The organism is Streptomyces sp. NPDC029139 (assembly GCF_055564335.1).
Genome location: NZ_JBVHWN010000001.1, coordinates 115,343 through 344,038, shown reverse-complemented (window position 1 = coordinate 344,038; position 228,696 = coordinate 115,343). Strand labels below are relative to the sequence as shown.

Below are 228,696 nucleotides of genomic sequence, written 5' to 3'. Positions count from 1 at the left end.
GGCGCAGGACGCGCAGGTACACGCCCATCAGCAGGGCGATCGGGATCGTCATGCCGATGGAGAAGACGCCCCACGGGGAGTGGGCGAGGGCGTTGACGATGACCAGAGCCAGCACCGCGAGCAGAATGATCATGATGGCGAAGACCGCGATCAGCGCGGCAGCGCCACCGAACGGGCCGATCTCGTCACGGGCCATCTGGCCCAGCGAGCGGCCGTTGCGCCGGGTGGAGAAGAACAGCGTCACCATGTCCTGGACGGCGCCGGCGAAGATGACGCCGACGATGATCCAGATGGTGCCCGGCAGATAGCCCATCTGCGCGGCGAGCACCGGGCCGACCAGCGGGCCGGCGCCGGCGACCGCAGCGAAGTGGTGCCCGAAGAGCACCCTGCGGTCGGTCGGGTGGAAGTCGACACCGTTGTCGAGGCGTTCGGCGGGGGTGGCCCGCGTCTTGTCGACCTTCAGTACGCGCCGTGCGATGAACCGCGCGTAGAAACGGTAGGCGATCGCGTACGAGCCGAGTGCGGCCGCGAGCATCCAGGCGGCGGAGATGTCCTCGCCGCGGGAGAGCGCGAGAACGCCCCAGCCCGCCGCGCCCACGAGGGCGACGAGCGACCATATGGCGATGGACTTCGGTGTGGGGCCTTTTCGCCCCGTCTCGGGTGTTGCTTCCGGCACTGGCATTGCTGCGACCGTCCCCTCGCTGATCACCGTGTAATGCGCAGGAAATCTAGGCGCTGGCTTCGCGCAGCGTCACCCCCCGTCCGCATATCGGTACGGCAACGCTTTTCCGCTCAACTGCCCGGCGGGCAACGGAAAAGGCCCCGCGGAGGGTGCTCCGCGGGGCCTTTCCGGGGAATTCGGCCGGTGTGTCCCGGCCGGTCGGACCGGTCGGTCGGACTCGGCCGGTGGGCCCGGTATCGCGTCCCGGCCGGTCGGACTCGGTCCTCGGGTCTCGGTCGTCGGACTCGGTCGGTCCGACGCGGCCGTCGGGTCTCGGTCGTCGGACTCGGTCGGTCCGAACCGGCCGTCGGGTCCCGGTCGTCGGACTCGGTCGGTCCGACGCGGCCGTCGGGTCTCGGTCGTCGTGTCTCAGCCGTTGGGCCGCTTGAGTCGCGCGACGAACTTGTACCGGTCGCCGCGGTACACCGAGCGCACCCATTCGACCGGCTCGCCCTGCGCGTCCAGCGAGTGGCGGGAGAGCATCAGCATCGGCAGGCCCACGTCCGTACCGAGCAGGCCGGCCTCGCGCGGGGTGGCGAGGGAGGTCTCGATGGTCTCCTCGGCCTCGGCGAGGTGCACGTCGTACACCTCGGCGAGCGCCGTGTAGAGCGAGGTGTACTTCACCAGGGAACGGCGCAGCGCGGGGAAGCGCTTGGCCGACAGGTGCGTGGTCTCGATCGCCATCGGCTCACCGCTGGCGAGGCGCAGCCGCTCGATCCGCAGCACGCGGCCGCCGGCGGAGATGTCGAGCAGCCCGGCGAGCGTGTCGTCGGCGGTGACGTACCCGATGTCGAGCAACTGCGAGGTGGGCTCCAGGCCCTGGGCCCGCATGTCCTCGGTGTACGAGGTGAGCTGGAGCGCCTGCGAGACCTTGGGCTTGGCCACGAAGGTGCCCTTGCCCTGGATCCGCTCCAGCCGGCCCTCCACGACCAGCTCCTGCAGGGCCTGGCGCACCGTGGTGCGCGAGGTGTCGAACTCGGCGGCGAGAGTGCGCTCCGGCGGGACCGGTGTGCCGGGCGGCAGGGTCTCCGTCATGTCGAGCAAATGCCGCTTCAGTCGGTAGTACTTGGGCACGCGCGCGGTGCGGGTGGTGACCCCGCTGTCCTTCTCCGTGCTGCCCGCGTCCGTGGCCATGGCCTGCCTTCCCGACTCCTGTGCTGCTGCCGTCACCGGCTCCTCCGTCTGTCGCGGCTCACATGGTGGCACGGACCGGTCACGGGTCGTCGCCCTCCCTCAGGTGTCGGTCCGATAACGGACGCGACTGCCCTTCTTATACACCCTTGACACCCCTAAAGGTCTAGGCCAAGCTCCGGGTACTGGTCTAAACCATTAAAGACCAGGTCCCAGCCCCACGAGCACTACTCGACGTATGTCTTCGCGCGGTGGGGGGGTTGCAGGCATCCCTGAGGAGGGTGGCGTGAAGCGCAAGCTCATCGCGGCGATCGGCGTCGCGGGCATCATGGTCAGCATCGCCGCGTGCGGTTCGGACAAGAGCGGGGACAACGCCGGCGGAGACGCCAAGGAGCTCACCGTCTGGCTGACGGTCGACGCCCAGAACAACTGGCCGGAGCTGGTCAAGGCCGCCGACGACGCGGTGACCAAGAAGCACCCGGGCGTCAAGATCAAGCACGAGTACTACGGCTGGCCGGACAAGAACACCAAGCTCGACGCGGTGCTCGCCACGGACAAGGCCCCGGACGTTGTCGAGATGGGCAACTCCGAGATGATCAGCTACATGGCGAAGGGTGCCTTCGCCGAGGTCGACGCCTCGAAGTTCGAGAACTCCGACCAGTGGCTCGACGCCCTCAAGGACTCGGTCACCTACAACGGCAAGACCTACGGCGTCCCCTACTACGCCGGTGGCCGCGTGGGCACCTGGCGCAAGGACATCGCCGCCGAGGCGGGCGTCAAGGCCGCCCCCAAGACCTGGGCCGAGCTGACCGCCGCGCTCGACGCGATCCAGAAGAAGAAGGGCGCCAAGTTCAGCGCCTGGTACCAGCCGTCGCCCGACTGGTACGCCGCGATGTCCTTCGTCTTCGACGCGGGCGGCTCCATCGCCAAGCAGGAAGGCGAGACCTGGAAGGCGAACCTGTCCTCCCCGGAGTCCGTCAAGGGCCTCACCGAGTACAAGAACATCCTCGACAAGTACATGCACGGCGACAAGACCAAGGACGAGGCCGACCGTCCGGTCGTCTTCGGCCAGGGCAACGCCGCGACGATGTTCGCCGCCGGCTGGGAGGGCGCCACCGCGGCCGACCCGAAGACCGACAAGGTCGGCGGGCTGAAGGACAAGCTCGAGAACTTCGTGATGCCCGGCCCGTCCGGCAAGAACCTCCCGGTCTTCCTCGGCGGCTCCGACCTGGCCATCCCGGTCAAGTCCAAGGCGCAGGGCCTCGCGGCCGACTGGATCGCCGCCTACACCGGCACCGAGGGCCAGAAGGGCCTCGTCGCCAAGGGCAACCTGCCCAACAACAAGGCGGCCCTCGCCCCGCTGAAGGCCGACCCGGCCACCACGGTCGCGGCCACCGCCGCCGAGTCCAGCTGGTTCGTCCCGACCGCTCCCGGCTGGGGTCAGGTCGAGAAGGCCCAGATCCTCAAGACGATGCTGATCGAGATCGCCAACGGCAAGAAGTCGGTCGAGGTCGCCGCCAAGGACGCGGACGCCGCGATCGACAAGGTCATCAACACCAAGTGACCTAGGAGCAGGGCCCCCTGCACCCCGGAGGAGAACCGAGCCTCGAAGGGTGTGACGGGGCCCTGCTTCCCGTAGCACGAGAGGGATCGCTGAGGAGCACGGGATGAGTGCCGCAGACACAACCACCGCGAAGGTGCCGCCGGTGCGGCAATCGCCACCATCCGGCCCGCGGGCCGTTGCCCCCGAGTCGGGGAAGAAGCCCACCAACGGCGGAGGCGGGATCCCCTGGCTCCTGCTCGCGCCGTGCCTGCTCGTCCTGCTCCTGGTGCTCGGCTATCCGCTCGTGCGACTGGTCACGCTCTCCTTCCAGCACTTCGGGCAGCCGCAGCTCTGGGGTTTCCAGGAGGCGGAGTCGGCCGGCTTGGCCAACTTCACCAAGATCCTCTCCGACGGCGAGTTCTGGGCCGTGGTCCTGCGGACGGTGCTGTTCGCGGGCGGTGCGGTGATCCTCACCATGGTCCTCGGCATGATGATCGCGCTGCTGCTGCAGAAGGTCTCCGGCTGGGTCAAGGCCCTCATCAACATCGCGCTGGTCGCGAGCTGGGGCATGCCCATCATCGTCGCCACCGCCATCTTCAAGTGGCTCTTCGACGCCGACTACGGCGTGCTCAACTGGCTGCTGAGCAGGCTGCCCGGGGTCGACATGATCGGCCACAACTGGTTCGCCAGCGGCCCGCAGGGCCTCGCCGTCATCATGCTGCTCGTCGTCTGGGGCGCCGTCCCCTTCGTCGTCATCACCCTGAGCGCCGGCCTCACCCAGGTCCCCAAGGAGCTCGAAGAGGCCGCCCGCCTCGACGGCGCCGGAGCCTGGGGCGTCTTCCGCTTCGTCACCCTGCCCATCCTCAAGCCGATCATCGTCATGCTGACGACGCTCTCGGTCATCTGGGACATGGGCGTCTTCCCGCAGGTCTACGTGATGCGCAACGGTCACCCCGAGGCGGAGTTCCAGCTCCTCACCACGTACTCGTTCGACAAGGCGTTCGTCGTCAACGACTACGGCACCGGCTCCGCGATCGCGCTCGTCACGGTCGTCCTGCTGCTGGGCGTGGTCGCCGTGTACATGCGTCAGATGCTCAAGATCGGAGAGGTGGAGTGACCACGAACACCGCGGCCCCCGCCGTCACCCGCCGCCGCCCGTCCAGGGCCGGCTGGAACCTGCTCGGGCTCCTCGTCTTCGTCGTCGTCGGCTTCCCCGTCTACTGGATGGTGAACACGGCGTTCAAGCCGGCGAAGGACGCCATCGACCCGAACCCGCACTTCTTCCCCTCCACCTTCACGCTGGAGAACTTCAAGCGTGCCCTGGAGATCGCGGACTTCTGGGGACCGGTCACCCGCAGCCTCATCGTCTCCTCGGCGGTCGTCCTCATCGGCATCGTCGTCGGCATGCTGGCGGCGCTCGCCATCTCCCGCTTCGCCTTCCGCGGCCGCAAGGTCGTCATCGTCGGCATCCTCGCCGTCCAGATGGTCCCGCTCGTCGCGATGATCATCCCGGTCTTCCTGATGCTCAACGACCTCGGTCAGTACGACAAGATCACCGGCCTGATCATCACGTACCTGACCTTCATCCTGCCCTTCACGGTGTGGACGCTGCGCGGATTCATCGTCAACATCCCCAAGGAGCTGGAGGAGGCCGCGCAGGTCGACGGCTGCACCCGCACCGGCGCGTTCGTCCGGGTCGTCTTCCCCCTGCTCGCCCCCGGCATGGTCGCCACCTCCGTCTACGGCTTCATCCAGGCGTGGAACGAGTACCTCTACGCGCTGATGCTGATGAGCCAGCAGAACCAGACGGCCACCGTCTGGCTCGGCAACTTCATCACGAAGAACGGCACGGAGTACGCCCCGATGATGGCGGGCTCCACGATGATGGCCGTCCCCATCGTGATCCTCTTCCTCCTCGTCCAGCGCAAGATGGCCGCCGGCCTGACGGCCGGCGCGGTGAAGGGATAACGCCGCCTCATGACCACACTCGTCAGCGCTCCGGACACCCTGACCCGCGACGCGCTCACCGTGCTCCAGCCCGGCTTCGTCGGCACGACCGCGCCCGACTGGCTGCTCCGCAGGATCGGCGAGGGGCTCTCCTCCGTCGGTCTGTTCGGCCGGAACATCGCCTCGCCCGAGCAGCTCGCCGCGCTCACCGCGCGGCTGCGGGCCGAGCGGGACGACGTCCTCGTCGCCATCGACGAGGAGGGCGGTGACGTCACCCGCCTGGAGGTCCGGCACGGCTCCTCCTTCCCCGGCAACTACGCGCTCGGCTCGGTCGACGACGTGGACCTCACCCGGGCCGTCGCCGAGGAGCTCGGCCGCCGGCTCGCCGCCTGCGGGGTCGACCTGAACTGGGCGCCCTCGGCCGACGTGAACTCCAACGCCGAGAACCCCGTCATCGGCGTCCGGTCCTTCGGCCCGGGCCCCGAACTGGTCGCCCGGCACACCGTGGCCTACGTCGAGGGCCTCCAGGCCGTCGGCGTCGCCGCCTGCACCAAGCACTTCCCCGGGCACGGCGACACCAACGTGGACTCCCACCACGCGCTGCCCCGGATCGATGTGGACCTGGACACACTGCACGCGCGTGAGCTGGTCCCCTTCCGCGCCGCCATCGCCGCGGGTTCCAAAGCGGTGATGAGCGCGCATATCCTGCTCTCCGCACTCGACCCGGACCGTCCGGCGACCCTGAGCCCGCGGATCCTGACCGGTCTGCTGCGCCAGGAGCTGGGCTTCGAGGGGCTGATCGTGACCGATGGCATGGAGATGCAGGCCATCGCGTCGACGTACGGCATCGAGCGCGGATCCGTCCTCGCGATCGCCGCGGGCGCCGACGCCATCTGCGTCGGCGGCGGGCTGGCCGACGAGGGCACCGTACTGCGCCTGCGCGACGCGCTGGTCGACGCGGTACGGACCGGTGAACTGCCCGAGGAGCGGCTGGCCGACGCCGCGGCGCGTGTACGCGCCCTGGCGGCCTGGACGCAGACGCACCGGGCCAGGGGGGCTGGATCGGGGCCGGGCGCGGCAGTGCAGGAGGGGACCGCGCCCGGCACCGAGATCGGACTCGTGGCGGCGCGCCGCGCCCTGACACTGACGACGGGCGAGCGGCCCTACGCGCCGATGACCACCGCTCCCTACGTCGCCGCCTTCACGCCCGTCGCCAACATCGCGGTCGGTGACGAGACGCCGTGGGGTGTCGCGGCGGAGCTGGAGCGGCTGCTGCCGGGCACCGAGACCGGTGCCTACGACGAGCCCGCGGTCGACGCCGTCCTCGCCGCGGCGGGGGAGCGGCGGATCGTCGCGGTGGTCCGGGACGCCCACCGTCACCCCTGGATGACCGAGGCCCTGGACGCCCTTCTCCTGGCGCGTCCGGACACGGTCGTGGTGGAGATGGGCCTGAACAGGGCGGAGCCCCGTGGCGCCCTGCACATCGCCACGCACGGCGCCGCCCGGGTCTGCGGCCGCGCGGCGGCGGAGGCCGTCGCCGGAGTCTGAGACGAGCGCACGAGAGGGCCTGTACGAGAGGGCCTGTACGGGACGGCCTGTTCGAGAGGGGCCCGGCACCTGAACCAGGTGCCGGGCCCCTTCGCCGTACGGAGCGGCCCTGCTCAGATCCCCTGCCAGCCGGGCTTGTTGGCGAAGGTGTGCCGGAAGTAGTCCGCGAGCTTCAGCTTGGACGCGGCGGCCTCGTCCACGACGACCGTGGCGTGCGGGTGCAGCTGCAGCGCGGAGGCCGGCACGAGCGCGGCGACCGGGCCCTCGACGGTCTGGGCCACGGCGTCGGCCTTGCCCTCGCCGGTGGCGAGGAGGACCAGGTGACGGGCCTCCAGGATGGTGCCGATGCCCTGGGTGATGACGTGGTGCGGCACCTGCTCGATGTCGTCGTCGAAGAAGCGCGCGTTGTCGACCCGGGTCTGCTCGGTGAGCGTCTTGATCCGGGTCCGGGAGGCGAGGGAGGAGCACGGCTCGTTGAAGCCGATGTGCCCGTCGGTCCCGATGCCGAGGATCTGCAGGTCCACGCCGCCGGCGTCCCGCAGGGCCCGGTCGTACGCCTCGCACGCCGCCTGGACGTCCTCGGCCGCGCCGTCCGGCCCCATGAAGGCATCCTGGGACAGACCCAGCGGCTCCACGACCTGACGCAGCACGGTGGAGCGGTACGACTCCGGGTGTCCGGTGGGCAGACCGACGTACTCGTCGAGCTGAGCGATCCGGGCCCGCGAGGCGTCCACGGAACCGGCCTTGACCTGGGCGATCAGGGCCTCGTAGATGGGCAGCGGAGTCGAACCCGTGGCCACGCCGAGCAGCGCGTCGGGCTTGCGGCGCAGGAGGCCGGCGATGCCGTCCGCGATGAGCTCTCCGCCTGCCGCGGCGTCCGGGACGATGACAACTTCCACGCTTTGCCTGCCGATCTGGTGAGGGGCTGGTGAGGGGCCTGGTGGTATAGACCAATCAAAGCCCAATCTAGCAGAGCGGGGGCTGTCTGCTCAGGCCCTTCCAGCGGGCGGACGGAACCCTCCCATCGTCGAACGGGAAGGCCCTCGGAGCCACCGGAGACCGGCGCCGGCTCAGGCCAGGGAGCCTCCCGTGGCGTCGATCCACTGGCCGGTCACCCAGCGCCCGTCGTGCGAGGCCAGGAAGGCCACCACGTCGGCTATGTCCGCGGGTGTCCCGACCTTTCCGAGAGCGGACAGTGCCGCCGCTTCCGCCCACGCCTCGTCGTTCCCCCGCAGCCAGTCCGCGTTGATGTCCGTGTCCACGATTCCCGGCGCGACCGCGTTGACCGTGATGCCCCGCCCGCCCAGCACCTTGGACAGATAGCGCGTGAAGACGTCCAGCGCGCCCTTCGACATCGCGTACGCCATGGTGTCCGGCATCATCGCCGCCCGGCTCAGGCCGGTGGAGATGTTGACGATCCGGCCGCCGTCGCGCAGCCGCTCGGCGCCCAGCCGCGCCAGGAAGAACGGCGCTTTGGTGTTGATCGCGAAGATCCGGTCGTACTCCGCCTCGTCGATCGTCGCGAAGGGGCGCGAGGCCCCGATGCCCGCGTTGTTGACGAGGATGTCCAGCCCGTCCGCGTGGGCGTCGAACCGCTTCCACAGTGCTTCCGCGTCTCCCGGGACCCCCAGCTCCTGTCCGATCGCGAAGGCCTCGCCGCCGGCCGCCTCGATCGCCGCGACCGTCTCCTTCGCCGCGGTCTCGTTGGTGCCGTAGTGCACCGCGACCCGCGCCCCGTCCCGCCCGAGCCGCTCCGCGACACCCCTCCCGATGCCCCGGCTGCCGCCCGTGACCAGAGCCGTCTTCCCCTCGAGCGCGCTCATCCGACGCCCCCCTACTTCCATAGTGGTCGTTACAGAAAGAACCGTAGCACCGATTTGTAGCGGCCGCTATAGAATGTGAACCATGACGACGAAGCCGCGCGGCCGCCCCCGTTCCTTCGACCGCCTCACGGCGCTGGAGCAGGCGACGATGGCGTTCTGGGAGCACGGGTACGAGACGACCTCCGTGTCCGACCTGACGCGCGCCATGGGGATCAGCGCGCCCAGCCTCTATGCCGCCTTCGGCGACAAGAAGGCCCTGTTCGAGGAGGTCGTGGAGGCGTACGCCGTCTCGTACGGCGCGTACGGCGGGCGGGCCTTCGAGCAGGAGCCGACGGCGCGCGGCGCGTTCGGCCGGATGCTCAGGGAGGCCGCGGACGTCTTCACCGACCCGTCCCATCCGCGCGGCTGCCTGATGATCTCCGCGGCGACCAACTGCTCGACCCCGGAGGTCGAGGAGGCTCTGCGGGCGCGGCGCAATGACAATCTGGCGTCCTTCGAGGCCCGGATCCAGCAGGGCGTCGACGAGGGGGAGCTGCCGGTCGGCACCCGGGCGGGCACCCTGGCCCGGCTGTACGGAGCGGTGCTCCAGGGCATGTCCCAGCAGGCCCGTGACGGGGCGACGCGGACGGAGCTGGAGGCGGTGGCGGAGGCGGCGATGGCGGCCTGGCCACAGGCGGCCGCGGTGGCGGCGACGGGAGAGGGAGCGGCCCCGGAAACACCCGCGGGCCGCGGCGCCTGACGGGACCCTCAACCCGTCCGGCACCGCAGCCCGGAGTTGCCCGGCCGGGGGTGTGCGGTCCCTCGGCCGTTGTGGGAGGTCTCGACGCAGTCAGGGCAGAGAGCGTCGGGTACCTCGTCCACCCTCCTGTGCGGGGAGGGCGGAGGTCATGATGGGATGCTGCTCGGCCATTGTGGACTAGACCATTCGGTCTGTCCATCCAATGGGAAGGGCGTGCTTCCCGGTCCATCCTCCAACACGAACGCCCTGAGATCCAGGTTCAGCGCCGTCCGATTCCGCGGGTACGCTCGCACCTGTGCCCTCCATGAACGACCTCGTACGCCAGCACACCGCTCTGAGTGAGTCCGACCTCGAGTGGCTGCACCTGCTGGTCTCGGAGTGGCAGCTGCTCTCCGACCTCTCCTTCGCCGACCTCGTCCTCTGGGTGCCCACCCTCGACGGCACCCGTTATGTCTCGGTCGCCCAGATGCGGCCCAACACCGGTCCCACCTCCTACCAGGACGACATGGTCGGGCACCTCGTCCCGCGCGGCCGCCGCCCGCTCCTCGACGCCGCCCTCGACGAGGGCCGGATCGTGCGCGAGGGCGACCCCGAGTGGCGCGAGGAGGTCCCGGTACGGGTCGAATCGATCCCCGTACGCCGCGAAGGCCGTGTCCTCGGCGTCATCGCCCGCAACACCAATCTGCTCACCGTGCGGACCCCGTCCCGGCTGGAGCTCACCTACCTCCAGTCCGCCTCCGACCTGGCCCAGATGATCGCCGCCGGAGCCTTCCCCTTCCCCGGGGAAGCGGTCGACATGGACGCCTCCCCCCGCGCCGGTGACGGCCTCATCCGCCTGGACGCCGACGGCATCGTCCAGTACGCCTCGCCCAACGCCCTCTCCGCGTACCACCGCCTCGGCCTCGCGGCCGACCTCGTCGGTCAGCACCTCGGCCAGATCACCGCCGAACTCGCCCCCTCCCGCGGCCCCGTGGACGAGGCCCTGGTCAAACTGGCCTCCGGCTACGCCCCCCGCGAGGCCGAGGTCGAGGGGAACGGCGGCGTCATCCAGTTGCGGGCCATCCCGCTCAAGCCCAAGGGCACCCGCATCGGTTCGCTGGTCCTGCTCCGTGACGTCACGGAACTGCGCCGACGCGAGCGCGAGTTGATCACCAAGGACGCCACCATCCGGGAGATCCACCACCGGGTGAAGAACAACCTGCAGACCGTGGCCGCGCTGTTGCGCCTCCAGGCCCGCCGGATGGACTCCGAGCAGGGGCGCGAGGCTCTCAACGAGGCGGTGCGCAGGGTCGGTTCGATCGCCATCGTGCACGAGACGCTCTCCCAGAACCTGGACGAGCGCGTGGAGTTCGACGAGATCGCCGACCGCGTGATCGCGATGGTCGCCGAGATCTCCCCGGGCAAGGTGACCTGCCGGCGCAACGGCCGTTTCGGCATCCTGGACGCCGAGGTCGCCACCCCGCTGTCCATGGTCCTCACCGAAGTCCTGCAGAACGCGCTCGAGCACGCCTTCGCGCCGGGGGAGCAGGGCACGGTCGAGGTCACGGCCGTCCGCGGAGAACCCCGCGCCGACGCCCGGCTGCTGATCACGGTCCGGGACGACGGGCGCGGCCTGCCCGAGGGCTTCGACCCGCAGCGCGCGGGAAACCTCGGCCTGCAGATCGTCCGGACGCTGGTCGAGGGGGAGCTGGGCGGCACCTTCGACATGCAGCCGGGCGCGCAGGGCGGGACCAAGGTCGTCCTCGACATCCCCGTACAGCCGCAGAAATAGTCGCGCGGATCACACCCCGCATCGCGGCCGACCGTCCGGAACGGTCGCGGATCACAGCAGCGAGCCCCGGACCGAGAAGATCGGTCCGGGGCTCGAATGCTGTGGGTTACTGCTGCGCGCTGCGGCTCGGGGGCGGTGAGTGCGTACGCGATGTACGCGCCGCTTGCCTCAGGCTTTTCAGGGTGTTCAGGCGCTCGCGTTGCGCGCCCGGTTGCGAGCGGCGCGGCGCTTCATCGCGCGGCGCTCGTCCTCGCTGAGGCCACCCCAGACGCCGGAGTCCTGGCCGGACTCGAGCGCCCACTGCAGGCACTGCTCCATGACGGGGCAGCGGCGGCAGACGGCCTTGGCTTCCTCGATCTGCAGCAGCGCAGGACCGGTGTTGCCGATGGGGAAGAACAGCTCGGGGTCTTCCTCACGACAAACGGCGTTGTGACGCCAGTCCATGGCTGCTACCTCTCTAGGGTGTTACAAGCTGGTTGCTTGTGAATGTGAACGCTTTCACGAATCCCCCCGTAAGTGAAGGGCCGACTGCCAGATGAACTGGTGTGGTCCTTGGACTGAGGAGGGGTTCTGGCTCTCAGTGGAGGCCGGTCTTGCGGGCCGTCCCGATCGCCAAGAAGAGACTCGCAAACCTCGGCAGCGGATACAACCCCTTCCGGAAAGTTTTTTTTGATTCCTCGGTGTCGACTAGGTCACAGCCGTACTTCTAAGGGGTGGAGGCCAGCCTAAACGTTCGAGTGAAAGGACTTTGGGCCCTTCCACTCACACAATCACACGCAGTGCACGGCGAACGCCTGTGAACGTCACGCTCGTACGCAGTCCGAGGTGGTCTCCGTCCATCTGCAGGGGGAGGGGAACCTTCGAATGCAAGGTGAAGTCGGTCAGGTCGTGCAGAGACAGGGCGTGCTTGCCGTGAGGGCCGCGCTCGGGCGACGAAGTGAGCAGCTGGGTGGCGTACCGGGCCACCGCGGGGGCCGACAGACGGCTCAGACCGAGGACGTCCAGAGCCGTCTCGAAGGAGGCGTCCGGAGAGGCGTAGACCGGGCGATTGCCCAGGTAGGTCCAGGGGGAGGTGTTGCAGATTATGGACAGGACCAGGTCCTGGACGGGGTCCTGGCCCGGGCGCTCCAGGGTGATCGTGCCGTGCCGCCGGTGCGGCTCGCCCAGGAACTGGCGGACCACCTGGCGCAGGTACAGGGCGTGGGTCGATCTCTTGCCGCGTTCCCGCTGCTGTTCGACTCGCCCGATGACGCTGGCGTCGAAGCCGAAACCGGCACAGAAAGTGAACCAGCGGGCCGGCACCGCCTCGTCCTCGGTCCCCGGGGACCCGGAGGCGAGCCCCAGGCTCACCGTGCGTGCCCGGCGCTCACGGAGCGCGTCGAGCAGGGCGCCGGTCGCCTCGACGGCGTCGTTGGGCAGCCCCAGCGCGCGGGCGAAGACATTCGTGGAGCCGCCGGGGACCACCGCGAGGCCGGGCAGCCGGTCCGGGTCCGGTCCGTCGTGCAGCAGGCCGTTCACGACCTCGTTCACCGTGCCGTCGCCGCCCAGGGCGACGACCATGTCGATGTCCTCGGATTCCGCGGCCCGGCGGCCGAGATCGCGGGCGTGGCCGCGGTACTCGGTGGTCACGGCCTCCAGCTTCATCTCGCTCGCCAACGCGTGGATGAGGACGTCGCGCGTGCGGGCACTGGTGGTGGTGGCTGCCGGATTGACCACGAGAAGTGCGCGCATGGCCGCCAGGGTACCTACCCGGCGGTACCGATCCCAGTCGCGGCCACCTGGCGGACAGCCCCGCGGCCGGCCCCGGCTACCCTGCCAGCTATGAGCAGTACGGAGCAGACTTCCCGCCCTGTCCGGTTGACCGCCGCCGCGGCGGTCGCCGGGATCGAGGCCCTCGCGCTGGTGATCGGGGGCGTGTACGTGCTCGTGACCGGTCTCACCGGCAACCCCGACAGCCTGACCCAGGCGATCATGGGCGGAGCGACGCTGATCGCCCTCGGCCTGATCCCCGGGGCCGCGGCGCGCGGTCTGCTGCTGCGCCGGGGATGGAGCCGGGGACCGGCGATCATCACCCAGATCCTGGCCCTGCCGGTCGCCTGGCAGCTCCTCCAGGCGGACAGCGCCATGATCCCGGCCGGCATCGCCCTCGGCGTCCTCGCCGTGGCCGGTCTGGTCCTCCTGGTGAACCCGGCGACGACCGAGGCCCTGGGCATCGGCCGTCGCGGCGAGGCGTAACCCCTCCGGCGGGTTCTTCTCCGGGCCGGGCTCCGCTCCCGGAGGGTGCCCCGCCCGCCGGGCCCTCTCCCGCGGAAGTCGACCCCTTCGACGTCTACTCCTCGACGAGGAGCTTCTCCCGGAGCTGCGCCAGTGTGCGGGCCAGCAGGCGGGAGACGTGCATCTGCGAGATGCCGACCTCCTGAGCGATCTGCGACTGTGTCATGTTCCCGAAGAAGCGCAGCAGCAGGATCCGCTTCTCCCGGGGCGGCAGGTCCTCCAGCAGCGGCTTGAGCGACTCCCGGTACTCGACGCCCTCCAGGGCCTCGTCCTCCGCGCCCAGCGTGTCCGCGACCGCCGGGGACTCGTCGTCCGTGTCCGGGACGTCCAGCGAGAGCGTCGAGTAGGCGTTCGCCGACTCCAGGCCCTCCAGGACCTCCTCCTCCGAGATGCCGAGTCGCTCCGCGAGCTCGTGCACCGTCGGTGAGCGGCCGTGCAGTTGGGAGAGCTCCGCCGTCGCCGTCGTCAGCGAGAGCCGCAGCTCCTGCAGACGGCGCGGCACCCGGACCGCCCAGCCCTTGTCCCGGAAGTGGCGCTTGATCTCGCCCACGACCGTCGGAGTCGCGTACGTCGAGAACTCGACGCCCCGCTCCGGGTCGAACCGGTCCACCGACTTGATCAGCCCGATCGTCGCGACCTGCGTCAGGTCGTCGAGCGGCTCGCCCCGGTTCCGGAAACGCCGGGCCAGGTGCTCGACGAGCGGCAGGTGCATCCGTACCAGCCGATTGCGCAGTTCCGACTTCTCGGGAGAGCCCTCCGGGAGCTTGCGCAACTCGATGAAGAGCGCGCGCGCCCCGCTCCGGTCGTGCGGATCCGGAGCCTCCTGCGGCTCGGAAACCTGGTTGTGCTGCTCGTGCTCGCTCATCTGGACCGCCTGCTCCGTAGCGACCTCGACCTCGACCTCCGGATGCGGCCGCGCCTGCTGCTCAGGGATGCCGGCCGTCGCGTCCCCGCTCCTCACGCCGGGCCTGGCCCCGCGCCGCGCTGTTTGTACAGGCTGATGGAGACCGTCCGGTCGTCCGCCACGGAGGACTCGACCTTCCCGGCCAGTGCGGAGAGCACGGTCCAGGCGAAGGTGTCCCGCTCCGGTGCCCGCCCGTCCGTCGTCGGGGCCGACACCGTCACGTCGAGCGAGTCGTCGACCAGGCGGAAGACACAGCTCAGGACGGATCCCGGCACGGCCTGCTGGAGCAGGATGGCGCACGCCTCGTCGACCGCGATCCGCAAGTCCTCGATCTCGTCGAGGGTGAAGTCCAAGCGCGCCGCGAGGCCGGCCGTGGCCGTACGCAGCACGGACAGGTAGGCACCCGCAGCGGGCAGCCGGACTTCCACGAAGTCCTGGGACCCGGGCTCGCCTGCGATCTGGGACACCCTCACCTCCAAGGTGGCACAAGCTCATTCGGGGCCCGAGGGGAGAAAGCCCCCCGAACCGGGCGGTACGCAGTCGGTTGCGCGATCCGCCGTGACGCTATCGCGATCCATGCCGCCGTGTCGCCGTGGGCCCCTGGACGGCCTCGCCCCCGTCTGTCACTCATGGTAAGGCCATGAGTACGGACAGTGGCTAGGGGTCTGCGGGGCCCAATTGCGAAGCGACCGGCAGCGGATCGCCGGGGTGTCGTACCCAGCCGTCAGACGATCGAACCGTCCACGAAGCACCAGCGCCAGCGTTCGTTCGGCTCGAAGGTCCGCATCACGGGGTGCCCACTGGTCGAGAAGTGTCCGGTGGCGTGCCGCCCCGGCGAGGAGTCGCAGCATCCGACGTGTCCGCAGCTGAGGCAGAGCCGCAACTGGACGGGGTGGGTGCCGTCGGCCAGGCACGCGGGACAGGTGTCGGTCAGCGGCGCCGGTTCGGGGCGCGGCATTTCGGCAACGTGCGGACACTCGCTCATGATGGCCAGGTTACGTGCTGGAACGACACGGGGACGGGGACCGGAGAATGGACGCACTGCAGTTGGTGGCACTGGTCGCGGCGAGCGCCGCGGTGGCGGGCGCGGCCCGCAGGACCCCGGTGCCGGCGCCACTGCTCCTGGTGGCGGCCGGGCTCGCCGCCTCGTACGTGCCGGGCGTCCCGGACTACACGCTCGACCCGCACATCGTGCTGCCACTGATCCTTCCCCCGCTCCTCTACACGGCGGCGGTGGACTCCTCGTACCTCGATCTGCGCGCCAACATCCGTCCCGTGGCCCTGCTGTCCGTCGGGTACGTCCTCTTCGCGACCGTGGCGGTCGGCTGGCTCGCCTATGTGCTCGTCCCCGACCTTCCGCTGACCGCCGCGCTCGTCCTCGGCGCGGTGGTCGCCCCGCCGGACGCGGTCGCGGCGACGGCGATCGCCCGCAAGCTCGGACTGCCGAACCGGATCACCACCATCCTCCAGGGCGAGTCCCTGGTGAACGACGCCACCGCCATCACCGCCTTCAAGGTGGCGCTGGCCGCGGCGGTCGGCGAGGGCATCAGCTGGGCGGGCGGCGTCGGCGAGTTCGCGCTCGCCGCCGTCGGCGGGATCGGCGTCGGCCTCGTCCTCATGGTCCCCATCCACTGGCTGCGCCTCCGGCTCGGCGAGGCCCTGCTCCAGAACACCCTCTCCCTGCTGATCCCCTTCGCCGCCTACGCGGCGGCGGAGGAGGTCGGCGCCTCCGGAGTCCTCGCCGTGGTCGTCGTCGGCCTCTTCCTCGGGCACCGCAACTGGCAGGTGGACTTCGCCACCCGCCTCCAGGAGGAGGCCGTGTGGAAGATGGTCGCCTTCGTCCTGGAGTCCGCCGTCTTCGCCCTGATCGGCCTGCAACTGCCGTACGTCGTCCAGGGCCTCGGCCAGTACGGGATCGGCGAGGCGATCTGGTACGCCGTGGGCGTCTTCGTGGCCGTGGTCGTCGTCCGCTTCGTCTGGGTCTACCCGGCCACCTTCCTGCCCCGTGTGCTGTCCGAGCGCATCAGGGAACGCGAGCCGGGCGTGGACTGGAAGGCACCGCTCATCGTCGGCTGGGCCGGGATGCGGGGCGTGGTCTCCCTCGCCATCGCCTTCTCCATCCCCGTGATGACGGGCGGCGTGGAGTTCCCGGCGCGCAACCTCGTCCTCTTCCTCACCTTCACCACGGTGATCGGGACGCTCGTCGTCCAGGGCCTCACCCTGCCGCCGCTCATCCGTCTCCTGAAGCTGCCGGGCCGCGACAGGTACCAGGAGACCCTGGCGGAGGCGCAGGCTCAGAGCGAGGCCTCCCGCGCCGCGGAGGAGCGCCTCGACGCCCTGCTGCGCGACGAGCACAACGCCCTGCCCCAGCCACTGGCCGACCGCCTCCGCACGGTCCTGGAGCGCCGCCGCAACGCGGTGTGGGAACGACTCGGCGCGGTCGACGAGATCACGGGCGAGACGGCGGACGACACCTACCGCCGGCTCGCGCGGGAGATGATCGAGGCCGAGCGGGAGGTCTTCGTACGGCTCCGCGACGACCGCCGCATCGACGACGAGATGATGCGCGTCCTGCTGCGCAGGCTGGACCTGGAGGAGGCGGCGGCCTACCGCGAGGAGACCGCCTGAGCCGGGGGCCCGGGGGTCCTGCCGTCAGCAAGGAGGCTCCCGCCGTCAGGAACGTGACAACGGGGCTCCCGTCACCACCGCCGCGACCGTCGTGCCGGGGGCGAACGCGCCCTCCTCGGCCAGGACGACAAGGCCGTGCAGCAGTTTGGCCACATACAGACGCTCGATGGCGAGTTCATGCCGCGCCTCGAAGTCCTCGGCGAACGCGTCGAGGGCGGGGGTCGTCCGGGCGTAACCGCCGCCGTGGAAGCGCTCGTCGAGGCTCCAGTCCCCTCGGGGACCGCCGAAAGCCGCCCGCTGCAGGCCGCGTATCTCCTCGCCCAGGAAGCCGCCCTTGAGGACCGGGACGCCGAGCGCCCGCTGCCCGGGGCCCAGGCCGGCGGCCAGGCCCGCGAGCGTGCCTCCCGTGCCGCAGGCGACGGCGACCACGTCGGCGGCTCCGCGCAGCTCGTGCCCGAGCGCCACGCACCCCTCGACGGCGAGGGAGTTGCTGCCCCCTTCGGGGACGACGTACGTCCCCGGAGGGCACCGGTCGAGAAGATCGGCCAGCACGGCGGGGTCCGACTTCGCCCGGTACGTCGACCGGTCCACGAACACCAGCCGCATCCCGTCCGCCGCGCACCGCGCCAGCGAGGGGTTCAGCGGCCGGCCGGCCAGCTCGTCCCCCCGTACGACCCCGATCGTGTCGAAGCCGAGGAGACGGCCGGCGGCCGCGGTCGCGCGCAGGTGGTTCGAGTAGGCGCCGCCGAAGGTGAGCACCGGGCGGCCGTCGGCCTCCCGCAGGTTGAGCGCCAGCTTGCGCCACTTGTTGCCCGGCAGGTCCGGGTGGATCAGATCGTCGCGCTTGAGCAGGAGTCGCAGACCGTGGCGGGTGAACCGTTCGTCCTCGACCGGCTCCAGGGGGGACGGGAGCCGGGGCCGCAGCCGGGACAGGGCGAGGTCGAACGCGTTCACCCGGCCATTGTCCCCCTCGGGTGGCTACCTCAGGCGCTCCGCGATCCGCTCCCGCATCGAGGCCATGGTGAAGCCCCGAGGGTCCACCTTGCCCGGCTGCCACTCCAGGTGGCCGATCACCGAGCGCTGGGTCCAGCGGTGCACCCGGCACAGCGCCGCCGCCGCCTTCTCGATGGCCTCCAGCTGGGCCTTCGGCCACGGGTCCTTCCCGTCGCCGAGGTTCTCGCACTCGAAGCCGTAGAAGTGGCGGTTGCCGTCCGTCGTGGCCTCGTTGTCCGGCGGGAGCTGCTGTTCGGCGATGACCGCCCGCAGGACCTCGTCGTCGCCGGGTCCGGCGTGGTTGGCGCGTCCGTAGCCGACCAGGTGGACGCGGCCGTCCTTGGCGATCACGCCGTGGCAGAGCGGGCCGGGCAGGGAGGCGTGGCCGTCCCGGCAGAGCCGGACGGTGTTCGCGGTGCCCCGGGTGACCGTGTGGTGGATCATCACGCCGTGGACGGGGCCCCAGGGGCCCTTGTGGTTGCGGTTGTGCGTGCGCCAGTCGCCGACCTCGACGACCGTCAGGCCCTCGTCGCGCAGTGCGTCGAGGAACCTGCCCGCGGACATGGGTGGGGCCATGGCCACTCCTTCGGATGAGCGGAACGGGACGGTACGGGACTACCGGAGTACCGGAGCGCTCGACTCCGGGCTACCCGTTCGGGCTGTGTGCGAGCCGATCCGGACAGTGCCCCATGGGGCGGGTGGGGCTGAGCTGTTCGAGTGGAAACCGTGTGACATGCCCAGCCGGAGCCGGTCCACTCCCACTCATTTGTGTAATGGCGCATGCACTCTCCGTGCTGAAAGGCTTCCTCTCGCAGGTCAGTCTTACGAGAGGGAGTTCCATGTCCGTTGGTTCGGTTGGCGACGAGGTCCGCGCGGATCAGGCGAGCCCGCAGCAGAGTCTCGGTACCGCCGCCGCACGGAACCTGGCGACCACCACCAAATCGGCCCCGCAGATGCAGGAGATCACCTCCCGGTGGCTGCTGCGGACGCTGCCGTGGGTGCAGGTCCAGGGTGGTACGTACCGGGTGAACCGGAGGCTCAGCTACTCCGTGGGTGACGGCCGTGTCACCTTCGTGCAGACCGGAGAGCGCGTCGCGGTGATCCCGGCCGAACTGGGCGAACTCCCGGCGCTGCGGGGCTACGACGACGAGGAGGCCCTCGGCGAACTCGCGGCGCGGTGCCGCCAGCGCGAGTACGCGGCGGGGGAGGTGATCGCCACCGCGGGGGAGCCCACCGACCGCGTCCACCTCCTCGCGCACGGCAAGGTCGAGCAGATCGGCGAGGGGCCGTACGGCGACGAGGCGATCCTCGGAGTCCTGGCCGACGGCGCGTACTTCGGGGACAGCTCGCTGACGCACCCGGACAGCGCCTGGGAGTGGACCGCCCGCGCGGCCACCACGTGTACGGTCCTCGAGCTCACCCGCGACGACGTGCGCAACCTCGCCGAGCGGGCCCCCTCGCTCGCCGCCCACCTCGCGGGCGTGGCCGCGCTGCCCCATCAGCGCACCAACAAGTACGGCGAGGCGGCGATCGACCTCTCCGCCGGCCACGTCGGCGAGGCGGTCGTCCCGCACACGTACGTGGACTACGACGCCTCCCCGCGCGAGTACGAACTGTCCGTCGCGCAGACCGTGCTGAAGGTCCACAGCCGTGTCGCCGATCTCTACAACCAGCCGATGAACCAGACCGAGCAGCAGTTGCGGCTCACGGTCGAGGCGCTCCGCGAGCGCCAGGAGCACGAGCTCATCAACAACCGGGAGTTCGGTCTCCTGACCAACTGCGACTACGGGCAGCGGATCCAGCCCCATGACGGTGTGCCCAGCCCGGACGACATGGACGAGCTCCTCTCGCGCCGCCGGGGCTCGAAGATGTTCCTCGCCCACCCGCGCGCCATCGCCGCCTTCGGGCGCGAGTGCAACCGCCGGGGCCTCGTCCCCGAGTCCATCGAGATCAACGGCAACAGGATCCCGACCTGGCGAGGGGTGCCGATCTACCCCTGCAACAAGATCCCGGTCTCGGACGCGCGGACCACGTCGATCATCTGCATGCGTACGGGCGAGGCCGAACAGGGCGTGATCGGCCTGCACCAGACCGGCATCCCGGACGAGATCGAGCCGAGCCTGTCCGTCCGCTTCATGGGCATCGACGAGCAGGCGATCATCTCCTACCTCGTCACGGCCTACTACTCGGCGGCGGTGCTGGTGCCCGACGCGCTGGGCGTCCTGGAGAACGTGGAGGTCAGCCGCTGGCGCTGAGGCGCCGACGCACTGATCCGGGATCCGAACGTTTCCGGGGGCGGGGGCCCGTGCCGACCGGGCCCCCGCCCCCGGAGGCGAACCCAGCCCCACGAGAGGAAGGAACCGACGTGACCGTAACGCGCGCGGACGGCGTGGCCGAGGCCCAGGGCGCCGTGGCACTTCTCGACCAGACACGGACCGTCGTCCATCCCCAGCTGCGCTCCACCGTGGAGTCGTTGCCGGGCTCCATACGGAAAGTGGCGATGTACCACTTCGGCTGGGAGCAGGCGGACGGCTCCCCGGCCGCCGGGCAGACGGGGAAGGCGATCCGGCCCGCGCTGGTGCTCGCGGCGGCGCGGGCGTTCGGCGGTGACCCGGCGCCGGCGGTGCGCGCGGCAGCCGCGGTGGAACTCGCCCACAACTTCACCCTGCTCCACGACGACATCATGGACGAGGACCCGACCCGCAGGCACCGGCCCACGGCCTGGACGGTGTTCGGCATCCCCGACGCGCTGATGGCCGGTGACGCGATGCTCGCCCTCGCCCTGCGGCTGCTGGCCGAGGACGGACACCCCGCCTCGGCCGCCGCGTCGGCCCGGCTCGCCGCCTGTGTCATCGAGCTGTGCGCCGGCCAGCAGGCGGACTGCGCCTTCGAGCGGCGCGGACCGCACGAGGTCTCGCTGGACGAGTGCCTGGCGATGGCCACCGCCAAGACGGGCGCCCTGCTCGGCTGCGCCTGTGCCGTGGGCGCGCTGTACGCGGGCGCGGGGGAGGAGGAGGTCGCGGCGATGGACGCGTTCGGCCGGGAGGCCGGACTCGCGTTCCAGCTGATCGACGATCTGATCGGCATCTGGGGCGATCCCGAGCGCACGGGCAAGCCGGCGGGTGCGGATCTCGTCGCGCACAAGAAATCGCTGCCGGTGGTGGCGGCGCTCGTCTCGGGGACGGAGGCGGGGAAGGAGCTGGCCGAGCTGTACGCCCGTACGGCCCTGGACGCCCCGGCCGTGCGGGCGGCGGCGGACGCGGTCGAGCGGGCGGGCGGCCGGGACTGGGCGCAGGCCCAGGCGGCCGACCGGATGGCCCGGGCTGTCCAGCAGCTCTCCCTGGCGGTACCGGACCTCGCGGCGGCGGGGGACCTGCTGGCCCTGGCGGAGTTCGTCACCCGCCGTACGCGCTAGGAGGACTCCCGGGGCGCGGGCCTCCGCCCGCCTGGGGTTCGGCCACCGCCCCGGCCAGGGTTCAGACCTCCGGCACGATTCTGCTCACCACCGTTTCGATGAGGTCGTCCAGCTCCCGGTCGTCGTGCAGGCCGGGGACCGTGAAGTGGTCGAACAGCAGGCCGGTGAGGGAGAAGTAGAGCAGCCGGACCGTGTCCGCGTCGCCCGGCATTCCGGACTCGACGTGCAGCCGGATGTTGTGGTCGAGATCGGTGCGCAGCACCTTGGTGAGCTGGGTGCGCAGCTCCGGGCGGCGCGTGGCCTCCAGGCGGAGCTCGAAGAGGCCGAGGTAGCAGGTGCGCTCGGCCGCCATCCGCCGCGCCAGCCAGCGCATCAGCTCCACGACCAGCTGCCGGCTGGGCTCGGGCCGCATGGCCGTGTCGATCGAACCCGGCTCCGGGGTCAGCCGTACGAAGATCCGGTCCCCGACCTGGGAGAGCAACTGGTCCCGGTCGGTGAAGTAGTTGGACGAGGTGCCCGTGGGGACGCCCGCCCGGGCGTCGACCGCCCGGAAGGTCAGCCCACGGGCACCTTCGTCCGCGAGCACCTCGATCGCCGCCTCGAGCAGGGCCGTACGCCGCTCGGGATTCCTCGCCATCGGGGTTCCTTTCGTTCTCTTCGCGCTCTCCGAAAAAGAGGCTTGCGCAACCACTACACCTGAAGCACTATAGCTGTCGTGGTTGCGACCGCAGCCCCATCCCAGAGACAAAGAGGACCGGTTTGCGCAAGCTCACCTACTTCATCGCCTGCACCATCGACGGCTTCATCGGTGACCCCAAGGGCGATGCCACCTCCACGTACGGCTATGTGACCGGGGAATTCCTCGAGTACCTGAAGACGGAGTACCCCGAGACCGTCTTCGCCCCGGGGTGGCCCGTGCTCGGCATCGAGCCCGGCACCAAGGGCCGGCACTTCGACACCGTGATCCAGGGCCTGAACTCGTACCAGCTCGGCCTGGACATCGGCGTCACCAGCCCCTACGCCCACCTGCGGGAATTCGTCGCCACCCGCTCCCTGGCCGAGTCGCCCGACCCCAACGTCGAACTCATCGCCGACGACCTCGTCGGCCGGGTCCGTGAGCTGAAGGCCGAGGACAGCCCGCTCGACATCTGGCTCTGCGGCGGGTCCACGATCGCGGGCGAGCTCATCGACGAGATCGACGAGCTGATCATCAAGACCTACCCGCAGGTCTACGGCTCCGGCATGCCGATGTTCGGCGCCGGCTTCGAGCCCCGCGACTTCGAGCTGGGCGCGGTGCGCACCTTCGACAACGGCGTGCTCGTTCGTACGTACACCAGGAAGCGGTGACAAGGGGGGCGCCCTACCCTGGGAGGTATGGGCAGCCAAACCCCGCGTACGGTACGGGACCCGCAGGCCGCACCTCTCTGCCCGGCCTGCGGACAGCCCCTCGCGATCGTCGCGAAGCGGCACAAGGTCCTGGGGGCCTGGGTGCCGGAGTGGGAAGTGCAGCCGTGCGGCAACACACGGTGCGCGCTGTACGTCAGCCCCGAGCAGGTCGACCGGGCCGATGACGACCCCGGCGGGGACCGGGACATCGCTACCGAGAGTGGTGCGGAAGCGACCAGCACGCACGTGACCGGCAAGAACGGCGAGACCGGGAGAAGTCCGGCCCCGGGGTGACCGGGCGCGCGAAGGGGCCGGTCAGACCGCTACAGTCCGCGCATGTCATCGGAGTCGTCAGAAGTCTGGACCGGCTGGTACCGGGACCGCAGCGGCGCGGAAGCGATCGTGATCACGGCGGGCGGGAGCCAGGTGTCCACCCGCATCAGGGGAATCGAGTACACGGGCGCGAGCTTCGACGCCCTGCGCGCGACGGATCAGGACGGCGCCGCGCTCACCGGGTGCGTCCTGGAGTGGGACCTGCCGCTTCCCGTCGTCGTGGACGGTGTCACGCAGCAGGCCACCCTCAGCTGCCTGCTGACACTGGGCGAGCGGGTGGACCTCAGCCTGACGCTGCACTACGGCGGCGCCGCCTTCGAATCGGGTATCGCCGGAGGCGACTTCGAGGAGGCCCTGGAGCGCGTGCGGCGTCAGCTGCCGGCCGGGGCCGCGTTCGGGCGCAGGCTGACGCAGGCCGCCTGACCCCACGCGCGGGGCCTGCACTCCGCGCGCGGCGTTCAGGACCGCGCGCGGAGTCGGCACCACGGGCCAAGGGGCAGGACCATCGCCACACGGCCGGCGCTTCGGGTCCAGGTCAGGACCGCCGCCACACGGCCGGCGCTTCCGGCACAGGTCAGGACCGTCGCCACACGGCCGGCGCTTCGGGTCCAGGTCAGGACCGCCGCCACACGGCCGGCGCTCCGGGCCCGAGGGTCAGGCGAGGCCGTTCCATCCCCAGCGCGGGGTGGGGCCGGGGTCGCCGAGATCCGTCCCCGGCTTCGAGGCCGAGACGTCCTTGGCGATCCGGGTTCCCCAGTCGAAGTACTCCACGACCCGGCGGCGCAGCAGCTCGTCGTCCGGGAGCTCCTTCTCCACCGCCGCGGTCATCAGCTCCATCCAGCGTGACCGCTGCTCCTCGGTGATGGAGAGCCCGAGGTGGGCGCGGAGCAGTGCCTGATGGCCGCCCAGCTCCGCCGTGAAACCGGCGGGCCCGGAGAACACCTCCGCCAGCCACACGGCGACGTGCTCGACATGAGCGGGGGTGAAGTCGGCGAAGACCGGCGCGAGGACGGGGTCGGCGAGAACCGTCTCGTAGAAGGTGCCGGAGAGCCGGCGCAGCGCGTCGGCACCGCCAACGGCCTCGTACAGGGTGCTCGCGCGATCGTCATGATCGGCCTGGTGGGCGTGCTCGGCGGTCATGGGACGCCTCCGGATCCTGGATGTGTCCTGTCAGCATTCACGCAACACGCCCTGGAGCCAAGGATGTTCGCCCACGGCGGGGCGGGCGGCCACTGTGGCCACCCGCCCCGCGGAGGCTCAGAACGTCTTGACGGCCGAGGCGAGGCCGTAACGCCACAGCTGGTCGACGCGCGCCCGCTCCTGGGCGTTGGGCTGGGCGTTCTGGCAGGAGGTGCCCGGGCCGCCGCCGGACATCAGCTCGCTGCACGGCCCCGAGTAGTGGTCGGGGAGGCCGAGCACGTGCCCGGTCTCGTGGGCGGTGACGCGGGTGGAGTTGTACTGCTGGTTCTGCCGGTAGTCGAGGAAGATGTAGCCGTTGCCATGGCCGTCGGTGCTGGCGTACGAGCCGCGCGAGTCATTGCCCTCGTAGTAGCGGAAGTCCGGGTTGCTGCCCTCCACCAGCCGCACGTTGACCACCGAGCTGTTCCATATCTGGGTGCTCCGGGCGATCTGGGTGCGGAAGCTCGGGGCGTTGGCGGCGCTGTAGACGACGGTGACGGCGGCCGCGCCGGGGGCGGCGGCCCGCTTCCTGGCCACGGACTTCATGACGGCTTCGTGGAACGCCTTGGTCGCCTTGGCGTCCTCGGCGGATCCGGCGTAGGCCGCGTACGCGGACGGCGCCGTCGCGGGGGCGGCGGGCGCGGCCGAGGCGGCCGGTGCGGCGCCGAGCGCGGCGGCGAGGCCGAGGCCGAGGGTCGCGGCGAGCGAGGCGGTGAGGACCTTGGGGTGTCGCATGGGGGGGGCTCCTCCTGGTCGGTTGGGGAGAGTGTCGGGGGAGCCGGGGCGCATGCGGATGATGGCAGCAGGCGATAGCGCGAACGCATCACCCCTCGATCGGCGCGCGTGAACTCCCCTCGTGGCAACGGAAATTGCCGCGACGCGGGTGTCTGGTGCGCCAGGAGGTGCCGTCCTACTCTCGGGGCATGGAGCTGGAGGTGAGGCATCTGCGCGTGCTCTGCGCCATCGCGGAGACGGGCAGCCTGCACAAGGCGGCGCGGCAACTGGGCATGAGCCAACCCTCGTTGACCACCCAACTGCGCCGTATCGAGAACGCGCTCGGCGCGGAGCTCTTCGCGCGGGGCCGCACCGGCTGCCGGCCCACCCCGCTCGGCCGGTCCGTGCTCAGCAGGGCCCGGCCGCTCGTCGACCAGATGGCCACGCTGATCAGCGAGGCGAGGGCGGCGGCGGCCCGCACCGACGGGCCGAGGCTACGGGTCGGGTCGACCGCGAGCAGGGCTCTGCCGGGGTGGCTGCGCCGGCTGCGCCAGAGGTTCCCCGGCACGGACATCGCGCTCCACATGGACGTCTCCGCCGGGGCCCTGCTGCGGTCGGTCGCGGCGGGCCACCTGGACGTGGCCTTCGTCCACGAGGTCGAGGGGTGCCCGCTGCGCGTGCCGGACGGCCTCCAGGAACGGGTCCTGATCGAACGGGAGCCGCAGTTCGTCTCCATGGCCCGGGACCATCCGGCCGCCGGCCGGCTCATGGTGGAGCTGACCGACCTCGCCGAGGACCGCTGGATGGTGGACCCGACGGTGGACGGCGAGTGGGACGGGCTGCGGCGCGTCCTGAGCGAGGCCGGCATCGACCCGCCGCTGCTGCACGGCGACTACCACACGGCGGCCTCCCTGATCGCCCTCGGCGAGGCCGTTGCACCCTGTCAGCCGACATCGTTGCCGCGCGAGGACATGGCGATCAGACCGTTGCGGGGCGACCCCCTCGCGGTACGTCTGCTGCTGTACGCGCGCGAAGGGGCGCCGCTCGACCCGCTGTACGCCGACCTCGCGGCGGCCTACCGGGAGGCGGCGCTGCGGGCGGCGCCGTACCGGCAGTGGCTCCGCCGGCACGGGATGTCGGTGGGAACCGGCATGATGACGGCATGACGGATCCGGTGGACGAAGTGGCGCCGTCGGCGCCGGCAGAGGGCATCACGCCCGCACCGCCCGGCGAGCTCCGATGAGCACGCCGTCGAGCGCCGCCCGGGTGCGGCACGCGCGGCCGGGGGACCTCGACCGGGTGGCCGAACTGGCCGCCGAGCACGCCGCGTACGAGAAGGCCGTGCCCCCGGCCCCCGGTCTCGCGGACCGGCTCCGCGCCCTCCTCTTCGGCCCCGAGCGGTCCCGGCTGCGCTGCCTGGTGGCCGAGCTCCCCGACGGCCGCCTCGTCGGCTACGCCACGTGCGCCCCTGAACTGTCCACCTGGGACGGCGCCGAGTACCTCCACATGGACTGCCTCTACCTCTCCGCGGCGGAACGCGGCCTGGGCCTCGGCCCGCTGTTCATGGAGGCCCTGCGCGCGGAGGCGCGGACGCTCGGCCTCACCGAGATCCAGTGGCAGACCCCGGCCTGGAACGAGGGCGCGATCCGCTTCTACGACCGCCTGGGCGCCGCCGCGCAGCAGAAGCTCCGCTACTCCCTCCCGGTGGAGCCCACCCCCTGACCACGGCCGTCCCGACCCCCTTCGGCGCCTGGCTCCGCGCCCGGGCCGGCCCCACGTACGCCGAAGGGGCCCGACCGGGATCACCGGTCGGGCCCCTTCGGGCTCCGCGTGTGCGAGGAAGGTCAGGCCTTCTTCGTCTCCCAGAAGATGCGGTCGATCTCGGCGATGAGTTCCAGCGCCTTCTCGCCCGTCTTCGGGTCCGTCGACGCCTTGGCGGCCGAGAGGGCCTTCAGGGTGTCGTTGATGAGCTGGTGCAGCTCCGGGTACTTCTCGAAGTGCGGGGGCTTGAAGTAGTCGCTCCACAGCACCGAGACGTGGTGCTTCGCGAGCTCCGCGCGCTGCTCCTTGATGACCGTGGCACGCGCGCGGAAGTGCGCGTCCTCATTGGCCTGGTACTTCTCCTGGACGGCCTTGACCGACTCGGCCTCGATCCGGGCCTGGGCCGGGTCGTAGACACCGCAGGGGAGGTCGCAGTGGGCGCTGACCTTCACCTTGGGGGCAAACAGGCGGGAGAGCATTGAGCTGTCCTTCCTCGTGATCGTCTTCTCAGGTGGGAGATTACTCCCCGAGAAGGCTGTTTTCGCGAGCGCCCCCTGGGGCTTAGGACAAAAGTCCAGGGTCACCATGGGACTCGTGTACGAGTGGACGATCGGACCGGGAGGTGCCGGATGACGGACGCGGGGCGGGAGCCGGGGCGGGTGGCCGGGCCCCTGTTCGGGATCGCCGAGGTGACGGGGGTGTCCATGGTGCCCACGCTGCTCCACGGCGACCGGCTCCTCGTGCACTACGGCGGACGGCTCCGGCCCGGCAGTGTGGCCGTGCTGCGCCATCCGCTCCAGCAGGACCTGCTCATCGTGAAGCGCCTGATCGAGCGACAGGACTCCGGCTGGTGGGTGCTCGGGGACAACCCGGACACCGAGGGCGACAGCCGGGTCTTCGGCGCCGTCCCCGCCGAGCTGGTGCTGGGGCGCGTGCGGGCGAGGTACCGCCCGGTCACGCCCGGGCGTCAGCGGTCGGCCGGTGTGGTGGTCTCCTGGCTGTTCTCCGCGCTGAGGCCGGTCCGGTCCGACCGTTCGGCCTCAAGGCGCTTGCGCGCCCGGTAGGCGGCCACGTTGGCGCGGGTCGCGCAGCGGTCGGAGCAGTAGCGGCGGGAGCGGTTGGTCGAGGTGTCGAGGTAGGCGTTGCGGCAGGGGGACGCCTGGCACAGGCCGAGGCGGTCGGCGCCGAACTCCGTGAGGTGGAAGGCGAGGCCCATCGCCGCGATCGCCGCGTAGCCCGCTGTGGCGTTCGAGGGGTGGTCGGCGAGGTGCATGTGCCAGCGCGGGCGGCCCTCGTCGTCCAGGTGGTCGTGGCCCGAGATCTGCGGGGAGACCGGGAACTCGAGCAGCAGCGAGTTCAGCAGGTCCACGGCGTGCGTGTGGTCGCCCTCGTCCGCCGCGGTGAAGACCGCCCGCAGCCGCGTGCGTACCGACCGGAAGCGTGTCACGTCGGCATCCGTCGCCCGCCGGGCCATCTGGGAGGCCGAGCCGAAGAGCTCGCGGACCGCCTCGACCGAGGTCAGGGAGTCCTTGTTGCGAGTCGGCTCCTCGGTGTTGACCAGACGCACGGCGTAATCCGAGTAATAGGCCAGTTCCACTTGTAGTCCTTACTCCGGCGGTCTAGGGTCGGGGCGGGAGGGGGTAACAGCTGTGTCCCCTTCGAGGGTATTACGAAGAGGAGGGGCGGCGGAGATGACGGACGCGGCGACGACCGGAACCGACTGGGCGGCCTGGCAGGAGAGCTGGGACCGTCAGCAGGAGTGGTACATGCCGGACCGCGAGGAGCGGTTCCGCGTGATGCTCGACATGGTCGAGGCCCTGGTGGGGCCGGAGCCCCGGGTCCTCGACCTGGCGTGCGGTACAGGGAGTATCACAAGCAGGCTCCTCCGCCGGTTCCCGGGGGCGACCAGCGTCGGCGTCGACCTCGACCCGGCCCTGCTCGCCATCGCCGAGGGGTACTTCGCCGGCGACGAGCGCGCCTCCTTCGTGACCGCCGACCTCAAGGACCCGGGGTGGGTCGGCAGGCTTCCGTACGACACGTACGACGCCGTGCTCACCGCCACCGCGCTGCACTGGCTCCACGTCGAGCCGCTCACCGCGCTGTACGGGCAGCTGGCCGGGCTCGTCCGGGACGGCGGCGTCCTCATGAACGCCGACCACATGATCGACGAGACCACGCCGCGGATCAACGCCGCCGAGCGGGCCCACCGCCACGCCGCCATGGACCGCGCGAAGGCCGGGGGCGCCCTCGACTGGGCCGAGTGGTGGGCGGTCGCCGCCCAGGACCCGGTCCTCGCCGAGCCGACCGCCCGCCGCTTCGAGATCTACGGCGAGCACGCCGACGGCGACACGCCCTCCTCCCGCCGCCATGCCGAGATCCTGCGCGCGGCGGGCTTCGCCGAGGCGCGGCCGGTGTGGGCCTCGCCCTCGGACACGATGGTGCTCGCGGTGAAGTAGCCGGCGCACGCGAAGGGCGGTACGGGGAGCCCGTACCGCCCTTCGCGTCGTACCGCGGGTCGTCACAGCACCTTGGACAGGAACGCCTTCGTCCGGTCGTGCTGCGGGTTGCCCAGGACGTCGCGCGGGTTGCCGGACTCGACCACCACACCGCCGTCCATGAAGACGAGGTTGTCGCCCACCTCGCGGGCGAAGCCCATCTCGTGGGTGACGACGATCATCGTCATGCCCGACTCGGCGAGGTCGCGCATGACGTCGAGGACGTCACCGACCAGCTCCGGGTCGAGCGCCGAGGTCGGCTCGTCGAAGAGCATGAGCTTCGGCTCCATCGCCAGCGCGCGGGCGATGGCGACACGCTGCTGCTGACCGCCGGAGAGCTGCGAGGGGTAGTTCCCGGCCTTGTCGGCCAGGCCGACCCGGTCCAGGAGCCGCTCGGCCCGCTCGCGGGCCACGGCCCGGGCCTCGCCCTTCACCTGGATCGGCGCCTCCATGACATTGCCCAGGGCCGTCATGTGCGGGAACAGGTTGAAGCGCTGGAAGACCATGCCGATGTCCCGGCGCTGGGCCGCGACCTCGCTGTCCTTCAGCTCGTAGAGCTTGTCGCCCTTCTGGCGGTAGCCCACCAGCTCGCCGTCGACGGACAGCCGGCCGCCGTCGACACGCTCCAGGTGGTTGATGCACCGCAGGAACGTGGACTTGCCGGAGCCGGACGGGCCGACCAGGCAGAACACCTCGCGGGGAGCCACCTCGAGGTCGATACCCCGCAGGATGTGCGCGGCGCCGTAGGACTTGTGGACGCCCTCGGCCTTCACCATGGCGGTCATCGGGTCGCCTCCGGGGAACGCTTGAACGTGGTCAGGTTGGCGCGGATGCGCTGCAGCGGGGTCGGCGGCAGGCTGCGCAGAGAACCACGGGCGAAGCGGCGCTCCAGGTAGTACTGACCGACGCTGAACACGCTGGTCAGGGCCAGGTACCAGATCGACGCCACGAAGAGCATCTCCATGACGGCACCGGCCGTGTTGCCGATGTTCGACGAGGCCCGCAGGAGTTCCGTGTACTGCACGGCCGAGACCAGCGACGAGGTCTTGAGCATGTTGATGAACTCGTTGCCCGTCGGCGGCACGATCACGCGCATGGCCTGCGGCAGGACGATGCGGCGCATGGTCTTCGTCTGGGACATGCCGAGCGCGTGCGCGGCCTCGGTCTGTCCCTCGTCGACCGACTGGATGCCGGCCCGGACGATCTCCGCCATGTAGGCGCCCTCGTTGAGGCCGAGACCCAGGAGCGCGACCATGAACGGCGTCATGACGTCCACGGTCTCGTTCTTGTAGATCGGCCCGAGGTTGATGTACTCGAAGATCAGCGACAGGTTGAACCAGACCAGCAGCTGCACATAGACCGGCGTGCCGCGGAAGAACCAGATGTAGAGCCAGGCGACCGCGCCGGTCACCGGGTTCTTCGAAAGGCGCATCACCGCGAAGACGACGCCGAGCACGAGGCCGAGCGCCATCGAGGCGACGCTGATGACCACGGTGTTCCACAGGCCCTCGAGCACCGAGGTGTCGAACAGCTTGTCTCCGACGGTCGCCCAGATGACGTTGCCCTGGGAGAACGCGTAGACGAGCCAGCCCAGCAGCACGACGACGACCACGGCGCTGACCCAGCGACCGTAGTGCCGTACGGGGATGGCCTTGATCGCCTCGTAGGGGGAGCCCGAGGCGCCGGGGCCGGCCGGAGCGGCGGCCGGCCCCTTGTCGATCTTGTCAGTCACAATGACTGCCCTTCAGTGGAGCGCGGGGAGGTCACTTGCCGGCGTTGATGGTCGCCGAGGTGACGGCGCTTTCCTTGACGTCCCACTTCTCCAGGACCTTGCTGTACGAGCCGTCCTTGATGATCGCGTCCAGGGCTTCCTTGACCGCGTCACGCAGCTCCGGCTTGTCCTTGGAGACGCCGATACCGAAGAGGCCGACGTCGCTCTGGCTGCCGACGACCTCGAAGTCGTTGCCGCCGCCCGAGGTCTTCGCGATGTACGCGGCGACCGGGTAGTCGTTCAGGTCGGCGACGGCGCCGCCGGCCTTGACGCGGGTCTGGGCCTCGGCGTCGGTGTCGAACGCCTGGATGGTGAGCTTCTTGGCGCCGCACTTCTCGGCCTGCGCCTTGAAGGTGTCCTCGTAGATGGTGCCGCGCTGGACGGCGACCGTCTTGCCGCACAGGTCGTCGAGGGAGTTGATGCCCTGCGGGTTGCCCTTCTTGACGAGCAGCGAGACGCCGGACTTGAAGTAGTCGACGAAGTCGATGCCCTTGCCGATCTTCTTGCCGTCGTCGTCCAGGCCCTCCTGCCGCTTCTTGTTGTCCGTCATCGAGGACATGATGAGGTCCTGGCGGCCGGTGTAGATCGAGGTGATCAGGCCGTCGAACGTGCCCGAGACGAACTCGAACTTCACTCCGAGCTGCTTGGAGAGGGCCTCGCCGAGGTCCGGGTCGACACCGACGATCTTGCCGCCCTCGGTGAACTCCATCGGGGCGTACGAGGCGTCCGTACCGACCTTGATGACGCCGGCCTTCTGGATGTCGGCGGGCAGCTTGGAGAAGAGCGGGGCGTTGGAGGCGGCGCCGGTCTTGCCGCCCTCGGGGGTCGAGCCGCCCTCGGTCTGGTCACCGCACGCGGTCAGCAGCATGGAGCCGGCGACCGCGATGGCGGCGACCGCGGCAAGACGGGAGGTGCGGGTCTTGGCGGCGGTCGTACAGCGCGTGGAGCGTGCGGTCATGGTCGGGTTCCTCCGGCGTTGAGGGAGTTGCCATAGGCCGCGCACGCACCTTCGGGTGTCGCGACCTCGTGTGATTACGGGCATCTTGCCATTCGGACCGTCCTAAACGGACGGCTCCGCATGTCAAAATCGGATAACGGGTGACCCCCGAATCCCGACAGGCCGGTACATCAGGGCCGGACCTTCTCCGGAGATACCCCCTCCTCGCCGGAAAATCTCCGGTTGATCTCGCCATTCGGACGACACGAAGGACACGATCCGGTGTACGGAGTGCGTGTCCGGACATTCGATGACGTGCCTGCTCTGCGCAAGGTGCCATTGCGGCCGTATGAGTCGCATCACCGCGCCGAATTGGACTCGTCTACGGTGACGTACGTCCGGTAAGAAGGATCCTTACACCCCTCATCCGGGGCTCAGGGCGCGTTGTGCGGCGCGCCCGCGCGGTTGCCAGACACGGCGACCGCGGGACCCGCCCACCCCTCCTCAACCAGGAGCGGCCACCCTCAAATGAAGAAGACTTAAGGGGTCAACCCAATGGCAGCGGAGATCGTCAATCCTCGCAGCGACAGCGGCACGGAAGGGGCTCAGGAGCCCTTCGATCCGGCCTTCGCGCTGCACCGCGGCGGCAAGATGGCCATTTCGGCCACCGTGCCGCTCCGCGACAAGGACGACCTGTCCCTCGCGTACACGCCCGGCGTCGCCAAGGTGTGCACCGCGATTGCCGAGCAGCCTGAACTGGTCCACGACTACACCTGGAAGTCCCAGGTCGTCGCGGTCGTGACCGACGGTACGGCGGTGCTCGGACTCGGCGACATCGGCCCGGAGGCCTCGCTTCCGGTCATGGAGGGGAAGGCCATCCTCTTCAAGCAGTTCGGCGGCGTGGACGCGGTGCCGATCGCGCTCGCCACCACCGACACCGACGAGATCGTGGAGACCGTCGTCCGGCTCGCCCCCTCCTTCGGTGGAGTGAACCTGGAGGACATCTCGGCGCCGCGGTGCTTCGAGATCGAGCGCAAGCTCCAGGAGCGCCTCGACATCCCCGTCTTCCACGACGACCAGCACGGCACCGCGATCGTCACCCTCGCCGCCCTCCGCAACGCGGCGAAGCTGACCGGCCGGACCCTCGGCGACCTGCGCGCCGTGATCTCCGGCGCCGGCGCGGCCGGTGTGGCCATCGCCAAGTTCCTCCTCGAGGCGGGTCTCGGCGACGTGGCCGTCGCGGACCGCAAGGGCATCGTCAGCCGCGACCGCGAGGACCTCACCGACGTCAAGCGCGAGATCGCCGAGCTGACCAACAAGGCCGGCCTCTCCGGCTCCCTCGAGACCGCCCTGGCCGGCGCGGACGTCTTCATCGGCGTCTCCGGCGGCACGGTCCCGGAGGCCGCGGTCGCGGCCATGGCGCCGAACGCCTTCGTGTTCGCCATGGCCAACCCGAACCCCGAGGTCCACCCCGACGTCGCGCACAAGTACGCGGCCGTCGTGGCGACCGGCCGTTCGGACTACCCGAACCAGATCAACAACGTGCTCGCCTTCCCCGGCATCTTCGCCGGTGCGCTCCAGGTCCGGGCCTCCCGGATCACCGAGGGCATGAAGATCGCCGCGGCCAACGCGATCGCGGACGTGGTCGGCGACGCGCTCGCCGCGGACTGCGTGATCCCGTCGCCGTTCGACGAGCGGGTCGCCCCGGCCGTCGCGGCCGCGGTCGCCGCCGCCGCCCGCGCCGAGGGCGTGGCGCGCCGCTGACACGTCCGGCGCCCAGGCATGCGGCGCCACCCGTGGTCCGGCGTCACCCGTACGGGCCGCCCGGTCCCCCCGCAGGGGCACCGGGCGGCCCGTCGGCGTGTTCGGGGGCATTGTTCCGTCCCGCGTCTTCCAAGGTTCACCCCCGGCTGCTGTGATGCACCGCGCCGGACACCTCAAGCAGGGGAGACGCGAGTGAATCTGGTCGTCAACGGTGACGCCGAGAGTGGACCCGGGGGGAGCGCCCAGCCCGTCGGCTCCGTCACCGGGTGGAAGATCGCGGAGGGCGCGCCCGCGCTGATCGCGTACAGCCTCGGCGGCGGATACCCCGGTCCGAAGGACCCCGGGCCCGCGCTGCGGGGCAGCAGGTTCTTCTCCGGGGGCAACAGCCCGAAGACCGTGCTCGTCCAGGACGTCGTCCTGCCGGCGGACGGTGTCGACGCGGGAAGCGCGCGCTACGAGATCGTCGGCTGGCTCGGCGGATACGCCACCCAGGAGGACGGAGCCCGGCTCTCCGTCGAGTTCCGGGACGCCAAGGGCACCCCGCTCGCGCTCAGCGTGCTCGGGCCGGTCACCGCCGGCGAGCGCGGCAACAGAACCGGGCTCTTCGAGCGGCGGGAGTCCGCCGCCGTACCGCCGGGGGCGCGCGTCGCACGGGTGCGGCTGGTGTTCACCCGTACCGGAAGCGGAACCTCGAACGACGGATACGCCGACGGGATATCGCTCACGCTGACGACGCAGGGAGCAGCCACGTGACGCTCAACCGACGGGACCTGATCAAGGCCGCCGCCGCCGCCGGAGCGCTCGGCACCGTGTGGCCGCTCAGCGGCGGGCTCTCGCCCGCGCAGGCCCAGGACGCCGCCCAGCAGCTCGGCGCCGAGTACGACCCCGCCCCCTTCACGCTCGGCGTCGCCTCCGGCGACCCGCAGGCCGGCGGCGTCCTGCTGTGGACCCGGCTCGCCCCGGAGCCGTTCGCCGAGCACCAGAACCTGCCCGAGATCGTCGAGGTCGAATGGGTCGTCGCCGAGGACAGCACCCTGTCCCGGGTCGTCGCCCGCGGCACCTTCCCGGCCTCCGCCACCCTGGGGCACAGCGTGCACGTACCGGTCGGCGGCCTCGCCCCCGGGCGCCACTACTGGTACGCCTTCAAGGCCCTCGGCATCACCAGCCGGGTCGGCCGGACCAAGACCGCTCCCCTCGGGGCCGTCCCCTCCGTCCGCTTCGCCTCCGCCAACTGCCAGCACTTCACCTCCGGGTACTACGCGGCCCACCGCGGGATCGCCCGCGAGCACCTCGACTTCGTGGTCCATCTCGGCGACTACATCTACGAGGGCGGCGCCACCACCGGCCACGACCGCGAGCACAACGCCCCCGACCCCTTCACGGTCGGCGACTACCGACGCCGCCACGCCCTCTACAAGGGCGACGCGTCCCTGCGCGAGGCGCACGCCGCCCACCCCTGGTTCCTCACCTGGGACGACCACGAGGTCGTCAACGACTACAGCGGTACGGGCGGAGGGGCGCCGTTCCTCAAGCGCCGGGCCGCCGCGTACCAGGCCTGGTACGAGCACATGCCCCACCGGGACGGACTGACCGGTGACTCCGCCCTGCCCGACCCGGTCATCCACCGCCGCCGCACCTGGGGCGATCTGCTCGAACTGACCGTGCTCGACCTGCGCTCGCACCGCTCGGCGCAGAACCTGGCGGGCGGCACCATCCTCGGCGCCGACCAGAAGACCTGGCTCAAGCAGGGCGTCTCCCAGGCCCCCGACTCCTGGCACGTCTGGGCCAACTCGATCATGCTCAGCCAGCTGCGGGGCCGCCCCGGGGGCTCGTACATGTTCACCGACCAGTGGGACGGCTTCCTCGCCGAGCGCAAGGAAGTGCTCGGCCATGTGCACAGCAGCGGCCTGGAGGACCTGGTCGTCATCACCGGCGACTGGCACTCCGCCTTCGTCGACGACCTCCGCCCGGACTTCGACAGCACCGAATCCCCCGTCATCGGCACGGAGTTCACGGCCCACTCGATCACCTCCAGCGCGTACTCGGCGGACTGGAACCGCACCAACGGCCCCCTCATGGGCGCGGGCAACCCGCATCTGCAGTACTTCGAGGGCAACCGCTACGGCTACGACGTGTACGAGGTGACGCCGCAGCGTTTCACCACCCACATGCGCGTGATCGCCGACCGCCGCGACCCGGTCTCGCCGGTCGCGACCCTGACCTCGTTCCATGTGGACCGGGGAAGGGCCGGCGCGTACGAGGACCCGTCGACGAAGAACTCCCCGGCGCAGTACCGCAGGGACTGACACCGCGGCGAGCGCCGCAGCAGGGACTCACGTCACACCGGTGCGCGGTACCGCCGCGCACCGGCCCGCTTTACGCTCAGGGCCATGTTCGCTGCCTACGCCGCCCGAATCGACCGCGACCAGCCGCTGAACGGCCTTGAGCTGGGGGAACGACCCGAGCCCGAGGTGCGGGCCGGGTGGACCACCGTCACCGTCAAGGCCGCCTCCCTCAACCACCACGACCTGTGGTCGCTGCGTGGGGTGGGGCTGCCCGAGGAGAAGCTCCCGATGATCCTCGGCTGCGACGCCGCCGGCATCGACGAGCACGGCAACGAGGTCGTCCTGCACTCCGTCATCGGTCAGACCGGCCACGGCGTGGGGCCCGACGAGCCGCGCTCCATCCTGACCGAGCGCTACCAGGGCACCTTCGCGGAGCGCGTCACCGTGCCCTCCTGGAACGTGCTCCCGAAGCCCAGGGAACTCTCCTTCGAGGAGGCCGCCTGCCTCCCGACCGCCTGGCTCACCGCGTACCGCATGCTCTTCACCAACGCCGGGGTGCGCCCCGGTGACTCCGTCCTCGTGCAGGGCGCGGGCGGCGGCGTCGCCACCGCCGCGATCGTCCTCGGCAAGGCCGCCGGCCTGCGCGTCTTCGCCACCAGCCGTGACGAGGCCAAGCGCAAGCGCGCCCTCGAGCTCGGCGCCGAGGAGGCGTACGAGCCGGGCGCGCGGCTCCCGAAGCGGGTGGACGCGGTCATCGAGACCGTCGGCGCGGCCACCTGGTCCCACTCGGTCAAGTCGCTGCGGCCGGGCGGCACCCTGGTCATCTCGGGTGCCACCAGCGGCGACCGCCCCTCGCACGCCGAGCTGACCCGGATCTTCTTCCTCGAACTCAAGGTCGTCGGCTCGACCATGGGCTCCAAGGACGAGCTGGAGGACCTGCTGTCGTTCTGCGCGGCCACGGGCGTGCGGCCGGTGATCGACGACGTGCTGCCGCTGGACCGGGCCCGCGAGGGCTTCGAGAAGATGGCCTCGGGCGAGCTCTTCGGAAAGATCGTCCTGACGACCTCTTGATGCACCGTCAGATCTGCTGATGGGATCTCCGGCACCGCGTTCACACCGTCGTGCCGGAGGTTCCCTTGTCACGAACGATCCTTGCCGCGGGCGCCGTCGTCGCCGCGCTCCTTGCCCCGACCGGCGCCGCGCACGCCGAGAGCCCCGGGGGCATACCCGTCCTCACCGACGAGCGGGGCCGGACCCTCACCCTGCGCGGCTGGAACGTCGAGGACAAGGCCGGCCGCGGCGACCAGGCCCTGTCCGCCGTCACCGAACGGCACTTCCGCGACATGCGCGCCCAGGGTTTCAACTTCGCCCGCCTGCTCGTCTTCTGGGACGACCTGGAGCCACAGCGCGGCCGGTACAGCGAGACCTATCTGCGGAAGATCGAGCGCGTCCTGGACTGGGCCCAGAAGCATGACGTCCACGTCCTCGTCGACGCCCACCAGGACGTCTTCGGGCCGGCCTTCGGCCACCGGGGCGTCCCCGCGTGGGCGACCCGGACGGACGGGCTGCCCTTCACCCCGCACCCCGACGACTGGTTCGCCGAGTACTTCGAGCCGGCCGTACAGCGCGCCTTCACGCATCTGTACGAGGACGAGGACCTGAGGCGCGCCCAGGCGGGGATGTGGCGCGTCCTCGCCGACCGCTTCGCGGACCATCCGGCCGTCCTCGGCTACGACCTGATCAACGAGCCGATGGGCGAACTCGGCGAGGGGGAGGACCTGCCGACGGCGGCGCGGAGGATCGAACGCGAGCATCTGACGCCGATGTACAACCGGCTCGCGGACGCCATCCGCTCCGTGGACCGCGACACGTGGGTCTTCGTCGAACCCACCCCGATCGTCGGCGAGGGCGTCCCGACGGGCCTCGGCAGGATCGACGACCCGAAGGTCGTCTACGCGCCGCACTTCTACAACACCGCCATGGAGGCGGGCGCCGACTACGACCCGGCGGCCGGCTGGATCGAGAGCTACGAGCAGGCCGTGACCCGGTACCCGAAGGAGTACAAGGTCCCGGTGGTCGTAGGGGAGTGGGGGCCGCTCAACAACTCCCTGCCGAACATGAACCGCTTCTACCGGGACGCGATGGCCTCGCTCGGCCGGTACGGCAGCGGGTGGGCCGGCTATGTGTGGTGCTACGGCGGCGGCTACTGCGCGGTGGACGGCGCCGGCACCTTCCGTACGAACAAGGAGCTGACCGCGCAGCCGTACGCCGAGGCGGTCGCCGGCACGGTCCGCTCCTCCTCCTACGACTCCGGGACCGGGAGCTACCGCCTGGAGTACGACTCCGGGCGCCGGGGCTCACGGGTGACGGAGCTGTCCCTTCCCCCGGGCGCCTGGCAGGTGGCGGTCCGGGGGAAGGCGGTCGTGCTCCGCGAGAAAGCGGGCCGGGCGTGGGTGGTGGCGGCGCCGGGGTCCCGGGTGACGGTGACCGTCACCCGGGGCTGACGGCGCCCGGCGTCAGCGGGCCTGCTTGCCGGCCCGCGGGTGCAGCAGCGCGGTGATGTGTGCCGCCGCTGTGGACAGATGGCGGCGGGCGTCCGTCAGCTGCGCCGCCGTCACCCCGTGGTCGCGGGCCGCGTCGCGGATGTCGTCGCGGAAGCGGTCCAGGAGCCGGTCGAGGTCACGGGCGGGGTCGCCGGTGGACTCGGCATCGGTGGCCCACTCCGCGGCGGCCTCCTCGCGGGCCGCCGGCCCGGTCTCGTCGGCCGCGCCGCGCGGAGGCGGCGCGGCCGCCGGGTCGGCCCCGGCCGCCTTCGGGTGCGTCGTGCCGGTGACCAGCCCGCCGAGCTGCGCCGTGATGTCCGAGATGCCCTCCCAGACGCCCGACGGCCAGTCACCGCGCGCGAAGTGGTCCTGCACCTGCTCCTGGACCTGCTTGGCGACGCGCTGGAACTCCCTGGCCTGACGGCGTGCCGACTGCGCCTCCGCAAGGGCCTGGCGGGTCTGCTCCCGCCACTCCTGCGTGGCGCGGCGCAGCTCCTCCTTGGTGTCGGCGAACGCGGAGTCCGTGCGGCGGTTCTCGCTCGCCGCCGCGCGCATCTCGTTGCGCAGCTTGCCCGCCGCCCCGCGCACGTCGTCCCGGATCTCCGCGGCCAGTTCGGAGACCGACTCACGGATCTCCAGCTCCAGGTCGGCCAGTTCCCCGCCGCGCCCGGCCAGCTCGGCGCGGCCGGCGTCGGTGATCGAGTACACCTTGCGGCCGCCCTCGGTGGCGTGCGTGACCAGGCCCTCGGCCTCCAGCTTGGCGAGCCGGGGATAGACCGTGCCGGCCGAGGGCGCGTAGAGACCCTGGAAGCGCTCCTCCAGGAGTCTGATCACCTCGTAGCCGTGGCGGGGGGCCTCGTCGAGGAGCTTGAGCAGATAGAGGCGCAGTCGGCCGTGGGCGAAGACGGGCGGCATGTCACAGCACCTTTCCGGAGGTGGCGGCTTCGAAGTCGTCGGACGCGGCCGGGTCCGGGCGGCGGAGGAGAGCGATGGAGCCGGAGACCGTCGACGCCCTCAGCGTGCCGCGGCCGGCCCCGAGCGTGCCGGTGATGCTCTTGGCGCCCCACTGTCCGGCGACCCGCAGGTCGTCGAAGGCGTTGGAGAGGGAGCCGCTCGCGGTGTTCGCCTCGATCCGGGCGTCCGTCGGGTGCGGAAGACGGATGGCGACCTCGCCGGAGACGCTGGTCAGCCGGATGTCGGCGGGCGGGCCGTCCAGGTCGGCGGCGTCGAGGTCGATCACCATGTCGCCGCTGACCGTGTCGGCCTTCACGGAGGCGCCCGCGCCCTCGATGACCGTCACGTCACCGGTCACGGAGTTCACACGCAGCGCCCCGGTGACGGACTGGGCCTCCAGGCTGCCGGAGACCGTCTCGGCGCGGACCGGGCCGGAGAGCCCGACGAGCGTGGTGTCGCCCGTGACACCCCGGACGTCCGTACGCCCCTTGATGCCGGAGATCACCGCGCCGGCGCCGACCACGCCCACCTCGACGTCCGCGCCGGCCGGCACGGCCACCGAGACCACCGCGTGGCGACGCTGCCCCACGCGGTCGAACCACTTGAGGAGGCCCTTCCACTGCAGGTCCTCATAGGTGACCGTCAGGGTCGACCCCTCCTGCGTCACGACCAGCGGCGGGCCGTCGAGGGCGGAGACCTCCAGGCGGGCGGTCGGCTCGTCGGTGCCCACGACGTTCACCGTGCCTCCGACGACGCGCACCCGCAGGCGCGTCACGGGCTCGGTCAGCGTGAGTTTCGTCGGCTCGGCCACGGACCACTCTGTCATCGTGCTGACCTCCCGCATCGGTGACGCAACATATCGCGTCTACTGCTGGACACGATATATCGCGGAGGAGGGAAGTCAACCCCGATCTCCGGGGGCGCGCGGCGGCATTCCGCTTCATACATGGACAAATTGACCTAGCGTATGGGCCATGAACGCGACATCCGGGCCCCGTTCCGTCGGGGCGCTGCTGCTCTGCCGCGCCGAGCCGGCGGCGGTCCGCCCACCGGCACAGCTGCTGAGGGAGCAGCTGCTCCTCGCTCCGGCCGGAACCGAATGGAGCGTCCTCGTCCCGGAGGGGAAGCCCTGGCTCCACGGCGGTGAACCCGTCGACCGGGTCGTCACCGGCTGGGCCACCGCGCTGGCCGTCTCCGCCGCCACCTGGCCCGTCCTCGCGCTCTGGTGGGACGCGGACCGGGCCGGTTTCATCCTGGCCGCCGGCTTCCGCCGTACCGTCGGCTACACCTGGCTCGCCGACGGCACCCCGGCCGGTGAGGACGAGGCCATGCGCACCTTCGCGGCCCGGCTCGCCCTCGACCCCGTCCTGGACACGCAGGCCCTGGAGCCCCTCACCGAACCCGACAAGGACGCCGACGCGCCCGCCCGGCTCATCGGTCTCACCGCCGTCCTCGCGCGCGTGGGCCTCGATCTGCCCGTCGGGCTCACCCCCGGAGAGAGCGCCGACCGGCTCCGCTCCGTCGCCGAGGCCCATGGGGCCGAACAGCTCGAATGGTCCGGCTGGCGCGACGCCGTACGCGCCGAGCTCGACGCGGTGGAGGTCGGCCGATTCGGCCCCTACCTGCGCGGTCCCAGGGCCCGGCTCCTCGGCGCGGTCCAGTTCGGAGCGGGCGTACCGCTGCTCGCCTGGGGCATCGGCCGCCGCAGCGGAGGCTGGACGGCGGCCGGGGCGCTGCTCGTCGCGCACGGCGCCCTGGGGCTCGCCTACGACCGCCTGCGCGGCCGGTGACCCGGGAACGGGCCGTGCGTCAGTCGTGACGCGTCACTCCTCGTCGTCCTCGTCGTCCAGACGGGCCAGCCAGGTCGCGAGGCGCTCGACCGGCACCTCGAAGTCGGGGTTCAGGTCGACGAACGTACGCAACTGCTCGGCGAGCCACTCGAAGGAGACCTCCTCCTCGCCGCGCCGCTTCTCCAGTTCCTCGATGCCACGGTCAGTGAAATACATGCGATCAGGATAGGCCGTGGTCCTGACGGGACCCTCGCGCTTGTCGGTGGGGGCGATTAGCCTTCTTCATCATCGTTTCGGGGATCGGGGGGCCGCTGTGACGCACGGGATCGCTCGTATACGGCTGGACGACGGAACGCCCGTCTGGGCGCGGATCAGCGAGCCGGAGGAACTCGACAGGGGCAGCGGTTTCCAGGACACCGGCATCGGCGACCGGGTCGTCTCCATGGCCGGTGGGCTCACCGACGTCGTCCGCGGGGTGGTCGGCTCGCTGCGGGCCGGACTCGACCCCCAGGCGCCGGTCGAGGTCGCCGTCAGCTTCGGCATCGAACTCTCCGCGCAGGCCGGCAAGGTGATCGGCGTGCTCGCGGACGGCGGCGGCACGGCGTCGATCTCGGTGTCCCTGACCTGGACCGAACCCGGCCCGCCGGCCGACCCGGCCGAGCCCGCTGCCGAGGGCGCCGCGGCCCCGGCCCCGGTGCCCGGCCCCGCGCCGGCCCCCGACACCGGACCGCGTCACCGCCCGGCGGCCGATGGCGCCGTATGAGCGCCTTCGAATCCCTCGTGCGCCCCGCGCTGGTACGCATCGCGGCTCCCGGTGACGGGTATGACCCGCTCGGCGACCGGTACTGGGGCACCGGCTTCTTCATCGCCCCCGGCTGGGTGCTGACCTGCGCCCATGTCGTGGCAAAGGGGGGAAGCGCGGTGTGGAAGGGCGAGCGGGCCGTCGGCATCGTCCGGGACGGCGGCGTGACGACCGGCGAGGTCGTCCTGGCCTGCCCGCGCCCCGCCGCGCCCGAGCAGCGGCTCGACCGCTGGGACTTCCCCGACCTCGCGCTCGTCCGCGTCCCCGATGCCCTGGACGCGAGCTGCGTACGGCTCAGCGAGCGCACGCCCGTCATCGCCGAGCCCGTCCCGGTCGCGCTCTACGGCTGGTCCCGGCAGACCGGCCGGCTCGGGATCCGCGACGCCGTCGGGGAGATCCACGGCATCGACGGCGAGGCCCTTCTGATGCGCGGGACGCAGCCCGTGGAGGGGCTCTCCGGCGGGCCGGTGGTGGACCTGGACCGCGCCGTCGTCATCGGTCTCAACAAGGGGCGCGGCGCGGACGAGGGCGCCGCCGTCCCCATCACCTCGCTCCGGCTGCTCCGCCGGGCCCGGGGCGGGGAGGTGCTCACCGAGGTCATGCGGGACCACGACCGCCACCACCTCGCCCGCTACCGCTCCCTCTCCGGCGAGCCCGACTGGACCAGGGCGCAGCTCCGCCACCGTCCCCCCACCCTCCTGGGCCTCGACCCCGGCCGCCGCATCCATCTGTACGGCCGGCTCGCGGAACTGCCCCCGCCCACCGGCCCCGGCGACGTGCTCCACCTCGTCGACGAGGCCCGGAGGCTGACGGTGGGCCACGACCTCCGGCCCGTGCTCGAAGTCGCCCCCCACACCTGGCGCGAGGGCGTCGGGCTGCTCCACGAACTCCACGAGCCGAACCGGGAGACGGCCTCCGACCTCGGGCTCGACGCCGTGTACGTGTACGCGGCGAAGGTCGCCCGGCACGTCAGGGAACGGCACGGCGACAGCGCGGCGGTCCGCGCCCTGTCCGCCTGGCTCACCGACGCGGCGGCCGAGACACCGCTCGTCGTCCGCCAGACCATCGCCGCGACGCTCGCGGCCGGGCGCACCGCCGGCCGTACCGGCGCGGCTCGTGCGGCCCGGGATCCCGGCTCGCGCGCCGACGTCCTCGTCGAGATCGACACCCCGCGCTACGGCCGGCGATTCCCCTGGCGGGTGAAGCTGCTCTTCGACGGGCGCACGATCACCCCCCTGCACGGGGACGACGAGGGGGTCGAACGCGAGCGGCTCCGGGACACCCTGCGCGAGCCGCTCGCGGACGCGCTGGCGAGGGGCGACCGAGGGGAGCACCTGGCGGCCGTCGAGGCGCTGCTGCCGCGTGAACTCTTCGACGAACCCCTCGACACCTGGCGGCTCTCGCCCGACGACGAGCTCTTCGACGAACGCTCCCTGCCCCTCGGCCACCGCCGGATCGTCGTCATACGGGACGCCGGCCGCCACGCGCGCCCGCCGGCCCCCGAGTGGCACCAGCGATGGCGCACGGCCGGCCTCGGACCGCTCAGGGCGGTGCCGCTGCGCGCCGAGACACTGGCGCCGGGACGGGAGGCGCACGGGCACGCCGCACGCATCCGCCGGGAGTCCCCGCGGCAGACCTGGGTCCGGCTCTCCGAGGCCGAGGACGGCTCGGTGCCCGTCTACTGCGGTCCCGTGGGCAGCGGGGACGGGCTCAAGGCCATGGCCGCCGCGCTCGCCGCCGGCCACCCCATCGCCCTGTGGCGCAGCGGCGCCCTCGACCACACGGACTGCGCCGAGTTCCACGACCGGGCGGACCGGCTGCTCATCAAGGCCGGAACGGCCGAGGGACTGCACGCCCCGGTCATCTCACTGCGCAGGCGGGTGGCCGCCGACGCCGACGCGGAAGCCGACGCGTACCTGGACGCGGGCGTCGACGCGTACACGGACCTCGGCGCGGACCCCGGGACGGACCCCGGCCTCACCCTGACCCCGTACACCGTGGACGCGCCCCAATACCCCGACGCGACGGCGGCCCTCCACCCGGACCCGCACCCCGACGCCACCCCGGCCCCGCGCCCGGACCCGCACCCCGACGCCACCCCGGCCCCCGACCTGACCCCGGCCCCCGGCGCGGATAGCGAGGGCGCCGGTCCGGCGGTCCGTTCCGAGCACGCGTGGGCCGCCCATCTCGCCGTCCTGTTCGATCCCCCCGACCGTCCGCCGCACGAGGATCCGCTCCAGGGCCCGCCGATGCTCGGCGAGGAGGACTGGTGACGCCGCCGACCGCCGGGACAATTGTCCGGTTTGGGCGTCGGCAGCCCTCGGGGGCGGGCGGTATTTTCGACGTGCCGGGCCACGCCACCGCAGCCAGGAGGAGTTCATCGTGAACGATTGGCGGATCTACCGTGGTGCCGGCCACCCGCACGACGAGATACGGCGGTTGCCCGCCCCGCCGCCCTGGCGCGACTTCTCGGCCGGTGGCGCGGACGACACCCTGGCCGGCTCCGACCGGCGGCTCGGCGTGCGCCGCCGACTGGTCCAGAACCACCACCCCCGGCCCGCCGAGACCGACGCAGTCAACGCGGCGCTCTATCTGCGCCGGCCGCTCCTCGTCACCGGCAACCCCGGGACCGGAAAGTCCACCCTCGCCCACGCCGTGGCCCATGAGCTGGGCCTGGGACGCGTGCTGCGCTGGCCTATCGTCAGCCGCTCCACCCTCCAGGACGGGCTCTACCGCTACGACGCCATCGGCCGCCTCCAGGACGTCCAGCTGGAGCGCGCCCAGGCCGGGTCGACCGTGCCCGCCGCGACACCGGCGGGCATCGGCTCGTACATCCGGCTCGGACCGCTCGGCACCGCGCTGCTCCCCTCCGAGCAGCCGCGCGTCCTGCTCATCGACGAGCTCGACAAGAGCGACCTGGACCTGCCGAACGACCTGCTGAACGCTCTGGAGGAAGGCGAGTTCGCCATCCCGGAGCTGGAGCGGCTGGCCGACCGCGAGCCGGTGGTCGAGGTGCTCAACGACGACGGGCGCAAGGTCCCCGTCCAGGGCGGACGGATCCGCTGCACCACCTTCCCGTTCATCGTGCTCACCTCCAACGGCGAACGGGACTTCCCCGCCGCCCTGTTGCGCCGCTGCATCCGCCTGGAGCTGGAACCGCCGGGCGAGGAGCAGCTGGGCGCCATGATCGAGGCGCATCTCGGGCCGGACGCGGTGGCCGGCCAGGAGGGCCTGGTCAGCCGCTTCCTGAACCGCGAACCCGGCGAGGTCATCGCCACCGACCAGCTCCTGAACGCCATCTACCTGACCCAGCACGCCCCGCGCACCGAGCGGGTGACCCGGGAACGCATCGCGGACATGCTCATGCAGCCGCTCGATCAGCCGAGGTGATGGCCGGATGCACCGGATGCATCTGGAAGAGCTCACCCGCAGACTGCGGGCCAGCGGCCAGGACCCCACTGCCGAGGAGGTCGCGGACGCCGTCTGGCTCGCCCAGTGGCTGCCGCGCTCTCCCCGCGGCCCGGAGGACGGAACGGCGGGCGGCCCGCCCGAAGGCCCCGGGAACGGCCCGGCGGAGAACCCCACGGCGGACCGGTCCCCCGACGAGGGACGAGATCCGGCCATCGGCGCCGCCCCCGATCCCCCGACGGACACGGGTCTCCGTACGGACCACGACCCACGGATCGGCGGCGAGCGCGTCCCCGGGCGGCACGAGGCGGACCCAGACGGGCGTACCGGCGAGGACGCGGCCGGCCCCGGACGCGCCTCCGACACCGTCGGCCTCTCCCTGTACGTCCGCGCCCGGGACCCCGGCGGCGCCCGCACGGAACGGAGCAGAGCCCTGCCCGTCCGCGCGCCCGGCGCGAACGCCCTGCCCGGCCTGCTCGGCCTCCAGAAGGCGCTCCGCCCCCTGCGGCACTACGCGCACTTCCCGCTCCGGCCCGGCGAAGGTCTCCTCGACGAGGAGGCGACCGCCGAGCGCAGCGCCGCCGCGGGCATCCTCACCCCCGTCCTGCGCCCCGCCGCGGGCCGCCGCCCCGACATCCAGCTCCTCATGGACACCGGCCCCGCGATGGTCGTCTGGGCCCGCATGGTGGAGGAGCTGCGCCAGGCCTGCCAGCAGTCCGGCGCCTTCCGCGACGTCCAGGTCCACCGGCTGTACGACACCGGCGCGGGCGCCCCACTGGTCACCACCACCTCGGGAGCGGACGGACGACCCCGGCTGCGCCCCGGCGACCAGCTCCACGACCCCACCGGCCGCCGCCTCACCCTGATCGTCAGCGACTGCGTCGGCCCCCTGTGGCAGCGGGGCGCGGCCCAGCGGCTCATCCACCAGTGGCCCCGGCAGTCCCCGCTCGCCCTCGTCCAGCCCCTGCCCCCGAGACTCTGGCCCCGTACCGCGCTGTCCGTCGAACCGGGCCTGCTGCTGCGCCCCGCGTCCCCCGGCGGGCACACCGGCTTCCAGCCCGACGAGGAGCCCTGGGAGCCGCTCGCCCCCGACACGCGCCCGGTGCCCGTGCTCACGCCCACACCCGAGGCCTTCGCCTCCTGGGCGCGGCTGCACGCCGGGCACGGCTCGGGCGCGGTCCGGGGCTGGGCGGCCATGATCGCCCCCGAGCCCCCACGGAGGTCCACGGCGGCCGCACCGAACGCGTCCACCGGCCGCAACCGCGCCCCCCGCAGCGACGAGGAGCTGCTGCGCGCCTTCACCGCCGGTGCCTCGCCCGGGGCCCTGCGGCTCGCCGTCCATCTCGCCGCCGCGCCGCTCGCGCTCCCCGTCATGCAGCTGGTGCAGCGCGCCATGCTGCCCGACACCGGCCCCATGGAGCTCGCCGAGGTCCTGCTCAGCGGGCTCCTGCGACAACTGCCCGGCCCCGCCCCGTACCCCTGCTTCAGCTATCCGCCCGGCATCCAGCGGCACCTCCTCGGCTCCCTGGACCGCAGCGCCGCCGCGCTGGTGCTCAAGCACTGTTCCGAGTACGTGGAGCGCCATTTCGGCCAGGGCATGCGCAACTTCCCCGCCCTGGCGGCGGCCAGGCTGGCGGGCCGCGCCTCCGACGACGACCCGGCGGCGCCCGGGGCGATCGAGGAGACCGACGAGCCCACCGGCCCGGTCGGCACGGAACCCGAACTCTTCGCCCGCATCCCCGCGCGCGTGCTCCGCTTCTACCACCCCGACCTGATCACCCCCGATCCGCTCTCCGCGGCGCGGCGGCTCTTCGACCAGGGGCGCGGCCAGTCCGATCCCTCCCTGCTGGCACGGGCCCGCCAACAGGCCGAGGCCGCCCTGCCGGAGCACCCCGTCGAGGCCGGGATCCTGCTCGGACGCGTGCTGTACGCGGAGGCCGGCGCCGCCGCCGTCCAGGGCACCGAACGCCGCCACGAGCTGCTGTCCCGCGCGCTGACCGAACTGGAGCGCGCCGGCGGCCTGGCCGAGCCGGGCGGCGCGGACTGGGCCGAGGCCCGGCTCGAACAGGCCGTGGTCCACCACGGGCTGTGGCGCCACACCACCGACAGGCGCCACCTCGACGACGCCCTCGCCGTACTCGAAGGGGACGTGCCGGACTGGCCCGAGGCCGGCCACCACACCCTGCACCTGCGCCGCGGACGCCTGCTCCTCGCACGCGGCGACGGCGCCGCCGCGGCGGCCGAACTCACCACCGCGCTCTCCCTCCGGGAGAGCGGACCCGCGCTCCTCGACCTGGCCGACGCCCTGCACCTCGCTGGCGCCGACCCGGCCGAGATCACCCCCGTACTCGACCGGGCCGGGGAACACCTCGGCGACGGCGGCGCCCTCCGGCTGCGCTGGACGACGGCGCGCGCCCGGCTCCACGACACGGCCGGCGACGGACCGGCCGCCGACACCGCCTACGAGGAGGCCACCCTGCTCGCCCCCGCCGACAGCGGCCGGCGCGGCCGGATCCTGATGTCCTGGGGCGAGTCCCTGATGCGGCGCGCCGTGCACACCCCGGGCCAGGCGCCGGTCGACCGGGCCGAGAGCGTCCTGCGCGAGGCCCTCACCCACCTCCCGGCAGCGGCGCCGGAACGCGCCCGCGCCCGGATCCTGATCGGCAGCGTGCTGGCCCTGCGCTTCCACCGGGCCGGGTTCCTGCCCGACCTGTACGAAGGACGCCACCTCCTGGAACAGGCCGCCCGCACGACCCGCGACATCGCGCTCCGCTCGGAGGTGTGGCTGCAACTGGGACGGGTGAGACTGGAGTTGAGCGAGTTCGCCCGGGACGGCGGCCTGGGCGACGCGCTCACCGCGTACGAGAGGTCATGGGAGGACGCCCGAGCGGCCCGCGGCGACACCCCGGGCACGATCACCGGTGCCCGCGCCCTGCACGCGCAGGGAGCCGTCCTGCTCCTGATGGGCAGGAACGGGCGGGCCCGCACGGTACTGCGTGCCGCGGCCGGGCAGTGGCAGCGGCTGACGGCCGCGCTGGTCGAGGTGGACTGGAGCGATGTCGAACGGACCAGGGCGCTCCTGACGGAGGTGAGCAGGGACCCGAGCCCGCTCCCGGCGCGGCTCTCCGGCGAGGACCGCCGCCGGATCGCGCCGCCGTGGTGGGCGTGGAGCGAGACGGCCCGATGAGCGGCCGACGGTGCCGGCGGTGCCGTGACCTCCGCGTAAAAGGGGTGTCGCGGACCAACGGCTGAATAACGGGGGCGTGAATGGGCGCAGTTGAGTCGAACGGGTTTCTGACTTCCTGGCGTCGGGAAGAACCGCTCCGCCGCTACGACCGTGGGGGACAGGCGTCGGTGGGGAGGAGCCGAGGGTGTCGGAGCACAAGGAGTGGGCGACCGGTGTCGACCGTGACAACGGACGGCCCCCGCACCTGCCCGATCTCGCCGCCGTGGACCTGCGGACTCTGCGTGCCATGGACGATCCCGAGCTCACGGCCGCGGTCGAGCGTGTGCTCCTGCGCTCCCCCGAACTGGTCGACGCGTGGTGCGAGGGGCAGGGGGACCAAGCGGCCTGACCCGTGCCGCGACCACCGTCTGTTTCCGGCCGGATCCCGCCGAAGGCCGCAGGGCTTCGGAGGGAGGCGGGAATGAGCTTCGCGCCGCTGCCCGCCGGGGTCTTCACGGAGCTGGCCCGCACCCGCTCCGCGCCCGCCGACGTCGCCCTGCTCCGTTCCGCCCTGCACGCACGCCGCCTGCTCCTGCTCAAGGCCCTCCTGGTCCGCGTCCACCGGCACCGGGAGTCGGTCGACGCCGCCGTGTTCCGCCGCTTCGAGGGCTCCTGGCACCTGCTCGAACGGGCCGAGAGCCGTCACCCCGACGTCGTCCGTGACGTCCTCGACTACCCGATGACGGGCGCCTGGCTGGCCGCCGCGCTCGCCGAGCCCGTGGGCCCCGCCCTGGACCGCCACCTCGACCGGCTGGAGGCGCTCGCCGTCACCGCGGCCCTCCGCGCGGACTGCGCCCTCGACCTCGCCGTCGAGGTCCCCGACGGCACGCTGTCGCTGCCGGGTGTCGGCCGGCAGACGGCGGGCTCCGGGCGCCTGCGGATCAGGGCCGGGTCCCGGGTCGCCCGCATCCAGCCCGAGGGCCCCGGCCCCGCCACCACCGTCCTGCTGCTCACCGACCGGCGCGCCGGCACCCTCGTCGGCCGGGGGCCCGGCTGGCACGGTCTGCACACGCTGCCGGACTCCACCGCCCGCCTCGACGACCTCGACCCGTACCGGGTCCCGCCCGGCGGAGTCGGCACCCCGCCCCGTACCGCGGCCGACCGCGCCGACACCGACCCCGCTGCCTGGTCCGCCCACTGGCGTGCCGCGCAGGCCCTGCTCGCCCACACCGACCCGGGACGGGCCGCCGAGGTCCGGCGCGCCCTGCGCGCCGTCGTCCCGCTCGTCCCCCAGGGCCCCCGGTCCCTCGGGGCCACCCTCCGGTCGGCTCCCGGCGCCGTCCTGACCTCCCCGCCGGCCGGGGCGCAGGACATGGCCGAGACGCTCGTCCACGAGATCCATCACAGCAAGCTCGCCACCCTGCACGAGCTCGTACCGCTGTACCGGCAGGGCAGGGCCGCCGTGCACCGGGTCGGCTGGCGGCCGGACGCCCGGCCCATCGGCGGCGTGCTCCAAGGCGCCTACGCCCACCTGGCCCTGACCGACCTGTGGCGGCGCGCTGCCACCGCCCGGACCGTCCCCCGGCCCTGGCGGTCCAGTGCCGGGCAACAGTTCGACCATATGCACGATCAGGTGGGTGAGGCGCTGGCGATCCTGCTTGAATCCGATGAACTGACCAATGAGGGGCGGGAGTTCGCCCAGCAAATGAGGCGGCATCACGCGAGCCTCGGCGCGGCCCCCCGCGCCGCTGGGTAACACTGTGCCCACGGCACATGACACTGCGTTGAGCGTGAGCGGGACGGGAGACGTACAGATGGCGGAACAGCGGTCGGTCGGCGGCGGAGCGGCGGACCACGGCGGCAGAGCCGCCCCCGAGCATGTCCTGGTGGTCTTCCCCGGCTACCACCGGCCCTGGGCGGCCTGGATCAACCAGCGTCTCGAAGCCCACGGCGTGCGTGCCACGCTGCAACGCTGGGACCCGCCGCGCGAGGTCCCTCTCGAGGACTCCCTGAGCGACCTGCTGCTCGCCCGCGGGCAGGTGCTGCTCGTCCTCAACGACTGGTTCTTCGAACTCGGACCGCGCCCGGCCGGCGAGTGGAACGACGTCCTGCGCGGCTTCGTCGCCGCCCACGCCGAGCGCTTCGCCGCCGTCAACCTCACCAACCGGCCGCTGCTCCCCGCCACCGCCGTCCTCGAACCCGTCAGCCTCTGGGGCGTCGGGGAGGAGGAGGCCGAAGCACGTCTCCTGAGCAGGCTCGGCCTCGAACCCCGCCGCTCCGGCGGCCGCCGCGCCCTGCCCGGCTCATCGGCGCGCTACCCCGACACCGCGCCCGAGATCTGGGGTGAGATCCCGCGCCGGAACCCGAGGTTCACCGGCCGGGACGACCTCCTCGCGGAACTGCAGGAACGGCTCATGGACGCCGAGCGCGGCAACGCGGCCTGCACCCTCCTCGGCATGTCCGGCATCGGCAAGACCCAGATCGCCGCCGAGTACGCCCACCGCTTCAGCCCCGACTACGACGTCGTCTGGTGGGTCAACTCCGACGACCGCAACGTCCAGCGCGACCGGTTCGGCGAACTCGCCGCCGAACTGCAACTGCCCAGCGGCAACGAGCCGGGCGAACGCATCCGCGCCGTACGGGAGGCTCTGCGCCGCGGCGACCCGCACTCCCGCTGGCTCGTCGTCTTCGACGGCTGGGACGACACGGACGGCGCCCAGGTACTGCTGCCCCAGGGACCCGGACACGTCCTCATCACCTCGCGCAACCGCGGATGGGGCGACTACACCGACGTCCTCGAAGTGCCCAGCTTCGACCGCGCCGAGTCCACCGGCTATCTGATGCGCCGCGCCGCCCACATCACCGCGCCCCAGGCCGACGAGGTCGCCGCCGAGTTCGGCGACGTGCCCCTGCCGCTCGTGCAGGCCGCGGCCTGGCTCGGCGAGTCGGGCATGGAGGTCCCCGAGTACCTGCGCATGGTCCGGGACGGACGGCTGTCCACCGTGGACGAGCCCTCGGCCGGAGAGGGCTACCCCAACGCCTCGCTCACCTCCTGGTCGATACTGATCAACCGGCTCCGGCGCTCCCAGCCGCAGGCCATCGACGTCCTCAGCCTGTGCGCCTCCTTCGCCCCCGGCCGCATCCCCCTGGGCCTCGTCCGCGCCTACCCCCAGGCCGAGCTGCCCGAGGACCTGCGCTGGATGGCGAGCGACCTGCCCGCCTGGACCCGCGCCCTGGACACCCTCGTCAACTACTCGGTGCTGACCCGCGAGACGCGTGGCCCCGCGACAACCGTCGACGTCGGGCCGCACCAGGAGTCCGTGCACATGCACCGGCTCGTCCACGACATCGTCGCCCGCCTCACCGACGGCGAGCACCGCCAGGCCCACCGCAAGGCCGTACGCGCCCTGCTCGCCGAGGCCGATCCCGGCAACCCGATGGACAGCCGCCACTGGCCCCGGTACGCCGAACTCCTGCCGCACCTCGGCCCGTCCGGCGCGCTCACCAGCCGGAACCCCCGCGTGCAGACCGCCGTCCTCAACTGCCTGCGCTACTGCTACCGCAGCGGCGAGTTCCGGGCCGGCGCCCAGCTCGCCGAGCGGATCCGGGAGGCGTGGTCCACCTTCATGGACCCGCTGGACCAGCCGATGCTGGACCTGACCACGCAACAGGGCAACGTCCTGCGCTCGTTCGGACGGTTCCGCGAGGCCTACGAACTCGACCTCGCCCAGCGCGAGCGGCTGAACGCCGCCTCGCCCCGCAACGAGCACGGCTCGCTGCTCTCCGGCAGCGCCATCGCCAGCGACCTGCGGTTCCTCGGCCAGTACCAGGAGGCGGAGCGGCTGCAGCGGCAAGTGCTCTCGGAGGCGGAACGGCTGCTCGGCGACACCGAGTTCTCCACCCTCGTCGCCCGCCACAACCTCGGCGTCGTCCTGCGGTCCCTCGGCCGCTACCGGGAGTCGCACGACCTCGACGCGGAATCGCTGGTCCGCTGCGAGCGCGTCCTGGGCACCCGCCACGCCCACACCCTCAGCACCAGCAACGCCCTCGCCCACGACCTCCGGCTGCTCGGCCAGTACCGCGAGGCGCTCGCCCGCCAGGAGGCCAACGTCCGGCTGCACGTACAGGTCCTCGGGCCGCAGCACCTGCAGACCCTGTACGCCCGCACCCAGCTGGCCCTCTGCCGGCGCCGCGAGGGCGGATTCCAGCAGGACCTGGGCGCGACGATGGCCAGCCTGCTCGAACAGCTGGAGCAGGTCCACGGTCGCGGCCACTACATCACCCTCGCCGCCATCAACAACTACGCCAACTACCTCCGCGAGCACGGCGACCTCGACCACGCGAGGGAGCTCGTCACCGAGGCCGAGGGCGCCTACCGCTCGCTGCTCGGACCCGCCCACCCCGTCGCCACCGGAGTCCTCGCCAACACCGCCCTCGTCATGCAGGCGTCCGGCGAACGCGCCGACGCCCTGGCCATCCTGGAGGCCGCGCTCGCCGGTCTGACCTCCTCCATGGGCCCCGACCACCCCTGGGTCCTCGGCTGCGCGCTCAACACCACCGCCGCCCGCAACTTCAACGGCCGGGTCGCCGACGCCGCCGAACTCAGCCGGGACATCCTGCGGCGGGCCCGGCACGCCCTCGGGCACGAGCACCCGCTCACCCTCTCCGCGCAGATCGCGCTCGCGACCGACCTGCGCGGCCTGCGGGAGGTCGAGGAGGCCGGAAAGCTGGAGGAGGCAGCCCTGCTCTCCCTCACCCGGACGCTGGGCGCCCAGCACCCCCACACCCTCTCCGCCCGTCAGCGCAACCGCCCCTACTGGGACTTCGAGGCGAACCTCGGCTAGGCCCGGGAGGAACCCCGGTCAGGCCCGGGAGGAACCACGGAGACCTGGGAGAAACGCCGGAGGCCCGGCACCCCTCGCGGGGTGCCGGGCCTCCGTGCGTACCGGAACAGCGGATCAGGCCTCGAAGACCTCGTTGACCAGCTGCTGCTGCTCGGCCTGGTGACGCTTGGCCGAGCCGACCGCCGGGGACGAGGAGTGCGGACGCGAGATCCGGCGCAGGCGCTCGCCGTGCGGGATGTCGGCGCCGACCGCCAGGTCCAGGTGGTCGATCAGGTTCAGCGCGATGAACGGCCACGCACCCTGGTTCGCCGGCTCCTCCTGCGCCCACAGGTACTTCTCGGCGTTCGGGTACTTGGCGATCTCGGCCTGGAGCTCGGCACCCGGCAGCGGGTACAGGCGCTCCAGACGGATGATCGCCGTGTCCGTGACACCGCGCTTCTGCCGCTCGGCCTCCAGGTCGTAGTAGACCTTGCCGGAGCAGAAGACGACCTTGCGGACGTCGGCCGCGTTCACCGACGCGTCGCCGATCACCGGGCGGAAGCCACCGGTGGTGAACTCCTCCACCTTCGACGCCGCCGCCTTCAGACGCAGCATCGACTTCGGGGTGAAGACGATGAGCGGCTTGTGGTGCGGGTTGTGGACCTGCCAGCGCAGCAGGTGGAAGTAGTTCGACGGCAGGGTCGGCATCGCGACCGTCATGTTGTCCTGGGCGCACATCTGGAGGAAGCGCTCCGGGCGCGCGGACGAGTGGTCCGGGCCCTGGCCCTCGTAGCCGTGCGGCAGGAGCAGCGTGACGCCGGAGGTCTGGCCCCACTTCTGCTCGGCCGAGGAGATGAACTCGTCGACGACGGTCTGCGCGCCGTTGACGAAGTCACCGAACTGGGCCTCCCAGATGACCAGGGAGTCCGGGCGGGCCAGCGAGTAGCCGTACTCGAAGCCCATCGCCGCGTACTCGCTGAGCAGCGAGTCGTAGACGTTGTAGTGGGCCTGGTCCTCGGCCAGGTAGAGCAGCGGGGTGTAGTCCTCGCCGGTCTCCTGGTCCACCAGGACCGCGTGCCGCTGACCGAAGGTGCCGCGGCGGGAGTCCTGGCCGGACAGCCGGACCGGGGTGCCCTCCATCAGCAGCGAGCCGATGGCGAGGGTCTCGCCGAAGCCCCAGTCGATGGTGCCGTCGTCGATGGAGGCCGCGCGGCGCTGCATCTGCGGCATCAGACGCGGGTGGACCGTGATCCGCTCCGGGATGTTGACCTGCGACTCGGCGATCCGCTTCACGACCTCCTGGGAGACCGCGGTGGAGACGGCGACCGGGAACTCGGGCTGCGGCTCCGGGCTGTGCGCCGGGGCCGGCGCCGAGGTGGCCTCGCGGACCTCCGCGAAGACCTTCTCCAGCTGGCCCTGGAAGTCCTGGAGCGCCTGCTCCGCCTCTTCCAGCGTGATGTCGCCACGACCGATCAGCGACTCGGTGTACAGCTTGCGCACCGAGCGCTTCTTGTCGATCAGGTTGTACATCTGCGGGTTGGTGAACTGCGGGTTGTCGCCCTCGTTGTGACCGCGGCGGCGGTAGCAGATGAGGTCGATCACGACGTCCTTGTTGAACGTCTGGCGGAACTCGAAGGCGAGCCGCGCGACGCGGACCACGGCCTCCGGGTCGTCGCCGTTCACGTGGAAGATCGGCGCCTCGATCATGCGGGCCACGTCGGTCGCGTACATCGAGGAACGCGAGGACTCCGGGGCGGCGGTGAAGCCGACCTGGTTGTTGATGACGATGTGGACCGTGCCGCCGGTGCGGTAGCCGCGCAGCTGTGACATGTTCAGCGTCTCGGCGACGACACCCTGGCCGGCGAAGGCCGCGTCACCGTGCAGGGCGACGGGCAGGACGGTGAAGTCCGTGCCGCCCTTGTTGATGACGTCCTGCTTGGCGCGGACGACACCCTCCAGGACCGGGTCGACCGCCTCCAGGTGCGAGGGGTTGGCGGTGAGCGAGACCTTGATCTGCTCGCCGTCCAGGCCGGTGAAGGTTCCCTCGGCGCCCAGGTGGTACTTCACGTCGCCGGAGCCGTGCATGGACTTCGGGTCGAGGTTGCCCTCGAACTCGCGGAAGATCTGCGCGTACGACTTGCCCACGATGTTCGCGAGGACGTTCAGGCGGCCGCGGTGGGCCATGCCGATGACGACCTCGTCCAGGCGGGACTCGGCGGCGGAGTCGATGACCGCGTCGAGCAGCGGGATGACGGACTCGCCGCCCTCCAGCGAGAACCGCTTCTGACCGACATACTTGGTCTGCAGGAAGGTCTCGAACGCCTCTGCCGCGTTCAGGCGGCGCAGGATCCGCAGCTGCTCCTCGCGCTCCGGCTTGGAGTGCGAGCGCTCGACGCGGTCCTGGATCCACTTGCGCTGCTTCGGGTCCTGGATGTGCATGAACTCGACGCCGGTGGTGCGGCAGTACGAGTCGCGGAGCACGCCGAGGATGTCGCGGAGCTTCATCATCGACTTGCCGGCGAAGCCGCCGACCGCGAACTCGCGCTCCAGGTCCCACAGGGTGAGGCCGTGCTCGGTGATGTCCAGGTCGGGGTGCTTGCGCTGGCGGTACTCCAGCGGGTCGGTGTCGGCCATGACGTGGCCGCGGACCCGGTAGGAGTGGATCAGCTCGAAGACCCGCGCGGCCTTGGTGACGTCGTCGTCGTGCGAGGCGTCGATGTCCTTGAGCCAGCGGACCGGCTCGTAGGGGATGCGCAGGGCCTTGAAGATCTCGTCGTAGAAGCCCTCCTCGCCGAGGAGGTAGTTCGCGACGATCCGCAGGAACTCGCCCGAGGCGGCACCCTGGATGACGCGGTGGTCGTACGTCGAGGTCAGGGTCATGACCTTGGAGATGCCCAGCTTGTTCAGGGTGTCCTGGGAGGTGCCCTGGAACTCGGCCGGGTAGTCCATCGAGCCGACGCCCATGATGACGGACTGTCCGGGCATCAGGCGCGGCACGGAGTGGACGGTGCCGAGGCCGCCGGGGTTGGTCAGCGAGACCGTGACGCCGGTGAAGTCCTCCATCGTCAGCTTGCCGACACGGGCGCGCTTGACGATGTCCTCGTAGGCCTGCCAGAACTCGAAGAAGTTCAGCGTCTCGGCCTTCTTGATGCCGGCAACGACGAGCTGGCGGTCGCCGTTGGGCTTCACCAGGTCGATCGCGAGGCCGAAGTTCACGTGCTCCGGCTTGACCAGGGTCGGCTTGCCGTCCTTCTCCGCGAAGGAGTAGTTCATCGACGGCATGGCCTTGATCGCCTGCACCATGGCGTACCCGATGAGGTGCGTGAAGGAGATCTTCCCGCCCCGGGCGCGCTTCAGGTGGTTGTTGATCACGATCCGGTTGTCGAAGAGCAGCTTCACCGGGACGGCGCGGACGGACGTGGCCGTCGGCACCTCCAGCGAGGCGTTCATGTTCTTCGCGACGGCGGCGGAGGGGCCGCGCAGCGTGATCAGCTCCGGGCCGGCCGGCGCCTGCGCCTCGCCGGCGGGTGCGGGCTTCGCGGCGGGTGCGGGCGCCTTGGCGGCGGGCGCGGGGGCCGGAGCGGCGGCGGCGGGCTTCGCCGGGGCCGGGGCCGGAGCCGGCGCCGGGGTGGCGGCCGGGGCGGGCGTGACGGGTGCCTGAGCAGCCGGGGCAGCCGGTGCGGCGGCGGCCGGAGCGGCAGGTGCGGCCTGTGCGGGGCTCACCTGCGGCGCGGCGGCGGGAGCCTCCGTCGAGCCGGGCTTGTAGTCGGCGAAGAAGTCCCACCAGGCACGATCGACCGAATTCGGGTCCTGGAGGTACTGCTGGTAGATCTCGTCGACGAGCCACTCATTGGCGCCGAAGGCGGTAGCAGGGTTCTGACCCTGCCCGTCTTGGTCGGTGGAGATGCTCGAGTTACTGGGGGACTGAGACGACACGGCGGTAACCGCCCTCTTCCGCTTCACAAGGTGATGGACAGCGGAAATAAAGGCTACGCCTCCCTGGCCGAGAGGTGCAGGCCGGGCGCTCCAACGTCGTGCAAGTCACACTTGACACGGTGTTTCGGCGCAGGGATTGGCGGGAAACAAGCGTGGTTCTGCCCTCTCGCGGGTAGGCGAGAGTGCGGCGGCCCCCCGTCCTGGGAGACAACCTCGACCATGTTCTGTTCACCTGCACGCAGAACATGCGCTTCCGGTTCGACCCTACGTCAATCCCGCGCCGGAGGGCTTCCCGGAAGAGTGACCTGGATCCGGCAGCCGCGTGACGATTCGGCCACTCCGATCTCCCCGCCGTGCAGATCCACCGCCCAGCGGGCGATCGCGAGCCCCAGCCCGGTGCCGCCGTCGCTGCCCGGACCGGCCTGAGCCGGGACCTGGCCGCGGTTGAACCGCTCGAAGACCGTGTGCCGCAGCGCCTCCGGGATGCCGGGGCCCTCGTCCTCGACCTCCAGGGCCAGCGAGTCCGGCCAGGGCCCGCGCCGGGCCCGTACGGTCACCCGGCCGTGGGGCGGCGAGTGCTTCACCGCGTTGTCGATGAGGTTCGCCATCACCTGGTGCAGCCGCTCAGCGTCCGCGTGCGCGGTCAGCTCGGGCGGCGAGACATCGAGGTGCAGATGGACGTCCGTACGGTTGTGCAGGCCGGACGTGGAGGACAGGCCGCGCTGGGACGCGGCCAGATTCGCCTCCCGGAGCACCCCCGAGAGATACGGCCAGACCTCGAACCGGCGTGCCTTCAGCGTGACGACACCGTTGTCGAGACGTGACAGGTCGAGCAGCGTCTCCACCAGCCGGCCGAGCCGCTCGGACTGTTTCAGCGCCGTGCGCATCGTCTCCGGATCGGCCTCGGAGACCCCGTCGACCACGTTCTCCAGGACCGCGCGGAGCGCGGCGATGGGGGTGCGCAGCTCGTGCGAGACGTTCGCGACCAGCTCCTTGCGGTGCCGGTCGACGGCCTCCAGGTCGTCCGCCATGCGGTTGATCGTCGAGGCGAGGGCGCCCAGCTCGTCCCGGCGGTCCGCGCCCTGCACCCGCCGGCTGAAGTCCCCGCGCGAGATCGTCCCGGCCACGGTCGTCATCTCGTCCAGCGGCGCCGTCAGGGACTGCGCCACGAACTGGGTGATCAGGAGGGTCGCGATCATCGCGAAGATCGTGATGTAGCGGAACTCCGTGGAGGTACGGATCGCCACCAGGGCCAGTCCCGAGGTGAGCAGGACCGCCCCGACGACCAGCGCGCCCAGCTTGGTCTTGATCGAGATGAGGATCCGGCGCCCGCCGCGGCGCTCGGGGCGCGGCCCCCGTCGGCTCATGGCGCCGGGGTCTCCAGCGCGTAGCCCACGCCATGGACCGTACGGATGCGCTCGGCCCCGATCTTCCGGCGCAGCGCCTTGATGTGGCTGTCCACGGTCCGGGTGCCCGAGGCGTCCGCCCAGTCCCAGACCTCCGCGAGCAGCTGCTCGCGGGAGAGGACCGCGCGCGGGGTGTTCGCCAGGCAGACCAGCAGGTCGAACTCGGTCGGCGTCAGGTGCACGTCCTCGGCCCGGACCCGGACCCGGCGCTGCGCGTGGTCGATCTCCAGCTCGCCGAGCCGCAGGATGCCGCTCCGCGGCGTCACGGCCGCCAGCGCCGCCCGCTCCACCCGGCGCAGCAGGACGTGCACCCGGGCGGCCAGCTCGCGCATCGAGAACGGCTTGGTCATGTAGTCGTCGGCGCCGACGCCGAGCCCGACCAGCATGTCCGTCTCGTCGTCCCGCGCCGTGAGCATCAGGACCGGGACCGGCCGCTGGGCCTGGACCCGGCGGCACACCTCCAGACCGTCGAACCCCGGCAGCATCACGTCGAGCACCATCAGGTCCGGCTGCCACGCCTCGGCCGCGTCGACCGCGGCCGGTCCGTCCGTCGCCGTCTGGACGAGGAACCCCTCCGCACGCAGCCTCGCGGAGATCGCATCCACGATCGTCGTGTCGTCCTCGACGACCAGCACCCGCCGCTGCGCGCCCGGAGTGGGCGCCGCACCGTGGTGAGTGGTGTGTGTCTGCTCCATTGCCCCGCCTCGCATCGCTGATGTCGGCCAGCAGCCTAGAGGCACCGGCAGCATCCCGGCTACGCAGGCCGGATGCCGAGGTGCACCACGTCCGGGACGCCCCGGGCAACCGGGATCTCTTCCGTCCGTACCCCGCTGAATCCGGCATTCCGCAAGGAGGATTCGAAATCGGCGGAGGGTTGGGCGGACCATACGGCGAGGATCCCGCCGGGGTTCAACCGGGCCGCGCAGGCCGCCAATCCCTCGGCGGAGTACAGGGTTTGGTTGCCCTCGGTGACGGTCCAGTCGGGCCCGTTGTCGATGTCCAGACAGAGCGCGTCGTACGTGTCGGTGGACGTGTGGACGTACTCGATCAGGTCCGTGTGCAGGATCACGTTGCGCGGATCGCCCAGCGCCCGTCCGGAGATCGCGGCCAGCGGTCCCTCGCGGTGCCAGTCGATGATCGCCTGTTCGCGCTCGACGACCGTGATGCGGCCCCAGCGCGGGTCGGCGGAGGCGTGGGCGAGGGAGAAGCCGACGCCGAGGCCGCCGATCAGCAGGGAGGCGGCGACGCGTCCGCCGAGGGCGTCCATCGCCGCGCCGATCAGGAGCCGCTCCGAGCGACCGTCCGAGGTGTCCATCAGGAAGGTGCCGTTGGAGATGATTTCGAAGTGCTCGTCGCGTCGGCGCAGTACGACTTCTCCGTACGGACCCTCGCGGCGGTCGAGCGTGACGGGGCTGGACATGTTCACTCACTCCCGGTCTCGGCAGGCGGTCTGGCCCGGCCATCCTCGCGGGGAGGGGGCGGCCGGGACAAACCCTTACCCGGGGAACGGGGTTCCGTGCGGGGTGACGAGCGGGGCCCCGGCGTCAGGTCAGGGGCTGGTCGGCGGGCCGCCGTCGGGCAGGGCCGCGAAGACGCGCTGCAGCGCCGCCGGACGGTCGCCGTCCGAGGCGACGACGACGCGGTGGTTGTACGTGATCACGTACAGGAAACCGTCCTGCACCGGCTTTCCGCTCGGCCGCGCGGGCACCTTTCCGTAGGCCGGATCCTCCAGTGCCGCGCGCAGTTGGGCCACTTCGGCCGGTGTCATGCGGCCGGCGCGCGGGGGCTTCGTGCCGGAGCGGGTCGTGTAGTCGCCGTCGTGGTGGACGATCAGCTGGTTGCGGACGCCGGCGAGACCGCCGTTGACGTTCACCTCCACGAGGACGTCCTGCGGCCGGGGGTCGTCGTCGTTCTTCACCGTCCCGTCCGGGCCCGTCGGGACGGGCGGGACGGGGCCGCCGCCGGTTCCGGGCGGCGTCGGCCCGGCGGTGCCGTCCTGGCTGCCGCCCTGGGTCGCGACCGGGGGCGGCTGCTCGCCCTGGCCGCCGCACCCGGCCACCGTCATCACCGGAATCAGCACGGCGGACGCGGCCCAGAGCCCCGCGTACCGCCTCCCGCGCACCATGCCCCTGATCGCCATGGGTCCGAGCATGCCTCCAGCCGATCCGATTGACCAGGGCGCGCCCACCACATGGCGCCCCTCACGCGTCCCGGACGACCCCCGTCAGCGGTCCCTCGTGGCGCCAGCCCAGGGAGTCGTACAGGGCCAGGCCGTCCGTCGTCGCCGACAGAACGCCCGTCACGGCCCCCGCCTTCGCGCCCGCCGCTTCGAGCGTGCGCATCACATTGGCGCCGAGCCCGCGGCGGCGGTGGTCGGGGTGGGTCTCGATCTGGTCGGCGACCGCGGTCGCTCCCGTCGGCGCCAGCCGGCCACGGGCGGCGAGCGTGCCGTCCGGGGCCACGATCCGGACCCGTATCACCCCGTTCCGGGTCTCGGTCGTCCGCGCGTACCCCTCCGGCGCCGGCGGCCGCGCGTCCTTGTCCAGCGCCTTGGTCATCATGAAGCCGGGGTCGTCGGGGACGGTCCACCCCGGGGCGATCCACGCCGCGACCTCGGCCGGCTCCGCCATCACCTTCAGCCAGGCGTGGGGCTCGGTGATCTCCGAGCAGAGCGCGCCCACGGACACGGCGCCCGGCGCCGGCAGGACGTGCCGGAAGACGTGCGTCGGCAGCCCCACGTCGATCCGGTAGCCCCAGGGTTCGACGACGGCGGGCGGGGTGCCCCGTGAGACGGTCCAGCCCGCCACCCACGCAGATGTAATAGCTAACATGTTCATGGAGGTATTACATCTGTTCCGGTCGGGAGGCGCAACGGTGGGCGGGAGCGGGACCCCGACCTGAGGGCGACAGAGTGATCGCTCAGAGCGAACGCGGCGCGGGGAACATTTGGCGGCTCACAAGCATTGAGTGCACATAGCTCAACTTGACTGCCGAAGGGGAGATCATGGCTGCCGAATCCACGGCGAACGCACTGCTGACGCTGCCCGTACTGCCGCTCGACGACGAGGTCGTGCTGCCCGGCATGGTGGTGCCCCTGGACCTGTCCGACAACGACGTGCGCGCCGCCGTGGAGGCCGCCCAGGCCGCCGCCCGCGCCGACACCGGCAAGCCCAAGGTGCTGCTGGTGCCCCGCATCGACGGGACCTACGCCGCGACCGGCGTCCTCGGCACGGTCGAGCAGGTGGGACGGCTGTCCGACGGCGATCCCGGCGCGCTCATCCGCGGCCGCGGCCGCGTCAGGATCGGCGCCGGTACGACCGGGCCCGGTGCGGCCCTGTGGGTCGAGGGCAGCGTCGTCGAGGAGACCGTGCCCGAGCCGCTGCCCGGAGCCGTGACCGAGCTGGTCAAGGAGTACAAGGCGCTCGCCACCACCTGGCTGAAGAAGCGCGGCGCCTGGCAGGTCGTGGACCGCGTCCAGCAGATCGACGGCGTCTCCGCCCTCGCCGACAACTCCGGCTACTCGCCCTTCCTCACCGTCGAGCAGAAGGTCGAACTCCTGGAGACCGCCGACCCGGTCGCCCGCCTCAGGCTCGCCACCGCGCAGCTGCGCGAGCACCTGGCCGAGCAGGACGTGGCCGAGAGCATCGCGAAGGACGTCCAGGAAGGTGTCGACAAGCAGCAGCGCGAGTTCCTGCTGCGGCGCCAGCTGGAAGCCGTACGGAAGGAGCTGCGGGACCTCAACGGCGAGTCCGAGGGCGACGAGTCCGACGACTACCGGGCGCGCGTGGAGGCCGCCGACCTGCCGGAGAAGGTCCGGGAAGCGGCCCTCAAGGAGGTCGAGAAGCTGGAGCGGTCCAGCGACCAGTCCCCGGAGGGCTCCTGGATCCGCACCTGGCTGGACACCGTCCTCGAACTGCCGTGGAACGAGCGAACCGATGACGGCGCGACCGGGTACGACATCCAGGGCGCGAAGGGCGTCCTCGATGCCGAGCACGCGGGCCTGGAGGACGTGAAGGAGCGGATCACCGAGTACCTCGCGGTGCGCAAGCGGCGTGCCGAGCGCGGCCTCGGGGTCGTCGGCGGCCGCCGGGGCGGCGCCGTGCTCGCACTGGTCGGCCCGCCCGGCGTGGGCAAGACCTCGCTGGGCGAGTCGGTCGCGCACGCGATGGGACGGAAGTTCGTGCGGGTCGCGCTCGGCGGCGTACGGGACGAGGCGGAGATCCGCGGCCACCGGCGTACGTACGTGGGCGCCCTGCCGGGCCGGATCGTGCGGGCGATCAAGGAGGCCGGGTCGATGAACCCGGTGGTGCTGCTCGACGAGATCGACAAGGTCGGCTCCGACTTCCGGGGTGACCCGGCGGCGGCCCTCCTGGAGGTCCTGGACCCGGCGCAGAACCACACCTTCCGGGATCACTACCTGGAGGTCGAGCTGGACCTCTCCGACGTCGTCTTCCTGGCGACGGCGAACGTCCTGGAGGCCATCCCGGAGGCGCTGCTCGACCGCATGGAGCTGGTGCGGCTCGACGGGTACACGGAGGACGAGAAGATCGTCATCGCCCGTGACCATCTGCTGCCGCGTCAGCTGGAGCGGGCCGGTCTGGAGCCCGGCGAGGTGGTCATCGAGGACGCCACCCTGCGGAAGCTGGCGGGCGAGTACACCCGGGAGGCGGGCGTACGGAACCTGGAGCGGTCCATCGCGCGGCTGCTGCGGAAGGTCGCGGCGCAGCACGAACTGGGCGACCGTGAGCTGCCGTTCTCGGTGGGTGTGGACGATCTGCGCGGGCTGATCGGGCGCCCGCACCACGTGCCCGAGTCGGCGCAGGACCCGGCCGAGCGGCGCACCTCCGTGCCGGGTGTCGCCACCGGGCTCGCGGTCACGGGCGCGGGCGGTGACGTCCTCTACGTTGAGGCGTCGCTCGCGGACCCCGAGACGGGCGCGGCGGGCCTGACCCTGACGGGTCAGCTGGGCGACGTGATGAAGGAGTCGGCGCAGATCGCGCTCTCCTTCCTGCGCTCGCACGGCGCCGAGCTGGAGCTGCCCGTGACCGGTCTGAAGGACCGGGGCGTGCACATCCACTTCCCGGCCGGCGCTGTCCCGAAGGACGGCCCGAGCGCGGGTGTCACGATGACGACGGCCCTGGCCTCGCTGCTCTCCGGCCGGCTGGTCCGCACGGATGTCGCGATGACCGGCGAGGTCTCGCTGACCGGCCGGGTCCTCCCGATCGGCGGAGTGAAGCAGAAGCTGCTGGCCGCCCACCGCGCGGGCGTCACGACGGTCGTGATCCCCAAGCGCAACGAGGCCGACCTGGACGACGTCCCGGCGGAGATCCTGGAGAAGCTGGAGGTCCACCCGGTCACCGACGTCCGCCAGGTCCTGGAGATCGCCCTCGCCCCGGCGGAGGTCGCCGTGAGCGCGGTGGCGTAGTCCTTCGGTTCACGGCGAGCGGGGCACCCCTTCATGAGGTGCCCCGCTCGGGGCGTTCCGGCCGGGTCGCGCTCCGGCCGCCGGCGGTCCCGCCAGGGCGGGGGGCGCGTTCCGGCGGGGACGCGTTCCCGGCGGGACGGAGTCGCGCTCCGGCTAGGCCGCGTTCCGGCGGCGGGACAGCAGCAGGCTGCCCGCGCCGAAGGCCGTCAGGGCCGCCGCGCCGCCGAGAGCGAAGGGCAGCGGGGAGGCGGGCGGCTCCGTGGCGTCGGCGGAGAGCGCCGGGGCGTGTTCGTCGCCGCCGTGGCCCGCGTGGCTCACCGTGGAGCGGTCGGCGTCCGCGGCGATCTTCGTCTCGCTCGGGGCCGTGGCGGCCGTCGTACCACCGAAGGTCACGTCCGAGCAGCTGTAGAAGGCCTCCGGGCTGTCGCTCCGCTGCCAGACCTTGTAGACGATGTGGCGGCCGGTCCGCGCGGGCAGGGTGCCCGTGAAGGTGTAGTGGCCGTCCGTCGCCGTGCGGGTGGTGGCGTAGGTGGCCACCGGGGTCGTGTCCAGGTCCGACCACTTCAGCGGTCGCGTCGGGTCGAAGCCCTGCTTGGTGACGTACACCGTCATCGTCCCCGCGTGCGGCGCCGTCACCCGTACCTTGAAGTCGAAGGAGCCCGCCCCGACCGCCGTCGCCGGCCAGTCCGCACGGGCCCAGTCGAGCGCCCGGTACTTCTCGCGGTTGGCCGAGCACAGCTTGCCGTCCGGGATGAGCAGCTGGTGCCGCCCGTCCGCGTTGGCGATGTTCACCTCGTTCCAGTCGTACAGCGGCTGGGTCCCGGAGTCGGCCACCAGGTCCTTGCACACCTGCGACTTCGGCGTCTCCGGACCCTCCGCGTAACAGGACGCCACCCGGCTCACCGGGTTGAAGACGGCGCCGTGCGCGCCGGCGGTGGAGGGGGTGAGGGGGACCAGCGCGGCCGCGGACAGGGTGACGGCTGCGGCGGTGCGGCGGTACGACGGCATGCGGGGCTCTCTCTCGTGCGTGGGGGAGGACGGGACGAGCAACGAGCGTCAAACGCGCGGCAGTTGATGCCGTGCGCGTCACCTTGAGCGTCGCATTGGTCCATACCAATGGGCAAGAGGGTGGGCGCGGAAAACGCGAAGACGGCCTCCCGGGCGCGCCGCCGCGCACCCGGGAGACCGCCGGAGAGGGGGCCGGACTCAGCCGTTCGCCAGCGCCTGCACCCGTGAGAGGTCGCCGTTGAAGTGGTTGTGGTCGCCGACCGTCGGGCCGGACGAGGTGTACTGCCACATCGTGTAGTACAGCCACCCCGCGGGCAGTTCGCCCACCGTCGTGGCGTACCGCGCCACCCACAGCGGGTTGGTCGAGCCGAAGCCCGAGTAGTTGCCGGTGCACTGCTTCCACCAGCTCGTCGCCGTGTAGATCACCGGGTCGCGGCCGGTCCGGTACTTGTACCGGTTCACGAAGTCACGGATCCACGCGACCATCCCCGACTGCGTCTTGCCGTAACAGGTCGAGCCGTACGGGTTCCACTCGATGTCGAGCGCGCCCGGCAGCGTCTTGCCGTCCCGGGACCAGCCGCCGCCGTTGTTCACGAAGTAGTCGGCCTGCGCCGCGCCGGTCGTCGTGTCCGGGGTCGCGAAGTGGTACGCGCCGCGGATCATGCCGACGTTGTAGGAGCCGTTGTACTGCTGCGCGAAGTACGGGTTCTTGTAGTACGTGCCCTCCGTCGCCTTGACGTAGGCCCACTTCACCCCGCTGTTCCACAGGGTCGACCAGGCCACGTTCCCCTGGTGGCTGGAGACGTCCACGCCCTCCGTCTGGACGGCCTGGATCGAGATGCCGCCGGGCTTGCCGTCCTGGCCGTCGTGCTCGATGACGCCCATACCCATGTGGGCGGAGCCGCGCGGGGGTACGGACTCGCTCCCGGCCGCGTTCGCCGCGCCCGAGAGTGCGAGGGGGAGGAGGAGGGCCAGGGTCGCGAGCGCGGCGCCGGCGAAGGTCTTTCCGGATCTGTGCACGGGCATTGCGTGCCTCCGAAAGGCTCGGTGGGGGAGCGGGGCGACATGAACTGGTGTGGACATGTCAGCCACGACGCTACGCACGTAGACCGGTTCGGTGGAAGGGGCCCTCGGTGCTGCCGTTGGTCTACTCCTGCGAAATACTGGGAGAGCTGCGGCGATGGCCGCGGCCGGAAGAAACTTTCAGCGACCGGAAAGCGCGCGAGAGGTGTTGACGTGCACGGAAGCGGTACGGGGAGTGAAGGCGAGCCCACCGCGTCGTCGACGCGCAGTGGTGTGGACCAGGAATTCCTCGCCCTCGAACGGGAGCTGGCGGTCTTTCTGCGCCGCGCCCGCGCCCAGTCGGGCGAGATGGCCCGCGAGGTGCATCCCGAGCTGGAGTCCTCCGCCTACGGGCTCTTCGTGCGGCTGGAGGACGCCGGACCGCAGCGCGCCACCGAGCTCGCCGGATACTTCGGCGTCGGCAAGGCGACCATGAGCCGCCAGCTGCGCGTCCTGGAGGACCTCGGACTCGTCGCCCGTGACCCCGACCCGGCCGACGGGCGCGCGGCGCTGGTGCGGCTGACGGAAGAGGGCCGGAACCGCTTCCGCCGGGTACGGGACGCACGGCGCGGGCGGTACGTCCGCAAACTGGCCGACTGGGACCGGGGCGAGGTCGCCGAACTGGCCCGCCTGCTGCACCAGCTGAACACCCGCGCGGAGGGCTAGGGGAGAACCGGGTCTCAGGGGAGAACCGGGCCTCACGGAAGCACGGCGAGCACCGCTGTCGCGTCGTCGTGGAGCTTCCAGCGGAAGGGGCCGCCGGCCGCCTCGTTGGCCGCCTCCAGCGCCCGGACCCGGGTGAGCAGCCCGTGCGGGCCCTCCTTGCGGAGCACCGCGAAGCAGTCCGCCCAGTCGCCCTGCCCGAACAGCTCCACCCACCGCGTCGCCCCGTCCGTGAGCGCCGCCAGGGCCCGTACCGCCGGTCGGGGCGTCGTTCCCGTCACTGCGTGCCGCGCCACCTCCGGGTCCGCCGCCACCGTGAAGAAGCCGCCGTCCCGGTTCCGCAGGCGGTCCGTCGCCACCAGGGAGCGGCGGATCTCGTCCGGCACCCGGTCGAGACGGTCGTCGAGCACCGCCCGTACGGAACCGTCCGGCGCCTCCAGGAGCAACGCGGCGTCCGAGAGGACCAGGTGCTCGACCGAGCTCGCGTTCCAGCGGGCCATCGCGACGGTCGCCTGGGGAGTGCGTACGTGAGAAAGGTCACAGGTGTCGCGGTGGGCGTCCGCGGTGCGCCGGATTGCCCGCGCCAGCACCTCGCGCAGCGTCAGGTCGGGCCGCGAAGCGGATAGTTCGGTCAAAGCGCCACCGAGCCGGGCGGTGAACCAGGGCACGTCGTGCACACAGCCGTCGTCGTCGACCGGCGGCGTCACCCCGTCGAGCACCACCACCGTCCCGCCCCCGCCGGACGCGGGGAGCGTCGCCGCTGCCCAGTCCTCGTTGGGGCGTTCGGGGCTGCCGGGAAGGGTGGCGACTTCGGTGCGCATGATCCTCAGTCTGCCCCCCGTCCGGAAAGCCTGCATCACTCCTTCACAGCGTCTCCAAACGGCCGAATATGGCCTGTACCAAGCCGCCGAGGAGCGCACGCGAGCCGGAAGGAGGGCCTCCGGGAAGCTGCGGGCGGGCATCTTGCCAAAGCCCGCACGGAAGATCCAACCGGCGCACCGCACGGGCGCGGAAAGACCCTCGCGCGGAGTTGTTCGCCAACTCATGAGTGTTGTTCACTCGTTCGGGTGGCGGAGCGGCCGATGCGCGTCCCCTTCCCAAAAGCGCTGGAATGGTCGGAAGCCGTACCAGGGGTGGGGGCGCTCTATGTGTGACCGGTCGTCACCTCTGCTTCATGGGTGGACGAGTCGAGAATGCGAGCACCGGTGCAGAAGAAGCGGCCTCGGAGCAACAACGGCACGCGGAGCCAGACCCCCGGTGACCCGCTGACCGCGGGCGGGGCCACGGGCTCCGACGCCGACGGCACCCCCGGATCCTCCGGCACCCCGGGTGTTCCCGTGGGCCGCCCCAAGCGCGTCCGTAACCGCCTGGTCGCCGGTGTCGCCCTCGTCGGCGTCACCGTTCTCGCCGCCGGCGCCCCCGCGATCCTCACCGCCTCCGGCGATCTGACCGACTCCCAGAGCCTGGTCACCCTCGCCGAACTGGACCGCCAGGCCGTCACCCTCGCCCACTCGCTCGCCGACGAGCGTGACGAGGTCGTCGCGTACATCGCCGCGGGCCGCGACGAGCAGACCGGCGACACCGAGGACAAGCGCCAGGTCACCAGCAGCCGTTCCACCCGGGTCGACCGGCAGATCGACGAGATCCGGCCCGCCGCCCCCGCCGAACTGCGCCGCGACCTCGCGGACCTGTCCGCCGTCCGCCGCACCGCGCTGACCGGCAAGGGCACCGCCCTGGAAGCCCACAAGGCGTACTCGGACGTCATCGCCAAGCTCCAGGACCTCGCGGACGAGCTGGCCGAGCGGACCCCGGCGCGCGCCGCCGAGGCCACCCGGGCCCCCGCCGCGCTGGGCCGCGCCGTCGAGCAGGCATCGGCCGCCCGCGGACTGCTCCTGGCCGCCCTCGCCGTACCCCAGCCCGAGTCCACCGGTACGACCTACGACCCGATCTCCGGCACCTACGTGCCCGACGAGCCGGAGGGCGCGGACGAGGCCGACCGTGCCCGGGACGCCCTGACCGCCGCCGCCCAGCAGGCCCGCGTCCGCGAACTGGCCTCCCTCGCCGACTTCGACCAGGCCGCCTCGGCCGCCGGGCGCGACTCCCTCGCCGGCACCGTGACGGGCCCGGACGTCAAGAGCGCCGAGCGGTACCTGACCGGACTCACCGACCAGCCGAAGCTCAGCAAGAGCGAGCGGCGCACCGACCCCGAGAAGCTGGAGGCCGCCCTCTCCGCCCGTATCGAGCAGATGCGCGGCGTCGAGTCGGCGCTCGCCACCGAGCAGGTGGAACGCCTCGCGCAGCTGCGTGACGACGATGTCACCGCCCTCGAACTGCGCATCGCCTTCCTCGGCGGCTGCCTGCTGGTCGCGATCGGCATCTCCACCTTCGTCGCCCGCACCCTCACCCGCCCGCTCGCCGTGCTGCGCATCGGCGCCGCCCGGCTCGCCGCCGCCCCGGAGACCGAGGAACCGGTCCGCTTCACCGGCCGCAACGACGAGTTCGCCCAGGTCGTACGGTCCCTCAACACCCTTCAGGACAAGCTGGCCGCGCTCGCCCGGCGCACCGAGCGGCTCGACAGCGAGCGCGCCGACCTGGCCGGCGCCCGTGACTCCCTCGCCGCCGAGCTCGCCGCCCAGCGCGCCGAGCTCCAGGGCCACACGGCCCTGCTCACCGCCGAACTCGAACGGCTCCGGCACAGCGTCCAGCACACCTTCGTCAACCTCTCGCTGCGCAGCCTGGGACTGGTGGAGCGCCAGCTCGGCGTCATCGAGAAGCTGGAGGAGCGCGAGCAGGACCCGGACCGGCTCGCCACCCTCTTCAAGCTCGACCACATGGCGACCGTCATGCGCCGCCACAGCGAGAACCTGCTGGTCCTCGCGGGCCACGAGCACGTCCACGGCCACCCCGGCCCCGTCCCGCTCGTCGACGTGCTGCGCGCCGCCGTCAGCGAGATCGAGCGGTACGAGCGGGTCACCATTCAGTCCCTGCCGCCGCACGCCCAGGTCGCGGGCTTCGCCGCGGACGACCTCAGCCATCTGGTCGCCGAACTCCTCGAGAACGCCACCTCCTTCTCGCCGCCCGACGCGCAGGTCCAGCTCTCCGGCTGGCTCCTGGAGAGCGGCGAGGTGATGCTCTCCGTCCAGGACGAGGGCATCGGCATGACCGAGTCCCGGCTCGCCGAGCTCAACGCGCGGCTCGCCGAGGCCGACCCGGCCGACGTCGCGGGGGAGGGGCTCGGCATCCGGGTCACCGCGCTGCTCGCCGCCCGCCACGGCGTACGGGTGCAGCTGCGCGAGCAGAAGCAGGGCGGGATCGCGGCCGTCATCGTGCTGCCGCTGCCGCTGCTTCCGACGGCCCCGCCGACCGCGGTCCCGCCGGCCGTGCCGGTCGCCGGTTCCGCGCCCCCGCTCAACCTCCCCGGCTCGGTGGCCGAGGCGAACTCCAACACCCTGCCGCCCCGCACCAGGGATCCCCTGGTGGAGGCGGCGGAGCGGGCGATCGCCGAGTCCGAGGCGACCCCGGAGATATCCGAGCCCGAGTCCGCCGCACACCGGGCCGCCGAGCGCGAGACCACCGAGCCTCAGGCCGCCGGGGCGGAGCGCATGGCCGCCGAGCCCGAGAGCGCCGAGCCTCAGGCCGCCGGGCCGGAGCCCCTGGCCGCCGGGGCCGAGCCGGATCCGGTGTCAGAGCCGGAGATCGGGCCCGGGTCCGCCGCCGCCCCGGCAGCGCAGGCACCCGCCCAGGACGAGACCGTCCCGGCCGACGCCGACGGGCACGAGACCGCCCCCCGGCCCTCGCCGGCCGAGACGACCCTCCAGGTCCGGCTCCCCGATGCGCCGCCGGAGCCGGACACCCACGAGCGCGCACCCGAGGAGCCCGAGCCGGCCGCCCCGCGCCTCACCGACAAGGGCCTGCCCAAGCGCACCCCGCAGATCGTCCGCCAGGCCGACAGCCCGGTCGCCCCGCGCGCGGGAGGCGTGGACGCCGAGGCGCTGCGCCGCAGGCTCGGTGGCTTCCACCGGGGCGCCGAGGAGGGACGCCGGGACGTGGAGGCGGAGATCGAAGCCGTACAGACGCACCCGCGGACGCACGTACAGCCGCAGGACGCGGGGACAGAGGAGAAGACGGGGGACACAGTCGAGGAGGCACGCAGTTGACTGCGACCGGAACATTCGGACTGAGCAGGGAAGCCCGCAACCTGCAGTGGCTGCTGGGCAACCTCGTCGAGGAGGTGCCAGGGCTCCGCTCGGTGGCCGTCGTCTCGTCCGACGGCCTGCTGCTGCTCTCGTCCGACCCCGCGGCGCAGAACGCCGCCACTCCCGCCACGGGCCGTTCCGACGGCCCCCGGGGGTCCAGCGCGGACCTGGCCACGATCGTCTCGGGCATCGGCAGCCTCACCGTCGGTGCGGCCAAGCTGATGGACGGCGGCGGGGTCAAGCAGACCATGGTGGCCATGGAGGAGGGCAGCGTCTTCGTCATGTCGATCAGCGACGGCTCGCTGCTCGGCGTGCACGCCGAGCCGGACTGCGACATGAGCGTCGTGGCGTACCACATGGCCCTCTTCGTGGGCCGCGCCGGACACGTACTCACCCCCGAACTCCGCAGCGAGCTGCGCAAATCGATGGAGAGCACCCAGTGACGTCCGCATCCCACGCCCACCGGCTGCCGGTCCGAGGAGAGGGCCGCCGCCCCGCGCGCGTGCGCCCGTACTCGCTCACCGGCGGCCGCACCCGCTTCGGCCACGTCCTGCTCGTCGAGACCTTCGTCGCGGCGCTCGAGGCGCCGCCCGCCCGCAAGGTGCTCACGGACGGCGGGCCGGCCGCCCGCGGGCTGATGCCCGAGATGCGGGCCATCGTCGAGATCTGCCGCCGGATGCGTACCGTCGCCGAGATCTCGGCGCTCCTGAAGATGCCGTTGGGTGTCGTCCGAGTGCTGCTCAGCGACTTGGCCGACCAGGGAAAGATCCGTGTGTACGGGACCGGTCACGGCACCGGCCAGCCCGACCGCGCGCTGCTCGAAAGGGTGCTGAGTGGACTCCGCCGTCTCTGAAGCCGCTGCACCGGCGCTCGCCGGAATCCCCGCCCAGCCCGAAGCCCCCGGACCCGTCCCCGTGACAGACGCCGAGGAGGGCTCCCAGGACTGGCAGCTCGACCACACCCGGGCCCCGGTCGCGACCAAGGTCGTCGTCGCGGGCGGCTTCGGCGTCGGCAAGACGACCTTCGTCCGGGCGGTCTCGGAGATCACTCCGCTGCAGACCGAGGCCCTGATGACCCAGGCGAGCGAGGAGACCGACGATCTCTCCGCGACGCCCGACAAGCTCACCACCACCGTGGCGATGGACTTCGGCCGGATCACCCTCGACGACGACCTCGTGCTGTACGTCTTCGGTACCCCGGGCCAGCAGCGTTTCTGGTTCATGTGGGACGACCTGGTGCGCGGTGCGATCGGCGCGATCGTGCTCGCCGACACCCGGCGGCTGACCGACTGCTTCCCCGCGCTGGACTACTTCGAGAGCTGCGGGCTGCCGTACATCGTCGCGGTCAACCACTTCGAGGGCACCGAGCTGTTCGAGGCCGAGGACGTCCGGGAGGCCCTCACGGTGCCCCCGCACGTGCCGGTCGTGATCATGGACGCGCGCAAGCGGTACAGCGTGATCGAGTCCCTGCTCGCGATGGTCGCGCACGCGCTCGAAGCCACCCCTGAATAGCTGATCCACGCGTTAGGAACCCGCCATGCGGAAGATACTCATCGTCGGAGCCGGCCAGTCCGGTCTCCAGCTCGCCCTCGGACTCCAGTCGCAGGGGTACGAGGTCACCCTCATGTCCAACCGCACGGCGGACGAGATCCGGTCCGGCCGGGTCATGTCCACCCAGTGCATGTTCCACACCGCGCTCCAGCACGAGCGTGACCTCGCCCTGAACTTCTGGGAGTCCCAGGCCCCGCGGATCGAGGGCCTGGGCGTGTCGGTGGCGGCGCCCGACAGCTCGCGCGCCGTCGACTGGGTCGGAAAGCTCGACGGCTACGCCCAGTCCGTCGACCAGCGCGTGAAGATGGCGGGCTGGATGGAGACCTTCGCCCAGCGCGGCGGGCAGCTCGTCATCCACGGCGCGGCAGTCTCCGACCTGGACTTCTTCTCCCGTACGTACGACCTTGTGCTGGTCTCCGCGGGCAAGGGCGAGCTGGTCTCCATGTTCGGCCGGGACGCGTCCCGCTCCCCGTACAGCGAGCCGCAGCGCGCGCTGGCCGTCGCGTACGTCCACGGTCTCGGCCCGCGCCCCGAGCACCCGGACTTCGACGCCGTGCGCTGCAACCTGGTCCCCGGCGTCGGCGAGCTCTTCGTGATGCCGACCCTGACCACCTCCGGCCGCGCCGACATCCTCTTCTGGGAAGGCGTCCCGGGCGGCCCGCTGGACGTCTTCCAGGGCGTCAAGGACCCCTCCGAGCACCTCTCCCTCACGCTGGAGCTGATGGAGAAGTACACGCCCTGGGAGTACGCGCGGGCCACCCGCGTCGAGCTGACCGACGCCAACGCCACGCTGGCCGGACGCTACGCCCCGACCGTGCGCAACCCGATCGGCCGGCTCCCCGGCGGCGGCCTGGTCCTGGGCGTCGCGGACGTCGTCGTCGCCAACGACCCGATCACCGGCCAGGGCTCGAACTCGGCCTCCAAGTGCGCGGCGGCCTATCTCGCCTCGATCGTCGAGAACGGCGACAGGCCCTTCGACGAGTCCTGGATGCAGGCCACGTTCGACCGGTACTGGAACACCGCGCAGCACGTCACGAAGTGGACGAACGCGATGCTCGGCGTCCCGCCGGAGCACGTCCTGAACCTGATCGGCGCGGCCGGTCAGCTCCAGCCGGTCGCCGACCGCTTCGCGAACGGCTTCAACGACCCGGCCGACTTCGAGAACTTCTTCTTCGACCCGGAGAAGACCTCCGCCTACCTGGCGTCCGTCACCCAGGGCTGACGGGCCGCAGACCGGCATCCCGACGGCCGGCCCCGCCGACGTGCGTGATCACCGCGCCGGTGCGGGGGCGGCCGCGTCCTTGCTCGGCCTCGACGCGTGGGCGACGAGGAGGAGGCACGCTCCGCAGGCCGCGACCAGCATCCAGCCAGGGCGGGACGCGCGCGCGAGTTCGGTGGGCCCGGCCGTCGCGACCAGGCCGCCGGCGAGGGCGATGCCGAGCGCGGCGCCGAGCTGGCGCGCGGTGGACGTGATCGCTCCGGCGACCCCTGCCCGGGCGGGCGGCAGCCCGCTCACCGCGGTGTTGGTGAGAGGGGCGTTCGCGAAGCCGAACCCGACACCGACGAGCAGATAGGCCGTCAGCAGCAGGGGGACGCCGGTGTCCTGGTCGAGCCCCACCAGGCAGAGACCGCCCGCCGTGAGGAAACCGCCGGCCAGCAGGAGCGGCGGCCGCGGGCCGAGGCGGCCGACCAGACGCCCGGCCAGGGGCGCGCAGACGGTCGCCCCGACAGCCATCGGCAGGGTGGCCGCCCCGGCGGCCAGGGGGGTCCACCCCCGCCCGTGCTGCAGCCAGAAGGTGCTGAGCAGCAGCGTCACGTTCAGGGCGACGAAGACCGCGAGGGCGCCCAGGACCGCGCCGGCGAAGACCGGACGCCGGAAGAGCCGCGGATCCATCAGCGGCTCGGGGCGGCGCGACTCGACCCGTACGAACGCCACCGTCGCGACGGCCGCGCACCCGTACAGGGCCAGCGCGGCGGGCGAGGTCCAGCCGATGTGCGGCCCTTCGATGAGCACGCCGACCGAGACCGCGACGGCCACGGTCAGCAGGGCCTGACCGGGGAGGTCGAGCCGCCGCGGCCGGGGCGCCCGGGACTCCGGGACGAACACCGCGCTGAGCACGAGGGCGGCCACGACGACCGGGGCGTTGATCCAGAACAGGGAGCGCCAGCCGAGCGCCTCGACGAGCGCGCCGCCCGTGACGGGGCCGGCGGCCATGCTGAGCCCGAAGACCGACGCCCAGACACCGATGGCCCGCGCCCGCTCCTTCGGGTCGGGCATGGCGTTCACCACGATCGCGAGAGCCACCGGGCTGAGCATCGAGGCGCCGATGCCCTGGAGCGCGCGGGCCGCGACGAGGAGGCCCGCCGAGGGCGCGACGGCGCAGAGCAGGGAGGCGGCGCCGAACACCGCGAGGCCGTACCGGAAGACGCGTCGGCGTCCGAACCGGTCCGCCAGCGCACCCGAGGAGATCAGGAGTGCGGCCAGGACGAGGGTGTACGCGTCCACGACCCATTCGAGGCCGCGGACCCCGACACCGAGGCCGTCCCCGATGGCGGGGAGCCCCACGTTGACGATGGTGGTGTCCAGGCCGACCAGGAACATGCTCAGACAGCAGACGGCCAGCACCGTCCAGCGTCCGCGCGCGTCGAGGAGGGGCGGGTCGGGGTGGGTTGTCGTGGTCACGGCCTGCCTCACACGTCCGGGAGCAGCTGCCCGGCCAGACTCCGGCCGGGCGGACGCCGACGGCCAGTTCTTTTGCGAAGCCGGCAAAAAACTTCCCGGTCAGGTCCCGTCAAACCCGGTCGTAGCCCTCGTCCGCGCCGTCCGTGGCTCCCGTCGGGAGGGCCGGCGGGCTGTAGGTGGCGAGGGGAGTGCCGTCGGGGTCCGGGCGGACGGCTCCGAGGATCGGGTTGGCGGCGATGGGGGACACCTTCACGCGGGCGCCCGGGCGCGGGGCCTGCACGACCAGGCCGCGGCCGAGGTAGATCGCCACGTGGGTGGCTTCGGGGAAGTACACCACCAGATCCCCCGGGCGCAGCTCGCGCAGGGGCACCTTCGGGAGCGTCCGCCACTGCTCCTGGCTGGTCCGCGGGATCTCCCGGCCGGTGCTCGCCCAGGCCCGTGAGGTCAGTCCGGAGCAGTCGTACGACTCCGGGCCCTCGGCGCCCCACACGTACGGCTTGCCGATCTGCCGTACCGCGTACCGCAGCGCCTCCCCGCCCGCCCGGGAAGGGGTCCGGGCGTTATCCAGGACCCCGGAGCCGAGGAGTTCACGCTGGGCGCCCGCGGTCTGCGTGCGCTCCAGCGCGCTCAGCCGGGCGAGCTGGTCGGCGGAGAGGGAGGCCAGCAGTTTCTGGACGTCGTTCAGCCGGGCCCGGACGTCGTCGCGTTGTTTCCTCTGCCGGGCGGCGAGCGTCTGCTGCCGGTCCAGGGCCTGCCGGGACCGGCTCGCGAGCGCGTCCGCCCGCTTCTCCGCCTCGGTGAGGCGCGAGAGGGTGCTGGCCCGGTCGCGGGCCGCACGGGCCATCAGGTGGCCCTGGTCCAGGGCGTGCCGGGGGTCGTCGGAGAGCAGCAGCCGCACGTACGAGGAGAAGGACGCGGCCGCGGCCCGCCCCTGGTACTGCTCCCGCGCCAGCCGCCCGGCCGCGTCCCGTCCGCGGGCGAGCGCCTCGCGGGCGGCGGTGAGGGCGGCGGTGACCTTCTTGGTGTCGGCGGTCTGCAGCCGCAGGGCCTCGTCCGTGGCGTTGAAGGTCTCGGTGGCCTTCTCGGCCTGGCGGTAGAGGGTCTGGAGCCGGGTGAGGAGCCCGGCGACGGAATCACCCCCGGCGGGAGGGAGTTCGGCCGCGTCGTCGACAGGGGTGCCGTCGGCCGGGTCGATGCCGTCGGGGGGCCCGGGTGTGTCGGTGGAGTCGGCCGAGCCGGGGGTCTCGCCCGGTGGTTCCTCCGGAACGCCGTCCGGGACGTCCTCGGCCCGCCCCTCCGCCGAGGCATCCGCCGAGACGTCGGCCGGGGCCTCCACCGGAGAGTCCACCGGATCGTCGGCGGTCGCGGCGGGGACCCCCGCCAACGCCGTCGTCGCGGCGAGCACCCCCGTGCAGACCGTGCGCAGCAGCCTTCCTGACACGCCATCACCTCCATGGTGATGATGTGCGGGCCCCCTCGTGCGATGAGCCGACAAAGGGGCGATTCGGGCTAACCGGCTCACTCGTTCGGCTTGGGGGACGGCTTGGGAGACGGCTTGGACCAGGGCCACTTCACCACGTGGCGTTCCCGTCCCCCGGGAACGAACTCGTAGACCCAGCCGCGCTGGATCCCGAGCCGCTTGGTGTGCCCGGCCGGTTCGCGCCGGTACGCGTAGACGGTCGGCGGCCCGCCGTCGGCGTCCGGCACCGGCACCTCGTACCACTTCGGCGGATGTCCGGTCGGTCCGAGGAGGACGGGCAGGACCCGGCCGTCCATCGGTCCGCCGCGAAAGGGGGTGTTCTCGCTCTTCACGGCCCCAGTGTCATACGAGGTGTGCCGCCTCGCTCACCACGGGGGTCACCCGCCGCGCCAGCGTGCCGACGGGGCCCTCCGCGGTCTCCTGCGCCAGGAGCCGCTTGACCACCGAGGCGGTCTCCTCGTCGGTGGCGGCCGTGGCCGCGAGCAGTGCGATCAGATGGTCGACGAGCCAGTCCCGCAGCTCGGCGGCGGCCGGCTGCTTGTCCTCGTCGAGCCAGATCAGCGAAGCGGCCTCCACCGCCGCGATCCAGGTGCGGACCATCATCCGCAGCCGGGGCCCGGGTTCGTCCGTCCCCAGGTGGACGAGGATCTGCTCGGCCGCGGCCCGGCGCACCTCGTCGACGATGGCGGTGGTCCGGGAGGTCTCGGCGACGCTCCCGCCCTGGAGCAGGGCGCTGAAGCCGGCGTCGTGCTGGTCGACGAAGGACAGGTACCGGTCGAGCACCCGGCCGAGGCGCTCGGTCGGAGGGCCGACGGGCGGCTCGGTGAAGCACCGCTCCAGCGCGTCGGCGGAGGAGCGCAGCGCCGCCTCGTACAGCTGCTGCTTCCCGCCGGGGAAGTAGCGGTAGACGAGCGGTCGCGAGACGCCTGCCGCCTCGGCGACGTCGTCGAGGGAGACCTCGTCCGGGGCCCGGTGGGCGAAGAGCGTCAGGGCGGCGGCGAGCAACTGCAGCCGCCGCTCCTCGACACTGAGCCGGCGGTACGCGGGCGAGGCGGCACTGGTCATGCCTCGCAGCGTAACTCCGCGAGGTGACGCGCAGGCCGGGAGCCCCGGGGCGGGACGGCCGGGGAGGCGGTCACGCCAGCAGGCCCGAGGACTTCCACAGGCGACGGCCCGGCCCCCGGAGCACGCCGATGTCGTCGAGGAAGTCGGTCAGGCGCTTCGCGCCGGTCTGCATGACCTCGCGGCGATGGCCGCTCGCGCGGACCTGGGCGACGGCCTGCCGGCGGTCCAGGCCCACGTTCTCGTACACCTTCGGGTTGACGAAGCAGGTGGAGAAGACGCGGGCGGCCTCGCCACAGCTGAGCCGGGTGAACTCCTGCTCCCACCGAGGCGCCGTCACCATCTGGCGCCGCAGCTCCTCGCGGGCGTACCGCACGTGCCGGGCCTCCTCGACCACGTGGATGCGGGTCACCCCGCGCACCAGGGTCTGGACGCGCTCGTCCGGGAAGGTCAGCCGCTGCATCCAGTCGAGGATCTCCTCGCCGAGGAGCGTCGCGGCGAAGGAGCCGGGGGTGGTGGAGACGGTCTTCAGGACGCGCGCCAGGTTGTGGTAGACCCGCGGCACGGGGTACGCGGGCGCCCCGCCCTTCTGGATCATCCGGGCGAACATCATCGAGTGCCGGCACTCGTCGGCGATCTCGGTGAGCGCGTACCGGACGTGGTTGCTGGTCACGGACTTGTCGTAGATGTGCCGGACGAGCAGCTGCATCAGGATGATCTCGAACCAGATGCCGAGCGAGGCGAGCGAGGCCGCCTCGTGCAGGGCGAGGTCCATCCGCTGCTCCTCGGACATCTTCCGCCACAGCGGGGTGTCGTAGAGGGACACCAGCTCCGGCGGCCAGAACCATTTGCCGTCCTCGAGCGGGGCCTCCCAGTCGAGTTCGCTCTCCGGGTCGAAGGAGTGCTTGAGGGAGGACTCGAGCAGCCGCGCGGCCACGTGCTCCCGGTCGCGGAGCGGGCCCAGGGCGTCCCGGAGGAGGGTGAAGTCGTGCTCGGTCCGAGTGGTCATGACGGGAAGACACCTCGCTGTGCGCACGGTCGGGTTACCGAAGGACACCCCTTATGAGACTGCCCGTCAGTAAGCCCGTCAATCCCTTGCGCGCTACTTGTTGACCCTCTGTCTACCAACGTGTGAGCCTGCCGGAAGGAGCACGTTCGGCGAGCGAAGGAGTCGTCAGTGTCGACGCACGACCTTTACGTGAAGGCCCCGGAACAATCCTCCTGGAACGTCCCCGCGTCCGGACAGGCCCGCTTCAGCTGGGAGTACGACGACGGACGCGAGCGTCTTCTCGCCCTCTACCAGAAGGGCAAGGACAAGCAGTGGGACGGTGCCACCCGTATCGACTGGGAGCTGGAGGTCGACCCGTACGACCCGCTTGGCACCCCGGACGACGTCCTGACCCTCTACGGCAGCCGGCACTGGGCGAAGATGACGGAGCGGGACAAGAGCGAGCTGCGCCGGCACTACGCCTCCTGGCAGTTCAGCCAGTTCCTCCACGGTGAGCAGGGCGCGATGGTCTGCGCCGCCCGGATCGTGGAGTCCGTCCCGGACCTGGACGCCAAGTTCTACTCCGCGACGCAGACGATGGACGAGGCGCGGCACGCGGAGATCTACGGCCGCTTTCTGCACGAGAAGATCGGGATGCTCTACCCGGTCAACGACAACCTCCAGGGCCTGCTCGGCGACACGCTCAGGGACGCGCGCTGGGACATGCCGTACCTCGGCATGCAGGTGCTGATCGAGGGCCTGGCGCTGGCGGCCTTCGGCATGATCCGCGACACCACGGACAAGCCGCTGCCGAAGCAGATCCTGACGTACGTGATGCAGGACGAGGCCCGGCACGTGGCCTTCGGGCGGATGGCCCTGCGCGACTACTACAAGCAGCTGACGGACGCCGAACTGCGCGAACGCGAGGAGTTCGTGATCGAGGGCTGCTACCTGATGCGGGACCGGCTGCGCGGGGTCGAGGTCCTGGAGAACTTCGGCATCCCCAGGAAGGAGGCCGAGGAGCTCAGTGAGCAGAGCGAGTTCCTGCACCTCTTCCGCAAGCTGCTGTTCAGCCGGATCGTCCCGTGCGTGAAGGACATCGGCCTGTGGGGCGAGCGGCTGCAGAAGGCGTATCTGGACATGGGCGTCTTCGACCTGGGCGACTCGAACCTCGACCTGCTGATGACCCAGGACGAGGAGATCGCGGACGCCCTGGACCGGGAGCGCTTCGCGGCGGAGGAGCGCGAACGGGTGACGGAGGTGGAGCAGGCCATCGCCCGGGGCGCGCGGGAGTAGCCGCGCGCGTCCCCGACCGGGTGGCCGGGTGGCCGGGTGGCCGGGTGGCCGGGTGCGGTCCGAGGGCGAAGCCGGACGGGACCCGGCTTCCGGGGTGTTCGCAGGTGTGACGTAGCGTGCCGGTCATGACCATGCCGCCTCCGCCGAACCAGCCGCCCCACCAGCCGTACGGCGGGCCCGTGCCGCCCCCGCAGCAGCCCGGGGCCTACGGGCCGCCGCCCGCGCAGGGCTTCCCCCAGCAGTACCCGGCGCCCGGGGCCTGGGGGCAGCCGCCCATGGGGCCGCCGCCGAAGAAGTCGCTGTCGGCCGGGGCGATCGTCGCCATCGTGCTCGGGTCTTTCGTCCTGCTCGGCGGTCTCGGTTACGCGGCCACGCTCGGGCTCACCGGCGGCGGCGGCTCCTTCCCGGCGGCGACGCACCGGCTCGTCGTCCCCAAGACACTGCTCGCCGGCGAGTACACGCTGGTCTCCGACCTCTCCGAGACCGAGGGCAAGGAGATCGAGGACACCCTCGATCTCACCGTGAAGGACGCCGAGGCGGCGGTCGGGCAGTACGGCGGCAAGGACGACTCCGCCCTCGTCGTCTCCGGCATGCACGGACGCATCAAGAACCCCGCGGACACCCGTCGCTCCATCCTCAGGGGCGCCGCCACGGAGAAGGGGTCCACGCTCGCCGTCCCGCCGAAGAGCTTCACCCCCGCCGGGTACGGCGTGACCGTCAGCTGCCAAGTCACCACGTCGAAGGACGCGCTGGGGACGACCACGCTCCCGATGTGCGCCTGGGGCGACGACAACACCGCCGCCGCCGTGGCCCTCGTCACCCCGGAGTCGGCCACCGCCGACCCCGAGGACATCGACCTGGCCGAGCTCGCCGAGACCACGGCCAAGATCCGCGCGGAGATCCGCAAGCCGATCAGCTGACCGGTCCGCGCCGCGCCGCCGACTCCGCCCGCAGCGCCTCCTCCATCACCGCCCGGGCGATCGGCGCCGCGCTGCCGCCCCCGCTGATGTCCGTACGGCTGGCCTCCGCGTCCTCGATGACGACCGCCACCGCCACCGCGGGCTGGGCCGCGTCCGCCGCCTGCGCCCAGCCGATGAACCAGGCGTACGGCGTCCCGGTGTTGCCGAGGCCGTGCTGGGCCGTGCCCGTCTTGCCGCCGACGCGCGCTCCCGGGACGGCCGCGTTCGCGCCCGTGCCCTCCTCGACCGCCTTGACCATCAGCCGCTGGAGCTGGGTCGCGGTCGAGGGGCGCATCGCCTGGCGGTAGCTGCGCCGGCCGGTGGTGTCCACCGTCGTGCCGCCCGAGGTCGTCGTCCGCTCGACCAGATACGGGTGGGCGATCTCCCCGTTGTTGGCGACGGCCGCCGCCACCATCGCCATCTGCAGCGGGGTCGCCGTCGTGTTGAACTGACCGATCGACGACAGCGCCAGCTGGTCGTCGCTCATGGCGGTGTCGAAGGTGGACCGGGCGACCCAGGAGGGCATCGTGAGCCCGGCGTCGTCGAAGCCGAACCTCCGTGCCGCGTCCACCATCCCGGTCAGGCCCACCTCCACCCCGAGCCCGGCCATCACGGTGTTGCACGACCACTGGATCGCGTACGCCAGCGAGGCGTTCCCGCACCCCTTCGCCGCGTTCGGGAGCACCTGCCGGGTACCCGGCAGCACGAACGGGTCCGGGGTGTCCGTCGCGGCGTCGACGTCCGTGACCACGCCCGCGTCCAGCGCCGCCGCCGCCGTCACGATCTTGAAGGTGGAGCCGGGCGGATAGGTCTGCCGGATCGCCCGGTTCAGCATCGGCTGGTTCGGCGAGGAGTTCAGCCGGGCCCACTCCCCCTCGACCCCCGGACCCGTGCCGGACAGCAGTCCCGGGTCGTACGACGGGGAGGAGACCAGGGCCAGGATCCGCCCGCTCGACGGCTCGAGGGCCGCGACCGCCCCGCGCTTCCCGCCGAGACCCTGGTACGCGACCTCCTGCATCCGGGCGCGGACCGTCGTCACCACGTCCCCGCCCGGCTGCCGCCCTCGGCTGATGTCGTTCCAGAACGGCAGGGGCGCCAGCATCGGATCCGTCCCGGCGAGGACGTCGTCCTCGGCGCGCTCCACGAACGCGGTGCCGTACGTCTGTGAGGCGTAGCCGGTCACCGGCGCGTACAACGGCCCCTGCCTGTACGTCCGTTCGTAGCGCAGCTGCTGGCCGCTGTCCCGCGAGCCGGTCACCGGCCGGCCGTCGACGAGGACATCGCCGCGCGGCTGACCCCAACGGTCGATCGCCGGACGGCGGTTGGCCGGGTGCCCGGCCGCCTCGTCCCCGTCCAGGACCATCACCCGCGCGGCGTTCACCAGGAGCGCCACCAGGAGGACGAGACACAGCGCGGCGGCGCGCCGGATGTACGGGATCACCGGGCGTCCTCCGTGACCGGGGCGAGGACCTCGGTGTCGACGAGGTCCGGGCAGGGGGCGCGGGCCGAGTCGCTCACCCGGATCAGCAGCGCCACCATGATCCAGTTGGTGACCACGGAGGAGCCGCCCTGTGCCAGGAAGGGCATCGCCATGCCCGTGAGCGGGATCAGGCCCGTCACCCCGCCGGCGATCACGAAGACCTGGAGCGCCAGGATGGAGGCGAGGCCGGTCGCGAGGAGCCGTCCGAAGGGGTCGCGCAGGGCGAGACCCGCCCGGAAGCCGCGGGCGACCAGCAGCGCGTACAGCAGGAACAGTGCGGTCAGGCCGACCAGGCCGAGCTCCTCGCCCGCCGTCGCCAGGATGAAGTCCGACTTGGCGGCGAAGCCGATCAGGATCGAGTGCCCCAGTCCGAGGCCCGTGCCGAGCATCCCGCCGGAGGCGAAGGAGAAGAGGGACTGGGCGAGCTGGCCCGGTCCGTCGCCCGCCTCGATGGAGCGATAGGGGTTCAGCCAGTCCTCGACCCGGCCGTGCACATGCGGTTCGAGGGAGCCGACCGCGAACGCCCCGACGGCGGCCAGGAGCATCCCGACCGCGATCCAGCCGGTCCGTCCCGTCGCCACGTACAGCATGATCACGAAAAGGCCGAAGAAGAGCAGCGAGGTGCCGAGGTCCCGCTCCAGGATCAGGACGCCCACGCTCAGCACCCAGATCGCGACGATCGGCCCGAGCACCCGGCCGGTGGGGAACTGCAGCCTCCAGATCTGGCGGCCGGTGTGCGCCAGGGCGTTGCGGTTGGCCGCGAGGTACGCGGCGAAGAACACGGCCAGCAGGATCTTGGCGAACTCGCCCGGCTGGAAGGAGAGTCCGCCGAGCCGGATCCAGATCTTGGCCCCGTTCACGGCCGGGAAGAAGATCGGCACGAGCATCAGCGCCAGTGCGGTGGCCACCGACAGATACGCGTACCGCTGCAGCACCCGGTGGTCGCGCAGCAGCACGACGACGGCGATGAAGAGCGCCACCCCGAGCGTCGACCAGACCAGCTGGGTGAAGGCGGCCTGGTCGTGGGGCGTCTCCACGTCCAGCCGGTAGATCAGCACCAGGCCGAGGCCGTTGAGGAGCACGGCGATCGGCAGCAGCAGCGGGTCGGCGTACGGCGCGCGGAAGCGGACCGCGAGATGGGCGAGCAGCGCGAGCGCGCCGAGACCGGCGCCGTAGCGGGCGGCGTCCGGCGGCACGGCGCCGCTCGTGGCCAGACCGACGTCGGCGTACCCGAGGACGGAGATGAGGACGGCGCAGACGAGGAGGGAGAGTTCCACGCCGCGGCGCTTCGGGGTGCCTGGCCCGGGCGGGGGAGCGTCCGCCGTCGTTGCGGTCATGGTGCGCAACGTAGCAAGCGATAAGCCTTATATCCCTTATGTGTGACGGTGCGCCGTCAGTGCCGCGGCTCCGTCCCCGCCTCGTCGAACGCCACATACTCCGGCAGGGTCAGCCGGGCCAGCGCCCCGCCGCCCTCCGGCGCGTGGGCGAAGGCCAGGTCCGCGCCGATCACTTCGGCCTGCCCGGCCGCGATCGTGAGCCCGAGGCCGTGACCCTTGCCGCCGTTCTCCGTACGGAACCGCTGCGGACCGGACGTCAGCAGGTACTCCGGGTATCCGGGGCCGTGGTCCCGCACCGTGACGACGGGGCCGTCCACGGTCAGGACGACCGGCGGGGCGCCGTGCCGGTGCGCGTTGGCGACGAGATTGCCGAGGACCCGCTCCAGACGCCGCCTGTCCGTCTCCACCGTGGCGTCCCTGACGATCCGCACCTCCGTCTCCGTCCCCGACGCGCCCACCACCCGCCGGGCGAGCGGGCCCAGGTCGTACACGGCCAGATCCACCGTCTCGTTGCGGGCGTCCAGCCGCGAGATCTCCAGCAGGTCCTCGGTCAGGGCGCGCATCGCCCTGACCCGGTCCCGTACGAGCTCCGAGGGGCGGCCCTCCGGCAGAAGTTCGGCGGCGGCCGACAGGCCGGTCAGCGGGGTGCGCAGCTCGTGCGCGACATCGGCGGTGAAGCGCTGCTCGGCCTGCAGCTTGCGCTGGAGGGTGGAGGCCATGGTGTCGAGCGCCCCGGAGACCGTGGCCACCTCGTCCTGGGGGCGCGAGGGGTCCTTCGTCCGGGGATCGTCGACGCGGGCGTCGAGGTCGCCCGCGCTGATCCGACGGGCGACCTGGGCGGTCAGGTGCAGCCGCCGGGTGACGCGGGTGACGGCGAAGGCCCCCACGAGCAGGGTCGCCCCGATCGCCAGGACCGAGGAGCCGAGGATCGAGCGGTCGAGCCCGGCGATGGTCTCCGCGCTCGTCGCGTGGTCCACCCGTACGGCCAGGGCGCGGCCGTCCGCCGGGCCCGCCGCCCACATCGTCGGGCGGCCCTCGTGGTTCTCGACCATCGTGCCGCGCTCGCCCCGCAGGGCGAGCGCGCGCAGCGACTCCGGCAGGCCCGCGGGATCGATTCCGGAGAACCGGGGGAGCGGGTCGCCCGCCTCATAGGCACGGGCGGCGGCGGTGAGCCGGGCCAGCGCCTTCTCGCGCGAGTCGTTCACGGTCTGCCCGGCGACCGAGACGTGCACGAGCACGCCGAGCAGCGCCGCGAGGGCGCAGCACATGACCGTGATGAAGACCGCGGCCTTCCAGGTCAGGGTCGCGGTCCAGGAGGGCGGCCGCAGCCGCGCCCGCCGCGTCACCGGGAGTCTCCCGTGGCGGTACGGGAGGGGGCGGAGGCACGGGAGGGCGCGGGGGAGACCGACGGCTCGGGGACCCGGGAGGCGGACGGGCCCGGCGGCTTGACGCGGACGATCTCGTCCCGGGCCGGCAGCATCGCGCCCTGCCGCTCGTCCCAGGACCAGGCGGTGCGGTACTCGTACCCCGGGATGCCGGCGGAGGCGGCCCGCACGATCAGGTCACGGCCGGCCAGCTCCACACTGATCACCTGCTCGACCGTGGACATGATCCGGGTCAGACCGCCCTTCTCGGCGCGGTAGACCCGCACGCCGACCTGCTGCTCGGGCATCCGGATGCCGACGATCAGCTCGTCACGGCCGTCGCCCGTCAGGTCGCGGTGGTACGCCCGCAGCACCGGACACGTCCGGGGCTCGGTGGAGCACCGGCCGATCAGCCGGGCCGTCTCCTCGTCCATGCCGTCCCCGCCGGAGTACGTGTCCGGGTGCGCGTCCACCTCGGCCCGCACCACGGCCACGGCGTCGACGCGGTGCACGTCGTCGCCGGTGACCGAGATGCCCGGGACCCGCTCGGTGTCCGTCTCCCCGTAGTCGAGCGGTGGCTCGGTGGCGGGCGGCAGCCCGGGCCAGAGGCGGACGGGTCCGACGGCGGTCGGGGTGGGACCCGCGCTCTCCAGCCCGCCCTCGTCATCGCAGCCGGAGAGCGCGAGGGCCGCCGCCGCGGCCAGGGCCACGGCGGCGACGAGCATCCGGCCGCGCGGTCTCACGCTGCTCCTCGGGGGCGTACGGGCGGGTCTTCCTCCCGACCTTATTCACAGGGGAGTCCTTTCCGCCCACCCGCCGGGTCCCGCCGGGCGCTCACAGCTCCATGCGGTCCAGCGCGGCGCGGCAGAAGGTGAGCAGCTTCTCGTCCTCGTGGACGTCGTGGCTGCTGAAGCCGCTCTCCCGCACGTTGTGACGGCGGCCGCGGGCCAGTTCCGCCCGGATCAGCCACTCCGCCGCCGCGGCCGCCGGGCCCATCTCCGCCAGGCACTCGGCGATGTCCACGCGCGCGTGGCGGTTCTCCTCCCAGGCCGCCAGGAGCACCGGGAGCGCCGTCGCCGCGTCACCTGACACCCGCCACAGGGCCGTCGCGCTGCCCACCCGCAGCCACAGGTCGCGCGCGGTGAGGCCGGGAAGCAGGGCCGGCGCGCCGCCGGCCGCCGCCGGGCCGATCAGCCCCAGGGCGCGGGCGGCCGCACACCGGTCGGCGTCGGGCACACCGGGCCGCAACCAGTCCTCCAGAGCCGGGAGCACGGCCCCCCGGTCGCCCTCCACCGACCAGAGCGCGAGCGCCGCCTGCGCCGCGACCCCGGCCGCGTCGCTGTCGAGCAGGGCCCGTACGTCCGGCAGCGCCTCGCGGGCGGCGGGCCCGAAGGCGGCGACGGCCCGCAGCGCCGCCTCCCGCACCAGGTCCCTCCGGTTCGGCGGCGCCCCGCGCAGCACCCGCAGGACCTCGGGGAGTGCCTGGACGCCGCGGACCGAGGCCAGCGCGAAGAGCAGCGGCGCCGCGTGGTCGTACAGCCGGTCGTCCAGTTCCACCCGCGCCAGGCGACGGCGCAGGGAGGGGGCGAGCGGGACGGCCGCGGGGCCCAGGATGGGCACCGCGTACAACAGGTCCCGCCGCACCTCCGGCTCTCTCAGAGCGCGGGCGAGCAGCGGCACCGCACGCGGGTCGCCGGACCGGGCCAGGGCCAGCAGCGCCCGGCCGCGCCCGTCGGGCGCGCCGTGATCGGGTCGGCCCCGACCGGGTCCGCCGTGATCGGGTCCGCCCTGACCGGGTCCGCCGTGATCCGGAACGGCGAGCCGCTCCGCGAGGGCGTCGGTCGCCGGGCCGGTCAGCTCGAACAGCCCCTCCAGGAAGGAGGCGGCGGCCTCGCGCAGCCGGGGATCGGAGTCGGCGAGCTGCGCCCCGATCAGCCGCACCACCTCCTCGTACCGCCCGCGCCACACCCGTATCAGCCCACCGCACAGCCAGATCGCGTCCGCCCGCTGCGACCGGTCGGGACTGCGCAGCTGGGCGAGGACCAGTGCGATCCGGTCCTCCACGCGGTCGTCGAGCGCGGTGTGGAGCGTGCGCATCAGCTCGTCGGTCCACGGGGTCGGGCGGCCGGCGGAGTACTCCTCGAACAGCTCGCGGACCTGTCCGACGAGGGTGGGAGCGCACGGCAGGGTGCCCTCGGGGGAGCCCGGCTCGACGGGCGCGGTACGCACCTCGTCGAGCAGTTCCGTCACGCGCTCCACGACGTCGGCCGGCACCTCCGCGGGCGCGCAGCGGGCCAGCTGGGCGAGGGCCGCGAGCCGCAGCCCGGGCGCCTGGGCCGCGCGGGCGAGCCAGCCGAGCCACTCGACCGTCTCGGTCCGAAGCGACTCGTGCCGCCGCGCGATCCGCCCCACCGCCTCCACCAGGGCGAGCCGCACCTCCGTGTCGCACTCGATCGTCAGCCGCTCCCGCAGCAGGGTGAGGACCCGCGCCGGGTCGGGGTGCAGCGAGGCGAGCGCGCACGGGGCGGCGAGCCGAACCTCGGGGTCGGGGTCGCCGACGAGGCCGAGGAAGACGTCGGCGCCGGCGGCGACGGCGGCGGCGGCCATCGCGTAGTTCGCGGCGGGGATGAACTCCTCGTCGTCCGGGTCCAGTTGGTCCAGCTCGTCGTCGCCGCTCAGATCGATCCCGCCGATGCTGGTCAGCAACTCGACGATGCCGCCCCGGTCCTCGACCCCGGGATCGGCGACCAGTTCGAGCAGGAAGGGGATGCAGGCGAGCGTGGAGTCGTACACATCGCCCTGGTGGTGCACCGTGCCGTACATCCCGTCGAGGGCGACCTCGCGCTCCGCCGGATCGGACGACGCGAGTCCCCGCAGCAGCCCCGGCACATCGTCCGCGGGGCCGTAGGCATGGCCCAGCGAGGCCCAGTCGACCTCCTCGATCCCCGTCAGCATGCCGGCCGCCGCCTTCCCCGTGAGCGCTGTACCAGGCAGCAAGTGTGCACCACGGCCCCGGCGAGCAGGACCCGCTGACGGCAGGCGTCGCGCGAAGGGTGCCGGGGGCGCACGCTTTGCGCCACACCCTTCGGGCGTACGGGAGTTGCCCGCCGGGACACTTCGGGCGGCGGCCGCGCTCCCCGGCCGTCCGCCGCCGTCGGGCGGCCCCGGCCGCCGTCCGGACACACCGTGGGGCTCCGTACGCCGGTTCGAGCCGCCGAACCGCCGGTTCCGTGTGCCTCATGGCTGAATCGCCCGCGATCGGGGCGTAGCGGAACGCGTCCCGGGCGACATCTGATCCGTGGATCTTCCCCGTATCGCGCCGATGCTCGCCACGCCCGGCGTGCTGCCGCCTGCCGGACGGCACGCCGAGTGGGCCTTCGAGACGAAACAAGATGGCCAAAGAGCGATGCTCTATCTCGCGGGGGACGGCACGCTGGTCGTGCGCTCGCGGTCGGGTGAGGACGTCTCCGCCGCCTATCCGGAGCTCCGACCGCTCGGCCGGGCGCTGCCCGCGGGCCGCGCGGCGGTGCTGGACGCGGAGATCGTGATGCTCGACGAGCAGGGGCGCAGCGACTTCGCCCGGCTGCAGCCGCGCATGGGCCTGGCGGGCTCGCCCGCACGGGCGAGGCTGCTGGCCGCCCGCGATCCGGTGCACGCCGTCCTGTTCGACGTGGTCTTCCTGGACGGGCGACTGCTCACCGGCCGGCCGTGGACGCAGCGGCGGGAAGAACTCGAAGGGCTGTCGCTGGCCGGTCCGGCGTGGTCCACCCCCGCGGCCCTGGTGGGCCACGGCGAGACCGCGCTCCGGGCGACCCGCGAGCACGGTCTGGAGGGCCTCGTCTGCAAGCGGATCAGCTCCCGGTACGAACCCGGGGCGCGGTCGCGTCACTGGATCAAGATCCGGCACATGCGGACCGCGGACGTCGTCATCGGCGGCTGGCTGCCGGGGGCCGGGCGGCTCACCGGACTGCCCGGCTCCGTCCTGGTGGGCCAGCGCCACGCGGGCGGGCTGCGCTACGTCGGCAGCGTGGGCACCGGCTGGAGCGAGGCCGAGCGGACCGCCCTGGCCCGGCTGCTGCACGCCGCCGAGATCCCGGAGTGCCCCTTCGCCGAGGTGCCGCCGGTGCCCGGTGCGCACTGGGTCGTGCCGCGCCTGGTGGGCGAGGTGCGATACGCCGTCCGCACCACGGCCGGGCTGCTGCGCCAGCCGTCGTGGCTGCGCCTGCGACCGGACCTCACGCCCGAGGAGTCCGCCGCCGACTTCGAATGACGGGGTGGGCGGTGGGGTGAGGGTGCGACGGGCGCGGATCGGGAGCCGGGGGCGCGGGTGCGACGGGCGCGGGGTGGACGGTGGGGTGAGGGTGCGACGGGTGCGGGGTGGACGGGGCGGGGTGAGGGTGCGGGGGCGGGGCGAGGGGGGCGCCGGGGAGGAGGGGAAGGGGGCGTGCGGGGTCAGGGCAGGTCTCCGGCCCGGTCGGGGTCGAAGAGCGGCGCGAGCAGGTCCCCGTACCGCTCCAGACGGGGCGCGATGTCGTCCATGCGCAGGACGAGCTGTTCCGGCGCCTCGCACGCCTCCACCTCCTCCCAGGTCACCGGCGCGGAGACGGTCGGGAGAGGCCGGGCCCGCAGGGTGTAGGGCGTGGCGGTGGTCTTGGCGGCCGCGTTCTGGCTGAAGTCGACGAAGACCTTCCCCGGTCGCAGGGCCCGCGTCATCCGGTGCACGACCAGGGCGGGATGGTCCGCCTCGGCCTGGACGGCGAGCCTCTTCGCGTACGCCGACACCTCCTCCGACGGCGTCGGCCGCAGGGGTACGAGCAGATGCAGGCCCTTGGCGCCCGAGGTCTTCGCGTACGCCTCCAGACCGTCCTCCGCGAGCCGCTCGCGCAGCCACAGCGCCACCCGGCAGCACTCCACGACCGTCGCCGGCGGCCCGGGGTCGAGGTCGAGGACGAGCCGGTCGGCGACCGCGGGGGAGTCGGAGCGCCACTGCGGGGTGTGGAACTCCACCACGAGGTTCGCCGCCCACATCAGCGAGGGCAGGTCCTGGACCATCACCTGCCGGGCGCGCGGGTCGTCGGAGCGCGGTACCGGGGTGGTCTTCACCCAGCCGGGTGTGCCGGGCGGCGGATTCTTGGTGAAGAAGAGCTGCCCGTCGGGACCGTCCGGATAGCGCAGGAAGGACACCGGCCGGTCGCGCAGATGGGGGAGGAACGCGGCTCCGACGGTCGCGTAGTAGTGCAGCAGCTCGCCCTTGGTGGTCCCGGTGGCCGGGTGGAGGATCTTGTCCAGGTTGCTGAGCGCCAGGCGCCGCCCCTCCACCTCTGTGATCGGCGTCATACGATGAGAATCGCATGAATCCGGAAATCTCGGGCGAAAGGGATGAAACGTGCGATCCATTTGGAACGGCGCCATTTCCTTCGGGCTGGTCAGCATCCCGATCAAGCTGGTCAACGCCACCGAGAGCCGGTCCGTGTCCTTCCGCCAGATCCACGCCGAGGACGGCGGCCGCATCCGCTACCGCAAGGTGTGCGAGCTCGACGGCGAGGAGGTCTCCCAGGCGGAGATCGGCAAGGCGTACGAGGACGCCGACGGGACCATGATCCCGATCACCGACGACGACCTGGCGTCCCTGCCGCTGCCGACGGCGAAGACGATCGAGATCGTGGCCTTCGTGCCGTCCACGGAGATCGACCCGCTCCAGATGGACGCCGCCTACTACCTCTCCGCGAGCGGCGTGCCGGCCGCCAAGCCGTACACCCTGCTGCGGGAGGCGCTCAAGCGCAGCGACAAGGTCGCCGTCGCGAAGTACGCGCTGCGAGGGCGGGAGCGGCTCGGCATGCTCCGGGTCGTGGACGACGTGATCGCCATGCACGGACTCCTCTGGCCGGACGAGATCCGCGCCCCCGAGGGGGTGGCCCCGGAGACCCCCGTCGCGATCCGGGAGGCCGAACTTGACCTGGCGGACGCCTTGATGGCCACGCTCGGCGAGGTGGACATCAGCACGCTGCACGACGACTACCGGGAGGCGGTCGAGGAGATGATCGCCGCGAAGGCGGAGGGCGGCGAGGCCGTGGCGCCCCCGAAGCCCGAGGGGGAGGGCGGCGGCAGGGTCATCGACCTGATGGCGGCGCTGGAGAGCAGTGTCCGCGCCGCGAAGGAGGCGCGCGGAGAGGGCGGAATGGCCGGGGTGACCGAGCTGACGGCGCGCTCGTCCGGCTCGCGGGCGACGCCCAAGGAGACCGGCGCGCGGAAGTCGACGGCGAAGACGGCCGCCAAGAAGACGGCCGCGCCCGCGCGGAAGTCGACGGCGAAGACGGCGGCCAAGAAGACGGCCGCGAAGAAGTCCACGGCCACCACCAAGAGCACGGCGACGGGGAAGTCCGCCGCCAAGAAGACGGCGGCGGAGAAGAAGCAGACGGCGAAGAAGGCGACGCCCCGCAAGCGCTCGGCGTGAGGAGCGGGGCCCGGGGCGGCTCCTCGGGCGTCCGGGGCCCCGGGGCCTCGGACATCCGGGCCTGGGGTGGTCCGAGCTCTCGGGCGCCCGGCCTCCCGCGCGTCCGGCCTCCCGGGCGGCGGGACATCCGGGCGTCCGGCGTCTCGGGCCTCCGGACATCCGCGCTCTCGGGTGTCCGGCCCGGTGGCTACCTCAACAGCTCCCGCAGTGATCCCTTCACGGCGCCGACGAACGCCTCCCGTTCCGCCTCTCCCACCAGGTCGAGGGAGAGATACGGGTTGAGGTCCTCCAGCTCCACCAGCAGCAGCTCCCCGCCGGGGGCCCGGCAGGCGTCGACCCGCTGGATGCCGTGCTCCAGGTCGTTCCAGTCGACGAAGCGCTGGGCGAACTCCAGGTCCGCAGGCGTGGGTTCGTACGGTTCGAGCACCCAGCGGGCCTCCGGGTCCGGTGCGTACAGCGCGTACCGGAAGTCCCGCCCGACGAAGTAGAAGGACACCTCGTAGGCGAACGGGATCCGCGGCTGGACGAGCATCCCCGCCGGGTCGACCTCCCCGAGCCGCGCCCCCTCCACGAACCTCAGGCCCACCGAGTCGGCGCCGAGCAGCGGCTTCACCACGTACTCCGCGGCCTCCGGCAGCAGTGCGAACTCCTCGCGCCGCCCGGCCGTGGGAATGACCGGAAATCCGTCCCGCGACAGCCGCAGGAGATAGTCCTTCCCTGCCATGTCGCCCTTGCCGGAGAGGGAGTTGAACATCCGTACCCCGGCCTCGCGCGCGGCGCGGGTGAAGGCGTCGTACGCCTCCTGGTAGTGGATGACGGGGCCGCTGTTGCGCACGACGACGGCGTCGAAGCGGTCCATCAGCGCGGCCGCGTCGAGCGGATGGCACAGCGCGACGCCGAACTCCTCACGCAGCCGGCCGGAGAGCCAGATGTCCTCGTCGCAGTAGCGCCGTCCCCGCGCCTGGTAGCCGAGATCGGTGACGTAAAGAAGCGTTCCCATGAGGGCATCTAAGCAGGCCGAATCGGTCGCATAACGGACAGGGCTGGTCGCCCTCCGGACAACGGATGGTCAAATCCTTGTTGCAGACCTGTCAAAAAGGCTCTTTCGCTGGCACGCTCGCTGCCGCGCCACCCCCCACAGCTTCAGCGAAGGAGCCCGCGTGACCCGCCAGTCCTCGCACCACCGCGCCGCCGCACGGACGACCGCCCGTCCCGCCGCACGGACGACCGCCCGTGCCGCCGCCCTGCTCGCCTCGGCCGCCATGGTCGTCGTCGGCGTCCAGGGCGGCCCGGCCGGCGCCGCCACCGACCGGGAGGCCGGCGCCACCGCGCTCGTCCTCTCCGCCGGCGAGCGCGCCGCCGCGATCAAGGGCGCCCAGGCCGAGGCCGCCACCACCGCCAGGGCGATCGGCCTGTCCGGCCAGGAGGGCCTCGTCGTCCGGGACGTCGTCAAGGACGCCGACGGCACGGTCCACACCCGCTACGAGCGCACCTACGAGGGTCTCCCCGTCCTCGGCGGCGACCTCGTCGTGCACCAGAAGAAGAACGGTGCCCGCTCCACCACCAAGGCGACCGCCGCGCGTATATCCGTGCCCGGCACGGCCGCCGCCGTCTCCGCCGCGACCGCCGAGAAGTCGGCCGTCGCCGCCTCCGAGGCGAAGTCCCCGGCGGCGACCTCCGCCCGCAAGGTGATCTGGGCCGCCACCGGAAAGCCCACCCTCGCCTGGGAGACCGTCGTCACCGGCGTCCAGGCCGACGGCACCCCGAGCGAGCGCCACGTCGTCACCGACGCGGCCACCGGCAAGGAGCTGTACGCCTACGAGGCCATCGAGACCGGCACGGGCCACAGCCAGTACGCCGGTGACGTCACCCTCGGCACCGCCCCCTCGTACACCCTCACCGACGCCGCCCGCGGCGGCCACAAGACGTACGACCTGAACGGCGGCACCAGCGGTACCGGCACCCTCTTCACCGACGCCGACGACGTCTGGGGCGACGGCACGCCGCTCAACCGCCAGACCGCCGCCGTGGACGCCCACTACGGCGCCGCCGTCACGTGGGACTTCTACAAGAACGAACTCGGCCGCAACGGCATCCGGGGCGACGGCGTCGCCGCGTACTCCCGCGTCCACTACGGCAACGCGTACGTCAACGCCTTCTGGTCCGACCAGTGCTTCTGCATGACCTACGGGGACGGCGCGGGCAACGCCAAGCCGCTCACCTCCATCGACGTGGCCGGCCACGAGATGACCCACGGCCTCACCTCCGCCACCGCCGGCCTGCGCTACAGCCGCGAGTCCGGCGGCCTCAACGAGGCGACCTCCGACATCCTCGGCACCTCGGTCGAGTTCTTCGCGAACAACTCCTCCGACGCCGGCGACTACCTCATCGGCGAGAAGATCGACATCCGGGGCAACGGCACCCCGCTGCGGTACATGGACAAGCCCAGCCGCGACGGCAACTCCCGTGACTACTGGGACCGCAACCTCGGCCGCCTGGACGTCCACTACTCCTCGGGCCCGGCGAACCACTTCTTCTACCTGCTCTCCGAGGGCAGCGGCGCCAAGACGATCAACGGGGTCGGCTACAACTCCCCGACCGTCGACGGGTCCACCGTCACCGGCATCGGCCGGGTCGCGGCGTACAAGATCTGGTACAAGGCCCTGTCCACCTACATGACCTCGTCCACGGACTACGCGGGCGCCCGTACGGCCACGCTCCAGGCGGCCGCCGACCTCTACGGCGCGAGCAGCCCGGAGCGCACGGCGGTCGCCGCGGCCTGGGCCGCGGTCAACGTGAAGTAGCGACCGGGGGCAGCTCAGGGGGCCGCGCGGCAGAGGGCATGCCGCGCGGCCCTTCGCTGTGCGTACGGTTCGCCCGCGCCGCGCCGTGCGTCGGTTCGCACTCCGATCAGAAGGGCTAATCAAGGAACCCTGGGGCCCGTGCTGTTACCTCCGTATCGTTTTTGAAGGTAACAGCTACGGAGGAGGAACCTTCAGATGAGCCCCATCGCCTCGCGCCACTACTTCGAGACCCAGCTCCAGCTCACCGAGGACCCGCTGCTCGTCGCGGCCCGCCTCGCCGACTCGGGTCTCCACGAGTCGTACGTCGTCTACGAGAACGGCGGCAACTGGGCCTACGCCGGCGGCGTCCGCGCCGAGCTGACGCTGGACCGCACCGGCGCCCGGCTGACCCAGGAGGACGTCCCCGACGCCTTCCGCCCCTGGAGCGACCAGCCCCTGCGCCTGGTGTCCGAGCTGCTCGACACCGTCACCGTGCCGTACTGGCGGGCCTACGGCTGGGCCACGTTCGAGCTGTCCTACGCCAAGGACGGCGCCCTGGACGACATCGGCGACGGCCGGCTGATGCACCTCGTCGTGCCGCGCGCCGAAGTCCGCTTCGAGGCCGGTCACGCCCTGTTGCGCGCCGCCGACCAGGCCACCCTCGACGCGCTCCTCACCACCGTCGCCAACCCCGGCCCTGCCCTCGACGGACAGCCCCGGCCGCTGGACGTGCACGCCACCGGCGGCGCCCAGTACCGCGAGGCGGTGCGGCTCGCCGTCGACGAGATCAACTCCGGACAGCTGCACAAGGTCATCCTGTCCCGCGTCGTCGAGGTCGACGAGGACGTCGACCTGACCGGCACCTACGTGGCCGGCCGCCGCGGCAACAACCCGGCCCGCTCCTTCATGCTCAACCTGGGCGGCACCGAGGCCATCGGCTTCAGCCCGGAGATCGTCGTCCAGGTCTCCGAGGACGGCCATGTCGTCAGCCAGCCCCTCGCCGGAACCCGCGCCCTCACCGGCGACCTGCTCACCGACGAGGGCCTGCGCGCCGACCTGTTCGGCTCCCCCAAGGAGGTCTACGAGCACGCCATCTCGGTCAAGGTCGGCGCCGACGAACTGGTCGACGTCTGCGTCGAGGGCTCGGTCGAGGTCCCGGAGTTCATGGCCATCCGCGAGCGCGGCAGCGTCCAGCACCTCGCCTCCCGGGTCGCCGGCAAGCTCGCCCCCGGCCGGGAGGCCTGGGACGCCTTCGGCGCGGTCTTCCCCGCCGTCACCGCCTCCGGAGTGCCGAAGGCGGCCGCGTACGACTCCATACGCCGGCACGAGCCGGAGACCCGCGGCCTCTACAGCGGCGCGGTCCTGACCGTCGACCACACCGGCGCGATGGACGCGGCCCTGGTGCTCCGCAGCGCCTACCGCAAGGACGGCCGCACCTGGCTGCGGGCGGGCGCCGGCATCGTCGGCCACTCCACGCCCGAGCGCGAGTTCGAGGAGACCTGCGAGAAGCTCGACAGCGTCGCCCGGTTCCTCGTGCCCGCCGGTGCCGGAGCGGGCGCGGGAGCGGACGGTACGCGATGAAGGTCGCCGCCGAGCTCTACCTCGCCGGGGTCGGCAGCTGGCTTCCCGACGAGGTGACGACCGCCGACGCGGTGGCCAACGGCTGGTACGACGAGGCCCACCGCGCGGCGTCCGGGATGCTCGCCGTCCGGGTGGCCGGGGAACTCCCGGCCCCCGAGATGGCCGTACGGGCCGCCCGGACCGCCCTGCGCCGGGCCGGCCGCACCGGACTCACCCCCGAGGACTACAGCGCGCTGCTGCACTGCGCCACCTATCACCAGGGGCCCGACGGCTGGTCCGCCCCGCACTACGTCCTGCACCGCACCCTGGACCGGCCGATCGGCGCGGCCCAGGTCGGCCCCGGCTGCCTCGGGATGCTGACCGCCCTGGAGATGGCCGCGCACCGGCTGACCGCCGACGACGGCAAGGACGCCGTCCTGCTGACCGCGGCCGACAACTTCTCCGCACCCCTGGTCGACCGCTGGAACTCCTCCCGGCTGTTCCTGCTGGCCGACGGCGGCGCGGCCGCCGTCCTCTCCCGGCGGGACGGCTTCGCCCGGCTGCTGTCGGTCGGCGCGGTCTCCGCCCCGTCGATGGAGGAACTGCACCGTGGCGGCGAGGAGCTCTTCCCGCCCGGCATCACCGTCGGCCGCTCGCTCAACTTCGAGGAGCGCAGCGACCACTGGCGCCGGCGCTGGGCCGAGGGCGCCGCGCCGCCGAAGGTCCACCTCGGCGACGTGGTCGCCGAAGCCGTCGACCGCGCCCTGGAGGAGGCGGACACCGACCTGGAGAAGGTCGCGCGGATCTGCCACACCGGGTACGCCGACGGCGCCCTGCACACCATCTACCTCGATCCGCTGGACGTCGAAGCCGTCCACGGCACCTGGGACTTCACCCGCCACATCGGGCACGTCGGCGCCGCCGACCCGTTCATCGGGCTCGAACGCCTGTGGACGCGGGGCGAGGTCGCCCCCGGGGACCGCGTGCTGCTGCTCGCGGCGGGCCCCGGCATGGAGGTCGCCTGCGCGGTCGTGGAGATCACCGCGCCCTATCTGCCGGCCGCCGGCACCGACAACGCCACCGCACCTCAGGAGGAGGACCAGTGATGCTCGAAGGATGCACCCCCTGGCCGGCCGAAACGGCCGAGCGCTACCGCCGGGAGGGGCTGTGGAACGGCACCGACCTCGGGTCGCTGCCCCGCGCCTGGGCCGAGACGTACGGCAGCGCCACCGCGCTCGTCGCCGGCGAGACCCGCATCAGCTACACCGAGCTCGCCGACCGGGTGGACCGCAGGGCCGCCGGATTCGTCCGGCAGGGGGTGGAGCCGGGGGACCGGATCGTGCTCCAGCTGCCGAACGTGCCCGAGTTCGTGGAAGTGGCGTTCGCGCTCTTCCGGGCCGGCGCGAAGCCGGTGTTCTCGCTCACCTCCCACCGGTCGAACGAGATCCGGCACCTGTGCGAGCTGTCGGGAGCCACCGGTTACGTCGTCCCCGGCGTCTTCCGCGGCTTCGACCACACCGCGCTGGCCCTGGAGATGGCGGCCGAACTGCCGGCGCTGCGCAGGATCTTCGCCCAGGGCGAGAGCGTGAGCGGCTCGCCGGCCGTGGTCCCGCTGGATTCCGTGGACGCCGATCCGGCCGAGCTGCCCGCCAACGACCCGTCCGACGTCGCCTTCTTCCTGCTCTCCGGGGGGACGACCGCGCTGCCCAAGCTGATCCCGCGCACCCACGACGACTACGCCTACCAGACCCGTACGATCGCCGCCCTCGCCGGACTGACCCCCGACGACGTCTATCTGGCCGCGCTGCCGGTGGAGTTCAACTTCACCTGGGGCTGCCCCGGAGTGGTCGGCACGCTCGCCTCCGGCGGCACCGTCGTCCTCGCGCCGGACCCCACCGCCGACGACTGCTTCACGCTGATCGAGCGGGAACGCGTCACCCTCACCTCGGTGGTCCCCACCGTGGCCAGGCTGTGGCTGGACGAGCGCGAGTGGTCCGACGCGGACCTGTCCAGTCTCAAGGTCCTGCAGATCGGCGGCGCCCGGCTCGAACCGGAGCTCGCCGCGCGCGTGACCCCCGAACTCGGCTGCCGGCTCCAGCAGGTGTTCGGCATGGCGGAGGGGCTCCTGACGATGTCCCGCGCCGACGACGACCCGCACTCCGTCCTGCACACCCAGGGGCGGCCGGTGTCGCCGGCCGACGAGGTGAAGATCGTCGACGAGCGGGGCGAAGAGGTGCCGGCCGGCGTCACCGGAGAGCTGCTGACCCGGGGCCCGTACACCCTGCGCGGCTACTACCGAGCCCCCGAGCACAACGCCCGCGCCTTCACCGGCGACGGTTTCTACCGCACCGGCGACCTCGCGAGCCTCACCGAGGACGGCCGCCTGATCGTCCAGGGCCGGCTCAAGGACGTCGTCATCCGCGGCGGCGACAAGATCGCGGCGGGCGAGGTGGAGGCCCACCTGGTCAGCTGCCCGGGGATCGCCGCGGCGGCCGTCGTGCCGGTGCCGGACGAGTTCCTCGGCGAGCGGATCTACGCCTTCCTGGTCGGCCGCCCCGACGGCGACGAGGCCGACGGCGGAGGGGACCTGCCCACACTCGCCGACCTCAAGGCCGCCCTGCACGCGCGCGGGCTCGCCGACTACAAGCTGCCGGACCGCGCCGAGTTCGTACCGGACCTGCCGCTGACACCCCTCGGAAAGATCGACAAGAAGGTGCTCGCGGCGGCCGCCGCTGACCCCTCCCTGCCGCGCCACTGGACCCCGGCCCCGCGGCCCGAGGCCACGCCCCAGGCCGTGCCCGCGCCCGAGGCCCTGCCCGTCCCGTCCCTCTCGACCTCACAGAAAAGGTGAACCGCCATGGCCGGCATACGTGCCGCACGTACCGCACCGCGCACCTCACCGCTCTCCGCCGACGAACTCCGCCAGGAGGTGGCCGCCGTCCTCGGTGCACAGCCCGACACCGTCCCCGGTGACGCCCACCTGGTCCACCTCGGGCTCGGCTCCCTGGAGATGATGCGCCTGGTCACCCGCTGGCGCAGGCAGGGCCTGCCCGCCGAGTTCGCCGAACTCGCCGCCGCCCCCACCCTCGACGACTGGTACCGCCACCTCACGGCCGCCTGGAACGCCCGGACGACGGAGGTGGCGTGATGAGCGCCCTGCTGGTCAAGGGCGGCTGCCTCTACCCGGCGGACGCCGGAGACCGCGTCGTCCCCGACGGCGCCGTCCTCGCCGAGGACGGCGTGGTGATCGCCGTCGGCACGGTCGCCGAGGTCGAGGCGTACGTCCGGCCCGAACAGCGCGCCGAACTGCGGACCATCGACGCCCGGGGCCGGATGATCCTGCCCGGCTTCGTCAACCCGCACTGGCACGAGATGTTCGCGATGCGCTTCCCCTTCAAGGGCGCGCTCCGGGACGCCTCCGACCGCGACGACAAGCCGGTGTTCATGGCGCTGGGCGGCGACGTCCCGCAGATCTCCGTCATCTTCGACTCCTTCCACGGCCAGGTGGACCGGCTCACGCCGGACGAGGCGCTCGCCATCGCCCGGTACTCGATGTGGACGCAGCTGCGCTCCGGAGTGACGACCCTGGGCGACGTCGGCTCCCTCAACAAGCCGGAGGCGCTCGCCCGGGCCGCCCGCGACCTCGGGATGCGCGTCACGGTGAGCACCTGGGCCTCGGACGCGGTCTGCGCCCCCGGGGACACCCGCTTCCGCCGCACCCGCGACGCCGACGGCGAGCTCCAGCGCATCGAGAAGCTCCTGATCGACTGCGAGGCGGACCCCGAAGGGCTCGTCCGGGCCTGGCCGACCGCCGTGTACGGCACCAACATGACCGACGAACTCGGTGCCGGCTTCGCCGAACTGGTCGCCCGCTTCGACGTGCCGTTCGCCGCCCACGTCGGCGCGCTGCGCAACGAGGCCGAGGTGATGCTCGCGTACCACGGGTCCACCCCGGTGCGCCGGTTCGCCGACCTCGGTCTGCTCTCCGACCGGTTCATGGCGGTGCACTGCGCCTTCGCCGACGCGGGCGAGCGGGCCCTGCTGATCGGCGCGGGCGCGCACATCAGCCACTCGCCGGCCAAGTACGGGCCCGCAGGGGAGGCGTCCCTCACCGAGACCCGGCTCTTCCCGGAGTTCCGCCGGGCGGGACTCGACGTCTCGCTGTCCACCGACGGCGCCGCCATGCCGATCGGCGGCATGGCCGAGTCGATGCGGGTGGCCTGGCAGATCTACAACGAGATGTACGCCGACCCCACCGAGGTGCTGCCCACCGACGCCCTGGCCATGGCGACCCGGCTGCCCGCCCGCGGGCTCGACCAGGGCGACCGGATCGGGAGCCTCGAGCCGGGCAAGCAGGCCGACCTGCTCCTGGTGAAGGCCGACGACTGGCGCTACCTGCTCAACCCGCGCCCGCTGGAGGGCTTCCTCGCCCTCGGCGGCTCGATGGACATCGACACCGTGGTCGTCGCCGGCCGGGTCCTGATCGAGGACGGCCGGTCGACCGGCCTGGACGAGGAGGTCCTGGAGGCCGACTACCTGGAGGCCCTGAGCTCCTTCACCGTCCGCTGCCTCGGAGTGGACGCCGACGCGGTCGCCGCCCGCCTGCGGCAGCGCACCGAGACGCTCGCGGTCCGCAGGCTGGCCAAGGCCGGCCTGACCCTCCCCACCGACCGGAAGGAACGGCGATGAACACCAAGACGGCCCTGGTCACCGGGGCGGCGGGCGGGATCGGCGCGGCGGTCGCCCGGGCCCTGGCCGCGGAGGGCGCGCGCGTCGCGCTGCTCGACGCCGACCCGCTCGCCCTGGAGCCCCTGACCAAGGAGCTGCGGACGGCCGGCGCGTCGGTCCTGCCGCTGGGCGTGGACGTGCGCTCCAGCGGCGAGGTGGACGCCGCCGTCGACCGTACGGAGCGTGAACTGGGCCCGCTCGACCATCTGGTGAACGCCGCCGGCGTGCTCCGCACCGGCGAGGTCGCGGGCTACAGCGACGAGGACTGGGACACCACCTTCGCCGTCAACGCCACCGGTGTCTTCCACGTCAGCCGGGCGGTCGCCAACCGGATGGTGCCGCGCCGGTCCGGGGCGATCGTCACGGTCGCCTCGAACGCGGCGGCCATCCCGCGCTGGAACATGGGGGCCTACGCGGCCTCCAAGGCCGCCGCCACCAGCTTCACCAAGACGCTGGGGCTCGAACTGGCCCGGTACGGCATCCGCTGCAACGTGGTCGCGCCCGGTTCCACCGAGACACCGATGCTCACCTCGATGTACGCCGACGGCGACGCGGCCCGTCCCTCCGTCGAGGGCTCGCCCGGCACGTACCGCCTGGGCATTCCGCTCGGCAAGCTCGCCCAGCCCGAGGACATCGCGCACGCGGTGCTCTTCCTTCTCTCCGACCGGGCCGCGCACATCACCCTGCACGGCCTGACGGTGGACGGCGGCGCCGCCCTCGGCGTCTGAGCCGGCGCCCCTTGCCCCCCTTCCCCCTCCTTCTTCTTATTCCTGGAGCCACCATGGCGATTCCTCTGATCGACTCCTATCCCATGCCGGCCGAGGACGAGCTGCCGCGCAACACCGCGACCTGGACGGTCGACCCCGACCGCGCGGTGCTGCTCGTCCACGACCTGCAGAACTACTTCCTGAGCCCCTTCGGACTCGGCGGCCCGGACGAGGGCCGCCAGCCGCTGACCGATCTGATGGACCACACCGAGGCGCTGCGCGGAGCCTTCGCGGAGGTCGGCGCCCCCGTCGTCTACACCGCGCAGCCCGGCGGCATGACGGACGAACAGCGCGGACTGCTGAAGGACTTCTGGGGCGCCGGGATGAGCGCCGACCCGGACCACCGGGCCATCCCGGAGCGGATCGCGCCGGCCCCCGGCGACCGGGTGTTCACCAAGTGGCGGCCCAGCGCCTTCTGCCGCACCGACCTGCTCGCCCTGCTGCGCGAGACCGGTCGCGACCAGTTGGTGATCTGTGGGGTGTACGCGCACGTCGGCATCCTGATGACCGCCCACGAGGGCTTCTCCCACGACATCCAGACCTTCGTGGTGGGCGACGCCGTCGCGGACTTCTCCGCCGACCGGCACCGCGAGACGCTCGCCTACGTCTCCTCCCGGTGCTCGGTCACCGTCTCCACCCGTGCGGTCCTGGCCGCGCTGGACGGAGGTGCCCGATGAGCCCCCGCCCGACCCCGCGGCGGCCCGCGCGCCCGCATCCGCTGCTCGAGCGGGTGCTCGGCGCCGACCCGCCGCCGTTCGCCCTGCTGCACCGGCCCGGCGCGACCGGGCCCGACCGGATCGACCTCATCGTCGGCAGCACCGCCGAGCGGGAGCTGATCGCCGACATCCCGCTGCCGGACGCCCCGGCGGGCGGCGGCGCCCGGCACGAGGTCCTCGCCCTGCTGCCGTACCGGCAGATCCGCGAGCGCGGCTTCGCCTGCCCCGACGACGGTGCGCCCCTGCTGACGATGGACGTCGAGGACCAGGCGGTGCTGCCGCTCGACGAGGTCCTCGACGCGCTGCCCGACCTGCCGATCGCCATGGACGAGGGGTCCTTCGACGCGGACGACGAGGAGTACGCGGCGCGGGTGCTCCGGGTGCTCACCGAGGAGATCGGGAGGGGCGCCGGTGCCAACTTCGTGATCAAGCGCTCCTTCACCGCGCGGATCGACGACTGGTCGGCGCGGACCGCGCTCTCGTTCTTCCGCCGGCTCGCGGGCCGCGACCCCGGCGGCTACTGGACCTTCGTGGTCCACACCGGCGGCCGGACCTTCGTGGGCGCCTCGCCGGAGCGCCACATCAGCCTGGACGCCGGCCAGGTCGTGATGAACCCGATCAGCGGCACCTACCGCTACCCCGCGGAGGGTCCCGAGCTGACCGGACTGCTCGACTTCCTCGCCGACCCCAAGGAGGCCAACGAGCTGTACATGGTGCTCGACGAGGAGCTCAAGATGATGGGCCGGGTCTGCGACCTGGGCGGCCGTGTCACCGGCCCCGCCCTCAAGCAGATGGCCCGGCTCGCCCACACCGAGTACCTCATCGAGGGCCAGAGCTCCCTCGACGTACGGGACATCCTGCGCGAGACCCTGTTCGCGCCCACGGTCACCGGCGGCCCGCTGGAGAGCGCCTGCGAGGTGATCAGCCGTCACGAGCCGGAGGGCCGCGGCTACTACGCGGGGGTGGCCGCGCTCATCGGCCGGGACGAGCACGGCGCCCGCAGCATGGATTCGGCGATCCTCATCCGCACGGCGGAGATCGACGCGGCCGGACAGGTCCGCATCCCGGTCGGCGCCACCCTCGTCCGCGACTCCGACCCGGCGGGCGAGGCCGCCGAGACCCGGGCCAAGGCGGCGGGGCTCATCGAGGCGCTGCGCACGCCGGTGGGCGCTCCGGCCGGCCGGGCCGGGGCGGCGGCCGCCCTCGCGGCCCACCCGGACGTGCTGCGGGCCCTGGCCGCCCGCAACGAGCCGCTGGCCGACTTCTGGTTCCGGCCGCCGGCCGAGCGCAGCCGCCCGGTGCCCGGACTCGCGGGCCGGCGGGTCCTCGTGATCGACGCCGAGGACACCTTCACGGCGATGGCCCGCCATCTGCTGGAGGCCCAGGGGCTGCGGATCGTGGTGAAGCGGTTCGACGAGGAGTTCGCGCTCGACGCGCACGATCTCGTCATCGTCGGGCCGGGCCCCGGCGACCCGAGGGACACGGCCGACCCCAAGATCGCGCGGATGCGGCAGGTGACCGCCGAACTCCTCGACCGGGGCATCCCGTTCCTCTCGGTCTGCCTCGGCCACCAGGTGCTGAGCACGCTGCTCGGCCTCCCGCTCGTACGGCATCCGCTGCCCACCCAGGGGCTCCAGCGGCACATCGACTGCTTCGGCCGCACAGAACCCGTCGGCTTCTACAACACCTTCGCCGCGCACGCCGAGCGCGACCTGATCGACTGCCCGGCCGCCCGGCCCGGACAGGTCCGGGTGTTCCGCGAGGAGTCCGGCGAGGTGCACGCGCTGCGCGGTCCGGCGTTCGCCTCGGTGCAGTTCCACCCCGCCTCGGTGCTGACCCGGCGCGGTGGCGAGCTGCTCGCCGAGATCGTCTCCGGGCTGCTCGGAGAGGTAACGGAGCTTTATCGGCAGGCCGTTGTCCCCGCCCCGATACCTGCATAACGTCATAACCGGTAACAGACGTTCGGGTCCGCACCGCCTCGACCCGGCCGGCCCCGCCCACCGCGTCCACCCAGGAAAGGACCTGTCCGATGCGCTTCGACAACATCTGGATCGCCGGCACCGGAGGCACCCTCGGTGACTCCGTGCCGGTGGCCGAGGCGGTGGCCGACGGCTCCTACTCGGCCGACGCCGCCGCCAGCACCGGCATGATCAGCTACTCGCGCTCGGCCGAGGCGCCGCCGGAGATGGCGGTCACCGCGGGCCGGCAGGCGATCAAGGAGGCCGGCGAGAAGGGCGCGCGGATCGACCCCGACTCGCTCGTCCTGCACAGCCACGGCCACTTCCAGGGCATCGACATGTGGCCGGCCGCCTGCTGGATCGCCCGCGAGCTGCTCGGCCCCACCCTCAACAGCATGCCGATGACCGTCGCCGCCTGGTCCAACGGCTCGCTCGCCTCGCTCGACGTCGCCGCCTCCACCCTCATCGCCCGCCCCGACGTGCCCTCCGCCCTGATCACCCTCGCGGACCGCTTCGCACCGCCCAGCAACCGCTGGTACACCTCGCCCGGCATGGTCTTCGGCGACGGCGCCGCGGCCGCCGTGGTCACCCGCGACACCGGCCGGCTGCGCCTGCGGTCCCTGGTCAGCGAGACCGACACCGTCCTGGAGGGGCTGTCCCGCGGCGCCGAACCGTTCCGCACCGCGCCCGCCGCGGAGCAGCCGGACATGCGCCGCAGGACCCGGGAGTTCCTCGCCACCGGCGAGGTGTCGCTGCGCGACGTGCAGACCAGGTCGGTCGAGCGCACCCGCAGCGTGGTCGGCCGCGCCCTCGGCGAGGCGGATGTGGCGCCGGACGGCATCGACTGGCTGGTGACCCCGTTCGTCGGCCGGACCCTGCACCGCGAGAGCTTCGTACGGCACCTGGACATCGCCCCGCGCAACTCGCTGCACGAGCTGGGCCTGACCATCGGTCACCTCGGCCCGTGCGACCAGCTGTACGGCCTCGACCACCTGCTGAGGAACGACCTGCTGAGCCCCGGGGACCGCGTCCTCGTCATCGGCACCGGCATGGGCTTCACCTTCTCCGCCGCGGTCCTCACGGCCGACGGGATCTGACCCCCGGCCCGGCACCCCGACCATCCGCCCGGGCCCACCGCCCCGACCATCCGCCCGAGGCCACCGCCCGGGCCCACCGCCCGAGGCCACCGCCTCGGCCCGCCGCGCCGGGGCCCACCGACCCGCCCGCACCGCCGTCCGCCCTTCGCGCGCGACCGTCGCCCGCGATCTCCGCCCGCCACTCCACCCCAGGAAGGGACATCCGCACATGAGCCTCGTCCGCACCTCCGCCAACGCCGCCGCCGGCACGTTCGCCGCGGCCCCGGCCGCCGCCCGGCTGCCCACGCCCGCCGAACTCCGCGAGGAGATCCCGCTACCGCCGCTCGCCCGCAAGACCACGCAGAGAGCCCGCCGGGAGATCGCCCGCGTCCTCTCCGGCCAGGACGACCGCCTGCTCGTCATCGCGGGTCCGTGCTCCGTGCACGACCCGGACGCCGCCCTCACGTACGCCGAGCGGCTCTCCGCGCTCGGCGCCGAGTACCGGGACCGGCTCCTCGTCGTCATGCGGGTGTACGTCGAGAAGCCCCGCACCCGCGTCGGCTGGAAGGGCCTGCTCAGCGACCCGCGCCTGGACGGCTCGCAGGACCTGCCCAGCGGACTGCGCCTGGCCCGCGGGCTGATGGCCCAGATCGCGGGCAGCGGCCTGCCGGTCGCCTGCGAGTTCCTCGACCCGCTGGTGCCGCACTACCTCTCCGACGCCGTCTCCTGGGGCTGCATCGGGGCCCGTACCGTCCAGAGCCAGGTCCACCGACAGGTCACCAGCGGCCTCGGCATGCCGATCGGCTTCAAGAACGCCACCGGCGGCAGCGTCGAGGACGCGGTGGACGCGATCGTCTCCGCCTCCCACCCGCACGTCTACCCGGGTATCGGGGACGACGGCAGGGCCGTCGTGGTCAGCACCGAGGGCAACCCCGACGGTCACGTGGTGCTGCGCGGCGGCAGCGCCGGACCCAACTACCAGGCCGAGCCGGTGGCCGACGTGCTGGCGCAGCTGGCCGCCGCCGGGCTCCCCCAGCGGCTGGTCGTCGACGCCAGCCACGGCAACAGCAACAAGGACCACGAGCGCCAGCCGCTGGTCACCGGCGACATCGCCCGGCGCATCGCGGCCGGGGAGGAGGGAGTCGCCGGCGTCATGATCGAGAGCTTCCTCGCCGCCGGCCGGCAGGACCTCACGATCGGCCGCACCGACCTGCTCACGTACGGACAGAGCGTCACCGACGCCTGTGTGGACTGGGCGCAGACCGCGCACATGATCGAGGAGCTCGCCCTCGCGGTAGCCTCCCGCCGCGCCGCCCGCTCCCAGGCGGCCTGACCCACCCCCGCCGCGCCGCCCGCCCCCAGGCGGCCCGATCCCCGCCGGCCCCCTCCCGGCACAGCCGGCCCCACCGCCGAGCCCGGCCCTCACGGCCGAGCCTCGACCGGCCCCCACCCGGCTCCCTCACCGCCGGGGACCGCCGGCCGGAACCCCCACCGCCGCGCGCACCCCCTCCGTGCGCGGCGTCCCGCCCGGCACTCCCCGGCACCCGGCACTCTCCGCCACATCCCCGTCACCCCCGGCGGGCGCCGCCGCGCAGGCGAGCACCCCGCCGTCATCCGACTTCGTGAACATCCCGAGAGGAATCAACACCGTGGCAGTCAACACGAGTTCGACCCTGCCCCTGGCCCGCGTGCTCGACGGTGCGCGGACCGCCGTGCCGCACCGGCACACCCTCACCGTCCCGGCGCCCGCCGCCGCCCGCCCCGAGGAGTACGCGACGGCCGCGCTGGCCGCGCTCGTGCACCGCTACACGGGCGAGACGGAACTCCTCGTCGGACGGCAACGGCACCCGGACGCCGTCGAGTCCGCCGCGATACGGGTGGCCGGGGACACCACCGCCGCCGAGCTCCTGGAGGCGGTGGCCCGGGCCGGCGCCACGGACGCGGCCGAGGCGCCCGCGGGCCGTCCCGCGCACGCCGCCGTCACCACCGTCGGCCGCCCCGCCGGCGCGGCGCTCGCCGCCCTGACCCTGGCCGTCTCCCCGGCCGACGGCACCTTCGAACTCAGCTTGGACAGCGCGGAGTTCGACGAGCAGGCCGCCGAGCAGTACGCCCGCCACCTGGAGCGGGTGCTCGCCGCCCTGGCCGCCGCGCCCGAAGGCACCGTCCACGACATCGCGCTGCTCACCGACGAGGAGACCCACCGCACCCTGGTCGAGTGGAACGACACCGCCGGGCCGGTCCCGCAGCCGTTCTTCCACGAGCGCGTCGCCGAGCACGCCCGGCGCACCCCCGACGCGCTGGCCGTGATCCTGCCCGGCGCCCGGCTGACGTACCGCGAGCTCGACGACCAGGCCAACCAGCTCGCCCACCGGCTGACGGCCCGCGGGGTCAAGCCCGGCGACCGTGTCGGCGTCTGCTTCCCGCGCAGCGCGGAGAGCCTGATCGCCCAGCTGGCCTGCTTCAAGCTGGCGTGTGCGGCGATCCTGCTGGACAGCGACTTCCCGGCGGAGCGGATCCGCTACATGATCGAGGACGCCTCGGCCGCCGCCGTGCTCACCCTGGCCGCCCACGAGTCGAAGGTCGAGGGCCTCGCCCCGGTCCTCGCCCTGGACACCGACGACTGGCGGACCGAGCCGGTCACCGAGGTCAGCGAGCCCGTCGCCGCGGACGACCTGATCCACATCTGCTACACCTCCGGTTCCACCGGCGCCCCCAAGGCCGTCATGGTCCGCTTCGGCGCCGCCCGCAACCTGATCCACAGCATGAGCGAGCTGTGCGGCATGTCCAGCGCCTCCCAGGGCACCTGGCTGGCGGCCCCCGGCTACGGAATGATCGAGGTCGAGTGCTTCCCCGTGCTCGCCGTCGGCGGCACCGTGCACATCCCGGACGTCTCCGTGGTCGCCTCCGAGTTCCGCCTCCAGGAGTGGTTCCTGCGCGAGGGCATCACCACCACCCTCCTCATGAAGCCGATGGCCGAGCGCCTGTGGCGGCTGGAGTGGCCCGACGACACCCCGCTGGAGAACATCCGGGTCTGCGGCGAGCGCATCCAGTCCTGGCCGCCGGCCGGCCTGCCGTTCCGCCTCATCAACCTGTACGGTTCCGCCGAGGCGACCGTCGTCGCGAGCTGCGACATCACCGAGATGGGCGAGCGGCTCGGCGAGGAGGGACGCGCCCGCAGGCTGCCGCCCATCGGCCGGCCCACCACCAACGTCACCATCTACGTCCTCGACGAGGACCTGCGCCCGTTGCCGCCGGGTCTGGTCGGCGAACTGTGCATCGCCGGCGTCAGCCTCTCGGCCGGCTACCTCGGCCGCCCCGAGGCCACCGCCGAGAAGTGGATCACCAACCCGATCGACCCGGCACGGCACCCGATCATGTACCGCACGGGGGACCTCGCCCGGTACTGGCCGGACGGCAGCATCGAGATCGTCGGCCGCACGGACAACCAGGTCAAGGTGCGCGGCAACCGCGTCCACCTCGGTGAGATCGAGGTCGTCCTGACCACGCTGCCCGGCGTCCAGCAGGCCGCGGTGCTGGCCCGGCAGGACGGCCAGGGAGACGTGCAGCTGACCGCGTACATCGAGCCCGACACCGGTGCGGCCCCCTCCGTACGGGACATCCGCCGCGGTCTCTCCCAGCGGCTGCCGTCCTTCATGGTCCCCGCCGCATTCGTCATCGGCGGGCTGCCCACCAGCGTCAACGGCAAGATCGACCGTGCCGCGCTGCCCGAGCCGCCGCGCTCCCGCCCGGACGTCGACACCGCCTACCAGGCGCCCAGCGGCGCCCTCGAGGAGTCGCTGCACGGACTGTGGACCAAGGTCCTGGAGCTGGACGGGGTGGGCGTCCTCGACAACTTCTTCGACCTCGGCGGCGACTCGCTGCGGGCGGCCCGGCTGACCGAACTGGTCCGCGAGGAGCACGGGGTGGAACTGGAGCTGGTCGACCTCTTCGACGAGCCGACGGTGGAGAAGATGGCCGCCCTGGTGGCGCGTACCGCCGCCGCGGCCGCCTGACCGCGCGCTGTCGTACGAGACGGTGGCCCCCACGTGTCCACGTGGGGGCCACCGTCGTCCGTACGGGAGGGGCCTCAGGCGCCCAGCATCTCCAGATAGTGCTCGTTGTACATGATGCCCAGGACGTTGCCGAAGGGGTCGGTCACGGAAGCGGTGACGAAGCCCGGGCCGTACTCGGTCAGCGGCGTGTACAGCGTGGCGCCCATCGAGAGCAACCGGTCGAGGGTGCCCTCCACGTCGTCGACGTGCCAGTGGCCGATCGCACCCCCGGGCGCGTCGGGCAGACCGGGCGGGGCGTAGCGCCGGTCGATGAGGCCGAGTTCGGTCTGGTGGTCACCGATCCTGAACTCGTAGTAGGCGGCGGGCTTGCCGTCGCCCGGGCGCTCGAAGTACGGCTCGACGCCCAGCAGTTCCGCGTACCACGTCTTGGCTGCTTCCACGTCGTCGGCAAAGAAGTTGACGGTGGCAAGTCCTCGCAGCATGGGTGGTTCCTTCCTTCGTTCCGTGACCGTGACCATCCTCTGACCCAAAGTGCTCACCAAGTGAGCACTTTACGAGACAAGCTGGTGACATGCGCGCTGACCGACTCGTCGCCGCCCTGCTGCTCATGCAGCGCCGGGGCCGGGTGACCGCCGCCGAGCTGGCGAAAGAACTCGACGTGTCCGTCGCCACGGCCCGTCGCGACCTGGAGGCGATGTCCGCCGCGGGCATCCCCGTGTACCCGCAGCCCGGCCGCGGCGGCGGCTGGTCGCTCGTCGGCGGGGCCCGTACCGACCTCAGCGGCCTGTCGGCAGACGAGGCCCAGGCGCTCTTCCTGCTCGTCGGCCCCGCCGCGGCGGCCTCCGGGGACGCCAAGGCGGCACTGAACAAGCTGCTGCGGGCGCTGCCGCAGACCTTCCGGGCCGATGCCGAGGCCGCCGCCGGCGCCACCATGGTCGATCCCACCCCGTGGGGCGACCGCGAGCGCGACCGCCCCGAGCTGGTCGACCGGCTGCAGGCCGCAGTGGTCCGCCGGCGCAAGGTCCGCCTGACGTACACCGACGGGGCCCGGGAGCGGACCGAGCGGATCGTCGACCCCTGGGGGCTGGTCGACAAGGACGACACCTGGTACCTGATCGCCGGGACCGAGCGGGGCCGCCGCACCTTCCGCGTCGACCGCATCATCGCCGCGGAGCAGACCGGCGGGACCGCCGAGCGCCCCGGCGACTTCACGCTCACCACGGCCTGGCAGGAGGTCGTCGGCGACGTGGAGCGCAAGCGCTCGCGCACCTGGGCGACCGTGCTCGTCGAGGCGCGGTACCTGGACGTCCTGCGCGACCGGTTCGGACGCCACTGCCACCCCGACGGGGAGAACGCCGACGGCCGCGCCCGGGTCCGCGTCGGCGCACCGACCCCGCTGGACCTCGCCCGCAACCTGGCCGGCTGGGGCGCCCTCGTCGAGGTCCTCGAACCCGCCTCCGTACAGGCCGAACTGGCCCGCATAGGAGCCGAGCTCACCGACCGCTACGCCGGAGAACACGCGCGTCACGACGACCGCCACCCCTCTGCGAGCGAGGGGTGGCGGTCGGCGTCCGGTGCGCGGGAGGAGCCGCGTGTCATGCCGCCTCGGCAAGCGCCCTAGAGGGCCGTCGGGTCTCCGTGAACGACGTGGAGCCGTGCAGCCACGCCACGGCGTCCCGCAGCCCGGTGGGGGAGAGGTCCGCCAGCATCGCGTTGCGGGCCGGCACGTCCGCCCCGGCGGCGTGGTAGAGGCGTTCGCCCAACTCCCGCGCGGTCAGCGTGGTCCGGGCCGTCCGGTCCCGGCGCAGCGTGTTGTACTCCACCAGCCACCGCGGTGCGTCCACCGACGCCCGGGCACCGAGCAGCCCGCCCAGGACCACCGCGTCCTCCAGGGCCATGCAGGCACCCTGGGCGGCGTACTGGAGCATCGGATGCGCGGCGTCCCCGAGGAGCGCCACCCGGCCGTCCACCCACCCGTCGACCGGGTCACGGTCGCAGAGCACCCAGATCTTCCAGTCCCGGCCCAGTTCGAGCAGCCGTCGTGCCTCCCCGCAGAGCCCGGGGAACTCGCCCAGGACGTGGGTCCGGCTCGCGGGCGCCCCGGTGATCTCCTCGCGGGCGCCGTCGTCCCGGGTCGCCGCCAGGTTGAGGAACGCGCCGCCCCCGATCGGATAGTGCACGAAGTGCCAGCCCGGGCCCGCCCACAGCGTGACGGCCTTGGAGCGCAGCTCCTCGGGCACCTCCGCCATCGGGATCACCGATCGGTAGATCGTGTGCCCGGAGATCCGCGGACCGCCGTCGCCGACGAGCTGTGCCCGCACCGCGGAACGCAGCCCGTCCGCGCCGAGCAGCACGTCCGCGGAGAACCGCTTCCCGTCCGCGGTCAGCGCCGTCACCCGGTCGGCGGTCTGCCGGTAGCCGGTCACCCGGTGCCCGGCGAGCAGCTCCACGCCGGCCGCGCGGCAGCCGTCGAGCAGCGCCCGGTGCAGATCGCCGCGGTGGACCACGGCGTACGGGCCGCCGAACCGGGTCCGGTACGTGCCGGTCAGCTCCATGGCGGCGACCCGCTGCCCGGACGTGCCGTCCAGGAACCGCAGTTCGTCGATGAAGTCGGCCCGCTCGGCCACCCGGTCGCGCACCCCCAGGACGGAGAGCGCGTGGAAGGCGTTGGGCGCCAGCTGGATCCCGGCGCCGATCTCCGAGAACTCCGGGCGGCCCTCCAGGACCGTCGCCCGGTGTCCGGCCCGGGCCTGGGCCAGAGCGGCGGCGAGGCCGCCGATGCCGCCGCCCGCGACGAGTATGTGAGTCATCCTCTGCTCCTCTCTTACGCCTTACGCTGCGGCGGCCGGCCCCGTCGCTCGGGGCCGGCCGCCGGAGATCAACAGCTGGGATCTACTTCGCCGTGGCCGGTGCGCCGGTCGCGACGGCGGCCTTCTTCTCACCGCCGGAGGCGGCGGCGGGCGTGGCCGAGGCCACGGCGGTGCGCCGCAGGCCGAGGATCGAGACCACGACGATGGCCACGGACAGGCCGGTCGTGAACCAGAACGCTCCCTGGAAGCCGCTCAGCGGGATGGTCGCGACCTTGGCGCCGTGCACGACACCGGCGAGAGCGACGCCCACCGCGAGGCCGATGCCGACACCCAGCTGACGGCTGGAGTTGAACAGGCCGGAGGCCAGACCCATCTGCGGGCCGGTGACACCGCTGGTGCCCGCGATGGCGGTCGAGATCATCATGACCGTCACGCCCAGACCGATCAGCACACCGCCCGGCAGGACGCCGAGCCAGTACGAGCTGTCCGCCGTGACCTGCGCGAGCAGCCCCGCGCCGACGGCCAGCAGCACACCACCGGCGATCAGCACGTTGCGGGCGCCGAGCTTGTGGGTGAGCTTGACGACCGGGAGGCTCGCCAGGAAGACCACGAAGGCCTGCGGGAAGAAGCCCATGCTCGCCTTCAGCGCGGAGTAGCCCAGCACCTGCTGCATGTACATGGTGATGAAGAAGGTCGACACCGACATCACGCCACCGGACAGGAACGCGATCCCGTTGCCCGCCGACAGCGCGCGGTTACGGAAGATCGACAGCGGCACGAGCGGCCCGGAGACCCGGGTCTGGACGACGAGGAAGGCGATCAGCAGGGCGGCGCCGCCGGCCAGCGAGACGAGGACGCTCGTGGCGCCCCAGCCCTTGCCGGAGGCCTCGGTCAGACCGTAGGTGAGGGCGCACATCGCCGAGGTGACCAGGACCGCGCCCGGCAGGTCGAGACGGGCGGAGCCGGCGGTCTTGTGGTCGGCGAGGAGCCGGCGGCCGGCCAGCGCCACGAGCAGGATGCCGACCGGGACGTTGACGAGCATGACGGCGCGCCAGGTGAGGAACTCGGTGAGCAGACCGCCGGCGACCACGCCGCCGGTGAAACCGGCCGAGGAGACCGCGCCGAAGATGCCCATCGCCTTCACGCGCTCGGGACCCTCGGGGAAGCCGCCGGCGATCATCGCGAGGACCGCCGGGGAGACGGCCGCCGCCGACAGGCCCTGCACGGCGCGCGCCAGGACGAGGATCCACGGCTCGTTGGCGATGCCGCCGACGAGCGAGGCGATCGTGAAGACCGCGAGACCGGTCACGAACATGCGCTTGCGGCCGAAGACGTCACCGGCGCGGCCGCCGAGCAGCAGGAAGCCGCCGTAGAAGAGCGCGTAGGCGCCGACGACCCACTGCAGTCCACTGGCGGTGAACCCGAGGTCACGCTGCATGGCGCCCAGGGCGACGTTCACGATGGCGAAGTCGAGGACGAGCATGAACTGTGCGGCGCACAGCAGGCCGAGCGGCGGCCGGGTCGTGCCGGCCGTGCTGGTGGAGCTGGTCATGAGATTCCTTTCAGGGGGGTGTCACGGGGAGAGGGAGCGGGGGATACCGGCGAAGCTGGTTGGCCGGTAGGGTCTGGGGGATGACGGAACCCAAGCGCGTGCGACAGCCCGGAGACCGTGAGGTGGCCCCCGGCCGGCTCGCCCTGGTGCAGTCCTTCGTCAACAGCGTCAACGTGGAGTTCGGGCCGGACGAGTTCGCGTCCGTCGCGGGGCTCGCGCGGTGGATGGAGCGGCAGGGATTTCCCGCGGGAGCCCACGCCCCCTCCGAGCCCGACCGTCGCGAGGCGGTCGAGGTCCGGGAGGCGCTGCGCGCCCTCATGCGGGAGAACAACGGCGCCGGCCCCGACCCGGCGGCCCGCGCCGTCGTCGAACGCGTCGCCGCCCACTGCCCGCTGGTCCTGGGCTTCGACGAGGACGGCGTGCCCCGCCTGCGCCCCGGCGGCACCGGCACCCGGGGCATGATCGGCCAGGTCCTGGCGATCGTCGTCGAGGCCGCCGGCGACGGCACCTGGCAGCGCCTGAAGGCCTGTCACGAGCACCGGTGCGAATGGGCCTTCTACGACCGGGCCCGCAACCGCAGCGGCCGCTGGTGCTCCATGGCCGTCTGCGGCACGCGCTCCAAGATGCAGACCTACCGACAGGGACTCCGCACCCCGGCCGGCGCCCGCTGACAGCAGCGCGGCCACGGACCGTACGGCGTCCGCCGGCCGTAACGCCCCGGCCGGAGTCTCGGCCACCGGGGCGGTCACGGCGCGAACTCCTTGCCGAGCAGCATCCTCGCCACGGTCAGCTTGGTGGCCGCCGCCGTGCCGTCCGCGAGCTGCAGACCGATGACGTCACGCAGCCGCTGGGCGACCGGGCCGTCCTCGCTCCAGCCCATGTGCCCCATCGTCAGCAGGGCCTGGTGCACCGCCTCCACGGCCGCCTTGGGCGCCCACCACTTGGCCATGTTCGAGGGGATACGGGGATCCTCGCCCCGGTCCGCCTTCCACAGGGCCTCGAAGCCGACCAGCCGGGCCGCGTGCAGCAGCGTCGTGTGCTCGACGAGCGGGAACACCACCGACTGGAAGCGGCTGATCGGCTGCCCGAAGGCGGTGCGCCCCGACGCGTGCGCGTACGCCTCCGCGAGGGCGGCGTCCCCGACGGCGATGGCCATCAGCGCGATGTACGCCCGGGAGACCCCGAAACCGCGCATCACGGCGCCGAAGCCCCCGCCGGGCGCCCCGACCAGGTCCTCGGGGCCGACCCGCAGGCCGTCGAAGACCAGCCGTCCGCGGCCGCCGGAGCGGCAGCCGAGGTCGGTCAGCCGCTCCTTGCGGACCCGGTCCCCGTCGAGGCGGGTGTAGAACGCGCTGATGCCGTGGGCGCCCTCGCCGCCGGTCCGGGCGAAGACCAGCGCGTGCGTGGCGTAGGCGGTGACCATGATCGAGGTCTTCTCGCCGGAGAGCAGCCAGCCGTCACCGTCGGGCTCGGCGCGCATCTCGATGCCCGCCGCGTCCGTGCCGTGCCCGGCCTCGGTGAGCGCGAGCGCCACGACCGCCTCGCCCCGCGCGATCGGCGGCAGCCAGCGCTCCAGCTGCTCCGGGCTCCCGTTGGCGGCCAGGACGCCCCCGATGAGCGCGGCGTTGAGCACGGGGAAGCACACGGACAGATCGGCCGCCGCCAGCTTCTCCAGCGCGATACCGGCGCTGACGGCGTCGAGACCCTGCCCGCCGTACTCCTCGGGCACCCGCAGCGCGAACAGGCCGGCCGCGGCCATGTCCTCGATCAGACCCGGGCGGTACGCGCCGCGACGGTCGTTCTCCTGGCGGTGCGGGGCGATCTTCTCGGCGGCGAACTCCTCTATGCGCTTGGCCAGTTCGTCCTGCTGGGCGGTGAAGGCGTAGTTCATGAGGCCGTGCGTCCTTCCTGGGCCCGGAGTCGGTCCCGCAGAGCGAATTTCTGGATCTTTCCGGAGGGGGTCCTCGGCAGCGCCGGCACCAGTTCGAGCCGCTCGGGCCAGTACGTGCGGGCCATGCCGAGCCCGGCGAGGTGGCTGCGTACGCCCTCCAGATCGGGGGCGGCGCCGGTGGTGACGAGGAACGCGCAGGCCCGCTCGCCGAGCCGCTGGTCCGGGTAGCCGACCACGGCGACGTCCCTGACCACGGGGTGGCGCAGCAGGGCCGCCTCGACCTCCACCACCGGGATGTTCTCGGCACCGCGCATGATCACGTCCTTGACCCGGCCCGTGATCCGTATCCCGCCGTGGCCGTCGGCCCGGGCGAGATCGCCGGTGTCGAACCAGCCGTCGGCGGTGACGCAGGCGTCGTACACGTCCTGGCGCCGGAAGTAGCCCAGGCACTGGGCGGACCCGCGCACCTGGAGCAGGCCGGGGGAGCCCTCGGCCACCGGATCGCCGTCCTTGTCGACGATCCGCACCTCCATGCCGGGCACGGTGGTGCCGTCGCTCTCGGCGGCGCGCAGCGGAGGCTGTTCGGGACGGGTGACGGTGACGCAGCCGTTCTCCGTCATGCCCCACAGGGCGTACACCCGGCAGCCCAGCACCTCGCGCGCGTCCTCCACGAGCAGCGGCGCTATCGGCGCGCTGCCGGTGGCGAAGCTCCGCAGCGCCGACAGGTCGTGGGGGGTCTCGCGCTGGGCGTGGATCAGGTCGGAGAGGAAGGTGGGGGCGCCCATGAAGAAGGTCACCCGCTGCTCCTGAAGGGTCCGGAGCATCTGCCGCGGGTCCCAGCGGTCCACCTGCACGGCGGTGGCGCCGAGCAGCAGTGGCATCACGAAGTTCCAGGTGAAGCCGGCCTGATGGGTGGTCGGCGAGCCCATCGCCGTGACCTCGGCGCCGGTGAGCCCGAGCACGTCGGCCTGCGCCTTGTTCATCGAGTACAGGGTGTTGTGGCTGTGCAGCACACCCTTGGGCTCGCCGGTGGTCCCGGAGGTGAACATGATCTGGGCGGCGTCGTCGGGCCCGGCCTCGAGGATGTCCAGCGAGGCGAGCAGCTCCGGGTCCGGCTCCGGCTCGTACAGATCGCGTACGAAGTCCAGCGCGCCGGCGGAGAGGTCACCGGCCCCGGAGCCGAGCAGCACCCGGTGGCGCAGGGTCGGGACGGCCTCGGCGATCTGCGCGCTCATCTCCGCGTACGAGAAGCCGCGCAGCTCGGCGGCGCCGATGTAGACCGGGCTCGCCGTGAGCCGGGTCATGAACTCCACCTCGCGGCGGCGCATCACCGGTACCACCGGGCCCGCGATCGCGCCGACCCGGGCGGCGGCCAGGCAGAGTGCCACGAGTTCCCAGGAGTTGGGCAGCTGCAGGGTCACCACGTCGCCGCGGCGGACCCCGAGCCGGAGCAGACCGACCGCGAGCCGGTCGACCCGGCGGGACAGCTCGGCGTAGCTGAGGGACCGGAAGGCGTCCCCCTGGTAACAGACCAGGGCGGTCTTGTCCGGCTGCTCGCGCGCCCAGCGACGCAGATCGTGCAGGATCGTCTCGTCCCGCCACCAGCCGGCGGCGCGGTAGGTGTCGGCGGTGTCGGCGGCGGTCACCGGATTCCTCCACGGCGTGATTCGAGCGAGGTGCGGGCGCGCTCGGCGATCGCCCGGGCGCTCACACCGCCCCGTTCGAGGAGATAGCGCTGGCTTCCGGCGACGGGGACGAACTCGTCCGGCAGCGCCATGCGGTGCACCCGCACCGGGCGTACGGCGCTGAGCGCCTCGGCGACGGCCGAGCCGAAGCCGCCGGAGCTCCAGTGCTCCTCCACGGTGATGACCGTGTCGCGCACGCCGAGCGAGCTCAGCAGCGCCGGGGTGTCCAGCGGCTTGACGGTGTGCAGGTGCAGCACGTTCGCCGTGATGCCCTCGGCCTCCAGCAGGTCCGCCGCTTCCAGGGCGGCCAGCGTCGGGTACGGCCCGCAGGCGGCCAGGGTGATGTCCGTGCCGTGCCGCAGCTGCTGGGCCTTGCCGATCCGCAGCGCCGGGCCGATGGGCAGGTCGGGGGTGGCGCCGCGGCCGAGCCGGAAGTAGACCGGTCCGCCGAGCGTGAGCGCCTGGCGCAGCAGTTCCTCGGTGCCGGCGGCGTCGCCCGGGACCACCACGGTCATGTGGGGCAGGGCCCGCATCACCGCGAGGTCCTCCAGGGCGTGGTGCGTCGGGCCGAGGTGCCCGGCCGACACCCCGGAGTGGGTGGCCGCGATCAGCACCGGCAGGTTGCCCATCGCGATGTCGATCTTCACCGCCTCCACCGCGCGGGAGGAGGCGAACGCCGCCATGGTGTTGACCAGCGGGATACGACCCTCCCGGGCGAGGCCGGCGGCCGTGCCCATCAGGGTGTGCTCGGCGATGCCGAGGTTGAGATAGCGGTCGGCGGCGGAACCGAAGTCCACCCCGCCGAACAGACCGGTGTCGCTGTCCAGGACGACGAGCCGCGGCTCGCCGGGGAGCAGTGCGGCCACCGTGTCGCGGTACACCTCGCGCGCGGCGCGCGGCGGCGCGGGGGCCGGAGCCGTGGTCATCGGCGCTCACCGCCCTTCGGCGCAGCGGAGGAGGCGCGGACCGCGTTGAGCGCCCGCTGGTGCTGTCGGCCGCTCAGCCGCGCGTAGTGGCTCTTGGCCTGGCCCTCGATGAACGGCACGCCCTTGCCCTTGACGGTGTGGGCGATGATCACGGTGGGCTGCTCCGGGTCCGCCGGCAGGGTCAGGGCGGTGGTCAGCTGTTCGGCGTCGTGGCCGTCGGCCTCCAGGACGCGCCAGCCGAAGGCGCGCCAGCGGTCGGCCAGCGGCTCGAGGGAGTTGACGCTCTCGGTGCCGCCGGTGATCTGGAGCCCATTGCGGTCCACGATCGCGGTCAGGCTGCCCAGCCGGTGCGCGGAGGCCACGGAGGCGGCCTCCCAGACGGAGCCCTCCTGGAGCTCACCGTCGCCCATGACCACGAAGCAGCGGCGGTCCGAGCCGTCGAGACGGTTGGCCAGCGCGTAGCCGACGCCGAGGGCGAGACCGTGACCGAGCGAGCCGGAGGCGATCTCCACACCGGCGATCTCCGGGTGCGGGTGGGCCATCAGGTGGCTGCCGGGCCGGGCGTACTCGTCGAGCGCCTCGGCCGGGAAGTAGCCCGCTTCGCAGAGCGTCGCGAACAGGGCGATGCCGCCGTGACCCTTGCTGAGCAGCAGGACGTCGCGCTCGGGCAGGCCGGGGAAGCGGGGGTCGTGCCGCATCACCCGGAAGTACAGGACGGACAGGATCTCGACGAGCGACATCGACCCGCCCAGGTGGCCGCCCTCGGGGCCGGCGCACATGGCGACGATGTGCTCCCTGATCCGGCCGGTGATCCCGGCGAGCTCGGCCGCGTCGGGGCCGTGCGCGTCGAGGCTGGAGATGTCGGTGCCGGTGAGATCGGTGCGGGCGGGGGCGCCCCGCAGCAGAGGCGGGCTGCTCATGCCTGGGTCCTTTCGACTGGTACGGGACGAGGTACGGGAGGGGTACGTGACGTGCCGGGCGGGACCGGGCGGGTCCGGACGAGGTGCTGCCGGGCGGGACCGGGCGGGTCCGGACGAGGTGCTGTCGGGCGGGACCGGGCGGGTCCGGACGAGGTGCTGTCGGGCGGGTCCGGACGAGGTGCTGTCGGGTGGTCAGTTGGGGTGCAGGCCGGTGAACTCCAGGCCGCGCACCTCGGGCTCGCCGAAGCGCACGTTCATGCACTGCACCGCGTTGCCCGCGCCGCCCTTGACGAGGTTGTCCAGCGCCGCGATCACGGTGACGGTGGAGGCGCCCCGGTCCAGGGCGAAGCCGACGTCGCAGAAGTTGGAACCGGAGAGGATCTTGGCGTCGGGGAAGCGGTGCATCCCGCGCCGGGCGGCGACGATCCGCATGAACGGCTCGTCGGCGTAGCGGCTCCGGTAGGCGGACCGGATGGCGCGCTCGTCGACGCCGTCGGCCAGGGTCGCCCGGCTGAGCAGCTGGACGCCGCGGACCGCCTCGACGCCGGTCGCCGACATCCGGACGGTGTGCCCGGTGGCCTGGGCGATCTCCGCCTCGTGCCGGTGCCGGGTCGGGGCGAACACCCGCAGGGCGCCGCTCCGTTCGGCGTGCAGGTTCTCCGCGCCGGCCTTCGCGCCGGAGCCGCTGGAGCCCGTCCTGGCGTCGACCGTGATGTCGCCGGTGATGAGCCCGGCCTCGGCCAGCGGGACGAGGGAGAGGATGCCGGCGGCGGCCATGCAGCCGGGCACGGATATCCGGTCGGCGGTGCGCAGCCGCTCGCGGTGGTGCTCCGGAAGGCCCTGGACGAAGGTGCCGATGAGTTCGGGGGCCTCGTGCGGGGTGCCGTAGTAGTCCTCGTACACCTCCGGGTCGCTCAGCCGGAAGTCGCCGGACAGGTCGATGACGACGGTCGCCCGGTTGAGGAACTCCGGCATCCGGAGCATCGTCTCGCGGTGCGGGGTGGCGAGGAACAGCACGTCGACGCGGGGGAGTTGGTCCTCGGAGGAGAACGTCAGCTTGGTGCGACCGCGCAGATTGGGGTGGACGCCGTCGATCTGGCGCCCCTGCAGGGTGCGCGAGGTGGCGGCCACCAGGTCCACCTGGGGGTGGTTGACGAGGAGCCGCAGCAGCTCCCCGCCGATGTAGCCGGCCGCTCCCAGTACTGCCGCGCGGATCATGACTCTGCCTTTGCTGTCAGGAGGGCGGCGATCGCGTCCGCCACATCGAGGTCGGTTCCGTAGGTCGACTGCAGGCCGCGGAACTCGACCCGGTCGTTGACCTCCAGGACGGTGAGCCGGCCGCCCGGCTCCTCCAGGAGGTCCACCCCCGCCACGCAGGCGCCGACGGTGTCCGCCGCCGCGACCGCGAGCTCGGTGAGGTCCTTCTCGAGCGGGCAGCGTTCGCTGACCGCGCCGCGCGCCACATTGGTGCGCCAGTCCTCGCTGCGGCGGTAGGTGGCGCCGACCGCCCGGCCGCCCACGACGAGGACCCGGATGTCCCGGTCCGCCTTGGCGACCTCGCGCTGGACGTAGACGATGTGCGACTGGGGGGAGGGCAGGGCGGCGAGGTGCTCCAGCACGGCCTCCGCCATCGCCCGGTCGGTCACCCGGGTGACGAGGCGCCCCCAGGACCCGACCAGGGGCTTGATCACCGCGGGATAGCCCAGCTCCTCCAGGGCCTTGAGGGCCGCCTCCGGAGTCAGGGCGAGCGTGGTCTCCGGGGTCGGCAGGCCCCGGGCGACCAGGGCCGCCGAGGTCTGCCACTTGTCCCCGCAGACGGCCGTGGCGGCGGCACTGTTGAGCACCGTCACGCCCGCCGACTCCAGTGCGGAAGCCGCGTACAGGGCACGGTAGTGACCCACTTCGCGGTTGAGCACGATCTGCGGGCCGTCCCAGGGCGTTCCGGCCCGGACCGACAGAGCGCGGGGGTCGATCTGTTCACAGGCGACGCCGCGCCTCTCCAGCGCGGTCAGGATGTTCTTCTCCTCGAACCGGACCCGGGAGGCGAGGACACCGAGTCGCGCTGCCGCAGAGCTCATCAGGGAAATCTCCTTCTCGTCTTCTCGTCGGGATGGCCGGGCCGGCTACTCGCCCCAGTCCTCCTCGACCTCCGGGGCGAGGATCAGCTGCGGCGGCTCGACGGACTCGATCTCGAGTTCCATCCGGCATTCCGGGCACTCGACTATTTCGCTGACCCGGGCGTCCGTTCCCAGCGACACCTCGGCGTCGCACTCGGGGCACTCGGGCGCAATGAGGGTTTCCTGCATGGCGATTACCTCAATTCTTCCGTGGAGGTGGTGAATCGGAAATTACTGTAGTGCCGCTGCGGTGCCCTATTCCGGAGTGCTCCGACAAATGATCTGATCGGAACGAGGGCGTGTGCTTATGGACGGTGGGACGCCGTCAGGCGGCGGCCGTCGCGAGGAGGGGAGCGCCGGCCGGGCCGGCGGGCTCTGCGGGGTCCGCGGTGGTGGCCGGGTCGGCCGGGGTGGCCGGGGCCGGCTCCGAGGCGGCGTCCGGGAGGAGCGGATAGCCGCGCAGCGCCTGACGGAAGGCCTTCTCCGCGATCGCGGCGAAGCCTTCCGGTACGCCCCCCGGGGCCAGCGACATCGTCACCGGCACCGGCTCGGGCGGCGGCGGAAGCCCGGGGCGTACGGAGGGGGTCAGCCCCCACAGCTCGTCCCCGTTGGCGACCAGGCACGTCATGCCGAGACCCGCCTTCGCCGCCGAGCGCAGCCCGATCAGCTCGCTGCTCTCGTACGCGATCCGCCACTCGATCCCCGACGCGTCGAGGACTTCGCGGACCCGGCTCCGGAGCGTGCAGGGCTCCGGGAAGAGCGCCAGTGGCAGCGCGCCCCGCTCCCCGTGAGCCGGCCGCCCGAACCAGGCCATGCGCATCCTCCCCAGCTCCCGGGTGTCCGTGTCGGCCCCGGGCGGATCGGTCTGGAGCAGCAGCGCCGCGTCGAGCTGACCGCCGGCCAGCTGGGCCGACAGCTCCTCGCTCGCCCCGGTCCGCACGCTCAGCTGGGCCTGGGGCATGCCCCGGTTCAGCAGCCGCAGGAACTCGGGCAGCATCTCCGCGAGCTGGCTCGCCACGCCGATCGACAACATGATGTGGCCGGCCTGCGGGATGAAACGGTCGACCGCCTCGTCGTTCAGCGCCACCATGCGGCGGGCGTACCTCAGCAGCTCCTCGCCCCGCGGGCTGAGCCGCAGATTGCGTCCCGTGGAGGCGAACACCGGACTTCTGATGAGACCGCTGAGCTGACGTATCTGCTGGCTGACCGCGGGCTGGGTGATGTGCAGGGACTCCGCCGCCCTCCGGAACCCGCCGAGGTCGACGACGGCCACCAGAGTCCTCAGCCTGTTTATCTGCAAGTCGTGATGCATTCTCCCACCCACATCGTCGAAGGACGTTCCGTGAAGTCTGGGCTCAGCCTAGGGTCGGCGGTTTCGGCGGCGCCATGGATGCGGTCACGGACCGGATGTGACATCTTCATGTGACGGGTGTGCAGCGCTCAAGAACAGGGCCGGCGGCTGGAATTACCTCCTCTTATTCCAGCCATAAACACAAGCCATCGACTTTCTCCCTGGAAATCCCGGCGGGTGCCTAATGTGAATGGCCACCACCGAACATTTCAACGAACACCTGAGGAGACGTCATGCTGGCAGCCACCGCTGATTCCGCAGTGCAGCAGGGAGTCCAGATACAGCTCGCCGACCCGGCGCTCACCACCCGCAGCCCGGGTGAGGAGTTCGCCTGGTCGGTGCGCACCGCCGGCGAGGACCAGGACCACGAGGTGCCCTTCCGCGCCCATCTCCCCGCCGTCTTCCCGCTGTTCGCGACCCGGCCGCGCTACGCCGTCCGCCACCTGCTGAAGACGGCCTCGGTCGCCGACGCGCCGGTCACCTTCGTGCACGAGCCGCCGGCCGCCCGCCTCGCCGCCGCCGGCACCTCGTACCAGGCCACCCCCGAGGGCGCCTTCGCCCCCCGGCTCGAGCAGGCCGAGCTCACCGATCTCACGGTGCGCGTGCCGCTGCCCGCCGGGCTCCTGGACCAGCCGGCGCTGCTCGCCTCCTTCGTCGACTACCGCGTGCTGGTCCGGCTGTCGGTGGTCGAGAACGAGACGCTGCTCCACGGCAGCGCCGACAAGGCGATCACCGGCCTGCTGAACCTTCCCGAGATCCGCCGCGGCACGCTCGGCGACGACGTGTACGCCGCCATCACCGAGGCCGCCGCCGAGGTCGAGGAGACGGGCGGCTCCTGCGACGGGATCGTCGTCCACCCCTTCACGTACTGGGAGCTGGTCCGGGCCGGTGTGCTCGGCCAACTGGGCGCCGCCGGCATCACCGTCTCGCGCACCCGCATGATCCCGCGCGGCCAGATCCTCCTCGGCGACTTCCGCGCCGCCGTCACCCTGCTCGTCCCGGGCGTCGCCTCGCTGGCGCTGCGCCGCGGCGCGGGCCCGGACGGCTCCGACGCCATCGAGGCGAGCAGCCGGATCGGTCTCGCCGTCCACCTGCCCCAGCACTTCCTGCTGCTGACCCGCGACTGACGCCGACCGATCCGTGACCGACCGCGTCGTCGTCGGCACCACGAAGGGACCCCCACCACCATGACAGGCCCCTCCCCGCGCGTCCTCTACATCACCGGATGGATGCGCAGCGGCAGCACCCTGCTCGGCAACGTCCTCAACGAGGTCCCCGGCGTCCGGCACGTCGGAGAGCTCTTCTACCTCTGGCGCAACGGCGTCCTCGGCGCCGGCACCAACTCCAGCTGCGGCTGCGGGCGTCCGCTGCGCGAGTGCCCCCTCTGGTCCGGCATCCTCGCGGCGCTGCCCGAGGGCTCGGCCGAGGCCACCGCCCACCGGATGGCCACGCTCCAGCAGGCGCTGCTGCGCACCCGGCACACCCCCGCCCGGCTCGCCGAGGCCCGCGGCGAGCGGCCCACGGCGCCCGGCGTCAAGGAGCTCCTCGACCACTCGGCCTCCGTCTACCGGCAGGTGGCCGCCCTTGGCGGCGACCGCCTGATCGTGGACGGCTCCAAGTACCCGGCGGAGGCGGCCGCCCTGCTGGGCCGCGCCGACCTGGACGTACGGGTGCTGCACATCGTGCGGGACCCGCGGGCCACCGCGCTGTCGTACCGCAGCGCGAAGGACTACATCGACCCGATGTCCCCGGCCCGCAGCAGCGGGTACTGGACGGCCTTCAACCTCGCCTCCGAACTGGTCGGCCGGACCGCCGGCGAGCGCTACCTGAGGATCCGTCACGAGGACCTGGCGCACAGCCCGCGCGAGGTGACGGCCCAGGTCCTGCGCTTCGCGGGCCTCGACGCCGAGTCGCCGGTGGACGCCGAGGGCCGGGTCCCGCTCGGTGCCAACCACACCGTCACCGGCAACCCGGACCGGCTGCGCCGGGGCGTCACCCAGATCCGCCCCGACGAGCGCTGGCGCACCAAGCTCCCCGGCACCGACATCGCGGCGGCCACCGCGGCGGCGGCGCCCCTGCTGGCCCGCTACGGCTACCCGCTGACCGCCTCCGGACCCTCCCGCCCGACCGGCGCGGGCGCGAGCACCGGCACGCGGACGGGCAGGGGCGCGGGTACGGGTGCGGGCTCCCGGAACTCCGGACCGGCCGGCCGGCCGGTGTCGCGGACCCCGGGACCGCCCTCGCGAGGTGAGGCCCCGTGAACCTGGGTCTCACCGGACGCACCGCCCTGGTCGCGGCCTCCAGCAGCGGGATCGGCCTCGCCGTGGCCCGCGTCCTGGCCGGCGAGGGCGCCGACGTCTCGATCTGCGGCCGTGACCCCGAGCGGCTCGCCCGCGCCCACAAGGAGGTGGAGGACTGCGGCACGGGCCGGGTGCTGAGCACCGTGGTCGACGTGTCCGACGAGGACGCCGCCGCCGCCTGGGTGCGCCGCACCGCAAAGGAGTTCGGCGGACTGCACGTGGTCGTCACCAACTCGGGCGGGGTGCCCTTCGGTCCCGTGGAGGACTTCGACGTCGCCGAGTACCGCGAGGCGGTGAACGACAACCTGCTGCCCCATGTGTCCATCTCGCTGGCCGCCGCCCCGTACCTGCGGGCGGCCGGTTGGGGCCGGATCATCATGATCACCTCCGAGTCGGTACGCCAGCCCCACCCGGGCAGCGGCCTGTCCTCGGTGGCCCGGCTCGGTGTCCTCGGCTTCGCCAAGGGCCTGGTCCACGCCTTCGGCCCGGCCGGAGTGACCGTGAACGTGCTGGCGCCCGGCTTCCACCGCACCCCGATCCTCGACGTGCAGTACGGCGACGAGGTCGAGGAGCGCCTGGCCGAGGTCGCCGCCGGGATCCCGCTGGGCCGGATCGGCCGGGCCGAGGACCTGGGCGCCCTGGTGGCCTTCCTCGCCAGCGAACAGGCCGCCTTCGTCACCGGCGGCGTACTGGTCGCGGACGGCGGCAACACCCGCGGCATCGGCTGACGGGCTCACCCGCCGGGCCCCACCGCGTCCGGCCCGCCGGCCCCACCGACCGGCCCGCCACACCCGACCGGCCGCCCCACCCGACCGCCCGCCGGCCCCGCTCCGGCCGGCCGCACCCCCCGCCAAGGCACCAGCCCCGCCCCGCCACCCCCGGGCCCGTCCGCGCAGGACCGGCCGCGCAGGACCGTCCGCCCTCTCATCAGCCGAAGGAGTTCCGTACATGCCAGCCCTCGGGGAAGTCGCCAGCTCACGCGAGGCCGCGCTCTACGTGGTCAAGCTGGGCAGCGCCACTCTGCTCCACAGTCAGGTCTTCGACGAACTGCTCGAACTCAGCAGACGCGGCGCGCGCCTGCTCGTCATCGCCGGGGGAGCGGCCGGCATCCGTGAGCACTACGGACGCACCGGCCGCGAGATCCGCACCCTGGTCTCCCGCAACGGCGACGAGATCCGCTACTGCCCCCCGGAGGAGATGCCGCACATCGTCGCCGCCTACGAGGAGGTCACCCTGCCCCTGGTGGAGGAGGAGCTGACCAGGCGCGGCCTCTCCGTCTTCGCGGCGGTCGCCCGCACCGGCGCCCTCGTCAAGGCCACCGTCAACGGCCCGCTGCGCGTCCAGGAGGACGGCAGGACCCGGCTGATCCGCGACCACCGGGCGGGCACCGTCAGCTCCGTCGACGTCCCCCGGCTGACCGGCCTGCTGGCCACCTTCGACGTCGTCTGCCTCTCCCCGCCGGTCGCCGACGCCGACGGCGGTACGGCGCTCAACGTGGACGCCGACGTGCTCGCCGCCGAGGCCGCCCGCGCCCTGGACGCCGACCATCTGCGGCTGGTCACCGGCACCGCCGGACTGCTCACCGACCCGGCCGACCCCACCAGCAGCCTGCGCCACCTCACCGAGGGCGAGGGCAGGCGGTACGCGAAGGGCAGGATGCGGCAGAAGGTCAGGGCGGCCGAGATCGCCCTCAAGGGCACCTCCGACACCGCCATCACCGGGCCGCACACCCTCTCCGCGGCCGGTGCCACCTGGTTCTGGCGGGCCCCCGCCCCGGCCGCCGACCTCGACCTGCTCGCCCGCGCCGTGGAACTGTCCTCCGTCTCCCGCGACGAACGGGAGATCGCCGAGTTCCTCGCCGAGTGGTGCGCGGAGAACGGCATCAAGGCGGAGGTCGACGCCGCGAACAACCTGGTCGCCACCAAGGGCGCCGGCGCCAGGCGGCTGCTGATGCTCGGACACCTGGACACCGTCCCGCACCGCTGGCCCGTCCGCTGGGACGGCGAGGTGCTCTCCGGGCGCGGCTCGGTGGACGCCAAAGGCAGTCTGGTCACCTACCTCCAGACCCTGGCCGCGTTCGACCCGCCGGAGGGTGTCGAGGTGCGAGTGGTCGGCGCGGTGGAGGAGGAGATCACCGGCGCCGGCGCCTTCCACGTCCGCGACGCCTACCCGGCCGACGCGGTGATCGTGGGCGAGCCCAGCGGCGCGGAGGCGCTCACCCTCGGCTACTACGGCCTGGTCAAGGTCCGGTACGCCGTCGAGGAGCCCACCGGACACACGGCCGGCGAGGGCGTCCGCACCGCCGGGGACCGCATGGTCGAGGTGCTCGCCAAGGTGCCGGGCACGGTGGCCGGACTCCACCCGGACGCCCTGACCGCCGTACTCGGCGTACGGGCCCTCAACCAGGGCGACGCCCAGGTCGGTGAGGCCGTGGTCGACGTCCGCGTCCCGCCGGGCCTCGACGTGGACGTGACCGTGGACGCGCTGCGCGCGCTCGCGGCCGCACCGGTGCGGATCGACGTCCTGCGGGCCACCCCCGGAGTGGCCACCCGGCGCACCAGCCCGCTGGTCAAGGCCTTCCAACGGGCCTTCGCCGAGGCGGGAGTGACGCCCCGGTACCTGATGAAGAAGGGGAGCAGCGACATGAACACGCTCGCCACCACCTGGCACGGAATCCCCATGGTCGCGTACGGCCCCGGTGACGCCAAGCTCGACCACACCCCCGACGAACACCTGCACGCGGACGAGTTCCGGCGGGCCCAGCGCCTGCTGGCCGCCGCGGTCCGAGAATGGAGCTTGCTGTGACCGTCCTGACGGCCGCCCCCGGGCACGACCTCGCGGCCCCCCTCGTCCACTGCACCTGCTACCCCGGCTCGACCCTCTGGCTGACCGGCCTGCCGAGCGCGGGCAAGACCACTCTCGCGTACGCCACCGCCGAACTGCTGCGGGCACGCGGCCGGCGCGTGGAGGTCCTCGACGGCGACGAGCTGCGCCGGACGTTCTCGGCCGGCCTCGGCTACTCCCGGGCCGACCGGAACAGCAACGTCGAGCGCATCGGGCGGGTCGCCCAGGTGCTCGCCCGTAACGGCGTGACCGTGCTGGTTCCCGTCATCGCCCCCTACGCGGAGTCCCGCGAGACGGTCCGCTCCTGGCACCGGGAGAGCGACACCGCGTTCCTGGAGGTCCATGTCGCCGCCCCTCTGTCGGTCTGCGCCCGGCGCGACGTCAAGGGCCTCTACGCCCGGCAGGCCGCCGGCGAGATCAGCGGCCTGACCGGCGTGGACGACCCCTACGAGGAGCCGGAGACACCCGACCTGAGGATCGCCTCGCACATCCACGGCGTCGCCGAGTCCGCGCAGCAGCTGCTCGACCTGCTCACCCGCCGGGGGCTCCTCGCCGGTGCGGACGACCAGAAGGAAAGGAGCGCGGCATGACCGCCCCGACCGTCACCACGACCGCCCCCGCGTTCGACGCCCCGTCGCTGCCCGCCGTCCGGACGGGGGACGCCTTCGGGCTCTCCCACCTCGACGCCGTCGAGTCCGAGGCCGTCCACATCTTCCGGGAGGTGGCGGGCGAGTTCGAGCGGCCGGTGATCCTCTTCTCCGGCGGCAAGGACTCCATCGTCATGCTCCACCTGGCGCTCAAGGCGTTCGCGCCCGCGCCGCTGCCCTTCTCCCTGCTGCACGTCGACACCGGGCACAACTTCCCCGAGGTCCTCGACTACCGCGACCGGGTGGTCGCCGAGCACGGCCTGCGGCTGCACGTCGCCTCCGTCCAGGACTTCATCGACGACGGCCGGCTGCGCGAGCGCCCCGACGGCACCCGTAACCCGCTCCAGACCGTCCCCCTGCTCGACGCCATCACCACCGGCCGCTACGACGCGGTGTTCGGCGGCGGCCGGCGCGACGAGGAGAAGGCCCGCGCCAAGGAACGGGTGTTCTCGCTGCGCGACGAGTTCGGCGCCTGGGACCCGCGCCGCCAGCGCCCCGAACTGTGGTCGCTGTACAACGGCCGCCACGCCCCGGGCGAGCACGTGCGGGTCTTCCCGCTGTCCAACTGGACCGAGCTCGACGTCTGGCAGTACATCCAGCGCGAGAACATCGCCCTGCCGGAGATCTACTACGCCCACCACCGCGAGGTCTTCGCCCGCGGCGGCATGTGGCTGGCCCCCGGCGACTGGGGCGGCCCGCGCGCCGGCGAGCGGCTGGAGACCCGGCTGGTCCGCTACCGCACGGTCGGCGACATGTCCTGCACCGGAGCGGTGGAGTCCACCGCCGACTCCGTCGAATCCGTGATCGCCGAGATCGCCGCCTCCCGGCTCACCGAGCGCGGCGCCACCCGCGCCGACGACAAGCTCTCGGAAGCCGCCATGGAAGACCGCAAACGCGAAGGGTACTTCTAGCCGTGAACCTCACCGAAGCACCGACCACCAGGCCCGACACCACGCCGTACGGGACCGGCCCGCAGCCCACCGTGGACACCCTGCGGTTCGCCACCGCCGGCTCCGTCGACGACGGCAAGTCCACCCTCGTGGGCCGCCTCCTGCACGACTCCAAGTCGGTCCTCGCCGACCAGCTGGAGGCCGTCGAGGCCGCGTCCCTCAAGCGCGGCCAGGAAGCGCCCGACCTGGCGCTCCTCACCGACGGCCTGCGCGCCGAGCGCGAGCAGGGCATCACCATCGACGTGGCCTACCGCTACTTCGCCACCGCCCGCCGCCGGTTCATCCTCGCCGACACCCCCGGGCACGTGCAGTACACCCGCAACATGGTCACCGGCGCCTCCACGGCCGACCTCGCCCTGGTCCTCGTCGACGCCCGCAACGGTGTCGTCGAGCAGACCCGCCGCCACCTCGCCGTCGCCGCCCTGCTGCGGATCCGCCACGTCACCCTCGTGGTCAACAAGATGGACCTGGTGGGCTGCTCGGAGGAGGTGTTCGCCACCACCGCCGCCGAGTTCTCCGAGTGCGCCGCCGCCCTCGGCGTCGAGCGGGTGACCGCCATCCCGATCTCGGCCCTCGCCGGCGACAACGTCGTACGCCCCTCCGAGCGCATGGACTGGTACGCGGGACCCACGGTGCTCGAACACCTGGAGTCGGTGCCGGTGGGCGCCGACCCCCGCACCGAGTCCGCCCGGCTGCCCGTCCAGTACGTCATCAGGCCCAACACCGCCGCCCACCGCGACTACCGCGGCTACGCGGGGCAGATCACCAGCGGGGTGCTGCGGGTCGGCGACCGGGTCACCGCCCTGCCGTCCGGCGCCGTCAGCACCATCGCGGCCATCGACTCCCTGGACGGCACCGTCACCGACACCGCCTGGGCCCCCCAGTCGGTGACCGTGCGCCTGACCGACGACCTGGACATCGCCCGGGGAGACCTCCTGGCCCCGGCCGCCGCCGCGCCCCGCGCCGTCCGCCGGCTCACCGCCACCGTCTGCCACCTCGGCGAACAGCCCCTCCACGCGGGCCGGCAGGTCCTCCTGCGGCACACCACCCGCACCGTACGCGCGGTGGTCGTGGAGATCAGCTCGAAGCTCGACCTCCAGGACCTCTCCGAGCGTCCCGGCTCCGACACCCTCGGGGTGAACGACATCGGCCGGATCGTCGTACGCACCGCGGAACCGCTCGCCCTGGACGGCTACGCCGACTTCCGCCGCACCGGGTCCTTCCTGCTCATCGACCCCTCCGACGGCAGCACCCTGACCGCCGGAATGGCGGACGAGCCGACCACCGCGGAAGGGGTGTGACGCCTTCGCGAGATGACCATGAGAACTTCACGTCCCCCCGGTGACACAGGCACTGTCGGCCCTTCCCGGCGCCCAGCAGACTCTTCCCCGTCAGCAGGTCAACGACTCCAGGAAGGGCCGACATGAACCTCACCGTCGCCACCGCCGTCACCGCCGCCCCGGTCACCGAGGAGCTGATCATCGAGGACTTCGGCGCCATGGCCACCGAGCAGTACCAGCCCGGCACCTGCATCTGCTGGATGGGCGGCGACTCGCTCGCCGAGTGACCCGACCACCCTTCGACGCATCTCACCCAACGCAGGCCGCACACCAGACAGGGGGAAACACGGTGGCACACCGCCAGGGCACCACGACCGGACTCGGGTTCAAGCCTCATCTGAAGGCCGAAGTCGTCCCCGGAGAGGGCGTGTTCCTGATATCCGAGCGCGGAGTCACCGCGCTGCGAGGATCCTGCGTCACCACCCTGGCCCCCCTGCTCGACGGCACCCGCACCCTCGACCGCCTGATCGCCGACGCCGACGGCACCCTCCCCGCCGACCAGGTGCGCCAGGTCGTCACCCGGCTCCTCGGCTCCGGACTGCTCGCCCACCGGGCACCGGACGCGGCCGGCTCGGGCGAGGCGTTCTGGGAACTGGCGGGGGTGGACGGCGGCGAAGCCGCCCGCCGCACCGGCAGCGCGGCGGTCGCCGGCCTCGGCCGCGGCACGGAGGCGGGCGCCGGCACCGAGGAACTCCTCGCCGCGCTGGCAGCGGCCGGCCTGCGCATCCACCGCGCCGACGAGGACACCGAACCCCCCGGCCTCGCCGTCGTCCTCTGCGACAGCTACCTCGACCCCTCGCTCGCCGTCCTGGACGCCACGTACCGCGCCACCGGCACCCCCTGGCTGCCCGTGCGGCTGACCGGCGAACAGCCCTGGATCGGACCGGTGTTCCAGCCGGACGACGGCCCGTGCTGGCACTGTCTGGCCGAACCCCTGCGCCGTAACCGCCCGGCCGAGACCTACCTCGGGCGCGCCCTCGGCCGCCCGGTCAGCGTGCCGCCCTCCGGACTCGCCGCGGGCCGCGCCGTCGGACTCCACCTGGCCTGCCTCGAAGCGGTCAAGTGGATGGCCGGGCACCGCCACTCCGGCCAGAACTCCCTCTGGACCATGGACACCCTCACCCTGGCCGGCCACCACCATCCGGTACGCCGCCGCCCCCAGTGCCCCTCCTGCGGCGACCCCGACGTCACCGCCCGCCGCATCTGGGCGCCCGTCCGGCCGGTCAGCCGCCCCAAGTCCGGCACCGGCACCGGCGAGCGCTCCCTGACCCCCGAGGAGATGCTGGAGACGTACGGCCACCTGGTGGACGAACTGACCGGCGTCGTCAAGGAGGTCCGCCGCGACCGGCGCGACCCCGGCTTCCTCAACTGCTTCCACTCCGGCCACAACCCGGCCACCTCCCCCACCGGACTCGCCGCGGTCCGCGCCGGGCTGCGCAGCCACAGCTCCGGCAAGGGCACCACCCCGCTGCAGGCCCGGGTCAGCGCCCTGTGCGAGGCCGTCGAGCGCCACTGCGGCTACCGGCAGGGCGACGAACCCACCCTGCGGGCCACCTACCGCGAGGTCGCCGACCGGGCCGTCCACCCCGACACCGTCCAGCTGTTCCACCCCCGCCAGTTCCCCGACCGGGCGGCCTGGAACGCCGAGCACTCCCCGGCACACCGGGTCTGCGCCCCCTTCGACGAGAACACCCCGGTCGACTGGACCCCGGTCTGGTCACTGACCGCGAACCGCCACCGGCTGCTGCCCACCTCGATGCTCTACTACGACGCGCCCTGCCCCACCGGATTCTTCTCCGCCCACTCCAACGGCACCGCGGCCGGCAGCTCCCGCGAGGACGCCATCGTCCAGGGCTTCCTGGAGCTCGTCGAACGCGACGCCGTCGCCCTGTGGTGGTACAACCGCACCCGGCAGCCCGGCGTCGACCTCACCTCCTTCGGCGACCCCTGGATCGAGAAGACCCGGGCCGCGCACGCCGACCTGGACCGCGAGCTGTGGGTCCTGGACCTCACCAGCGACCTCGGTGTCCCCGTCTTCGCCGCGCTCTCCCGCCGCACCGACAAACCCGCCGAGGACATCACCCTCGGATTCGGCGCCCACTTCGACCCCCGCGTGGCGCTGCGCAGAGCCGTGGCGGAGGTCAACCAGATGCTGCCGCCGGTCGTCCACGTCACCACGGACGGCACCGGTTACAGCTGTGACGACACCGCCGCCCTGAACTGGTGGCGGTCCGCCACCACCGCGAACCAGCCCTACCTGCTCCCCTCCGGGCCGGACCGCACCCCCGCGGACTTCCCGTACACCCCCCGCGCCGACCTGGCCGACGACGTGGCCGCCGCCGAGACGCTCGCCCGCGGCCTCGGCAGCGAACTCCTGGTCCTCGACCAGACCCGGGCCGACATCGGTCTGCCCGTCGTCAAGGTGATCGTGCCCGGACTGCGCACCTTCTGGACCCGCTTCGCCCCCGGCCGGCTGTACGACGTCCCGGTGCGCCTGGGCCGCTTGGACGCCCCCACCCGCTACGAGGACCTCAACCCGGTCCCTCTCTTCCTGTAACACCCCCGTCGCGCCATCCGTGAGGTCCCGGCCATGAAGTCATCCGCCCCACCCGCTCCGCGGGACACCCGACTGATCGAACTGTGGTCGCTCCGCGAGGACACCACGGTCGAGACAGCGGCGGACGATCCCGGGACCGGCCTGATCAGCACCCGCTGGGACGAGATCAGGCTGCCGATGACCGACCCCGTGATCCCGCGCGCCCTGGAACGCATGACGTACGGCCCGGTGTCGCTGGACAACGTCCTGCCCGGCTTCAGCGACGCCGGCTCGATCCCCGGCGACCCGCGCCGCGCCGCACTCCGCGCCACCCTGGAGTCGGTGCGGCACGCCGTGATCCGTACGCTCGCGCTCTCCGACGGCACCGAGCAGCTGGCGGTCGTACCGATCGTGCGCGAGGCCCGCTTCACCCCCCGCCGGCCCCCGGCCGACACCGTCCACCGGCTGTCCCGGTTCGCCACCCTGCGCGTCGGCGCGCGCGACATGATCCTCGAATCACCGCTGAGCTCCCACCGGGTACTGCTGCACACCCCCCAGGCCATGTGGCTGGTCAGCTGTTACGTCCGCCCCACCTCCGTCCTCGACACGGCCAGGCTCCTGGACGTCCCCGTCGACGTGGTGCGCACCGCGGTCGGCTATCTGGAGGCGTCCGGCATGCTCGTGCCCGGGGCACGCGCCGTCACCGCGGCGGCGGACGGTGGTCCGTACCCCGTCACCTTCGCCGAGGACCGCGATCCCGTCCTGGAGCACTGGTCGCCGCGCGAGCTGATGCTGCACAACCGCAGCAGGCCCGGCCTGCACGACGAGCCGCTCGGCTCCGCCGGCGGGCCGGCCGGCAGGGCCGCGCGGGAGCACCCGGCACCCGACGGCGTGCCCTTCGCCCTGCCGGTGCCCGACCTCGACCTGGTGCTCGCGCGCGATCCGCGCCTGACCACCGTGCTGGAATCCCGCCGGTCGGTCCGCCCGGACGGCGGCCTCCCGCTGTCCGTCGCCCAGCTGGGGGAGCTGCTGTACCGCTCCGCCCGGGCCAGGCCCGCTGCCGGACGGCCGTACCCGAGCGCCGGCTCCGTCTACCCGCTGGAGTTGTACGTCACCGTGGCCGGCTCCGCCGAACTGTCCCGCGGCGCTTACCACTACGACCCCGACGGGCACACCCTCTTCCCGCTCCGCACCGAGCCGTACCTGGTGGACGCACTGCTGGGCGAGGCCGCCGTCAACGCCGGGCTGAGCGAGGAACCGCCGGTCCTGATCAGCATGACGGCGCGATTCCGGCGGATGAACACCGCCTTCCCGGGGAGCGCGTACAGCATGCTGCTCAAGGAGGTCGGGGCGCTCCAGCAGACGCTCTACCTGGTCTCCACGGCCATGGGGATCGGGCCGTGCGCCCTGGCGTTCGGCGACACCGCGATCTCCGCCCGCGCCTTCCGCCTCGACTGGCGAGCCGAGTCGGGCGTCGGCGAGTTCGTCCTCGCCGCGCTGCCCGCGGGTCCCACCTCCGCCGAACACACCGGCGCCGACGGCCTCGCCGGCCCCGTCGCGAGAGGTCCCCGACCGGAGATACCTCCCAGTACGTAACCTACTCGGCCTATGCTGCACACCCCGTGCGAAAACGCAGTCGAGTTGGGAGCCCCTGTGCGATGGTCCCGCACCGCAGATTCAGACGCATTCACCCACCGGGCCACCGAAGGAGGTGACTTGGCGCCGCGCGTCGCCGGCACCATCACCATCGTCGTCATCCTCTGCTTCTTCGCCGTCGCCCTGACCTACGCCGTGGGCGGAGGTTTCGGGGTCGGCGAACTCGCCCTGTGCGGCGTGCTGATGCTGATGCTGCTCTTCCTGCAGCTCAGCCACTCCTTCCCGGACTGGATACCGCCGGCCGTCCCCTTCCGCCGGGTGACCTTAGCCCTCCAGGCGGTGCTCACCTTCGCGCCGTTCACCCTGTTCGGCGCCGCCTGGCTGGGCATGCCCGGCTTCCTCGCCGCCTCCTCGCTGCTCGTCCTCAGGTCGGCACTGGGCTGGACCGCCTTCGCCCTCGTCATCGTCGCGACCGGCGTCGTGCAGTTCGCCGTCGGGTACGGAGTCGGCCAACTCGCCTACAACACCGTGGCCACCGTCCTCACCGGCCTGGTCGTCTACGGCCTCAGCCGGCTCTCCGGCCTCATCCGCGAAGTGCAGGCGGCACGCGAGGAGTTGATCCGGCTCGCGGTGACCCAGGAACGGCTCCGCTTCGCCCGCGACCTGCACGACCTGCTCGGCTTCAGCCTCTCCACCATCACCCTCAAGTGCGAACTCGCCCACCGCCTGGTGCGCGTGGCGCCGGAGCGCGCCGAGATGGAGATCACGGAGATCGTCCAGACCGCCCGCCAGGCCCTCACCGACGTCCGCTCGGTGGCCAGCAGTTACGTCCAGATGAACCTGAACCGCGAGGTGGGGTGTGCGGCCTCCCTGCTGCGCGCGGTCGGCATCCGCACCGACATCCGCGTCACCCAGGAGCCCCTGCACAGCTCCGTGGACACCGTCCTCGCGACGGTCCTGCGCGAGGGCGTGACGAACCTGCTGCGGCACAGCAAGGCCCAGCACTGCGTGATCGAGGCGACCGTCGACGGCGGCACGGCCCGGCTGCGCATCACCAACGACGGCCTGCGCGACCGGGACTCCTCCCACTGCCCCGACGGCGAGGGAGTCACCGGCGGGGTGGGGCTGCGCAGCCTCACGATCCGCGCCGAGGCGGTCGGCGGGCGGCTCACCAGCCGCGTCCGCGAGGACGGCTGGTTCGAACTCAGCGCGGAACTCCCCGCCCCGCCGCCCGGAACGCCCGGCCAGGACCCGGCCGCGGACACCTCCGAGGACGAGCCCGCGAAGAACTAGAGGGTGCCTGGCCGATCTCGCCGGGCTCCGGCCCGATCGACAAGGCACCCCCCAGAACGTGTCCCGCGGGACGACCCGCGGATCGGCCCCGACAGGCCCGGTCCGCGGGACACGCCCCCCGCTCAGAGCCAGCCGGCATCCCGGGCGATCCGTACGGCGTCCATCCGGTTACGCGCGTTGAGCTTCGTCACCACCGTGGTGAGGTAGTTGCGCACGGTCCCCGCCGACAGGAACAGCTTCCGCGCGATCTCCGGCGCGTCGAGCCCCTGCGAGGCCAGCCGCAGGACCTCGCTCTCCCGTGCGCTCAGCGGACTCCCGCCGGCCTGCAGCGTGGCCAGCGCCAGCTGCGGGTCCACGACCTGCTCTCCCGCGACCACCTGGTGGACCGCCGCGGCGAGCCGCGTCGGATCGGCGTCCTTCAGCAGAAAGCCGGACACCTTGGCCTCCAGCGCCCGACGCAGGTTCCCCGGCCTGCCGAGACTGGTGAGAATGATCGTCTTGCACTCCGGGAGCTCCCGGCTCAGCAGCTCCGCCGCTCTGATGCCGTCGATCCCCGGCATGTCGATGTCCAGGATCGCGACGTCCGGCCGGGTCTCCAACGCGACCGGAAGGACCCGGTCCCCGTTGTCGGCCTCACCCACCACTTCGATGCCGTCCTCCAGCTCCAGCAGCGAGACCAGGGCCCGCCGGAGCATCAGCATGTCGTCCGCGAGCATGACTCTGATCACTGTTGTCCCCCCTCACGAACCCCCCTGTGGAGCCCGTTCGCGAGGTGAATCGTAGTGCGGCAAGCGGAATTTGGCGGATATTCGACACCGATCGCCGGTATGCGCGCAGGTCACGGCTCCCGGGCGAGAGCGACCGCCGCGGCATGATCATCCGGAGTGGCCACATCCCGTACGGTCCAGGCGCCGGGACCCGAAGCCGGTACGGCACGCGTACCGACGTAGTCCAGGGCGGGGGAGCGGCCCAGCCCGGTGCCGATGCCCTTCAGGTACGCCTCCTTGCGCGCCCACGCCCGGGCGAAGGCCAGGGGGCGCGACTCCGCGTCCAGGGCGGCCAGTTCGGCGCGCTCGTCCGGGTGCAGGACCGCCGCCGTGTCGGCGACGACGTCCGGCGTCGGTACGCGCTCCACGTCCACGCCGATCGCCACCGGCGCGAGGCCGACGAACACCATCGCCCCGCCGTGCGAGAGCGAGAAGTGCGCCCCGCCCCCCTCGACCACGGGGCGGCCGTGCGGCCCGCCGCAGCACGGGCACCGCGCCCGCCCCAGCCGTACCGCCTCCGGCGCGAGCCCGAGCCGTTCACCGAGCAGCACCCGCAACGCCACATGCGCCACGAGGTAGTTCCGCCGGTCGGCCGCGCGCCGCAGCTCCTCGGAACGCCGCCACTCCCCGCCGTCGAGCACCCGGGGCGCGAGCCGCTTCGCCCAGCCGCCCCAGCGCTCGGCCTCCACCAGCCACAGCGTCGCCCCCGCCAGGAACAGGGGCGGGGCCTCGAACAGCTCCCCGACGCCGGCGGCCCGGGGCCCGGTCCGGGCCCCGGGCGCAAGGGCGTGCACGGCGCCCGAGGGGTCGGCGTGTGTGCCCCCCGGCGCCGCGGTCCCCGACGCCGCGGGGCGGGACGCGTCCACGAACGTCACGGCTTCTTCCGGGGTCCGTGCGGCGGATCGCCGGCCTCCAGCCGTTCCACGAACGCCGCGATCCTGCGCGCCCGGGTCTCCGCCTTCACCGCCTTCTCCACGTCGAGCAGTATCCGGTAGCTGTTGCTCCTGCTCAACGCCTCGTATGCGGCCGCCGCGCCCGGCGACGCGTCGAGCGCGGCACGCAGGTCGGGCGGGACCTCCGCCGTGGACTGCGGAGCGTAGGCCGCGTCCCACCGGCCGTCCGCCTTGGCCAGTTCGATCTGCGCCAGCCCCGCCGGCCGCATCCGGCCGGCGGCGATCAGCTTCCCGGCCTTCGCGCGGTTGATCCGCGACCAGGGGCTGCGGCGCTTCCTGGGAGAGAAGCGCTGGGCCCACCAGCCGTCCGGAACGTTCCCGGAGAAGGCCTTGCCGTCGATCCAGCCGTAGCAGAGCGCGACGTCCAGGGCCTCGGACCGAGTGACCGAGGCGACCGGGGTGCCCTTCTTCGGCAGCGCGAGCCAGACCTCGTCGGCCGCCTCGTGACGCGCCTCCATCCAGGCGGCGAACTCCTCCGCGGAGGCGCAGCGCAGACTGTCGTCCGTGGTCATGCCGCCGCGTCCACCTCCACCGCTTCCTTCACCCGCGACGCACCGGAGGCCACGGTGTCCGGCACGCTGCTCAGCGGCCGGTCGCCCTGCCGGGTGACCGCCTCGGCGGCAGCCTTGACGCGCTCCAGCGTCCTGCGCATCCCCTCGCGCAGCTCCTCGGTGTGGTTCTCGTACCCGCCGAGCATCATGTCGGCGAAGGACGCGGTGCGCTTGCGCTGCCCGGTGTTCTGCCCGGAGACGTCCCACACCTCGGTGAGCAGCGTGCCGCCCTCGCCGTCCCGCTCCAGACGGTAGGCCCAGCGGACCCCGTTCGTCGTCGTGTGGAACGCGAAGGACTTGCCCCGCTCCGCCTTCTCGACCGTGTTGGAGGTGATCCACGCGACCCAGCCACGGCGGTTGATGCCGATGAACCGCGCCCCGACCCCGCGCTTGTCGCCGCGCCAGTAGCAGCGCCGGCACTCGGGGCTCCACTCTCCCATCCGCGTCACGTCGCTGAGCAGGTCCCACACCACCTCGGGAGCCGCGTCGATCCGGATCGACACCTCCTCGGGGCGGTAGTCCGCGGCGAGGACGGAGACCGGCCCACGGGACTTCTTCGCGAGCCGCGCGCCCCTGCGCCGCGCCGCGCGCAGCTCCGCCAGGTACGGGTAGTGGTCCACCTGCATGGTGTGGCGCTTGGAGGTCACGTACCGCTTGGCGAGCTTCTCCTTGTACGTGGCGATCTCCCGCCGCATCTCCTGGACCGACGGCAGCGCCGCCCTGCCCTGGAGCAGGTCGGCGATCCAGTGGGACTGGGCCTCCGCGAGCACCGTCGTGGCGCCCAGCGGCTGGAAGAGCCCCACGAAGTACAGCCCGGAGTGCTGGGGGTCGACCACCCGGTGGAAGAGAGAGACGTCGTTGTCCGTCGGGGCGATCACCGACTCGTCGAGGAAGGGGAAGCTGACCTTGTAACCGGTGCTGTAGATGACGGTGTCGATGACCTCGCTGCTGCCGTCGGTGAAGTGCACCGTGTCGCCGTCGAAGTGGGAGATGTTCGGCTTGACCGTGATCCCGCCGTGGCCCAGCCGGGGGAGCAGCGACTCCGAGACGGTCGGGTGGGAGTTGAACAGCTTGTGGCCCGGCTCCGGCAGACCGAAGTCGGTGACCTTCCCGATCGTCATCCGCAGCAGGGCGGCCATGACCCAGCGCTGCGTCTCGCGCGGCATGACGCGGGTGATGAACGGGCTGATCATGTCGTCGCCCGGCTTGCCGAACATGAACTTCGGGAAGACGTAGCCACCGGTACGGATCGACAGGAAGGTGCGCTCGGAGACCGTGGAGGTCTCCACGGCGATGTCGGACGCCGAGTTGCCGAAGCCCAGCACGAGCACCCGCTTGCCGGCGTACTCGTCGGGGACCCGGTAGTAGTGCGAGTGGATCTGGGTGCCGGTGAACGTGTCCGCGCCGGGGAAGGCCGGCTCGGGGTCGCGCGGGTCCCAGTGGTGGCCGTTGGCCACGATGACCGACCCGTAGTGCCGGGTCGTCTCGACACCCGTGTCGCGGTGACGGGAGGTCACGGTCCAGCCGCCGCCCTCGGCGGGCTGCACGTGGGTGACCGACGTACGGAAGGCGATCGCGTCGCGGAAGCCGAAGTGGTCGACGTAGTCGTCGAGGTACCGCGCGATCTGGACGTGGTCGGGGTAGTGGGGGTAGTCCTTCGGCATGGGGTACGCGCGGTACTCGGACAGCTTCTTGGACGTGTTGATGTGCAGGGACCGGTACCCCGACGACATGCCGTTGTCGTTCTGGTATCGCCAGTTGCCGCCGACCTGCGAGCCGGCCTCGTAGCAGTCGAAATCGATCCCTCGGGCGTGCAGAACCTGGCAGGCGGCAAGCCCCGACCAGCCGGCTCCGATGATGCAGACCTTCTCCATGGGGGTGCTTCTCCTTGTGTGTCAGGACAGGTGGTGGCCGCCGGCGGTGACCCGCGCGGGGCCGGCGACGGCGGAGATGACCTGGTGGGCGCTGCGGAGCAGCACGTGCCCGACGGCCGAGTCGATCGCACCCGCGAGATGGGGGACGCTCGTGCGGTACCGGACCTCGAAGGCGACCTCGCAGCCCCCGGGGGCGTCGGTGCTCGTCCAGGCCCCCTTCAGCTCCTGGAAGTCGCCGTCCACCTGCTCGAACTCGATGCGGTACGACTCCTGGTCATCGTCGGCGCGCCGGACCTCCCCGACGCGCTGGGTCCAGCGGGCCTCGCCGCCGCGGAACGCGAGCACCCACGACTCCTCCCGCCCGGCCGCCGTGGGCTCGACGGAGAGGATGTCCTCGGCATGGGCGGGGAACGCGGCCGCGTCGGCGAGGCGTTCGATGACCTCGGCGGCCGACGCGGAAACCGCGGCCTTCAGTACACGGGTCGTCATGACGCGTCCTCCTTGTCGGCCGCCGGGCGGATGACGCTGACGGCCTGCAGACGGGTGGTGCGCAGCATGGGGTGGCTCGCCTCGCCGAAGGCACCGCCGGTGAGACCGGGGCCGCCCTGGTTGGGCAGGAAGGGGAGGAAGCCGCTGTGCGAGTCGTTGATCTTCAGGTTTCCGGCGTTGGTGATCCCGTCCAGGAAGCGCTCGACCGTCGAGAAGCTGGAGGACCAGACGGAGTTGCGCAGCCCGTAGGCGTTGCTGTTGACGAAGTCCAGCACCTGCTCGAGCAGTTCGTCGTCCGAGACGCCGGCCTCGGGCACGATGATCGGCAGCAGCGGGAAGAAGGTCTCGTCACGGACGACGGAGAGCGACCTGGCGTCCCGGAGCCCTTCGACCCGGACGATGCTCGGCTCGACGAAGAACCCGGTGCTCGACTCGGAGCCGTCCACCTCGAGACGACGCCCGCCGTGCACGAGCTTCGCGCCCTTGGCGAGCGCCTCGCCCAGGCAGCCGAAGAACCAGTCGACCCCGAGGACCGGGGTGAGGACCACGCCCGGCTCGTCGGGATACCCCGGCCGGATGTCCTTGGTGGCCGTGACCAGCCGCTCGATGAGCTCGTCGGCGATCGCGGGATGGGCGACGACCTGGTTGGGAACGTTGCAGATCTGCCCGGAGTTCAGGAAGAACTGCGTGATCGTCTCCACCGCGGCGTCGAGGTCGGCGTCGTGCCAGACCACGCAGCAGTCGTTCCCCGCGAGTTCGAGGATCGGCTTCTTGCCGGCGGCGATCGCGTCGGCCTCGAACTCGAGCCCCTTCTTGCTGCCGCCGAAGTAGAGCACGTCGTCGACGTGCTCACTGGCGAGCCAGTCCTCCAGCTTGGGAGCCCCGCAGTACGCGTTGACCGTCCCCGCCGGCGCGCCCATCTCCTCCAGCACGGGCGCCACGACCTCCCGCATCGCGTACATACAACTGAGCGCGACCCCGCGCGGCGCCCGTACGACGACGGTGTTGCCGGCGATGAGGGCGGTGAGCCCGTTGAGCGCGTTCACGGTCGCGGCGTTCTGCGGCGGATTGATGCAGACGACGCCGTCGGGAATACGGCGCAGAATCATTTCGCGTTCGCCGTCCTGCCGCCGGAACTCGAGCTGTTCGGCGCACCATTCGAGCGTTTCACTGCTCCAGCTGGTGTACGGAATTCCCGTGATCATTCCCTCGGCCGCGTCCCTGGGAGTCCCTTCCGCGACCAGAATCTCGACAAGCGGCTCCCGGTGCTCCAACAACCGCTCACCGATCCGCCGCCCCACCTCCAATCGTGTCTCGATCGGCACCCGCCGCCACTCCTCGGCAGCCTTGGCCGCCGCCGCGAGGGCCTGCTCGGCCATCTCGTCATCGGCCACGACACAAGCCCCGACGACGCGCTCCCCCGCCGCATCCGGATCGACGATTCCCAGATCGAGATCGCGCTTGAGACGCAGACTGGGGAAGGTGTCCTCGATGAGGGAACGGGCGGTAATGGTGTGTACGAACTGCGGATTGTCGCCGGTGATGTCCTGGCCACCGATGTAGGCCGGATATACCCCGAACTTCATTTCGCCCCCTTCGGTCAGTCCGAATACGGCTGACGTTTGTCCCCAAGCTAGGGCGACGAATGAAGCGGAACAATGAGCTCACCATCAGCCTTCCTTATGGATCCGATCCGCCACCCCCGGCCGGCCTCCGTGACGGCCTCCGTGACGGCTCCCGTGACGGCAGGGGCCACGCCGGTCCGTCGTCACCGTCGCCGTCACCGTCGCCATCGCCATCGCCATCGCCGAGTCCACTCCGCCCTACGACAAAGGGAGCTGACAAACCATCACCAAGGGTGAGAAGGGGAGCGACACCCCGGGGCGGCCCTCGAACCCCCGGCGCCGTCACCTACACTCCCGCAAACCATGCACATGGCAAGACGCGGGAGGACAGGTATGACGAGGAGCTACAAGGGGAGAGCGGCGCTGTCGCTCATGGTGACCGTCGTCGCGTCACTGTTCGCGACAGCACCCGCCCAGGCCGCCGACGACCCCGGTCTCGCGCTGAGCAACTTTGAGCTCCGCCCGATCTCCAACCGGGCGGATCTCCAGAGCCGGGTCGACAGGCTCAACGCGGACCTGCCGAACATCGGCGTGAACTCGCTCCTCCAGCAGGACGGCGGCCGCCAGGGCAGGTGGAGCGGAGAGGTCTGCAACGGGGCGGCCACCGAAGGCGCCTCGATCCCGGACAACTTCTCCCGGAGCTTCTGTTTCGACGACGCCGACAACGGCGACGAGGCGACCTCCGAGTGGTGGCCGCAGGGCGTGACCAGCGTCGCCGACGCCGACGAGGACCAGACCTGGGGCGATCCCACACCCGGGTGGAATCCCGCGGATCACAAGCCCATGCTGGTGACCTGGTACAACAAGGACGACTGGAACGGCGACAAGAAGCCGGACGACACGGACGTCGACGGGCAGAACACCGAACGCAAGGGCGTCCGCGTCTCCTTCATCGATTCCAGCACGGGCAAGTACGCCCACGTCCTCCTCGTGTACCCGTTCATCAACAGCTCCGGCAACGCCAGCTACATGAGCGTGCGCACCTCGCAGAGGTACTCGTCGAGCACGCACCAGTACGGCTCGCTGCACGCCGGCGGAATCGTCTGGTACGGCTACTACCTGTACGTGGCGGACACCAACCGCGGATTCCGCGTCTTCGACCTGCGCAACATCATCGACCTCGGCGCCCTGCCCGCCGACAAGTGGGGCACGTCCAAGACCGCCATCGGCAGGCAGGACGGCGTCTACCACGCCCACGGATACCGCTACATCCTCCCGCAGAGCGACGGATGGACGAACTCCGCCTGCGACACGGTCGAGCCCCCGCCCGGTACGCCGTGCGACATGCAGGACACCGACAAGACGTGCACGGCCACGGACGTCACCCCGAAGACCAGCTTCGCCGCCCTCGACCGCAGCTCGGCGGTGCGGCACATCACCACCGGTGAATGGTGCGAGAAGGCCCAGGTCACGGACGCGTACACGACCGGCCGGGTCATCCGCTGGCCGATGAACAGCAGCGGAGGAACGCCGGCGCTGAACAGTTACGGATACTGGGCGGCCGACGCGGCCTACCGCGTGCCGTACAACACGGCGTACACCGACAACGGCGGAATCCAGGGCGCCGCGGTCATCAACGGCACGTACTACCTCAGCCAGAGCCGGGGAAAGACGGCGAACGGCAAGGTGATCGTCGCCAGGCCCGACACGAGCACGGGCCGCCTCGTCGAGACGACCGCTCGCCGGACGTCCGCGATCGGGGTCGAGGACTTCTCCGTCTGGCCCGGATCACCGAACCAGCTGTGGACGGTGGCGGAACACCCCGGTCAGCGCATGCTCTTCAGCGTCACCCCCTGACCCACCCCCGCTCCGCGACGGCCCCTGACCAGGATCGATGGTCAGGGGCCGTCGCCCGTCCGCGACCAGGCCACGCCGCTCCGTCGCCTGCTTGAACGCTCCCGTGCGGCGGTGCAGGCTGCGTCCATGACATGGACAGCACCACGGGTCGAGCGCACCGAGCAGCTGGGCGCGCTGGGCACCGTGCCCGAGCGTCGGATGCTGGAGGGCTGGCTGGCCTGGCACCGCGAAACGCTGCTGACCAAGTGCGCCGGACTGACGCCGTCCCAGTTGGCCCGGGCGACCGTGGAGCCGTCGAACCTCACCCTCCTCGGCCTGGTCCGCCACATGGCGGAGGTCGAGCGATGGTGGTTCCGGCGAAGCTTCGCGGGGGAGCCCCTCGGCGACGTCTTCACCGGCCCGTCGGACGGCGACGAGGGGCTCGACGGTGTCCGCGCGGAGAACGCCGAGCGAGACTTCGCGACGTTCCGGGCCGAAGTGAGGGCGTGCGACGCGGCGGTGGCGGGGCACGACCTCGACGAGACCTTCGTGTCCGCTGGTGGAGTCTCCCTCAGCCTGCGCTGGGCCTACCTGCTGATGATCCAGGAGTACGCCCGCCACAACGGCCACGCCGACCTTCTGCGGGAGCGGACCGACGGGGCGACGGGTGACTGACCGCGCCGGTCGGGTCATTCACCCCCGCGCTTGCCGAACTCCTCGATCGGCACGGCGTGCTGCTCCCCACCGTGCCCCGCCGCGATCGCGCGGCCGGCCATCGCCGTGAACAGCTGCGGCAGCTCGGCGTCGACGCCCACCGCCCCGCTCTCCTCGAGCAGATGCGTCATCGCCCACGCGTCGGTCTCCAGGGCCGACACCCCGGCCGGGAAGGAACCCCGGTCGATCCGCTCGGCGTACCCCGGCAGCCATTCGGCCACACCGGCGGCGATCTGCCGCGCGAACGACGCGCACGCCGCCGCGTCGACACCGGCGGTCCTGAGCGGGGCGGTGCCCTGGAGCCACGCGGCCCGGCCTCCGCCCCGGCCCGGCAGTCGCGCGGACCGGGGCTTCGGAGGCCGAGCGGATCACGCGTCGGGGTTCGTGCCCTCGGCGGTCTTCTTCAGCCGGTCGATCTGGAGCTTCGCGAAGTCGTTGTAGTTCGGCTTCTCGACGAACGTGCCGTCGCCGTTCACCACGGCGACGACGCTGCCGATCCGCATCATGACCATGGTCTCGCCGTCGGCGTCCTCGAAGGCCACGGTCTCCTCGGCGCCCGCGTCGATCTCCACGGGCTTCGTCTTCTTCCCGTCCTTCTCGGCCTTGCCGCGCTCCTCGGTGACCAGGGCCTTGTACGTGGCACTGGCGTCGCCCGGGCTCTGGAAGGCCAGGATGCCGAAGACGACCTCACCGTCGTACTCGGAGCTGTCGCTCCGGCCGCTGTCGTCCGTGTCGAAGTCGGTGCCGCCCATGCTGAGCAGCCCACCGCAGTTGGACTCGGTCGACTCGGCGCACTCCTCGACGGCCTCGTCGCCCACCTCGACCTCGATGTCGTCGCCCTCGAAGCCCTTGGGGGCGCTCGCCTTGCTGGGGAGGGCGGTGCGCACCATGTCCGGCGACAGCGTGACCGGGGGCTTGTCGCCGTCCCCGCGGAAGGCGTCCAGACCGTCGTCCGAACCCCCACACGCCGTCAGTACGGCCATCAGGACCGCTCCGGCCAAAATCCCCCGTGCTGCCTTGCTCAACGTCAACCCCTCGCACTCATCAACGATTTGACGTGGACACTCAAGCGCATGAGTGCTGACCACACCAAATGCACTCACCATCCGCCGCATCCCGCCCACCTGCGCCGGCGGCGCGAGGCCCAGCTCGGCCCAGGCCGTCAGGGCACCCGGCGGGATGCGCACCCGCGCACCACGGGCTCCGCGAAGTCCATGCACCCGGAAGCTGATGACGTGCCCGCGGGCTCGTTCCCTGCCGGCACCGCTCTACGTCTGCGGACGCCACTGCGCTTGATAGTCCGGATGATCGGCATAGGGGAGGGCCAGGTCCAGGAGGTCAGGGCAGGGCCACTCATCGCCGTCGTACTGGCAGTCGTCGACGTTGTCCCATGGGAGCTCCGGATCCCCGGAGGCGGGGCTGAGTTGATGTCGGGCGAGTACACGGAGCTTGGCTTCGACATCGCGTAGAACTCTGGCCGGATCGTGGAGTGCCACGTGCCGGGCGATCGTCGGGTGGAAGCCCGAGAGATCCATCTGACAAAAGTCCACGGTACTCCCGCGGGCGCTCCAGTGCCCGCAGTCCTCACCGTCACATTGCCTGGCGAGTTCTGCGTCCTCGTCCAGGCGAGCACGCAGAAAAGCGGCTACGTCGTCTCCCATGAGCACATCCTCGCCGAGGGGGAGCGCACCTGACACCCGCTCGCTCCATCGCCGCCGGACATCAGCCCGGCGGACCCTGCGCTGGTGGGCAACTCCCAAGCCCGGGGCGGCTTGGCCCTTACAGCTCCGGCCAGGTGTGCGGCTCCATGTACGCGTGCCCCCCCCCGGAAGAACCAGTCCGCCAGATCCGTCAGCCGCTCGATGCACGCGGCGTAGTAGTCCGCCGGCTCGGGCCGGGGGAAGCCGGGGTGTGCCGTGCACGCGGGAACGTCCGCGGCAACGTGGTAGTACCCCTCGGCCAGCCACCGAGGCAGCTCCTCGGCCTCCTGCATGCGCTCACACACGGCACGCATGGCCTTCTCCAGCCTGGAGAAGGCGGCCTGGTCCCACAGCAGATCGCTTCGCAGCCCCAACAGAAAGCTCCCGGGCTCGGAACGGAACTCGTGCTCCAGGGTCTTCAAGGCGAGGTCCATGGCACGCATGCTCCCAGGCTCGCGCCGCGCACAGGCCGCCGCAGTCCTGCCACGCCTCAGTCCGTGCTCCTGGTGCACGACTTGGGCGAGATCAAGGGGGACAAGAATGAGACCGCACGGCTGGTTAGTGCCCCTACCCGAGATGACGGGCTCTCGTCACACTCTGGTTGGAGTGAGCGAGACATCCATTGGCTTGGTGCTGAGTGCGCTGGGGGAAGCCGTTGGCTTACGTTCCGATACTCAAGGGCAAAGCGGGGGAGTTCTCGGCTCTTGAGCATGTCACGCCAGCTGTCCGCACATGCATCCGGCCTGTCATGGAGGTGGTCCCTGACCCGGACGTCCGGGATGTTCTGGAGACCTTCTGTGACCGCGCGATGGACGCAGTGCCCCAGGGCACGATCCTGACCGTCGACAGCGGAGCGTTACCGACAGCACGAGTCCTTGAGGGCGATGCGGGTGGTCCCATAACCCGCCTCAGTGAGTCTCTCGGATTCCGTGGTGTAGCCATGTGCCCGGTCGTTCGGTGCACAGACGAAACGCGAGTGCTGGTTGAGGCGGCACGGGCTGCGGCGGAGCATCAGAGTGGTGCTTGTTTACGAGTCTCTCTTGCTGACGACTCGCCTCAGCGCCTTCCCGATTCAACCCAGATCCGCGGGGTCCTCAAGGTGTTACGTCTTGAACCAGAGGAGGTTGACCTCCTCATCGATGCCGGTTCGGTGGATTCGGAGCCGGAAAGGGATCGACTTGCTGACTGCGCTGTCCTCGCCTTGGAAGCCCTTGCCTCATGGCGCTGGCGCCACGAGTGCGTGGCTTCCGGCGCCTTCCCGGTCAACCTGACCGGATTCCGGAGGGGCCAGGCGACGCCTGTGGCCCGGCGAGACGCGCAGCTCTGGCGACGCGTCTTCAATAGATACTGCGGGAAAGGCATAGACTTCGGTGACTTCGGCGTGACGCACCCCCGGATGCCTGCGAAGTCCCGGGGAACGCCGGACCCGAACATGCGCTACACAACACCGGATGCCTGGCAAGTCTTCGTCTATCCGCGAGTCCGCTCCGGCAATGACGACTTCTTTACCCTGAGCGCTGACTTGGTCGACTCTCCTCACTGGCCGGCCACAGGCGCACGAACGTCGTGGGGTGACGCCCGGCTGATGGAGTGCGCGCACCGTCTGAGGCCCAAGGCCGGAGGCGGAACGGAGTGGCGAGCCTGGGCGACTTCACATCACCTGGCGGTGGTGTCATCCAACCTCGCCACTTTTGGGCACCCCTGAGGTGCTGGGCATCACTCGCCATGCAGTTTGGACGGACCTCTTCGTCCCAGAGCAATGTGGGCGCATCCGCGTCTGCTGGGGGTGGGCCCACTGACCTGCGGAGGAAGTCCGTCAGCGTCCGTGAACATCCGCAGGTGTGCGCTCCGGTTGTCACTCAGTTCGGCACTCACCTGACTCTCCAGGTGGTGTCACTCGGGCGGCGGCATCCCGCGCACCCCTTCCAAGTTGGCACCGTCGAGCTTTGCTCCGGTGATCTTGGCTCCGGTGAGGTCTGCGTCAGTGAGGTCCGCCCCGCTCAAATTGGCGGCGGTCAGGTCAGCGCCCCTGAGGTTCGCCTCTGGTAGGTAGGCGCCCTTCAGGTTCGCCTTAGTCAGTACCGCGCCGGCCAGAGTCGGACAGCCATGTCCGGGCTCCTCACCCGGACCCTCGTAGCACAATTCCGTATGGCTGAGGTCTGCGCCGGCGAGTTGGGCGCCGGTGAGATCAGCGCGGACGAGGTGTGCTCCGGTCAGGTCGGCGCACTCGTGAGCGGGCTCGCCGTCGACAAGGACTTTTGCGCAGAATCGGGTCGCAGTGAGGTTCGTGTCGTACATGTCAGCGTTGCTGAAGTCGGAGGTCCATACATTCGCCTTCGACAGGTTTGCCCCGAGGAGCCATGCGGATTGGAAGTCCACGCTGAAGAGGGTTGCCCCGCCGAGGTCTGCCCCGCCCAGGTCTGCCCATCCAAAGTCAGCCCCGTCCAGGTAGAGGCCACGCAGGGCGGTGTTGTTGAGGTCAACCTGTACCTCTTGGTCGCGGTCGGAGCGGCGGTTGCCCAGCACCGTCATAACCGCCTGAATGTCTGCACGCGGCGCGGGTTCTTCATCGAGTACGGGGGGTAGCTTCTTCGAGACGGGGGCGTGTTCACGTGCGTACGCGGACAGGATCTGGATGATGGTGGGTTGGTCGCGAGCGGAGTCGTGCATGATCCGCTCCAGTGCGTAGATTCCCCCGAGACGCACGTCCAAGGACGCTGACCCAAAATTCGCGATAGCGGCGTTGAACCGGCTGGTGATCTGCCCTCGCTCGGCAATTGCCAGTTCCTTGTTGGTTTGCGAGACCTGCATCCAGGTGAACAGCAGAGCCAGTAGCGCGGCCAGCCCTGGCAGGCTCGCCGCGATCAGCGCCCAGGAGACGCGGCCGGCCCTCGTGGGGCCACGTGCTTCAGGCCGGCGGTCAGAGCGCTGCCCACGCCGCGCGTCGCGCCGCTGCACGGTCCGGCGGAGCCGACCAGTGCCTTGGTTCCCTCTCACCTCTCCCATGGCACCCCGAAAGGGAAGCCTCCGCCACTTCATGTTCCGGTGTCGCGACAACGAGCCCGGACAGCCCGAACAGCTCCCTCCGAAGCGGTTTGGATGTTTCTGCCGGTCAGGGCTCCTAACCGAATAGTCGGACAGCTGAGACAGTCCAGCTTTGGGAGACGATGCGCCTTCACAGCCCGGGATGCGTCTGACTACGACATCGCCGTCGCCCTGCTCCGCCACGTCCGCAACATGGCTCTGATGACTTCCTGACCGAGGTCTCCGGCACGAACAACATCGCGGGCGCCGCAGACGCCACACTCATCATCGAGAGGGCCCGCGGGCAGGCCGACGGGATTCTCGACGTCGCCGGTCGCGACGTCGATGAAGCCGAGTACGCCCTCCAGTTCCACACCGCTTCCGGCCCTGGCAGTTGCTCGACGGGCCGGTTTCGCCCAGGTCATGGAGGAGATGGGAGCCCCCTGGCGTCAACAGCAACCCAGGAAGGGCACCAGGGCCATCAAGCTCCCCTGCTCTATCCGTGAAGATTCGCCTTCTGCCACTGCACGAGCGCGCACAGCCGGCGCCTGCCGTCGCGCGCTCCGAGGGAGGTGGCCTGCGAGCGTGGCCGGGGCTTGGTGCTCACACGCCAATCACACGCGACCAGCGATAGACAACGACAAAGAGCCGGACCCAGTAGGACTGGGTCCGGCTCTCGATGTCTGGCACATCCGCAGGTCAGCGGGTTGATCACGCTGTTCCGGCTTCTGTGCCCCCGGCAGGATTCGAACCTGCGCACACGGCTCCGGAGGCCGTTGCTCTATCCCCTGAGCTACGGGGGCGTCCGCCGCGTTCGGCGGCGACGGGTAGAACCCTACCAGCATCCGAGCCGTGCCTGTGAACAGGTATTTCCGTCGCGTCACCACCCCCTCGTTCCCTCTCACGGGTCGGAAGTGGGCAAAACCCGGACGCAGCCCCTCGCCGCGACCTACTCTCGTCGTGTGTCAGGGGTGTCCGGGCGGGTGCTCGTTGTCGATGACAACCGGGTGATCCGGCAGTTGATCAGGGTCAATCTCGAGCTCGAGGGCTTCGAGGTCGTGACCGCGGCCGATGGTGCCGAGTGTCTGGATGTCGTGCATCAGGTCTGTCCTGATGTCGTCACCCTTGACGTCGTCATGCCCCGGCTCGACGGGTTGCGTACCGCCGAGAAGCTGCGGTCCGATCCGCGGACCAGTCATGTGCCCGTCGCCATCGTCAGTGCCTGTACGCAGCACGAGGTGGACAGCGGTGTCGCGGCCGGCGTCGACGCGTTTCTCGCCAAGCCCTTCGAGCCCGCCGAGCTCGTGCGGGTCGTCCGGCAGCTCATGCGCCGGGACGGGCGGGAGCGGGGCGAGCGGCGTGGTGGACAGTGCGATGGACAGGAGGGGCCGTCGTCCGTCGACGGCAGCAGACACGGGGTCGGGCGCGCCGGGAGCACCAGCGGGTCGCACTAGCGCCCCGCAGGGACCGTCTCCCGAGTGACCGCATCGCGAAACCGGTTCGCGTTCCGACCCCCCTCCTCCCCTACGCTTGTCCCGTGACCCCCGCGGACCTCTCCCTCACCGTGCTGCACGCCGTGCGCAGTGCGGTCGACGAGGGTGTGCTGAGGGTCGCCGTACCCGAGCGCGTCAGGATCGAGCGGCCCCGGCCCGGCGGGCGCGGGGACTACGCCAGCAACGTCGCCCTGACCCTCGCGCGCGCCGCGCAGCGCCCGCCCCTCGATGTCGCCGCGATCCTCCGCGACCGGCTCCACGCGAGCCCCGCGCTCGCCGCCGTCGAGATCACCGGGCCCGGTTTCCTCAACTTCACCCTCCGGCAGGAGGCCCAGCAGGACCTCGTACGCGAGATCCTTCGCCGGGGCCCTCGCTACGGCTGGCGCGAGCCCACCCCGGAGACCGGCGAGACCGAGACCGGCGAGACCCACGAGACCGGCGCCGGCAGCGTCGCTGAGACCGGCGAGACCCACGAGACCGGCACCGGCAGTACTCCCGAGACCGGCGACACCGGCGCCGGCAGTACCCCCGAGACCCCCGAGACCGCCGCGACCCCGGACAACGGCAACACCGCGCGGACCCACACGACCGCCGAGCCCCCCCGTCTCCGCCACCGCCCCGACCTCCGCGCCGCCGTCACCGCCGATGCCCTGCGGCGGATCCTCCTCTCCCAGGGCATCGCCGTACGGACGACCTGCGACGGGCCCGTCCCTTCCGAGTGGGAGCTCCTCCAGGTCGAGACGGCGCCGGGTGAAGAGTCATCGGAGGAAGGGGAAGAGGACGCGCCCGCCCTCGCCCCCCTCCCCGTCCCCGACACCCCCCGCGACCTGCTCCACCGCCTCGGCGTCGACGCCGCGCGGTGGGGGCTCCTCTCCGTCGCCGCGCACGACCGTGCCCGCCTCGGTGACGAGCTGCTCCATCAGCACGAGGGCAACCCCCTCTTCCGCGTCCGGTACGCCCACTCCCGTACCCGCGCGCTCGTACGGAACGCCGCACAGCTGGGGTTCCGGAGCGAGACCCGCGAGAACGTGGACGCACCCGCGCTCACGCAGGTCCTCGGCGACCACCCCGTCGTCCTCGCCTCCGCCGCCCGCCACCGCGCCCCCGATCGGGTCGCCCGGCACCTCGAAGCCACCGCCGACGCGCTGCTCGACTTCCAGCACACCGTCCTGCCCCTCGGCGACGAGAAACCCTCGGCCGCCCACCGCTCCCGGCTCGCGCTCGCCGAAGCCGCCGGGGTGGTGCTCGCCGGTGGCCTGTCCCTGCTCGGCATCAGCGCACCCGACCAGATGTGAAAGATTGCAGACATGAGCCGCTCCGCCCACCCCGCCGGGCCCCGTCACGCCGACGTTCTCCCCGAGGGCCACTACACGGCCCCGCCCAGCGACCTGAACAGCCTCGACCCGAAGGTCTGGGCCCGGACCGTCGAGCGGAACGACAACGGGGTCGTGACCGTCGGCGGCCTCGCTGTCGACGCGCTCGCCGAGGAGTTCGGCACCCCTGCCTACTTCCTCGACGAGAGTGACTTCCGCGCCCGCTGCCGCGCCTGGGCCGACGCCTTCGGCACCGACGCCGACGTCTTCTACGCGGGCAAGGCGTTCCTCTCCCGCGCCGTCGTGCGCTGGCTGAAGGAGGAGGGACTCAACCTCGACGTGTGCTCCGGCGGCGAGCTCACCACCGCCCTCTCCGCCGGCATGCCCGCCGAGCGCATCGCCTTCCACGGGAACAACAAGAGCGAGAGCGAGATCCGGCGCGCGGTCGAAGCCGGCGTCGGGCGGATCGTCCTCGACTCCTTCCAGGAGATCGTCCGCGTCGCCCACATCGCCCAGTCCCTCGGCAAGCGGCAGCGCGTCCAGATCCGGGTCACGGTCGGCGTCGAGGCGCACACCCACGAGTTCATCGCCACCGCCCACGAGGACCAGAAGTTCGGCATCGCCCTCGCCGGCGGGCAGGCCGCCGAGGCCGTCCGGCGGGCGCTGAAGCTCGACGGCCTGGAGCTCATCGGCATCCACTCGCACATCGGGTCCCAGATCTTCGACATGGCCGGCTTCGAGGTCTCCGCCCGCCGCGTCGTGCAGCTGCTCGCCGAGGTACGTGACGAACACGGCGTCGAGCTCCCCGAGATCGACCTCGGTGGCGGCCTGGGCATCGCGTACACCTCCGACGACGACCCGCGCGAGCCCCACCACATCGCCAAGGCCCTGAACGAGATCGTGACGCGCGAGTGCGAGGCCGCCGGGCTCCGTACGCCCCGCATCTCCGTCGAGCCGGGGCGCGCCATCGTCGGCCCCACCGCCTTCACCCTGTACGAGGTCGGCACCGTCAAGCCGCTGGAGGGCCTGCGGACGTACGTCAGCGTCGACGGCGGCATGTCGGACAACATCCGCACCGCGCTGTACGACGCCGAGTACAGCGTCTCCCTGGTCTCGCGGACGAGTGAGGCCGAGCCGATGCTCGCCCGCGTCGTCGGCAAGCACTGCGAGAGCGGGGACATCGTCGTCAAGGACGCGTTCCTGCCGTCGGACCTCGCGCCCGGCGACCTCATCGCCGTGCCGGCCACCGGCGCGTACTGCCGCTCCATGGCCAGCAACTACAACCACGCCCTGCGCCCGCCCGTCGTCGCCGTCCGCGACGGCGAGGCGCGCGTGATCGTCCGGCGTGAGACGGAGGAAGATCTCCTGCGTCTCGATGTCGGCTGATGAAATAAGCGTCTCAGGATCCGGACGAGGGACAGAAACCCTCGTCCGGTGAGTGAGACTGGACCCACCGTAGAGATACGAAGTAGTACGAGAAACGAGGTCGGATGATGCGTACGCGTCCGCTGAAGGTGGCGCTGCTGGGCTGTGGTGTGGTCGGCTCAGAGGTGGCGCGCATCATGACGACGCACGCCGACGACCTCGCCGCGCGCATCGGCGCCCCGGTCGAGCTCGCCGGTGTCGCGGTCCGCCGCCCGGACCGGGTCCGTGAGGGCATCGCCCCGGAGCTGATCACCACCGACGCCACCGCCCTGGTCAAACGGGGCGACATCGACGTCGTCGTCGAGGTCATCGGCGGGGTCGAGCCCGCCCGTACGCTCATCACCACCGCCTTCGAGCACGGTGCCTCCGTCGTCTCGGCGAACAAGGCACTCCTCGCCCAGGACGGCGCGAGCCTCTACGCCTCCGCCGACCAGCACGGCCAGGACCTCTACTACGAGGCGGCCGTCGCGGGGGCCATCCCGCTCATCCGGCCGCTGCGCGAGTCCCTCGCCGGCGACAAGATCAACCGCGTGATGGGCATCGTCAACGGCACGACGAACTTCATCCTCGACAAGATGGACACGTCCGGCGCCGGCTACTCCGAGGCCCTGGACGAGGCCACCGCCCTCGGGTACGCCGAGGCCGACCCGACCGCCGACGTCGAGGGCTTCGACGCCGCCGCCAAGGCCGCCATCCTCGCCGGGATCGCCTTCCACACGCGCGTACGCCTCGACGACGTGTACCGCGAGGGCATGACCGAGGTCACCTCCGCCGACTTCGCCTCCGCCAAGCGCATGGGCTGCACCATCAAGCTGCTCGCCATCTGCGAGCGCTCCGCCGACGGTGGCTCCGTCACCGCGCGCGTGCACCCGGCGATGATCCCGCTGAGCCATCCGCTCGCCTCCGTCCGCGAGGCCTACAACGCGGTCTTCGTCGAGGCGGAGGCCGCCGGGCGGCTCATGTTCTACGGCCCCGGCGCCGGCGGCTCTCCGACCGCCTCCGCCGTCCTCGGCGACCTCGTCGCCGTGTGCCGCAACAAGCTCAACGAGGCCACCGGCCCCGGCGAGTCCGCGTACACCCAGCTGCCCGTGAGCCCCATGGGCGAGGTCGTGACGCGGTACCACATCAGCCTCGACGTGGCCGACAAGCCGGGCGTCCTCGCCCAGGTGGCAACGGTCTTCGCCGAGCACGGGGTGTCGATCGACACCGTACGTCAGCAAGGACGCCAGGACGGAGGCGGCGAGGCCTCCCTCGTCGTCGTCACCCACCGCGCGCCCGACGCCGCCCTCTCCGGGACCGTCGAAGCGCTGCGCAAGCTCGACACCGTGCGCGGTGTCGCCAGCATCATGCGTGTTGAAGGGGAGTAAGGACCCATGACCAGCAAGGGCACCCACCAGTGGCGCGGCATCATCGAGGAGTACCGGGACCGCCTTCCGGTCACGGACACGACGCCGGTCGTCACGCTCCGTGAGGGCGGTACGCCGCTCGTACCCGCTCAGGTCCTCTCCGAGCGCACGGGCTGCGAGGTGCACCTCAAGGTCGAGGGCGCCAACCCCACCGGTTCCTTCAAGGACCGCGGCATGACCATGGCCATCACCCGGGCCAAGGAGGAGGGCGCGAAGGCCGTCATCTGCGCCTCCACCGGCAACACCTCGGCGTCCGCGGCGGCTTACGCGGTACGCGCCGGCATGGTCTGCGCCGTCCTCGTGCCGCAGGGCAAGATCGCGCTCGGCAAGATGGGCCAGGCCCTCGTGCACGGCGCGAAGATCCTCCAGGTGGACGGCAACTTCGACGACTGCCTCACCCTGGCCCGCTCGCTGTCCGACAACTACCCGGTGGCGCTGGTCAATTCGGTCAACCCGGTCCGTATCGAGGGCCAGAAGACCGCCGCGTTCGAGATCGTCGACATGCTCGGCGACGCCCCCGACATCCACGTGCTGCCCGTCGGCAACGCCGGCAACATCACGGCGTACTGGAAGGGGTACGGCGAGTACGCCGCGGACGGGCTCTCCACGCACCGCCCGCGCATGTGGGGCTTCCAGGCCTCCGGCTCCGCGCCGCTCGTGCGCGGCCAGGTCGTCAAGGACCCGTCGACCATCGCCACCGCGATCCGGATCGGCAACCCGGCCTCCTGGGACTACGCGATCGCCGCGCGCGACGAGTCGGGCGGCTTCATCGACGAGGTGACGGACCGTGAGATCCTGCGCGCCTACCGCCTGTTGGCCTCCCAGGAGGGCGTCTTCGTGGAGCCCGCCTCGGCCGCGTCGGTCGCCGGTCTGCTGAAGGCCGCCGAGCAGGGCAAGGTCGACCCGGGGCAGCGGATCGTCTGCACCGTCACCGGCAACGGCCTGAAGGACCCCGACTGGGCCGTCGCCGGCGCGCCCCAGCCGGTCACCGTCCCGGTCGACGCGGCGGCCGCCGCCGAGCGCCTCGGCCTGGCCTGATCCACCCTTCTGGCCTGATCCACCCTTCTGGCCTGATCCAGCTGGGCCTGGCCCGATCCGGCCCCTCTCTCGGGAGGGGCCACCGGGTGAAACCCGATCAGGAACGTACATAGGCGCACAGGATGGCTCGCGACACGCATCGTGCGCCTCCTGTGCGCCCTATGTCGCCACAGAACCTTCCTTCGATAGGCTGTACCGAACCCGCCCCGTTGCATATGCGCGGTGTCGTTGCCGTTGTCGCCCCCGAGGCAGACGCGGCCCCCGGGTCCTGCGTACGTCTCTTGAAAAACCCGTAGTCACAGTCAAGGAGAGTCATCGAGCGATGGCCGGTCCCGCGTTCCGCGCCGCCGCCGTACGGGTGCGCGTTCCCGCCACCAGCGCCAACCTCGGCCCGGGCTTCGACGCCTTCGGCCTGTCGCTGGGTCTCTACGACGACGTCGTCGTCCGAGTCGCCGACTCCGGGCTGCACATCGACATCGCCGGAGAAGGCGCCGACACGCTCCCGCGCGACGAGAGCCACCTGCTCGTACGCTCCCTCCGCACGGCCTTCGACCTGCTCGGCGGACAGCCGCGCGGCCTCGAGGTCGTCTGCGCCAACCGCATCCCGCACGGCCGCGGCCTCGGCTCCTCCTCCGCCGCCATCTGCGCCGGCATCGTCGCCGCCCGGGCCGTGACCATAGGCGGCGACACCCGCCTCGACGAGGCCGCCCTCCTCGAACTCGCCACGGAGATCGAGGGGCACCCCGACAACGTCGCCGCGTGCCTGCTCGGCGGCTTCACGCTCGCCTGGACCGAGTCCGGTGCCGCGCGGGCGATCAGGATGGATCCCTCGGATTCCATCGTTCCGGTGGTTTTCGTCCCCGGAAAGCCCGTCCTGACCGAGACCGCCCGCGGGCTGCTGCCGCGCACCGTCCCGCACGTCGACGCCGCGGCCAACGCGGGCCGCGCCGCGCTCCTCGTGGAGGCGCTCACCCGCCGTCCCGAGCTGCTGCTCGCGGCCACCGAGGACCGGCTGCACCAGGAGTACCGGGCGCCCGCGATGCCCGAGAGCATCGCCCTTGTGAACCGGCTGCGGGCGGACGGAGTCCCCGCGGTCATCTCCGGCGCGGGCCCCACGGTGCTCGCGCTGGCCGAACACGGGACGGCCGACAAGGTCGCCCGGCTGGCGGGCGAGGGATGGGCCGCGAACCGGCTCGACCTCGATGTGTCCGGAGCGAGTGTTCTGCCGCTCGCGCCCTAGGACACGTGATTGCCGGTGAGGGAGAGGGGGAATGTTTGTTGGAGCCGGTAGTGTTAACCTCAAGTCTGCACCCGACGTCTTTGTGGCGCGGTGCTGAGTGTCCCCATCCGGGACCACCATTCTTCCGGGAGCCTCCCCAACTGCCTGAGCAGCCTGCCTGAGCAGTTTCGAGCACGCTCCGGAACCGGCACGACACCCCTCGCTCTTTCCCGCTGAGGGCCGAGCAGGGGGCCTCGGGCCGGACCCACAGCACGTTTTCCTCTTCCGCCGTACCCGGCGGGACCACCGCCCCGACACGGTCCACAAGCCAGGACCGATGCCGGACAGCACAACCGGTCGCCGAGCCAGATGGCCGACGTCCGCTCCAGGGAAGGACCCTTCGTGAGCGACACCACCGATCTGATGGGCGTGACTGCCGACAACAGTGTCGACAACGCCGCGCCCGCCGCAGGTGCTGCCACTGGCACCACCGCACGGCGCCGCCGCTCCGGCACCGGCCTCGAGGGCATGGTCCTGGCCGAGCTGCAGCAGGTCGCGTCCGGCCTCGGCATCAGGGGCACCGCGCGTATGCGCAAGAGCCAGCTGATCGAGGTCATCAAGGAGGCGCAGGGTGGCGGCGGCTCCGCCGCTCCCGCCAAGGCCGACGCCGACACGGCCGAGACGAAGCCGAAGCGCCGCGCCACCTCCAAGGCCCGTACGGGCGACAGCGCGGCCGAGACCGCTGCCCCGAAGGCGGAGAAGGCCGAGAAGGCCGTCGCCCAGCAGCAGATCGACATCCCGGGCCAGCCCGCGTCCGACGACCAGCCGGCCGGCGAGCGCCGCCGTCGCCGGGCCACCGCGCCCGCCGGCAGCCCGGAGGGCGAGGCCAAGGCCGAGTCCGCCCAGGCCGTGAAGACCGACACCAAGGTCGAGGCCCGTACGGAGTCCCGCACCGAGGCGCGTACGGACACGTCCGCCGACGCCAAGGCCGACGCCGCCGCCGACACCGCCGAGGGCCGTGGCCGTCGTGACCGGGGTGAGCGGGGCGACCGCGGGGACCGCCAGCGTGACCGTGGCGACCGCGGTGACCGTCAGCGCGACCGCCGTGACCGCGGCAAGGGTGACGACCAGCAGGGTGGTGGCCAGGGCGGCCAGCGCCAGCAGCGTCAGGGCGGGCAGCCGCAGAACACCGGCCCGCAGGACGACTTCGACGACGAGGGCGGCCGTCGCGGCCGTCGCGGGCGCTACCGCGACCGCCGGGGCCGTCGTGGCCGTGACGAGTTCGCGGCCGGCGAGCCGCAGGTCTCCGACGACGACGTCCTGATCCCCGTCGCGGGCATCCTGGACATCCTCGACAACTACGCGTTCATTAGGACCTCCGGCTACCTGCCCGGCCCGAACGACGTGTACGTCTCCCTCGCCCAGGTCCGTAAGAACGGCCTGCGCAAGGGTGACCACGTCACCGGCGCCGTGCGTCAGCCGAAGGAGGGCGAGCGCCGTGAGAAGTTCAACGCGCTGGTCCGCCTGGACTCCTCGAACGGCATGGCCGCCGACTCCGGCCGAGGCCGCCCGGAGTTCAACAAGCTGACCCCGCTCTACCCGCAGGACCGGCTCCGTCTGGAGACCGACCCGGGCGTGCTGACCACCCGCATCATCGACCTCGTGTCGCCGATCGGTAAGGGCCAGCGAGGCCTGATCGTGGCCCCGCCGAAGACCGGCAAGACCATGATCATGCAGGCGATCGCCAACGCGATCACCCACAACAACCCCGAGTGCCACCTGATGGTCGTCCTGGTCGACGAGCGTCCGGAAGAGGTCACCGACATGCAGCGGTCGGTCAAGGGCGAGGTCATCTCCTCGACCTTCGACCGCCCGGCCGAGGACCACACCACGGTCGCCGAGCTGGCCATCGAGCGTGCCAAGCGTCTCGTGGAGCTGGGTCACGACGTGGTCGTCCTGCTCGACTCGATCACCCGCCTGGGCCGCGCGTACAACCTCGCGGCGCCCGCCTCCGGCCGCATCCTGTCCGGTGGTGTCGACTCGACCGCGCTCTACCCGCCGAAGCGCTTCTTCGGTGCGGCGCGCAACATCGAGGACGGCGGCTCGCTGACCATCCTGGCCACCGCGCTGGTCGACACCGGCTCGCGCATGGACGAGGTGATCTTCGAGGAGTTCAAGGGCACCGGCAACATGGAGCTCAAGCTCGACCGCAAGCTCGCCGACAAGCGCATCTTCCCGGCGGTGGACGTCGACGCGTCCGGTACCCGTAAGGAAGAGATCCTGCTCGGCGCGGACGAGCTCGCCGTCACCTGGAAGCTGCGTCGCGTGCTGCACGCGCTCGACCAGCAGCAGGCGATCGAGCTGCTTCTCGACAAGATGAAGCAGACGAAGTCGAACGGCGAGTTCCTGCTGCAGATCCAGAAGACGACTCCCGGAGCCGGCAACAACAACGACTGAGCGCCTGAGTCGAATCTCACGACCGAGGCGACCACGGTCGGACGGCGGGATCCCTGTGATCCCGCCGTGACCTGGAAGAACACCACCGCGCCCACCGTGCCCCGCACGGTGGGCGCGGTGCGTTCCGGGCGGTGGCGGTCCGTCGCTCAGTGAAACCTCACAGGTTCATATGCAACCCTTTCGGCTGCTTCGCCGTCACAGAAGGTGAACCGAGGACCTGAGGTAGCAGATGACCGAGCAGAGCAAGGGTGGCCGAATACGCCCCCTCCGCCCAGGGGGCGTGGTGGGACCCCCGACCGGCCGCCGCCGCAAGCCGCCCGCCAGGGGCCGCCGCGCCGCGACCGTCGCCGCCTGGAGCACGGCCGTACTCGTCGTCGTCGGCGGCTCCGGGCTCGGTTACGTCTACCTCAAGCTGAACGGCAACCTCCAGGGCGTCGACATCAACGCCCAGCTCGGCACCGAACGCCCCAAGAACGTCGACAACGGCTCGATGGACATCCTCGTCCTCGGCTCCGACTCCCGCTCCGGCGACAACGGCGCGTACGGCAGGGACGAGGGCGGAGCCCGCTCCGACACCGCGATGATCGTGCACGTCTACGAGGGCCACCAGAAGGCGAGCGTCGTCTCCGTCCCGCGCGACACCCTCGTCGACCGTCCCGCCTGCACCGACGAGCAGGGCACCGCCGTCGCCGGGGAGAAGCGGGCGATGTTCAACACCGCGTACGAGGCCGGCGGACCGGCCTGCGCGGTGAAGACGGTCGAGTCGATGTCCGGCATCCGCATGGACCACTACATCGAGGTCGACTTCACCGGCTTCAAGAAGCTGATCGACAAGCTCGGCGGCGTGGACATCACCACCACCGAGCGCATCACGGACGACAAGAGCCACCTCGACCTCCCGCCGGGCGCCCACACCCTCGGCGGCGAGCAGTCCCTCGGCCTGGTCCGCACCCGCAAGAGCGTCGGCGACGGCAGCGACCTCGGTCGCATCCAGCTCCAGCAGGCCTTCATGAAGGCGTTCATCGACCAGGTCAAGGGCGTCGGGGTGCTCTCGAACCCCAAGAAGCTCCTGGACGTCGCCGACACGGCCACCAAGGCCATCACGCCCGACTCCGAGCTCGACTCGGTCAACGAGCTCATGGACTTCGCCAAGGGGCTCTCCGGGCTCGGCGCCGACGACGTCCACATGATCACGATGCCGGTCCGGTACGACCCCGCCGACCCGAACCGCGTCATCCCGCTCGAAGCCCAGTCCCGGCAGGTCTGGCAGGCGCTCAAGGCCGACAAGCCCGTCCCGGCCTCCGCGACCAAGAACGCCGCCACCGGCAAGGCCGACGGCCTCGTGCGCTAGCGCACGAAGCGGGCCCGGGGCCGCGAGCGGCCCCGGAATAGTTTCACCACGGACCCGGTTTTGGGAGATACGGCCGGTCCTGGCAGACTGGTACGTCGGCCCCGGTTCACGCATGTGCATCCCGCACGGCGACCCGGTGCCCTCCCGAAACTAGGAGACACCTTGAAGCGCGAGATCCACCCCGAGTACGTCGAGACCCAGGTCAGCTGCACCTGTGGCGCGTCGTTCACCACTCGTAGCACCCTGACCGAGGGCACCATCCGTGCCGAGGTCTGCTCCGAGTGCCACCCGTTCTACACGGGCAAGCAGAAGATCCTCGACACCGGCGGCCGCGTCGCCCGCTTCGAGGCCCGCTTCGGCAAGGCTGCGGCCAAGAAGTAGCACGTCACTGCGCCGGTCCATGGTCGCTCCCGCAGGGGGTACCGGACCGGCGCTTTGCCGTCCCCGCAGTCCGTTCGTACGAAAACAGGAGCCCCCGATGTTCGAGGCGGTCGAGGAACTGATCGGCGAGCACGCCGATCTCGAGAAGAAGCTCGCTGACCCTTCGGTCCACGCGGACCAGGCCAACGCGCGCAAGCTGAACAAGCGTTACGCCGAGCTCACTCCGATCGTCGCCGTCTACCGTGCCTGGAAGCAGAACGGTGAGGACATCGAGACCGCCCGCGAGCTGATGCACGACGAGCCCGACTTCGCGGCCGAGGTCAAGGACCTCGAGAAGCAGCGCGAGGAGCTCACCGACAAGCTGCGGCTGCTGCTCGTCCCGCGCGACCCCAGCGACGACAAGGACGTCATCCTCGAGATCAAGGCCGGCGCGGGCGGCGACGAGTCCGCCCTGTTCGCCGGCGATCTGCTGCGGATGTACCTGCGCTACGCCGAGCGCGTCGGCTGGAAGACCGAGATCATCGACTCCACCGAGTCCGAGCTCGGCGGCTACAAGGACGTCCAGGTCGCGGTCAAGACCAAGGGCGGCAACGGCGCGACCGAGCCCGGCCAGGGCGTCTGGGCGCGGCTGAAGTACGAGGGCGGGGTGCACCGCGTCCAGCGCGTGCCCGCCACCGAGTCGGCCGGCCGGATCCACACCTCCGCGGCGGGTGTCCTCGTGACCCCCGAGGCCGAGGAGATCGACGTCGAGATCCACCAGAACGACCTGCGCATCGACGTGTACCGCTCGTCCGGTCCCGGCGGTCAGTCCGTCAACACGACCGACTCCGCGGTCCGCATCACGCACCTGCCGACCGGCATCGTCGCCTCCTGCCAGAACGAGAAGAGCCAGCTCCAGAACAAGGAGCAGGCCATGCGTATCCTCCGGTCCCGGCTGCTCGCCGCCGCCCAGGAGGAGGCCGAGTCCAAGGCCGCCGACGCCCGCCGCAGCCAGGTCCGTACCGTCGACCGGTCCGAGAAGATCCGGACGTACAACTACCCGGAAAACCGGATCTCGGACCACCGCGTCGGCTTCAAGGCGTACAACTTGGACCAGGTGCTCGACGGCGACCTGGACGCGATGATCCAGGCCTGCGTCGACGCCGACTCGGCGGCCAAGCTCGCTGCCGCCTAAGTCCCGCAAGCCCCACCCCGTACGTCCCGTACCACGGAGGACCAGCGTGAACCTGCTGCTTGCCGAGGTGGCCCAGGCCACCCAGCGGCTGGCCGACGCCGGCGTTCCCTCACCGCGTTTCGACGCCGAGGAGCTCGCCGCGTTCGTGCACGGCGTCAAGCGGGGGGAGCTGCACAACGTCAAGGACGCGGACTTCGACGCCCGCTACTGGGAGACGGTCGCCCGCCGGGAGGCACGCGAACCGCTCCAGCACATCACCGGGCGCGCGTTCTTCCGCTACCTGGAGCTCCAGGTCGGACCCGGCGTCTTCGTGCCCCGCCCGGAGACCGAGTCGGTCGTCGGCTGGGCCATAGACGCCGTACGGGCCATGGACGTCGTCGAGCCGCTGATCGTCGACCTGTGCACCGGGTCGGGCGCGATCGCGCTCGCCATGGCGCAGGAGGTGCCGCGCTCGCGCGTGCACGCCGTCGAGCTCTCCGACGACGCCCTGGTGTGGACCCGCAAGAACGCCGAGGGCTCGCGGGTCACCGTCCACCAGGGCGACGCGTTGAGCGCGCTGCCGGAACTCGACGGCCAGGTCGACCTGGTCATCTCCAACCCGCCGTACATCCCGCTGACCGAGTGGGAGTACGTCGCGCCCGAGGCGCGGGACCACGACCCGGAGATGGCGCTGTTCTCCGGCGAGGACGGCCTCGACACGATCCGGGGGATCGAGCGCACCGCGCACCGGCTGCTGCGCCCGGGGGGCCTCGTCGTGATCGAGCACGCGGACACCCAGGGCGGCCAGGTGCCGTGGATCTTCAACGAGGAAGCCGGCTGGGCCGACGCCGCCGACCACCCGGACCTGAACAACCGCCCCCGCTTCGCGACCGCCCGCAAGGCGATGCCGTGAGCACGGCCACGAACAAGGCCACGACCCCGCACGACGCGTACCAGGAGGACCGCTAAATGGCTCGGCGATACGACTGCAACGAGGCGACGGACCGAGTGACCGGTCTGCGCGAGGCCGCGTCCGCCGTTCGTCGTGGCGAGCTGGTCGTGCTGCCCACCGACACCGTGTACGGGATCGGCGCGGACGCCTTCAGCTCGGAGGCGGTCGCGGACCTGCTGGCCGCCAAGGGCCGGGGCCGCAACATGCCCACGCCCGTCCTCATCGGCTCCCCGAACACGCTGCACGGGCTCGTCACGGACTTCTCCGAGCAGGCGTGGGAACTCGTCGACGCCTTCTGGCCGGGCGCGCTGACCCTGGTCGCCAAGCACCAGCCGTCGCTGCAGTGGGACCTGGGGGACACCCGCGGCACGGTGGCGATCCGGATGCCGCTGCACCCGGTCGCGATCGAGCTGCTCACCGAGGTCGGGCCGATGGCCGTCTCCTCCGCCAACCTCACGGGTCACCCGTCGCCGGAGGACTGCGACGCGGCGCAGGGCATGCTGGGCGACTCCGTCTCGGTGTACCTCGACGGTGGTCCGACGCCCGGGATCGTGCCGTCGTCGATCGTGGACGTCACGGGCAAGGTGCCGGTCCTGCTGCGCGAGGGCGCGCTGTCCCCGGAGGAGCTCCGCAAGGTCGTACCCGACCTCGAGGTGGCCAATTGACCGCCCCTGAGGGGCGTGGCATAGCGGGGCACGAGAGCAGTTCCTTCCGCATTCTCCACGTCAGCACCGGCAACGTCTGCCGCTCGCCGATCACCGAGCGGCTGACCCGCCATGCCCTGAGCGACCGCCTGGGCGACCCCCGGGGCGGCGGCCTGATCGTGGAGAGCGCGGGCACCTGGGGCCACGAGGGCGCCCCGATGGAGGCCAACGCGGAGCTCGTCCTCGCCGACTTCGGCGCGGACTACAGCGGCTTCGTGGGCCGCGAGCTCCTCGACGAGCACGTCATCCGCGCGGACCTCGTCCTGACGGCGACCCGCGACCACCGGGCGCAGGTCATCTCGATGGGCCACTCCGCGGGCCTGCGCACCTTCACACTGAAGGAGTTCACCCGCCTCGTCCGCGCCATAGATCCGGCGACACTGCCCGACCCCCTGGGCGACGGCGTGGTGGAACGCGCGCGGGCGCTGGTCCGCGCGGCGGCCGCTCTACGCGGGTGGCTCCTGGCCCCGACCGCGGAGGCCGACGAGGTGAACGACCCGTACGGGGCGCCGATCACCTTTTTCCGGTCGATCGGCGAGGAGATCAACACGGCGCTGGACCCCGTCGTGACGGCGCTGACGGGGGTGCCCGCGCGCCGTTGAGGCGTGCGGTGGGGGACGCGGGGGGTGCACGCGTACGCGACAGGGCCAGACGGCCCAGAACGCGGGCGAACAGCGGGCGGAGCCGTGCCGACGCGCCTACATTGGAGCTGAAGCCCAGCCCACGCCTGGAGCCACAGATGCCGGTCACCGCTCCCCCCGATGAGGATCTCGACGTCCTGCGCCGGCAGGACCCGGAGATCGCCGACGTGCTGCTCGGGGAGGTGCGCCGGCAGTCCGACAGCCTGCAGCTGATCGCCGCCGAGAACTTCACCTCGCCCGCCGTCCTGGCCGCGCTCGGCTCCCCGCTCGCCAACAAGTACGCCGAGGGCTATCCCGGCGCCCGTCACCACGGCGGCTGCGAGTTCGCCGACGCCGCCGAGCGGATCGCCGTGGACCGTGCCACCGCCCTCTTCGGCGCCGAGCACGCCAACGTACAGGCCCACAGCGGCTCCTCCGCCGTCCTCGCCGCCTACGCGGCCCTCCTGCGGCCCGGGGACACCGTGCTGGCCATGGGCCTCGAACACGGGGGCCATCTCACCCACGGCTCGCCCGCCAACTTCTCCGGGCGCTGGTTCGACTTCGTGCCCTACGGCGTCGACGCCGAGACCGGGCTCATCGACTACGAGCAGGTCGCCGCGCTCGCCCGCCACCACCGCCCCAAGGCGATCGTCTGCGGCTCCATCTCGTACCCCCGCCACCCGGACTACGCGCTCTTCCGTGAGATCGCCGACGAGACGGGCGCCTTCCTCATCGCCGACGCCGCCCATCCCATGGGCCTCGTCGCCGGGGGAGCGGCCCCCAGCCCCGTCCCGTACGCCGATGTGGTGTGCGCCACCACGCACAAGGTGCTGCGCGGGCCGCGCGGCGGCCTGATCCTCTGCGGCGCCGAACTCGCCGGCCGGGTCGACCGGGCCGTCTTCCCGTTCACCCAGGGCGGGGCCCAGATGCACACCATCGCCGCCAAGGCCGTCGCCTTCGGCGAGGCGTCGACCCCGGCCTTCGCCCTGTACGCCCATCAGGTGGTCGCGCACGCCCGCGTCCTCGCCGAGGCCCTCGCCGCCGAGGGCTTCGCCGTCACCACCGGCGGCACCGACACCCACCTCATCACCGCCGACCCGGCCCCGCTCGGCGTCGACGGCCGGGCCGCCCGGACGCGGCTGGCCGCCGCCGGACTGGTCCTCGACACCTGCGCCCTCCCGCACGGGGACGGGCGCGGCATCCGGCTCGGCACGGCCGCCGTCACCACCCAGGGGATGGGTGCTCCGGAGATGGCCCGGATCGCCGCGTTGTTCACGATCGCGCTACGGGACGACCCCGAGGAGACGGCGCGGGTACGCGCCGAAGTACGGGAACTTGCCGGGCGATTTCCCCCGTATGGACGGTGATGGAAGGCGGAGTGCAACCATCCCGGCGGACCGTATGTCCTCAAGCACATGGACAGCACGGCTAGGGTGTGGGGCTGAGATGGCCAGCGATTCCTGTGGGGCAGCCCGTGCGTGATTACCTGCTGACGCTCTGTGTCACGGCCGCGGTGACCTATCTGCTCACCGGTCCGGTGCGGAAGTTCGCCATCGCGACCGGGGCGATGCCGGAGATCCGTGCCCGCGACGTACACCGAGAACCGACTCCGCGGCTCGGTGGCATCGCCATGTTCTTCGGCCTGTGCGCCGGTCTGCTGGTCGCCGACCACCTCCAGAACCTCAACAGCGTCTTCGAGCTCTCCAACGAGCCGCGCGCGCTGCTGTCCGGGGCCGCGCTGATCTGGCTGATCGGCGTCCTCGACGACAAGTTCGAGCTGGACGCCCTGATCAAGCTGGGCGCGCAGATGATCTCCGCCGGCGTGATGGTGATCCAGGGTCTGACGATCCTGTGGCTGCCCATCCCCGGCGTCGGCACCGTCGCCCTCACCCGGGGGCAGGGCACGCTCCTCACGGTCGCCCTGGTGGTCCTCACCATCAACGCGGTGAACTTCGTGGACGGCCTCGACGGACTGGCCGCAGGCATGGTCTGCATCGCCGCCGCGGCCTTCTTCCTGTACGCCTACCGCCTCTGGTACGGCTACACGATCGAGGCGGCCGCCCCCGCGACGCTCTTCGCCGCGATCCTGATGGGCATGTGCCTGGGATTCCTGCCGCACAACATGCATCCGGCCCGGATCTTCATGGGCGACTCCGGCTCGATGCTGATCGGCCTGATCCTGGCCGCCTCGGCGATCTCGATCACCGGACAGGTGGACCCGGACGTGCTGAGGCTCTTCGAGGGCTCGACGCGGGAGGCCACCCACGCCGCCCTGCCGGTCTTCATCCCGCTCGTCCTGCCGCTGACGATCATCGCGATCCCGATGGCGGACCTGATCCTGGCGATCGTGCGCCGTACCTGGAACGGCCAGTCGCCGTTCGCCGCCGACCGCGGCCATCTGCACCACCGGCTCCTGGAGATCGGGCACTCGCACAGCCGGGCCGTCCTGATCATGTACTTCTGGTCGGCGCTGTTCGCCTTCGGGACGCTCTCGTACTCGGTGCACTCGACGTCGATGTGGATCGTGCTCGGGGTGGTGTTCCTCAGCGCGATCGGTCTGGTGCTGCTCCTGCTGCCGCGCTTCTCGCCGCGGGCCCCGCGGTGGGCCGAGTCCTTCGTGCCGCCCCGCTACCGCCGCCGGAAGGCCGTCGTGGCCGTGGGGTCCATGGACTCCACCGCACCCGTGCCGGCGCTCTCCGGCGCCGAGGAGGAGCCGCCGGCGGAGCGCGTCCCGGTCCCGGCCGGGGTCAACGGGTCCACCGCCATCGGCCACCGTTCGCGCTTCACCGACCGGCGGAAGGCCGGAACGCCGAGTTGACGAAAGCCGTATCGGTGGCCAATACCAGACAAGTGCGCCGCCTGTCGCGCACACACGCGCGTAGTAACTCTCATGTGTGACAGTCGGCACACCCCATGGGTAAAGAACTACTCAAATAGTTTGTGATACCGTTCACGAGACCCGGCGACAGAGCCGAAAGACCGTAGTGCGACGGTCTGTTGGCCCCGAGACACACCTCGGACCGGGCTTACGCTCGTCCCTGACGACACCATCGCCCCCACCAGCAACAGCGGAGACACCGCCATGCCGTCCAACGACGCACGCATCCTTCTGTCAGCTGCCATTCCCGCTGCTGCCACCGGCGCCATCGCCGCGGTCATCAGCGGCGTGGTCGCCGGCGGCAAGGGCGCACTCGGCGCGGTCCTCGGCACCGTGGTGGTCATCGCCTTCATGGGGGTCGGGCTCGTGGTGCTGCAGCGGACCGCCAAGTCACTTCCGCACCTGTTCCAGGCCATGGGGCTGATGCTCTACACGGCCCAGATCCTGCTGCTCTTCATCGTGATGGCCCTGCTCAAGAACACCACGTGGTTCGACTTCAAGGCCTTCGCCTTCACCCTGCTCGCGGTGACCATCGTCTGGATCGCCGCGCAAGCGCGTGCCTACATGAAGGCCAAGATCATGTACATCGACGACCCGAAGAACACGGGGTCGTCGAAGTGAGGGGTAGGGCCGGGATAAAGGCGCTTTCGGCTTCCTGCTATCGTCCGGTGCCAACTGCGGCACTGCGGGCGCGGGCATCCGAGCTGACGCCTGTCCCAGCGCGAGGCACGATGCCGAACCGCCGCCCCCTTATCCGTAAGACCAGTCCAGTGCCGACCCGCGGCTGCGTGCCGCGCCGACACAACGAGGTTGCCGTACCTATGCGCCACGCTGAAGGAGCCCGCGGTGAGTGCTGACCAGACGCTTGCCTTCGACCCGGATTGCCACATCTTCAGTGGATGCGGCTTCCCGGCGCCGGGCCTGCACACGTTCATGTACGAGCCCATCGCGACGGTGGGAGGCATCGACATCACCAAGCCGATGCTGCTGGCGCTGATCAGCTCGCTCGTGGTCGTCGGGTTCTTCTGGGCGGCGTTCGCCAAGCCCAAGCTGATTCCGGGCAAGATGCAGATGGTCGGCGAGGCCGGTTACGACTTCGTGCGCCGCGGCATCGTCTACGAGATCATCGGCAAGAAGGACGGCGAGAAGTACGTCCCCTTCATGGTGTCGCTGTTCTTCTTCGTCTGGATCATGAACCTCTGGTCCATCATCCCGCTCGCCCAGTTCCCGGTCACCTCGCTCATCGCCTTCCCGGCGGCGCTCGCTCTGATCGTGTACGTGCTCTGGGTCAGCCTGACCTTCAAGAAGCACGGCTTCGTGGGCGGTTGGAAGAACATCACCGGCTACGACAAGTCGCTCGGCCCGATTCTGCCGCTGATCATGTTCCTCGAGTTCTTCTCGAACCTGATCATCCGGCCCTTCACCCACGCGGTCCGACTGTTCGCGAACATGTTCGCCGGTCACCTGCTGATCGTGATGTTCTCCCTCGCGAGCTGGTACCTGCTGAACGGCATCGGCGTCGTCTACGCCGCCACCTCGTTCGTCATGGTTCTTGTGATGACCGCCTTCGAGCTCTTCATCCAGGCTGTCCAGGCGTACGTCTTCGTCCTCCTGGCCTGCAGCTACGTCCAGGGCGCGCTCTCCGAGCACCACTGAGCCAGTCCGGCATCCAGCTCCACCCCCAATCCAACAATCGTCCGGTGGCCAACCCCCACCGGGTCCTTGAAAGAGAAGGAAGAACCGGCATGTCCGCTCTCCAGACCCTTGCCGCCGTCGAAGGTAACGTCGCCTCCATCGGTTACGGTCTCGCCGCGATCGGCCCCGGCGTCGGCGTCGGCATCATCTTCGGTAACGGCACCCAGGCCCTCGCTCGTCAGCCCGAGGCTGCCGGCCTGATCCGCACCAACCAGATCATGGGTTTCGCCTTCTGTGAGGCGCTCGCCCTCATCGGCATCGTCATGGGCTTCGTCTACTAAAGCCTGACCCGACGACAGCCCAATTTTCACGGAAGGCACTGATGTGAACGCTCTGCTTCTTGCGGCGGCGGAGGAGCCCCAGCCTCCTCTCCTCCCGCATCTCGACGAGCTCGTCATCGGCCTGATCGCCTTCGTCATCGTCTTCGGATTCCTCGCCAAGAAGCTCCTCCCGAACATCAACAAGGTTCTGGAGCAGCGCCGCGAGGCCATCGAGGGTGGCATCGAGAAGGCCGAGTCGGCCCAGATCGAGGCCCAGAGTGTGCTGGAGCAGTACAAGGCCCAGCTCGCCGAAGCCCGCCATGAGGCCGCGCGTCTTCGCCAGGAGGCGACGGAGCAGGGCACCGCGATCATCCAGGAGATGAAGGCGGAAGGCCAGCGCCAGCGCGAGGAGATCATCGCGGCCGGCCACGCGCAGATCGAGGCCGACCGCAAGGCCGCGGCGACCTCGCTGCGCCAGGACGTGGGCAAGCTCGCCACCGACCTGGCCGGCAAGCTGGTCGGCGAGTCCCTCGAGGACCACGCCCGCCAGAGCCGCACCATCGACCGCTTCCTCGACGAGCTCGAGGAGAAGGCCGAGGCCGTCCGATGAACGGAGCGAGCCGCGAGGCACTGGCCGCCGCACGTGAGTCCCTCGACGCGCTGACCGACAACACCTCGGTCGACGCCGCGAAGCTCGCCGGCGAGCTGGCCGCAGTCACCGCGCTGCTCGACCGCGAGGTGTCGCTGCGTCGGGTCCTGACCGACCCGGCGCAGGCGGGCGAGGCCAAGGCCGAGCTCGCCGGGCGACTGCTCGGCGGTCAGGTGGGCGGGGAGACCGTCGACCTGGTGTCCGGCATGGTGCGTTCCCGCTGGTCGCAGTCGCGTGACCTGGTCGACTCGGTCGAGGAGCTGGCGAACACCGCCGACCTCACCGCGGCGCAGCAGGCCGGCGCACTGGACGACGTCGAGGACGAGCTGTTCCGGTTCGGCCGGATCGTCTCCTCCAGCACCGAGCTGCGCTCGGCGCTGACGGACAAGGCCGCCACGGTCCCCGCCAAGAGCGAGCTGCTGCGCAGCCTGCTCGGCGGCAAGGCCAACGCGGTCACCGAGCGTCTGGTCGTCCGTCTCGTGACCCAGCCCCGGGGACGTAGCCTGGAAGCGGGACTCGAGTCCCTCTCCAAGCTCGCCGCGGCGCGCCGGGACCGGATGGTCGCCGTCGTGACCACGGCGGTGCCGCTGACCGATCAGCAGAAGCAGCGCCTCGGTGCCGTCCTGGCCAAGCTGTACGGCCGCCAGATGCACCTGAACCTGGACGTGGACCCGGCGGTCCTCGGCGGGATCTCGGTGCAGGTCGGCGACGAGGTCATCAACGGGACCATCGCCGAGCGCCTCGACGAGGCGTCCCGGCGCCTGGCCGGCTGACGGCTACGGCCACCAACTGAACAAGCATGACCAGCGGCCCGGTTGGGCCGTGCACATCGCAGAAGATTCCTGGGGGTCGGCCCCCAGACCCCCAAGAAAACTTCGGGCCCAACAAGGAGAGCAGGGAACCCAGATGGCGGAGCTCACGATCCGGCCGGAGGAGATCCGGGACGCGCTGGAGAACTTCGTCCAGTCGTACCAGCCGGACGCGGCCTCGCGCGAGGAGGTCGGAACGGTCAGCCTGGCCGGCGACGGCATCGCCAAGGTTGAGGGTCTTCCCTCGGCCATGGCGAACGAGCTGCTGAAGTTCGAGGACGGCACCCTCGGTCTCGCCCTCAACCTCGAGGAGCGCGAGATCGGTGCGATCGTCCTCGGCGAGTTCAGCGGCATCGAGGAGGGGCAGCCGGTGCAGCGCACCGGTGAGGTCCTCTCCGTCGGTGTCGGCGAGGGATACCTGGGTCGCGTCGTCGACCCGCTCGGCAACCCGATCGACGGCCTCGGCGAGATCGCGACCGAGGGCCGCCGCGCCCTCGAGCTGCAGGCCCCGGGCGTCATGGCCCGTAAGTCGGTCCACGAGCCGATGGAGACCGGCTACAAGGCCGTCGACGCCATGACGCCGGTCGGCCGTGGTCAGCGTCAGCTGATCATCGGTGACCGTCAGACCGGCAAGACCGCGCTGGCCGTCGACACGATCATCAACCAGCGCGACAACTGGCGCTCGGGCGACGTGAACAAGCAGGTCCGCTGCATCTACGTCGCCATCGGCCAGAAGGGCTCCACCATCGCGTCCGTGCGCGGCGCCCTGGAGGAGGCCGGCGCGCTCGAGTACACGACGATCGTCGCCGCCCCGGCGTCCGACCCGGCCGGCTTCAAGTACCTGGCGCCGTACACCGGCTCCGCCATCGGCCAGCACTGGATGTACCAGGGCAAGCACGTCCTGATCGTCTTCGACGACCTGTCGAAGCAGGCCGACGCCTACCGCGCCGTGTCGCTGCTGCTGCGCCGCCCGCCGGGCCGTGAGGCCTACCCGGGTGACGTCTTCTACCTGCACTCGCGTCTCCTCGAGCGCTGCGCGAAGCTCTCGGACGAGCTGGGTGCCGGCTCGATGACCGGTCTGCCGATCGTCGAGACCAAGGCGAACGACGTGTCGGCGTTCATCCCGACCAACGTCATCTCCATCACCGACGGCCAGTGCTTCCTGGAGTCCGACCTGTTCAACGCCGGCCAGCGCCCGGCCCTGAACGTCGGTATCTCGGTCTCCCGTGTCGGTGGCTCCGCCCAGCACAAGGCGATGAAGCAGATCTCCGGTCGCCTCCGCGTCGACCTCGCCCAGTTCCGTGAGCTGGAGGCGTTCGCCGCCTTCGGTTCCGACCTGGACGCGGCCTCGAAGGCGCAGCTGGAGCGCGGTCAGCGCATGGTCGAGCTGCTCAAGCAGGCTCAGTACCAGCCGATGCCCACCGAGAACCAGGTCGTCTCCATCTGGGCCGGTACCACCGGCAAGATGGACGACGTCCCGGTCGCCGACATCCGTCGCTTCGAGGCCGAGCTCCTCGCGTACCTGCGCCAGAACCACGCGGGTCTCATGAGCTCCATCCGTGAGGGCGGCAAGATGTCGGACGACACCCTGCAGTCCGTCGGTGACGCCATCGCGGAGTTCAAGAAGCAGTTCGAGACCTCTGACGGGAAGCTGCTGGGCGACGACGCTTCCGCTGCCGTCAACGTCTCGAAGTGACGACGGAAGGGACCTGACTCATGGGAGCGCAGCTCCGGGTCTACAAGCGTCGCATCAAATCCGTCACCGCGACGAAGAAGATCACCAAGGCGATGGAGATGATCGCCGCCTCGCGCGTCGTCAAGGCGCAGCGCAAGGTGCAGTCGTCCACGCCGTACGCGATCGAGCTGACCCGCGCGGTCACCGCGGTGGCCACGGGCGCGAACGACAAGCACCCGCTGACCACCGAGGCGGAGAACCCGACCCGTGCCGCGGTCCTGCTCCTCTCGAGCGACCGCGGTCTGGCCGGCGCCTTCAACTCCAACGCCATCAAGGCGGCGGAGCAGCTGACGAGGAAGCTGGAGAGCGAGGGACGCGAGGTCGACATCTACGTCGTCGGCCGTCGTGGCATCGCGCACTACAACTTCCGTGAGCGCAAGCTGGCCGACTCGTGGACCGGCTTCACGGATCAGCCGGAGTACGCGGACGCCAAGAGGATCGCGGCTCCGCTGATCGAGGCGATCGAGAAGGACACGGCCGAGGGCGGAGTGGACGAGCTCCACATCGTCTACACCGAGTTCGTCTCGATGATGACGCAGACGGCGGTCGAGGCCCGGCTGCTGCCCCTCAGCCTCGACGAGGTGGCGAAGGAGGCGGGCGAGCCGGACACGCTCCGTCCGCTGTACGACTTCGAGCCGTCGGCGGAGGACGTCCTCGACGCCCTGCTGCCGCGCTACGTCGAAAGCCGGATCTACAACGCGCTGCTCCAGTCGGCTGCCTCCAAGCACGCCGCCACGCGTCGTGCGATGAAGTCGGCTACCGACAACGCGGGAGACTTGATCAACAACCTCTCCCGACTTGCCAACGCGGCCCGCCAGGCCGAAATCACCCAGGAAATCAGCGAGATCGTCGGTGGCACCGCAGCCCTGGCCGACGCGACCGCGGGGAGTGACAAGTAATGACGACCACTGTTGAGACGGCCGCCGCCACGGGCCGCGTCGCCCGGGTCATCGGCCCGGTCGTCGACGTGGAGTTCCCCGTCGACGCGATGCCGGAGATCTACAACGCGCTGCACGTCGAGGTTCCGGACCCGGCCGAGGAGGGCGCGACCAAGACGCTGACCCTCGAGGTCGCCCAGCACCTCGGTGACGGCATCGTCCGCACCATCTCCATGCAGCCCACCGACGGCCTGGTCCGCCAGGCCCCGGTGACCGACACCGGCGCCGGCATCACGGTGCCCGTCGGTGACGTCACCAAGGGTCGTGTGTTCAACACGCTCGGTCAGGTGCTGAACGACGACGCCTCCACCGTCGCGGACGCCCCGCGCTGGACGATCCACCGCAAGGCCCCGGCCTTCGACCAGCTCGAGTCCAAGACCGAGATGTTCGAGACCGGCCTGAAGGTCGTCGACCTTCTCACCCCGTACGTCAAGGGTGGAAAGATCGGTCTGTTCGGTGGTGCCGGTGTCGGCAAGACCGTTCTGATCCAGGAAATGATCGTCCGTGTGGCCAAGCTGCACGACGGTGTGTCGGTCTTCGCGGGCGTCGGCGAGCGCACCCGTGAGGGCAACGACCTCATGGTGGAGATGGAGGAGGCCGGCGTTCTGGACAAGACCGCGCTGGTCTTCGGCCAGATGGACGAGCCCCCGGGCACCCGTCTGCGCGTGGCCCTGGCCGGTCTGACCATGGCGGAGTACTTCCGCGATGTGCAGAAGCAGGACGTGCTGTTCTTCATCGACAACATCTTCCGCTTCACGCAGGCCGGCTCCGAGGTCTCGACCCTGCTCGGCCGTATGCCCTCCGCGGTGGGTTACCAGCCGAACCTGGCCGACGAGATGGGTCTCCTCCAGGAGCGCATCACCTCGACCCGTGGTCACTCGATCACCTCGATGCAGGCGATCTACGTCCCCGCGGACGACCTGACCGACCCGGCCCCGGCCACCACCTTCGCCCACCTCGACGCGACGACGGTTCTCTCCCGTCCGATCTCCGAGAAGGGCATCTACCCGGCCGTGGACCCGCTGGACTCCACGTCCCGGATCCTGGACCCGCGCTACATCGCGCAGGACCACTACGACGCCGCCATGCGCGTCAAGGGAATCCTGCAGAAGTACAAGGACCTCCAGGACATCATCGCGATCCTCGGTATCGACGAGCTGAGCGAGGAGGACAAGCTCGTTGTCCACCGCGCCCGCCGTGTCGAGCGCTTCCTGTCCCAGAACACCCACGCGGCGAAGCAGTTCACCGGTGTGGACGGTTCGGACGTTCCGCTCGACGAGTCGATCGCCGCGTTCAACGCGATCTGCGACGGTGAGTACGACCACTTCCCCGAGCAGGCCTTCTTCATGTGCGGTGGCGTCGAGGACCTCAAGAAGAACGCCAAGGAGCTTGGCGTCTCCTGAGCCCCGTGCTCTCGTGAGGGGGGCGGGCCTGTCCCGCCCCCCTCGTCACGCCCATTAGAATTGACCCCAACACCCGGCACGACCGCCGGGTGGTGACCCGAGGAGCCACCCTTGGCTGCTGAGCTGCACGTCGAGCTGGTCGCCGCGGACCGGAGTGTCTGGTCCGGCGAGGCCACCCTGGTCATCGCACGTACCACCTCCGGCGACATCGGCGTCATGCCCGGCCACCAGCCGCTGCTCGGTGTGCTGGAGTCGGGCCCGGTGACCATCCGTACCAGCGAGGGCGAGACCGTCGTCGCCGCTGTGCACGGCGGTTTCATCTCGTTCGCCGACGACAAGCTGTCTCTGCTCGCGGAGATCGCCGAGCTGGCGGACGAGATCGACGCCCAGCGCGCGGAGCGCGCGCTGGAGCGCGCCAAGTCGGAGTCGGACGCCGCCGCCGAGCGTCGCGCCGATGTCCGGTTGCGTGCGGTAGCGGTCCGCTAGCGGACCGCGCCGAGAGTTGTGCCCTCAGCCGCGGCACGGCTGGATCTATCCAGACCGTGTCGCGGCTGAGGCGATGCAGATGCAGGTTGTATTCGGTTACGCCGGCGACGCCGGTCACGGGACGCAGCGAGGAGGTCGGTGAAGATGTTCCTCGCTCTGCTCCTGAGCGGCCTGGTCGTCGCACTGGTGGTGATCGGGCTCTTCGTCTTCGGGTTGCGCCGCAGGCTGATCCAGCGTGCCGGCGGCACCTTCGACTGCTCCCTGCGCTGGAACGTCCCCGAGGAGCCGGACCTCTCCGGCAAGGGCTGGGTGTACGGCGTCGCCCGCTACAGCGGTGACCAGGTCTCCTGGTTCCGCGTCTTCTCCTACGCGCCCCGCCCGCGCCGCGTGCTGGAGCGCTCGGCCATCGAGGTGCTGGAGCGCCGGATGCCCGAGGGCGAGGAGGAGCTGGCGCTGCTCTCCGACGCGGTGATCCAGGGCTGTATGCACCGGGGGACCCGTCTGGAGCTGGCGATGAGCGAGGACGCCCTCACCGGTTTCCTCGCCTGGCTGGAGGCGGCGCCCCCGGGCCAGAGGGTGAATGTGGCCTGATACGGAACGGACGACGGCGGGGACGGTGTGCTGCACCGTCCCCGCCGCGTTGTTCCGGGCTAGTTCAGCCCGTTGTTGATGGCGCCGACGAGCTCGCCGCCCGTGGTGTCACCACTGAACTCCCAGAAGAAGGCTCCGCCCAAGCCCTGGTTCTTGGCCCAGCTCATCTTGGACGTGACCGTGGCCGGGGTGTCGTAGCTCCACCAGTTGGTTCCGCAGTGCGCGTACGCCGTGCCGGCGACCGTGCCGGTGGCCGGGCAGGAGCTCTTGAGGACCTTGTAGTCCTCGATGCCCTGCTCGTACGTGCCGGCCGCCGGGCCGGTCGCGCTGCCACCCGGGGCGGACTGGGTGACGCCGGTCCAGCCGCGGCCGTAGAAGCCGATGCCCAGCAGCAGCTTGTTCGCCGGGACGCCCTTGGCCTTGAACTTGGCGATCGCCTCGGCCGAGTTGAAACCGGCCTGCGGGATGCCCGCGTACGAGGTCAGCGGGGAGTGCGGGGCCGTCGGGCCCTTCGCCGCCCAGGCGCCGAAGAAGTCGTACGTCATCACGTTGAACCAGTTCATGTACGGCGCGGCGCCCGCGTAGTCGGCGGCGTCGATCTTGCCGCCGGCGGAGGCGTCGGCCGTGACGGCAGCGGTGACCAGGTTGTTCGCGCCGAACTTGGCGCGCATGGCCTGCATCATGTTCTTGAAGGCCGCGGGCCCGCTGGTGTCGCAGCTGAGGCCGCAGGCGTTCGGGTACTCCCAGTCCAGGTCGATGCCGTCGAAGACGTCGGCCCAGCGCGGGTCCTCGACCAGGTCGTAGCAGGACTGGGCGAAGGCGGTCGGGTTCTGGACGGCCTGGCCGAAGCCGCCGGACCAGGTCCAGCCGCCGAAGGACCACAGCACCTTGATGTGCGGGTACGCCTTCTTCAGCTTGCGCAGCTGGTTGAAGTTGCCGCGCAGCGGCTGGTCCCAGGTGTCGGCGACGCCGTCGACGGACTGGTCGGCGGTGTACGCCTTGTCGTAGTCGGCGTAGGCGTCGCCGATCGTGCACTTGCCGCCGGTGACGTTGCCGAAGGCGTAGTTGATGTGCGTGATCTTGGAGGCGGAGCCCGACGTCACGATGTTCTTCACGTGGTAGTTGCGGCCGTAGACGCCCCAGTTGGTGAAGTAGCCCATCTTGACCGTGGAGCCGGGGTTGGGGTTGGTGCCCCCGCCGGTCGTACGGACGCTCGCGGCACCGCTCGCCGGACCGGTCTGGTCGATGGTGTCGCGGGCGACGACCGTGTAGGTGTAGTCGGTGCCGGCGGTCAGCCCGGTGTTGGTGTACGTGAGCCCGGTGACCGTGGCGATCGTGGTGCCGTCCCGCTTGACGTCGTAGTTCTTGACGCCCTTGTCGTCGGTGGCGGCGGTCCAGGTCAGCTTGACCGAGGTGTCGGTGATGGCGGAGGCGACGGGGGTGCCGGGGGCGGAGGGCGCGGCGTCGCCGGGCTGGGTGGAGCCGTCGCAGGAGCCGCCGTTGATCTTGCAGCCGCTCGGCGCGCCGGAACCGGTGCCGTTGAAGCCGAAGGAGACGGTGGCGCCGGGGGCGAGGGTGCCGTTCCAGCCGACGTTCTTGGCGGTCCAGTGGGTGCCGGAGCCGGTGACGGTCGCGTCCCAGGCGGAGGTGACGGCGGTGCCGGAGGGGAAGTCCCACTCGACGGTCCAGGAGGAGAGCGTGGTGGTGCCGGTGTTCTTCACCGTCCACTTGCCCTCGAAGCCGGACCCCCAGTCGGAGACCTTGGTGTACGTGGCGGTGGCCGCCGTGGCGGCTTCGGCGGGTGCTGCGAGGCCGACCATGGCGGCCAGGGGCAGGATCAGGGCGGTGAGACCGGCGGCGGCCCGGTGTCTGAACCCTGTTCTGCGCGTCGGTGCTGGAGAGCTCAACGGTGCTCCTCACATTGCGGACGGACAAAGGTGGGGGTGGTCCGTGAACATGCGCGCGCCCCGCGAGCGTAGGAAGGTCTGGACCAATCGTCAAGAGGTCCAGACCAACGTCGGCCGCCTCGTGTCACACACCCAACTCCTGCGCCAGCACGGCCGCTTGAACCCGACTGCGCAGCTTCAGCTTCCCCAGCACCTTGCTGACGTGGGTCTTCACCGTCGCCTCGGCCATGTCCAGACGTACCGCGATCTCGGCGTTCGACAGCCCCGCGCCCAGCGCGGAGAGCACCTCCCGTTCGCGCGGTGTCAGGGAGTCCAGCACGGAGGCGTCCTTGGGGGCGCTTCTCGACGCCCCGAACTCGGCGATCAGTCGCCGGGTCACCGCGGGGGCGATCAGACCCTCGCCGCGCGCCACGGTCCGTACCGCCTCGATCAGGTCCCTCGCGTCGGTGTTCTTCAGCAGGAAGCCCGCCGCCCCGGCCCGCAGCGCCCCGAAGACGTACTCGTCGAGATCGAAGGTCGTCAGGACGAGCACATCGGCCAGGCCCTCGGAGACCACCAGCCGGGTCGCCGTCACCCCGTCCATCCGCGGCATCTGCACATCCATCAGGACGAGGTCCGGGCGCAGTTCGCGGGCCAGCTCCACCGCCCGCTCGCCGTCGGCGGCCTCTGCGACCACCTCGATGTCGGGGGCGCTGCCCAGAATCAGGACCAGCCCCGCCCGTACCGCGCTCTGATCCTCGGCCACGATCACCCGAACCATGCCTGCGGCTCCTTGTCCTTCGTCCCGACGGGCAGGACCGCCCGTACCCGCCACACCTTGCCCCCGTCGTGAGCCGGCAGGGGACCGGCCTCGAACTCCCCGTCCAGGAGCGCCACCCGCTCGCGCATCCCGACGAGCCCCGCCCCCGAGCCGGGCGCGCGCGGTCCCGGCTGCCCTCCGAACGGACTCGTCACCCCGACCGTGAGGGCACCGTCCGGGCGGCGGCCGAGCTCCACCCGCACCTCGCCGGGGGCCGCGTGCTTGAGCGCGTTGGTCAGCGACTCCTGCACGATCCGGTACGCGGCGAGCTCGACCGGCGCCGGCAGGGGGCCGCCGCCGGGCCGGGTGTCGTCCAGCGCGAACGTCAGCGCGCTCGGCTCCCCGTTCGTCCGGGCCTGGGCGATCAGCGCCTCCAAGCCGTCGAGAGTGGGCGAGGCCGCCGGTTCGGTGTCACCGCTGCTGTCCCGCAGCAGCCCGATCAGCCGCCGCATCTCGGCCAGCCCCTCGACGCTGTTCTCCCGGATGACGGTGAGCGCCTGCCGGGTCGTCCCCGGATCGTCGATCGACAGTGCGGCGGTGGAGTGGATCGCGATCGCGGAGAGGTGGTTGGCGACCATGTCGTGCAGCTCGCGGGCCATCCGGGCGCGCTCGGCCACGACGGCCTGGGCCCGGTCCATCTCGGCGAGCAGCGCGGTCTGCTCCGCGCGCAGCCGCGCGGCGTCGGCCGCCTGGCGGTGGTTGCGCACGACCGCGCCGGTGACGGCCGGGAGGAAGGAGACCATGCCCGTGACCAGACCGACCAGCAGGGCGATCGCGTTCTGCCACCAGACGAGGAAGCCGATCGTCACGCCGATCGTGATCAGTCCGGTCGAGTACGGGATGCGTCGGGCGGAGGCGGGCGAACCGTAGACCACCGCCGCGTAGACCACGTCCGTGAACATCAGCGCGGTCACGAGGCTGCCGTGGGTGAACTGGTCGGCCACGAGCGCGAGCGTGCCGACGACCAGGGCGGTCTGCGGCAGGGAGCGGCGCAGGGCCTCCATCGCGGCCATCACCACGAGCGGGATCAGCGTCGCCCAGCGCGCCGTGATCAGCGCGTCGTTCTGCGTGTGCAGACCGAAGGACCACATCAGCAGACCGATGGCGAGGCCGCCGCAGGCGATCAGCAGGTCGTGGCGGTGCGGTCGGGGGAGTGTCACCTCCCCATCCAACACGCTGCCCCCGGCCGCGACCTCGCCGTCCGGGCCGATCCGTCCCTCCGTCGAAGGATGTAGACGTGGTTCGTCACTGGCGACGACGAGAAGACCCGGCCGGGGCGGGACGCTGAGAGGGAACCGAGAGGAGTACCGCCGTGATCGTCGCACTCATCGCGATCTGCGAGGTCGGCTTCTGGGTCCTGCTGGCCGCCGGACTCGCCACCCGCTACCTGCTGAAGATGCCCCGGGCGGGCCTGGCTCTGCTGCTGTGCGAGCCGCTCCTGGAGGTCGTGCTGCTCGTCGCCACCGCGATCGACCTCAGGAACGGGGCCGACCCGAGCTGGAAGCACGGCCTCGCGGCGGTCTACATCGGCTACACCGTCGGCCACGGCCACCGCACCGTGAAGTGGCTCGACGGCCACGCCGCCCACCGCTTCGGCGGCGCCCCGCCGCCCGTCGGGCCGCCGCGCTTCGGCATGGCGCGCGCCCGTCACGAGGGCAGGGTGTGGCTGGGCTCGGTGACGGCGGGGGTGGTCGCGACGGGGTTGCTGCTGCTCGCCGCCTGGTACGTCGGCCCCGATGGGAAAACCGAGTCGCTGAAGTCCTGGATCCTCGTCGCGTGGCGGGCGGTCGGCATCCACGGCCTGATCGCGCTGTCGTACGCGATCTGGCCGAAGAAGGGGCCGGGGGAGGCGCCGAAGGAAGCGCCCCGGGACGTTCCGAAGGAGACCGAGGGCGGGGAGCCGGAGGGGGAGCCGGAGACGGCGCGCCCCGCCCGGGACCGTGCCTAGCGGTCCCCGCCCGGGACCCAGAGCACGTCCCCGACCTCCTTGTTGGCGGCCCGCGCGAGGATGAAGAGCAGGTCCGACAGACGGTTGAGGTAGGTCGCGGTGAGAGGGTTCATCGTCTCGCCGTGGACCTCCAGCGCCGCCCAGGTGGAGCGCTCCGCGCGCCGGACCACCGTGCACGCCTGGTGCAGCAGGGCCGCACCGGGCGTGCCGCCCGGGAGGATGAAGGAGCGCAGCTTCTCCAGCTCCTCCAGGAAGCGGTCGCAGTCCGCCTCCAGCTTGTCGATGTAGTACTGCTCGACCCGCAGCGGCGGATACGCCGGGTTCTCGACCACGGGAGTGGAGAGGTCCGCGCCCACGTCGAACAGGTCGTTCTGCACGCGGACGAGGACCTTCACGACCTCCTCGTCGAGCTGCCCGAGGGCGATGGCCGTGCCGATGACGGCATTGGCCTCGTTGGCGTCGGCGTACGCCGAGATCCGCAGATCGGTCTTGGCGGTCCGGCTCATGTCGCCCAGCGCCGTGGTGCCCTGGTCGCCGGTACGGGTGTAGATACGCGTCAGATTGACCATGACCCCAGCGTAGTGAGGCTCCGGTCCTCCGGGCCGCCGGTGTGCCGACCGTCACGGGCCCGGGCGGGGTCGACGGTGTACGGCCCGGGGGTATGACCGAGGGGAGGAATGGGACGGGGGAGGTGTCGTGAGTGTGACGTCCGTCAAACGGGGCGTGACGCGCATTACTTAGCGGTCACATGCGGGCTCACGCCCGCTAATCTCCGCCGGAGAGCCAGAAGTGAACAGGCGTTAAGGGGTGGAAGACCGTGGCCAGGAAGCTCGCCGTCATCGGAGCCGGACTCATGGGGTCCGGAATCGCGCAGGTCTCGGCCCAGGCGGGGTGGGACGTCGTCCTGCGTGACGTCACCGATGCCGCGCTGACCCGTGGCACCGACGGCATCAAGGCGTCGTACGACCGCTTCGTGGCCAAGGGCAGGCTCGACGCGGCCGACGCCGAGGCCGCCCTCGGCCGGATCACCGCCACCACCGAACTCGAGGCGGTCGCCGACGCCGACATCGTCGTCGAGGCCGTCTTCGAGAAGCTGGAGGTGAAGCACGAGATCTTCCGCGCCCTCGACAAGACGGTGAAGGACGGCGCCGTCCTCGCCTCCAACACCTCCGCCATCCCGATCACCAAGATCGCCGCGGTGACGGAGCGCCCGGAGGCCGTCGTCGGCACCCACTTCTTCTCGCCGGTCCCGATGATGCAGCTCTGCGAGCTCGTCCGGGGCTACAAGACCAGCGACGCCACCCTCGCCACCGCGCGGGAGTTCGCCGAGTCCGTCGGCAAGACCTGCATCGTCGTGAACCGCGACGTCGCCGGCTTCGTCACCACCCGTCTCATCTCGGCGCTGGTCGTCGAGGCCGCCAAGCTGTACGAGTCGGGCGTCGCCACCGCCGAGGACATCGACATCGCCTGCAAGCTGGGCTTCGGCCACGCCATGGGTCCGCTCGCCACCGCCGATCTGACCGGCATCGACATCCTGGTGAACGCCACGAGCAACATCTACACCGAGACCCAGGACGAGAAGTTCGCGCCGCCGGAGCTGATGCGCCGGATGGTGGACGCCGGTGACATCGGTCGCAAGAGCGGGCAGGGCTTCTACGAGCACTGAGTCCCGAAGGCCGTTTGGGCGATCACCCCAGAGGGTGAATTCGGTATCAGTTCGCTTACAAGGCGCAACGCTTCTGCGCCCACGACAGTCAGTTGATGCAAAGACGGAGCACTCCCAGGGAGCGCATATGCACATCAGGGGCGACCACGTCGAGCTGGTCGTCGGGGGCCGCCTCGACGTGCGCAGCGCGGCGGACGCCCGTACGGTCCTGCACTCGGCCGTCGACGACGGAGTCGGCGACCTCGTGCTGGACCTGACCGGTCTCGATTCCTGGGACGCCACCGGGCTCGGGGTCATCATGGGCGCACACCGCCGGGCGGGCCGCTGCGGCCGCCGGCTCGTGCTGCGCGGCGTTCCACCGCAGATGCAGCGCCTGCTCGTGGCGACGCGGCTGCACCGCATCCTCGCCATCGAGGGCGGTCTCGCCGCGGAGTCGCTGCCCCGCGTCTGACCCCCGTGTCCGGCGGCGGGTCCCCGCGGCTGACCCTTCTGTCCGGCGGCGGGTCCCCGCGTCCGGTGCCCGTGAACGGCGGCGGGCCAGGGCCGGCCGTGGCGTGAATCGCCGCCGTACCGCCTGTGAAGCCGCTGTGCGAAACCGGCGTCCCGGCCAATCCTTAGCGGACCGTGACGTCTTGGGCGGGCCGGCACCCCGCCTGTTCCGCGATACTGGAACACGGTCTAGGGTTCGGTCGCCCGCTCATTGACGGACCCACCCGGCGGGCACCGGACCAGAAGCGACAGGCAGCGTGCAGATCGGCCGGAGGGGCTTCCGCACGCACCGCTTTTGGGGGGCTTTGACCATGGACCCGATGAACCGGGAGCCGGAAGAGTTCGGCTTCGACCGCGAGGGCGACGACGCCCGCGACGGACGCGGCGGCCCCGTGCCCGAGCGCGGACCGTCCACGCCCACCCGGGCCCGCACCGCCCGGGTCGTCTCGGGCGATCTGCTGCTCACCGTGAACCCCGTCGACGGCAGCGAGATCGAGGCGTGCCCGCCCGGGGAGCAGCCCGCGCCGCCCCGCCGCCGCACCGCCCAGGAGCGGGCCGAGGCCGCCCGCGCGGCCGCCCCGCCCGTACCGCCGGGCCCCGCCGCCCCCCGCCCGCCGCTCCTCGAACGGCAGGAGGAGCACGAGCGCCTCGTGCAACTCCTCGGCCGCGGCCGCTCCGTACGCGTCACCGGCCCCACCGGCTCCGGCCGCACCGCCCTCCTCGACGTCGTCGCCGCCGACTGCGCCGACCTCGCGCCGGACGGAGTCGTGCGCCTCTCCGGCTGCCACCGGACCCCCACCGAGCTGCTGTACGAACTCTTCGCCACGGTCCTGCACGCTCCGGACCACCGGCCCGACCGCCCCGCCCTGCTCGAACTGGTCCGTGACATCGGCGCGATCGTGGTCGTCGACGACCTGGAGTTCGGCGGCGCCACCCTCGACGAGCTGCTCACCGCCGCCCCCGAGTGCGCCTTCCTCCTCGCGGCCACCCCCGACGTCCCGGCCCCCTCGCCCGACGCCCACCTCGAAGAGGTCACCCTCGCCGGCCTCGGCCGCGCCACCGCCCTGGAGCTCCTGGCGAGCATCGTCGACCGGCCGCTCACCGAGGACGAGGCCAACTGGGCGGGCGACCTCTGGTTCGAGTCCGAGGGCCTGCCGCTCCGCTTCGTCCAGGCCGGCGCCCTGCTCCGCCAGCGCGACCGTCTCCGGGTCACCCCCGCCGAGTTCGACGCCTTCGGCGCGCAGGACGACGCCCCCAAGGAGTACACGGAGTTCGACGCCTTCGGTGCCCTCGACGACGCCTTCGGACCCGCCGCCGGAGCGCCCGAGGCCCCCGCGGACGCCGACGTCGAACTGCGCGAGATACCGCTGCCGAGCCTCGGCGAAGGCGCGGCCCCCGCCGCCCTGCTCGCCTCCCGGCTCAGCCGCTCCGCCCAGGAGACCCTGCGGTTCGCCGTCGCCCTCGGCGGCGAGGTCCCGCACCAGGCGCACCTCCCCGCCCTCGTCGGGGACACGCACGCGGACGCCGCCCTCGGCGAACTCATGACGTGCGGCCTGCTCACCCCCGTCGGCCCCCGCTACCGGCTCGCCGGCGGTGTCCTCACCCAGCTCCTCGCCCACGGGTACGGCGGGTCCGCCGAGGAGACCACCGGGCGCGCGCACACGGCCGCCCAGCACTACGCCTGGTGGGCCGGACACCCCTCCGTCACCCCCGCCCGCGCGGCCGCCGAGTCCGACGCCGTGCTCGCCGCCCTGACCGCACTGCTGCCCGGCACGGCCCCCGAGCACCCCACGGCCGCCGCCCAGCTCGCCCGCAGCGCCGCGCCGGCCTTCGCGGCCGGGCTCCACTGGGGCGCCTGGGAGCGCGCCCTGCGCAGCGGCCAGGAGGCCGCCAGGCTCGCCGGTGAGGTAGCGGAAGAGGCGTACTTCCACCACGAGTTGGGCGTTCTCGCGCTCTGCGCCGGCAACCTGGAGCGGGCCCGCGCCGAGCTGGAGGCGTCGATCGGGATGCGCGGCGTCCTCGCCGACAAGCGCGGCACCGTCGCCGGCCGCCGGGCGCTCGCCCTGGTCGCCGACCGCGGCGACCGTGCCCCGGCGGGCGAAGAAGCGGCCGCCGGCCGCTCCGAGGGGCCTGTCTCCCCGCCCCGCGGCATCCCGAAGACCGTCGTTCCGCGGGCCGTCGTTCCGCGGGCCGTCGCACCCACGACCGCGCCGACCCCCGCGGTCTCCGCGATCCCCGCGTTCCCGGACTTCCCCGACGAGGGTCCGACCCTCATCAGCCGCTCCGAGGCAGCGCAGAGCGCCGGCGCCCCGTCCGGCGGCGCCTCGAAGGGCGGCGGGCGCTTCGGCATCATCGCCGGGGCCCGCCGCAATCTGGTCGCGGTCGGCACGGGCGCCCTTCTGGCCGCCGTGCTGGGCACCGTCGTGACCATCGGTGCCACCTCCGGCAACGCCGAGGACCCGGGATCCAACCGCGTCACCTCCGACCGCACGGCCGGCGAGGACGCCGGCGACGACGGCTTCGACGCGGAGGAGCCGGCCGAGGACGAGACCGGCGGCCCCTCGGACTCCCCGAGCTCCCCGGGCCCCTCGACCTCCACGACAACCCCGGGCGCCCCCGGTGCGTCGTACGGACCGTCCACTCCTGGCGACTCTCCGAGCGCGACGGCCCCGACGACCGGCGCCCCGACCACGACGACGAGCCCGCGCCCGACGGCGAGCCCGACAACCAAGCCGACACCGACGAAGTCGTCCACGCCCTCGCAGAGCCCGTCGCCCACCGACACCGGGACGCCGTCGCAGACGCCGTCCCCCAGCGACTCGGCGACGGACAACCCGAGCAACTCCGCCTCGGCAACGCTCAGCGGCGGTGCCGCCACCACGGGAAGTCCCGCCTGACGGCGTCCGGCCGAGGGATCCCCGCGCATCTCGGCGGCGTCATCGGGCGGAGCGCGGGATGGAGGTGCGGGGCTCTGCCCCACGCCCCTGCCGGAGCGGCAGCTTCGCGCCGCGACAGACCACGGCCCCGGGTGCGTTCACCGCACCCGGGGCCGTGGTCGTTCGTCCGTACCCGTCCTAGAAGAGCCGCAGCTTGTCGTCCTCGATGCCCCGCAGCGCGTCGTAGTCGAGCACCACGCAGTCGATGCCGCGGTCCGTCGCCAGCACCCGCGCCTGGGGCTTGATCTCCTGCGCCGCGAAGACGCCCTTCACCGGGGCGAGGTGCGGGTCGCGGTTCAGCAGCTCCAGGTAGCGGGTGAGCTGCTCCACACCGTCGATCTCGCCCCGCCGCTTGATCTCCACCGCGATCGTCGCCCCGTCGGCGTCCCGGCACAGGATGTCCACCGGCCCGATCGCCGTCGGGTACTCGCGGCGGATCAGCGTGTGGCCCTCGCCGAGCGTCTCGATGCGGTCGGCGAGCAGCTCCTGGAGGTGCGCTTCCACGCCGTCCTTGATGAGGCCAGGGTCCACCCCGAGCTCGTGCGAGGAATCGTGGAGGATCTCCTCCATCGTGATGATCAGTTTCTCGCCCGCTTTGTTGATCACGGTCCAGATGCCCGCCTCGCCGTCGACGCCCTCCTTCAGGGTGCACGGCGGCGACATCCAGTTGAGGGGTTTGTACGCGCGGTCGTCCGCGTGGATGGAGACGCTGCCGTCTGCCTTGACCAGGATCAGACGGGGGGCGGAGGGCAGGTGGGCGGTGAGCCGGCCCGCGTAGTCCACGGAACAACGGGCGATGACGAGACGCATGGTCGGCAACGCTACAAGACGCACGCTCTTCCGCGCGATTCGGCTCTTAACGCCCGCCCAACCGCCGTCGGTTATTGGCCGGTTGTGGTCCCAATCTCCTGGTGCGCTCCGGACCGCGCGCTTACCGTGGAAGCTGGAGGTCGCCGTCCGTGCACGCTGCGTGTTGTACGGGGGGTCCTTCATCCCTGCCCGTAAGACCCCGCCCCTCGGGGTCGCGAGAGGAGAACCCATGTCGCTCGACGTCTCACCGGCGCTGTTGGAACAGGCCGAGCGAGGCGAGGTCGACGAAGCCGACTTCGTCGACTGCGTCCGGACCTCCCTGCCCTACGCATGGGAGATGATCAGTTCTCTGGTGGCTCAGCTGAAGGTCGACGGCGGAGAGTTCGCCGACAACCAGACGCCGCCGCCGAACGAGCAGGCACGTGGTCAGCTGTTGCGTGCACTCGCGAGTGACGCGATCCGTGGTGCGCTGCAGCGGCACTTCGGGGTGCGTCTGGCCTTCCAGAACTGCCACCGCGTGGCGGTGTTCCCGCTGGACCCCGCGGTGGACGAGCGGCTGGCCCGCTTCACCTCCGTACGGGGGCAGCTGCTCAACCAGTCGCCGGAACTGCGCGACTGCTGAGGCACTGGTGCTGCCGCTCCGCATCGCGGGAGACGCGAACGATGCGAGAGGTGCCGGGGCGGCGGCATCCCACCCGAACCACCCATGACCTCACACCAGCAGGGGAAGCACCTCGGCGCCGAGCCGCCGGACGTTCTCCTCGGTGGCCGTGAGATCGCCCGTGCCCTCGGCGAGCAGCGCGAAGCGCGTGATGCCCGTACGCTCCGAGGTCGCCGCGAGGCGGTCCGCCGCGCGCCGGGGCGTGCCCACCGGGTGCAGCCCGCACAGCAGCTCCGTGTACGCGACGGGGTCCCGCATCGCGCGGTGCCGGCCGTCCACCGTCACATGGGCGTCGAGTCCCTGCTTCAGCCAGCCCGGCATCGCCTTCACCAGGGCCTCGGCCGCGTCCGCCCCGCGGTCGGCGAGCTGGGCGACACCCGCCGAGACATGACCGGCGCCGATCCGCGCGATCTCGTCGGGCGTGCGGCCGGCCTCCCGGGCGCAGCGGCGCCAGGAGGCCACCATCTCGGCCTTCTCCTCGTCGCCGCAGTGCATCCCGAGCAGCATCGGCAGCCCGCGCTCGGCGGCCAGCCGGACGCTCGTGGGGGAGGTGCAGGCGACGACGACCTCGGGCGCCGCGTCCCCGCCGATGAGCTCGCCGGGCCGGGGGACGACAGCCACCTCACGGAAGGCGAATCGTTCTCCCTCGGCCGAGACCCGGGGTTCGGACAGCCAGCGCAGCAGCAGGTCGAGCGATTCGGGGAAGCCGTGTTCGTACGCCGGGAGACCCGCGCCGAACACCTCCAGGTCGATCCACGGCCCGCCCCTGCCCACGCCGAGCGTGAAGCGGCCCCCGGAGGTGAGATGGAGCAGCGCCGCCTGCTCGCCCAGCGCCACCGGGTGGACGGTCGGCAGCACGCTGACCGCCGTGCCGACCCGGACGCGGCGCGTGCGGCCCAGCAGCAGCGCCGCCAGGGTCACGGCCGACGGACACACACCGTACGGAACGAAATGGTGCTCGGCGAGCCAGACGGAGTCGAGCCCCGACTCCTCGGCCACCTCGGCGGTCCGCACCGCCCGGTGCAGTGCCTCTCCCTGACCCTGGCCCGGGAACTGGGCGGCCAGCACGAACGTACCCACGCGCATCGCTTCTGCCTCCTTGCGGCCGACGCGGTCTCCCCCTCGTACTGGCAACAACGTCTGACACGTGCCAAAGGCAACGGCCACACGCGAAGTTCTTGCGATTTTCCGCTGATTCGGCCTGGAGAGTGGGCGGGGACACCATGTGGCGGCCCGTAGGCTTGATGGAACCTTCCGTGTACCCGGCCCCCGTGAGGTGATTCGTGTCCCCGCGTCGCAACCGCCCCCATGGCGGCGAGAAGCCCGGCCCCCAGGGTGTCGCGGGCGACCGGTACGGCGGGTCGCAACGAAGCGAGACATGGCAGGGCGAGGAGTGGTTCGTCCGCCACGTCGCCGGCGCGAGCCAGCCCGGCAAGCGCTACCGCTGCCCCGGCTGCGACCAGGAGATCCCCGGGGGCGCCCCGCACGTGGTGGCCTGGCCCGAGTACGGGGGAGTGGACGACCGGCGGCACTGGCACAAGGCGTGCTGGAACGCGAAGGACCGCCGCACCTCGAGGGTGCAGCGGTCCCGTAGCGCGCCGAGGTACTGAGCCCCCGCCTTCACCGAGCCCCTGAGCGGGATTCCCCGGTTACCGGAGGCTCGCGCGGCGGTCAGACGTCCCGGTTGTTCAGCAGGGCGTACCCGCCGGCCATCACCGCGGCCGTGATGACCAGCAGGATCCACACCGGGTCCCAGCCCGAGGGGCCGGAGTCGCCGAGCGCCGCCTTGCCCGCGTACAGCGCGATGAGCTGGCTCGGGATCGCGTAGTCCAGGAGCCAGTCCTGCACCGAGGCCAGCGACTCCGAGAACATGAACATGGCGGCCACCAGCGGCAGCAGCAGCACGCCGATCATGACGGTGATGGCGCCCGCCGAGTGTCGGATCAGGGCGCCGACGGCGAGCGACAGCAGGCCGAGCTCGGCCATGAAGAGCCCGACGCCGAGGGTGGCCCGCAGCCACTCCCCGGAGGTGGGCTCGGCGGCGTTGTCCAGGATCGACACCTGCGCCACGGCGACCACGGAGGCGGTGACGGTGGTGATCGTGAACACGAGCAGGAAGAAGACGATCGCCTTGGCCGTCAGCACCCGGGTGCGGCTCGGGCAGGCGGTGAGCGTGGTGCGGATCATGCCCGTGCCGTACTCGGAGGCGATCGTCAGCACGCCGAGCGTGATCACGCAGATCGAGCCGAGGAGCACACCGAAGAAGCCGAAGCCGAGCGCCGACTCGCTCTGTTCCGGCATCTCCGACGCCGCCACGATCGCGGCCACGCCGAGACCGACGCCGAGCATCAGGAGCACCATCACACCGAGCGTCCACATCGTGGAGCGCAGGGAACGGATCTTGGTCCACTCCGAGGCGATCGCGTCACCGAGGTGGGCCCGGCGCACCGGGATGGGGGAGACGTACGAGTAGGGGGCGGGGGCGGTCATCGGGCGTCCTCGGCGTTCTCGGCGGACTCGCTCTGCTGCTGGGCGGCGTAGGGGTTCTGTCCGGGCGGCGGCGGGGCGTACCAGCCCTGCTGCGGCACCTCGGGGACCACCGGCTGCGGCGGGGCGGCGTACGCCACCGCGTGCGGCTGATGCTGCGGCTGCTGGAGATGCGCCAGCTGGTCCTCGGTGGAGCGGTAGTCGACGGCGCCCTGCGTCATCCGCATGTACGCCTCCTCCAGCGAGGCCTGGTGCGGGGACAGCTCCCAGAGCCGTACGTCCGCGTCGTGCGCCAGATCGCTGATCCGGGGCAGGGGCAGACCGGTCACCCGCAGCGCGCCGTCCGGCTCGGACATGACCCGGCCACCGGCCTCGGTCAGCGCCGCCGTCAGCTTCTCCCGCTGCTGCGGCTCCGTCTGCGGCGTCCGCACCCGCGCGAAGTCCGCGGAGTTCGCCGAGATGAAGTCCTTGACGCTCATGTCGGCGAGGAGCTGGCCGCGGCCGATCACGATCAGATGGTCGGCGGTCAGCGCCATCTCGCTCATGAGGTGGCTGGAGACGAAGACGGTCCGGCCCTCGGAGGCGAGCTTCTTCATCAGGTTGCGGACCCAGAGGATGCCCTCGGGGTCGAGACCGTTGACCGGCTCGTCGAAGAGCAGCACCTGCGGGTCGCCGAGCAGCGCGGCCGCGATGCCCAGTCGCTGCCCCATGCCGAGCGAGAAGCCCTTGGAGCGGCGCTTGGCGACCTCCTGGAGGCCGACGACCCCGAGGACCTCGTCCACCCGCTGCGCCGGGATCCCGGCGAGCTGGGCGAGCGAGAGCAGATGGCTGCGGGCGCTGCGTCCGCCGTGCACCGCCTTGGCGTCCAGCAGCGCACCGACCTGCCGGGGCGCGTTCGGCAGCTTCCGGAACGGATGGCCGCCGATCGTGACGTGCCCGGACGTGGGCTCGTCGAGCCCGAGGATCATGCGCATCGTCGTCGACTTGCCGGAGCCGTTGGGTCCCAGGAAGCCGGTGACCGTGCCCGGACGCACGTGGAAGGAAAGGTTGTACACGGCCGTCTTGGCGCCGTAGCGCTTCGTCAGGCCGACTGCCTCGATCATTCTCCAGAGCCCCATCGACAGGTCAGGTCGTCGTCGGGGCCGTGGCCTCAGCCGGAGCCCCCCGTATGAGCTAGGAGCTTATCGAGCCGTTGACGGTTCCGGCGAAGCCCGAACCGTGACCTTCCCGGACCCCGGGCCGGGCGAAGCTCCTCGGCACTCGCCTACGCGTCCCGCTTCCTCAGCACCAGGTAGCCGCCGAGCAGCGCCGCCGCCACCCAGAGCAGCATGATGCCGAGCCCGCCCCAGGGGCCGTACGGCGCCTTCTCCTGGTTCATCGCGTCCGGGAGGACCTGCATGATCTTGGCGCCGGCCTGGTCGGGGAAGTAGCGGGCCACCTCCTTGGCCTTGGGCACGGCCGAGAGGATCTGCGAGACCAGGAAGAAGAACGGCACCAGGATGCCGAGCGACAGCATCGAGGAGCGCAGCATCGCCGCCACGCCCATCGAGAAGATCGCGATCAGACCCATGTAGAGGCCACCGCCCACGACCGCCCGCAGCACGTTGTCCGCGCCCAGCGTCGTCCGGTGCTCGCCCAGGAGGGCCTGGCCCAGGAAGAACGACAGGAAGCTGGTCGCCAGGCCCACGCCCAGGGCGAGCGCTCCGGCCACCGCGATCTTGCTGAAGAGGAAGGTCGCCCGCTGCGGGACCGCCGCCAGCGACGTGCGGATCATGCCGGAGCTGTACTCGGTGCCGACCACCAGGACACCGAAGACCACCATCGCCAGCTGGCCCAGCACCATCCCGGAGAAGCTGACGAAGGTCGGGTCGAAGGTCGCCTGCTCCGCCTCGCTGAGGTCGCTGAAGGTCGACGCCAGCAGCGCGCAGAGCGCCGCGCTCATCGCCACCGTCACCAGGAGCGCGCTCGCCAGGGTCCAGACCGTCGAGGAGACCGTCCGGATCTTGGTCCACTCCGACTGGAGGACCGCGGATACCGCTGCCATCGTTCAGGCTCCCTTGGTGGTGTCGCCCCACTGGGGGCCGGCCGCCGGCGCCGCGTGGACGTCCGTGCCGTGCGCGTGGTACTCCACCGCACCGGCCGTCATCTGCATGAACGCCTCCTCGAGGGAGGCGCGCTGGGCACTGAGCTCGTGCAGCACGAGCTGGTTCCGCGCGGCCAGCTCACCGAGCTTCTCGGTGCTCGCCCCGTCCACCTCCAGCGCCCCGTTGCCCGCCTCGACGGGCGTGAAGCCGTTCGCGTGCAGGACGTCCAGCAGCTGCTCCCGCTGCGGCGAGCGGAGCCGTACGTAACTCCGCGAATTCTGCTGGATGAAATCCGCCATCGATGTGTCGGCCAACAGCCGGCCCTGTCCGATCACGATCAGATGATCGGCCGTCAGGGCCATTTCACTCATCAGATGGCTGGAAACGAAGATCGTCCGTCCCTCGGCCGCGAGCGCCTTCATCAGATTGCGGATCCAGTGAATTCCCTCGGGGTCCAGACCATTGACGGGTTCGTCGAACATCAAGATCTCGGGATCACCGAGCAGCGCCGACGCGATGCCCAGCCGTTGGCCCATACCGAGCGAGAAGCCCTTCGACTTCTTCTTCGCGACCGCGGTCAGACCGACCAGGTCGAGGACCTCACCGACCCGGCTCGCCGGAATGCGGTTCGACTGCGCGAGGCAGAGGAGGTTGTTGTACGCGGACCGGCCGCCGTGCATCGCCTTGGCGTCGAGCAGCGCCCCGATGTACTTCAACGGCTCCTGAAGGTCGCGGTAGTGCTTGCCGTCGATCCGGACCGAACCGCTGGTCGGGTTGTCCAGATCGAGCATCATGCGCATGGTCGTCGACTTGCCGGCGCCGTTGGGCCCGAGGAAGCCGGTCACCATGCCGGGCCGGACCTGGAAGGAGAGACGGTCCACGGCGGTCTTCGTACCGAACCGTTTTGTCAGGGCCTCGAGCTCGATCATGCGACCACGCTACGGGCGCGCAAAACCCTCCGCCACTGGAATGGCGGAGGGTTATGCGGGTGCTTGCGCTCCGCTTGCCCGAGGGGTCGCCCCCGCGGGCTAGGCCGTGTCCGGAAAGTCCCGCCTGGCCCGCGACGCCTGGCACGCACCCTCGCTGCGTTGTCGGATCGCCCCAGTACACCCAGTACGAGGGCGGCCCTCCGCCTTGCGATCGCACGCACCAGACGCCGCGGGCCCTGCCCTGCGGGCAGACGGCGCTACTTTCCGGACACGGCCTAGCGGGACTGCTGGGCCGGGACGCCGCGGGTGGCCGGCTCGTCGTCGATCGGGGAACCGGCCGCCGCCACCGCGGCACCGGTCAGCGTGGCCAGCATCTCGCGGACGTTGGTCAGCTGGGCGTTGATCGAGTCGCGGCGGTTCGTCAGCGCCGCCAGCTCGCGCTCCGATTCCGAGCGGATCCGGTCGGCCTTGGCGTTCGCGTCGGCCACGATGTCCTCGGCCTGGCGCTGCGCCGTCTCCACCGTCTGACGGGCCCGGCGCTCCGCGTCCGTGCGCAGCTTCTCGGCCTCCAGGCGGAGCTGCTCGGCGCGGTGCTCGATCTCCGCGAGGCGCTTCTCGGCCTTGGCCTGACGCGAGGCCAGGTCGCGCTCGGACTGCTCGCGGCGCTTGGCCAGGTTGGTCTCGAAGTCCGCGGCGGCCTGGGCGGCCTTGGCGCGCGTCTCCTCGAAGAGGGCGTCCGCCTCCTCGCGCTTGGACTGCGCGTCCTTCTGCGCCTCGGCACGCAGGGAGTTGGCCTCACCCTGGGCCTTCTCGACGATCCGAACGCCCTCGTCCTCGGCCTTCGCCTTCCGCTCCGCCGCGAACGACTCGGCGTCGTTGCGCACCTGCTGGGCGGCCGACTCGGCCAGCTCGCGGTGCTGCTCGGCGGCGCGACGGGCCTCCTCACGCAGGTCCTTCGCCTCCTCCTCGGCGAGACGGAGGATCTTCTCGACGCGGGCACCCAGACCGGCGTACGACGGCTCGGCGTCGGTGACCTGGGCCTGGGCGTTCTGCGTCTCGAGGTGGAGTTCCTCGATGCGCTTTTCCAGAGAGGTGATTCGGGCCAGAGCACTGTCACGGTCGGCGACGAGCTTGGTAATGCGGTCGTCCACCTGACCGCGGTCGTAACCACGCCGCACGAGCTCGAAGCCGAAGGGGGAGGAAGTGTCGCTCATGGGGTTCCTGTCGAATGAGACCGGTGAGGTGTTAGGGGGAATCCTAGGGGTCGAAGCGGCGTGTCATCGAGCGGATGTCGGTTTGGTCTGGAGAATGTCCAGCCTTTTGAGTGGCTAGCCCTCGGAAGACTTGCCACTCGAACGTGTCGATCCGGCCGACGCGCCCGCCTTGACGTCATCGCGTGCGCCGGACTTCGCGCCGGCGGCCTTGGCCCCCGCGGACGGTGCCTCGAAAGACTCCAACGCTTCGAGGACGTCCTGGACACGGGAGATCTCGGCATTGATGTCCTCACGACGGCGCACGAGAACGTCCAGGTCCCGCCTGCCCTCGGAGAGCATCCGCTCGGCCTCGGCCTCGGCCTCCGCCTTGATCTTCTCCGCCTCGCCGACGAGCGAGGCCTTCTTCTGCTCGGCCTCCTTGAGCAGCGCCTCCGCCTTCCGTACGGCGGCGATGCGGACCTTGCTCGCCTCGGAACTCGCCTCGGAGAGCATCTCCTTCGACTTCTCCTCGGCCTCGGCCCGCTGCTCGGTGGCGGCCTTCACCAGCTTGTCGACGCGCTCCCCCGCGGTCTTCATCTGCTCGGCCGTCTCGCGCCGCGCCCGCTCGTGCAGTTCCTCGATCTCGCCCTCGATCCGGGCGCGCAGCTCCTCGGCCCGCTCCCTTATGGCGGTGGCGTCGCTGCGCGCGCCGACCAGCAGCTCGTCCGCGTCCGTACGCGCCTTCTCCACCAGCGAGTTGCCCTCGACGGTCGCCTCGGCCACGATCCGCTCGGCCTCCTGGCGCGCCGCGCCGACCATCGTGTCCGCCTGCGACTCCGCCTCGGTGGTGGCGCGCAGCGCCTCCTCCTGGGCCTTCGCGATCAGCTGGTCGGCCTGCTCGGCCGCGTCCGAGCGGCGCTTGGCACCGGCCTCGCGCGCCTCGTCGAGCGTACGGTCCGCCTCGGCACGGGCCTCGGCCCGCATCCGCTCCGCCGCCGACTCCGCGTCCGCCCGCAGCTTTTCGGCCTCGGCGCGGATCCGCTCGGCGGCCTGCTGCGCCTGGCCCACGTTCTCGGCGGCCTCGGCCCGCAGCCGCTCCGCCTCGTCGGAAGCCTCCGCCGCGATCCGCTCGGCCTCGCCCCGGGCCTTGGCGATGAGCGCGTCGGCCTGCTCCGCGGCGTCGGCGCGCCGCTTGTCGGCGGCCTTGCGGGCCTCGTCGAGCACCCGCTCGCCGTCCGCACGCGCGGCGGCCCGCAGCGCCTCCGCCTGCGCCTCGCCGTCCGCCTTGACCTGCTCGGCCTCGGCCCGCAGCCGCAGCGCGTCCTGCTCCGTCGACTCCAGGAGCTCGGCCGCCTCGTTCGTGAGCCGCTCCGCCTCGCCGGTGGCCTCCGCGATGAGCGCGTCGGCCTGCTCGGCGGCGTCGGCGCGCCGCTTGTCGGCGGCCTTGCGGGCCTCGTCCAGGACCTGCTCGCCGTCCGCGAGGGCGGCGACCCGCAGCGCCTGCGCGTGCGCCTCGCCGTCCGTCTTCAGCTGCTCGGCCTCGGCCCGGAGCGCCTCCGCCTCGTTCGTGAGCCGCTCCGCCTCGCCGGTGGCCTCCGCGATGAGCGCGTCGGCCTGCTCTGCGGCGTCGGCGCGCCGCTTGTCGGCGGCCTTGCGCGCCTCGTCGAGGATCTGCTCGCCCTCCGCGCGGGCGAGCGTGACCAGCTCCTCGGCCTCCGCGGTGAGCCGCTCGGACTCCGCCGCCGCCTCGGAGCGGATGCGGTTGGCGTCCTCGCGGGCGTCCGCGCGGCTCCGCGCCGCGTCCTGCTCGGCGGCGGCCAGCGCGTCCGTCGCCTCCGTCCGTAGCCGCTGGGCGTACTCGGCGGTGTCCGTGCGCAGCTTCTCCGACTCGGAGATCGCGTCCGCGACCGTCCGCTCGGCCAGCGCCTTCGCGGCCTCGGACTCCTCCTGGGCGCGCGTCCGGACACGGTTGGCGTCCTCGGTGGCCCGCTCCCGCTCCTCGTACGCGTCGGCGCGGACCCGGTCCGCCTCCTCCTGCGCCTCGGTCCTGGTGCGCTCCGCCGCGTGCTCGGCGGCGCTGCGCAGGCCGGTGATCTCCTCCTCGGCCTGCTCGCGCAGACCCGCGACCGAGTCCCGTACCTCCTGCGCGGTCTGCTCGGCCGCGGACACCATCTCCGTGGCGCGGCGGTCCGCCTCCTCGACCAGGCGCTGCGCCTCGGTCTGCGCCTCCTCCACCCGCTTGCGGGCCGAGGCCAGCAGCTCCTCGGACTGCTCGCGGGCGTGCTCGCGCTCGCGGCCGGCCTCGGAGCGGGCCGACTCCAGCGTCTCCTCGGCCTCCCGGCGCCGCCGGTTGGCCTCCTCCTGCGCGGCGGCCAGCGCCTCGGCGGCCTCGGTGGCGACCCGCTCGGCGGCGGCCGCGGCCTCGGCCCGTACCCGGTCCGCGGTCTCCTGCGCCTCCGACTTCAGCCGCTCGGCCTCCGTCGACGCCTCCGTCCGCAGCCGGACCGCGACGGCCTCGGCCTCGGCACGCGCGGTGGACGCGTCCGACGCGGCCTCCGTGCGCAGCCGCTCGGCCTCCTGCTCGGCCTGCGCCTGGAGCGTACGGATCCGCTCGGCGGCCTCCGTGCGCAGCCGCTCGGTCTCCTCGGCGGCCTCACGGCGGAGGCGCTCGCTCTCGGCGCGGGCGTCGGTGAGCTGCCGCTCGGCGTTCTCGACCCGCGACTCGGCCTCGGTGTGCAGCCGGGTCAGCTCCTCCGCGGCCTCCGCGGCCCGCGCCGCCGCGGCGCGCTCGGCGTCCTCGCGCAGCTCGGCCGCGGCCTTCCCGGCGGCCTCCTTGACGGCCTCGGCCTGCTCCTCGGCCTCCGCGCGCATGCGCTCGGCCTCGGCGCGGGTGCGCTCCAGGGTCTCCTCGGCCTGCGTACGGAGCGTCTGGGCGCGCTCCATCGCCTCCGAGCGGATCCGATCGCCCTCGGTGCCCGCGTTCGTACGCAGCTCGTCGGCGTCGGTGCGGGCCTTGGTCAGCAGCTCCTCGGCGGTCCTGGCCGCCTCCTCGATCTGCTGGACGGCCTCGCGCCGGGCCTCGCCGCGGATCTTCTCGCCCTCGGCGATCGCCTCGGCCCGCAACTGCTCGGCCTCACCGCGCAGCCGGCGCGCCTCCTCCTGCAGCTCGACCGTCTTGGCGCGGTACTCCTTGGTGTCGTCCTTGGCCGAGCCGAGCAGTTCGTCGGCCTGCTCCTCGGCCTGGTTGCGCAGCCGGTCCGCCTCGGCCTCGGCCTCGCGGCGGATCCGCTCGGCCTCCTCGGACGCCTTGCGGGTGGTCGCCTGGGCGTCCTCGGACGCCTTGGTGAGGACCTCCTCGGCGGTACGGGCCGCCTTCGCGAGGGCGGCGGCGGAGTCCTCCGCCGCGACCGTACGGGCCTTCTCGGCCGCTTCCGAGACCAGCTTCTCCGCCTCGGCGCTCGCCTCGCGGAGCTTCTCCTCGGCCTCGGCCTTGAGGGTCTCGGCCTCCTTGGTCGCCTCGCCGACGAGCCGGGCGATCTCCGCCTTCGCCGTCCGCGTGCGCTGCTCGTTGACGGACTCCGCCGACGACAGCTGCCTGGCGGCCGCCTCCTTCGCCTCGGACAGCGCCTTCTCGGCCTCCGCCCGGGCCTCGCGCAGCCGGAGTTCGGCCTCCTGCATCCGCTGCTCGGCGGCTCGGTTGAGCTCGGTGGCCTGCTGACGGGCCTGCTCGGTCTCGGCGGTGGTGGACGAGCGCAGCTGCTCGGCGTGGCTGGCGGCCTCCTGCGCCTGCGTGGAGGCGGCGTTCAGAAGGCGCTCGGCGTCCCTGCGGGCGCGCAGCAGAATCGCTTCGGCCTCGGCACGGGCGGCCTCCGCCTCCGAGCCGACGCGCTGGCGGGTCTCCTCGGCGAGCCGGGTGGCCTCGGCGCGCGCGGCGGCCAGCGACTGCTCGGCCTCGGCACGGGACTCCTCGAGCAGGCGGCGGGCCTGCGATTCCGTACGGGCCCGCAGCTGCTCGGCCCAGGCGACGTTCTCGTTGACGTGCGCCTCGACGGTCTGGCGGCGCTCGGCCAGCTCCTGGTCCAGGCGCTGCCGGCGCTGGACGGCCTCGGCGTGCAGCTCGGCCTGGAGACGGGCCTGGTGCTCGGCGTGCTCCTGCAGGATGCGCTGGGTCTGGGCGCGGGCCTCGCGCAGCTCGCGCTCGGCGTCCTGGCGCAGCTGATCCGCCTGGATCTGTGCGTTCCGCAGGAGCTGCTCGGCCTGGTAGCCGATGTCCGCGCTGTCGTACGCGGGACGGGAGGCGATGGTGCGACGCGCCTCGTGGAGCTTGGCACGCAAGACCTCGACCTGGTAACCGAGGTCCTCGGCGTGCTGGACGGCCTTCTCCCGCTCGGTCTTCAGCCGGTCCATCTCGGCCTCGAACCGCGAAAGATGGTCGTCTTCAGCTCGGTGGCTCTCCTGGCGTTCGTAGCCCCGCACTGCGCGGTCCCATCCGTCCCCTGGTCGCAACACTCCAATGAGTACCGTTCCCCGGAGAACGGCCCCCCGGGGAATCGTGGCAGATCGGATACCCCGACTTCGACGCCGCACGGCATGCGGCACCGACCGGCCCCGGCCCGGAGCCGCCCACTCTACCGGGCCAGGAATCCGGAGGTCAGTGCTCCGCGGAGGAGTGGTCGGCGGAAGGGCTTGCCGAGGTGACCAGTTCGGTCAGGACGCCGTGGCAGTCCTTGGGGTGGAGGAAGGTGATGCGGGAGCCCATGGAACCGATCCGGGGCTCGTCGTAGAGGACGCGGACGCCCTTGGAACGGATGTCCGCGGCGTCACCGTCGACGTCCGCCGTGCCGAAGGCGATGTGGTGCACCCCCTCGCCGTTCTTGGCCAGCCACTTGCCCACCGCGGAGTCCTCGCGGGTGGGCTCCAGGAGCTGGAGGTACGAGGCGCCGCCGTCGTCGGTCGCGTTGATCTTGAGCATGGCCTCGCGGACGCCCTGCTCCTCGTTCACCTCGGAGTGGAACACCTCGAAACCGTAGGTCGCACGGTAGAACTCGACGGTCTTGTCGAGGTCGAAACAGGCGATCCCGATGTGGTCGATTCGCGTCAGCATGGTCCCAGTGCAACGCCAGGGAGGTGGTTACGCAACGTGCGCGCCGTCACACCGGCTGCCCGGTGACCGGGTGCGGCACCGCTCAGTACATTGGCGGTAAACCCTCGTTCACTCCTCATCTCAAGGGGCTGTGCCTCATGTCTGGAACGACCGGTACCACCTCAGTGATCGTCTCGGGCGCCCGCACGCCCATGGGACGGCTGCTCGGTTCCCTCAAGTCCTTCTCCGGTGCCGACCTGGGCGGCTTCGCCATCAAGGCCGCGCTCGACCGGGCCGGCATCGGCGGCGACCAGGTGCAGTACGTGATCATGGGCCAGGTGCTCCAGGCGGGCGCCGGCCAGATCCCCGCCCGCCAGGCCGCCGTCAAGGCCGGCATCCCGATGAACGTCCCGGCGCTCACCATCAACAAGGTGTGTCTGTCCGGCCTCGACGCCATCGCGCTCGCGGACCAGCTCATCCGCGCGGGTGAGTTCGACGTGGTCGTCGCCGGCGGCCAGGAGTCGATGACCAACGCCCCGCACCTGCTGCCGAAGTCCCGTGAGGGCTACAAGTACGGCGCGATCGAGATGCTCGACGCCATGGCGTACGACGGCCTGACCGACGCCTTCGAGAACATCGCGATGGGCGAGTCGACCGAGAAGCACAACACGCGTCTCGGTATCGCCCGCCCGGAGCAGGACGAGATCGCCGCGCTGTCGCACCAGCGCGCCGCCGCCGCCCAGAAGAACGGCATCTTCGAGGCCGAGATCACCCCGGTCGAGATCCCGCAGCGCAAGGGCGACCCGGTCGTCTTCTCCCAGGACGAGGGCATCCGCGGCGAGACGACCGCCGAGTCGCTCGGCAAGCTGCGCCCGGCCTTCGCCAAGGACGGCACCATCACCGCCGGCACCTCCTCGCAGATCTCGGACGGCGCCGCCGCCGTGGTCGTGATGAGCAAGGCCAAGGCCGAGGAGCTGGGCCTGGAGTGGATCGCCGAGATCGGCGCCCACGGCAACGTGGCGGGCCCGGACAACTCGCTGCAGTCGCAGCCGTCCAACGCGATCGCCCACGCCCTGAAGAAGGAGGGCCTGAGCGTCGAGGACCTCGACCTCATCGAGATCAACGAGGCGTTCGCGGCGGTCGCCGTCCAGTCAATGAAGGACCTCGGCGTCACCCCGGAAAAGGTGAACGTCAACGGTGGCGCGATCGCGCTGGGGCACCCGATCGGCATGTCCGGCGCCCGTGTGGTGCTGCACCTGGCCCTGGAGCTCAAGCGGCGCGGCGGCGGCATCGGCGCGGCGGCGCTGTGTGGCGGCGGCGGTCAGGGTGACGCTCTGATCGTGCGCGTACCCGGCAAGTAGCACCGGAACCAAGGAGCGGTTGAACATGGTGGACGTCCCCGAACTGGTCGCCCAGGCACGGGAGGGCCGGCCGCGTGCCGTGGCCCGGCTGATCTCGCTCGTGGAGGGGGCGTCCCCGCAGCTGCGCGAGGTGATGGCGGCGCTGGCGCCGCTGACCGGCGGCGCGTACGTGGTGGGCCTGACGGGCTCGCCCGGCGTGGGCAAGTCCACGTCGACGTCGGCCCTGGTGGCGGCGTACCGGCGCGCGGGGAAGCGGGTCGGCGTCCTGGCCGTCGACCCCTCGTCCCCCTTCAGCGGGGGAGCGCTGCTGGGCGACCGGGTCCGGATGTCGGAGCACGCCTCGGATCCGGGCGTCTACATCCGCTCGATGGCGACCCGCGGCCACCTGGGCGGGCTCGCCTGGGCGGCCCCGCAGGCGATCCGCGTCCTGGACGCGGCCGGCTGCGACGTGATCCTGGTGGAGACGGTGGGCGTCGGGCAGTCGGAGGTGGAGATCGCCTCCCAGGCCGACACGTCGGTGGTGCTCCTCGCGCCCGGCATGGGCGACGGGATCCAGGCCGCGAAGGCGGGCATCCTGGAGATCGGCGACGTGTACGTGGTGAACAAGGCGGACCGGGACGGCGCGGACGCGACGGCCCGCGAGCTGAACCACATGCTCGGCCTGGGCGAGGCGCGCGGGCCGGGCGACTGGCGGCCGCCGATCGTCAAGACGGTCGCGGCGCGCGGCGAGGGCATCGACGAGGTACTGGAGGCGCTCGAGAAGCACCGCGCGTGGATGGAGGAGCACGGGGTCCTGGCGGAGCGCCGCCGCTCGCGCTCGGCACGCGAGGTGGAGACGATCGCGGTCACGGCGCTGCGGGAGCGCATCGGCGACCTGCATGGCGACCGCCGCCTGGACGCGCTGGCGGAGCGGATCGTGGCGGGCGCGCTCGACCCGTACGCGGCTTCCGACGAGCTGATCGCGAGCCTGACGGGCAACTGAGCCCGGCGACGACGCGAGGAGGGGGCCGGGTCGACCCGGCCCCCTCCTCGCGTTCCCGTACCTCTCGCCACCGACCGAAGCCACGAGAGCGCCCCGTCCGACCGGACCGGGCGCTCTCGTGCGGGGCGTCTCGCGCGGTGTGCGGCGGCTACGGCTTGCCTCTACGGCCCCGCAGCTGGTCCGCCACCGGCTTCAGGGACTCGTGGAGATCGCCCAGCGCCTCGGGACTGAGTTGGTCGATGAAGTGCTTGCGCACCGACTCCACATGGTGCGGTGCCACCTTGCGCATCGTCTCCATGCCGTGGTCCGTCAGTACCGCGTACAGCCCCCGGCGGTCCGACTCGCAGTTCTCGCGGCGCACCAGTCCGGCGTTCTCCATGCGGGTGATCTGGTGCGAGAGCCGGCTCTTGGACTGCAGCGTCGCCGTCGCGAGGTCGCTCATGCGCAGGCGCCGGTCCGCGGACTCCGACAGATTCACCAGGATCTCGTAGTCGTTCATGGTCAGGCCGAACGGCTGGAGGTCCTTCTCCAGCTGGTACGTCAGCATCCTGTTGACGTCCAGGTACGTGCGCCACGCACACTGCTCGGCGTCGGTGAGCCAGGGGGTGGCCGTCTCGGTCTCCATATATGGATTCTACCTAAGAAGTTGAATGCTGGACGAAATGGGGAAGTGTGACGCCCGGCACCCGGAGCCCCGGCGTACGGGTGCGGACCCTTCGGCGACGTTCGACGCCGTTCGAGGACGTCACACTGCGCAGACTACCGGCTACAGCCCGAAGCGACGCTGGAGGTCCCCGAGCTGTCCGGGAAGGCGCGGTGCGGAACTGCCCTGGCCATGGCCGGAACCGACCGGTCCGTGGCCGCCCGGAACCCCTGCCTGCGCCGGCGTCGTACCGGTCGCCCGCTCGGCCATCAGCAGCTCCGTCGACTGGAGCAGGACCGTACCCGCCCCCACGAACTCGAACTGGTGCTCCTCGCCCGAGGTGCCCCCGATCCCCGTCAGCGCGCGGACGCCGCCCATCACGCCCGTCATGTAGCCGTGGTCGTAGTGGTGGCACGGCGACGGGCAGTCCGCCCAGCCGACCAGCGCCTGCGGGTCCACCCGCAGCGGCGGCTCCATGAAGACCACCGGCCCGTTCGAGGCCGCCACGAACTTCCCCGTACCGATGAGCGTCACGAACCCGGGCACGATCGACTGCTTCAGGGCCAGCGTCGGCTGGTACGCGAGCAGGTTGCCCGACCGGATCGTCAGGTTGCCCTCGTCGAGGTCGTACGAGTTCACGTCGAAGGCCCGGTCGGCGAGCAGCATCTTGCCGCTGCCCTCCGCCACGACCCAGTCGCTCGCGTGCAGCGGCGAGTGGAACGACGTGCGGACCAGCCGTTCGAGCCGGCCGTGGCCGATGCCGTTGAAGTCGATCCGCCCGTAGTAGGCGATCATCTTGCCCTTCTGCAGGAACCACTGGGAGCCCTTGAGCTCCACGCAGAAGGTGTACGGATTGACGTTGTCGTCCGACGGCAGCGTCATCGGATCGTGGATCACCGGGGCGCTCACAGCTTCTCCTCCGAGGCCTGGACGTACACCGCACCGCTGCCGCTCAGCTCCAGCTGGAACGCCTCGCCCGAGCCGCGCCCCACCATGTCGCGCCAGCCCAGCGCCGTGGAGAGCTTGTTCCGTACGTCGCCGTGATGGGCGACGTACGCCTGCGGGTCCACATGGACCGCGCGCCCGGGGGTGATCGGCAGCTGGATCACCCCGCCGTGCGCCATGACCGCGACCGCGCCGTGGCCCTTCAGCGTGGTGGTGAAGAGGCCCTGGCCCGTCACCTGGCCGCGCACCATGCCCATGACGCCGCCCTGGGAGCCCATGAACATCGTGCCCTGCTCCAGGGTGCCGTCGAAGGCGAGGAGCCGGTCGGCCTCGACGTACAGGGTGTCGCCGGTCAGCTGGATCACCTGGATGTGGTGACCGCCGTGCCCGAACATCACCGTGCCGTTGCCCTCGACGGTCATCAGCGGGGTCGCCTCGCCCGCCACCCGGCGGCCGATCATCGACATCACGCCGCCCTGGCCGCCGGCGATGTTCGGCGTGAAAGTGACGTCGCCGCGGTACGCGAGCATCGCGCCGCGCTGGCTGAACATGCGCTGCCCGGGGATGACGGTCGCCTCGACCATCTTCGAGTTGATCTCGCGGAACGGCATCAGTCCTCCTGGCTCCCTCGTCCGCCCGCGCGGCGCGGAGGTGCGGGCATCGTCGTCGTCCGCGGCCAGGCGGCCGCGCGTGCGACGCTCACACGTCGCCCCCGATCGTGTTCCGCTCACTGGGCTGCACGTACACCAGCCCGTCGCCCTCGAAGCGGATCTGGAACGCCTCGCCGCCGCCCTCGCCCAGGAAGGTGCGGAAGGTCACACCGGACTGGAAGGACTGCTGGAGGTTGCCCTGGTGGGCGATGTACGCGCCGGGGTCGACGGAGAGCGGGTACTGGGGGGACACCCGCAGCACCACCGCCGGGCCGTCGGACATGAGTGCCGCCTGGCCGGTGCCTTCCACCGTCGTCGTGAAGAGACCGTTGCCGGTCGCTCCGCCGCGCAGACCGGTGAAGGTCGTGCCGGTGCGCAGGCCCGCGTCGGTGCAGAGCAGATTGCTCGCCTCGACGTAGAGCTTGTCGCCGTGCAGGGAGACGAGGTTGATCTCGGAGGCGCGGTCCGCGAACCAGCAGGTCCCCTGGCCCCTCACCTCCATCACCTCCATCTGCTCGCCGGTGAGCCGGCGGGTGACCATGCCGCGCAGGCCCTCACCACCACCGGACATCTTCTTGAAGGCCATCTGGCCGTCGTACGCGACCATCGAGCCGTTCTTCGCCTTGACGGCGTCGCCGGTCATGTCGACGGCGAGCACCTTGCTGCCTTGGAGTCGGAACGTTGCCACGCAGCGAGGTTACGGGGCCCCCGGATAAAGGGACAGCAAAGTCGGGTGCCACAATGGGACGACGCTTGTGCATCCATTCACAAGATCACTCGGACCCTCCCACCGAAGGTGACCCCCGTGGACATCAAGACCGCCTCCTCCCTCCAGCGACTCCGGCTCGTCTCCGCCCCCGAGGCCGTGTCCTTCCTGCTGCTGCTGGTGTGCTCGGTGCTCAAGCGCACGACCGACTTCAACGCGGTGCCGGTCATGGGAGCGGTCCACGGCATCCTCTTCATCCTCTACGTGCTCTTCTGGCTCGACGCCTGGAACCGCACCAAGTGGAACTTCATGACGGCCGCGCTCTACTTCGTCCTCTCCGTGCTGCCCTTCGGCGGCTTCTTCGCCGAGCGCAAGCTCAAGCGCGAGGCGCAGGACGCCGTCATCGCCTCCCGCGCCCGCCGCGAGGGCACGGTGAACGCGTGATCGTCGCCTTCTCGGTCACCCCGCTCGGAGTCGGCGAGGAGGTCGGCGAGTACGTCGCCGACGCCGTCCGGGTCGTACGGGAGTCGGGGCTGCCGAACCGCACCGACGCGATGTTCACCTCGATCGAAGGTGACTGGGACGAGGTGATGGACGTCGTCAAGCGCGCCGTCGCCGCCGTGGAAGCACGGGCTCCGCGGGTCTCGCTCGTCCTGAAGGCCGACGTCCGGCCCGGGGTGACCGACGGGCTGACCTCGAAGGTCGCCACGGTGGAGCGTCACCTCTCCGCCTGAGCCGGGTCCATCCGGCCGAAGAATCCGCACGAAGCCCCCGGTCCGACGGCCGGGGGCTTCGTCGTCCCCCCGGTGTCAGGACCGGCCCCGCCCGCCCCTCACGGCCTCCGCGTCACCGCATCGGGTGTACGCCGAAGAATCGCCCGCTCGGCCGAATACATTCGACATGCCCCCTCTTGTCCCTTTGTGTGTGGGTATCGACGTGTTCGACGACAGCTGGAGGCACCGTGCGGCCGACAGGCTACGACTACGACACCTACAGCCGACTCGCCGGTCCGCTCACCGAACCGGACTCCGGGGCCTACACGGTGCGGTACCGAAGCCTCCTGTCGAAGGAGCCGCACCGCATACGCGCCGTCCTCCTCATGGGCCTCGCACCGGTACTCTCCGCGGTGCTCCTCGCCTACCTCGTCTGGCCCAGCCACTGGACCGTCCGGGAGGGCGGCGACCGGTGGCTCGTCAGGTTCGACACGGTGATGCTGCTGTCGATCGGACTCATCTGCTTCTTCATGCTGGTGAACGTCGCCTCGATCGCCCACGCCACCATGGTCGCCCGTGACCCGATACCCGTGTATCCGGAGAAGGGCACCCGCGTCGCCTTCCTCACCACGTACGTGCCGGGCAAGGAACCGCTCACCATGGTCCGCGCCACTTTGGAGGGCGCGATACGGCTCCGGCACGACGGGCCGCTGGACGTCTGGCTCCTGGACGAGGGCGACGACGAGCACGCCAAGGCCCTCTGCGCCGAACTCGGCGTCCGGCACTTCACCCGGGCCGGCGTCCCCGAGTGGAACCGCGAGAGGGGCGCCCACAAGGCGAGGACCAAGCACGGCAACTACAACGCATGGCTCGCGATGCACGGAGACGCGTACGACGTCTTCGCCTCCGTCGACACCGACCACGTACCCCTGCCGAACTTCCTGGAGCGGATGCTCGGCTTCTTCCGCGACCCGGACGTCGCCTTCGTCGTCGGCCCCCAGGTCTACGGCAACTACGACTCGCCCGTCACCAAGGCCGCCGAGTCCCAGCAGTTCCTCTTCCACGCGCTGATCCAGCGGGCCGGCAACCGCTACCGCGCCCCCATGTTCGTCGGCACCAACAACGTCGTACGGGTGGCCGCCGTCAAGCAGGTCGGCGGGTTCTACGACTCGATCACCGAGGACATGGCCACCGGCTTCGAGCTGCACCGCACGAAGAACCCGGACACCGGCCACTTCTGGCGCTCCGTCTACACCCCCGACGTGCTCGCCGTCGGCGAGGGCCCCGCCTCCTGGACCGACTTCTTCAGCCAGCAGCTGCGCTGGTCCCGGGGCACGTACGAGACGCTGATCAAGCAGTACTGGAAGACGCCGCTCAGGGTCCCGCCCGGCCGCCTGCTCAACTACACGCTGATGCTCGTCTACTACCCCATGACGGCGATCAACTGGTTCCTCGGCATCCTCAGCTGTGTCCTCTTCCTCTGGCTCGGGGCGTCGGGGACACAGGTGTCCTCCTCGGTCTGGCTGATGATCTACAGCGACGCGGTGGCCCTGCAGATCGGCCTCTATCTGTGGAACCGGCGCCACAACGTCTCGCCCCACGAGCCCGAGGGGTCCGGCGGTCTCGCCGGCATGGCGATGTCCGCGCTCTCCGCCCCGGTCTACCTGAAGTCGCTCGGCTCGGCGGTGCTGCGCACCGACGGCCGCTTCGTCGTCACGCCCAAGGGCGGCGAGACCAGCCCCGACCGGATCGCCACCTTCCGGATCCATCTCGTCTGGGCGGGGGTGCTGGTCGCCTCACTGCTCGCCTCCGTCCCCCTCGGGCACACGCACGCGGCCATGCGCACCTGGGCCGTGCTCGCGCTCGTCATCGCCCTCGCGCCGGTCGTCGTCTGGACCTGGGCGACCGCACGGGACCGCAGCCGCCAGGCCGCCCGCGCCCAGGCCCGCGCGCGGATCCGCGCCCGTGGCCGGGCCGACGCCCGGGGCGGTGCCGCACGCCCCGAGCCCGAGGCCGCGGCCCTGGTCACCCAGACCACCACCACCGCGCCCAGTGCCCCCGGGCCCGCTCCCACCGCCGCGCCCACGACCACCGGAGGGAACTGAGACATGGCCCACCGGCCGTCGAAGAAGCTCAAGAAGACGCTGCTCGGCAGCGGCGCCGTCGTGGTCCTCGCCGCCCTCAACGCCCCCGCGGCCGTCTCGTTCGTGGGGGAGAAGTACCACGCCTACAAGATCGCCCAGCCCGGGTACAAGAGGAAGTTCGGCTCCTGGGCCCCGGTCGACGTACCGCCCGGCCACAGCGTGAACGCCATCCACGCGGCGCTGCTGCACACCGGCAAGGTGCTGCTCATCGCCGGCTCCGGCAACGACCAGAGGAAGTTCGACTCCGGCACCTTCGACACCGTCCTGTGGGACCCGAAGAAGAACACCTTCAAGAAGATCCCCACTCCCGAGGACTTCTTCTGCTCCGGCCACACCCAACTGGCCGACGGCCGCCTCCTGGTCGCCGGCGGCACCGCCCGCTACGAGATCCTCGACGGTGAGGTCAAGAGGGCCGGCGGCGGGATGCGGGTGAAGAACGAGAGCCCCGACAAGGCGATCACCCTCAAGAAGGGCACCGTCTTCCGCTCGCCCTCGGGCGTCGAGTACGTGACCACGTCCGATGTCACGGTTCCCCGGGCCAAGCGCGACTTCGAGATCTCCTACTTCAAGAGCGGCCAGATGAAGCCCTGGCAGACCAAGGTCACCGCCGCCGAGGCGCGGGTCTTCGTCGAGGCCAAGGAGGAGGGTCCGCGGGCACTCACCACCGAGGCCGCGCAGTACGAGGTCGTCGGGCTCAAGGGCGCCGACGCCGACAACGTCTACGGTCTGGCCCAGCGGCTCACCACCGAGAAGCAGGACTTCCAGGGCATCAGAGGGGCGTACGAGTTCGACCCCAGAGCGGAGAAGTACATCCCCGTCGCCCCGATGAAGGACGCCCGCTGGTACCCCACGCTCGTCACCCTCCAGGACGGCAAGGTGCTGGCGGTCTCCGGGCTCAACGACGTCGGCGATGTCGTCCCCGGCGACAACGAGATCTACGACCCCACGACCAAGAAGTGGTCCAAGGGCCCCTTCCGCTACTTCCCCACCTATCCGGCGCTCTTCCTCACCAAGGGCGGCAAGCTGCTCTACACCGGCTCCAACGCGGGTTACGGCCCCGCCGAGAAGGGCCGCGAACCGGGTCTGTGGGACCTGAGGAAGAACACCTTCACCAAGCTCGGCGGCCTGACCGACCCCGACCAGCTGGAGACCTCCGCCTCCCTGATGCTGCCGCCCGTCCAGAACCAGAAGGTCATGGTGCTGGGCGGCGGGGGCGTGGGCGAGTCCCCGAAGTCCACCGCCCGTACCTCCGTCATCGACCTGTCCCAGGAGAACCCGGTCTTCAAGGACGGACCCGCGCTCCCGCAGGGCACCCGCTACCTCAGCAGCGTGCTCATGCCGGACGACACCGTCTTCACCACCGGCGGCTCCGAGCAGTACCGGGGCAGCGGCGGGAGCGACATCCTCAAGGCCCAGGTGTACGACCCCCGGTCCAACGCCTTCACCGCGGCCGCCGATCCGACGGTCGGCCGCAACTACCACTCCGAGGCGCTCCTCCTCCCCGACGGCCGCGTCGCCACCTTCGGCTCCGACCCGCTCTACGCCGACAAGGCCAACACCAAGCTCGGCACCTTCGAGCAGCGGATCGAGGTCTTCACCCCGCCCGCGCTGCACCGCGGCGGCGCCGACCGGCCCGTCCTGGGGGAGGGGCCGCAGGAGCTCGACCAGAACGGCCGCGTCACCATCAGGACGAAGGACGCGGCCCGGATCACCAAGGCCCGGCTCATGCGGCCGAGCGCCGTCACCCACACGACGGACGTCGAGCAGCGCTCGGTGGCGCTGGGCCTGACGAAGTCCCCGGGCTCGGTGACGGTGAAGGTCCCCCTCGACCGGACGCTCGTGCCGCCCGGCTGGTACATGCTCTTCGTGACGGACGAGGACGGCACCTGGTCCGAGGCGAAGTGGATCCAGGTGCGGTGAGCGTCACGCCGGTGCGCGTTCGCCGGTGACGCCGACGCCGACGCCGAATGATGGTGCGTCACGAGGCTCACGCCTTCGCCCGGCGGGCCAGACCCAGGGCGTACTCCGGCCACCAGGTGCCGGCGGCCGGGCCGCCCTGGCAGGGGCCGTCCGAGTCGCCGGGGCGCTTGATCCACAGGTAGGCGTCGACCCGTTCGTCGCCGGTCCGGTCGGTCGGGGGCACGCCGAGCGCCCGGCCCGGCGGGTTGCACCACGCCTTTTCCCCGTCACCCGGGAGGGGGCCGTCGCCGTTGCGGCTGGTGTCGACGACGAAGTGGGCGCCGTCGAGCATCGCGGAGAGCCGGGCGCCGAAGCGCTTCACGGTGTCGTCGGTCTGGAAGTTGGCGACGTTGAGCGAGAAACCGTCGGCCCGGGCGACGCCCGCCCACCGGAGGGGTTCCACCAACTTGCGCGGATCTTTGATCCACGCGGGGTTGCCCGCGTCCAGATAGACCCGGGTGTGCGGCTGCCGCTTCAGCCGGCCGACCGCCTCGGTCAGCAACTGGTACCGCTCGGCGTGGTACTGGGCGGGCGTGCAGCCGTCCACGATGTGCGGCACGGCGTCCGGCTCCAGGACCACGATCGCGGACGCGTCCCCGATGGCGGAGGCGAAGGAGTCGACCCAGGCCCGGTACGCCTGCGCGTCCTTGGAGCCACCCGCCGAGTACAGCCCGCAGTCGCGGTGCGGGATGTTGTACGCGACGAGCACGACGGTCCGGCCTTCGGCCGTGGCGCCGCGCACGGCGTTGCTGACGTCCGGCACGGGATCGTCGCCGGAGGGCCAGGTGGCGACCGGCCGGTCCGCGATCCGCCTGAGCAGCCGCGCGTCCTCGGCGCGCCCCTCCGCCTCGTACTTCCGCACCTGACGGGCCGCGTCGCTGTCCGGGTCGACCCAGAAGGGAGAGCCGCCGCTCGGAGCGGCGGACGCGGCGCGGGTGGAGGGCGAGCCGGCCGGAGTCCGGGCGGTGCCGTCCGTACCACCGCATCCGGCGAGGAGGAGGGCGCAGCTCAGAGCCAGGGCCACGGAGAGGGTGCGGCGCGACATCCAGCCCCCAGGGTCGAGTGTGGGACAGACCGGGCCATCCTCACATAACGCTCAGTCCGTGACAGGACGCGACACCGTGTCCGCGGCCAGCGCGATGCCGAGGGCAGTGCGCTCGTACAGCACCTGATGGCCGTACCGACGCGAGGTCAGCAGCCCGGCCTCCCTCAGGATGGAGAGATGCGCCGATACGGAGGAGGGGGCGAGGCCGAGCCGGTGCGCGAGCGCGGTCGTGCCGGCCGGCTCGTCCAGCGCGCACAGCACGTCCGCGCGGGCCCGGCCGAGGAGCCGGGCGAGCGCGTCGGGTGTCCGGCCCCCGGCCTCGGTCCACAGCCCGCCGATCCCGCGCGCCGGGTAGACGACGGTCGGCTGCCAGGGCGGGTCGAAGCCGCTGACCACGTAGGGCCAGGTGAAGACGGACGGCATGAGGACGAGGCCCTGCCCGTCCAGGGCGCGGACGTGCTCGCCGCGGTAGGCGACGGTGAGGGTGGCGCTGTCGGCGGCCCAGTCGAAGCCCGGGTGCAGCTCGCCGAGCAGGCGCTCCGCACCGCCGTCCGCGAGCCTGCGGGAGTGGTGGGCGACATCGGCCTCCAGCAGCGCCCGCAGCCGGGGCCACTCCGGAGCGACCAGGGCGTGCCAGACCTCCTGGAGGAGGTCGGCGAGCCGGTGGACGGTCCCCGCCGGATCGGCGAGCATCCGCCGCCCCTCGGCTGTCTCGGCGGCGCCCGGGGTCTCACCGAGCGCCCGCGCGAAGTCGTGCCGGGCGAGGGCCGGATCGATCGCGCGTACGGCCGCGATCTCCTCCTCGAAGCCGGCGGCCGGCCCCAGGGGCGGCGGGTACAGGAAGTCCGGGCTGTGCCCCCGCAGCGGCATCAGCAGATGCAGCGGCCCGAGGTCGATCCCCTCGGCCGCGCCGCGGATCCGTCGCAGCCACGGCAGGTGGTAGCCCTGCTGGCTGGGCCGCGCGAGCACCCGCACGGCGGAGTGCGTCTCCCAGAGCGGGGAGATGGCGAACCGGATTCGCAGGGGGTCGGCCTCGCCGAAGTGCAGGTGGTAGGGCATGGTCTCCGCGCAGGATTCGGCTGGAGCCGAAAGTCTAGGGCGGCGGAGGCGGCGGAGGGAGGCTCCTCCCATGCCGATGGACCACACCGAAGACAGCACCGGCCCCGCGCCCGCACCTCAGGGCGGCCCGACGGAGGCCGGGCCCCCCGCGCCGTGCGGCCCTCCCGCGCGTCCCGGATACCGCGCCGTCTTCGCCGTGCGCGAGTTCAGGACCGTGTTCCTCGCCCACCTGCTCTCCCTGCTCGGGGTCGTCGTCAGCGAGATCGCGCTCACCGTGCTCGTCTACGACCTCACCGGCTCGCCGCTCCTCTCCTCCCTCACCTTCGCCCTGGGCTTCCTGCCCTATCTGCTCGGCGGCACCCTGCTCGCCGGCGTCGCCGACCGCCATCCCGCCCGGCGGGTGCTCGTCGTCTGCGACCTCGTCTGCGCCGGCTGCGTCGCCCTCATGGTCGCGCCCGTGACCCCGGTCGCCGGGCTGCTCGTGCTGCGCTGCGCCGTCGCCGCCGTCGCCCCGGTCTTCAACGGGACCCGGATGGCGACCCTCGCCGACGTCCTCGGCGAGGGCGACCTCTTCGTGCTCGGCCGTTCCCTCCTCCGGATCGTCTCGCAGAGCGCCCTGCTCGCGGGGTTCGGTGTCGGCGGCGTCCTGCTCACCGTCGTGCCGCCGCGCGGCGCCATCGCGATCACCGCGGCCACCTTCCTCGCCTCCGCGCTGCTGCTGCGCTTCGGCACGGCCCGCCGGCCGGCCCGGGCGGCGGGCCCCGGCGGACGCCAGGGGCTCGGCGGGACCTGGGGCGTCCTGCGGGACCGCCGGGTCCGCGCCCTGATGCTGCTGTTCTGGGTGCCGCCCCTCTTCGTCGTCACCCCCGAGGCGCTCGCCGCCCCCTACGCCCGCGAACTCGGCGCCTCCACCGCCGCCCTCGGCCTGCTGATGTGCGCGATGCCCGTCGGCACCATCGCGGGGGAACTCCTCGCCGGCGCCGCCCTCGGCGCCCGGGCCCGGGAACGGATCGTCGTCCCGCTCGTGTCCGTGGGACTGCTGCCCTTCCTGCTCTACGCCGTCGAGCCCGGCGTCGCCCTCGCCGCCGTCGCCCTGCTCCTGGCCGGTGCCACCGGCGCGTACACCCTCGGGCTCGACGCCTGGTTCGTCGCCGCCGTCCCGGAGGAGCAGCGGGGCCGGGCCATGACCCTGATGACCGCGGGCATGATGACGATCCAGGGCGTCGGCATGGCCGGGGCCGGTCTCGCCGCCGAGTTCGTGCCCGTCCACCTCGTGGTCGTCGGCGCGGGCGTGCTCGGGACGGTCTGCGTCCTGGCGCTGGTCGCCGAGGTCCGTGGGACCGAAGTACGAGACGGGGCTGACCAGCATGTGACCAGTGGGTAAGGTCGACGCGTGCCGAAGCCGCTCAGTCTCCCGTTCGACCCCATCGCCCGCGCCGACGAGCTCTGGCAGAACCGCTGGGGGCCCGTCCCCTCGATGGGCGCGATCACCTCGATCATGCGGGCCCACCAGATCCTCCTCGCGGAGGTCGACGCCGTGGTCAAGCCGTACGGGCTGACCTTCGCGCGGTACGAGGCGCTGGTGCTGCTCACCTTCTCCAAGGCCGGTGAGCTGCCGATGTCCAAGATCGGCGAGCGGCTGATGGTCCACCCCACGTCCGTGACGAACACGGTGGACCGGCTCGTGAGGTCCGGTCTCGTCGCCAAGCGGCCCAACCCCAACGACGGCCGCGGAACCCTCGCCTCCATCACCGAGAAGGGCCGCGAGGTGGTCGAGGCGGCCACCCGCGACCTGATGGCGATGGACTTCGGGCTCGGGGTCTACGACGCCGAGGAGTGCGCGGAGATCTTCGCGATGCTGCGCCCGCTGAGGGTCGCGGCGCACGACTTCGAGGAGAAGTAGCGCGGGAGGGGGCCGGGCGAAGATCGCCCGGAACGTGCCGTTACGCTCGACGGCATGAAATCCAGCGTGCTGACCCGTTACCGCGTCATGGCGTACGTCACCGCCGTCATGCTGCTCGTGCTGTGCACCTGCATGGTCTTCAAGTACGGGTTCGACATGGGCGAGGACGTGACCTTCGCGGTCTCCCAGACCCACGGTGTCCTCTACATCATCTACCTGATCTTCGCCTTCGACCTGGGCTCCAAGGCGAAGTGGCCGTTCGGCAAGCTCCTGTGGGTGCTGCTGTCGGGGACGATTCCTTTCGCCGCCTTCTTCGTCGAGCGCGGCGTCGTCCGCGAGGTCCAGCCGCTGGTCAGCGGCGCGCAGTCCGCTCCCGCCAAGGCGTAGCGCCCCGCGCGCACCACCGCCGTACGGATTCGTACGGCGGTCTGCCATCGACATTTACTAGGACGTCCTAGTAAATTCGAAGGTATGGACGCTGACGCGATCGAGGAAGGCCGCCGACGCTGGCAGGCCCGTTACGACAAGGCCCGCAAGCGCGACGCCGACTTCACCACGCTCTCCGGGGACCCGGTCGAGCCGGTCTACGGGCCCAGGCCCGGGGACAGCTACGAGGGATTCGAGCGCATCGGCTGGCCCGGGGAGTACCCCTTCACGCGGGGCCTGCACCCGACCGGCTACCGCGGCCGGACCTGGACCATCCGCCAGTTCGCCGGCTTCGGCAACGCCGAGCAGACCAACGAGCGGTACAAGATGATCCTCGCCGCCGGCGGCGGCGGGCTCTCGGTCGCCTTCGACATGCCCACCCTCATGGGCCGCGACTCCGACGACCCGCGCTCGCTCGGAGAGGTCGGCCACTGCGGCGTCGCCATCGACTCCGCAGCCGACATGGAGGTCCTCTTCAAGGACATCCCGCTCGGCGACGTCACCACCTCGATGACCATCTCCGGGCCCGCCGTGCCCGTCTTCTGCATGTACCTGGTCGCCGCCGAGCGCCAGGGCGTCGACCCGGGCGTCCTCAACGGCACGCTCCAGACGGACATCTTCAAGGAGTACATCGCGCAGAAGGAGTGGCTCTTCCAGCCCGAGCCGCACCTGCGCCTCATCGGCGACCTGATGGAGCACTGCGCGCAGGGCATCCCCGCGTACAAGCCGCTCTCCGTCTCCGGCTACCACATCCGCGAGGCCGGTGCGACGGCCGCGCAGGAGCTCGCGTACACCCTCGCCGACGGCTTCGGCTACGTGGAGCTCGGCCTCTCGCGCGGCCTGGACGTCGACCTCTTCGCCCCCGGCCTCTCCTTCTTCTTCGACGCGCACCTCGACTTCTTCGAGGAGATCGCCAAGTTCCGCGCCGCCCGCCGGATCTGGGCGCGCTGGATGAAGGAGGTCTACGGAGCGAAGACCGACAAGGCCCAGTGGCTCCGCTTCCACACCCAGACCGCCGGCGTCTCCCTCACCGCCCAGCAGCCGTACAACAACGTCGTCCGCACCGCGGTCGAGGCGCTCTCCGCGGTCCTCGGCGGCACCAACTCGCTGCACACCAACGCCCTCGACGAAACCCTCGCGCTCCCCAGCGAGCAGGCCGCCGAGATCGCGCTGCGCACGCAGCAGGTGCTGATGGAGGAGACGGGCGTGGCCAACGTGGCCGACCCGCTGGGTGGTTCCTGGTACGTGGAGCAGCTCACCGACCGGATCGAGGCCGACGCCGAGAAGATCTTCGACCAGATCAAGGAGCGCGGCCGGCGCGCCCACCCGGACGGTCAGCACCCGATCGGTCCGATCACCTCGGGCATCCTGCGCGGCATCGAGGACGGCTGGTTCACCGGCGAGATCGCCGAATCCGCCTTCCAGTACCAGCAGTCCCTGGAGAAGGGCGACAAGCGGGTCGTCGGCGTCAACGTCCACCACGGCTCGGTCACCGGCGACCTGGAGATCCTGCGGGTCAGCCACGAGGTCGAGCGGGAGCAGGTCCGCGCGCTCGGCGACCGCAAGGCCGCCCGCGACGACGCCCGCGTCCGCGCCGCCCTCGACTCGATGCTGGCGGCGGCCCGGGACGGCTCGAACATGATCGGCCCGATGCTCGACGCGGTACGCGCGGAGGCCACGCTCGGCGAGATCTGCGACGTGCTCCGCGAGGAGTGGGGCGTCTACACGGAGCCCCCCGGCTTCTAGCCGTACAGCGCGGGAGGGCGGCGCCGGACATCCGGCGCCGCCCTCTTCGTCCGTCGTCAGGCCCGTCGTCCGTCGTCAGGCCCGCGCCGCCGCCGCGCCGAGGCCGCCGATCAGCAGGGCGGTGAACCGCTGGACCCACGCCTCGTCGACCGGCTCCGCGCTCACCAGGGCCCGGTGCACCACCGCGCCGGCGATGACGTCGAAGATCAGGTCGTCGGTCTCGTCGATCGACTCCGGGTCCCGGTCGGCGGGCAGTTCGCCGCGCTCCTGGGCGCGCCGGCGACCCTTCAGAACCAGCCGCTTCTGCCGGTCGACGATGGAGCTGCGGATCCGCTCGCGCAGCGGCTCGTCGCGCGTGGACTCCGCCACCACCGCCATCAGCGCCGTCTTCGTCTCCGGCCGCTGGAGCAGCGCGGCGAACTGCAGCACCACATGCTCGATGTCGGCCTGGAGGGAACCCAGGTCGGGGAGTTCGAGTTCGTCGAAGAGGACGGCGACGGCGTCCACGACCAGCTCGTTCTTGCTCGCCCAGCGCCGGTAGAGGGTGGTCTTGGCGACACCGGCCCGGCCGGCGACGTCGCCCATCGTCAGCTTGGACCAGCCCAGTTCGACCAGGGCGGCACGGGTCGCCTCGAGGATCGCGGCATCGGCCGCGACGCTCCGGGGGCGTCCGGTACGGCTGGGGGAACTGGTGCGCCTACACATGGGAATCGACCATACCCGCCGGTAGGTATTGCGCCAGAGGCGCGTGATGTGAGCCAGTTCACCGAAGTGATCTGTCCCTGAGCGGGGTGGGAGAGTTACGCTACGACCCGTAGCGAAAGGCTTGGAGAGGCCCCAGCGACAACCACACGCGCCAGGTGGGGACCCGGCGCACACAGAGTACGAACCGTGCGCTCCGGTGCGCGGTTCAGCCATGACGTACCGGTCACGCGCGCGGAAGGGGGAGGATGTACTCATGCAGCCCAGAAACATGTCCATGAGCGGCGTCGTCGACCTCGCCGCGGTGAAGGCGGCCGGAGAGGCCAAGGCGAAGGCGGAGCAGGCGCGCGCCGAGGCCGCCCGGCAGGGCGGGACGGCGGCGGTCTCCCCTTCTGCCCTGGTGATCGATGTCGACGAGGCCGGCTTCGAGCGTGATGTCCTGCAGCGCTCCGCCGAGGTTCCGGTCGTCATCGACTTCTGGGCCGAGTGGTGCGAGCCCTGCAAGCAGCTCGGCCCCCTCCTCGAGCGGCTGGCCGTCGAATACAACGGCCGCTTCCTGCTCGCGAAGATCGACGTCGACGCCAACCAGATGCTGATGCAGCAGTTCGGCATCCAGGGAATTCCGGCCGTTTTCGCGGTGGTCGCCGGTCAGGCGCTCCCGCTCTTCCAGGGCGCCGCGCCCGAGGCCCAGATCCGGCAGACCCTGGACCAGCTGATCCAGGTCGGCGAGGAGCGCTTCGGTCTCACGGGCATCCCCGTGGACCCGGAAGCCGGCACCCCGGGAGCGGCCGAGGCGGCCCCGATGCCGGCCGGCCCGTACGACGCCCTGCTCGAGGCGGCCATGTCGGCGCTGGACGCCGGTGACCTGGCCGGTGCCGTCCAGGCGTACAAGAACGTGCTCGCCGACGACCCCGGCCACCCGGAGGCCAAGCTGGGTCTGGCCCAGGCCGAGCTGCTCGCCCGGGTCCAGGACATGGACCCGCAGGCGGTGCGCAAGAGCGCCGCCGACGACCCGGCCGACGTCGGTGCCCAGATCGCCGCCGCGGATCTCGATCTCGTCGGCGGTCACGTCGAGGACGCCTTCGGCCGGCTCGTGGACGCCGTGCGGCGTACGGCGGGCGAGGACCGGGACGCGGCACGGCTGCGGCTCCTGGAACTGTTCGAGGTCATCGGTCCCGAGGACCCGCGGGTCACGGCGGCCCGACAGGCCCTCGCGCGGGTGCTGTTCTAGGCCCTCCCGAATCCCGCCGATTTGGCGGCACAGTGACAAAAGCGGCCGCGCTTTACCAAAACTTGGTAATCGCGGCCGCTGTTACTTGCAGTAAATCGAACCCGGATTTCTGTCCGGATTTCATCGACCTCATCCTCCTATGTCGCCTTGCTCGACGGCACCCTGTGTGGCCGGTCGACATCACCCCGTCGTGGCGTGGTTATCCACCCGTTACTAGTCAGTAACGAACCCCCTTGTGCCCCGGCGCGGAATGGACCACGATCGGCGACGCTCGGTCCGATACCGCACCAGCCCGGCAACCAACCGGGTTCGCGGCGAGGGTCCCCACCGAGCGGGCCGGCGGCAGTGGCGCCGGCCGTGGACAGGGGGGTTCCTGCCCTCACCGGCAGGGCCTGTCCAAGCAGGTTGCGCGCAAGGCGTGGCCAGTGGTTGTCGCTCGGGGGTGATCGCCGGTGGATCGGACGCGTATCGCGCCCGGTGTTCGGCGCTCCTTCCCGAGGACGTAGCACTTCTCCCATCCCAGGAAGGGCCCTGTGCCCCTCCGGAGATGTACGTCCGAGAAGGAGGATTCTCATGAAGTCCCAGGTTCGTGGCGGGACCAGATGGAAGCGGTTCGCCGTCGTCATGGTGCCGAGTGTGGCCGCGACGGCCGCGATCGGTGTCGGCCTGGCCCAGGGCGCGCTTGCCGCGTCCTTCAGCATCTCCGGCCAGGAGTTCAAGGTGAAGGCCGACAGTCTTGTCGGCAAGGACTTCGTCCAGTACGGCAGCGTCGCGGCGGGCAAGGACCTGCACGGCAAGCCGTTCGCTGAGCCGGTCGGTGTCTCGGGCTTCTCCGAGGCGTGGATCAGCAACATGTGCCAGTCCGTCGTGACTCCGGACGTGCCGTTCATCGGCAACGTCTCCCTGGAGCTGCGGGCCGGCACCGACCCGAAGAAGCCGGTCTACGCGAAGGACATCTACCTCGATGTCTCCTCGCTGAAGGCGGACGCCGAGTTCGGCAACATTGACATCGGCGTGGCCGCGGGCTCCCTGAAGGACCCGGGCATCCAGCCGGGCACCCAGGCCAACCCGTACGGCTTCTCGCAGCGCGCCAAGACGGCGAAGCTGACCAACGTGGAGCAGAAGGCGTGGGCGACCACCGCCGGAACCTTCAAGCTCAGCAACCTGAGCCTGAAGCTGCACAAGGGCACCAAGGAGTGCTTCACCGAGTAGTCACTCGGCGGCACCCGGCATCAACTGCCCGGCGGGCGCGGGCCGTCGTTCGTTCCGTACGGCCCCGCCCGTTCCCGGCCATAGCGCCACTTTCTCTACTTCTCAGCAACACCGCTTCCAGGGAGCTGTTTTTCCATGAGCGCCGAGTCCACTGCTTCCCGCGGAGTCACGAACCAGCGCCGCTTCCACGACTGGCGGGGCGGCCGACCGTTCTGGGGCGGCCTGTTCACCATGATCGGCGGCGTACCGATCGCCTACTTCCCGTACGCCGACCTGCGACTCGGCAACATGACGATCGCCATGGCGACGACGGGCGGCGCCGGAGCGCTGATCATCGGCGTCCTGCTGGTGACGCTCGGACTGACGATGTGGTTCCAGCCCATCGTCCGGGTGTTCGCGGGCGTCGCGGCGATCGTGCTGGCGCTCGTGTCCATCCCGGTCTCCAACCTCGGTGGCTTCTTCATCGGGTTCCTGTTCGCCCTCGTCGGCGGCGGGCTCTCCGTCTCCTGGGCCCCCGGAGCTCCCGTGGAGGAGTCCGCGGAGCACACGGCGGAGCAGGCGGCCGAACCGGCCGGAGCCGTCGCGGGCGAGCACAAGTACGACGGTCCGCCGCTGGGCCCGGAAGGCGACGAAGGCGTCGACGCCGTCGAGCCGTTGCCGGTCCCGGAGCAGCGCGCCGGTCAGGAGCCGGACCCGCACGCGGGTCCCGGTGCGCAGGCGACCGAAACGACGATCGACGCCAACGGCGGGAGGAACAGTGCGGGGTGACGAAACACAGTCGCCGCAGTCGGCGACGGCTGGGGACGGCGCCACTCTGGCAGGCAGGGGTCCGCGGCACGCGGCTCCGCGCAAGTCTCTGCTGAACAAGATCCAGGGGCCGGCGGGCAAGGCGATGGCCCTGGCGGCCATGCCGACCGCCGTCCTGATGGGCATGGGCATGGCCCCCAAGCTCGCCCTCGCCGACGAGAAGGACATCCCCTTCGCACCCGGTCCGTGCGTGACCCGCTCGGACGAGCCGGTGGCCGAGGAGTCGACGAAGCCCGCCACGACCGAGAGCCCGAAGCCCACGGCGAGCGCGAGCGCGACCACGTCGCCGAAGCCGGAGGCCACCGAGGAGCAGGAGTCGCCCGCTCCGACGGCCAGCCCGTCGGCCACGGCCGGTACGGAGCAGCGCGCCGTCACGCAGCAGGCTCCGGCCCCCGCTCCGACGCCCACCGCGACCCAGAGCGTCAACCCGCTCGACCCGCTGGGCGTCGGCGACAAGATCAGGGACCTGTTCGACGGGCCCGACACCACGCCCACGAGCACCCCGACGACCAGCGCGCCGGCGCCGACCGCCACGGCGAGCGAGAAGCCGTCCACCACGGCTCCGCCGTCCGGCACGGCCGATACGTCGGACACGTCCGGCTCCCAGGCCGGGTCCCCGGTCGACAGGACCAGGGAAGCCATCGAGGACGCGGCCGACAAGGTCGGCGCCAAGGTCGAGGAGCTGCCGGCGGACGCCAAGGGCCTCGACGCCAAGAAGGACGAGGACATACCCGACGGCGCCAAGCCGCGCTTCCCCTGCCCCGAGGCCGACCCCGAGGCCCTGGCGGCGGCGGAGCTGGAGGAGGGCATCCCGCTGCTCCCCGACGAGCCGTGGATCCTCAACAGCACCAAGCTCACGCTGAAGGGCCTCAAGTACCACGGCATCGTCGAGGTGAAGACCGGCAGCGGGAAGATCAAGAAGGTCCTGAAGTTCACCGCGAAGGACGGCGTGGACATCAAGGACCTGCACCAGCGCACCGTCCACTCGGACGGCTTCACGGGACACGTCCGGTCCGACAAGGGCTCGACGTCGACCATGACCAACGGCACGGTGACCATGTACACGGAGCGGCTGAAGGGCAACCTCTTCGGCCTCATCCCGGTCACCTTCAGCCCCGAGACGCCGCCGCCGCTCGACGTACCGTTCGCGATCTTCACGGACGTGGAGGTCGTCCAGGCGGGCCAGTTCGGCGGCACGCTCACGGTCCCGGGCCTGCGCAACACGATCGAGCCCGGCTGACCCCTGTAGCCCTTTCGGGAGCCGCACACGACGAGGGCCCCCGTCCGTACCGGACGGGGGCCCTCGTCATGCCTGGGCGGGTGGTGCGGACGTCAGTCCCGCTGGCCGCCGCCGAGGTGGTGCACCCGGACCATGTTCGTGGTGCCCGGGACGCCGGGGGGCGAGCCGGCCGTGATGACCATGGTGTCGCCCTCGTTGTAGCGCTGGAGCTTCAGCAGCTCCGCGTCGACCAGCTCCACCATGGCGTCGGTGGTCTCCACGAACGGAGCGAGGAAGGACTCCACGCCCCAGCTCAGGGTGAGCTGGTTGCGGGTGGACTCGTCGGTCGTGAAGGCCAGGATCGGCTGCTGCGCCCGGTAGCGCGACAGACGGCGGGCGGTGTCACCGGACTTGGTGAAGGCGATCAGCGCCTTGCCGTCCAGGAAGTCCGCGATCTCGGCGGCCGCGCGGGCGACCGAGCCACCCTGCGTACGCGGCTTCTTGCCGGGCACGAGCGGCTGCAGGCCCTTGGAGAGCAGCTCCTCCTCGGCCGCGGCGACGATCTTCGACATCGTCTTCACGGTCTCGATCGGGTACGCGCCGACGGAGGACTCCGCCGACAGCATGACCGCGTCCGCGCCGTCCAGGATCGCGTTGGCCACGTCGGAGGCCTCGGCGCGCGTGGGGCGCGAGTTGGTGATCATCGACTCCATCATCTGGGTGGCGACGATGACCGGCTTGGCGTTGCGGCGGCACATCTCCACGAGGCGCTTCTGCACCATCGGGACCTTCTCCAGCGGGTACTCCACCGCCAGGTCGCCACGGGCCACCATGACGGCGTCGAAGGCGGCGACGACGTCCACCATGTTCTCGACGGCCTGCGGCTTCTCCACCTTGGCGATGACGGGGACCCGGCGGCCCTCCTCGTCCATCACCTTGTGGACGTCCTTGACGTCGTCGGCGTTGCGGACGAAGGAGAGGGCGACCATGTCGCAGCCCATCCGGAGCGCGAAGCGCAGGTCCTCGACGTCCTTCTCGGACAGGGCCGGGACGTTGACCGCCGCGCCGGGCAGGTTGATGCCCTTGTGGTCGGAGATGACACCGCCCTCGATGACCACGGTCTTGACGCGCGTGCCCTCGACCTCGACGACCCGCAGCTCGACGTTGCCGTCGTTGATCAGGACCTGGTCGCCCTTGGAGACGTCACCCGGCAGACCCTTGTACGTGGTGCCGCAGATGGACTTGTCCCCGGGGACGTCCTCGGTGGTGATGGTGAACTCGTCACCGCGCACCAGCTCGACGGGGCCCTCGGCGAAGGTCTCCAGACGGATCTTGGGGCCCTGGAGGTCGGCGAGCACACCCACGGCGCGGCCGGTGTCCGCCACCGCCCTGCGGAGACGGTCGTACCGCTCCTGGTGCTCTGCCTGGGTCCCGTGGCTCATGTTGAATCGGGCCACGTTCATACCGGCCTCGATGAGAGCCTTCAGCTGCTCATACGAGTCGACGGCGGGGCCCAGCGTGCAGACGATTTTGGAACGGCGCATGAGGCGGATCCTATCGGTTTGTTTCACTGCGGAATATTCCGTCTGGTGGAAAGTACAAATGGGCGCGAGGGCGCTCAGGCGTTCACTTCTCCATGCGCCGGTGCGACCAGAGCGAAGGCCTGGCGGGCGATCTCCAGCTCCTCGTCCGTCGGCACCACCGCGACCGCGACCCGCGCGTCGTCCGGCGAGATGATCCGCGCCTCGTCGGACCGTACGGCGTTGAGGCCGGCGTCCACCGTCAGGCCCAGCTCCTCCAGACCGGCGATCGCAGCTTCCCGCACCGGAGCCGCGTTCTCGCCGACACCCGCCGTGAACGCCACCGCGTCCACCCTCCCGAGTACCGCGTAGTACGCCCCGATGTACTTCTTCAGCCGGTGGATGTAGATGTCGAAGGCCAGGGCGGCCCGCTCGTCGCCCTCGTCGATCCGGCGCCGGATCTCCCGCATGTCGTTGTCGCCGCAGAGCCCGACCAGCCCGGACCTCTTGTTGAGCAGGGTGTCGACCTCGTCCTCGTCCATCCCGGCGACCCGCTTGAGGTGGAAGGTGATCGCCGGGTCGATGTCGCCCGAGCGGGTGCCCATGACCAGGCCCTCCAGCGGGGTGAGCCCCATCGAGGTGTCCACGCACCGACCGCCGCGGACCGCGGAGGCGGATGCTCCGTTGCCGAGGTGCAGCACGATCACGTTCACCTCCTCCGGCGCCCTGCCCAGCAGCCGCGCCGTCTCACGCGACACATAGGCGTGCGAGGTGCCGTGGAAGCCGTACCGCCGGATGCGGTGCGCGTCCGCGGTCTCCACGTCGATCGCGTACCGGGCCGCCGCCTCCGGCATCGTGGTGTGGAAGGCGGTGTCGAAGACCGCGACCTGCGGCAGGTCCGGGCGCAGCGCCATCGCCGTACGGATGCCGGTGAGGTTCGCCGGGTTGTGCAGGGGCGCGACCGGGACGAGGCGCTCGATCTCCGCCAGCACCGCGTCGTCGATCACGGTCGGGGCGGTGAACCGCAGCCCGCCGTGCACCACCCGGTGACCGATCGCGGCCAGTTCGGGGGAGTCGAGCCCGAGTCCGTCCGAGGCCAGCTCCTCGGCCACCGCCTTCAGCGCGGCGGCGTGATCGGCGATCGGGGCGGTCCGCTCGCGCTTCTCCGCTCCGCCGCCCTGGAGCGGGGTGTGGACCAGGCGCGAGGTCTCCTCGCCGATCCGCTCGACCAGGCCGACGGCGAGACGAGCGTGGTCCCTCATGTCGAGAAGCTGGTACTTCACCGACGACGAGCCGGAGTTGAGGACGAGCACGCGCGTGGCTGCCGGGGTGGGGGAGGGGGAGGTCATGCGGTGGGCTCCTGACCCTGGGCGGGGACCTGGGACTGGATCGCCGTGATGGCGACCGTGTTGACGATGTCGCTGACGAGCGCGCCGCGCGAGAGGTCGTTGACCGGCTTGCGCAGCCCCTGCAGCACCGGCCCGACGGCCACGGCGCCGGCCGAACGCTGCACGGCCTTGTACGTGTTGTTGCCGGTGTTGAGGTCCGGGAAGATCAGCACGGTCGCCTGCCCGGCCACCTCCGACCCCGGCAGCTTGGTCGCGGCGACGGACGGCTCGACCGCCGCGTCGTACTGGATGGGCCCCTCGATCCGCAGCATCGGGGCGGACTCCCGTACCAGCTTGGTCGCCTCGCGGACCTTGTCGACGTCCGCGCCCGAACCCGAGGTGCCGGTGGAGTACGAGAGCATCGCGATCCGCGGCTCGACCCCGAAGCGCGCCGCGGTGGCCGCCGACTGGACGGCGATGTCCGCGAGCTGCTCGGCGTTCGGGTCCGGGTTGACCGCGCAGTCGCCGTACACCAGGACCTTGTCGGCCAGGCACATGAAGAAGACCGAGGAGACGATCGACGCCTCCGGCTTGGTCTTGATGATCTCGAAGGCTGGGCGGATGGTGGCGGCGGTGGAGTGCACCGAGCCGGAGACCATGCCGTCGGCCAGGCCCTGCTCGACCATGAGGGTGCCGAAGTAGTTGACGTCCGCCACCACGTCGAGCGCCAGCTCCACCGTCACGCCCTTGTGGGCGCGCAACGCCGCGTAGGACTCGGCGAACTCCTGGCGCAGCTCGGAGGTCTGCGGGTCGATCAGCTGGGTGTCCCCGAGCGCGATGCCGAGATCGGCGGCCTTCTTCCGGATGACCTCGACGTCGCCGAGGAGGGTCAGGTCGCAGACGTCCCGGCGCAGCAGCACGTCGGCGGCGCGCAGAACCCGCTCCTCCGTGCCCTCGGGCAGGACCACGCGCCGGCGGTCGGCGCGCGCCTGTTCGATCAGCTCGTGCTCGAACATCATCGGCGTGACCCGGCCGCTGCGCGCGACCGAGATCCGCTTCAGCAGGTCGGCGGTGTCCACGTGCCGCTCGAAGAGACCGATGGCGGTCTCCGCCTTGCGGGGCGTGGCGGCGTTCAACTTCCCTTCGAGCGAGAAGAGTTCGGCGGCGGTGGGGAAGCTGTTGCCGGAGACCGAGATGACCGGGGTGCCGGGCGCCAGCCGGGCGGCCAGGGTCAGGATCTCCTCGCTGGGCCGCTCGTTCAGGGTGAGCAGCACACCGGCGATGGGCGGGGTCCCGGCCGAGTGGGCGGCGAGCGCGCCCACGACGAGGTCCGCGCGGTCCCCGGGGGTGACCACCAGACAGCCCGGGGTCAGCGCGTTGAGGAAGTTCGGCAGCATGGCGCCGCCGAAGACGAAGTCCAGGGCGTCCCTGGCCAGGCCCGCGTCGTCCCCGAGCACGACCTCCGCGCCCAGGTGGTGGGTGATCTGGGCGACCGTGGGGGCGGCGAGCGCGGGCTCGTCGGGCAGGACGTAACAGGGCACCGGCAACCGGGCCGCCAGCCGCTCGGCGATCATCGCGCGGTCGTCGGCGGCCACCCGGTTGACCACCATCGCGAGGACGTCGCAGCCGAGCCCGTCGTACGCGCGGAAGGCGTTACGGGCCTCCGCCCGCACCGACTCGGCGGGCTGGCCCTTCCCGCCGACCACCGGTATCACGGAGGCGCCGAACTCGTTGGCGAGGCGCGCGTTGATCGCCAGCTCGTCGGGGAGCTGGGTGGCGGCGAAGTCCGTACCGAGGACGAGCACGACCTCGTAGTCGCGGGCCACCGCGTGGAAGCGGTCGACGAGCCGGGAGACCAGCTCGTCGGTGCCCCGCTCGGCCTGGAGCGCGGAGGCCTCGTGGTAGTCCATGCCGTAGACGCTCGACGCGTCCTGGGAGAGCCGGTAGCGGGCCCGCAGCAGGTCGAAGAGCCGGTCGGGGCCGTCGTGGACCAGGGGCCGGAACACCCCCACCCGGTCCACCTGGCGGGTCAGGAGTTCCATGACTCCCAGCTCGACGACCTGCCGGCCGTCCCCGCGGTCGATCCCGGTCACGTACACGCTGCGCGTCACGCCGTGGTCTCCTGTCCCGTGCTGTCCGCCCGGCCTCGTCAACCGAGTGTGTTCAAAAAACCCCGATAGGGTGGCAATGCCCTCTTGACAATACCTCTGGGGGTGGATACGACGCAGGCCGGACGGAAGCCTGGAACCGGGGGGACTGAAGGCCCCCGAAGCCGGGCACGCGGAGTAGTCGGGAGCGCGGGGGCCGTACCGGGCGTGTGAGAATCGACAGAGCTCACATGTACCACTACCGAGCAGGAGACACAGCACGATGCGCATCGGAGTTCTCACCGCAGGCGGCGACTGTCCGGGCCTGAACGCAGTGATCCGGTCGGTCGTGCACCGGGCCCTGACCGGCCACAACGATGAAGTCATCGGCTTCGAGGACGGGTTCAAGGGTCTCCTCGACGGGCACGTCCGCCCGCTCGACCTGAACGCGGTCAGCGGCATCCTCGCCCGCGGTGGCACCATCCTCGGCTCCGCCCGGCTGGAGCGCAACCGCTTGGCCGAAGCCGCCGAGTCCGCCCCGGAGATGGCGAAGAAGTACGGCATCGACGTGCTCATCCCGATCGGCGGCGAAGGCACCCTCACCGCCGCCCGGATGCTCTCCGACGCCGGGATGCCCGTGGTGGGCGTCCCGAAGACGATCGACAACGACATCTCCTCCACCGACCGCACCTTCGGCTTCGACACCGCCGTGGGCGTGGCGACGGAGGCCATAGACCGTCTCAAGACCACCGCCGAGTCCCACCAGCGCGTGATGGTCGTCGAGGTGATGGGCCGGCACGCCGGCTGGATCGCCCTGGAGTCCGGCATGGCCGGCGGCGCCCACGGCATCTGCCTGCCCGAACGTCCCTTCCAGGTCGACGACCTCGTCAAGATGGTCGAGGAGCGCTTCGCCCGCGGCAAGAAGTTCGCCGTCATCTGCGTCGCCGAGGGCGCGCACCCGGCCGAGGGCTCCATGGAATACAAGAAGGGCGAGATCGACCAGTACGGCCACGAGCGCTTCCAGGGCATCGGCAACCGGCTCGCGGTCGAGCTGGAGCGCCGCCTCGGCAAGGAGGCGCGGCCCGTCATCCTGGGGCACGTGCAGCGCGGCGGCACGCCGACGGCGTACGACCGGGTGCTCGCGACCCGCTTCGGCTGGCACGCCGTGGAGGCCGCCCACCGGGGCGACTTCGGCAGGATGACGGCCCTGCGCGGCACCGACATCCACATGGTGCCGCTGGCCGAGGCCGTCACTCAGCTGAAGACCGTGCCGCCGAGCCGGATGTCCGAGGCCGAGTCGGTCTTCTGACCCGGCCGCCCGAGCCCCGGGCCGCGTCCCTGGGGCGGCGTCGGCTTTCCGAAGGGCCCCGATCGTCCCCCCGTGGACGATCGGGGCCCTTCGTGCCCCCCGCGACCCCGGCCCCCGTCATTCCCCCGTGAGTCCCGGGTCTTCCCCCGGTTTCTTCCCTGGCCTTTCCGGCCGGGACCGGAATTGCCGGTTTCCACTCTTGAGTCGAACCGCTCGATCAACAAGGCTTGAGCCTGTCCCGGACATGTCCCAAACCCTGTCCGGAGGAGGGGTGGGGGAGCGGGTATGACCGAGGGGTACGCCGGTGGGCGCAGTGCGCCCGACCCGCGAGAGGCCACCGACGCCGCCTCGTTCATCGCGCGGCTCCAGGCGCTCAAGGACTGGTCCGGGCTGACCTACCGCGAGCTGTCGGCCCGCGCCGACGCGGTCGGCGACGTCCTGCCCCGCTCGACCGTGGCGAACATGCTCGCGCGCTCGACCGTCCCCCGCGAGGAACTCCTGACCTCCTTCGTGCGCGCCTGCGGGGCGGATCCCGGCACGCTGGAGGACTGGCAGACGGTGCGCAAGGAGCTCGCGGCGCGCGGCGGATACGCGCCTACCGGGACCGGCGCCCCCTCCGACCCCGTCCTCCCCTCCGACCCCGTCACCGCCTCCGACCCCGTCACCGCCGCCGTCACCGCCACCCCCGCCGCCGAGGAACCGCCCACCCCCGCCCCGTGGCCCACCGGGCCCCAGCCCGAGCCCGAGCCCGTGAGCGAGCCCCCGGGCCCCCGTACGCGCATACGCCGCACCCTCGTCGCGCTCGTCGCCCTCACCGGACTCGTCCTCGCGGGCGTCAGCGTGGTCGCCGCCCTCCTCCACGACGGCGGCGGCGCGACGGCGCCGGACACGCCGACAGCGCCGGCCGAAGGGGACGTACGGATACGGGTGATCGGCTCGGGCCTCTGCCTGAACGAACAGCGGGGCGGCCGCAGCGGCCAGATCCGCCAGAGGGACTGCGAGGGCGCCGACGTCCCCCGCTACGCGCTCGAGGATCTCGGCGCCGGCCACTGGCGGATCGTCTCCGACCACCCGGACTACGGCCCCGGCTGCTCCGGCATACCGTCCGGGGGCCGCGTGGCGGACGCCGCCTTCGAGGACTCGGAGTGCGGCGACCCGTCCCGGGTCGAACGGTTCCGCCTGGAGCCCTTCGGCAGCCCCGTCACCGGCTACCGCATCGTCCCCTCGGACTCCGCGACGCCCGGCTCCTGCGTGACCGTGACCGGCGATCTCGCGCGGGTGTGGGCGGAGCTGGCCCAGGCGCCCTGCCGCGGGGACGCGCG

203 protein-coding genes, 1 tRNA gene and 1 pseudogene (2 of these 205 only partly in view) are annotated in these 228,696 nt (G+C 71.7%); 116 read left to right on the top strand and 89 right to left on the bottom strand.

The window, feature by feature from the left end; genetic code table 11:
• On the bottom strand, positions 1–682 hold the 5' end (the start) of the coding sequence (locus ACZ4VW_RS01485) for a carbon starvation CstA family protein (protein WP_467957214.1). The gene continues 1,556 nt to the left of window position 1, outside the view; the window shows 682 of its 2,238 coding nt (coding positions 1–682); the start codon lies at positions 680–682; the stop codon falls past the left edge of the window.
• Positions 683–1,090: 408 nt separating this feature from the next.
• On the bottom strand, positions 1,091–1,855 hold the full coding sequence (locus tag ACZ4VW_RS01480; RefSeq protein WP_467958129.1) for a GntR family transcriptional regulator: 765 nt from the start codon (positions 1,853–1,855) through the stop codon (positions 1,091–1,093).
• A 283-nt stretch (positions 1,856–2,138) separates the two neighbouring features.
• Between ACZ4VW_RS01480 and ACZ4VW_RS01475 the strand changes: the two genes are divergently transcribed.
• From ACZ4VW_RS01475 to ACZ4VW_RS01460, 4 genes are all read left to right on the top strand, one after another.
• A complete protein-coding gene (locus ACZ4VW_RS01475; RefSeq protein WP_467957212.1) occupies positions 2,139–3,416 on the top strand; it encodes an extracellular solute-binding protein in 1,278 nt (425 codons plus the stop codon).
• A gap of 103 nt (positions 3,417–3,519) precedes the next feature.
• Complete coding sequence (locus ACZ4VW_RS01470) at positions 3,520–4,512, top strand: carbohydrate ABC transporter permease (protein WP_467957210.1); 993 nt, start codon at positions 3,520–3,522, stop codon at positions 4,510–4,512.
• Positions 4,509–5,363, top strand: a complete 855-nt coding sequence (locus ACZ4VW_RS01465) for a carbohydrate ABC transporter permease (protein ID WP_467957208.1) — start codon at positions 4,509–4,511, stop codon at positions 5,361–5,363. The genes ACZ4VW_RS01470 and ACZ4VW_RS01465 overlap by 4 nt, the downstream gene beginning before the upstream one ends.
• 9 nt (positions 5,364–5,372) lie before the next feature.
• Positions 5,373–6,890 carry a glycoside hydrolase family 3 protein gene (locus ACZ4VW_RS01460; protein ID WP_467957206.1) on the top strand — a complete coding sequence of 506 codons (1,518 nt, stop codon included), beginning with the start codon at positions 5,373–5,375 and terminating at the stop codon, positions 6,888–6,890.
• Between the two features lie 113 nt (positions 6,891–7,003).
• Here the strand turns inward: ACZ4VW_RS01460 and nagB are convergent, their stop codons facing one another.
• Both nagB and ACZ4VW_RS01450 read right to left on the bottom strand, forming a co-directional pair.
• The gene (gene nagB / locus ACZ4VW_RS01455) at positions 7,004–7,789 is read right to left on the bottom strand and encodes a glucosamine-6-phosphate deaminase (protein WP_467957204.1); all 786 of its coding nucleotides are present in this window, start codon (positions 7,787–7,789) and stop codon (positions 7,004–7,006) included.
• Positions 7,790–7,960: 171 nt separating this feature from the next.
• Positions 7,961–8,713: an SDR family oxidoreductase gene (locus ACZ4VW_RS01450; RefSeq protein WP_467957202.1), complete on the bottom strand. Its 753-nt coding sequence runs from the start codon at positions 8,711–8,713 to the stop codon at positions 7,961–7,963.
• A gap of 82 nt (positions 8,714–8,795) precedes the next feature.
• On the opposite strand from ACZ4VW_RS01450, the gene ACZ4VW_RS01445 reads away from it, so the two are divergent.
• The gene (locus ACZ4VW_RS01445) at positions 8,796–9,452 is read left to right on the top strand and encodes a TetR/AcrR family transcriptional regulator (RefSeq protein WP_467957200.1); all 657 of its coding nucleotides are present in this window, start codon (positions 8,796–8,798) and stop codon (positions 9,450–9,452) included.
• Between the two features lie 304 nt (positions 9,453–9,756).
• On the top strand, positions 9,757–11,223 hold the full coding sequence (locus ACZ4VW_RS01440; protein ID WP_467958127.1) for a sensor histidine kinase: 1,467 nt from the start codon (positions 9,757–9,759) through the stop codon (positions 11,221–11,223).
• Positions 11,224–11,409: 186 nt separating this feature from the next.
• Here the strand turns inward: ACZ4VW_RS01440 and ACZ4VW_RS01435 are convergent, their stop codons facing one another.
• Positions 11,410–11,667, bottom strand: a complete 258-nt coding sequence (locus ACZ4VW_RS01435; RefSeq protein ID WP_003953983.1) for a WhiB family transcriptional regulator — start codon at positions 11,665–11,667, stop codon at positions 11,410–11,412.
• Between the two features lie 318 nt (positions 11,668–11,985).
• Positions 11,986–12,954 carry a diacylglycerol/lipid kinase family protein gene (locus tag ACZ4VW_RS01430; protein WP_467957198.1) on the bottom strand — a complete coding sequence of 323 codons (969 nt, stop codon included), beginning with the start codon at positions 12,952–12,954 and terminating at the stop codon, positions 11,986–11,988.
• 90 nt (positions 12,955–13,044) lie between these two features.
• Between ACZ4VW_RS01430 and ACZ4VW_RS01425 the strand changes: the two genes are divergently transcribed.
• Complete coding sequence (locus ACZ4VW_RS01425) at positions 13,045–13,458, top strand: hypothetical protein (protein WP_467957196.1); 414 nt, start codon at positions 13,045–13,047, stop codon at positions 13,456–13,458.
• A gap of 94 nt (positions 13,459–13,552) precedes the next feature.
• Here the strand turns inward: ACZ4VW_RS01425 and ACZ4VW_RS01420 are convergent, their stop codons facing one another.
• The 3 genes from ACZ4VW_RS01420 to ACZ4VW_RS01410 form a co-directional block, all read right to left on the bottom strand.
• Complete coding sequence (locus ACZ4VW_RS01420) at positions 13,553–14,458, bottom strand: RNA polymerase sigma factor SigF (protein WP_467957194.1); 906 nt, start codon at positions 14,456–14,458, stop codon at positions 13,553–13,555.
• Positions 14,455–14,868, bottom strand: coding sequence for an ATP-binding protein (locus tag ACZ4VW_RS01415; protein ID WP_352186995.1), 414 nt, complete (start codon positions 14,866–14,868; stop codon positions 14,455–14,457). Before ACZ4VW_RS01415 ends, ACZ4VW_RS01420 begins: the two co-directional genes overlap by 4 nt.
• Before the next feature lie 257 nt (positions 14,869–15,125).
• On the bottom strand, positions 15,126–15,386 hold the full coding sequence (locus tag ACZ4VW_RS01410; protein ID WP_467957192.1) for a UBP-type zinc finger domain-containing protein: 261 nt from the start codon (positions 15,384–15,386) through the stop codon (positions 15,126–15,128).
• A gap of 47 nt (positions 15,387–15,433) precedes the next feature.
• Between ACZ4VW_RS01410 and ACZ4VW_RS01405 the strand changes: the two genes are divergently transcribed.
• Positions 15,434–17,029 (top strand): Na+/H+ antiporter, encoded by a 1,596-nt coding sequence (locus tag ACZ4VW_RS01405; protein WP_467957190.1) that lies wholly within the window; start codon positions 15,434–15,436, stop codon positions 17,027–17,029.
• Positions 17,030–17,074: 45 nt separating this feature from the next.
• On the opposite strand, the gene ACZ4VW_RS01400 is transcribed toward ACZ4VW_RS01405, so the two are convergent.
• Both ACZ4VW_RS01400 and ACZ4VW_RS01395 read right to left on the bottom strand, forming a co-directional pair.
• Complete coding sequence (locus tag ACZ4VW_RS01400) at positions 17,075–17,983, bottom strand: 1-aminocyclopropane-1-carboxylate deaminase/D-cysteine desulfhydrase (protein WP_467957188.1); 909 nt, start codon at positions 17,981–17,983, stop codon at positions 17,075–17,077.
• A 24-nt stretch (positions 17,984–18,007) separates the two neighbouring features.
• Positions 18,008–18,598 (bottom strand): N-acetylmuramoyl-L-alanine amidase, encoded by a 591-nt coding sequence (locus ACZ4VW_RS01395; RefSeq protein ID WP_467957186.1) that lies wholly within the window; start codon positions 18,596–18,598, stop codon positions 18,008–18,010.
• Positions 18,599–18,861: 263 nt separating this feature from the next.
• On the opposite strand from ACZ4VW_RS01395, the gene ACZ4VW_RS01390 reads away from it, so the two are divergent.
• Both ACZ4VW_RS01390 and ACZ4VW_RS01385 read left to right on the top strand, forming a co-directional pair.
• Positions 18,862–20,277 carry a family 2B encapsulin nanocompartment shell protein gene (locus ACZ4VW_RS01390; RefSeq protein WP_467957184.1) on the top strand — a complete coding sequence of 472 codons (1,416 nt, stop codon included), beginning with the start codon at positions 18,862–18,864 and terminating at the stop codon, positions 20,275–20,277.
• 110 nt (positions 20,278–20,387) lie between these two features.
• A complete protein-coding gene (locus ACZ4VW_RS01385; protein WP_467957182.1) occupies positions 20,388–21,437 on the top strand; it encodes a family 2 encapsulin nanocompartment cargo protein polyprenyl transferase in 1,050 nt (349 codons plus the stop codon).
• A gap of 61 nt (positions 21,438–21,498) precedes the next feature.
• On the opposite strand, the gene ACZ4VW_RS01380 is transcribed toward ACZ4VW_RS01385, so the two are convergent.
• A complete protein-coding gene (locus tag ACZ4VW_RS01380) occupies positions 21,499–22,074 on the bottom strand; it encodes a TetR/AcrR family transcriptional regulator (RefSeq protein ID WP_467957180.1) in 576 nt (191 codons plus the stop codon).
• Between the two features lie 122 nt (positions 22,075–22,196).
• Between ACZ4VW_RS01380 and ACZ4VW_RS01375 the strand changes: the two genes are divergently transcribed.
• From ACZ4VW_RS01375 to ACZ4VW_RS01365, 3 genes are read left to right on the top strand one after another with little or no spacing between them, the layout of a single operon-like run.
• Entirely contained in the window at positions 22,197–22,784 is a 588-nt protein-coding gene (locus tag ACZ4VW_RS01375; protein ID WP_467957178.1) for a dihydrofolate reductase family protein, read from the top strand.
• A gap of 27 nt (positions 22,785–22,811) precedes the next feature.
• Positions 22,812–23,117, top strand: coding sequence for a hypothetical protein (locus tag ACZ4VW_RS01370; RefSeq protein ID WP_467957176.1), 306 nt, complete (start codon positions 22,812–22,814; stop codon positions 23,115–23,117).
• Positions 23,118–23,159: 42 nt separating this feature from the next.
• The gene (locus ACZ4VW_RS01365; protein WP_467957174.1) at positions 23,160–23,579 is read left to right on the top strand and encodes a DUF6304 family protein; all 420 of its coding nucleotides are present in this window, start codon (positions 23,160–23,162) and stop codon (positions 23,577–23,579) included.
• Positions 23,580–23,810: 231 nt separating this feature from the next.
• On the opposite strand, the gene ACZ4VW_RS01360 is transcribed toward ACZ4VW_RS01365, so the two are convergent.
• Positions 23,811–24,296 (bottom strand): group II truncated hemoglobin, encoded by a 486-nt coding sequence (locus ACZ4VW_RS01360; RefSeq protein WP_467957172.1) that lies wholly within the window; start codon positions 24,294–24,296, stop codon positions 23,811–23,813.
• Positions 24,297–24,413: 117 nt separating this feature from the next.
• Positions 24,414–25,070 carry a snapalysin gene (gene snpA / locus ACZ4VW_RS01355; RefSeq protein WP_467957170.1) on the bottom strand — a complete coding sequence of 219 codons (657 nt, stop codon included), beginning with the start codon at positions 25,068–25,070 and terminating at the stop codon, positions 24,414–24,416.
• Between the two features lie 188 nt (positions 25,071–25,258).
• On the opposite strand from snpA, the gene ACZ4VW_RS01350 reads away from it, so the two are divergent.
• Positions 25,259–26,215, top strand: a complete 957-nt coding sequence (locus ACZ4VW_RS01350) for a LysR family transcriptional regulator (RefSeq protein WP_467957168.1) — start codon at positions 25,259–25,261, stop codon at positions 26,213–26,215.
• 73 nt (positions 26,216–26,288) lie between these two features.
• On the top strand, positions 26,289–26,771 hold the full coding sequence (locus ACZ4VW_RS01345; RefSeq protein ID WP_467957166.1) for a GNAT family N-acetyltransferase: 483 nt from the start codon (positions 26,289–26,291) through the stop codon (positions 26,769–26,771).
• A gap of 122 nt (positions 26,772–26,893) precedes the next feature.
• Here ACZ4VW_RS01345 and sodN read toward each other — a convergent pair whose 3' ends face one another.
• Positions 26,894–27,289 (bottom strand): superoxide dismutase, Ni, encoded by a 396-nt coding sequence (gene sodN, locus ACZ4VW_RS01340; protein WP_215065625.1) that lies wholly within the window; start codon positions 27,287–27,289, stop codon positions 26,894–26,896.
• A 150-nt stretch (positions 27,290–27,439) separates the two neighbouring features.
• Here sodN and sodX point away from each other — a divergent pair, with 150 nt between their 5' ends.
• Positions 27,440–27,874, top strand: coding sequence for a nickel-type superoxide dismutase maturation protease (gene sodX / locus ACZ4VW_RS01335; RefSeq protein WP_467957163.1), 435 nt, complete (start codon positions 27,440–27,442; stop codon positions 27,872–27,874).
• On the opposite strand, the gene ACZ4VW_RS01330 is transcribed toward sodX, so the two are convergent.
• Positions 27,778–28,407: a CGNR zinc finger domain-containing protein gene (locus tag ACZ4VW_RS01330; RefSeq protein WP_467957161.1), complete on the bottom strand. Its 630-nt coding sequence runs from the start codon at positions 28,405–28,407 to the stop codon at positions 27,778–27,780. The two genes, sodX and ACZ4VW_RS01330, sit on opposite strands and share 97 nt — an antisense overlap.
• A 94-nt stretch (positions 28,408–28,501) precedes the next feature.
• On the opposite strand from ACZ4VW_RS01330, the gene ACZ4VW_RS01325 reads away from it, so the two are divergent.
• On the top strand, positions 28,502–29,266 hold the full coding sequence (locus ACZ4VW_RS01325) for a class I SAM-dependent methyltransferase (protein WP_467957159.1): 765 nt from the start codon (positions 28,502–28,504) through the stop codon (positions 29,264–29,266).
• Between the two features lie 62 nt (positions 29,267–29,328).
• On the opposite strand, the gene ACZ4VW_RS01320 is transcribed toward ACZ4VW_RS01325, so the two are convergent.
• From ACZ4VW_RS01320 to ACZ4VW_RS01310, 3 genes are read right to left on the bottom strand one after another with little or no spacing between them, the layout of a single operon-like run.
• Positions 29,329–30,090: an amino acid ABC transporter ATP-binding protein gene (locus ACZ4VW_RS01320; RefSeq protein ID WP_467957157.1), complete on the bottom strand. Its 762-nt coding sequence runs from the start codon at positions 30,088–30,090 to the stop codon at positions 29,329–29,331.
• Positions 30,087–31,037, bottom strand: a complete 951-nt coding sequence (locus tag ACZ4VW_RS01315; protein WP_467957155.1) for an amino acid ABC transporter permease — start codon at positions 31,035–31,037, stop codon at positions 30,087–30,089. Before ACZ4VW_RS01315 ends, ACZ4VW_RS01320 begins: the two co-directional genes overlap by 4 nt.
• Positions 31,038–31,068: 31 nt before the next feature.
• A complete protein-coding gene (locus ACZ4VW_RS01310; protein ID WP_467957153.1) occupies positions 31,069–32,034 on the bottom strand; it encodes an ABC transporter substrate-binding protein in 966 nt (321 codons plus the stop codon).
• 534 nt (positions 32,035–32,568) lie between these two features.
• On the opposite strand from ACZ4VW_RS01310, the gene ACZ4VW_RS01305 reads away from it, so the two are divergent.
• From ACZ4VW_RS01305 to ACZ4VW_RS01285, 5 genes are all read left to right on the top strand, one after another.
• Entirely contained in the window at positions 32,569–33,777 is a 1,209-nt protein-coding gene (locus ACZ4VW_RS01305) for an NAD(P)-dependent malic enzyme (protein ID WP_467957151.1), read from the top strand.
• 192 nt (positions 33,778–33,969) lie between these two features.
• Entirely contained in the window at positions 33,970–34,530 is a 561-nt protein-coding gene (locus tag ACZ4VW_RS01300; RefSeq protein ID WP_467957149.1) for a phosphoesterase, read from the top strand.
• Positions 34,527–36,083, top strand: coding sequence for an alkaline phosphatase D family protein (locus ACZ4VW_RS01295; RefSeq protein WP_467957148.1), 1,557 nt, complete (start codon positions 34,527–34,529; stop codon positions 36,081–36,083). Before ACZ4VW_RS01300 ends, ACZ4VW_RS01295 begins: the two co-directional genes overlap by 4 nt.
• An 84-nt stretch (positions 36,084–36,167) precedes the next feature.
• Positions 36,168–37,133, top strand: coding sequence for a zinc-binding dehydrogenase (locus ACZ4VW_RS01290; protein WP_467957146.1), 966 nt, complete (start codon positions 36,168–36,170; stop codon positions 37,131–37,133).
• 65 nt (positions 37,134–37,198) lie between these two features.
• Positions 37,199–38,566, top strand: a complete 1,368-nt coding sequence (locus ACZ4VW_RS01285; protein WP_467957144.1) for a cellulase family glycosylhydrolase — start codon at positions 37,199–37,201, stop codon at positions 38,564–38,566.
• Between the two features lie 12 nt (positions 38,567–38,578).
• On the opposite strand, the gene ACZ4VW_RS01280 is transcribed toward ACZ4VW_RS01285, so the two are convergent.
• A complete protein-coding gene (locus tag ACZ4VW_RS01280) occupies positions 38,579–39,520 on the bottom strand; it encodes a PadR family transcriptional regulator (protein WP_467957142.1) in 942 nt (313 codons plus the stop codon).
• A 1-nt stretch (position 39,521) separates the two neighbouring features.
• Positions 39,522–40,385, bottom strand: coding sequence for a DUF4097 family beta strand repeat-containing protein (locus tag ACZ4VW_RS01275; protein ID WP_467957140.1), 864 nt, complete (start codon positions 40,383–40,385; stop codon positions 39,522–39,524).
• A 148-nt stretch (positions 40,386–40,533) separates the two neighbouring features.
• Here ACZ4VW_RS01275 and ACZ4VW_RS01270 point away from each other — a divergent pair, with 148 nt between their 5' ends.
• A complete protein-coding gene (locus tag ACZ4VW_RS01270) occupies positions 40,534–41,349 on the top strand; it encodes a hypothetical protein (protein WP_467957138.1) in 816 nt (271 codons plus the stop codon).
• A 33-nt stretch (positions 41,350–41,382) separates the two neighbouring features.
• On the opposite strand, the gene ACZ4VW_RS01265 is transcribed toward ACZ4VW_RS01270, so the two are convergent.
• Complete coding sequence (locus ACZ4VW_RS01265; protein WP_361850514.1) at positions 41,383–41,565, bottom strand: DUF6104 family protein; 183 nt, start codon at positions 41,563–41,565, stop codon at positions 41,383–41,385.
• Positions 41,566–41,662: 97 nt separating this feature from the next.
• Here ACZ4VW_RS01265 and ACZ4VW_RS01260 point away from each other — a divergent pair, with 97 nt between their 5' ends.
• The 7 genes from ACZ4VW_RS01260 to fxsT all read left to right on the top strand — a co-directional run bounded on the left by ACZ4VW_RS01260 (position 41,663) and on the right by fxsT (position 53,569).
• Positions 41,663–42,112 (top strand): CU044_2847 family protein, encoded by a 450-nt coding sequence (locus ACZ4VW_RS01260; RefSeq protein ID WP_467957136.1) that lies wholly within the window; start codon positions 41,663–41,665, stop codon positions 42,110–42,112.
• Positions 42,109–44,424 carry a VMAP-C domain-containing protein gene (locus ACZ4VW_RS01255; RefSeq protein ID WP_467957134.1) on the top strand — a complete coding sequence of 772 codons (2,316 nt, stop codon included), beginning with the start codon at positions 42,109–42,111 and terminating at the stop codon, positions 44,422–44,424. The genes ACZ4VW_RS01260 and ACZ4VW_RS01255 overlap by 4 nt, the downstream gene beginning before the upstream one ends.
• 109 nt (positions 44,425–44,533) lie before the next feature.
• A complete protein-coding gene (locus ACZ4VW_RS01250) occupies positions 44,534–45,541 on the top strand; it encodes an AAA family ATPase (RefSeq protein WP_467957132.1) in 1,008 nt (335 codons plus the stop codon).
• A gap of 7 nt (positions 45,542–45,548) precedes the next feature.
• Entirely contained in the window at positions 45,549–48,746 is a 3,198-nt protein-coding gene (locus tag ACZ4VW_RS01245; RefSeq protein ID WP_467957130.1) for an SAV_2336 N-terminal domain-related protein, read from the top strand.
• Between the two features lie 184 nt (positions 48,747–48,930).
• Positions 48,931–49,134: a hypothetical protein gene (locus tag ACZ4VW_RS01240; protein WP_467957128.1), complete on the top strand. Its 204-nt coding sequence runs from the start codon at positions 48,931–48,933 to the stop codon at positions 49,132–49,134.
• Between the two features lie 72 nt (positions 49,135–49,206).
• On the top strand, positions 49,207–50,481 hold the full coding sequence (locus ACZ4VW_RS01235; RefSeq protein ID WP_467957126.1) for an aKG-HExxH-type peptide beta-hydroxylase: 1,275 nt from the start codon (positions 49,207–49,209) through the stop codon (positions 50,479–50,481).
• A 58-nt stretch (positions 50,482–50,539) separates the two neighbouring features.
• Entirely contained in the window at positions 50,540–53,569 is a 3,030-nt protein-coding gene (fxsT, locus tag ACZ4VW_RS01230) for an FxSxx-COOH system tetratricopeptide repeat protein (protein ID WP_467957124.1), read from the top strand.
• A gap of 114 nt (positions 53,570–53,683) precedes the next feature.
• Here fxsT and ACZ4VW_RS01225 read toward each other — a convergent pair whose 3' ends face one another.
• The 6 genes from ACZ4VW_RS01225 to ACZ4VW_RS01200 form a co-directional block, all read right to left on the bottom strand.
• Entirely contained in the window at positions 53,684–57,484 is a 3,801-nt protein-coding gene (locus ACZ4VW_RS01225) for a multifunctional oxoglutarate decarboxylase/oxoglutarate dehydrogenase thiamine pyrophosphate-binding subunit/dihydrolipoyllysine-residue succinyltransferase subunit (RefSeq protein WP_467957123.1), read from the bottom strand.
• Between the two features lie 269 nt (positions 57,485–57,753).
• The gene (locus tag ACZ4VW_RS01220; protein WP_467957120.1) at positions 57,754–58,851 is read right to left on the bottom strand and encodes a HAMP domain-containing sensor histidine kinase; all 1,098 of its coding nucleotides are present in this window, start codon (positions 58,849–58,851) and stop codon (positions 57,754–57,756) included.
• Positions 58,848–59,585, bottom strand: a complete 738-nt coding sequence (locus tag ACZ4VW_RS01215; RefSeq protein WP_137993380.1) for a response regulator transcription factor — start codon at positions 59,583–59,585, stop codon at positions 58,848–58,850. Before ACZ4VW_RS01215 ends, ACZ4VW_RS01220 begins: the two co-directional genes overlap by 4 nt.
• 59 nt (positions 59,586–59,644) lie before the next feature.
• Entirely contained in the window at positions 59,645–60,310 is a 666-nt protein-coding gene (locus ACZ4VW_RS01210; protein ID WP_467957118.1) for a spermidine synthase family protein, read from the bottom strand.
• A 129-nt stretch (positions 60,311–60,439) separates the two neighbouring features.
• On the bottom strand, positions 60,440–61,030 hold the full coding sequence (locus tag ACZ4VW_RS01205) for a hypothetical protein (RefSeq protein WP_467957116.1): 591 nt from the start codon (positions 61,028–61,030) through the stop codon (positions 60,440–60,442).
• Positions 61,031–61,091: 61 nt separating this feature from the next.
• On the bottom strand, positions 61,092–61,697 hold the full coding sequence (locus ACZ4VW_RS01200; RefSeq protein WP_467957114.1) for a GNAT family N-acetyltransferase: 606 nt from the start codon (positions 61,695–61,697) through the stop codon (positions 61,092–61,094).
• 197 nt (positions 61,698–61,894) lie between these two features.
• Here ACZ4VW_RS01200 and lon point away from each other — a divergent pair, with 197 nt between their 5' ends.
• A complete protein-coding gene (lon, locus tag ACZ4VW_RS01195) occupies positions 61,895–64,315 on the top strand; it encodes an endopeptidase La (protein WP_467957112.1) in 2,421 nt (806 codons plus the stop codon).
• Positions 64,316–64,468: 153 nt separating this feature from the next.
• Here the strand turns inward: lon and ACZ4VW_RS01190 are convergent, their stop codons facing one another.
• Complete coding sequence (locus tag ACZ4VW_RS01190; RefSeq protein ID WP_467957110.1) at positions 64,469–65,323, bottom strand: lytic polysaccharide monooxygenase auxiliary activity family 9 protein; 855 nt, start codon at positions 65,321–65,323, stop codon at positions 64,469–64,471.
• 198 nt (positions 65,324–65,521) lie between these two features.
• A complete protein-coding gene (locus tag ACZ4VW_RS01185) occupies positions 65,522–66,349 on the bottom strand; it encodes a lysozyme (RefSeq protein ID WP_467957108.1) in 828 nt (275 codons plus the stop codon).
• Positions 66,350–66,559: 210 nt separating this feature from the next.
• Between ACZ4VW_RS01185 and ACZ4VW_RS01180 the strand changes: the two genes are divergently transcribed.
• Positions 66,560–67,051: a MarR family winged helix-turn-helix transcriptional regulator gene (locus tag ACZ4VW_RS01180; RefSeq protein WP_467957106.1), complete on the top strand. Its 492-nt coding sequence runs from the start codon at positions 66,560–66,562 to the stop codon at positions 67,049–67,051.
• Between the two features lie 32 nt (positions 67,052–67,083).
• Here the strand turns inward: ACZ4VW_RS01180 and ACZ4VW_RS01175 are convergent, their stop codons facing one another.
• Positions 67,084–67,869 carry a hypothetical protein gene (locus ACZ4VW_RS01175; protein WP_467957104.1) on the bottom strand — a complete coding sequence of 262 codons (786 nt, stop codon included), beginning with the start codon at positions 67,867–67,869 and terminating at the stop codon, positions 67,084–67,086.
• Positions 67,870–68,241: 372 nt separating this feature from the next.
• On the opposite strand from ACZ4VW_RS01175, the gene ACZ4VW_RS01170 reads away from it, so the two are divergent.
• The 5 genes from ACZ4VW_RS01170 to ACZ4VW_RS01150 are packed head-to-tail and all read left to right on the top strand — an operon-like array spanning position 68,242 to position 74,016.
• Complete coding sequence (locus ACZ4VW_RS01170; RefSeq protein WP_467957102.1) at positions 68,242–71,205, top strand: sensor histidine kinase; 2,964 nt, start codon at positions 68,242–68,244, stop codon at positions 71,203–71,205.
• A complete protein-coding gene (locus tag ACZ4VW_RS01165) occupies positions 71,202–71,687 on the top strand; it encodes a roadblock/LC7 domain-containing protein (protein WP_467957100.1) in 486 nt (161 codons plus the stop codon). The genes ACZ4VW_RS01170 and ACZ4VW_RS01165 overlap by 4 nt, the downstream gene beginning before the upstream one ends.
• Positions 71,684–72,097: a DUF742 domain-containing protein gene (locus ACZ4VW_RS01160; protein WP_467957098.1), complete on the top strand. Its 414-nt coding sequence runs from the start codon at positions 71,684–71,686 to the stop codon at positions 72,095–72,097. The genes ACZ4VW_RS01165 and ACZ4VW_RS01160 overlap by 4 nt, the downstream gene beginning before the upstream one ends.
• Positions 72,078–72,755: a GTP-binding protein gene (locus ACZ4VW_RS01155; protein WP_467957096.1), complete on the top strand. Its 678-nt coding sequence runs from the start codon at positions 72,078–72,080 to the stop codon at positions 72,753–72,755. The genes ACZ4VW_RS01160 and ACZ4VW_RS01155 overlap by 20 nt, the downstream gene beginning before the upstream one ends.
• 25 nt (positions 72,756–72,780) lie before the next feature.
• Positions 72,781–74,016, top strand: coding sequence for a styrene monooxygenase/indole monooxygenase family protein (locus ACZ4VW_RS01150; protein WP_467957094.1), 1,236 nt, complete (start codon positions 72,781–72,783; stop codon positions 74,014–74,016).
• Between the two features lie 48 nt (positions 74,017–74,064).
• Here ACZ4VW_RS01150 and ACZ4VW_RS01145 read toward each other — a convergent pair whose 3' ends face one another.
• The 5 genes from ACZ4VW_RS01145 to ACZ4VW_RS01125 form a co-directional block, all read right to left on the bottom strand.
• The gene (locus ACZ4VW_RS01145) at positions 74,065–75,477 is read right to left on the bottom strand and encodes an MFS transporter (RefSeq protein ID WP_467957092.1); all 1,413 of its coding nucleotides are present in this window, start codon (positions 75,475–75,477) and stop codon (positions 74,065–74,067) included.
• A 109-nt stretch (positions 75,478–75,586) separates the two neighbouring features.
• Complete coding sequence (locus ACZ4VW_RS01140; protein WP_467957090.1) at positions 75,587–76,918, bottom strand: C40 family peptidase; 1,332 nt, start codon at positions 76,916–76,918, stop codon at positions 75,587–75,589.
• A 77-nt stretch (positions 76,919–76,995) separates the two neighbouring features.
• Positions 76,996–77,289: a hypothetical protein gene (locus ACZ4VW_RS01135; RefSeq protein ID WP_467957088.1), complete on the bottom strand. Its 294-nt coding sequence runs from the start codon at positions 77,287–77,289 to the stop codon at positions 76,996–76,998.
• A gap of 10 nt (positions 77,290–77,299) precedes the next feature.
• Entirely contained in the window at positions 77,300–78,022 is a 723-nt protein-coding gene (locus tag ACZ4VW_RS01130) for a TetR/AcrR family transcriptional regulator (RefSeq protein WP_467957086.1), read from the bottom strand.
• 70 nt (positions 78,023–78,092) lie between these two features.
• Positions 78,093–79,028: an AurF N-oxygenase family protein gene (locus ACZ4VW_RS01125; RefSeq protein WP_467957085.1), complete on the bottom strand. Its 936-nt coding sequence runs from the start codon at positions 79,026–79,028 to the stop codon at positions 78,093–78,095.
• A 168-nt stretch (positions 79,029–79,196) separates the two neighbouring features.
• Between ACZ4VW_RS01125 and ACZ4VW_RS01120 the strand changes: the two genes are divergently transcribed.
• Entirely contained in the window at positions 79,197–80,303 is a 1,107-nt protein-coding gene (locus ACZ4VW_RS01120; RefSeq protein ID WP_467957083.1) for a ferritin-like domain-containing protein, read from the top strand.
• 125 nt (positions 80,304–80,428) lie between these two features.
• On the top strand, positions 80,429–81,223 hold the full coding sequence (locus ACZ4VW_RS01115; RefSeq protein WP_467957081.1) for a hypothetical protein: 795 nt from the start codon (positions 80,429–80,431) through the stop codon (positions 81,221–81,223).
• Here ACZ4VW_RS01115 and ACZ4VW_RS01110 read toward each other — a convergent pair.
• The 5 genes from ACZ4VW_RS01110 to ACZ4VW_RS01090 all read right to left on the bottom strand — a co-directional run bounded on the left by ACZ4VW_RS01110 (position 81,216) and on the right by ACZ4VW_RS01090 (position 88,398).
• Complete coding sequence (locus tag ACZ4VW_RS01110) at positions 81,216–82,703, bottom strand: penicillin-binding transpeptidase domain-containing protein (RefSeq protein ID WP_467957079.1); 1,488 nt, start codon at positions 82,701–82,703, stop codon at positions 81,216–81,218. The two genes, ACZ4VW_RS01115 and ACZ4VW_RS01110, sit on opposite strands and share 8 nt — an antisense overlap.
• A complete protein-coding gene (locus ACZ4VW_RS01105) occupies positions 82,700–84,079 on the bottom strand; it encodes an FtsW/RodA/SpoVE family cell cycle protein (protein WP_467957077.1) in 1,380 nt (459 codons plus the stop codon). Before ACZ4VW_RS01105 ends, ACZ4VW_RS01110 begins: the two co-directional genes overlap by 4 nt.
• Before the next feature lie 56 nt (positions 84,080–84,135).
• The gene (locus ACZ4VW_RS01100) at positions 84,136–85,425 is read right to left on the bottom strand and encodes an ATP-binding protein (RefSeq protein ID WP_467957075.1); all 1,290 of its coding nucleotides are present in this window, start codon (positions 85,423–85,425) and stop codon (positions 84,136–84,138) included.
• Positions 85,422–86,186, bottom strand: a complete 765-nt coding sequence (locus ACZ4VW_RS01095; protein ID WP_467957073.1) for a hypothetical protein — start codon at positions 86,184–86,186, stop codon at positions 85,422–85,424. The genes ACZ4VW_RS01100 and ACZ4VW_RS01095 overlap by 4 nt, the downstream gene beginning before the upstream one ends.
• A gap of 91 nt (positions 86,187–86,277) precedes the next feature.
• The gene (locus tag ACZ4VW_RS01090) at positions 86,278–88,398 is read right to left on the bottom strand and encodes a HEAT repeat domain-containing protein (protein ID WP_467958125.1); all 2,121 of its coding nucleotides are present in this window, start codon (positions 88,396–88,398) and stop codon (positions 86,278–86,280) included.
• A 343-nt stretch (positions 88,399–88,741) separates the two neighbouring features.
• Here ACZ4VW_RS01090 and ACZ4VW_RS01085 point away from each other — a divergent pair, with 343 nt between their 5' ends.
• Positions 88,742–89,713 carry an ATP-dependent DNA ligase gene (locus ACZ4VW_RS01085; RefSeq protein WP_467957071.1) on the top strand — a complete coding sequence of 324 codons (972 nt, stop codon included), beginning with the start codon at positions 88,742–88,744 and terminating at the stop codon, positions 89,711–89,713.
• Between the two features lie 182 nt (positions 89,714–89,895).
• Here the strand turns inward: ACZ4VW_RS01085 and ligD are convergent, their stop codons facing one another.
• Entirely contained in the window at positions 89,896–90,780 is an 885-nt protein-coding gene (gene ligD / locus ACZ4VW_RS01080; protein WP_467957069.1) for a non-homologous end-joining DNA ligase, read from the bottom strand.
• 49 nt (positions 90,781–90,829) lie between these two features.
• On the opposite strand from ligD, the gene ku reads away from it, so the two are divergent.
• Positions 90,830–91,897 (top strand): non-homologous end joining protein Ku, encoded by a 1,068-nt coding sequence (gene ku, locus ACZ4VW_RS01075; RefSeq protein WP_467957067.1) that lies wholly within the window; start codon positions 90,830–90,832, stop codon positions 91,895–91,897.
• 187 nt (positions 91,898–92,084) lie between these two features.
• On the opposite strand, the gene ACZ4VW_RS01070 is transcribed toward ku, so the two are convergent.
• The gene (locus ACZ4VW_RS01070; RefSeq protein ID WP_467957065.1) at positions 92,085–92,897 is read right to left on the bottom strand and encodes an ATP-grasp domain-containing protein; all 813 of its coding nucleotides are present in this window, start codon (positions 92,895–92,897) and stop codon (positions 92,085–92,087) included.
• 160 nt (positions 92,898–93,057) lie between these two features.
• Between ACZ4VW_RS01070 and ACZ4VW_RS01065 the strand changes: the two genes are divergently transcribed.
• The 12 genes from ACZ4VW_RS01065 to ACZ4VW_RS01010 all read left to right on the top strand — a co-directional run bounded on the left by ACZ4VW_RS01065 (position 93,058) and on the right by ACZ4VW_RS01010 (position 109,498).
• A complete protein-coding gene (locus ACZ4VW_RS01065) occupies positions 93,058–94,701 on the top strand; it encodes a M4 family metallopeptidase (protein ID WP_467957062.1) in 1,644 nt (547 codons plus the stop codon).
• A 195-nt stretch (positions 94,702–94,896) separates the two neighbouring features.
• Positions 94,897–96,261: a salicylate synthase gene (locus ACZ4VW_RS01060; protein WP_467957060.1), complete on the top strand. Its 1,365-nt coding sequence runs from the start codon at positions 94,897–94,899 to the stop codon at positions 96,259–96,261.
• Positions 96,258–97,346: a ketoacyl-ACP synthase III family protein gene (locus tag ACZ4VW_RS01055; RefSeq protein ID WP_467957058.1), complete on the top strand. Its 1,089-nt coding sequence runs from the start codon at positions 96,258–96,260 to the stop codon at positions 97,344–97,346. Before ACZ4VW_RS01060 ends, ACZ4VW_RS01055 begins: the two co-directional genes overlap by 4 nt.
• Complete coding sequence (locus ACZ4VW_RS01050) at positions 97,346–99,091, top strand: (2,3-dihydroxybenzoyl)adenylate synthase (RefSeq protein WP_467957056.1); 1,746 nt, start codon at positions 97,346–97,348, stop codon at positions 99,089–99,091. Before ACZ4VW_RS01055 ends, ACZ4VW_RS01050 begins: the two co-directional genes overlap by 1 nt.
• A gap of 6 nt (positions 99,092–99,097) precedes the next feature.
• Complete coding sequence (locus ACZ4VW_RS01045; RefSeq protein ID WP_467957054.1) at positions 99,098–99,388, top strand: phosphopantetheine-binding protein; 291 nt, start codon at positions 99,098–99,100, stop codon at positions 99,386–99,388.
• A complete protein-coding gene (locus tag ACZ4VW_RS01040; RefSeq protein ID WP_467957053.1) occupies positions 99,388–100,929 on the top strand; it encodes an amidohydrolase family protein in 1,542 nt (513 codons plus the stop codon). Before ACZ4VW_RS01045 ends, ACZ4VW_RS01040 begins: the two co-directional genes overlap by 1 nt.
• Positions 100,926–101,696, top strand: coding sequence for a 2,3-dihydro-2,3-dihydroxybenzoate dehydrogenase (locus ACZ4VW_RS01035; RefSeq protein ID WP_467957051.1), 771 nt, complete (start codon positions 100,926–100,928; stop codon positions 101,694–101,696). Before ACZ4VW_RS01040 ends, ACZ4VW_RS01035 begins: the two co-directional genes overlap by 4 nt.
• A gap of 53 nt (positions 101,697–101,749) precedes the next feature.
• Positions 101,750–102,412, top strand: a complete 663-nt coding sequence (locus ACZ4VW_RS01030) for an isochorismatase family protein (RefSeq protein WP_467957049.1) — start codon at positions 101,750–101,752, stop codon at positions 102,410–102,412.
• Positions 102,409–104,391, top strand: a complete 1,983-nt coding sequence (locus ACZ4VW_RS01025; protein ID WP_467957047.1) for an anthranilate synthase family protein — start codon at positions 102,409–102,411, stop codon at positions 104,389–104,391. The genes ACZ4VW_RS01030 and ACZ4VW_RS01025 overlap by 4 nt, the downstream gene beginning before the upstream one ends.
• A gap of 89 nt (positions 104,392–104,480) precedes the next feature.
• Entirely contained in the window at positions 104,481–105,506 is a 1,026-nt protein-coding gene (locus ACZ4VW_RS01020; RefSeq protein WP_467957045.1) for a ketoacyl-ACP synthase III family protein, read from the top strand.
• 208 nt (positions 105,507–105,714) lie between these two features.
• On the top strand, positions 105,715–106,818 hold the full coding sequence (locus tag ACZ4VW_RS01015) for a 3-deoxy-7-phosphoheptulonate synthase (protein WP_467957042.1): 1,104 nt from the start codon (positions 105,715–105,717) through the stop codon (positions 106,816–106,818).
• 316 nt (positions 106,819–107,134) lie between these two features.
• Positions 107,135–109,498 carry a non-ribosomal peptide synthetase gene (locus tag ACZ4VW_RS01010; protein WP_467957040.1) on the top strand — a complete coding sequence of 788 codons (2,364 nt, stop codon included), beginning with the start codon at positions 107,135–107,137 and terminating at the stop codon, positions 109,496–109,498.
• 74 nt (positions 109,499–109,572) lie between these two features.
• Here the strand turns inward: ACZ4VW_RS01010 and ACZ4VW_RS01005 are convergent, their stop codons facing one another.
• Positions 109,573–109,980 (bottom strand): VOC family protein, encoded by a 408-nt coding sequence (locus ACZ4VW_RS01005; protein ID WP_467957038.1) that lies wholly within the window; start codon positions 109,978–109,980, stop codon positions 109,573–109,575.
• A gap of 89 nt (positions 109,981–110,069) precedes the next feature.
• Between ACZ4VW_RS01005 and ACZ4VW_RS01000 the strand changes: the two genes are divergently transcribed.
• Positions 110,070–111,119 (top strand): helix-turn-helix transcriptional regulator, encoded by a 1,050-nt coding sequence (locus tag ACZ4VW_RS01000; RefSeq protein ID WP_467957036.1) that lies wholly within the window; start codon positions 110,070–110,072, stop codon positions 111,117–111,119.
• Here ACZ4VW_RS01000 and ACZ4VW_RS00995 read toward each other — a convergent pair.
• Both ACZ4VW_RS00995 and ACZ4VW_RS00990 read right to left on the bottom strand, forming a co-directional pair.
• Positions 111,094–112,308, bottom strand: a complete 1,215-nt coding sequence (locus tag ACZ4VW_RS00995; protein WP_467957034.1) for an FAD-dependent monooxygenase — start codon at positions 112,306–112,308, stop codon at positions 111,094–111,096. The genes ACZ4VW_RS01000 and ACZ4VW_RS00995 overlap by 26 nt on opposite strands.
• Before the next feature lie 82 nt (positions 112,309–112,390).
• Positions 112,391–113,860 carry an MFS transporter gene (locus ACZ4VW_RS00990; RefSeq protein ID WP_467957032.1) on the bottom strand — a complete coding sequence of 490 codons (1,470 nt, stop codon included), beginning with the start codon at positions 113,858–113,860 and terminating at the stop codon, positions 112,391–112,393.
• Positions 113,861–113,940: 80 nt separating this feature from the next.
• Between ACZ4VW_RS00990 and ACZ4VW_RS00985 the strand changes: the two genes are divergently transcribed.
• A complete protein-coding gene (locus ACZ4VW_RS00985; protein WP_467957030.1) occupies positions 113,941–114,531 on the top strand; it encodes a CGNR zinc finger domain-containing protein in 591 nt (196 codons plus the stop codon).
• A gap of 74 nt (positions 114,532–114,605) precedes the next feature.
• On the opposite strand, the gene ACZ4VW_RS00980 is transcribed toward ACZ4VW_RS00985, so the two are convergent.
• The 8 genes from ACZ4VW_RS00980 to ACZ4VW_RS00945 form a co-directional block, all read right to left on the bottom strand.
• The gene (locus tag ACZ4VW_RS00980; RefSeq protein ID WP_467957028.1) at positions 114,606–115,751 is read right to left on the bottom strand and encodes an acyl-CoA dehydrogenase family protein; all 1,146 of its coding nucleotides are present in this window, start codon (positions 115,749–115,751) and stop codon (positions 114,606–114,608) included.
• Positions 115,748–117,397 carry an AMP-binding protein gene (locus ACZ4VW_RS00975; RefSeq protein ID WP_467957026.1) on the bottom strand — a complete coding sequence of 550 codons (1,650 nt, stop codon included), beginning with the start codon at positions 117,395–117,397 and terminating at the stop codon, positions 115,748–115,750. Before ACZ4VW_RS00975 ends, ACZ4VW_RS00980 begins: the two co-directional genes overlap by 4 nt.
• Entirely contained in the window at positions 117,394–118,362 is a 969-nt protein-coding gene (locus ACZ4VW_RS00970; RefSeq protein ID WP_467957024.1) for a transketolase family protein, read from the bottom strand. Before ACZ4VW_RS00970 ends, ACZ4VW_RS00975 begins: the two co-directional genes overlap by 4 nt.
• Positions 118,359–119,141: a transketolase gene (locus tag ACZ4VW_RS00965; protein WP_467958123.1), complete on the bottom strand. Its 783-nt coding sequence runs from the start codon at positions 119,139–119,141 to the stop codon at positions 118,359–118,361. Before ACZ4VW_RS00965 ends, ACZ4VW_RS00970 begins: the two co-directional genes overlap by 4 nt.
• Positions 119,142–119,474: 333 nt before the next feature.
• The gene (gene argC, locus ACZ4VW_RS00960) at positions 119,475–120,500 is read right to left on the bottom strand and encodes an N-acetyl-gamma-glutamyl-phosphate reductase (protein WP_467957022.1); all 1,026 of its coding nucleotides are present in this window, start codon (positions 120,498–120,500) and stop codon (positions 119,475–119,477) included.
• A complete protein-coding gene (locus ACZ4VW_RS00955) occupies positions 120,497–121,360 on the bottom strand; it encodes a RimK family alpha-L-glutamate ligase (protein ID WP_467957020.1) in 864 nt (287 codons plus the stop codon). The genes argC and ACZ4VW_RS00955 overlap by 4 nt, the downstream gene beginning before the upstream one ends.
• 45 nt (positions 121,361–121,405) lie before the next feature.
• Positions 121,406–121,588: a lysine biosynthesis protein LysW gene (locus ACZ4VW_RS00950; protein ID WP_467957018.1), complete on the bottom strand. Its 183-nt coding sequence runs from the start codon at positions 121,586–121,588 to the stop codon at positions 121,406–121,408.
• 136 nt (positions 121,589–121,724) lie between these two features.
• Positions 121,725–122,711: a LysR substrate-binding domain-containing protein gene (locus tag ACZ4VW_RS00945; protein WP_467957016.1), complete on the bottom strand. Its 987-nt coding sequence runs from the start codon at positions 122,709–122,711 to the stop codon at positions 121,725–121,727.
• Positions 122,712–122,983: 272 nt separating this feature from the next.
• On the opposite strand from ACZ4VW_RS00945, the gene ACZ4VW_RS00940 reads away from it, so the two are divergent.
• From ACZ4VW_RS00940 to ACZ4VW_RS00890, 11 genes are all read left to right on the top strand, one after another.
• Entirely contained in the window at positions 122,984–123,877 is an 894-nt protein-coding gene (locus ACZ4VW_RS00940) for a family 3 encapsulin nanocompartment shell protein (protein ID WP_467957014.1), read from the top strand.
• Between the two features lie 60 nt (positions 123,878–123,937).
• The gene (locus tag ACZ4VW_RS00935; RefSeq protein ID WP_467957012.1) at positions 123,938–125,011 is read left to right on the top strand and encodes a sulfotransferase; all 1,074 of its coding nucleotides are present in this window, start codon (positions 123,938–123,940) and stop codon (positions 125,009–125,011) included.
• Positions 125,008–125,778 carry an SDR family NAD(P)-dependent oxidoreductase gene (locus ACZ4VW_RS00930; RefSeq protein ID WP_467957010.1) on the top strand — a complete coding sequence of 257 codons (771 nt, stop codon included), beginning with the start codon at positions 125,008–125,010 and terminating at the stop codon, positions 125,776–125,778. Before ACZ4VW_RS00935 ends, ACZ4VW_RS00930 begins: the two co-directional genes overlap by 4 nt.
• A 220-nt stretch (positions 125,779–125,998) precedes the next feature.
• Entirely contained in the window at positions 125,999–127,855 is a 1,857-nt protein-coding gene (locus ACZ4VW_RS00925; protein WP_467957008.1) for a M20/M25/M40 family metallo-hydrolase, read from the top strand.
• Positions 127,852–128,484 (top strand): adenylyl-sulfate kinase, encoded by a 633-nt coding sequence (gene cysC, locus ACZ4VW_RS00920; RefSeq protein WP_467957006.1) that lies wholly within the window; start codon positions 127,852–127,854, stop codon positions 128,482–128,484. The genes ACZ4VW_RS00925 and cysC overlap by 4 nt, the downstream gene beginning before the upstream one ends.
• Positions 128,481–129,452 (top strand): sulfate adenylyltransferase subunit CysD, encoded by a 972-nt coding sequence (gene cysD / locus ACZ4VW_RS00915; protein ID WP_467957004.1) that lies wholly within the window; start codon positions 128,481–128,483, stop codon positions 129,450–129,452. The genes cysC and cysD overlap by 4 nt, the downstream gene beginning before the upstream one ends.
• Before the next feature lie 71 nt (positions 129,453–129,523).
• Positions 129,524–130,792 carry a sulfate adenylyltransferase subunit 1 gene (locus ACZ4VW_RS00910; protein WP_467958121.1) on the top strand — a complete coding sequence of 423 codons (1,269 nt, stop codon included), beginning with the start codon at positions 129,524–129,526 and terminating at the stop codon, positions 130,790–130,792.
• A gap of 122 nt (positions 130,793–130,914) precedes the next feature.
• Complete coding sequence (locus ACZ4VW_RS00905) at positions 130,915–131,058, top strand: hypothetical protein (protein ID WP_355107990.1); 144 nt, start codon at positions 130,915–130,917, stop codon at positions 131,056–131,058.
• A gap of 62 nt (positions 131,059–131,120) precedes the next feature.
• Positions 131,121–133,388, top strand: coding sequence for a TOMM precursor leader peptide-binding protein (locus ACZ4VW_RS00900; RefSeq protein ID WP_467957001.1), 2,268 nt, complete (start codon positions 131,121–131,123; stop codon positions 133,386–133,388).
• 33 nt (positions 133,389–133,421) lie between these two features.
• Positions 133,422–134,963, top strand: a complete 1,542-nt coding sequence (locus tag ACZ4VW_RS00895; RefSeq protein WP_467956999.1) for a SagB family peptide dehydrogenase — start codon at positions 133,422–133,424, stop codon at positions 134,961–134,963.
• 120 nt (positions 134,964–135,083) lie between these two features.
• Positions 135,084–136,256 (top strand): sensor histidine kinase, encoded by a 1,173-nt coding sequence (locus tag ACZ4VW_RS00890; RefSeq protein ID WP_467956997.1) that lies wholly within the window; start codon positions 135,084–135,086, stop codon positions 136,254–136,256.
• A gap of 122 nt (positions 136,257–136,378) precedes the next feature.
• On the opposite strand, the gene ACZ4VW_RS00885 is transcribed toward ACZ4VW_RS00890, so the two are convergent.
• The 6 genes from ACZ4VW_RS00885 to ACZ4VW_RS00860 all read right to left on the bottom strand — a co-directional run bounded on the left by ACZ4VW_RS00885 (position 136,379) and on the right by ACZ4VW_RS00860 (position 142,476).
• The gene (locus ACZ4VW_RS00885; RefSeq protein WP_355107982.1) at positions 136,379–136,972 is read right to left on the bottom strand and encodes a response regulator transcription factor; all 594 of its coding nucleotides are present in this window, start codon (positions 136,970–136,972) and stop codon (positions 136,379–136,381) included.
• A 122-nt stretch (positions 136,973–137,094) separates the two neighbouring features.
• Positions 137,095–137,898: a 4'-phosphopantetheinyl transferase family protein gene (locus ACZ4VW_RS00880; RefSeq protein ID WP_467956994.1), complete on the bottom strand. Its 804-nt coding sequence runs from the start codon at positions 137,896–137,898 to the stop codon at positions 137,095–137,097.
• Positions 137,895–138,488, bottom strand: a complete 594-nt coding sequence (locus tag ACZ4VW_RS00875; RefSeq protein ID WP_467956992.1) for a YdeI/OmpD-associated family protein — start codon at positions 138,486–138,488, stop codon at positions 137,895–137,897. The genes ACZ4VW_RS00880 and ACZ4VW_RS00875 overlap by 4 nt, the downstream gene beginning before the upstream one ends.
• A complete protein-coding gene (locus ACZ4VW_RS00870; protein WP_467956988.1) occupies positions 138,485–140,401 on the bottom strand; it encodes an NAD(P)-binding domain-containing protein in 1,917 nt (638 codons plus the stop codon). Before ACZ4VW_RS00870 ends, ACZ4VW_RS00875 begins: the two co-directional genes overlap by 4 nt.
• Positions 140,402–140,422: 21 nt before the next feature.
• Entirely contained in the window at positions 140,423–140,890 is a 468-nt protein-coding gene (locus ACZ4VW_RS00865; protein WP_467956986.1) for an SRPBCC family protein, read from the bottom strand.
• Positions 140,887–142,476 (bottom strand): aldehyde dehydrogenase family protein, encoded by a 1,590-nt coding sequence (locus tag ACZ4VW_RS00860; RefSeq protein WP_467956984.1) that lies wholly within the window; start codon positions 142,474–142,476, stop codon positions 140,887–140,889. Before ACZ4VW_RS00860 ends, ACZ4VW_RS00865 begins: the two co-directional genes overlap by 4 nt.
• Before the next feature lie 372 nt (positions 142,477–142,848).
• On the opposite strand from ACZ4VW_RS00860, the gene ACZ4VW_RS00855 reads away from it, so the two are divergent.
• Complete coding sequence (locus ACZ4VW_RS00855; protein WP_467956982.1) at positions 142,849–144,312, top strand: hypothetical protein; 1,464 nt, start codon at positions 142,849–142,851, stop codon at positions 144,310–144,312.
• Positions 144,313–144,438: 126 nt separating this feature from the next.
• Positions 144,439–144,966 carry a DinB family protein gene (locus ACZ4VW_RS00850; protein WP_467956981.1) on the top strand — a complete coding sequence of 176 codons (528 nt, stop codon included), beginning with the start codon at positions 144,439–144,441 and terminating at the stop codon, positions 144,964–144,966.
• A gap of 14 nt (positions 144,967–144,980) precedes the next feature.
• Here the strand turns inward: ACZ4VW_RS00850 and ACZ4VW_RS00845 are convergent, their stop codons facing one another.
• From ACZ4VW_RS00845 to ACZ4VW_RS00830, 4 genes are all read right to left on the bottom strand, one after another.
• Entirely contained in the window at positions 144,981–145,340 is a 360-nt protein-coding gene (locus ACZ4VW_RS00845; protein ID WP_467958119.1) for an imine reductase family protein, read from the bottom strand.
• Between the two features lie 33 nt (positions 145,341–145,373).
• Entirely contained in the window at positions 145,374–145,988 is a 615-nt protein-coding gene (locus ACZ4VW_RS00840) for a hypothetical protein (RefSeq protein ID WP_467956979.1), read from the bottom strand.
• A gap of 285 nt (positions 145,989–146,273) precedes the next feature.
• Positions 146,274–146,666 carry a DUF6221 family protein gene (locus ACZ4VW_RS00835; RefSeq protein ID WP_467956977.1) on the bottom strand — a complete coding sequence of 131 codons (393 nt, stop codon included), beginning with the start codon at positions 146,664–146,666 and terminating at the stop codon, positions 146,274–146,276.
• Positions 146,651–147,139: a hypothetical protein gene (locus tag ACZ4VW_RS00830; RefSeq protein ID WP_467956975.1), complete on the bottom strand. Its 489-nt coding sequence runs from the start codon at positions 147,137–147,139 to the stop codon at positions 146,651–146,653. The genes ACZ4VW_RS00835 and ACZ4VW_RS00830 overlap by 16 nt, the downstream gene beginning before the upstream one ends.
• A 203-nt stretch (positions 147,140–147,342) precedes the next feature.
• On the opposite strand from ACZ4VW_RS00830, the gene ACZ4VW_RS00825 reads away from it, so the two are divergent.
• The gene (locus tag ACZ4VW_RS00825) at positions 147,343–148,410 is read left to right on the top strand and encodes a beta family protein (RefSeq protein ID WP_467956973.1); all 1,068 of its coding nucleotides are present in this window, start codon (positions 147,343–147,345) and stop codon (positions 148,408–148,410) included.
• 188 nt (positions 148,411–148,598) lie between these two features.
• Here the strand turns inward: ACZ4VW_RS00825 and ACZ4VW_RS00820 are convergent, their stop codons facing one another.
• Together ACZ4VW_RS00820 and ACZ4VW_RS00815 are read right to left on the bottom strand one after the other, a co-directional pair.
• A complete protein-coding gene (locus ACZ4VW_RS00820; RefSeq protein ID WP_467956971.1) occupies positions 148,599–149,663 on the bottom strand; it encodes a pentapeptide repeat-containing protein in 1,065 nt (354 codons plus the stop codon).
• Between the two features lie 797 nt (positions 149,664–150,460).
• Positions 150,461–150,532, bottom strand: a tRNA-Arg gene (locus tag ACZ4VW_RS00815).
• 111 nt (positions 150,533–150,643) lie between these two features.
• Between ACZ4VW_RS00815 and ACZ4VW_RS00810 the strand changes: the two genes are divergently transcribed.
• The 25 genes from ACZ4VW_RS00810 to ACZ4VW_RS00690 all read left to right on the top strand — a co-directional run bounded on the left by ACZ4VW_RS00810 (position 150,644) and on the right by ACZ4VW_RS00690 (position 176,685).
• Positions 150,644–151,183, top strand: coding sequence for a response regulator (locus tag ACZ4VW_RS00810; protein WP_467956969.1), 540 nt, complete (start codon positions 150,644–150,646; stop codon positions 151,181–151,183).
• Positions 151,184–151,266: 83 nt separating this feature from the next.
• Positions 151,267–152,517 (top strand): ArgS-related anticodon-binding protein NrtL, encoded by a 1,251-nt coding sequence (nrtL, locus tag ACZ4VW_RS00805; protein ID WP_467956967.1) that lies wholly within the window; start codon positions 151,267–151,269, stop codon positions 152,515–152,517.
• Positions 152,518–152,529: 12 nt separating this feature from the next.
• Positions 152,530–153,921 (top strand): diaminopimelate decarboxylase, encoded by a 1,392-nt coding sequence (gene lysA / locus ACZ4VW_RS00800; RefSeq protein WP_467956965.1) that lies wholly within the window; start codon positions 152,530–152,532, stop codon positions 153,919–153,921.
• A gap of 107 nt (positions 153,922–154,028) precedes the next feature.
• On the top strand, positions 154,029–155,327 hold the full coding sequence (locus ACZ4VW_RS00795; protein WP_467958117.1) for a homoserine dehydrogenase: 1,299 nt from the start codon (positions 154,029–154,031) through the stop codon (positions 155,325–155,327).
• A gap of 6 nt (positions 155,328–155,333) precedes the next feature.
• The gene (thrC, locus tag ACZ4VW_RS00790; protein WP_467956963.1) at positions 155,334–156,404 is read left to right on the top strand and encodes a threonine synthase; all 1,071 of its coding nucleotides are present in this window, start codon (positions 155,334–155,336) and stop codon (positions 156,402–156,404) included.
• A 322-nt stretch (positions 156,405–156,726) separates the two neighbouring features.
• Entirely contained in the window at positions 156,727–157,644 is a 918-nt protein-coding gene (thrB, locus tag ACZ4VW_RS00785; protein WP_383553260.1) for a homoserine kinase, read from the top strand.
• Between the two features lie 381 nt (positions 157,645–158,025).
• Positions 158,026–160,080, top strand: a complete 2,055-nt coding sequence (gene rho / locus ACZ4VW_RS00780) for a transcription termination factor Rho (protein ID WP_467956961.1) — start codon at positions 158,026–158,028, stop codon at positions 160,078–160,080.
• A 229-nt stretch (positions 160,081–160,309) separates the two neighbouring features.
• On the top strand, positions 160,310–161,431 hold the full coding sequence (locus ACZ4VW_RS00775; RefSeq protein WP_467956959.1) for an LCP family protein: 1,122 nt from the start codon (positions 160,310–160,312) through the stop codon (positions 161,429–161,431).
• Positions 161,432–161,593: 162 nt separating this feature from the next.
• Positions 161,594–161,812 (top strand): 50S ribosomal protein L31, encoded by a 219-nt coding sequence (gene rpmE / locus ACZ4VW_RS00770; RefSeq protein ID WP_046909139.1) that lies wholly within the window; start codon positions 161,594–161,596, stop codon positions 161,810–161,812.
• A 97-nt stretch (positions 161,813–161,909) separates the two neighbouring features.
• Positions 161,910–162,986, top strand: coding sequence for a peptide chain release factor 1 (gene prfA / locus ACZ4VW_RS00765; protein WP_467956956.1), 1,077 nt, complete (start codon positions 161,910–161,912; stop codon positions 162,984–162,986).
• Positions 162,987–163,032: 46 nt separating this feature from the next.
• On the top strand, positions 163,033–163,878 hold the full coding sequence (gene prmC, locus ACZ4VW_RS00760) for a peptide chain release factor N(5)-glutamine methyltransferase (RefSeq protein ID WP_015036198.1): 846 nt from the start codon (positions 163,033–163,035) through the stop codon (positions 163,876–163,878).
• A 56-nt stretch (positions 163,879–163,934) separates the two neighbouring features.
• Entirely contained in the window at positions 163,935–164,582 is a 648-nt protein-coding gene (locus ACZ4VW_RS00755; protein ID WP_467956955.1) for an L-threonylcarbamoyladenylate synthase, read from the top strand.
• On the top strand, positions 164,579–165,223 hold the full coding sequence (locus tag ACZ4VW_RS00750; RefSeq protein ID WP_467956953.1) for an arsenate reductase/protein-tyrosine-phosphatase family protein: 645 nt from the start codon (positions 164,579–164,581) through the stop codon (positions 165,221–165,223). The genes ACZ4VW_RS00755 and ACZ4VW_RS00750 overlap by 4 nt, the downstream gene beginning before the upstream one ends.
• 137 nt (positions 165,224–165,360) lie before the next feature.
• Positions 165,361–166,608, top strand: coding sequence for a serine hydroxymethyltransferase (locus ACZ4VW_RS00745; RefSeq protein WP_467956952.1), 1,248 nt, complete (start codon positions 165,361–165,363; stop codon positions 166,606–166,608).
• Positions 166,609–166,703: 95 nt separating this feature from the next.
• Complete coding sequence (locus ACZ4VW_RS00740) at positions 166,704–168,059, top strand: MraY family glycosyltransferase (protein WP_467956950.1); 1,356 nt, start codon at positions 166,704–166,706, stop codon at positions 168,057–168,059.
• A gap of 264 nt (positions 168,060–168,323) precedes the next feature.
• The gene (locus ACZ4VW_RS00735) at positions 168,324–168,740 is read left to right on the top strand and encodes a hypothetical protein (protein ID WP_467956948.1); all 417 of its coding nucleotides are present in this window, start codon (positions 168,324–168,326) and stop codon (positions 168,738–168,740) included.
• Between the two features lie 225 nt (positions 168,741–168,965).
• Positions 168,966–169,775 carry a F0F1 ATP synthase subunit A gene (gene atpB / locus ACZ4VW_RS00730; protein ID WP_467956946.1) on the top strand — a complete coding sequence of 270 codons (810 nt, stop codon included), beginning with the start codon at positions 168,966–168,968 and terminating at the stop codon, positions 169,773–169,775.
• A gap of 89 nt (positions 169,776–169,864) precedes the next feature.
• Positions 169,865–170,095 carry an ATP synthase F0 subunit C gene (atpE, locus tag ACZ4VW_RS00725; RefSeq protein WP_137993321.1) on the top strand — a complete coding sequence of 77 codons (231 nt, stop codon included), beginning with the start codon at positions 169,865–169,867 and terminating at the stop codon, positions 170,093–170,095.
• Between the two features lie 43 nt (positions 170,096–170,138).
• A complete protein-coding gene (locus ACZ4VW_RS00720; RefSeq protein WP_467956944.1) occupies positions 170,139–170,684 on the top strand; it encodes a F0F1 ATP synthase subunit B in 546 nt (181 codons plus the stop codon).
• Entirely contained in the window at positions 170,681–171,496 is an 816-nt protein-coding gene (locus ACZ4VW_RS00715; protein ID WP_467956942.1) for a F0F1 ATP synthase subunit delta, read from the top strand. The genes ACZ4VW_RS00720 and ACZ4VW_RS00715 overlap by 4 nt, the downstream gene beginning before the upstream one ends.
• A gap of 133 nt (positions 171,497–171,629) precedes the next feature.
• Positions 171,630–173,228, top strand: a complete 1,599-nt coding sequence (gene atpA / locus ACZ4VW_RS00710; protein ID WP_467956940.1) for a F0F1 ATP synthase subunit alpha — start codon at positions 171,630–171,632, stop codon at positions 173,226–173,228.
• Between the two features lie 20 nt (positions 173,229–173,248).
• Positions 173,249–174,166 carry a F0F1 ATP synthase subunit gamma gene (locus ACZ4VW_RS00705; RefSeq protein ID WP_467956938.1) on the top strand — a complete coding sequence of 306 codons (918 nt, stop codon included), beginning with the start codon at positions 173,249–173,251 and terminating at the stop codon, positions 174,164–174,166.
• Entirely contained in the window at positions 174,166–175,608 is a 1,443-nt protein-coding gene (gene atpD / locus ACZ4VW_RS00700; protein WP_467956936.1) for a F0F1 ATP synthase subunit beta, read from the top strand. Before ACZ4VW_RS00705 ends, atpD begins: the two co-directional genes overlap by 1 nt.
• 111 nt (positions 175,609–175,719) lie before the next feature.
• Positions 175,720–176,094 (top strand): F0F1 ATP synthase subunit epsilon, encoded by a 375-nt coding sequence (locus ACZ4VW_RS00695; protein ID WP_355107918.1) that lies wholly within the window; start codon positions 175,720–175,722, stop codon positions 176,092–176,094.
• A 144-nt stretch (positions 176,095–176,238) separates the two neighbouring features.
• Entirely contained in the window at positions 176,239–176,685 is a 447-nt protein-coding gene (locus tag ACZ4VW_RS00690) for a DUF2550 domain-containing protein (protein WP_362358380.1), read from the top strand.
• A gap of 59 nt (positions 176,686–176,744) precedes the next feature.
• Here the strand turns inward: ACZ4VW_RS00690 and ACZ4VW_RS00685 are convergent, their stop codons facing one another.
• From ACZ4VW_RS00685 to ACZ4VW_RS00675, 3 genes are all read right to left on the bottom strand, one after another.
• A complete protein-coding gene (locus ACZ4VW_RS00685) occupies positions 176,745–178,505 on the bottom strand; it encodes a glycosyl hydrolase family 18 protein (RefSeq protein ID WP_467958115.1) in 1,761 nt (586 codons plus the stop codon).
• 211 nt (positions 178,506–178,716) lie between these two features.
• On the bottom strand, positions 178,717–179,352 hold the full coding sequence (locus tag ACZ4VW_RS00680; RefSeq protein WP_467956934.1) for a response regulator: 636 nt from the start codon (positions 179,350–179,352) through the stop codon (positions 178,717–178,719).
• The gene (locus tag ACZ4VW_RS00675; RefSeq protein ID WP_467956932.1) at positions 179,340–180,551 is read right to left on the bottom strand and encodes a sensor histidine kinase; all 1,212 of its coding nucleotides are present in this window, start codon (positions 180,549–180,551) and stop codon (positions 179,340–179,342) included. Before ACZ4VW_RS00675 ends, ACZ4VW_RS00680 begins: the two co-directional genes overlap by 13 nt.
• A gap of 152 nt (positions 180,552–180,703) precedes the next feature.
• On the opposite strand from ACZ4VW_RS00675, the gene ACZ4VW_RS00670 reads away from it, so the two are divergent.
• Positions 180,704–181,339: a hypothetical protein gene (locus tag ACZ4VW_RS00670; protein ID WP_467956930.1), complete on the top strand. Its 636-nt coding sequence runs from the start codon at positions 180,704–180,706 to the stop codon at positions 181,337–181,339.
• Here the strand turns inward: ACZ4VW_RS00670 and ACZ4VW_RS00665 are convergent.
• A complete protein-coding gene (locus tag ACZ4VW_RS00665; RefSeq protein ID WP_467956928.1) occupies positions 181,336–181,908 on the bottom strand; it encodes a cob(I)yrinic acid a,c-diamide adenosyltransferase in 573 nt (190 codons plus the stop codon). The two genes, ACZ4VW_RS00670 and ACZ4VW_RS00665, sit on opposite strands and share 4 nt — an antisense overlap.
• Positions 181,909–182,156: 248 nt before the next feature.
• Between ACZ4VW_RS00665 and ACZ4VW_RS00660 the strand changes: the two genes are divergently transcribed.
• The 3 genes from ACZ4VW_RS00660 (at position 182,157) to ACZ4VW_RS00650 (ending at position 186,391) form a co-directional block, all read left to right on the top strand.
• Positions 182,157–183,005 (top strand): 3-hydroxyacyl-CoA dehydrogenase family protein, encoded by an 849-nt coding sequence (locus ACZ4VW_RS00660; protein ID WP_467956926.1) that lies wholly within the window; start codon positions 182,157–182,159, stop codon positions 183,003–183,005.
• Positions 183,006–183,132: 127 nt separating this feature from the next.
• Entirely contained in the window at positions 183,133–183,456 is a 324-nt protein-coding gene (locus ACZ4VW_RS00655) for an STAS domain-containing protein (RefSeq protein ID WP_024761898.1), read from the top strand.
• Between the two features lie 349 nt (positions 183,457–183,805).
• Positions 183,806–186,391 carry an ATP-binding protein gene (locus ACZ4VW_RS00650; protein WP_467956924.1) on the top strand — a complete coding sequence of 862 codons (2,586 nt, stop codon included), beginning with the start codon at positions 183,806–183,808 and terminating at the stop codon, positions 186,389–186,391.
• A 177-nt stretch (positions 186,392–186,568) separates the two neighbouring features.
• Here the strand turns inward: ACZ4VW_RS00650 and nucS are convergent, their stop codons facing one another.
• Positions 186,569–187,240, bottom strand: a complete 672-nt coding sequence (gene nucS, locus ACZ4VW_RS00645; protein WP_467956922.1) for an endonuclease NucS — start codon at positions 187,238–187,240, stop codon at positions 186,569–186,571.
• Positions 187,241–187,469: 229 nt separating this feature from the next.
• On the opposite strand from nucS, the gene ACZ4VW_RS00640 reads away from it, so the two are divergent.
• Entirely contained in the window at positions 187,470–187,862 is a 393-nt protein-coding gene (locus ACZ4VW_RS00640; protein ID WP_017236120.1) for an SCO5389 family protein, read from the top strand.
• A 90-nt stretch (positions 187,863–187,952) separates the two neighbouring features.
• Here ACZ4VW_RS00640 and ACZ4VW_RS00635 read toward each other — a convergent pair whose 3' ends face one another.
• Positions 187,953–188,987: an LLM class flavin-dependent oxidoreductase gene (locus ACZ4VW_RS00635; protein WP_467956920.1), complete on the bottom strand. Its 1,035-nt coding sequence runs from the start codon at positions 188,985–188,987 to the stop codon at positions 187,953–187,955.
• Positions 188,988–189,184: 197 nt separating this feature from the next.
• Here ACZ4VW_RS00635 and ACZ4VW_RS00630 point away from each other — a divergent pair, with 197 nt between their 5' ends.
• Complete coding sequence (locus tag ACZ4VW_RS00630; protein ID WP_467956918.1) at positions 189,185–189,511, top strand: ATP/GTP-binding protein; 327 nt, start codon at positions 189,185–189,187, stop codon at positions 189,509–189,511.
• A gap of 61 nt (positions 189,512–189,572) precedes the next feature.
• Here the strand turns inward: ACZ4VW_RS00630 and ACZ4VW_RS00625 are convergent, their stop codons facing one another.
• The 7 genes and pseudogenes from ACZ4VW_RS00625 to mce form a co-directional block, all read right to left on the bottom strand.
• Positions 189,573–190,391: an ABC transporter permease gene (locus tag ACZ4VW_RS00625; protein ID WP_467956916.1), complete on the bottom strand. Its 819-nt coding sequence runs from the start codon at positions 190,389–190,391 to the stop codon at positions 189,573–189,575.
• Positions 190,327–191,491: pseudogene (locus ACZ4VW_RS00620) on the bottom strand (ABC transporter ATP-binding protein). The gene ACZ4VW_RS00625 and the pseudogene ACZ4VW_RS00620 overlap by 65 nt, the downstream one beginning before the upstream one ends.
• A gap of 161 nt (positions 191,492–191,652) precedes the next feature.
• Positions 191,653–192,432 (bottom strand): ABC transporter permease, encoded by a 780-nt coding sequence (locus ACZ4VW_RS00615; protein WP_467956914.1) that lies wholly within the window; start codon positions 192,430–192,432, stop codon positions 191,653–191,655.
• Positions 192,433–192,435: 3 nt separating this feature from the next.
• Entirely contained in the window at positions 192,436–193,401 is a 966-nt protein-coding gene (locus ACZ4VW_RS00610) for an ABC transporter ATP-binding protein (protein ID WP_467956912.1), read from the bottom strand.
• Positions 193,402–193,676: 275 nt separating this feature from the next.
• Positions 193,677–194,615 carry a coiled-coil domain-containing protein gene (locus ACZ4VW_RS00605; RefSeq protein WP_355107880.1) on the bottom strand — a complete coding sequence of 313 codons (939 nt, stop codon included), beginning with the start codon at positions 194,613–194,615 and terminating at the stop codon, positions 193,677–193,679.
• 114 nt (positions 194,616–194,729) lie between these two features.
• Positions 194,730–199,070: a polarized growth protein Scy gene (gene scy / locus ACZ4VW_RS00600; protein ID WP_467956910.1), complete on the bottom strand. Its 4,341-nt coding sequence runs from the start codon at positions 199,068–199,070 to the stop codon at positions 194,730–194,732.
• A 175-nt stretch (positions 199,071–199,245) separates the two neighbouring features.
• A complete protein-coding gene (gene mce / locus ACZ4VW_RS00595) occupies positions 199,246–199,698 on the bottom strand; it encodes a methylmalonyl-CoA epimerase (RefSeq protein ID WP_355107876.1) in 453 nt (150 codons plus the stop codon).
• A 137-nt stretch (positions 199,699–199,835) separates the two neighbouring features.
• Between mce and ACZ4VW_RS00590 the strand changes: the two genes are divergently transcribed.
• Both ACZ4VW_RS00590 and meaB read left to right on the top strand, forming a co-directional pair.
• A complete protein-coding gene (locus ACZ4VW_RS00590; RefSeq protein ID WP_467956908.1) occupies positions 199,836–201,038 on the top strand; it encodes an acetyl-CoA C-acetyltransferase in 1,203 nt (400 codons plus the stop codon).
• Between the two features lie 25 nt (positions 201,039–201,063).
• The gene (gene meaB, locus ACZ4VW_RS00585) at positions 201,064–202,020 is read left to right on the top strand and encodes a methylmalonyl Co-A mutase-associated GTPase MeaB (RefSeq protein WP_467956906.1); all 957 of its coding nucleotides are present in this window, start codon (positions 201,064–201,066) and stop codon (positions 202,018–202,020) included.
• A gap of 148 nt (positions 202,021–202,168) precedes the next feature.
• On the opposite strand, the gene ACZ4VW_RS00580 is transcribed toward meaB, so the two are convergent.
• The 4 genes from ACZ4VW_RS00580 to ACZ4VW_RS00565 form a co-directional block, all read right to left on the bottom strand.
• Complete coding sequence (locus ACZ4VW_RS00580) at positions 202,169–202,645, bottom strand: MarR family winged helix-turn-helix transcriptional regulator (protein WP_467956904.1); 477 nt, start codon at positions 202,643–202,645, stop codon at positions 202,169–202,171.
• A 141-nt stretch (positions 202,646–202,786) separates the two neighbouring features.
• Positions 202,787–203,572 (bottom strand): AIM24 family protein, encoded by a 786-nt coding sequence (locus tag ACZ4VW_RS00575; protein ID WP_467956902.1) that lies wholly within the window; start codon positions 203,570–203,572, stop codon positions 202,787–202,789.
• On the bottom strand, positions 203,569–204,219 hold the full coding sequence (locus ACZ4VW_RS00570; RefSeq protein WP_467956900.1) for an AIM24 family protein: 651 nt from the start codon (positions 204,217–204,219) through the stop codon (positions 203,569–203,571). Before ACZ4VW_RS00570 ends, ACZ4VW_RS00575 begins: the two co-directional genes overlap by 4 nt.
• An 88-nt stretch (positions 204,220–204,307) precedes the next feature.
• On the bottom strand, positions 204,308–204,946 hold the full coding sequence (locus tag ACZ4VW_RS00565; protein ID WP_467956898.1) for an AIM24 family protein: 639 nt from the start codon (positions 204,944–204,946) through the stop codon (positions 204,308–204,310).
• Between the two features lie 117 nt (positions 204,947–205,063).
• On the opposite strand from ACZ4VW_RS00565, the gene ACZ4VW_RS00560 reads away from it, so the two are divergent.
• The 4 genes from ACZ4VW_RS00560 to glxA all read left to right on the top strand — a co-directional run bounded on the left by ACZ4VW_RS00560 (position 205,064) and on the right by glxA (position 209,741).
• Positions 205,064–205,408 (top strand): DUF3817 domain-containing protein, encoded by a 345-nt coding sequence (locus ACZ4VW_RS00560; protein ID WP_467956896.1) that lies wholly within the window; start codon positions 205,064–205,066, stop codon positions 205,406–205,408.
• On the top strand, positions 205,405–205,698 hold the full coding sequence (locus tag ACZ4VW_RS00555; protein ID WP_389165790.1) for an MTH1187 family thiamine-binding protein: 294 nt from the start codon (positions 205,405–205,407) through the stop codon (positions 205,696–205,698). The genes ACZ4VW_RS00560 and ACZ4VW_RS00555 overlap by 4 nt, the downstream gene beginning before the upstream one ends.
• A gap of 227 nt (positions 205,699–205,925) precedes the next feature.
• On the top strand, positions 205,926–207,782 hold the full coding sequence (locus tag ACZ4VW_RS00550; RefSeq protein ID WP_467956895.1) for a glycosyltransferase family 2 protein: 1,857 nt from the start codon (positions 205,926–205,928) through the stop codon (positions 207,780–207,782).
• Between the two features lie 3 nt (positions 207,783–207,785).
• Positions 207,786–209,741, top strand: coding sequence for a radical copper oxidase GlxA (gene glxA / locus ACZ4VW_RS00545; protein WP_467956894.1), 1,956 nt, complete (start codon positions 207,786–207,788; stop codon positions 209,739–209,741).
• A gap of 67 nt (positions 209,742–209,808) precedes the next feature.
• Here glxA and ACZ4VW_RS00540 read toward each other — a convergent pair whose 3' ends face one another.
• Complete coding sequence (locus ACZ4VW_RS00540; RefSeq protein ID WP_467956892.1) at positions 209,809–210,825, bottom strand: glycoside hydrolase family 6 protein; 1,017 nt, start codon at positions 210,823–210,825, stop codon at positions 209,809–209,811.
• A gap of 51 nt (positions 210,826–210,876) precedes the next feature.
• Positions 210,877–211,884: an ArsR/SmtB family transcription factor gene (locus ACZ4VW_RS00535; protein WP_467956891.1), complete on the bottom strand. Its 1,008-nt coding sequence runs from the start codon at positions 211,882–211,884 to the stop codon at positions 210,877–210,879.
• A gap of 70 nt (positions 211,885–211,954) precedes the next feature.
• Here ACZ4VW_RS00535 and ACZ4VW_RS00530 point away from each other — a divergent pair, with 70 nt between their 5' ends.
• The 4 genes from ACZ4VW_RS00530 (at position 211,955) to ACZ4VW_RS00515 (ending at position 215,959) form a co-directional block, all read left to right on the top strand.
• Positions 211,955–213,268 (top strand): MFS transporter, encoded by a 1,314-nt coding sequence (locus tag ACZ4VW_RS00530; RefSeq protein WP_467956890.1) that lies wholly within the window; start codon positions 211,955–211,957, stop codon positions 213,266–213,268.
• A 9-nt stretch (positions 213,269–213,277) separates the two neighbouring features.
• Positions 213,278–213,787, top strand: a complete 510-nt coding sequence (locus ACZ4VW_RS00525) for a MarR family winged helix-turn-helix transcriptional regulator (protein WP_467956888.1) — start codon at positions 213,278–213,280, stop codon at positions 213,785–213,787.
• Between the two features lie 54 nt (positions 213,788–213,841).
• Positions 213,842–214,174 carry a DUF3817 domain-containing protein gene (locus ACZ4VW_RS00520; protein ID WP_467956886.1) on the top strand — a complete coding sequence of 111 codons (333 nt, stop codon included), beginning with the start codon at positions 213,842–213,844 and terminating at the stop codon, positions 214,172–214,174.
• Between the two features lie 84 nt (positions 214,175–214,258).
• On the top strand, positions 214,259–215,959 hold the full coding sequence (locus tag ACZ4VW_RS00515; protein WP_467956884.1) for an acyl-CoA mutase large subunit family protein: 1,701 nt from the start codon (positions 214,259–214,261) through the stop codon (positions 215,957–215,959).
• A 75-nt stretch (positions 215,960–216,034) separates the two neighbouring features.
• On the opposite strand, the gene ACZ4VW_RS00510 is transcribed toward ACZ4VW_RS00515, so the two are convergent.
• Positions 216,035–216,664 (bottom strand): TetR/AcrR family transcriptional regulator, encoded by a 630-nt coding sequence (locus ACZ4VW_RS00510; protein WP_467956883.1) that lies wholly within the window; start codon positions 216,662–216,664, stop codon positions 216,035–216,037.
• Between the two features lie 253 nt (positions 216,665–216,917).
• Here ACZ4VW_RS00510 and ACZ4VW_RS00505 point away from each other — a divergent pair, with 253 nt between their 5' ends.
• The 4 genes from ACZ4VW_RS00505 to ACZ4VW_RS00490 all read left to right on the top strand — a co-directional run bounded on the left by ACZ4VW_RS00505 (position 216,918) and on the right by ACZ4VW_RS00490 (position 221,151).
• Positions 216,918–217,892: a tetratricopeptide repeat protein gene (locus ACZ4VW_RS00505; RefSeq protein ID WP_467956881.1), complete on the top strand. Its 975-nt coding sequence runs from the start codon at positions 216,918–216,920 to the stop codon at positions 217,890–217,892.
• 573 nt (positions 217,893–218,465) lie between these two features.
• Positions 218,466–219,104: a DUF6230 family protein gene (locus tag ACZ4VW_RS00500; RefSeq protein ID WP_392288706.1), complete on the top strand. Its 639-nt coding sequence runs from the start codon at positions 218,466–218,468 to the stop codon at positions 219,102–219,104.
• Between the two features lie 135 nt (positions 219,105–219,239).
• Complete coding sequence (locus ACZ4VW_RS00495; protein WP_467956879.1) at positions 219,240–219,872, top strand: DUF6114 domain-containing protein; 633 nt, start codon at positions 219,240–219,242, stop codon at positions 219,870–219,872.
• Positions 219,862–221,151: a hypothetical protein gene (locus ACZ4VW_RS00490; RefSeq protein WP_467956877.1), complete on the top strand. Its 1,290-nt coding sequence runs from the start codon at positions 219,862–219,864 to the stop codon at positions 221,149–221,151. Before ACZ4VW_RS00495 ends, ACZ4VW_RS00490 begins: the two co-directional genes overlap by 11 nt.
• A 92-nt stretch (positions 221,152–221,243) precedes the next feature.
• Here ACZ4VW_RS00490 and pyk read toward each other — a convergent pair whose 3' ends face one another.
• The 3 genes from pyk to pta form a co-directional block, all read right to left on the bottom strand.
• Entirely contained in the window at positions 221,244–222,674 is a 1,431-nt protein-coding gene (gene pyk / locus ACZ4VW_RS00485; RefSeq protein WP_467956875.1) for a pyruvate kinase, read from the bottom strand.
• Positions 222,675–222,748: 74 nt separating this feature from the next.
• Entirely contained in the window at positions 222,749–223,999 is a 1,251-nt protein-coding gene (locus ACZ4VW_RS00480) for an acetate kinase (RefSeq protein ID WP_467956874.1), read from the bottom strand.
• The gene (gene pta, locus ACZ4VW_RS00475) at positions 223,996–226,089 is read right to left on the bottom strand and encodes a phosphate acetyltransferase (RefSeq protein ID WP_467956872.1); all 2,094 of its coding nucleotides are present in this window, start codon (positions 226,087–226,089) and stop codon (positions 223,996–223,998) included. Before pta ends, ACZ4VW_RS00480 begins: the two co-directional genes overlap by 4 nt.
• Before the next feature lie 259 nt (positions 226,090–226,348).
• On the opposite strand from pta, the gene ACZ4VW_RS00470 reads away from it, so the two are divergent.
• Together ACZ4VW_RS00470 and ACZ4VW_RS00465 are read left to right on the top strand one after the other, a co-directional pair.
• Entirely contained in the window at positions 226,349–227,374 is a 1,026-nt protein-coding gene (locus ACZ4VW_RS00470; RefSeq protein WP_467956870.1) for an ATP-dependent 6-phosphofructokinase, read from the top strand.
• Positions 227,375–227,659: 285 nt separating this feature from the next.
• Positions 227,660–228,696 carry the 5' portion of a helix-turn-helix domain-containing protein gene (locus ACZ4VW_RS00465; protein ID WP_467956868.1) on the top strand. It continues 34 nt past the right edge of the window, so only the first 1,037 of its 1,071 coding nucleotides appear in the window; its start codon is at positions 227,660–227,662; its stop codon lies beyond the right edge, outside the window.

Coding starts and splice junctions, on each gene's coding strand:
- ACZ4VW_RS00605 (WP_355107880.1), bottom strand. CDS start 194,615: ATGAGCGACACTTCCTCCCCCTTCGGCTTCGAGCTCGTGCGGCGTGGT.
- ACZ4VW_RS00995 (WP_467957034.1), bottom strand. CDS start 112,308: ATGACTCACATACTCGTCGCGGGCGGCGGCATCGGCGGCCTCGCCGCC.
- ACZ4VW_RS00855 (WP_467956982.1), top strand. CDS start 142,849: ATGACGAGGAGCTACAAGGGGAGAGCGGCGCTGTCGCTCATGGTGACC.
- ACZ4VW_RS01410 (WP_467957192.1), bottom strand. CDS start 15,386: ATGAGCGAGTGTCCGCACGTTGCCGAAATGCCGCGCCCCGAACCGGCG.
- ACZ4VW_RS00925 (WP_467957008.1), top strand. CDS start 125,999: ATGCCAGCCCTCGGGGAAGTCGCCAGCTCACGCGAGGCCGCGCTCTAC.
- ACZ4VW_RS01035 (WP_467957051.1), top strand. CDS start 100,926: ATGAACACCAAGACGGCCCTGGTCACCGGGGCGGCGGGCGGGATCGGC.
- ACZ4VW_RS00655 (WP_024761898.1), top strand. CDS start 183,133: ATGCACATCAGGGGCGACCACGTCGAGCTGGTCGTCGGGGGCCGCCTC.
- ACZ4VW_RS00610 (WP_467956912.1), bottom strand. CDS start 193,401: ATGATCGAGCTCGAGGCCCTGACAAAACGGTTCGGTACGAAGACCGCC.
- ACZ4VW_RS01360 (WP_467957172.1), bottom strand. CDS start 24,296: ATGACCGCCGAGCACGCCCACCAGGCCGATCATGACGATCGCGCGAGC.
- ACZ4VW_RS00680 (WP_467956934.1), bottom strand. CDS start 179,352: ATGGTTCGGGTGATCGTGGCCGAGGATCAGAGCGCGGTACGGGCGGGG.
- ACZ4VW_RS00470 (WP_467956870.1), top strand. CDS start 226,349: ATGCGCATCGGAGTTCTCACCGCAGGCGGCGACTGTCCGGGCCTGAAC.
- nucS (WP_467956922.1), bottom strand. CDS start 187,240: ATGCGTCTCGTCATCGCCCGTTGTTCCGTGGACTACGCGGGCCGGCTC.
- sodX (WP_467957163.1), top strand. CDS start 27,440: ATGACGGACGCGGGGCGGGAGCCGGGGCGGGTGGCCGGGCCCCTGTTC.
- ACZ4VW_RS00830 (WP_467956975.1), bottom strand. CDS start 147,139: ATGGACCTCGCCTTGAAGACCCTGGAGCACGAGTTCCGTTCCGAGCCC.
- ACZ4VW_RS00835 (WP_467956977.1), bottom strand. CDS start 146,666: ATGGGAGACGACGTAGCCGCTTTTCTGCGTGCTCGCCTGGACGAGGAC.
- ACZ4VW_RS00945 (WP_467957016.1), bottom strand. CDS start 122,711: ATGCATCACGACTTGCAGATAAACAGGCTGAGGACTCTGGTGGCCGTC.
- ACZ4VW_RS00505 (WP_467956881.1), top strand. CDS start 216,918: ATGCAGCCCAGAAACATGTCCATGAGCGGCGTCGTCGACCTCGCCGCG.
- ACZ4VW_RS01050 (WP_467957056.1), top strand. CDS start 97,346: ATGCTCGAAGGATGCACCCCCTGGCCGGCCGAAACGGCCGAGCGCTAC.
- ACZ4VW_RS00775 (WP_467956959.1), top strand. CDS start 160,310: ATGACCGAGCAGAGCAAGGGTGGCCGAATACGCCCCCTCCGCCCAGGG.
- ACZ4VW_RS00970 (WP_467957024.1), bottom strand. CDS start 118,362: ATGACCACGGCTCCGGCCCCCGCGCCGCCGCGCGCCGCGCGCGAGGTG.
- ACZ4VW_RS00950 (WP_467957018.1), bottom strand. CDS start 121,588: ATGCAGGAAACCCTCATTGCGCCCGAGTGCCCCGAGTGCGACGCCGAG.
- ACZ4VW_RS01405 (WP_467957190.1), top strand. CDS start 15,434: ATGGACGCACTGCAGTTGGTGGCACTGGTCGCGGCGAGCGCCGCGGTG.
- ACZ4VW_RS01290 (WP_467957146.1), top strand. CDS start 36,168: ATGTTCGCTGCCTACGCCGCCCGAATCGACCGCGACCAGCCGCTGAAC.
- ACZ4VW_RS01480 (WP_467958129.1), bottom strand. CDS start 1,855: ATGGCCACGGACGCGGGCAGCACGGAGAAGGACAGCGGGGTCACCACC.
- ACZ4VW_RS01105 (WP_467957077.1), bottom strand. CDS start 84,079: ATGACCGCAACGACGGCGGACGCTCCCCCGCCCGGGCCAGGCACCCCG.
- ACZ4VW_RS00540 (WP_467956892.1), bottom strand. CDS start 210,825: ATGTCGCGCCGCACCCTCTCCGTGGCCCTGGCTCTGAGCTGCGCCCTC.
- ACZ4VW_RS01280 (WP_467957142.1), bottom strand. CDS start 39,520: ATGCCGCCCGTCTTCGCCCACGGCCGACTGCGCCTCTATCTGCTCAAG.
- ACZ4VW_RS00840 (WP_467956979.1), bottom strand. CDS start 145,988: ATGGCCGTACTGACGGCGTGTGGGGGTTCGGACGACGGTCTGGACGCC.
- ACZ4VW_RS01245 (WP_467957130.1), top strand. CDS start 45,549: ATGCACCGGATGCATCTGGAAGAGCTCACCCGCAGACTGCGGGCCAGC.
- ACZ4VW_RS00955 (WP_467957020.1), bottom strand. CDS start 121,360: ATGAGCTCTGCGGCAGCGCGACTCGGTGTCCTCGCCTCCCGGGTCCGG.
- ACZ4VW_RS01020 (WP_467957045.1), top strand. CDS start 104,481: ATGCGCTTCGACAACATCTGGATCGCCGGCACCGGAGGCACCCTCGGT.
- thrC (WP_467956963.1), top strand. CDS start 155,334: ATGACCAGCAAGGGCACCCACCAGTGGCGCGGCATCATCGAGGAGTAC.
- thrB (WP_383553260.1), top strand. CDS start 156,727: ATGGCCGGTCCCGCGTTCCGCGCCGCCGCCGTACGGGTGCGCGTTCCC.
- ACZ4VW_RS01205 (WP_467957116.1), bottom strand. CDS start 61,030: ATGGCGATCAGGGGCATGGTGCGCGGGAGGCGGTACGCGGGGCTCTGG.
- ACZ4VW_RS01265 (WP_361850514.1), bottom strand. CDS start 41,565: ATGTATTTCACTGACCGTGGCATCGAGGAACTGGAGAAGCGGCGCGGC.
- ACZ4VW_RS01210 (WP_467957118.1), bottom strand. CDS start 60,310: ATGTCCAGCCCCGTCACGCTCGACCGCCGCGAGGGTCCGTACGGAGAA.
- ACZ4VW_RS01215 (WP_137993380.1), bottom strand. CDS start 59,585: ATGGAGCAGACACACACCACTCACCACGGTGCGGCGCCCACTCCGGGC.
- ACZ4VW_RS01025 (WP_467957047.1), top strand. CDS start 102,409: ATGAGCCCCCGCCCGACCCCGCGGCGGCCCGCGCGCCCGCATCCGCTG.
- ACZ4VW_RS01445 (WP_467957200.1), top strand. CDS start 8,796: ATGACGACGAAGCCGCGCGGCCGCCCCCGTTCCTTCGACCGCCTCACG.
- ACZ4VW_RS00495 (WP_467956879.1), top strand. CDS start 219,240: ATGAGCGCCGAGTCCACTGCTTCCCGCGGAGTCACGAACCAGCGCCGC.
- ACZ4VW_RS01325 (WP_467957159.1), top strand. CDS start 28,502: ATGACGGACGCGGCGACGACCGGAACCGACTGGGCGGCCTGGCAGGAG.
- ACZ4VW_RS01170 (WP_467957102.1), top strand. CDS start 68,242: ATGCGAGCACCGGTGCAGAAGAAGCGGCCTCGGAGCAACAACGGCACG.
- ACZ4VW_RS01390 (WP_467957184.1), top strand. CDS start 18,862: ATGTCCGTTGGTTCGGTTGGCGACGAGGTCCGCGCGGATCAGGCGAGC.
- ACZ4VW_RS01115 (WP_467957081.1), top strand. CDS start 80,429: ATGACCATGCCGCCTCCGCCGAACCAGCCGCCCCACCAGCCGTACGGC.
- ACZ4VW_RS00885 (WP_355107982.1), bottom strand. CDS start 136,972: ATGCTCGCGGACGACATGCTGATGCTCCGGCGGGCCCTGGTCTCGCTG.
- ACZ4VW_RS01090 (WP_467958125.1), bottom strand. CDS start 88,398: ATGCTGACGGGGATCGAGGAGGTCGACTGGGCCTCGCTGGGCCATGCC.
- ACZ4VW_RS00640 (WP_017236120.1), top strand. CDS start 187,470: ATGTCGCTCGACGTCTCACCGGCGCTGTTGGAACAGGCCGAGCGAGGC.
- ACZ4VW_RS00510 (WP_467956883.1), bottom strand. CDS start 216,664: ATGTGTAGGCGCACCAGTTCCCCCAGCCGTACCGGACGCCCCCGGAGC.
- ACZ4VW_RS01235 (WP_467957126.1), top strand. CDS start 49,207: ATGAGCTTCGCGCCGCTGCCCGCCGGGGTCTTCACGGAGCTGGCCCGC.
- ACZ4VW_RS01000 (WP_467957036.1), top strand. CDS start 110,070: ATGCGCGCTGACCGACTCGTCGCCGCCCTGCTGCTCATGCAGCGCCGG.
- ACZ4VW_RS00875 (WP_467956992.1), bottom strand. CDS start 138,488: ATGACCACGGACGACAGTCTGCGCTGCGCCTCCGCGGAGGAGTTCGCC.
- ACZ4VW_RS01320 (WP_467957157.1), bottom strand. CDS start 30,090: ATGACCGCCATGGTGAAGGCCGAGGGCGTCCACAAGTCCTACGGCGCC.
- ACZ4VW_RS00615 (WP_467956914.1), bottom strand. CDS start 192,432: ATGGCAGCGGTATCCGCGGTCCTCCAGTCGGAGTGGACCAAGATCCGG.
- ACZ4VW_RS01440 (WP_467958127.1), top strand. CDS start 9,757: ATGAACGACCTCGTACGCCAGCACACCGCTCTGAGTGAGTCCGACCTC.
- ACZ4VW_RS01270 (WP_467957138.1), top strand. CDS start 40,534: ATGAACGCGACATCCGGGCCCCGTTCCGTCGGGGCGCTGCTGCTCTGC.
- ACZ4VW_RS01130 (WP_467957086.1), bottom strand. CDS start 78,022: ATGACCAGTGCCGCCTCGCCCGCGTACCGCCGGCTCAGTGTCGAGGAG.
- ACZ4VW_RS01255 (WP_467957134.1), top strand. CDS start 42,109: ATGAGCGCCTTCGAATCCCTCGTGCGCCCCGCGCTGGTACGCATCGCG.
- ACZ4VW_RS00635 (WP_467956920.1), bottom strand. CDS start 188,987: ATGCGCGTGGGTACGTTCGTGCTGGCCGCCCAGTTCCCGGGCCAGGGT.
- sodN (WP_215065625.1), bottom strand. CDS start 27,289: ATGCTCTCCCGCCTGTTTGCCCCCAAGGTGAAGGTCAGCGCCCACTGC.
- ACZ4VW_RS01185 (WP_467957108.1), bottom strand. CDS start 66,349: ATGCCCGTGCACAGATCCGGAAAGACCTTCGCCGGCGCCGCGCTCGCG.
- ACZ4VW_RS00940 (WP_467957014.1), top strand. CDS start 122,984: ATGCTGGCAGCCACCGCTGATTCCGCAGTGCAGCAGGGAGTCCAGATA.
- ACZ4VW_RS00870 (WP_467956988.1), bottom strand. CDS start 140,401: ATGGAGAAGGTCTGCATCATCGGAGCCGGCTGGTCGGGGCTTGCCGCC.
- ACZ4VW_RS00500 (WP_392288706.1), top strand. CDS start 218,466: ATGAAGTCCCAGGTTCGTGGCGGGACCAGATGGAAGCGGTTCGCCGTC.
- ACZ4VW_RS00480 (WP_467956874.1), bottom strand. CDS start 223,999: ATGACCTCCCCCTCCCCCACCCCGGCAGCCACGCGCGTGCTCGTCCTC.
- ACZ4VW_RS00755 (WP_467956955.1), top strand. CDS start 163,935: ATGGCTCGGCGATACGACTGCAACGAGGCGACGGACCGAGTGACCGGT.
- snpA (WP_467957170.1), bottom strand. CDS start 25,070: ATGCGACACCCCAAGGTCCTCACCGCCTCGCTCGCCGCGACCCTCGGC.
- ACZ4VW_RS00985 (WP_467957030.1), top strand. CDS start 113,941: ATGACGGAACCCAAGCGCGTGCGACAGCCCGGAGACCGTGAGGTGGCC.
- atpA (WP_467956940.1), top strand. CDS start 171,630: ATGGCGGAGCTCACGATCCGGCCGGAGGAGATCCGGGACGCGCTGGAG.
- ACZ4VW_RS00905 (WP_355107990.1), top strand. CDS start 130,915: ATGAACCTCACCGTCGCCACCGCCGTCACCGCCGCCCCGGTCACCGAG.
- ACZ4VW_RS00735 (WP_467956948.1), top strand. CDS start 168,324: ATGCCGTCCAACGACGCACGCATCCTTCTGTCAGCTGCCATTCCCGCT.
- ACZ4VW_RS00865 (WP_467956986.1), bottom strand. CDS start 140,890: ATGACGACCCGTGTACTGAAGGCCGCGGTTTCCGCGTCGGCCGCCGAG.
- ACZ4VW_RS01040 (WP_467957053.1), top strand. CDS start 99,388: ATGAGCGCCCTGCTGGTCAAGGGCGGCTGCCTCTACCCGGCGGACGCC.
- ACZ4VW_RS01370 (WP_467957176.1), top strand. CDS start 22,812: ATGGGCAGCCAAACCCCGCGTACGGTACGGGACCCGCAGGCCGCACCT.
- ACZ4VW_RS01395 (WP_467957186.1), bottom strand. CDS start 18,598: ATGGCCCCACCCATGTCCGCGGGCAGGTTCCTCGACGCACTGCGCGAC.
- ACZ4VW_RS00625 (WP_467956916.1), bottom strand. CDS start 190,391: ATGACCGCCCCCGCCCCCTACTCGTACGTCTCCCCCATCCCGGTGCGC.
- ACZ4VW_RS00860 (WP_467956984.1), bottom strand. CDS start 142,476: ATGAAGTTCGGGGTATATCCGGCCTACATCGGTGGCCAGGACATCACC.
- ACZ4VW_RS01450 (WP_467957202.1), bottom strand. CDS start 8,713: ATGAGCGCGCTCGAGGGGAAGACGGCTCTGGTCACGGGCGGCAGCCGG.
- ACZ4VW_RS00590 (WP_467956908.1), top strand. CDS start 199,836: ATGTCTGGAACGACCGGTACCACCTCAGTGATCGTCTCGGGCGCCCGC.
- fxsT (WP_467957124.1), top strand. CDS start 50,540: ATGGCGGAACAGCGGTCGGTCGGCGGCGGAGCGGCGGACCACGGCGGC.
- ACZ4VW_RS00535 (WP_467956891.1), bottom strand. CDS start 211,884: ATGCCCTACCACCTGCACTTCGGCGAGGCCGACCCCCTGCGAATCCGG.
- ACZ4VW_RS00745 (WP_467956952.1), top strand. CDS start 165,361: ATGCCGGTCACCGCTCCCCCCGATGAGGATCTCGACGTCCTGCGCCGG.
- ACZ4VW_RS01435 (WP_003953983.1), bottom strand. CDS start 11,667: ATGGACTGGCGTCACAACGCCGTTTGTCGTGAGGAAGACCCCGAGCTG.
- ACZ4VW_RS00980 (WP_467957028.1), bottom strand. CDS start 115,751: ATGAACTACGCCTTCACCGCCCAGCAGGACGAACTGGCCAAGCGCATA.
- ACZ4VW_RS00715 (WP_467956942.1), top strand. CDS start 170,681: ATGAACGGAGCGAGCCGCGAGGCACTGGCCGCCGCACGTGAGTCCCTC.
- ACZ4VW_RS01045 (WP_467957054.1), top strand. CDS start 99,098: ATGGCCGGCATACGTGCCGCACGTACCGCACCGCGCACCTCACCGCTC.
- lysA (WP_467956965.1), top strand. CDS start 152,530: ATGAGCCGCTCCGCCCACCCCGCCGGGCCCCGTCACGCCGACGTTCTC.
- ACZ4VW_RS01365 (WP_467957174.1), top strand. CDS start 23,160: ATGTCATCGGAGTCGTCAGAAGTCTGGACCGGCTGGTACCGGGACCGC.
- argC (WP_467957022.1), bottom strand. CDS start 120,500: ATGATCCGCGCGGCAGTACTGGGAGCGGCCGGCTACATCGGCGGGGAG.
- ACZ4VW_RS00965 (WP_467958123.1), bottom strand. CDS start 119,141: ATGTGCGCCGGCCCCGAGGGCGGCCACCTGGGCGGGTCGATGTCGCTC.
- glxA (WP_467956894.1), top strand. CDS start 207,786: ATGGCCCACCGGCCGTCGAAGAAGCTCAAGAAGACGCTGCTCGGCAGC.
- ACZ4VW_RS01345 (WP_467957166.1), top strand. CDS start 26,289: ATGAGCACGCCGTCGAGCGCCGCCCGGGTGCGGCACGCGCGGCCGGGG.
- ACZ4VW_RS01175 (WP_467957104.1), bottom strand. CDS start 67,869: ATGCGCACCGAAGTCGCCACCCTTCCCGGCAGCCCCGAACGCCCCAAC.
- mce (WP_355107876.1), bottom strand. CDS start 199,698: ATGCTGACGCGAATCGACCACATCGGGATCGCCTGTTTCGACCTCGAC.
- ACZ4VW_RS01150 (WP_467957094.1), top strand. CDS start 72,781: ATGCGGAAGATACTCATCGTCGGAGCCGGCCAGTCCGGTCTCCAGCTC.
- ACZ4VW_RS00850 (WP_467956981.1), top strand. CDS start 144,439: ATGACATGGACAGCACCACGGGTCGAGCGCACCGAGCAGCTGGGCGCG.
- ACZ4VW_RS01460 (WP_467957206.1), top strand. CDS start 5,373: ATGACCACACTCGTCAGCGCTCCGGACACCCTGACCCGCGACGCGCTC.
- ACZ4VW_RS00935 (WP_467957012.1), top strand. CDS start 123,938: ATGACAGGCCCCTCCCCGCGCGTCCTCTACATCACCGGATGGATGCGC.
- atpE (WP_137993321.1), top strand. CDS start 169,865: ATGTCCGCTCTCCAGACCCTTGCCGCCGTCGAAGGTAACGTCGCCTCC.
- ACZ4VW_RS00530 (WP_467956890.1), top strand. CDS start 211,955: ATGCCGATGGACCACACCGAAGACAGCACCGGCCCCGCGCCCGCACCT.
- ACZ4VW_RS00665 (WP_467956928.1), bottom strand. CDS start 181,908: ATGGTCAATCTGACGCGTATCTACACCCGTACCGGCGACCAGGGCACC.
- ACZ4VW_RS01275 (WP_467957140.1), bottom strand. CDS start 40,385: ATGACAGAGTGGTCCGTGGCCGAGCCGACGAAACTCACGCTGACCGAG.
- ACZ4VW_RS01015 (WP_467957042.1), top strand. CDS start 105,715: ATGAGCCTCGTCCGCACCTCCGCCAACGCCGCCGCCGGCACGTTCGCC.
- ACZ4VW_RS00705 (WP_467956938.1), top strand. CDS start 173,249: ATGGGAGCGCAGCTCCGGGTCTACAAGCGTCGCATCAAATCCGTCACC.
- cysD (WP_467957004.1), top strand. CDS start 128,481: ATGACCGCCCCGACCGTCACCACGACCGCCCCCGCGTTCGACGCCCCG.
- ACZ4VW_RS01430 (WP_467957198.1), bottom strand. CDS start 12,954: ATGCGCGCACTTCTCGTGGTCAATCCGGCAGCCACCACCACCAGTGCC.
- lon (WP_467957112.1), top strand. CDS start 61,895: ATGGCTGCCGAATCCACGGCGAACGCACTGCTGACGCTGCCCGTACTG.
- ACZ4VW_RS01030 (WP_467957049.1), top strand. CDS start 101,750: ATGGCGATTCCTCTGATCGACTCCTATCCCATGCCGGCCGAGGACGAG.
- ACZ4VW_RS01060 (WP_467957060.1), top strand. CDS start 94,897: ATGAGCCCCATCGCCTCGCGCCACTACTTCGAGACCCAGCTCCAGCTC.
- ACZ4VW_RS01380 (WP_467957180.1), bottom strand. CDS start 22,074: ATGGCGAGGAATCCCGAGCGGCGTACGGCCCTGCTCGAGGCGGCGATC.
- ACZ4VW_RS01005 (WP_467957038.1), bottom strand. CDS start 109,980: ATGCTGCGAGGACTTGCCACCGTCAACTTCTTTGCCGACGACGTGGAA.
- ACZ4VW_RS00570 (WP_467956900.1), bottom strand. CDS start 204,219: ATGCCGTTCCGCGAGATCAACTCGAAGATGGTCGAGGCGACCGTCATC.
- ACZ4VW_RS01070 (WP_467957065.1), bottom strand. CDS start 92,897: ATGGGAACGCTTCTTTACGTCACCGATCTCGGCTACCAGGCGCGGGGA.
- ACZ4VW_RS00650 (WP_467956924.1), top strand. CDS start 183,806: ATGGACCCGATGAACCGGGAGCCGGAAGAGTTCGGCTTCGACCGCGAG.
- ACZ4VW_RS01470 (WP_467957210.1), top strand. CDS start 3,520: ATGAGTGCCGCAGACACAACCACCGCGAAGGTGCCGCCGGTGCGGCAA.
- ACZ4VW_RS00580 (WP_467956904.1), bottom strand. CDS start 202,645: ATGGAGACCGAGACGGCCACCCCCTGGCTCACCGACGCCGAGCAGTGT.
- ACZ4VW_RS01425 (WP_467957196.1), top strand. CDS start 13,045: ATGAGCAGTACGGAGCAGACTTCCCGCCCTGTCCGGTTGACCGCCGCC.
- ACZ4VW_RS01190 (WP_467957110.1), bottom strand. CDS start 65,323: ATGCCGTCGTACCGCCGCACCGCCGCAGCCGTCACCCTGTCCGCGGCC.
- ACZ4VW_RS01310 (WP_467957153.1), bottom strand. CDS start 32,034: ATGACCGCACGCTCCACGCGCTGTACGACCGCCGCCAAGACCCGCACC.
- ACZ4VW_RS00685 (WP_467958115.1), bottom strand. CDS start 178,505: ATGGTCGGCCTCGCAGCACCCGCCGAAGCCGCCACGGCGGCCACCGCC.
- atpD (WP_467956936.1), top strand. CDS start 174,166: ATGACGACCACTGTTGAGACGGCCGCCGCCACGGGCCGCGTCGCCCGG.
- ACZ4VW_RS00895 (WP_467956999.1), top strand. CDS start 133,422: ATGAAGTCATCCGCCCCACCCGCTCCGCGGGACACCCGACTGATCGAA.
- ACZ4VW_RS00520 (WP_467956886.1), top strand. CDS start 213,842: ATGAAATCCAGCGTGCTGACCCGTTACCGCGTCATGGCGTACGTCACC.
- ACZ4VW_RS01055 (WP_467957058.1), top strand. CDS start 96,258: ATGAAGGTCGCCGCCGAGCTCTACCTCGCCGGGGTCGGCAGCTGGCTT.
- ACZ4VW_RS01350 (WP_467957168.1), top strand. CDS start 25,259: ATGGAGCTGGAGGTGAGGCATCTGCGCGTGCTCTGCGCCATCGCGGAG.
- pyk (WP_467956875.1), bottom strand. CDS start 222,674: ATGCGCCGTTCCAAAATCGTCTGCACGCTGGGCCCCGCCGTCGACTCG.
- ACZ4VW_RS01305 (WP_467957151.1), top strand. CDS start 32,569: ATGGCAGCGGAGATCGTCAATCCTCGCAGCGACAGCGGCACGGAAGGG.
- ACZ4VW_RS01220 (WP_467957120.1), bottom strand. CDS start 58,851: ATGAGCCGACGGGGGCCGCGCCCCGAGCGCCGCGGCGGGCGCCGGATC.
- ACZ4VW_RS00990 (WP_467957032.1), bottom strand. CDS start 113,860: ATGACCAGCTCCACCAGCACGGCCGGCACGACCCGGCCGCCGCTCGGC.
- ACZ4VW_RS00795 (WP_467958117.1), top strand. CDS start 154,029: ATGCGTACGCGTCCGCTGAAGGTGGCGCTGCTGGGCTGTGGTGTGGTC.
- ACZ4VW_RS00515 (WP_467956884.1), top strand. CDS start 214,259: ATGGACGCTGACGCGATCGAGGAAGGCCGCCGACGCTGGCAGGCCCGT.
- meaB (WP_467956906.1), top strand. CDS start 201,064: ATGGTGGACGTCCCCGAACTGGTCGCCCAGGCACGGGAGGGCCGGCCG.
- ligD (WP_467957069.1), bottom strand. CDS start 90,780: ATGACGCCGATCACAGAGGTGGAGGGGCGGCGCCTGGCGCTCAGCAAC.
- ACZ4VW_RS00690 (WP_362358380.1), top strand. CDS start 176,239: ATGTTCCTCGCTCTGCTCCTGAGCGGCCTGGTCGTCGCACTGGTGGTG.
- ACZ4VW_RS01125 (WP_467957085.1), bottom strand. CDS start 79,028: ATGACCACTCGGACCGAGCACGACTTCACCCTCCTCCGGGACGCCCTG.
- prfA (WP_467956956.1), top strand. CDS start 161,910: ATGTTCGAGGCGGTCGAGGAACTGATCGGCGAGCACGCCGATCTCGAG.